Source organism: Pedobacter sp. AK017, from assembly GCF_014200825.1.
In the GTDB taxonomy this organism is placed as follows: Bacteria; Bacteroidota; Bacteroidia; order Sphingobacteriales; family Sphingobacteriaceae; genus Pedobacter; species Pedobacter heparinus.
Genome location: NZ_JACHCW010000001.1, coordinates 189,270 through 419,955 on the forward strand (window position 1 = coordinate 189,270; position 230,686 = coordinate 419,955).

The window sequence follows — 230,686 nt, forward strand, 5'->3', positions numbered from 1 at the left end:
GCTACAGAATTTATTGCTAAAATCACTAAGCTTTCAATTGAAGAAATCCAGGCACTATAGCCCGGAATTTGATCAGTTATTTATCATGCTAATTTTCTCATATGCCCATATAAACCCATTTGGCTAAATGAGTGCTGATGAATTTTCTGCGATACTATGTACGCTTTTCAGAGCCCGGGAATAACAGCATATTTGAACAAGAACTACAAAAATTAACAGGAAGGAGCAATACAATGGGCATTGAAGAATTATTATTAGACAGAGCCAAAAATGAAGGCAAAGCTGAAGAACGTGCCAAAGCCTTAAAAGAGAAAAAAACGATAGCTCGTAAATTTAAAAATAAAGGTATTGATATAAATACTATTGCTGAAGCTACCGGTCTTACCATCCAGGAAATAGAGCAATTATAGTTGGCCATCAAATTTTTTCAGTTTATGAACAGGATTCTATTGAAGTAACAAAGCCAGAACCTGACTTTATAGAATGGGGATTACTAGGTACCTAACTGAAATTAAAAAAGATTTGAAGTCTAATGTTGCAGTAGACAGCACGTTGGATAAATATAGAAACCATCCTGCTTTTCAGTCAAAAGTGGGTAAAGCAAAGGGACTTACTATTACTTTTATCTAACTAATGATATTTGATTAGGAGATACTCCGTATTTCTTCTTAAAAATAAAGGAAAAATGAGACAGATCTTCAAAGCCAACTTCAAGGTAAACCTCAGTTGGTTTTTTCTTTTTTTCGGATAAGTGATAGTGAGCTAATTCAAGCCTTTTCTCAGTCAACCATTTTTGGGGGCTTGTATGGAATAGCTTCTTGAAATCCCTATTGAAAGTAGATAAACTTCGGCCTGTTAAGTATCCCAATTTTTCTAATGACATATTGAACATAAAATTCCGTTGCATGAAACTCACCAGGTCAATCTTTCCGGGAGCATCAAAATTTGCCAAAACACTATCTACCTCTGGGTTTATTATTCTTAGAATGCTAATGGCTTCTATAATTTTTAAGGAAGCAAGGCTTTCGGGAAATTCTCCCTCCATATTGAAATAGGGTATTAGCGAAGCCAGGCAGCTTTCTAATAAGGGGTGGTTACTAAAACTGTATATTTTCTGCTCATTCTGTATATCTTTTCTGATCTCTATTTTTTCATAAAATTGCTTCAGTCGATCGGTTGACAGATGCATCACCACCGTTTTATGTGGCAGACCATTCTTTGGATAATTGATGATCGTTGCCAGTTCATTTCTTGGGATCAGAAAAATATCTCCGGTTTTGAAATAAAATGTTCTGTCTGCCTGTATAATCTTTGTTTCTCCAGAAATAAACCAAACCAGCATGTGATCATCGAACATCAGGTCTGATTTGAACAGTTTGTCTTCGTAGCTGGAAAGCTTAATGTCTTTGGTCAAGTATTTGGATAAATGCTCCATCGGAATAAAGTTATTTGTTTTAGGCGAATTTCTTTAGTGAAATTCACCATTATACTTGAGGCTTCTTTTCTTCTACCGGTGATGATCACTTGCGCACCGTTTTTTTTTAAATTCCTTGGCAGCGGCATACCCGACCCCGCTATTGCCTCCCGTAATCAGAGCGATTTTTCCGTTTAAATTTTTCATGATCTAGTTCATTTTGAATTTAATACCTGTTATTTCCTCAGTTAGCTTCCAAAGTTGCTTGGCATTGCTTTCGTCCAGTGAATACGGTTGCACACCGCTTTGATGCAGTTTAGCGTTTGTTTGTACTGATGGGTCCTCAGAAAGAAGCTCGGCAATATCCCCATCCTCGCAATAAACGCCACCAATGTTGTTAAGTAAGGCGCTGGTTGCAACCCAAACGGAAGTTGCAGCACCTTGTGATATGGTTTTCAGGCTGGCAAGTATTTCCGGGCGCATATTTCCATGCTCATCAAAGAAGCCCATCTGTTTGAACAATTCCATATCTGCATCTCTGGCTAACTCTGTTCCGGCAATTGAACCAGGATGCAGTGAGTATGCTCTTACTTGATATGCCTGGGCACGATTATCTAACTCTAGGGCAAACAGGTTACTGGCTGTTTTTGACTGTCCATAGCCAAGCAATGTTTGGTATTCTCTATGCTCGAAGTTGGGGTCATCGAAATTGAAGGGTGCCATATGGTGTCCGAGTGAGGAAACGTTAACAACGCGTGCGCCATTGGCATTTTTAAGCGCAGGCCATAATCTTGCCACTAGCTGAAACTGTCCCAGATAATTGGTTGCCAGTTGCGATTCAATACCACGGCTATCACGTTGTAACGGTACCCACATGATTCCAGCATTATTGATCAAAAGATGAAGTGGCCTGCCAGAAGCAAGGAATTTTTCGGCAAATGTATCAATGGTTTCAGGCTTAGAGAGATCCATTGCCTCAATTTCAACGTTAGAAATACCTTCCAGATTTTTCTTTGCTTTTTCAATGTCTCTGGCAGGTACAATCACGATTGCGCCTGCTGCTGCAAGTATTTTTGTGGTTTCCAAACCTATACCAGCGTTTCCACCAGTTACGATTGCGATCTTTCCTGTCAGATCAATGCCTTTGATAACTTCTGTCGCTGTTGAGGTAGCATTAAAACCTGAGCCCAATGGGTGCTGTAATGCGCCTTTATAATTGTTCTTTTCCATTTCGTTTTTTATTTAAATGTTATAGAACAAATTTAGGTAGATACAGAGCGGAGAGTTTTGTTGAGCGTGTCAATTAATTTTGTTGAGCAGGTCAGTTTATTTGATTTTACCATAAATTGTCTTTAAAGAATGTTTCCAACTTACCAAAAGGAATAACATCAATTTTGTCGTACAAATCCACGTGTACGGCATTAGGGATAATTATCAGGCCAACAGTACGGATAGGCTATGCGACATCAGACTGATTACTGCTGCCTGCGGCATCAGCATTTGGAAAACTAGTTGCAGAATTTCATGTTGAAATTGCAATTCTATAACCTACAATTCCAAACTAAATTTCAAAAACCCTTAAAAATTCAGCGAATTTAGCTGAATTTCGGCAAAGTTAGGTTTCCCAACTTTCTCCAGCGTAGCTTTGCATTATCAAAAACTTAAAATGCCGGAAGAAATCAACCACCCTGTACAAGGAAGCAAATACGACAAGATTTTTAGGGAAAACATGCACAATACCCTACCTGGTATAATTAAACACGTCCTTCATTTAAACATCAATACTGTAGAAGAACTTACCGATGATGTACAATTTACCAAAGAAAGAAAAACAGATTTACTAAAGAAGGTTAGGGATAACAAGGGCAACAGATATGTGCTGCATGTTGAATACCAAACGGATAATTATCCGGAAATGGCTTTTCGTATGGCAGAGTATAGCATCATGTTGCAAAGAAAACATAAGTTGCCTGTTAAACAGTTCGTAATTTACATTGGCCCTGCCAAAGCAAATATGGCCACTTCTATCACAACTAAGGATTTCCGATTCCGCTACAACTTAACAGAGCTCTCTGCTGTAAACTATAAACTGTTCTTAAAATCAGATTTGGTTGAGGAGAAAATGCTGGCAATTTTAAGTAATTTAGCATCAGAAAGCACAGAAAGTGTATTGGCACAGGTTGTTCAGGAAATAGAAACCCATAGCTCTGCACTGGAACAAGGGCGTTATTTTAGACAGCTAAGGATACTTTTGCAATTACGTAATTTAAATAAAAAAGCAATTAAAGATATGGCACTGGTAGGAAAAATATTTAAAGAAGAAAAAGACATTTTATATCGTAGAGGAGAAATTAAAGGTCGTTATGAAGAAGCAATGGAAATTGCTCTTGAAATGAAAAAAGATAAATTCCCTATTGAAAAAATTGCAAAGTACACCGGACTTACAATTGAAGAAATACAAGCATTATAGCCCGGAATTTGATCAGTTATTTACCCTGGCTAATTATGCCAGTTTAACACCAGAGGAACGTGATATGTACAATTCAAGTTTAAAGCGCAAGTGGGATAACAAAAATGTACTGGATTACGCGGTTAAAAAAGGTCTGGAACAAGGTTTGGAACAAGGTCGTGAACAAGGTCTGGAACAAGGTCGTGAACAAGGCATACATAAAAAAGCAATTGAGATCGCTCTTGAAATGCTAGTTAACAAATACCCAATAGAAGAAATCATTAAGCTTACCAAACTTTCAAAAGAAGAAATCCAGTCCCTTCAAAAATAAAACCCAGAACATCCATCCTGGGTTTTTTGGGATCTTCCAAATGTATTTAATAACAAGCATTGGGCTAAACGAATATAAACACAGCTTATTAAGTCAGGATTAAGCAGGTATTATAAAACTGTTCGTTTTATACTGGCACATCGGCCAGCGAATTTCCTGGAAGAGCAGGAAGGAAAAGACAGGGCTGATTACGGGAAGTTTTTGATTAAACACTTTTGGAGCAAACTGAGCCTGAATATGGTACCCTAAGACTGGGGAAAAAACAGGATGATTTCAAAAACAAATAGCGAAAATACGGGTAAAAGTGTACTGCGTTAACCTGATCTCACCTATAGGTCAGTAGAAGGCTCCATCGCTTGGAAGTGCTTTCCAATCAATCTTACAACCAACCTTTGCGTTTAAACCAGAAGTAGATGGATACCGTTACTACCACCATCAGTCCCATTACCCCTGGATAACCAATTTTCCAGTGCAGTTCCGGCATAACATCAAAATTCATCCCATAAATGCCAACTATGAAAGTCAGCGGCATAAAAAACACAGACAAGATTGTCAGCACCCGCATGATCTCATTGGTTTTTTGAGAAGAAGCCGAAAAATATATGGCTAGCAATTGATGAATGTTCTCAGCCAGCGAATCAAACATATTCTGGAACTTAACATACTGATCACGGATATCCCTGGTGTTGACATCACCCTCCGTAGAATCAATCGCATCAATGATTTCAAAAGAAAGAATCAGCATCCGCTTGAGCAAATCAATTTTCCGCTTGAGGTAATACAACCCCTTTAAAAGCGGCACTTTTTTAGGTCTGAGAAACACAATCTCCTCAAAATAGTCTACCGATTTCGCCAGTTTGGCCAATGGTGCTTCATAAGTATTCAAACAGGCGCTGACCAGAGCGTTCAGCAATTCTCTGCTACTCTCGCACTTGCCAGCGCATGCCAGATCCATCAATGGTTTAATAAATTCATGTTCACGCCGGTGAATGGTCAGCAGAAATTTTTCCCCATAAAAAATAGCAATTTTATGGGTCAGCAGCTGAACCGTATCCGCTTCAGCCACATTGTTATCGGTATGTATCCTGAAAATAATAAAAGAATAGTTCTCCATTCTTTCATACTTAGGTAGATGATCAGGCTGGAGACAATCTTTAACCAAAGCAGGATGCAGTTTATATTTCCTGGCAAGATCGTTTAGTTCTTCTAAAGACGGATCTACCAGATCTGTCCATTCAAATCCCTGATCTGCAAATGATGCAACGTGATTTATCATAATTTTCTAAGTCCGGGTTATCAAAATCATCATTCATCTTCCCCATGCAAGCGCCTGAACCTTTCTTCAAGTGCTGATTTCCAGGACTGGATTGCAGCATCCGGCGTATCACCACTTCCAAAAATCCCCGTCTCCTGATCAGGACCGGAAAGACAATAAAAGCCATCGCCTTGTTGGTATACCTTCGGTTTTAACTTTTGTACAGCCTCATCATACTGGCTATAGTCCACTTCTATTTGACCCTGAACGTCAATTGAATTATTTTCCTTCATTTTTATTCACTTAAATTATCAGTAGATAAATAACATAGAATACATTTCGAAAGGCTCCCAATCTTCTGCTATATTTCGCATACCCTAATCCCCCCTATCGTCAAAATCTTCCGAAGAACTGCCCGTATGACTCTGGTCATCTCCTGGATTTTCCTCCGGTTTCTTTGAAGAACCTGTAAACGCATCATCAGTCAGGGAATCATACCCTTGCGTTCCTGTATTGTCTAAACCATCCCTGGGACTTACCGGGGTTGATGGTGTAATTTGTTTCTTAGCCATGTTATCAGCTGATTCCTCACCTATACTTTTCATAATATGTACTTTTAGTTTAAAACAAAAATTTAAGGCTGTCCGCTGCCACCCGCTGCACCATAGATCTGACCCGTGGAATAACTCGCATCGCTGGCCGCCAGCTGCACATAAATAGAACCCAGTTCAGCCGGCTGACCCGGTCTTGCCAGCGGCGTATCACCACCAAAGTTCTTCAGTTTTTCCATCGTCGCGCCACCACTCACCTGCAATGGCGTCCATATCGGACCAGGTGCCACGCCATTTACCCGGATCCCTTTTGGCCCCAGCTGTTTTGCCAGCGACCTGACATAACTGGTATTGGCCGCTTTGGTCTGCGCATAGTCAAAGAGCTCAGCCGAGGGATCAGTCGCCTGTACTGAAGTAGTGGCGATAATCACTGACCCTGGTTTTAAATGCGGCAAAGCAGCCTTGGTGATCCAAAACGGCGCATAAACATTCGTTTTCATCGTGGCATCAAAATCCTCTGCCGTAATATCTAAAATAGACTCACGGGTTTGCTGACGGGCAGCATTATTTACCAGAATATCCAAGCCACCCAGGCCTTTCACTGCTTCATCTACCAAACGCTTACAGAAAGCTTCATCCCGCAAATCCCCTGGAATTGCAATCGCTTTACGCCCTTCTTTTTTGATCAGTTCAATCACTTCTTTCGCATCAGGCTCCTCTGCTGGCAGGAAGTTGATGGCTACATCAGCTCCTTCCCTGGCATAAGCAATCGCAGCTGCGCGGCCCATCCCCGAATCCCCACCTGTAACCAAAGCCTTACGGCCTGTTAAACGACCAGATCCTTTATAACTGGTTTCCCCATGATCCGGCCGTGGATCCATTTTACTGGCCAGTCCTGGCCAGGGTTGCTTTTGTTCCTTAAAAGGAGGTTTTGGATATTTTGTTGTCGGGTCCTCCAACCCTGCTAAATGCGAAATGTTATTAAAACTCGTAGTTCCGGCACCTAATACCGGACTGATTGCCATAGCGGCCATTCCCACACCCAAACCGCCGATTGCCGTACGCCGACTAATTTTATTTTCTTCTTTGTTCATCTCTTTTCAACTTTAAATTCAACAAAATTATTCTTCATCTCCGACAGGCTTTTGCTGTTCACCCATCTGATGGGCAAGTGTACTGTCGGGCATCAGATTACCCATCGCCACCTGCACTTTATTCTTCAGTCCGGACACCACTTTATCCTTGCCAGACGATATTCATCACAAATCAATTAAGGTTTTAAAACAACTTTTACACAATCATCCTTTTTTTCATCAAAAAGCTGATATCCCTTAGCCACCTCACTCAACGGCAGGCTATGGGTGATGATGTCATCAAGCACCACCTTTTCTTCTCTGACCAGCATGATCAAATGGTCGATATAATTCAGTACCGGTGCCTGCCCCTGTTTAATGGTAATGCCTTTATCAAAGATTCTAAACAGCGGGAAATTATCGTAAGGACTTCCATAGACGCCCAGGATGGATACTGTTCCGCTACGGCGAACTGCTTCGAAACACATGTCCAGCACTTTCATGCTGCCTTTTTCAAAATTGATCGTTGCTTTAACCTTATCCATAAAACTACGTTCCGGTTCAAATCCTACCGCGTCAATACAAACATCCGCTCCTCTTCCCTGTGTCATTTCACGAATGGCTTTCACTACATCGACTTTATGTGGGTTAAGCGTATCTACTTTGTTGACTGCCTTTGCTTTTTCCAGGCGATAATCCAATGGATCAATAGCAATTACACGGCTCGCACCATTTAGCCAGGCGGCCTTTTGTGCCATTAGTCCGACAGGTCCGGAACCAAAAATCGCTACGACCTCGCCCCCCTTAAGTTGCGCCCAGTCTACACCCGACCATCCCGTAGGGAATATATCGGTTAGAAAAAGTGCCTGCTCATCGGTAAGATTGTCCGGAATGATCCTGGGGCTCACATCCCCATAAGGCACCCTGACATATTCCGCCTGTCCGCCTGAATATCCTCCATACAAATCTGTATAACCAAACAAAGCAGCTCCCTTCTGGTCCATCATATCCCCATTGGGGCCATAATGCTTGTAATTAGAATTTTCGCAGGCTGGCGAAGCACCGTGGCTACAGAAAAAACATTGACCACAGGCAATCGGAAAAGGAACAATGACGCGATCTCCTTTTTTCAGATTTTTTATTTCGGCGCCGACTTCTTCAACGATCCCCATAAACTCGTGGCCCATTACCATATCTGTAGTCTGCGGAACTGCACCGCTTAAAATATGCAGGTCAGAACCACATATTGCTGTGCTGGTTACTTTTAAAATAATATCGGTCGCCAGCTCGATCCTGGGATCGGCGACCGTGGTATAACTGATGTCTCCGGGTTTGTGAAATACTGCTGCTTTCATAGTAGATGTTTTTAGTTAGCTTAATTTCAACACACTGAAAAACAGATTGTTTAATAAAAATTATTTTAATATTTTATTAAACAAAAACTCAAACCCGACTGTTATCATCTCCGTAATGGGACAAACCAAAGTTTGCCGAACACCTAATTTTTAATAACAACAACATGCCAGAAGGAACAGTAAAATTTTTTAATGAGTCAAAAGGATTTGGCTTCATTATACCCAGCAACGGAGATCCGGAATTATTTGTGCACGCCAGCGCGCTCAGTGCCCCGGTAAGGGAAAACGACCGGGTCAGTTATGAGGTGGAAAACGGCAAGAAGGGCCTCAACGCCACTAAAGTAAAAAAGATCTGATCCTGGTTCCGCTTATAACAGCATCCACAGTGATGCTTTTTTTGCTCTCAACAATAGTGCTGGGTGCAGTGGTCACAGGCCTAGCCTTGAGGTTGATGAAAAAAAACTGGTGCCAACGCAACTTTACCGGAGTTCTATTTTAGACCACCTGATGATGAGTGAATCCTGTTTAAAGATTTTCAATAACCGTAACTTCAACTTATCCCAGAATCCGGCATCTATTTCAGTGCACATCACTTCGAACACCAAAAGTTCATCTTGCTCAGCTCTGCCCTCATCAGGTTTCCAGAAACCCTTCACCGGGTTCCTGGAATATTCAGTTACGCCTCCAAACTTAGTTGTCAGCTCCTCACGAATCCCATCATACACTTGTTTAGGAAATACCTCGCCATTGCCATCCCGTAAAGGCAGGAAAATTTCCACCAGCCGGTCCATGGGTAAATCCTTCCGGCTTTTTTCAATGAGCTGAAAAGCTTTCGCAGCACTTAACTTTTCCAGCACACTAAATTTCTTACCGGCCTGCTCATTGTAACTGGTAAAGAAAGCGATAGCCTGATCTACGATTGTTTTGGAAAGATCTTTCAGTGCAGTTACCTCGGCATAACGCTGCGAAACTTCAGGGATAGCGATCAGCCTGTCGTTTCGCATGCGTTCACCATTACGTTCTTGCTGTACAACCTTAAACGCACCAATGATCCTGCAATCCATCACGCAACCCGAAAAAGCCGAAACCTCAGAAACTACCAGCACATCCAGCGGATCACCATCACCACCAACCGTTGCAGGAATAAAGCCGAAATCAAAAGGAAATACCAACCCCAGCGGCATCACCTTTTTCAGCTTCATCTTTCCCGTCTGCGGATCGTAGTCATACTTCTGGCCGCTGCCCTTGGGTGTTTCAATGATTACAGTTACTGTATCCATATCCCATTATTATTGATGATTAATCGTTTATGAAGCATTTTGCTGAACAGACTTATGACTGGTTTCCACTTCAATTTCCTTAGTTGTCACCGCATAATGCGAAGGGAGAATCTCTAAGCCTGGCAACACTTTAAAGGTTACCTTATGCTCGCTAAATCCTGTAAAGGTTTCCTTTACCACTTTCCATATCCCCTTAAATGTAATTTTCCCTCGCTTCATCATTTAATATTACTTTGAATCCATTCCCGGTAGCTTAATACCCGAAGATTTCAGATTTTCCAATAAATTTTCCTGAAAGATGAGCCTGGCATCGTGAAAGCCATGGGAATTCAGCCAGACATTGATCATCACCTTGTAACCATCCGTTTCCAATAAAGATACACCCACCCTTTTCTCCGGGGTTTTCAAAACCGATTTTGATTCTGTGATGGTTTCATCGATCACCTGTCTAACCTTGGACAGGTCAATCCCGTAATTCAATTTAGTTCCAGATCCAGTCTCCTGCTGCCAATCGCACTGATGTTAATGATGACTTCGTTAGAGAGTTTACTATTGGGGATAATCACCGTTCTATTGTCAAAAGTAGTCACCACAGTAAAGAAGAGTTGTATAGAAGATACCGTACCCTCCTGCCCCTGGGCTATTATATTATCCGAAACGCGGAATGGCTTTAATAACAAGATCAATACACCGCTGGCGAAATTCTGCATTGTACCAGACAGTGCCAGGCCTGCAGCAACACCAATCGCACCGACCAGGGCAGCAAAAATGGTCAGCTGAATGCCCATAATCTGCATCACTAAAAAAATCAGCAGTATCCTAAGCACCACAACGGCCACGCTCAGAAAAAAAGGTTTCAATGAACTGTTGATTTTTTTATGCTGCATCCTGTTTCGCATCCAGCGTGCAAATATCCTGATCAGCCACAGACCAATGATCAAGACAGCAATCCCCAGCAAAACGACTGGGCCTTTTAACAGTACCCAGTCATAAAACTTATCGTAAAAGTGCTCAACCTTCTTATTCATCAATTCATTAATTTGCATCGTCAATTTTATTTCAGCGATGCATTTATTTCCTTAGCCATTTGATGGTGTTTTTCCAAAACCGGAAGTGTAGCTGCAGCAAAATCTTTAATCTCACCTCTTAAGCTGCTTGCAGATCTGAACAGATCGAGGGTTTTGACATGATCATTTACCATCATATCCATGTAATGCTTGTCAAATTCTTTCCCACTTAACTTCTTCATCGCATCCATATGCGCTTTCACATCCGCCGGATAAGCCGAAGGCAACAAATGCTCCAGCTTCGCCGCAACCGCTTTCAGATCCGTATTGGCCTTGGTATGATCAGCAACCATTTGCGCAGCAAATTTCTTAACATCTGCATTGGAAGACTTTTCAAGTGCCAGTTTACCCAGATCTACCTCCATCATACCGCCCACAGCAGCCGTATCCATAAAAGCCGCTCCGTCGCCATCCACCTTGCTCATATGGGTCACATTCGTCGCATCTGAACTGTCGGCCCTGCGCAAAGAATCGCTGCCAACCGGGGCGCTGTCCAATTGGGCATTACCACTTCTGTCTGTATTCTGACAAGCTGCTAATCCGGCAAAAACCACCAGGATTGCAGAAAATTTTAAGAAACTTTTAGTTTTCATAGTGTTGAAGATTAGATAAATAATAGATAAAGGCATTAACCCCTGTGGGATCAAAAAAGTTTTAATCTCTTTCAAAAGAGCCACAAAGAAAATCAAAACAAACGCTAACCTCCAATGTTAAACAGATACAGTTACCTTACATTTCAGCTATAGTTCTCAGCGAAAATTATCCTTTTTAAAAAAGTTCAAACAAATTTTTAGACTGTTGGTTATTTCCCCGCAGTTGATTGTAATACAACATTGAATTCAAGAACATTAATCTAACGAAAAACTAAAAATTATGGCAACTACAACAAAAACAGGCGCAAAGACAGCCACAAAATCAAAAACAGGGAAAATGGAAAATTCAGAATTCCATGAATTCTTCGTGGACGAACTGAAAGACATCTACTGGGCAGAAAAACACCTTTCTAAAGCCCTCCCTAAAATGAAAAAAGCCGCAACCAGTCCGGAACTGGCAGCCGCATTTGAAAAACATACTGAAGAAACCAATAACCACATCGCGACCCTCGAGCAGGTATTCCAGCTGCTGGACGAGAAAGCCCAGGCAAAAAAATGCGATGCCATGGAAGGCCTGTTAAAAGAAGCCGAAAGCATCATTGAAGATACCGATGCGGATACCATGATCCGTGACGCCGGGCTTATTCTTGCCGCCCAAAAAGTAGAGCATTACGAAATCGCAACCTATGGCACACTGGTAGTTTTTGCCCAAAACATGGGACATACCGATGTGGCAGAGCTCCTGCAATTTACCCTGGACAACGAAAAAGCGACGGACGTTGCCCTTACCGAAATTGCAGTCAGCTCAATCAACGAGCAGGCGGCAGCTGAATAAAGAAGAATAAACCTCCTACCCCCTTAGCCACGCTAAGGGGGATATTCCCATCATCCCTACCAATATATTTTCCTTACTGTCAATAAAGCCATTGTTATACGTTTCTAAAATCTACAATTATGGAAAATCAAGATCACTTACCAGAAGAAGAAGTTATAAACCCTGAACAGTTCCAGGTCGGCCGAAACCCCATGGAACAAGAAGAAACTAACCAGGACGGCAGCGCCGATAATGAACAAGCTGGTTACACCCCCGGAGAAACAGAATTTGCAGACGGAGAAGGAACTCGTCTTGAACAGGAAAATGAAGAACTGGAAATCGACCAGGAAACTAACGATTTGGATGACCTGGATATCGATCCTGAGAACGACCCGGATTCAAGCTCCTCAAGCGAAGAAGAAGACGCAGATTTTGAAAACCCGGACGACGATCCGGCATAATAAAATCAAAACTGTTTACCTGCATGACTTCGGGTAAACAGTTCTTTCCACCATCATCAGCTTATACTGATCTATATCTTACTGGGAAAATGCAACAACAATACGCAGACTACCCGACTTCAGGATTTAACACGTTCCTAATCAACACAAAAGCTATGGATTCATTAACCACATACCTTCCTAGATCAGTTAAAGGAAAAAGAGTACTCATCACCGGTGGAACAACCGGCATCGGGCGCGCAACAGCAATCCTGCTCGCTTCACAAGGCGCCAGGATAATGACTTTTGGCCGTAACCAACAGCCCCTTGATGAAACAATGGAAGCCATCAGAAGGCTCGATCAAGAAACAGAATGCTTAGGTATGATTGCCGATATCGCTGATCAAAAAGACATTAGCAGGATATTTGAAATGGTAGACAGCCAGTTCAAAGGCCTGGATATATTGATCAATAACGCTGCATTATCCTATGAAAGCATCATGGAAGGAACATACATGGACTGGCAATACATCGTCAACACCAACTTGCTGGGTTATATGGCCTGCTGTAATGAAGCTGTAAAACGCATGAAAGAAAACACTTCCAGCCACATTGTCAACATTGGATCCATCAGTGCCGATGAACGTGGCAAAGACAGTTCTGTATACGTAGCTACCAAAGCCGGGATCCAGGGTTTCAACGAAGCGCTCAGAAAAGAAGTGAATGAACTAGGCATCAAGGTGAGCCTCATCGAACCCGGACTGGTCGGATCGGACATGATTGAAGAAGATTCAGATGAACAACGTAAAAAAATAGCAGCTATGGAAATGCTCAAGGCTGAAGACATTGCGATGAGTGTATTGTATTGCCTTTCTCAGCCGCAAAGATGTGACGTCATTACCTTACAGATCAGACCTCACCTGCAAATTATCTAACCATGAAACCAGGATCAAAAAAACACAGCTATTTTTACAGAAACGGACTTACCATCGTATTCCTGACTCTGTTTATCGCAACCCTGGCCGCACAGGCACTTACCGGCTGGAAAAAACACAATCAGGATCTGAAGGAAGACCATGCGGCAGAAATCGGTTTGACAACTTATTTACAAAGCGGGCATTTCATTTCCGCCACCTTCGAAAACTTTGAAAGCGAATTCCTGCAAATGGCCTTATACGTTTTACTGACCGTATCATTGCGCCAGATTGGTTCAGCAGAATCGAAAAGCCTGGACAAGCCCGAAGAGGTAGACCGTGAACCAAAGCCATCAAAAGATGCACCCTGGGCAGTACGAAAAGGCGGATGGATCTTAAAGCTATACAGCAATTCGCTTTCCATTTGTTTCGCGATCCTTTTCCTGGCGAGCTGGGCCACGCACCTTTATGGAAGCTGGCAGAATCACAACGTCGAACAACTGGCAAAGCACCTTCCAAAAGAAAGCGTAACCGCCTACCTGGGACAGGCAGAGTTCTGGTTTGAAACCTTCCAAAACTGGCAAAGCGAGTTTCTTTCAGTCGCTTCTATTGTTTTCCTGACCATCTATCTGAGACAAAAAGGATCTCCCGAATCCAAACCCGTGGATGCCCCGGATCTGGAAACCGGGAAGTAGCCACATCTATTAGTTAACAAGAAATCCATGAAAAAAGACATAGATGACGCAGATTTAAAACGATGCGGTAAATTACTGATCCAGCATCAACTGACCATCGCCTTCGCTGAAAGCGCGACCGCGGGCCGCATCAGCGCTGAATTCGCCATGGTACCTGATGCCGGTAAATTTCTAAAAGGCGGCATCGTCTGTTACGATGCGGATTTAAAATGCAGTTTGCTTAAAGTCCCTAAAAAACAGCTCAAAGAATTTACCCCTGAATCCGAAACTGTCACCCGCTCGATCACCCAAGGAATTCAAAAATTAATTCCAGCCGACATTCACATTGGCTGCACAGGACTCACTGCGCCGGGCGGAAGCGAAACCCCATGGAAACCCGTAGGAACTATGTTCCTTCATGGAATCCAAGGGCAACAGCAAATTCTTGACGAAAGAATCGTCTTCCAGGGAAATCCAGACGAGATTATATCACAAACGATCACCTTTCTGGCCAGGCAGCTGCATCAATACCTAAAGGCAAAAAATAAGTAATTAAGCCTCAATTTTATATTCAACGGTTATTTGGACAACATCTTTTATTTTACCGCATCCGGATCAAACGCCCGGGAACACACCAAAGCCCAGAGACCCCAGGATTTCATTGATCGAAAAATGGGCGCCGCAAACAAACTCATCAGCAGCACCATAATAAATGGTTAGCCGGTCACCTTCCACTACATGACCATTAGTGAACACCACAAATCCGAAAAACCCGCTGAGTTCATATTTCTCTGTAGGTACCATGATTGGTTCAATACTTCTGGCCAGTACAATGGAAGGATCGTGCAGATCCAGCAACAGTGCGCCAAGGCAATACCGGTGTTCAGCATCGGCACCATGGTAAATTTCCAGCCAGCCATGTTCAGTTTTGATGGGTGCAGCACCGGCTCCGACCCTTGCACTGTCCCACATACCCGGCCTGGATTTGATGATACATTGATGATTGCCCCAGTGCAGGCCATCCGGAGATTCCGCCAGCCAGATGTAATTGCCCCCGATGTCCTTACTGCTGGGCCTGTGTAAAGCGTAAAACTTTCCGTTGATCTTTTCCTCGAAAAGAGCCACATCCTTATTGTGCGGAGGTAAAATCATTCCTTTACGCTCAAAATGTTTCCAGTCTGTAGTGATCTGCATGCCTACTCCTACTCCGTTATCAGATACAGCGGTATAGGTGAGGTAATATTTTCCATCCAGAAGGACGACACGACAATCTTCAATACCAAATCTTTCCAGCTTACCCTGTCCGAAAATACCTGGGTAACCTGCTTCTTCCTGAAAGTGAACACCATCTTCACTGCTCAGCAACCTGAGGTGAGAAACGGTGGTCAGGTAATCCAGGCCCTGGTAATTGAACACCCGTGGATCAGATGCGATCAGATCAGGATCATTTAAGGGCACCTCGATGATTTCCAGTATGCCTTCATCATTCAGCAAGGGGATAAAGGCCCAACCTTCTACCTGTTTTACACTTTCTGCTACGCGAACCAGCAACCATGTTTTTCCTTCAAACCTGAATACCCCAGGATTCAGCAGGCAAATGATCTGCAACCCTGAGGCACTCGGACTGAGGTCTTTGGGTAGCAGCAGGGGATTTTCAGGAAAACGTTGGGCAAGATCTTTCATAATCAAAAACAGATAACAGTATATCCGGGTTAGACATTAACCACCGCCATGAGGAAAATGTTTCAAACTAACTTTCCTTTCTACATTTGAAAGACTGATTCCATCCCTGAAAGAGAGTTCCATGCCGATTACGCCAGTTTTTTAAAATCGTAGATCTACAGGAAAAGACACGCATCCACCACGAGTTGAATGCTTCAGTAAACGCAGGTACTGAGCAATCTGCTAAGCAACGCCATCAAATACTCACCCAGTGTCGGCTACATCTTCATCAAATGCGAATCATTGGGTATCGGATTATACCTGGCCTCAGAGATCCTTGCTCATCATGGCAGCCAGCTCCAGATCAGTAGCAAAGAAGGTGTTGGTTCAACCTTTTTCTTTGATCTTGATTTCCCTTAATAAAAAAAACGATAATACCTGATATAAAAATAGCAGGAATAAGACCTGCTATCAAATAGTAAAACCATAAATAACTATACCTATTTTATTAATCTTTAAATGAAAGCTTATCAATTAAAACACTGGTGGAATCTTCCGAGTAGTGTCCATCATTTTGCGTTTGACCGAGTCCTTTTTAGTACTGTCTTTCCAAGGATGTTTCATTTTAGGCATTTTTGACTTTACGGAATGTTTTTTTGAACTATCCTGACGTTTTTTTGTGGTATCCTGCGGAGGAACTTGCCAACCGAATGCTGACCAGCAAAACATAGCCAGCAATAATGTGATCATAATCTTTTTCATAACATTAGATTTTAAGTTTGTTACCAGTATAAAAACAACAAACAGACTTAATTGGTTTAGCGTTTATAAAAAAAATATAACATAATACACCTATTTTCAAGTAGTTAAAAAAACAAAACGTACTAAAACGAGACAAGAAAGCAACCGATGTATCTCGGATCATGTTATGGATTGATCACAGGAAACTCAGTGGTCTCTATCTAGTGCTTCCAGGCTTTTAAGATCTTCTGTGGTTACATCAGATGCTCCGGCATCTAAATCCGGGTTAGCATTTACCGGATCAAATCCGCCTGAACCAACATGATCTGCTTTAGGCATTTGCTTTATATTACCCTGCTCATCTCCCTGATTATATTCTTCCGGGTCAGGAGTAATCCCTTTATCAGGATCAAGTTCAAAAGAAGCAGCACTCGCTCTTTCAGCCTGATCAAAATCTTCCTTCTGATGAGGTTCCTGCCCTGACAGCAAAGAACCTGTGTTTTTCTTTTCCTCACTCATATCCGGTCTAACTATTTTTTACTTTTACTTTGCTTATTTTTCAGATAGGCTTCTATGTCCTTGCGGTCACTGGAACCAGTAGCTCGTTTAGCCCCGGTTATCGCCTGACTGCTTACGCCCAGCTTATCTGCCAGATACTTCACTTCGTAGGGTTGGGAAGAGTTCACTTGACTCCGTTCCACTTTTGCACCTTTTTTTGCCATCGTTTTTCTGTTTAAGGTTGAATACTATTGTTTAAACTTTAGTTCGCCAAATTGTACGCTCCATATCGGTAGAATGATACTTTTTTGAGCCTTCAATATGCGTTGATATAATTTTTTTAGTTTTTGCCCATGTGGCTTCTTCTGCTTAACCGGGCTAAGGGTTTTCTCTTTCATTATGCCAGCTCCTTTCTATTTATTTGTATTACAATTGCCATGCAAGATTGTTCTATAAAAATCGAAGCACTGCTGAAACAACAGCAGATTTGAATGCTGAAGTTTTCAACAAAGCATGGATTTAAGATTTAATTTGATTAACTTGATGAAAATCGAAAGCCCATGAAGATTACCCCTGACTCATTAAAAGCACACGATTACACCCGTAAGATACGTGCCCTTTCCCGTAAAGGCGCTGCCCTGAAAAAGAAATCACGGGAACTAAATGAAGCACTCAATGCAACGCTAAGAAAGTGCGCCGAACTATTCCAGCCAAAAAAGGATAAAGAACAATAAACGCTTTTATCTATAATTGCGCGGTAGCTTTACACTTGTGTCCCAATGGTATCAGCCCAACAGATGGCAAACGAGCAGGCGCTTAGGTTTTATAAATCTCCCTCTTTGTGACCTGCATCCATTAGGCTTTCGAGTTTAGTCAGTTTCTGTTTCCAAAAGTTATCATAATATTCCAGCCAGTCCCGGAGTTCAGTAAATCCCTGCTGGCTGAGCATACAAAAACGCTCCCTCCCACTATCTTCAATTGTCAAAAACCCGGCATGCTCCAAAATTTTGATATGCTTGGAAATCGCAGGTCTGCTGATCTCGAACTTTCCTGCTATGGCATTGATGCTCATACTACCTTCTGTCAACATATGCAGGATCTCCCGCCTGCTCCCATCTGCAATTACCTGAAAAGCGTCTAAATTAGGATGTTGCATATTCTTCCTCCATTCTTTTTGCCAGGCGTTTAGCAATTTTCAGCCAGCCTTTGCCCATCAGCAGGTACGGCAAATAATTCCTCAAACCTTTGAAACCAGCATGTAGCAAAGTTAGTTCAGTACCGCCATCCCTGGGCTCCAGCGTCCAGGTCACCATCGAATCCAGTTTGACATCTTCTCCAGCACCTCCCCGCCAGGAATACTTTAACATTTTCTCCGGCTCAAAATCAATGAGCTGGCAGTAAATCCTGCCATCGAAACTGAAACGGCGGATCGGCTTAGCCCCGAAAACAAATTTATGCCCAATCTCCAGTTTAAAATTTGTAGGCAACAACCATTGTGCGAGCAGTTCAGAATCGGTCAGGTATTGCCAAACAACCGCAGGCGGGTGATTAAAGAACCATTTGTGTCTGATGTGATTTTCCATAATGCGTAATTTTGAAGTTACACAAATGTAATAAGTAATTTTGAAGTTACATAATTTAAACGTATTAAAAAATTCAGAAATGTTCCAAATGATTAAACTTCCGTTTTTAATTATAATTTTTACTACATTGATTTTATCTTTTTAGCATACAATCATGATCAATCTCCCTGTTAATGCAAATCCGAACGATGCAGAATCGGCCAGTTTTAAACGAATTTTTGAGGAGAACCCCGCGCCAATGTACATCTTTGATTTACATACTCATGAATTTCTTGCAGTAAACGCAGCAGCTCTAGATCAATACGGATACCAAAAAGAAGAATTCCTATCCATGAGTGCCTTGCAAATCAGGTCAGCACAAGAGGTTGAGCGGTTCAAAAAAGCTATCCTGGAAGTAAGGGCTGCTTATTCCGACTATGGAGTGTGGAAACACATCCGTAAAAATGGCGAAGAGTTCTTCGTTCATATTTATGCACACTGCAATATTTTCCAGAACAGAGTGGCCAGGGTAGTCATGGCAATTGACATCGATCAAAAAGTTAAGGCAGAAAATGCGCTAAAAGAAAAAAACGAAGAGATTGCCGATATTCTGGAAAGCATCACCGATGGCTTTTATGCGATGAACGAAAACTGGGAAGTTACCTACATCAATAAAGAGGCAGAACGGATCCTGAACTGTAAAAGAACCGATCTGTTAGGAAAAAACCTCTGGGAATTTTTTCCCGGATCAAAAGAAGGACGGTTTTATCAGGAATACAAACGTGCGCTAGAGGAAAAAATAAGTGTACATTTTGAAGAATGCTATGCACCTCTTGGCGTTTGGGGATCGATGCATGTATATCCCAAAAAAGACGGCCTGGCCATTTATTTTGTTGACATTACTGAGCAAAAGAAAAATCAGATTGAGCAATCCAGGTACATGAGCATGATTGAAAAACAAAACGAACAACTAAAAAAGATATCATGGATACAATCGCACGAATTGAGGTCCCCGCTTTCCAACATACTGGGCCTTGTAGAGCTGGTCAATGAAAACTCATACAATGCAGATGTAATAGAAAAATTAAAAAAAGCGGCGAAAAGCCTGGATGATGTAGTACGGAACATAACAGAACATGCACAGAAAACCATAAATTAATCAAAGAAAATTAAATTTACAGACAGAAAAAAAAAGCACAATCGATTGAAAATAAACAAATTATAGTCTGATTTTATTCTATTTGCCACCTTGCTGTTCGCTGCTCAATACCTTGGTCGTAGCTTGTTCGTAAAAAGTACCCTTTTTATGGGCCAGGTGTGCGCAAGCTTCGAACAAAGTACGTCCAAGTACGAAAGTAGGGTCTGATTTGAGGTTTTTACCCACAATCACACCTTCCTGCTTACCTTTAATGATCATCTGGTAAAATTCATACCGCAAGCCTTGTACAGACTACCTGGCTACGGGAAGGCTAAAAGAAAATGATACCTGATCAGAACGGAGCTCTACAATAAGTTCTCCACCGTTTTGCTGAATGTATTCCCTACATAAATGCAGGCCTAGCCCAACACCTTTTTCATTGGCCGTACCATACGCTGGATTATGTATCTTACCTGAACTAAAGGTATCCTGATTGATGGCAACCGCCCCGGAAACAGGGTTAGTGACAATGATATGGGCATGTGTGGCATCCTTTTTCAGCGAGATGGTTATGTTTTGTTGAAAGGGTGTAAACTTGATTGCATTGTCGATCAGGTTACGCATAACCAGCTGAATCTGGTTTTCATCGGCATAAACTTCTATGTGCTGATCTGCAAGAAATGCAATTCCGATTGATTTTCTCGTTATAAGTGGCTGATATACCAATAGCAAATTGCTTATCATTTCCTTCAGATCAAGATTTGAAGGAAATGCAGTTACCCCCTCCATTTGGCTTTTTGCCCAGTAAAGGAGGTTATTTAGCGTATTGTGAATGGTATCAATGCTTTTTCTGCTTTCGTTCAGTAACATTTTAAGGTCTTCAAACGTAAGCAGGTTCATATCTTTGAGCGAGAAAATACTCAAAAGACTGTTAAAAGGACTGCGCAGATCATGCGCTATGATAGAGAAAAGTTTATTTTTTACGGCATTGGTTTCTTCCAGGGTCTCTATGGTTTCATTGAGTTTTAGTGTCCGCTCTTTTAACATTTTAACACTCTCGTTCAGTTTTAGCGTCCTGCCCTGTACCAGTTTCTCCAGTCTTTCTTTTTGCGTAGTAATCAACCTTATATTCTGTTTTCTGATGGTATTGAACCGGTCGCCCAGCGCAAAAGACAGCAGCAGCAGTTCAATGGTAGTACCGGCGGGGACAATGTAAAAGGTATAATCATGATAAGCAAATACACCTGATAAAGTAAGTGTAACAAATAAAATTGGAATGCAGACAAAAGCCCAGGCCAGTATATAATATAAGGCTGCTTTATGGCCGGTACGGTAGGACAAGAAGCCATTTATCCATAAAAAAACGCTGGATAACATCAACAGATAATTTACAATGCCTGATATGGCACTTTTATAGCCTAATATACTAAGTACAAGAATAACCAACCAGCAAAAGATCAAAACATTATATATACGGATCACACCGGGGATCCTTTTTTTTAACTCCAGATAATTGATAGAGAACAAGGCAGAGGCCAGACAGGATACGCTGAGAAAGATATGTGGATAAAGATTGATAAAAGCACGAAAGTTAGTTCCGAAAACATATCCATACCCCCTGATATAGAAGATCAGATAAATAAACAGGGATCCGACATAGATGCTGTAAATAAAATAAATATGGTCTTTAAAACTCAGATAAAGAAAAAGGTTAAAAAAGAACAAGATGATGAGTGCACCGATATACATGGCCTCAAAGCGCGTTTTAAGCGCCGATTCAGCAATCAGGGTTTCTGCTGTAACAAGTTTAACCGGCAACAGCAGGATATTATTTGTTTTTACCCGGATATAAACGGTTTGAATGCCGGGGTGGATGTCATCGGCACCTCCTAAATCAAAAATGTAATTGTTTGAGGCCACTACCCTTTTCATTTTAACAGAGAGGCTTCCCGTATGCAGGTGTAACTGATGGCTACCTGGCAAATCAGCATACAGATCAATAGATTCCACATTTGGGACATCTATTACTAAAAATGCCTTTCCATCACTTTTATTGAAGTAATTGAGTTTCATCCAAAAAGCTGACCGGCGATTGCCAAAGGCCAAAATCTCAGCATCCGATTTTAAAAATCTACCCCCTTTATCCAATGCTTTTACAGCAGCAAGATTTAACCCGCCTGTTTTATCCTCCAGATAGCTGACAGACCTGCCAATATTAGAATAGGGTGAACTGTCATTGAGATTGATCAATGGCTGAGCATAGCCCCAACTAAACGAGGCCAGATAAACTAGCAAAATCAGAGCGTAGCGCATAAATTTGGTTAATGCCCAAAGTTAATATTAAGCAGTGGAAATAAAGCATATGCAGACGATTTACTTTAACCAATTTAAACAATTTTTCATTTCAATTGTAATATATGCAACTAACCTTTAATACTTTATATCATGAAAGCGATAAACTTACCGGCTATAATAGCAATTAGTTTTTGTATGCTGCAGGCATGTCAAAACGCCAATAAAAGCACCAGGGAAATACAATCAGAAGTAATTGATTCGTCAATGGAAGCCCATACCATTACAGATACCACGGCTTTAAACCGGGGCGCAGGTATTGCTGATTTTCTAAACGAAGCTGCCCTTGGGGGTATGGAAGAAATAGAACTCGGAAAAATAGCCATCGAGAAATCAGCGAATCCCGGTATTAAGGATTTTGCCAGACAAATGGTAAAGGACCATACTAAAATTGCTGAAAGACTTAAAGTACTGGCTGAGGGTAAAAAAATGACTTTACCTGCAGCGCTCCCTAAGACCGATCTGGATCACATTGCTGAGATGAAAAACATGCAGGCAAATGAGTTTGATAAGCATTATATGGGCATGATGGTAAAAGACCATGTCAAAACACTGGACCTGTTTAAATCTGCTACAACTTCAGGCGATACGCCATTGCAGAATTTTGCGATCAGTACCTTGCGTACCCTTGAATCTCATTATAAAATGGCTACCAGCTTAAATGATAAGCTGAAATAAAGCATAGGGCTTAAGCTCTTTTGCTTAAGCTCTCCATAAGTTGGTCATACAAATCATCACTTGCCGCTTTTTTAGTTTTGATCTTTTTAACAGTTGCCCTTTTGCCCTGGGCTTTTGATTTTATGATCTTTAACAGTTCTTTAGAATAATCGTTTTTAAAAGCACTAATGTCAAATTCAGTAGTATATTGTTTGATCAGGGCAAGCCCAACCTGTAGTTCTTTTGGGTTGATGGTAACGGAATCCTTCAACTGCAGTTCTTTGGGATCGCGTATTTCTTCCTGAAAACGAATTTTAGTGATTACGATGATTCCGTTAAGCGGATGAATAACACATAAATTTTCTGTGTTCCTCAACACAAAACGTGCTACGCCTGCTTTTTTAGATTTTTCTAAAGCCTTAAGTAATAAAGCATAGGCTTTTTTACCCTGACTTTCTGGCTGGGTATAATAAGACGTTTCGTAATAAACCGGATTGATCTCTGTTATATCTACAAAATTTTCAATCTCGATCACTTTGGTCTTTTCTGGTTTTACCTCTTCAAAGTCGTGCTCATCCAGCACGATATAACGGTCTTTCAAAAAATAACCTTTAACAATTTTGTCATAAGGGACTTCTTTCTGAGTCTTCTCGTTTATCCGTTTAAATTTAATGTTACTGTGGTCCCTTTCATCAAGCATATCCAGATCAAGCTGACTATTTTGCACCCCTGAAAATAATTTTACCGGGATATTGACCAGACCGAAGCCAATTGATCCTTTCCATATCGATCTCATCTGTATTTATTTATGTCGCTAACTGTTATTTGCTATAAAACAAGCGGCAGGTCAAAAGGTTCAAAAAATATTTTTCCAAAACTGTAGCATATCCGCCACCTGTAACGTCTAAATAAAAATTGATTGTGTATGGAGTCAAAAGAACTAGTCAGAGAAATTGTAAAAGTAGCAGAAAGTCCGGATATGGATAAAGAATTGATTGAGGCATTAACCAGTCTATGCTTTCAGGAAGAAAGCCTGGTTCCATCTGATGTACTTTTTGTTTTTGGCTCCAACGTTCAGCACCGGGAAATTGCTGATATCATTAGCTATATGCTAAATGCGGAACTGGTAAACCAGGTGGTAATTACAGGCGGTGTGGCCAATTATAATGGTTCCTTTTATAAAAAAGAAGCTGAATCAGCCCAGATCAAATCCTATATTCCGATTGAAAAATATCCAGATAAACAAATCTATACAGAAAATAAATCAAAAAACATTATAGAAAACATCGTTGAGGCACAAAAAGTATATTCTTTCAAAAATATCCGGAGTATGACTTTTTTAGCGCATTCTTATGCCACTACGAGAGCTGCTTTATCCTTAAAAAGATTTTTCCCCTCAGTAATGCTGCATTGTATTCCGCTACCGCTTCCTACCGATTATTTAAAATACCCGATCAGCAGGCAAATGTGGTGGAGGACGGCGTATGGCCGCGGACTGGTATGGGGAGAATATTTAAGGTTACAGACCTACGGACAAAGAGGAGATTTTCCTATAGCCGAAATAGAAGCATCCCTGGCCTATATAAAGCGCATTGCTGAACAAAAATCTTTATCAGTAGCCTGACAATAGAGCGATCCATATCAGGCTACAGATAAAGTGGTTAATTGGTGGTACCCGAAATTTTGTTGTCCTTAAGGCTGACGTTTTTGCTATTTCCTTCAACCAGCACAAATTTTTTGGCAGTAACCTTACCAGAAATGTTTTTTACGATTGCATTTTGAACATTTTCCAGTCTGATGATCGATTCAGCACCAGAAGTTTCAGGAAGCTTCCATTCAGACACTTCAATGTCTATACCATCCTCACACACCAATGCTGGTCTAAGATCATTGTGATCAAGATTAAATTTCACATTTTTAAGCTTCAATCCTTTTACATGCCTTGCCCAAACACCATATGCAGGCACACGAGGGCCAAAGGTTTTCACTTCGGGATACTGGTCAATAGCTTCTGGTACAGCCTGACGGGCATGTTCTGCCAAACCTCCACCGGCCAGACTGATCTCAATATTCTCCAATGTTAAACCAGTGATGTAGTGACCGGGAACCCCTGTGATTAAAATACCGGATGGCGGCATTAACTGGGCATTTGCAGCAGCATTGGCCTTAACATTTCTGATCACTACATTTTCAAATGTACCTGTAGGTTGTTTAGTATCACTTGTTTTGCGAAAAACACTTAACCTGGATCCCAGACGAAACAGCATAGGTGTCCTCACATCTTCCATCGTAATGTCTGAGATCTCTACGTTGCGTAGATTTGCACCATCTACGGTAAGCAACTTAATTCCCCCGTTCCTGGTTTCATAAATATGGCATTTAGAAATTTTAATGTTCTCGAAAGCAGCCATGGATTCTGTTCCCATTTTTATCCCGGCCTGACTGCTTTTCAGGCGCAATCCGCTTACCTCTATATTTCTGCAGGCCATTTTACTGGAGGTAGTTTTAAATACCAGTGCGTCATCTCCGCTCACCACATCACAGTTTTTGATCACTACATCCTGACAGCCGTCAATGCCTATCCCATCATTATGTGCTACCCCAACGCTCATGATCTTTACATTTTCTATGTGTAGGTTTTTACTCTGGAAATAGTGCGATGTCCAGGCACCTGCATATTTAAGTGTAACACCATTCACAGTCACCCCGTCACATCGTACAATGCGTACCAAAAATGGCCTTAGCCCCCAGCGTTGTCCTTCCGGTCGGGTATCTGTTAAAATGTGCTTTTCCTTTATAGCAGATCCCTGCCCGTCTATAGTTCCCTCGCCTTCCAGTCCTATATTCCTGGCATCAACAGCAACCAGTAAAGCCCAGCCCACATCAATGCCCAGTCCTTCAGTAAAGGGGTCAAGGTTTCTGTAATCCTTCAGATCAGTACTGCCCAGCAACACTGCATTTCTTTCAAAATGAATGGTAATGTTATCTTTAAGTACGATGGTGCCTGAAAGGAACCTTCCTTCAGGAAAGATCACTTTACCCCCACCGGATTGATAACAGGCATCAATAGCTTTTTGTATCGCTTCCGTATTGAGTGTAGTGCCATCGCCAATAGCCCCATATTTCAAAATGTTAAAATCAGCAGCCTTTACAAAATTTGTAAAAGCTGCAATCATGAATAAACTAACCAGTAATTTCAATTTAACCGTTCGGATCATTATATTTTTTAGTTATTATAAGTTACAAAATTGCGCTAAAACCAACCCTCATTTTGAGGATATTTAGGTCCTGTGGTAACCCCGTCAATCTGTTTTTGAGGTATTGGCCTTAAAACATGGAAAGGCTTAATATTGGCTGCTGCCTCAGGATTGTAATTTTTAGTTTTTACCCGATCAATCAATTTATTGGTCCGCACCAGGTCCCACCACCTTACATTTTCACCACACAGCTCCCTTGTGCGTTCATCCAGGATAAAATCAAGTGAAGGAATGGTAGTCACGTTCATTACTGCCGGATTAGCGTTAGGATAGGCGGCCCTTCTCCTTACAAAATTGATGTTATCAAGGGCATCTGTCATGGTAGCTCCACCCATAAATGCAGCCTCTGCAGCAATTAAATAAGTTTCTGCCAGGCGGTATACGATCACCGGTCTGATAGAAGGATAATTTAAATCAGCACGTTTGGTATCGTTATACTTTTTCATATAGGGCGACAAGGTGATGTCATATTTACGTGGAGGGATCAGCAGATACCTGGTAGCAGCAATTTTAGCATCACTTACATCAAAACCCGGCATAAATATAGCTGTATCGCCAACTTTAAATTTATCCTGTCCGGCCACAGCACCTGCAGGTGCCCCCGGAGGAAGCGTATTAGGCCATTTAGGAAGAGAAGAAGCATTGTTACTGATCCAGGTAGTTAAAAAGGTTTTGTTGTAACGGGTGTCATTTACCCTTTCCTGGAAAGCCACATTGGTTAGCCATGCAGTAGGCACGCAACGGATATATGGGCGGCCATAAGTTACGGAACGCTGCATACCAGGGCGCAGTTCGTACTGTGGCACCCACATGTGGTTCAATACATTATCAGCGCCTCCACTATTATTTGGACCATTATAAGCCAGGTTAGAGGTATGCTGAACATTCCAGATCACTTCATTGCTGTTTTCATTTCCTTCTGCAAACACATCACCAAAATCCTGCAGCAATGACAGTCCGCTGGTTGTAATTACGGTTTTGGCCATATTGTAAGCATCTATATAATCATTTGCTTTTTTTGCCGAAGATCCTGCCCGGGTTAAATATACTTTGGCCAGCAAATGTTGTGCAGCTGCTTTTGTAGCTACCCCGGGTAGTGCTCCTGATGATTTTGGATTGGCATAAAAACTTGGGGTAGCAATGGCATCCTGTAGGTCTTTCACAATAAAATCATAAACTTCTGCCATTGGCGTGCGCGTTGCCGACGTGATGGGCGTGCTCTGGAAAGTCTTGTTTAAGGTAACATCACCCCAAAATTGTACCAGGATAAAATAGTAATTGGCCCGAAGGAATTTAGTTTCGGCCACAATCCTGCTTTTAAGGTTATCATCCAATCCGGTAACTGCGGCAGAATTATCAATTACACCATTACAAGTATTAATGTTCATATAACAGTCTTTCCAGATGGCCTCTACGGTTCCATTAGCCGTATCGTAATTGCTATTGTATTTGTTGATGTTGTTGTTTCCATCCTTTCCGGTATAGAATTCATCTGTGCCTATTACTGTCATCGTAAAAAGGTTTTGATTTCCCCAGAAGGAGCGGGTTCCTGCATAAGCAGCTTCAAGTCCTTTTTGAAAACCCTGAGCGGTGGAAAAAAATTCAGGAGTTAAATCAGAATGTGGTTCTTCCACCAGTGTTTTTTTACAACCTGCGGCCAGTGCTAAATATAAGCAGGCTGTAAAGCATATAACTATCTTTTTCATAATCTTAATCATTGAATTATAAACTCATATTTAAACCAAAAGTCATAGAATAGCTTGCTGGTGTATCTACACCTACAGAACTTCTGTTGTTACTTCCGCTGATCGCTTCGGGATCTATACCCTTATATATATTTCTGTACTTGGAGAAAAGAATAAATGCGTCATTTACAGAAGCGTATACCCTCAATGACCTTCCCCCTATCTTAGCGGCGAGCGGTGCAGGTAAATTATAGCCCAATGCCAGGCTCCTGATTTTCACAAATGTACCATCAAAATAACCCAAGGTAGAATTGTTAGGAGTATTGGTTGATGCGGCATTTGGCTTAGGCCAATAGTTCTCATGGTTTGTTGGTGTCCAGTAATTTACATCAAGATTGTTATAGTTTCCCTGAAAGGTATTGGCAAATCCGCTATTGTGCACGCTACTGATAATGGTACTTCCAAACCTTCCAAAGGTTACAACAGTAAAATCAAGATTTTTATAGGCAAAACGGTGGGTCATGCCTCCAGACCATTTGGGCTGGCTCGATCCTATAAATATCCGGTCATCTGCTGTGATCTTACCATCCCCGTTTGTATCCGCCAGCCTGATGTTCCCGATTACAGAACCCGTACCCGTAGTTACTGTAAGCCCTAATCTTTTAGCTTCGGCTGTATCGGCAGGCGTATTTTGCCATATGCCCACCCTGTTATAATCATAAATGGTTCCGATAGGCTGACCTACAAACCTGTTATTCGTAATGTCGTTAATTACGCCTTCCTGTAACTGTGTAATTTTACCTCTGTTGATGGAAACATTGATGTCGGTACTCCAGCTGAATTTCTTCTTACCATCACCATCAATGTTTACGGTACTCACCTGAAATTCCAGACCCCTGTTTTCAGATTTACCAACATTGGTTAAAACTGCATTTGGAATTCCGGAGGTGAAAGGAAGGTTTTGTGGCAGCAATAATTTATCAGTATAAACCTGGTAAGCTTCTATTGAACCGGTAATTCTGTTCTTTAAAAAACCAAAGTCAACAGCAAGGTTTGCCGTAGTACTGTTTTCCCAGGTCAATGCCGGATTTGGTACATTGGAAAGATATAAACCGGTAGTTGTTTTGTCACCAAAATTATAATTGACCCCTGTAAGCGCACCTAATGTTGCATAGGCATCTATTGAGGTATTACCTACCATTCCGTATGAGCCCCTGAGTTTTAAATTTGAAATTGAGCCTACACTTTTAATAAAATCTTCCTGGATCAGGTTCCAGGCTACGGCCGCAGAAGGGAATACTTTATATTTACCTCCTGGTGCCAGACGGGAAGAACCATCAGAACGCATGGTAAGCGTTAACAGATACTTATCCTTGAAACCGTAATTAAGCCTGCCCATATAGGATATCAGTGACCATTTACTATAATCTCCTGATCCTACCAGGTTGGAGCCCAGCTGAGGGTTGTAGTACCATACGTTATCTGCAATCAGGTTGTTGTTGTTAAAGGAATTTGACTGACTCTGAGCTTCCTGTAAAGAAAACAATCCTGTGAAGTTTATTTTATGATGATCTGCAATTACCTTATCGTAGGTAAGTAGATTTTCCAGTGTATAATCCGTTCTGAAACCAGTACGGTTGCTGGAAGTGGATAAACCACCCAGATTATTTGAAGTTGCGCTTGCATAAAAATTTCCGTAAACATCTGATTTGATTTCTGCACCTCCGTTAAAGCGATATTTTAAACCAGGGGCCAAAGTAGCTTCCAGGTATAAGGTGGTAAATGTTCCAAAACGTTTTCTGTTTTCTATTTTAGCGCCTTCTACAAAATCACCTAATGGATTCCAAACCTGGTTTGCACTGCCGGGCACAAAGCCCCATAATTTACCAGTTTCATCATAAGGAGTAGCAAGCGGACTGGCTCGAAGCACTTGCCCCATGGGGTTGGCACCCTCACCTTTGGTGTAGCTGAAATTGTTTATGCTGTTCAACCCTACCCGAACATATTTACCCAATTGTTGCTCTATGCTTATTTTTGCTGTAAAACGCTCAAAAGACTGGCCCGGATAAATTCCGGTTTCGTTATGATAGCCTCCGGACAGGGCATACTGCGTTTTTTCTGATCCACCTGACACACCGATCTGATGGTTTGTAGTGATGCCATTTTTATAGATCAGGTCCTGCCAGTCGGTACTTCTGCCCATTTTGATAGACTCAAGCTCCTGAGGGGCAAAAATACCATCAGTCATAATCCGGGGGTCATCTACACCTGTGTATTTTGGGGCCCCGCTAACAAAATTTCCATTTACTACAGCCCATTTCTTTAACATCTCAAATTGTTTACCATCCATCACATCAATTTTACCCAGGTTTTTGGTCACTCCGGCATAACCGCTATAAGTAACTACAGCTTCGCCAATTTTCCCACGCTTGGTAGTCACCAGGATAACACCATTTGCACCTCTGGACCCATAAATAGCTGTAGAAGAAGCATCTTTAAGCACTTCGACAGATACCACATCATCAGGGTTCAGGTCATTGATATTCCCATTATAAGGAATACCATCAACAACAAATAGCGGATCATTAGTTGCTCCCAGTGATCTGGCACCCCTAATCCTGATGACAGGCGAAGCACCAGGCTTACTGTTACCACCGCTTTTTTGAATGTCTATACCGGCACCTCTTCCCTGAAGGGCCTGAGACAGATTTGCAACAGGCACATCCTTAAGTGCCTGTTCGCTGATGGAGACTATAGAACCTGTAATATCAGATTTCTTTTGTGTTCCATAACCAACAACGATCACCTCTGATAAAGTTTTATTTTCTGCGACAAGCGTTACATTTATTGTAGTTCTGTTTTGAACCGCAACTTCCTGGGTAACATACCCAATTGAAGAGAAAACCAAGGTACCTGTACCATCGGGTATTGTTAAACTGTAATTTCCATTTGCGTTGGTTGAAGTAGAGGTGTTTGTTCCTTTTAACTTTACGATCACGCTTGGCAATGGGCCTTCAGCATCAGAAACTTTTCCTGATACGGTTACTTTTTTAGTAGAATAATTTTCATTACTGATTGTGTTACCCCTCGAATATGAATCCACCACACAACAACACAATAAAAAAACTACAATACACCAACGAAGAGTAGAAGTTTGATTAATCATAATTTATGGCTGTTTAGTTAATATTTGATTAGCCTAATTTAATCAAACAGCCATCCCCATTTGTCTCTTACATTAGCATTGTAATCATTGGGATTGTCATTTCAAACCCCAGTAATTCTGTCCATCTGATTTTATTGGTTCAAGTATAAAATCCAAAGGTTTTTGGCCACTATACAATATGATTTCCTCACCTGCTTTCAGATCCAGTTTAAGCACCCCATCTTGCTGTGGACTAATCTTAAACTCCCGTTTTCCGATAGCTTTAATATTGCTTTTCCAGCCGGTTTTAATTAAACACAGAGAACCGGCCATACTTTTAACTTTAATGAACCGGGTAATTCCATTTTTACGGCTTGCGCTAATTAAAAATGCACCTTTAGCACTCAGGTCATTAAAGGATACATCGCGCCAGGCATCCGGTACTGCCGGAAACACGCTGATAGTTTTATTCCAGCTTTGTAACAGCATCTCATTCATGGTAGTAACCGCAGAAAGTGGCGTTTCAATTACCGGCCCCGCTTCCAGGTACATAGTATTTGGTTTAATGCTGAATTTTCCCTTCATCATTTCATTCAGTAACTGATGGGTTTTGTTTCCGTTACCCATCATTGCATAAATAGAACCTGAACCAGTATAGGAATAACCCCTCCAGGCTGCATTATTATTTTCCCATTGTTTTAATGATCTTTGGATCAATTCACGGTTCTCCTGTTGGTCCCAGTTCACCTCGTATATCGGATACACCTGTAACAGGTGCGAATAATGACGGTGAGAAATGGAAAAATCAGCATCTCTGCCTATACGGTATCCCAACTTATCTTGTGGATAAGGTGTTAAATTGTTTACTGCATCCTGCCATCTGACGGCGAGCGGGTCTTTTAAGCCCAATACTTTATGGATATGCAAGAGGGTATTCAGGCCCCATCTGAACAGAGAAAGGTCGTAATTTGCATCACGGGTAACTCCCTTGGGATATTCGGGTGAATAAGTATAGGGCAGATGATACTTGCCATCGCTCTGCTTTTCCATAATATTTAAATAGTAATTAATAGCTTTGGTCAATACCGGATACAAGCTTTTAATGAGCCGCTTATCCATAGTATGTTCATAAGCCTGGTAATATACATGCAACAGCCAGGTCAGATTACCCAGTTCCATTGATGCAGCACTGGCACTGGTGCTGTCATTTCCCTTTAACACTTTGATACCAGAGGTCATGGTATAAGGCCCTGATCTACCCAAAGCTGCTGAATTGTACTGGTAAGGTTGAGGTGCATTTTTAGCAAGATTACCAATATTATCGTCAATCATTTTCAGCAATGGTTTAACCAATTCCTGATGATTGGAACTAAAGAAAGGGTAATAAGTAAGCTGAATGTTTAAGTTCCACCAGTATTTTGGCCAGGGTGTAGCTTTATACCATGGCCCCATCAGGTCAATTGGATATGCCCCTATCCTGGTTGCCGAAGCCATTTTATATTGTTGTATCCACCAAAAACTTTCCAGCCTGGCATCGGGAACGGAAATAAAACTTTTCTGATAAAACTTAAGCCAATGTGCACGATGCGCCGCAGTAATTTCAGAAATAGATGAAGCATTTATGGTAATCAGCTCTTTTTTTGCTAGTTCCATAGAGTTATCATTTGGATAAGTGCTGGAAACAGTAATGAGCAATGAACCTATATTTCCGGTTTTAATTTCTTTCCAGGCAGTAGTATATCCACCTCCGGCCCTTAATGGCTGATGGTTGAAGCTGATGTCTTTTTCTTTAACTATAACCCCAGGAGGATTGGATGGATACTTTGAAGCACTATCCCTTCCTAAAGAGAGGTAAGGGCTTAAAGCAGGCTCTGGTTTCCATCGCCAGTTTACCAGTTTTTCGTTATGTATTGTCTGCGTATTCAGAATAACGACATCTTTTGTAGCGGCAACCACTGCGTTCAAATTAATTATTCCCTTATCCGTTGTAATTGTTCCCGCCAGTTCAGCCTTAAGCAGATCCAGGCGTAACCTGATGTTTTTTATCGTTCCCTTAACTTCCATCAAAAACCGCCCTATAGGTAATCTGGCGCGGCCAATAGAGGGATTTATGCCCTCTACATGGTCAACTACATCCGTACGGCCAAGGTCAAAACGCAGGGTATTGGGATTTTCACGGTACACCATTATGCCCAGCAGACCATTGCCTAAAAAAGCACCTTCCTCCCATTTGGTGGATAAGGAGTCAAAGACCAGGTCATTTCTGGACAAAAATCTCTCCCAATTTATCTTTTCCTGAATTTGTGCGGTTGCCGGACTTAAAAAACCCACCAGCAGCAATAAAGAAAATACGACAGACTTGTTCATCATCAAAGCTTAGTTTTGGGCAACAATTTCAAAAACAGAACTACTTAGGGGACTGATTTTACCAGATGAGAGGTTTAATCCAATATTCATCAGGTAGTCGCCGCTAAATACTTTTCCATCATCTGGAAAGGTCGATTTCGTATCCGGCAATAAATTAACTTCCTTAATCTGATAACGCTTTAATGGATCAAGGCCGTTTAAAAGCACCCTCCCCATATATTCTTTACGCCTGAAATTAAGCAGGTAATTGAAAAGTACGGCTTTGTTTTTAGGCTCATCCACATACATTAAAACTGCCCTGTTCTCCTCATACGGAGAGATTAAACGGTACAGATCACCAAACCAGATGACATCACTGATCTTTTTATAAGTTTTAACCGCCTGGTTACTGAATTTAATTTCCTGTTCTGTCAGATTTTTAACCCTGATATCATAACCCATTTTACCCATCATGGCCACGTCCGTACGGAACTTTAACGACTGTTTACCCATAGAAGTTACGTGGCTGGAGACAGTTAAGGCCGGGAAAAAGTTGAGGTAACCCCATTGTATAAATACCCGCTCCAGGCCATCGGTATTGTCGCTTGGCCAAAACTCTGTAAAATATTTCAGTCCGCCATAGTCGACCCGACCACCTCCACCGGCACATAGCATGATAGGCAAATGCGGATGTTTTTTTCTTAAACGCTCCAAAATAGTATATAAGGCCCGATTGTAATCGATGAAAAGGTTACCCTGGTTCTCTTTTAAAGCAGGCGAATACGTATTGGTCAGCATACGGTTACAATCCCATTTAATAAATGCAATACCCGGGTTTTTAGTCAGCAGATCATTCACCATATCGTATATAAAGTCCTGTACTTTTGGATTGATCAAATCCAGTACCAGCTGGTTGCGTGAGTAAGCCTCTTCTCTGTTTGGCAATTTCAATATCCAATCCGGATGCTTTTCATACAATTCGCTTTTCGGGCTCACCATTTCAGGCTCCAGCCATATCCCAAACTGCAGGTTTTTTTTACCAGCTTCAGTAACCAGGTAGCCAATTCCGCTTGGCAGTTTTTTCTTGTCTACCTGCCAGTCGCCCAATGCCGTTTTATCCGCATCACGGGGATATTTGTTACCAAACCAGCCGTCATCCAGTAAAAAGAGATCCACCCCCAGTTTATTTGCACCGTCAAAGAGCTCAACCAGTACATCCTGGTTAAAATCCATGTGTGTAGCTTCCCAATTGTTTAAAAGTGTTAGCCGCGGTTTATTGCCATCCAGTACGCCATAATTCCTGGCCCAGCGGTGCAGGTTTCTGCTGGCTTCGCCTTTCCCCTTTTTGGTATAGGTAAATATAAAAGCAGGGGTTTCAAAAGTTTTACCCGGCTGCAATTTATATTCGGAAGCATAAGGGTTCATTCCGGTAATCATCCGCAGACTATTTTGCTGATCAATTTCAAATGCACATTGAAAATTACCAGACCAGGCCAACGTGCCCGCAATCAGTTCGCCATTGTTCTCATCAGCAGGTTTATTTAAAGAAAGGTAGAAGCAAGGCGAACGATACATTTGCGCACGTGTCCCCAGTTTACTATCCAGTATTTTTATACCTGTAGTCAACTGGCTTTCCTTCATCCTCATTTCTGTCATATAATCCCCGTCAAACTGGCTTAGCCAATATTTAGACGCATCAAAATGCAACATAGAAGAAGCATAATTGGTTAAAGTGACCGGCTTTTTCTCGTTGTGTTTTATTTCTGTCCATTCCTTGATAATATCTTCATTAAAATAAGCAGTAAAATGGAGTACTACCTGTACCGGATATTGTGGATCTTTAAGTATTATGGATGTAGTAGCTACATTATCATCCTGTTTGTCAGTTTTATGTGCAACATACTTTAAATCCAGCGAGGGATTGCCATCGTTGTGTACCATACGGATTGCAGGCTCAAATAAGTCACCCATACCAGCACCGATATAAGCTTCACGACGGGTTGATTTTAAGAGGCCCTCATCGCTGTGATTGATCAGTTTTTGTCCAAGATAACTTTGATAAAGCTTTTGTCCGGATGAGATCGTAAAAATGAGCGATGTATGTTTTGTTTCAACAATGATTTGTTTGTCCTGCTGTGCAATGGCATTCAAACCCATTGTAAAAAGCAACAAAAAACAAGAGATATATTTATTTATATGTAAACGGATATCCATTATAGCTTATATTATAGTTTAATTACTTGCATAGCACCTTCTTTTACCTGGTATTTATAGTCTTTGCCATCTTTTTTAATGGTGATCATCAATTTGCCTTTACCCGTCCGGGCTACTTCCAGGTCAAATACATTTCCAAAAGAATGGATATTGCGCAAGGCCATATTGTTCCATTCTGCAGGCATTCTTGGCGTACATTCAAAACTGCGGAACCCTAAGGGGCGCATGCCAAACAACCCTTCTGTAAATATGCGGCAATATAAACCACTTTCGGCAGAAAGATGCCTTTGATTACCTTCCGGATAAGCTTCCACAGGATAAGGGACATGATCCCCGAGCAACCTGCGCCGTGAATAATATTTGATAAAATCCATTGCTTTTTCCGTCTCCCCGGCCTGCAATACACCTCTTAAAGCATAAAGAGTTGATCTGTCCCAGAAAGTTTCTTTACCTGCCTGTGTGGCAAGTCCGTCGGCAGTCCATAATCTTGGTGAAAACAAGGCATCAACAGTTCCTTGTTTCCTATCAAATATCCCCATTGTTAAAGGCAGACAAATCCAGGCCCTAAGCACATCATTCCCTTCATAGTATTTATAGGTTTCAAAACCTTCCACATTGCCGCCAAAGTATTTTTCCATATTTATCCTTAGCGCATCAGCCTCCTTGCGGTAAGCTTCAGTCTGGCTTTTTGGTTTATTTAATGCCTGTCCAAGCAATACTGCCGAGCGCAGGGCATCATAGTATAGGGTATTGGTAGAAAGGTTGGCCTTTCCTGCCGGAAAACGTCCTTCCAGTTCATCTCTGTCTGAAGTAACCACTCCCTCAACGTTCATTTTACGTTTGCTGTATTCCAGGCACCACTCAATTAAAGGCCATAATTTCCGGGCTGAATCAATATTTCCGGTGGCCAGCGCATAGCGCGAAGCCCCATAGGCAATCATGGCCTGGTCGCCCCTGTCGCCAGCACCTTTCCAAACTGCGTCACCTTCGGCAACGATAGAACTTGGAATGGCTTTATAGTCAGGGTTCATGTATTTTGCAAACCAGGCATAAGCATTCATGGCCGAAAGGTGGCCAATCCTGTCGCCAGAAAAAGCAAAGTAGGGATTAATGTATTCAGCCTGGTCATTTGCCCATATGGCTGCATAATAGGCCAGGCCACCAGGACCATGCATATAACCGCCCTTGGTTTTATAAATACTTTCAGTTGCCCTAAGTTTAGCAAATTCAAATGCGGTGTTCAATACCTGATCAGGCGTTTCTAATTTTAACGGAGCCTGTATTTCATTAATCCTTGCCACTCTTTTTTGCTCTTCCGCATCTGCATTAATTACAGGCAATTGGTCAGGATGGTCTGTTGCCAGATAATAAACCGTAAAACTGACTGATTGACCAGGCTTAACTACAGTGTTTCCATCACCTACCGTACCCATAATTACACTATGTTCCTGCACTTTGCTTCTGGAGGGATCTGTTTTCACTTCACGTTTCAGGTATTCCATAGCTATGGGAAGATCAGTGGCTGTAACATTGGTAAACACAAACCTTTCTATTGCCATAGGTTGGTCAACAGAGGGAAAAAAACTCCTTTCTATGGTGGCCAATGCCGGGCTGCCTGTTTCGGCGCTTACACGCATAATACCTTTATGATTGATCTTTTTAATGTTATAGCCTAAGCTGCCGGACTTACTACTTTTGGCTGTACCAAAATCAAGCAGGCGTTTATTTACATAAAACCTAGGCAGTTCATTATCCTGAAAGGAATAAGAGATATGCGTTCTGGTTCCGTCAGGCAACATCCTGAAAGTTGGAAAAACAACTGTACGGCTGATTTTTGATCTTTTAATACTATCCAATCCATATTCCACCCAGATGGCTACCTTCTCACCAGCCATCTCTATGTGATCAGTATGTGGCACAGTGTTGTTAATGGCCCAGGTTATGCTGCCATTGGATTGTATGGCCCAGCGATCTGTTTGCTTTGGCAAAACGGTTTTTTGTGCATATACAGAAAATGTAGACATGCAAAAACCAATCATAATGAGTTTCGTTCTTGTAAAAAATTTATTCATGCTGTTTGGGTTCAAATTGGCTACTGCAATTTGAAGATTTTTTACAGCAAATCCAGCCATACTATTGGCCAGTTAGTAAACTATCTTAGCATGGCATGAACAAAATCTTGTTTGAACGGTTTGAATTTCCATCTCCATCTATACCCACATCATGTGGGCGAATAAAAACTTTTGGGCAAACTGATTGTTACAGGTCCGCTTCAAAGGCTTCAACTTCTTTAAATTTTGTCTTTCCTTTAACCAGTCTGCCCAAACGTGGTTTACGTTCGTTGTACACCTCAACTGCGTCTGCATCGGCATACCTCAAAAACAAGATTCGCCTGTCCCTGCTCTCCGACATGTTACCATCAGATTTATGCAGCATCCAGCAATTAAAGAGCAACGCATCACCCGCTTTCATCTCCATTGGAATGGCCAGGCTGTCATCTGCCTTCACAATAATCTCAGATTGACTTTTCTTTTGATTTTCGTTCTGATACACCCTGATCTGCCCTTCTTTATGACTTCCGGGAATGAGCCATAAGCAACCATTTCCCCTATCCGTATCGTCAAGCGCGGTCAGCGTAGTGAGCGCATTATAAGGTTCCAGCTCCCCATAGCCATTGTCCTGATGCCAGCCAAAGGGCTTGGTATTTCCCTTCATTTTAAAAGTCAACTGTGAGGTAGCCCCTTTTATGTTCGGACCAATAATTTCTGAAGCCATTTCTACCAGTGGTCCCTCAAAATAATAATCCCTGACGGTTGCCGCCTGGTGATGGATATTTACCAGTAAAGAATTTTGCAGCCAGCTCTTATTTGGATCAAAAGATTCCTTTTCCCTGCTCCAGGCTTCCATGCACTCTGTCTGCATTTGTTTTAATCCTTCCGGCTTTAAAATACTTCTGATGATCAGGTAGCCGTTTTTACGATAGGATATTAATTCTTCTTCAGTTAATTTTCTGAAATTAAATAAACGTGCTGTTTCCATTTAGTTTTGTATTAGATCTGAATAATTGACGATTTTAAATACGATACCTTCATAAGGCTTTTCATACCCCGCCTCAAAAAAACTCGCAATTGTGGTTTTATCTATAAGCGCGATGTCAGAATAAGCCGAGGGGCCAGCATGTAAAACTAAATTGTGTTTCCAGGTCTTCCCATCATTCAGGCTCATCCTTAACGTCATATTAGCTCGCAGCTTAGCATTTGCAGGATTGGTAAACAGCAAAACGGGTTTCTTTTTATTGTAAAAGTGACTCAACAAGCTACCCTGACAAATGGGTTCTATTAAAACCGTATCCTTTTCAACATTATTCCAGCTCAATCCACCATTGCTGCTAATAGCAGTATGCCTGGTTTTAATGCTCCGGTCTGCATTTCTCATATTCAGCATTAAACGGCCCTTAGAAATTTCGGCGACAGTAGTTTCATTCATTTTATCCTGGGGGGTATTGTTGCCCAGGTTCCAGCTTTTACCATGATCATCTGAGTAGATGATATGCGCAAAATTTTGATTGGTACCTCTTTCAATGTGGTTTATGGGAATCACCAATCGCCCGGCATATTTTCCATTGGTTATTTGCAGCCCATGGCAAGGTCCGGTAGCATACCACGACCAGTCTGGCTTCTTTACCTGGTCCGTAATTTCCGTCGGCCCCGACCAGCTCCTGCCATCATCATCAGAATAAAGCTTATACACATGTCTTCCTTTTTTTGCGGCATCACTGATGATCTGTTTTTCATGAACTGTCCCCAGGTTCCATGTGGATATCAGCCAAATCCGGCTGGTAACCCTATCCTGCACAGGGACCGGATTGCCACAGGTATTGGTCGAATCACTCCATACCACCTGTAAACTACTCCAGGTTTTGCCCCTGTCCGACGATCTTTTGATCACGAGGTCTATATCACCCGAATCACCGCAATTATTTTTTCTGGCTTCTGCGAAAGCCAGCAGAGTCCCATCTTTTGTATAAATAAGGGCTGGGATTCTAAAACAGGAATAGCCATTTTCTCCGGCTTTATAAATGAAATTCAAACTATCCAGACGAGAAATTCCAGATGTTAAAGAAGCTGCCGAAGCAATGTCCCTGCAAAAAAAGATCAGCATCAGAAAACAAAACACTCCGCCAATCATTTTTGGTTTTTTGATTGAGGTATACATACTTAAAAATATTTGGTTAGCGCAGCTCCAGTAGAGATCTGCATACACAAATGTAATTAATATATATATATGTAGTACATAAAATTATGTAAATTACAACTCGTATTTATTTAACTATTGCCAAAAACACCTTTGGCTTTATGAATCGTTTTTTCCAGATCAATGCCTTTTCCCAGTACGCCTCTAAACAAATCACCTTCACTTTTTAAACGTTCCAGCGCATTAAAAATAGTAAAATCAGTCATTTTTAAACCAGGCTTTACTTCCTCCCAATGCAGGGGCATAGAAACCGTTGCACCTGGTTTTGGTCTTAATGAATAAGGGCCGGCAATGGTCGCCCCCGGACGGTTTTGCAAAAAGTCGAGGTACATTTTTCCCTTGCGCGCAGGAATCATCCGTTCCAGGCTGGTATATTCCGGAATCCGCTGATGGACTAGACTGACAATGATCCTTGCAAACATCTGCGATTGGTCATAACTGTATTTTGCAGCAAGGGGGATATAAATGTGGATACCGGTAGAACCGGATGTTTTACAAAAACTTGGCACATCCATCTGGTCGCAAACCTCCTTTACCGTAAGGGCCGCTTCTACAACCTGATCAAAATTCTGCTTATCCGGATCAAGGTCGATCACACAATAGTCCGGGTTGTCAGGCGATTTTACCCTGCTAAACCAGGGATTCATTTCAATGCAGCCAAGAGAGACCATCCAAAGTAAGGTGGCCTCATCATCCCCCACCAGGTATTCTTTAGCTTCGCCCTCACCCGTAGTATAAGGAAAAGTTCTGGCCCAGTCCGGTGCCTTTCCTTTTACATCTTTCTGATAAAAACTCTGACCATTAATACCACCAGGAAAGCGATTCAATGACATGGGCCGGTCTTTCAGGTAGGGCAATATGTACTCCGCAACCTGGTAATAATAATTAAACAGGTCTCTTTTGGTTACCTGATCTTCCGGCCAGTATACTTTGCTCAAATGAGTAAATTTCAGTTCATGTTCGCAAACTTTACGAACCTGGGTTTCATCTTTAGGGTTCAGCAAAGTTTTGCGGGCAGCAGCCTTGGGCGGCTTAATCGCCTTTGCATGTTTATTTGTTTTAGCCATGTCATCTGTCTCCATATCTAAATCTACAACAGCTTTCGTTTCTACTGCAGCCTCCCTTATTACGTCTTTTGCTTTCTTATCTATACGCATGCCCTGAAAAGAAGGATGTCTGAATACCCCATCTGAAGTGACTTCTGCATAAGCCACTTCACAAACCAGTTCAGGTTTTAACCAGGTTGCCTTTGCCTGAGGTGGGTTCGGACGAAAACGGGAAGGCTTGTTCACATCCGGAATTTCATCAAAAGGACTTTTAGTAATCATTAATGGTTCAAACTGCTTCATCATTTCCTTTTGCAACTGATCAGAAAAGCCCGTACCTACCTTACCTACATACTGCAGATGCCCCCTTTCATAAACACCCAGCAGTAAAGAACTGAATTGTTTTGAACTATCCTTATTTTTGGTAAAACCCGCTATCACCACCTCTTGCCTTTTGTTAATTTTAATTTTCAGCCAGTCGGTACTTCGGTTGCCCGGTGTATAGGTACTGCTTCCTTTTTTGGCAATAATGCCTTCCAATCCCATTTTTTTGGCAGCCTCAAAAAACTCGGTTCCTTCCGCGGTAAATACCTTACTCAGGCGAATGCGGTCATCGTCCTGGGGCAATATGCTTTTTAAAATTGCCTGCCGCTGCAATAAGCTTAAGCCGGTAAGGTCTTTTCCATCATACCAGATCAGGTCAAAAACGTAATACACCAGTTCGCCATCAGCTTCGCTGCGCCAGTTTTGCAGTTTAGCAAAGTTGGAGACTCCTTTGTCATTCAGCACGAGTATTTCCCCATCTACAACGGCATCAATTTTCCAGTTTTGCATAACCTCGTAAATGGGGTAAAATTTTTCATTGAATGGTTTGTTATTGCGTGAAAGCAATTGTACATCACCGTTTTTCCTGCTGAAGCCGAGCGCCCTGTAGCCGTCCCATTTCACCTCATAAACCCAGTCCGGATCATCAAATGGCTCGTCAACCAGCGTTGCCAGCATGGGTTTCATGCCTATGGGTATCTTTTTTTTGGGTGCTTTTTCCAGTTTTTCCTCATGACCATGCTGCCATACTTTATCACTGGTCTGTTCCATGGCAGCAATGGTTTTGCCGGATAGCACTGATTTATCCTGTTTAGTAATATCTGCCGTAGCTGCATAATCATCCTTATGCTTGATCAGCAACCATCCATTCTCGCCCATGCCGCGGGTTTTAACCAGGGCAAATTCCCCTTTTAGTTTTTTGCCCTGCAATTTTATTTTCAGCGATCCTTCCTTCAGCTGTTTCCGCAAGTACTTGTCCTGAGCTTTTTTTCCTTTAATTTCTTCAATAGGTTCATAAGTACCCTCATCCCAAACAATCACTGTTCCACCACCATATTCTCCTTTAGGAATTATGCCCTCAAAATCTTTATAGTCGTACGGATGATCCTCCACCATCATGGCCAGACGTTTCACTTTAGGGTCTGTTGACGGTCCTTTTGGTACTGCCCAGCTTTTTAACACGCCTTCCATTTCCAGTCTGAAATCGTAATGAAGGTGGGAAGCGTCATGTTTCTGGATTACAAAATGTAATTGATCAGCATCTTTAGATTTGCCAGCTTTTGGCTCAGCAGTTTTGTTAAAATCGCGTTTATGGTTATACTTGTCAAGTCCCATGGTATCATGTTTTTCTCATGATTAACAATCTGGGAACAGCTTGGTTTCTATTTTTAGTTTGAAATCCAAAACAGGCCCTGAAATTACCGCTTTAAACTGCCTTGCTTCTGCCTTTGTTCGAAGATTGCTGAGCCCCTTCTTCCAAAAAGCACCTTTTTCCCAAGAAAAGACAGAATCAGGGGCTAACTTTACCAATTGGCAGGCTAAAAAAGAAAGAAGATCCGACACCAATCTTGCTTTCAACCCAAATCCTTCCATTATGCAATTTAATGATCTCAGCACATAAATACAGTCCGATCCCAAATCCGGAAATTGTAGTGGTATGTTTGGTCTCGACACGGTAAAAGCGATCAAATACCTTAGATATTTCATGCTGTTTGATACCCATCCCCTGATCTTTAACTTCAACAAGCACTTCAGTACCAATAACCTTGCAACTCATCGAAACTATTTTACCCCGGGGAGAATATTTAATTGCATTGCTCAACAAGTTACCCAATACCTGTGTAATTTTGTCACGGTCAGCCATAACTTCAACGGGTTCGCAATACTCCACTATAATTTCGTGCTGATCGTACATCAGACTGGCTTCTTCAGCTGATTCAAGTACAAGCTGATCTATACGCATAGGCTGAAGATTCAGCACCAACTTTGCAGATTCTAACCTTGCCACGTCAAGAAATCCTTTTACCAATGAATGCATTTTTTCTACTTGAGCTAAAGATTTTTCAGAAACTGTGCTGAAAAATGAATGAGTTGCCGAGCTATCAAATCTACCTCTCATCAACTGTAAATATCCTTTTAAACTTGTTAATGGAGTTTTTAACTCATGACTAACAATGGCAATAAAATCATTTTTTCGAATTTCTTCTAGTTTATGAGCAGTAATATCCAATACTGTTCCAGAAAAATGTGAAGCTGTTCCAGATTCTGCAGGATACAACTTTCCAGTAGATCTTAACCAACGGAGCTGCCCGTCCTTATAGCTATGGATTGGGTATTCTAATTCAAATCTGCTGCCATTTTCAATCGTATCCTCAATTGCTTTAACAACACTTTCTCGATAATCGTCAGTAATCAGTTTGATCGCATCAGCAAAGGTCATTACCTCATCCTGCTGAAAACCAAATAATTCCTTGAGTCGTTGTGAAGGTATGAATTCCCTGGTTTCTGTTTTGATATACCAGGTACCCAATTCAGCCGACTGTATAGCCTGACTCAATTGTTCCTGTGCCCACTCCACTTGTTTTCTGGTTTGTACCCAAGGTGTAACATCACTAAGAATGATCAGTAAACCAGTTACAACTCCCTGCTCATCCTTTAAAGGATGATATAAGGAATGAACAAATGCCTCTCTAAGTCCACCTTTATCATACAATTTAACTTTTAACTCATTATTTATACGTGGAATACCAGTAACGTAAACTTCGCGAAGCCATTCATTCATGGGCTGCCCACGAAGTTCCGGCCGGGCAAGTGCATGAGGTTTACCAACTACCTCTTCTCTTGTTCGTCCCCAGATTTTTAAAATATTCTCGTTCGCCAGCTCAATAATCAATTCCTCTCCCTTGAGGAAACACATACCTACCGGCGATTGCTCAAACAGACCACGAAATCTGGTTTCATTATCCTTTAATCGCTCAAATAGCAGCTTTAAATCTTCCTGAGTTTCAAAAAGCTCATCATTTGTAGCAACCAATTCCTCATTTGCAGCCAAAAACTCTTCATTCAGCGTTTCCAGTTCCTCCTGCCTTTGCTGCAACATTTTTCTTCCTTCGGTAAGTTCGGTTACATCCTTTACACTGGCCAGTATTGCCTCTACGTTTCCGTCAAGATCAAAGAGCGGGTCGTAAGAAAAATCGACATAAATTTCTTTAAATGTACCGTCAGATAAAACAATAGTAGCCTTAGCCGAAGGTTCAGCTACCCGCTTTCCCGTGTCAAAAATATTTCTGAGCAAAGCTGGAAAGGGCTGATCTGCAAGTTCCGGAAAAACGTCGGTTAAATTTCTCCCGATAACCTCTTCATCCCTTCGCCCCCAGATGTCGAGCATCGGCTGATTGGCTATTTCGATGGACAATTCGGTTCCTTTAAGGATAGTTAAACCTATTGGAGTAGTCATAACCATTCTTCTGAGCTGATGGGCACTTTCTTCAATAACCTTTCTTGCCTTTACCTGTTCAGTCACTTCAGTAGCTACAACCATAATGCTTAATGTACGGCCAAGCTCATCCTTTACAGGTTGATAAACAAAATTGAAATAACCTTCTTTAAGTATTCCCGAATACTCCAGCACAGCCATTACCTCATTTCCGTAAAAAACTGACCCGGTAACGAATATATCATCAAGAATACCCAAAAATGCCTGCCCCTCAAGTTCTGGCAGGCCTTCACGTAAAGTTTTGCCAATAACCGATTCGTCTTTCCCCCATATTTCCAGCATTTTTTTATTGGCCGAATCAATTATCAGGTTCCGGCCTTCCAGTACGCCAATGGCTACTGGTGCATCTTCCACAATAAACCTGGCTTTTTGTTCGCTATGCTGCAAATCTAGCGTACGCTGCTGAACAAGGAGCTCCAGATCATTATTTAACAACCGTAATCTTTCCTGAGCACTTAATAGTTCCTCGTTAACTGCAGTTAACTCTTCATTTGCCGCAGCAAGTTCTTCATTAGAAGTAGCAAGTTCTTCATTAAGTTCCTGGTTATTGAGCAACAAGCCCGCACTCGCGACTTTCGAGGCGGTCAACGCATGTTCTCCATTTACCCGTTCAGTGACGTCATATAAGGTACACATCAGGTATGTTGTGGAATCACCTGAGATATCCTTGATCGGGAGGATCTCCAGTTCAAACCAGGTATCTTTGTCTGAATGATTATCCAAAACAGGTTGTAAGACCAATGCTTCACCCTTTTCAATAACCTGCAAAAACAGGTCATCCATATTTAACCCGGGATAAAGTTTATCTGTTCCGCTTTGGTTCTGCCATGCAGAATTACTGCTAATAACAATAAAATTTGGGAATTCAGCTTTAAGGATAAGCCTTGCTTCGGCAAGCTGATTGAACAAGATCTGGAAAAGGGGGTCTTTTGAGTGGTGCATTTCACGTAAAAGTCAAAATTCTAATTCAGGAAAAAAATAATTTACCAGTACCTCTTTTAAAAATTATCCAAAAATATTTATAATAACCGATCCTACCCACAAAGAACAAGCTTTACCATGGTATTGTGCAGACTTAAAACTTAAAAAAGTAAAGTATAAGTTCTTGCTTAGTTCCTGTAAAACTGATAGTTTTCTTTAGTAATGATATCGATTGGCATGTGGTAGATCTTTTCTACAGGGACAGCATGAACAAAATGGGTATAAAGTGCCATTATTCCTCTGTATCCCTGCTCAATTGGCTTTTGGCAGATCAAAAAGTCGATAGTCTGCTTTTTAAGATATTCAATATTGTCCGTTAAAAAGTCGAATCCGATCAGCTTCACATTTTCGATTTTTTGCTGCTCCAGGTAATGTGCCACTGAAGATACGCGTGAATTGGTTACAAAGATGAGATTTACTTTGTTTGACTTCAATACTGTAGACAGACTGGCCTTTACAGAATCATAAGCCGTATCCCTGATATCTACCTTTAAGATTTCGTTATTTTTATGGTTATCTGCAAAGTATTTTCTGAAACCTTCTTCTTTTCTCAACAAATGGTGATGATTGTCTATCTCTTTGGAAATGTTCACCACAAGTACCTTATCATTATCTTTCAACAGGTAGCCCGAGATGTGCGCAGCCAGGTATCCACTATGGTATAGATTGGGGCCAATATAACATAAACTGTTCTTATCAGGAATGTCGGAATTGATGAATACACAGGGCATATTCAGTTTGGTGCATTCATCCACAAATTTACTGGATTCTTCAATAAACATTGGTGCAAGCAATACGCCATTAAAATTACCTCTAAGTAGCAGATCGGCCTGTTTTTCAAAAGATTTTTTGTCATTCTGATCAAAAAGAAAAGTTTCGATCTGAATGCCATAAGAGGAAATCTCTGACTCGGCCTGTAAAACACCGCTTAATGGTGCATTCCAGTAGTCTGTTTCTTTAGATACGGAAGGAATAACCACAGCAAACCTTAATATCTGTTTTGAAGCCAGTCGCCTGGCCAGGATATTTGGTTTATAGTTTAACTCTTCTATAATTGCATCAATCTTCTCTTTGGTTTTAGCAGATACGCCTGTTCTATTATGCAAAACCCTGTCTACTGTGGCTATAGAAACGTTTGCCTTTCTTGCAATCTCTCGTACGCCAACCAATGCTTTCTCTTCCGTTCTTTTCATTCTTTTTTCCGGTAACTAATGGCTATAAATTTGCACTTATTTTATCAAATAAAATAAATACGGCAATAAAAAAACAAAATTATTTTTTATTTCAAGAAGATCGTAACTAATTGTTTAGCCTTTATAGAAAAACACTGCTTTGTGCATCCGTAAACATTATTGCATTTTCATGCTTTCTGAGAATGGTTGAAGGGTATTTCTCAGTAACTTCCTGTACAATGGTATGGTGTACCGCTCTTGCTTTTTTCTCGCCCGGCACCATACAGAATAAATATTTACCCGAAAACAGTGTAGGTATGGTTAAGGTAATGGCAAATTTCGGAACTTTGGTTATAGAACTGAAACAGCCATCGTTTACCTGTTGTTGCCTGCATTCTTCATCAAGATCAACAATTTTAACTCTTTTTTTATCGTTAAAATAGGCTACGTGCGGATCATTAAAAGCAATGTGGGTATTTTCGCCTATCCCCATACAAACAATGTGAGGTGGAAATTCCATTAACAGACCTTCATAACGCAGACATTCCTGCTCTACATCAGCTGCATTCCCGTTAATGTAATTTACTGAACGGAAATTAACTTTGTCAAACAAACCTGCTTTTAAAAAATTACCAAAGCCTTGTGGCGCATCTGCATTCAATCCTATATATTCATCCATATGGAATGCATTGATCCTGGCCCAATCTATATTTTTTTCAATTAAGGCTGCTAAAAATTCATTTTGGGAAGGGGCAGCTGCAAAGATAATATTGATGTAAGGTTCTTTATCCAACAATTCCGTAATTTGTTTATACACAGCCTCTGCTGCTCTTGCACCTAGTAGTTTTCTATCATTCAGAACCTGAATTTTCAATTTATCTTTTTGAATTTCTTTAATCATAGCTGTATCTATGCTGTTATTTCCAGTGGTCTTTTCTTTAATTCACTGGCTGAATTGTAAATAATTTCTCCATTGATAATGGTCATGGCAATATTGATGTTGTCATCAAACAGTACCAGATCTGCATCCTTACCTTCCTGTATCGACCCTTTTTTATCGGCAACACCTAAAATTCTGGCCGGAGTGGCTGTAATCATCTGTACCGCTTCCAACAAGGGAACATCAGCAGATTTAACCATCGTCCTTACCAGGCGGTCTGCCGTGGCTACACTTCCCGCAAATGCACTTCGGTCCATCAGTTTGGCTACGCCATCTTCCACAATAACTTCTAAACCATCCTTAATGTTCCCCAAAATACTTTTTCCGGGTTGCATGCCCGTTGCCCTCATGGCATCAGTAATCAGTGCTGTTCTGGAAGCACCTTTAATTTTATATACCAGTTTCAGCAAAGGGGCTGGTAAATGTATGCCATCGGCTATGATCTCTACATCCATTTCATCAATCAGGTAACCAGCCTCTACGGCACCCGCGTACCTAAAAGCATTTCTTCTGCTAACGCCCGACATGGCCGAGTAAAAATGAGTGGCCAGGGTATAACCATTTTCAAAGGCTTCCAACACTTCTTCATATATGGCATCGGTATGAGCAATAGCTGGAAGAATCCCCAATGATCTTAAGTATCTGCCAAACTCATAAGCACCCTTAAGTTCCGGCGCAGCGCTCCACCTCCTGATAGAATGGGCGTGAAACAATACCTTCTTATACTCATCAGGATCAGGATTACGCATATAACGCGGATCTTGTGCACCGCTTTGGTTTTTAGAAAAGTAGGGGCCTTCCAGATGCATGCCTAAAAACTGGGCACCCGACTTATTTTGTTTTTTGGCTATTTCATAATGCTCCAAAGTTTCCAGTAAATCACTCAGTTCACTGGTTAGTGTGGTTGGACACATAGCGGTAGTACCATATTTTACGTGGGTTTCAGCTATTTTAAGAAAAGAATTAACATCCCCATCCATAAAGTCATATCCCCCGCCTCCATGTATGTGCATATCAATAAAGCCAGGTGCTATATATTTTCCCTCTGCATTTATAGCACTTGCACCGGGAACGTCCAGGTCTCCAGCCGCAATTGCACTTATCATGCCATTGGTAATTACCACCGTTCCATTTTTAATGATGCGGTAAGGGGTTATAATACTGCCGTTATATATTTTTAGTTTCTTATCACTCATGATCTGATATACGCTCAACGCAGATTTTTTTTTTGCAAAGATAGGGATTATTAAGATTCTTGTGTACGTACCCGACTAAATATATTATCCGAATAATGTAAGATTTAACCAATTTATTTTTTTATGGCAAATTCCAGGGCTTTTGTAGTGGTATAGTATTTACTCAATAAAGCAGCCTTTTCCCATTCAGGAAGTCTTCCTTCTTTTAAAAAGCCTAAATATTTTTTAGCTACTTCAGCAAAATGCGCCTCATGCCCCACTTTGTATTTTTCCGGAATTACTACCTCCCAGCCTCCTTTATAAGCTTTCAGCTCTAATCCCGGATAGGTTTTGGCTATCTTTTCCACACTTTGCTTTAAGGCTGCAGCATAGTCTTTGTCACCAACCTTTTGGGACTCTATATATAAAGTAGGCTTATATTGCTGTTCAGGTCCCTGTTTTATAATCAGACTGGCCCTGGTCCCATGCATTACCGAATAATGTGTATCTCCTGTACCTTCAGGTGCTTCAAAATTCCAGATCACGGAAACCCTTGCATGTACTCCTTTAAGGGTATAGTTCATTTCTCCATTTGAATAAACGTTCAGCAAGCTATCTTTTACATCTTTTTTTAGAAAAGCAGGATAACTGCCTGCACCCGTACTTTTTTTAAATTGTGAAGGGGTAATCTGAGTGGTCCAGCGTTTTGCAGACAGCATATTCACATCCTTTTTATAGTCGATCTGCTGATCGGAAAAGCATTCCCACTGGATCATATCTACAAGATGTGTAGTTACGTCAACCAATCCGTTTCCTTCCTGGTCTACATCAAAATACCATTGTGGCCTTATCAATGGGGCTCCCGAAACATTTTTAAAGAAATGATGTACACTTTCTTTAGTAATAGCTGGTTTTTCGGCAGTCCCTTTTTCAAGTGTTCCAAATACATCCTGTTGTAATGAAAATTCCTTTTGCAGCATATTGGTAATTTCATAGCGCTCAGTCATAATGTCGTATAATATTACCTTATTTTTTTGTGCAGATTCAAACGACTTTTCCAGTTGTTCAAACCCTTTGCCATCAATCACCATCGGTTTATCAGCCAGTACATTTATACCCGCATCTATGGATTTTTGAATGTACTCTGTTTTCCTTTGGTTATTGCCTGCTAAAATTACCACATTCCCTTTCTTTTCTTCCAGCATCTTTTGAAGGTAATCCTCTCCTTTATAAACCACTTCCTGCCATTTAGTAGGATCTTCTGCCCTGCTGTTGTATTTTTCAATCAGCTTCAAATGGGCTTCCAGCTCCGGTCCTTCAGGTGCATACACATGTACCACAGGGCTAATCTCCTTATACATCGATTTTTGTATGAGGGCAGCATGAAAATGCCCCGGATCCAGTGTAAGTAAACTGATCTTTAGTTCATCAGATCCTGAAGTTTTTTGCTGACAACTCATAGCCGTTACTAAAAGCAAACATATACCTGCCTGTTTATACTTGATTTTAAAATGATTACCTGAAAACATAGACATATTTGATTTTAAGAAGTTTTAAAGGACCAGCTCCGAAGTTTATGGCCGTAAATTGCATAAAATATAAGGTAAACGTAACAAGGGAATAAAACCCAGTATGCAGCTCTCAGATTAAATAAATCTGCAAAATATCCATAAAAAAGTGGCATAATTGCATTTCCACATAAGCCCATGATCATTAAAGAAGCTCCCACTTTGGTAAAACGGCCCAAACCATCAAGGGCAAGCGGCCACATACCCGCCCAAACCAGTGAATTGGCAAAACCAAGCAATACTACAAACCAGATAGAGATATCAGTAGCATGACCCAAAAAGATAACCTGTCCCTTTGCATAAATAATTAACAAAGTAAAAATACCACCCAGAATGGTGCATACCCTTAAAGCATTGACCTGGCTAATAAACCTTGGAATGGTTGTAATGCCTAACAGATAACCACAAATGGTTACAAACAGCGTATAAGAAGGAAATACTTTTGCTTCAAGCAGCTGGATATTCATCGATCCGGCATAACCGATAATGGTATCTATAGCGATAACCTGTGTACCTACATGCAGAAATATACCAAAAGCACCAAGAATCAAATGAGGAAACTGAAAAATACTGGTTTTACCGGAATTCGCCAGGGCTACATCTTCACTCTCATGCTCGGTATTGATCTCGGGAAGTGGAGAAAAGCGGACAAACAGCCCCAGGCACAGCAATACTGTACCTACACAGGAATAAGGTACAATTACCCTTCTGATGAGCTCGTCAAGCGCCGCACTTTTGGCAGCGGCATCCATTAAAGGCAATTGCTTAAACAGGTCACCATCTGTTGCCCTTAATATGACTGCAGCAAACAGCAGAGGCGCAAGTATACCTGCACCTTTGTTGCATATACCCATAATACTGATGCGCTGGGCAGCACTTTCCTTTGGTCCGAGCACAGTAATGTAAGGATTGGCCGCAGTTTGTAAAATGGCCAGGCCTGAGCCCAATGTAAACAGCCCCAGCAGGAAGACTTCGTAGGTACGGGAAAAAGCAGCAGGTACAAAAATAAATGCACCAACCGCCATCGTCCAGAAACCGATCATCATTCCTTTCTTAAAACCTACTGATTTTAAAAGATAGGAAGAGGGAACCGACATCACAAAATAAGAGATGTAAAATGCAAAGGCAACAAGATAGGATTGAAAGTTATTGAGTTCACAGGCAATTTTGAAATAAGGAATCAATATGGCATTTACCCAGCTTACAAAACCAAAAATAAAAAACAATAAACCAATGATAAAAATGGAGATAACCGTATCCCACTTGCTCAAAGAACTGACGTCGACAGCTGCTACATTTGTTTTTCTCATATATTACAGCTATACAGTTGGTTCCCAACCTTTTTGATAAGTTCTTTTCCAGTATTTCATCGCTTCCCTATTGTTTAAAATATGTCCGTTTTCAGGATCGATCTCAAGTGTGCTCCCAGATCGCTGGGCAATATTACCCAATTGTACCAATAAGGTACTTTTATGGCCACTTAAGATATCTGACCTTAAAGTAGTTCCTTTTTTGATGGCGTCAAAGAAATTGTTGATGTGTAATGCATCCAGACTCTGGGATGGATTGGTCAAACTTCCCGCAACAATATTCACATCATTTTTCACTTCTTTAATCAGTTTGTTGTTCAGGTCATAAACAGTATAGCCATTTCCAGCCCCAATTTGTAAGGATCCACTCTCCCCATAAAAAATTACCCCAACATTTGATCCCTCTATGTTACGTCCGTTACAGCTTCTTCCCTCCCAGGTTATTGTAGCTTTGTCGCCAAATTCAATGGTCATTACCTGTGTATCCGGTGTTTGCCAGTCGTCTTTATACCTGTAACGCCCGCCTGCAGAAGTTACCTTGGTTGGATAATCAACTCCCAGTCCCCATCTGGCCAAATCAACCATATGAGTACCATTGTTCAGCGCCTCTCCGGTTCCCCAATGCCAGAACCAATGCCAGTTGTAGTGCAGGAAATTATCTTTATAGGCCACTCTTGGTGCAGGCCCCTGCCAAAGATCAAAATTTAACCAGTCAGGAACAGCTGTTTCTTTTCCTATACCAATGGAAGGCCTGTTATTGTTATACCAGGTTTTGGCAAAATATGGCCTACCTATAATGCCGGCATGTAGTTCTTTAATGGCTGCAACAATATTTGGATAAGAACGGCGCTGGTTACCCATCTGAATTACATTTTTGTATTTAGCCACCGCTGCTAACAGGATTTCACCCTCGTTAGGATTATGACTGCAGGGCTTTTCCAGGTACACGTGCTTACCAGCTTTTGAAGCCAGTATGGCCGCCGGCGCATGCCAGTGGTCGGGAGCAGCTACCACTAAGGCATCCACTTCTTTTTTTTCCAGAGCTCTTCTGAAATCGGGTTCTGCCTTCGGCCTCTTGTGCTGGTTCTTTTCAACAACAGCCATGCATTTATCGGCAGCACGGCTATCTACATCGCATACATAGCTGATTTCACAATTTGGCTGCTGGGAAAAATTATCAGCAAGTGCCAAACCACGGGCATTAACGCCCATCATGGCTACCCTAATTCTGTCATTTGCACCAATTATACTTGCGTAGCTTTTTGCACTAAACCCAGGGAGTATACCTCCAAGAGATATGGTAGCTACACCAGTTACTGCATTTTTTATAAAATGCCTGCGGGTATTTCCTTCTGGTCCATTCATAATTTTAGTTATTTTGCTTTACTCAGCAGCCGTTCCATACTAACAGGAACACCGCCTTTGGCTTTGCTTTCATCTGCGGCTTCCATAAAGGCCGCAATCTCTAAAGTTTCCTCTGGTCTCACCGGTGATTGTCCGGATTCGAAAAATTTAACAATTTCTTCCAACAAAGGGTTGTACCCTTTAAAATTACCAAGGGCCACAGTTGCTTTTTCACCAAATACCCTGCCCCCATAACTGCTTGCACCTTTACGGGTTCCCCTGAAACTACCTATCCTGCCATCTTCCCAAACACCAACAACCACATCTGTATCTGGGGTATGAATCCTGGTTACAGTTTTACAACCTGTTCCCATAATGGTAAATAACATTTCAATACCATGTATGCCATACCAGAAAAAATCCGGATGTGTTTTTTCTAATTTAGACGGACTATAAGTCTCAGCACCAAGCACTTTACCTATTTTGCCTTCATTGATCTCAGCAATGCCATCAATATATCTTAATGAAGACGAAGAGAATACGGGTGTATTGTATTTTTTTGCCAGAGCAAATATGGCAGTAGCATCAGCAAGCGAGGCGGCCATGGGTTTATCAATAAACATTGGCTTACGTGCCTTCAATACTTCTGTTGCCTGTTCAAGATGCAACCTCCCATCATTGGTTTCTAACAGCACAACATCAACCTTCTTTAAAAGGTCAGCAATCGAATTTACGATCTCTACTCCCATATTTTTCACCTCAGCAGTGATCCCTGGAATCCTTTCAACACTGCTGGCAATATCATTGCTTCCTTTAGGATAAGCAGCAACCACTTTATATCCCCCATAAGATGCAGGAGCATCAGCAGCATTTAATGTTTTAGTAAAAGCTACAGCATGAGAAGTATCCAAACCAATAATTCCCACCCTTTTTCCGGTCGCAAGAAAAGGTTTTGCATAAAGGGAACTTATATTACCGGTAACACTTAAACCAGCACCGGCCAATGCAGCCATTCTAATAAAATTTCTTCGGTTGTAACTACTCATAACTATTTATCTATAAATTAAACTTACATTTTTGCTTCAATAGGGGAACATAAAATCTCCTTTAAAGAAAGGTCCGGAGAATTAGCTCCGGACCAATCCAACCTTTCTAACCAAGTTTTTCTCAAACCGCCTTCGGGTGCAGCAACTCGAAGGCCATCTTATAAAACCCATACGCACATGAGCTCCTCAAAACCTCCTGTTTTTTTAATCAACATGAGGTTAACTCGTGTACGTACCCGAATCTACACACTAAATATGAAATATGCAAATTTATTTTATTCCCTATAAAAAAGCCATGCGCAATGTGGTAGGATTACATCGGGCATGGCCATTCATTAAATTATCAGTTATTATTTTCTTGCTGCGCCCTGAGAAAGAACGAACTTAACCATTTTCTTTGCATCTGCAGCACTAACCTGGGGATGAGCAAGCATCGGAACCTGGCCCCAGGTTCCACTACCACCTTTTATTACCTTTGAAGCCAGTAAATTAACGTTGGCATCCGTAGGTTTATATTTTTTAGCAATGTCTATATAAGCTGGTCCTACCAATTTGGTATCTGGTTTATGACAGGCGAAACAATCGGATTTAGAAATCAGTAGTTTACCTGCGGCCACCTCTTTCGGATCCAGTGTCTGGCTTTTAGCAGTTACGGCACCAAATAAACCGATAGCTAAACAGCTTGAAAAAATTAAGGTTCTGTTCATTGTTTATGTGTGTTATAATTAGGTTATGTGTTCTGGTTAAAATTAAATGTTGCTATGAATTGGGTAGTAAATATCTAAATATTTTTATTTCCATTTATGTAGAAAGATTATTTTCCGCTTATCCTTTGTTAAACAATGCATTATAATGTACTGAAGGCTCAAAAATACCACCGCTTTGTGCATAATATGCCTCATCTAATTCAAATATCCCATTTTTAGGTTTCGTCCAGGATGCGCTTGCTGCGGGGTGATAACTAAGCATATTTTTCCAGTTCCTATAATTCATATCCCCATTGGTTTCCATTAAACCCATCCCTAAGCCTGGAAATGGCGCCAGACGTGCAGCCAGGTTCTTATTCCAATCTATTAAAATCGGATTTACTGTAAGGTCTGCGCATAAACATGGAATTTCCCTTTCGGCAGCCAGTTTTGCAATTTTTACCGACATACTCAGTGTTTTGGCAATTCCCTTCAGCACCATTGCCTCATAACCCTGTTCTATTCTTCTTATCGCACCTGCTTCATTGTGCACACTTTCGTCTGCACCTATCCTTATACCTAAGTCCGATACGTTTTCTTCATTTTGCTCAGTTAAAGGTTCTTCATAGAAAAGGATATGATCAAATGCACCTATCTTTTTGGCGTGGTCAAGGTAGCGCATCAACAAATCTTTCCGTTCATACCTGCCATTGGCATCCATGGTATAGATTAGCTTTCCATTTGGGGTATAACTGGTTCTCAAATCTTTAAGTACCGCATGTACCTGGCTCAATTTTTCCATATCCTTTTGCAGCATTTCGCTCTGACTACCAGGATGTCCCGTCTTAATCTTAAATACAAAATACCCTTCTGATGCAGCAACTTTCAAATCCTCGACTGGCATGCCATAAGGTACCTGATACATAATGGCAATTTTATCGTTACGAAAAGACAAGCCTTTTTGATAAGATTCAGGGATCATTTCATCAAATGTTTTACAATTATGCTCGGCAGCGTAGATCAGCCAGGCCGCATTATCGGTACTGATCAATGCATTATAAACAAAATTGATGTTCAGGTCCGACCGTCCGGTGAGTTGTTTTGCTTCAGCAACAAGTTCCGGGAATATGGTGTCTAACAATGTGATCGGATTGGAAAAGGGTGTTTGTTTAATCAATTCAAGTGCCTTGTTCACTACAAGAAACATCAGCGCATTGCCTCCCGCCTCTGTATGCTGTGCAAAAAGATCCGCATCACCATATAGCACACTCTGGGTAGCCAGGCCTGTCCTGCTTATACCAGTATCTGACTTAAGTTGTGAGGCCACCTGCCAAAGTTCAGTCAGATAACCACCTTTAAAACCAAATGGTCTCACCAGTTTCTCCCTCTCAAAATCGGCATCAGTTTCAATTATTTTAATGTTTTTCATGGTTTTTGTAGCGGGGAGAGCTAATGTATCAAAACTGTTCCCGGAAAATGCTGCTATTAAACTTGTATTTTTAATGAAGGCCCTTCTATTGATCATTACCTAGAAACTTTTTCACGAAACCGTCATCTGTAAGCTCAGGATAAGCAGCACAAACCCTGCTGATTTCTTCTGCCTGTCCGTCCGACAATTGCTCTTTCGGGTTCAAACACCAGGTACCTTTCATCAGTCCCTGCTGCCTTAATACTTCGTGAATACCAGGTATACAACCATGAAAAGCATGTGAAGGATCAAATATGGCGGCATTCATATCCGTAACCTGTACACCTTTGGTCAGCAATGCCTCAAGCCCCTTACTGCCATTAGCTTTACAAGCCTTAATTTCTTCAAACAGCTGCACGGCTGCATTGGTCCACACAGCCCAATGTCCCAATAGCCCTCCAATAAATCCCTTTTCAAAGGTTTTACCATTTACCTCAAATTTATAACTGGTCAGCAGATCGGCCACAATGTTGTCATCATTACCCGTATACAGCGCAATTTTTTCTCTTCGGGAAGAATGACATACAGCCCGTACCACATCAAGGGTCTGATAGCGGTTAAAAGAAGCAACTTTTATGGCTTCCACATTTTCAATTTCTGCAAACCGAAGCCAGAAATCGTAACTAAAAATACGTCCACCTACACTAGGCTGCAGATAAAAGCCAAATACAGGCATTACCGCAGCCACAGCCTCTACGCGGGCAAGAATCTCAGTTTCAGTCCAGCCCTGCAGGCCTCCCATGCTTAAAAGCCCCATGTCATAACTATGTTTAACCGCAACTTTTGCTTCAGCAACCGCCTGTGCAGTTGGCCCGCAAATTCCTGCTATCTTAATAAAAGGGCGCTTCAATGCCGCTTTTTCTATTTCTTCGGCAGCCAGTTTAAGTACCGTTTCATACAAGTTAATCTTTGGGTCCCTAATCTCGAACTGGGTACTGTGTACCCCTACGGCTATTCCCCCTGCTCCTGCAGCCATATAATAACGGCTCAGCAAACGCTGTCCCTGTTCATCTAACTTTCTTTCTTCCGTTAAAGCCAAAGGGTGGGCAGGAATTACAGTGCCTTTATCCAGAAACTGTTTCAATTCGGGTTTCAATTGCTGTGCCATTAGAATTGTCCTTTCCTTTCCTGAAAGTGTGTTGGTTTATTGGAGATCTTGCCACCGCCCTGTAACCAGCTCACAGTCATTTCCAGCATTTCCCTGATCGTTACCCTTGGATATCCAAACAGTTTATGCGCCTCTGAAGCATTGTTTAACAGGGCAGTCGGCTGCACTTCATTTTCGAACAGGGCTTGTTTGTTCATTAACAGACCAAACTGTTCGGCCAGCCATTTTACAGAAAGGGTCTCAGGGCCTGTCACATTCAATACTTTTGCCGGTGTACTGCAATGCAATAAAGAACGGATCGCAATTTCGTTGGCATCGCCCTGCCATATTACATTTACATTTCCAGTCGTCAGGTCAATCGCTCTGCCTTCGTTTACTGCTTTAGCAATTTCCAGCAGTACCCCATAACGAAGGTCAATGGCATAGTTTAAACGATAAATCAATACCGGCGTATTGTTTTTTTCCGAAAAATGCTGAAAAATGCGCTCCCTGCCTAAACAAGACTGCCCATATTCCCCAACCGGGGCTACCGGATGATCTTCTGATAAACCACCCGAGGTTACAGGTGTAAAAGGATAAACATTTCCTGTTGAAAAGACTACGATATTCGATCCTTTAAACCGTTCGGCTACCCTGCCTGGAAGATAAGCATTCATGGCCCAGGTAAAGGCCTCTTTACCGGTAGTTCCAAATTTTGTGCCCGCAAGATAAATGATATTCGCTGCATCAGGTAAAGCGGCCAGGTCATCTTCATTCAGCAGATCGGCAGAAATGGTTTCTATACCTGCAGCTTCCAGATCTTCACGTGCAGCAGTATCCGAAAAACGGGAAACACCGATGATGCGTTTCTTAAGCCCCCCTTCGTCAATAGCCAGTTTAGCTAGCTTAGCCATACTTGGCCCCATCTTTCCACCCACCCCCAACAACATGATATCTCCTTCAATCTTACGAAGATCTGCGATCAGTCTGTCTGATGGTTTTAACAATTCTTGTTCCAGTTGTTCTAATTCAGTCATTTTAATGTGTTAATGTTTATTTAAAAAACAGTTCTTTTACATTGCTCAGCGCCAGAAATATCAATATCAACAAACCTATAGCTCCGAAAATTTTAGTAGATAACGTATTCACATGTTTGCCCATAATTTTTGGATCATTAGAAATGGCATACATGGCAATGCCTATAAAAGGAACCAGAAATATAGTTACACTTTGCGCAAAAACGATCAGTTCCAGGGGAAGTTTACCGAATTTTATGGCAATGATGGCTCCGAATACCATCACCATCGCAATAAATATTTTTACAGCTTTTGAATTGAGCTGACTGCCTTTACCAAAAGCATCGCCAAGCAAGGCACCCCCAACAGTAGCATTTCCCACCAAAGAAGAAAAAGAAGCCCCGAAAAGCCCAACAAGAAAAAATGTAGAAGCTGCACTTCCAAATAAGGGTTCCAATGCCCTGGCCATGTCCGATGCATTATTTACTTTGATACCTTTGGTATTCAATACTGCTGCCGCACAGATCATGACTATCGCACTCATGAATCCCAATATGACAATTCCTGTAATGCTATGGCTCTTCTTCTCCTTAATCTCAGGGTTTATCTTTATTCTCTCCTGTACCAGATAACTCTGGTAAAAAGCACCAACAATCGAAAAACAGGAAGCAAAAAAAGCAATCACAAGTCCGATTGAACCATCCGGTAATTTTGGCACCAGACCACCTGCCATTCCAGCAATACTTGGTTTGGCAAAAAACAATGTAGTAACAAATGCAAAAAGCATCAGGGCCACTAAAAAGATCATCAGTTTTTCCAGCACTTTATAAAAAGCCCGAAAGAAAAGCAGGCAAATCCCAACCAAATTGAATACTACAACCCACAAAACATGTGAAGTTCCGGTGGCCTCGCCAACCGCAATGCCCACACCAATAGAATTGCCGGCCTGAAATGAGGTGGTGACAAAGAAAATACCAAGCCCTATCGCTATGGCAGCAGCATTACCCCATTTGTTGCGGATAACGCTAAGCAGCGACTGGTCTGCAGCTACACCTATTCTGGCACCCATAATCGTAAAAATCGTCATAAAGAAGATGGCCACAACAACGATCCATAACAAACTGTAGCCATAATCTGCGCCCAGTTTGGAAGTAATGGTCATTTTACTTGGCCCAAAAACCAGCGCCGCGGTAATAATTCCAGGACCTAGTGACAAAAGCCACTTTTTCATATTTGATATCATATTTCAGGGTTAGTTTGGTCATGCTAACAAATACCTGTTAAGCTTTAATGACAGTTATTCGTTAACGTACCCGAAATTATTAAATAAAAAATCTAAATACAACTTATATTAAAAAAAGACATCATTTTTATTTAAAGACAGGAGAAAGAAGAGCCATGCATAATGCAAACTATTTCTTTAAAAAATCGGAGCCAAAAATCCTGTCCCACAAAGCAGATGTTACTCCATATCCCCTGGTGGAATCGTCATAATGGTGCAGCATATGGTGATGCTTGATTTTCTTCCATACCCCATTTTTGAACTGGGCATGATGTAACATATAGTGGGTAATGTCATAAAAAAGATAACCTAAAATAAAACCGGCAAAAAAACCATCCAGCATATGTAAAGGCAGCAACCACCTGAAAAGAAAATAAAAAGCAGTAGCCAGGGGAATACTTGCCGAAGGCGGCATCACCAGTCGCTGTGCATCATTCGGGTAATCATGATGTACTCCATGAAATATAAAGTGGATACGCTTACCCCAGTTCGATGAAGGATAAAAATGAAAAACAAAGCGGTGCAGTACATATTCTGTCAATGTCCAAACGAACAAGCCCATCACCAGGTGCAGTAAGAACATCAGCAAACCATTTGCACTCACAGAGGTCCAGAAAAAATAGCCTATAACAGGCACATAAACGATAAGTGGCACATAATAAGGCACTTTGGACAATGCTTCGAACAAAGGATTTTTAAACATCCTGATCGACTCCCGGGAATTGGATACAAAATTCTTTTTCATCTTTAACTAATTCTGCTACCTGATAAAAGGAAACGCTAAATTACGGCTTTTCTTGTTTTTCTTAAAGTAGCAATTATTGAAATTTAGTCATTTTTAATACCTGAATTTCATGGCCACATAAGGATACCATCCTTCATTGGAATGACCCATTACAAAACGGAATACGGTCAACGCCGCTGGTGCAAAATAGACTCCACCGCCATAACCCAGATGCCAGACAGCAGATTTTTCAGTCTTTTGCCATACCCTGCCCACATCCTGAAAACCAAGCAGCCCAAACTGCCCTGGAAGGATATAATTGATAAAATCGGCAACTTTGACCCTCAGTTCCAGGTTATTGTACACACTATGCTGACCACCAAACCTAAACTCCCTGTATCCCAGTAAATTACCTTGTCCGCCCAAAAACTGAGATTGATAAAAGGCCTGCTTACCAATGGTAAGTCCCCCACCCACACGATCGCTAATGATTATTTTCTTTTTCTTATCCAGACTTTGATAAAAAACAAAACTGGCATTCAGCTGTGCAATAGAATTGGAAAAAGAATTTAATCCTTTATAAGCCAATAGTCTGGCATCAAAATAAGTACCCGAAGCAGGCAAAATATCACTGTTGCGGTTGTTATGGATAAAATTAGCAGAAAGGCCCGCATAACCTTTATCTTTTGTAATCGTAAGGCTATCAGACGAATGCAGCAATAAAGGGTTATTGATAAACCTCCCTTCATTATCGTCCCTGCTATACCTGTAGTATTGAAAGGAGGGACCAAAACTAAAAGTCCATTTCGCCAGTTGCCACCTTATTGCCGGATCAAACTGGTAAAGACTAAACCTTGCCCTGTAATACCGTACAAAATCGCCTGTTTTATTAAAAGTTGTTTCATTCCCCAGGCCATAAAAATTCTGAGAATTTTCCGGCGCATACGCATCTGCCTGCAATACAATATCAGCTTTTCCTATAACTTTAAAAAGTTCTGCCCTGTAATTGAACCTGAACCCTTCCGTAGCAAAAGAATGCAAAAAAGAAAAAGAATGCGTACTGCCGTAAGGCCATTTCCGAAAACCCGGTTGTATTAATTTGTAAGAAAAACCCAGTAAAACCCTATCGTCTATATTGTAACCGGCATTTAAAAGTAACATTCGCCGGGTATACAGATCTGTGGGTACAAAGTGGGTATTTGAAGTATCGCTGTCAAAATGCTTTGTAATTTTACCGGTATTACCGCTTAAAGCAACATTGTTGTCCATACCATAAACCGGCACCCGGCGGTTTACATTTTCTATATGGTAGCTTTTTTTCCCTTCTACGCCAATAATCCTGAGCTTAATGGCTGAATTAAGGTTGTTTAAAATCAGGCTATCATTTCCGTTTTTCATATACAGCCTTATTTCCCTGGTTACAGCCGGATCAAAAGTCCGGTCAAAAACAACATCCTTAACAAGTCCATCTTTACCCAGCTTATGCATGGTAACGGTCAGCCCCCCTCCTGCTGCATCAGTAAGCTTTACAAACTCATTTTTATTACTGGCCTGTACGTCTACAATCCTGTTAATGAAATGATAATATCTGCTCATCATGGAAGGCAATTTCCCCCTTCTTTCTTTCAATTGGGCCAACAGCCTTTCATGCCTCAAACTATAGCCTGGTTCTGGTAATTTCTTCAATGCTTTTTCAAAAACCTCATCCGTTAAAGCCGTACAAAAATCTTTAACGATCTGGTTCCACTGCTGTTCATCCAGCTGGGCAAACCACCGGCCATATATGGCCCTGCCTTCCCAAAAAAACCAGTTGATATCCCGAATATTCCTTTCATAACCCTGTATCATGGGCAAAAGCCAGGAGGCCTGGGCGTAACGTGGAACGATACCTTCAGACAAATAAAATACCTGGTCCCTGTCGCGCGGAATCGCCATATACCTTGTGGTCCCTTCCCCATTTTTTACCGGCTTCCAGCGCCATTGGTCTTCATGCCTGTCCCAGTCGCCCAGCAACGCATCCAATGCCTTTGCTCTCAACAATAAAGGGCCGTCATACATATAATCATTGTTATCGTCCAGTTTGCGCATCATCTTTCCCGAATTATCGGTATCCCCGGCAGGCTCCCTTTCCTCCAGCAGGCAAAGCGTATTGGCAAACACGCCGGCAAATTCCCCCAGTTTTTCATCCGGTAGTACCCAGCCTATCATCGGGTCACTGTGTGGCACATTCACCGCATCAGCAATGGCCGGCACTACCAATGCCGAGAAAGGGTTTTGGGCCGACATATTATCTTTCACCACCTCACCTGCAAATGTTTTCCTGAATATGGCAGGCAAAAGGATCTCCGGGAATTTTTCTACACTTCTCAGTACCCACTCTTTTCCCTGCCGGTCAACCAGTCTGAGAGAATGCGACTGGTTGCCGCCGCCCCTTTGTGTCGGGCTCAGCCCTCCTTTGATCACTGAAATCCTGATCACCGGAACTTTTACGGGCAATGCATATTCTTTACGATAGTTTTCGCCAAATAAAAACCGGTGAAACTTCCCTACACTATCGTACCTGGGATAAATCTTCACTTCAACAGAATCCTGGGCTTTTGCAAGCCAGTTTACCATCAATAAAACGGAGAAGAGCACAAATCTGGTCATGATTTAAATATCTGCATATAAAGCTACACATTTCTTAATCTATGGTAAGATTTTTGGCATAAACAAGCTGTAATTTTGTGTGGTCATTAAAAAGGAAACGTTATGAACAATGAAATTTTAGGTATACATCACATTACTGCCATAGCAGGAAATGCAAAAAGGAATTATGATTTTTATACCGGTATACTGGGTTTAAGGCTGATCAAAAAAACAGTAAACTTTGACGATCCGCATACCTACCATTTTTATTACGGTGATGAAAAAGGCACACCAGGAAGCATTTTAACTTTCTTCCCATGGGAAGGCATACAGGCTGGCCGACGGGGTACCAAACAGGTAACCGAAATTGGATATAGTGTTCCGGCCGGCAGCCTGGAGTTCTGGCAAAACCGTTTTGAACAGCACAACATCATATATAACAAACCCGCAGTAAAATTTGGCGAGCGTTACCTCACTTTTCTGGATCCTGATGGTTTGAAATTTGAACTTACCGAAGCTAAAGTAAAAGACAACAGGCCACAATGGGAAACGGCCGGAGTGGACAAGACCAATGCAGTGCATGGCTTTCACCACATCACCATTACCACCAATAAAATGGAAGGTACTGCTGCCGTTTTAACTACTATTTTCGGATACAGATTAGCAGAATCAGAAGTGAACCGCCATAGGTTTATCACAGATACAGTGGAGCAGGCTGCAATTGTAGACCTGGTAGAGGCCCCTGGCGAAGCGATAGGCCATGTAGCAGGTGGCTCTGTCCACCATGTAGCCTTCAGGGTAAAAGATGAAGCAACCCTCATGTATTTCAGGGATAAAATAGTGGAAATGGGTTTAAACATTACTGAAAAAATAGACCGCAATTATTTCTATTCCCTGTATTTTCGTGAACCAGGTGGCGTACTTTTTGAAATCGCTACCGATAATCCGGGTTTTACCATTGATGAGCCACTGGCAGAATTGGGCAGCAATTTAAAATTACCTGCACAATATGAAAGCATCAGAACAGAAATAGAAGGCATTTTACCTCAACTCAGTTAATATGTACACCCATCAAAAAAACAGCATTACAGCCGGGGTTCCGGTAGCTGAAGCAAAAAAAGCAGTTATATTCATTCATGGAAGAGGATCGTCAGCCGAAGACATCCTCTCCCTGAACAATCACCTGGGTATTAAAGATGCTGCCTTTTTTGCACCCCAGGCTACCAACAACAGCTGGTATCCATATAGTTTTATGGCACCTGTTAAGGAAAATCAGCCAGCACTGGATTCCGCACTGGGTCTGATCAAGGAACTGGTAGCTGAGATTGAAAATGCAGGAATTCTGCAGGATCAGATTTACTTCGTGGGTTTCTCACAGGGTGCCTGCCTAACGTTGGAATACATCACCAGAAATGCGGGTAAATATGGTGGTGCAGTAGCGTTTACCGGCGGACTGATCGGCAAAGAGATTAACATGCAAAATTACAAGGGCAACTTTAAACAAACGCCGGTGCTCATTACTACCGGCGATCCCGATCCACATGTACCGGTTTCAAGAGTGGAGACAAGCAAAGGTATTCTTGAAAAAATGAATGCCATGGTTAGCCTAAAAATTTATCCAGGCAAACTGCACACCATTAGTAAACAAGAAATTCTTTTGGCCAAAGAAATAGTATTTGACTCGAACCAGTTACGTTAACCCAGCAGTTTACTAACCAACTCATTAGTTAAGCTACTTAAAAATAAATAAAAAACATTTTTTTGTCATTTTGGCAAAAAATGTTTTTTATTTGTAGTACATCTATACTAACTGCCGTGAATATCAAACCCTTTATCCCTCATCCGGCCTTGCAACCCTATGTATTGGGTTATGCATTTGTAGAATTGGAAGAGCTCATTACCAAGCAAAACCCCGTTCATATTTTTCCAGTCGAATATACAGTTATTTGTTTTGCACTGGATGAGCAGAAGTTAATTAAGGAGCTTCATACCAATGAAGCCACTACCCACCCGTTTTGCTACGTAGGCTTTTTGAACAAATTACGTTCCTTCGAAACTTTTACCAAACGACTGGTTCAAATCTACCTCAAACCTTATGGAGGATATAAACTACTGGGCATACCCCAACACCATTTTACCAATTGCGCCACTAATGTAGAAGCGATCTTTCCACATCTTAATGCTATGGTTAACCAAATGCAGGACAACGCCGGCTCACCAGAAAAAGTGGTAGATATTCTTTACAAATGGCTACTTCAAAGACTGGAACAAACAAAAAAAATCTATGTAGACCGTATGGCCTATGCCTGCAACCTCATACAGGCTTCGGCCGGCAACATGTCCATACCAGAGCTCTGTACCAAAGCGGCAATGTCGCCAACAACCTTACGTGATCATTTTAAAGAGAAAATCGGTTTTAGCCCTAAAACTTTTAGCAGAATTGTACGCTTCAACCAGATGAACAGATTTCTTTGCAGCCATTCAGACACCAAATGGACACAACTGGTTGATAAATTCCAATTCTTTGACCAAAACCATTTTATTAAAGAGTTTAAATACTTTTTTGGCTGTACCCCCTCACAACTTCATAAAATAGGTGAATTGAGTTTTACAGGACAACTCCTTGAAAATTTGGACATCCAATAAAATCCGTTGTTTTTTACTATTTATTGATTGTAACAGGAATTACTTTTACGGACATTCTATTTAACAATCTTTATGAAAACAATCATCCCTATTTGTTTTGCATTAGCCACTGGAACAACTGCTTCCGCACAGCAACCCCAACTGCAGCGCTCGGTTATCTCCAGCGCAGGAGGTTTTGCACAAATCAACAGCAGCATTGTCCAATACACCATTGGCGAGCCGCTGGTCAGCAGCCTGGAAAGTCCACCTATACTACTTAGCCAGGGTTTCCAGCAGCCCGAAATTGCCGGTAATGAAACAGAACCCGAAATCAACTTTGTGAACAGCTTTATCGTTTATCCAAATCCGGCAAGCGGGTCAACCAATGTAGAATTTGACCTGTTGAAAGACGGCAAGGTTAACATGCAACTGGTTAACAATGCCGGACAAACAGTCAGAAATTTTTCCGTAAACCTTCTGGCAGGTAAAGTAAAATACCCACTGCTGATATCCGGTCTTTCTTCCGGCCTTTACTACGTAGTGCTAAAAGCTGCAAACAGGCAGTATGCAGAGAAATTAGTTATACAATAAGCCTATGAAACCTACAATTTACCTTACCGTATTTTATGCGGTCTGTATGATCTGTTGCTGTCAAAAAAGTTTTGGCCAGCAAGACAACAGAGTGGTTAGTACCGGTGCCGGATTCCTTTTGCTAAGCCCAGATGCACGGAATGCAGGTGTGGCTGAAGCCGGAACAGGACTTACAGCTGATGCAAACTCAGCTTTCATCAATGCCGCCAAACTGATGTTTGCAGACAAAATGGGCGTCAGCGTATCCTATACACCGTGGATGAAAGAACTCAGCAAAGATTCACACCTGGGTCACATTACCGCTTACCGGCATTTAAACGAAAGAGAAGCCATTGGTCTTTCTATCAAATACCTTGACCTGGGCATGATCAATTTCAGGAACGAAGCAGGTGAAATGTTGCAGCAATATAAAGCAAATGAATTTGCGATCGATGCCAGTTACAGCCGGAAGTTCGGAGAAAATTTTGCAATCGCATTAACCGGGCTACTTCCAAAGCGACATCGGATCCGGAACCTACAACAACTTGTTGTTAAAAAAAACCGATGCCTTTGCCGCCGATATTGCCTTTTATTCTGATAAAGATACACCCAGCGGTAAGTACGGCAGACGCTTTGCCTGGGGGCTGGCACTAAGTAATATAGGTACCAAGCTCAAATACAACGAAGTACAAACCACCTTTATGCCTATGAACCTAAGGATAGGCGCCGGTTATACCCTATACGCAACCCCAGAAAATAGCTTAACAGTCCTCCTCGATGTAAACAAACTCCTGGCACCTACCCCTCCAAAATATAAAACTGACCTGGATGGAAATCCAACCAGCCAGATCGAAAAAGGAAAAGACCCCAACAGAAGTGTAGCCAGCTCGCTCTTTACCTCATTTTACGATGCTCCCGGAGGCTTTAAAGAAGAAATGTCTGAATTCACCATAGCAGGCGGGCTCGAATTCTCTTACTACAGCCAGTTCTTTATCCGTACCGGCTATTTTTATGAAGATCCCGAAAAAGGTAACCGTCAGCATTTTGCCGCCGGACTTGGCTTTGTTGCCAGGCCCATCCGGGTAGACCTGAGTTATATATTCCCCAGCGCAGAGCGCTACGTGATGCGAAACACCATGAAATTCACTTTAAGTTACAACCTATCTAAACGCTAATAACATGAAAAATTTTACAATATTCATTTTCTTAATTGTGCTTTCTGCCTTCCAGAATGCATCAGCACAAAGCGGCTTAACCGGTATCAATTATCAGGGAGTGGCCAGAAACACAAATGGCACCGTATTGTCCAGTCAGGCGGTTAAGGTAAAAATATCCGTACTCGGCGGCAATCCGAACGGTCCCGTTCAGTACATGGAAGAACATGCCTTAAACACCAATGCGCTTGGGCTTTTCACCCTACAGATTGGTAAAGGTACCGCACTTACAGGAACCTTTGCTGCTATACCATGGCAAAATGCCAACCAATATGCAAAAGTAGAAATGGCAATAACCGGTGGAAATTACGTTGCATTAGGTACCAACCAACTGATGAGTGTTCCCTTTGCTTTATTTGCAGCTGCAGGAACACCAGGCCCTCAGGGTGCCATAGGACCTGCAGGGCCAATAGGGCCGCAAGGCATGGTGGGTCCTATAGGTCCGGTGGGCGCACAGGGAGCAGTAGGTCCGGCCGGACCAGCAGGACCGCAAGGTGCACAAGGCCCGGTGGGTGCAAATGGTGTACTAACAGGACCTGCCGGTGGCGATCTGTCGGGCACTTATCCCAATCCGGTAGTGGCAAATATCCAAACCAAACCCGTTGCCAACACTGTCCCGGTTTTAAACGATGTATTAAAATTTAATGGTGTGGCCTGGGCGCCGGCATCTATCGGTGTGGGGGGTTTTATTTTGCCTTTTAATGCAACAGAAAACAATGCTGCCAGCCTATTTTCCATTACTAATGCAGGCGATGGCACGTCAATAGAAGGAATAAACAACACCACAACCAGCAGCATCGCCGCCATACGAGGTATTGTAAGCGCAACAAATCCAGGTGGCTTTTCCAGCGCCGTACGCGGCATCAACAACGGAACGGGCGGTTTGGGTATAGGCGTGTGGGGTTCTCAGGCCGGCTCGGGCTGGGGTATTTACGGTGTTACACCAAATGGCCTCGGTGTATATGGCAATAGCTCGGCCGGTGGAACAGGTGTTTATGCCAATAGCAATACCGGCACAGGTCTAATTGCAACCAGCAATAACGGGGTTGCAGCAGACATAACGATTTTAAACAATGCCAACAACAGTACTGCATTAACAGTGAGTACATTGGGCAACGGAACCACCATTAACGCAACAGCCTCTGGCAATGGCGTTGCTGTAAAAGCCAACAGCACCGGAGGAAATGCTGTAGATGCAACAACTAATGTACAGACAGCCGCAGCCGTAATTGGTCGTAATTATGTCAATGGCGAAGCAGTAGTCGGGCTTGCCAAGAGCGACATTGCCGGCGCCGTAGTGGGTCGGAACGACGGTGGCGGATATGGTGTTCACGGCTTTGTATCCGGCAATACCACCGGTACAGGCATAGGCGTATATGGCCGGGTGGGTCTCGGCGGAGGTACCGGACGTGCCGCAAAATTTGAGAATTTCAGTAAAACCAATACGCAGAATACACTTGAAGCCTATACCATAAGCAATGGCGATCCGGGCGATCCTGGTGCAGGAGCAGCAGGATCATTTATAGTTGACAATACAAACAGCGTATCACCTGGGGTAAAAGCAAGTGTGAATACCATATTTGGCAATTACGGGGCAAGCGCCATACTCGCTGAATCTACTGGCACAGGCGGTTTCGCCGGAATATTTCGAAGTACAAATACATCAGGTAACGGAAATTCATTGATTTCAATAAACGATGGGAATGGCAATGCGATCACAGCCAACGTTAAAAAAAACGGGAATGCCGTAGAAGCGAATGTAAATGGTACTGGTAATGCCATTTATGGCTGGGTTCCTACTTTTTCAACTGGTAAAGCAGCAAGATTTGAAAATTTCAATGAAGCCAATAACAACAGTTTATTGTCTGCAAAAACAGTAGGTAACGGCATTGCAGGAGATTTTATAGTTGACAATACGTCAGGCACTTCCGCTGCCGTCAAAGGAGAAGTCAACTCTCAGTTTTCCAACTTTGGTACTGCAGGGTTGATGGGTGTTTCCTCAGGTACCGGTGGCTTCGGTGCTTTGTTCTATGCTTCCAATCCTATTGGAAACTCACCTGCAGCTATTGCTATTGCAAAAGGTAACGGAAACGGGGTCACTGCCAGCGCAGACAAGCTCGGAGACGGTATAGAAGCCACAGCTAATGGTAGTGGCAGAGCTGTATTTGGCTGGGTTCCAAATTTCGGCACAGGCAAGGCCGCACAATTCAGCAATTACAATGATGGAAATGCCAATGAAACAGTGTACGTTAGTAACGATGGAACAGGCACTGCTTTACGTGTCCACCACAAAGGGCCCTCAGGTAATATTGCTGTCTTCCAAACCGGCAATACCGCTGCCGGAACCAACGTTATCCGTTTCGATAAAACCGGCAAAGGCTTTTTTAACGGTGGTACCCAGTTAGGCGGTGCCGACCTTGCAGAAATGTTTGATGTAACAGGTGGCAATCTTGCTGCTTATGAACCCGGAGATGTCATGATCATTTCCGTTTCACAGGACAGGGCTATGGAGAAATCTGCAGAACCCTACTCCACACTGGTAGCAGGCGTTTATGCAACCAAACCAGGCCTCATGCTCACAGAAGGAGATGCTACACTAGACATTACAGATAAAATGCCTTTGGGTGTTGTAGGCGTAATCCCGACAAAAGTTTGCGACGAGGGCGGGGCCATCAAACGCGGCGATCTGCTGGTTACCTCCAGCAAACCAGGTTATGCCATGAAAGGAGATTTAGAAAAAGTTAAACCCGGTCAGGTCATTGGTAAAGCATTGCAGGAACTCTCTTCCGGCAATAGCAAAATAAAAGTATTGGTAAATGTTAAATAATCACCTAAATTACATAAAGATGAAAACTACTTATAAAATAAGCTTAAGCTTTGTCCTGATCAACACCCTGTTCCTATTCAGCGCTGCAAATGCACAGGACAAAAAAGCGATAACCGCACAGCAAATCATAGACGGAACAGCTCCAGGTTTAAAATATGGGCCCAAAGCACAGCAAAAGATAACAACAACAGATAGCGAGAAAGAAAAAGCCTACAAAAGCGGAGACTTTGGTACTTATATATTTACAAATTACAAAAGCACAGCACCGCAAGGCTTAAATAAACGCTCAAAACAAGCCGGCGCTAACGCAACAGGCTCAGCAAAGCTTCCAAGTGATGCCCCTCAGCCAGCTCAAAAAGAAGAGAAAAAATCCGAAGCACCAAAACTTCCTACGCAGGGTGAGTAATGGAGGCTGAATATTAAATAAATCCGTCAATAATACTTTTAAGCTGGCCAGCTTGTATTACCCCGCTCTGCCGCCATTTGGTCTGTCCGTTTTTAAAAAGAATAAGTGTAGGTACACCCTGAATGTTGAACTGTTTAGAAACTTCAGGGTTTTTATCTACATCCACTTTTAATATGGTAGCGCTGTCTCCAATCATGCCTTTCAGCTGCTGTAATATTGGCGCCATCATTTTACACGGCCCGCACCATTCTGCCGAAAAATCGACCAGCACCGGTTTATCTGAATTGATGATTTCTTTAAAACTTGCCATAACACTTTTTTATAACCTATTAAACAAACCATCTCCTCAAAAGGTTTCAGCATGCTTAAGTTCTCAGTTTAAAACACATCTTAACATAAGATTTCCTATTTTAGCCGCATGCCTTCGGTATTTAAATAGTAGCTCAATATGAAAATAGCATTTTTTTCTGCCAAACCTTATGACAAAACATTTTTCAACAGGTACAATGAAGCATATGGTTTTGAGCTGGAGTTCTGGGAAACACATCTGGGGCCGCATATCGTAAATGCCATCACACCGGGCACTGAAGCTGTTTGCGTATTTGTAAACGATAAACTTACCGGTGAAGTGATTGATATCATGGCGGCAAAAGGCGTTAAAATAATAGCTTTACGCTGTGCCGGCTTCAACAATGTAGACCTGGAAAGGGCTAAAAAACAGGGCATCAGGATCTGCAGGGTTCCTGCATATTCTCCCGAAGCTGTTGCAGAACATGCCGTTGCTATGCTGCTCACCTTAAACAGAAAAACACACAAAGCCTATAACCGTGTACGTGAGCAAAACTTCTCGCTCAACGGTCTGCTGGGTTTCAACCTGTATGGTCGTACAACAGGTGTTATCGGAACAGGTAAAATAGGTAAAGCTTTCATCAAAATTATGCTGGGCTTTGGTTGCAAAGTTTTGGCCTGCGATCTCTATGAAGATGAAACATTAAAAGCTGAAGGTGTTCAGTACCTCTCTTTCGACGAGGTATTAAACCAGTCAGACATCTTGTCTCTCCATTGTCCACTTAATGCCGAAAATCACTACCTGATCAATGAAAGCAGCATCGTTAAAATGAAAAAAGGTGTCACCATCATCAACACCAGTCGCGGCGGATTACTCAACACACATGATGTGATCCAGGCTTTAAAATCCGGACATATTGCTTATCTGGGAATAGATGTTTACGAACAGGAAGAACAGCTTTTTTTCAAAGATCTTTCAGGATCTATCATAGCAAATGACGAGATCCAACGCTTAATGAGCTTTCCCAATGTACTGGTTACCGGTCATCAGGCTTTTTTTACAGAAGAAGCCCTTTCACAAATCGCCACGGTTACCTTAAACAGTATCGATCACCTCATTAAAGGTTCCGCACCAGCAGATCCGTCTGTATTGCTCGTGTAAGGTTGTCCATGCTTAAAGCTCATTGATATTACAAAAAAAGAACACATCAACTGATGAATAAGCAGATTGTATAGATGAATATTGATCATAATTTTGTTATTTTGAAGGATATTAAAGAACAGGCCATTTTTTATTCAAAAAACAAAACATGCCAGTTACAACAAAAAACGAGCAAACCCGTAATATTTTATCCATCGATATTGGCGGCACAAGCATTAAGGCCTGCATTTTAAACCCCAATGGCGACCTGCTTTCCGAGTTTAAAAAACTCCCGACCCCCGATAATGCTACTCCCCAGGCTGTGCTCAAATGCATTAAAGAACTGGTAGCTACCCTGAACAACGATTTCGAAAAAATTTCCATCGGCTTTCCTGGTTATGTAAAATGTGGAAAAGTACAAACTGCAGTCAACCTGGCCAAAAACAAATGGACCAATGTAGACCTTGCCCAGCAGGTAAGCGACCTGTTTGGGAAACCTGTACGACTCATCAATGACGCCGATCAGCAGGCTTTGGGCATTGTAGCCGGTAAGGGCTTCGAAATTGTATTTACCGTAGGTACAGGCTTTGGCACCGCCCTGGTTTTTGATGGCGATCTGCTCCCCCATCTGGAACTGGCACACCTGCCCATCACAAAGACAAAAGATTACGACGATTATATTGGCGACAGGGCCTTCGAAAAGATCGGTAAAAAAGAATGGAATGAGCGGCTGCAACGCATCATCGAAATTTACAAAACCGTATTCAACTACGATACCCTTTATATTGGAGGTGGCAACGCCAAACACATTACCCTTGAACTTGACCATAACATCAAACTGGTGTCTAATAAAGATGGCATTAAAGGCGGTGCAAAATTATGGGACCTGGAAGAAAAATATCATGTATATACCAACCATCCCAATAAAAAATAGACGATGAACAATAAATATACATTAGGAATGATAGGCCTGGGCACCATGGGCCGGAATTTATTGCTCAACATGGCCGATCATGGATTCGCAGTAACCGGTTATGACAAAGATGCCAGAATGCTCCAAAAACTGGAAGAAGATGGCAAAGCGCATCACTTAAAAGGCTTCCCCGTTCTTGCAGATTTTATACAAAGTTTAGAACTGCCAAGAAAAGTGATGCTGCTGGTGCCGGCCGGGCAGATTGTCGACAGTGTTATCCAGGACCTTGTCCCTTTGTTAGCCAAGGGCGATATGATCATCGACAGTGGGAACTCCCACTTTACCGATACCAGCCGCAGGGCTGCCGAACTTGACAAACAGGGCATCCACTTCTTCGGCATGGGCATATCCGGTGGTGAAGAAGGCGCACGTTTTGGCCCGAGCATGATGCCTGGGGGCGACAAAACTGCTTACAATGCGGTTAAGCCAATATTGGAAGCCGTAGCTGCCAAAGTAACCGGCGATCCCTGCGTAGCCTATATTGGACCCGGCGCATCTGGTCACTTTGTAAAAATGGTACACAATGGTATAGAATATGCCATTATGCAAATCCTTGCTGAAACTTACGATATGCTTAAACATGGCTTGGGTTATAACAATGAGCAAATCGGCAATACCTTCGCAAAATGGGACGAAGGCAGGCTGCAATGTTTCCTCATAGAGATCACCAAAGATGTGTTTAAAGTAAAAGACCCGAAGTCTGGCGGCTATTTAATCGACATCATCAAAGACGAAGCCATGTCAAAAGGCACCGGAAAATGGACTTCACAGGTATCAATGGACCTGGAATTGCCAATTCCTACCATCGACGAGGCCGTAAGCGCCCGTGACCTTTCCAAATTCAAACAACTGCGTATAGCGCTTAATGCGGCATTGCCACATCCTGCCGAACAGATCAGCAATCCACAGGAATTTGAAGCACAGCTGGAAGAAGCACTTTATTTTGCCATGATCGCCTGCTATGCCCAGGGTTTCCACCTGCTTAGCCAGGCTTCCGCAGCATATCAATACGATCTGCACCTGCAGGAAATCTCGCAGATCTGGCGCGGGGGCTGTATCATCAGGGCCGCATTACTGGAAGATATTTATCAGGCTTATAAAAAACAACCCAACCTGGAACACCTGTATGCCGATGCCGGTATCCAGCATAAACTGAAAGAAATTGTTCCTGGTACCAGAAAAGTTGTTGGCCATGCCATTCAAAACGGATTCGCCATTCCTGCCCTGGCCTCGGCATTAACCTATTTCGATTCATTAAGAACCGCAAATTCACCACTTAATTTAACCCAGGCCCAAAGAGACTTCTTTGGTGCCCATACTTTTGAACGTACGGATGAAGAAGGCATTTTCCATGCCGACTGGAATTCAAACAATTTGTAAAAACCCGATATAATGAAGACAAGTATCAGCCTCAATCCAACCATAATCGTAATTTTTGGTGGTACCGGTGATTTAAATCTGCGCAAGCTTGCGCCCGCTCTTTACAACCTTTATTCGGATGGTTATATGCCGGAGAAATATGCCATCATTGGCACTGCCAGACGAAAGCTGACTGATGAAAAATTCAGGGAAACCATTATGGATGGTGTAAACAGCTTTTCAAGATCAGGTAAAGTCAAACAGGAAAAATGGAATAAATTTGCCGAACATGTTTTTTACAGTCCGGTAGATGTAGAAGCACCTGAAACTTTTGGCGACCTGAAAGCAAATATTGAAAGGCATCAGAAGGAATTCGGCCCCGACACCCAGATTCTCTATTACCTGGCCGTGGCCCCTAACCTCTTCCCGCTTATTGCAAAATGCCTGTCCAAATACAAACTTGCAGGCAATGAAGACAATTGCAGAATTGTAATTGAAAAACCCTTTGGCCGCGACCTGGAAACTGCAAAAGAACTGAACTGCATACTGACCAGCATATTTTCAGAAAAACAGATCTATCGTATAGATCATTATCTGGGTAAGGAAACCGTACAAAACATTATGGCTTTCCGTTTTGCCAATTCTTTTCTGGAACCGCTGTGGAACCGGACTTATATCGATCATGTCCAGATCTCAGTAACAGAACAACTTGGTGTGGGCGACAGAGGAGGATATTACGAGGGCGCCGGTGCGTTAAGGGATATGATCCAGAACCACCTGCTGCAACTGGTATGTTTAATTGGTATGGAAACACCGGTTAACTTTGATGCCGATGAAATCAGGAATAAAAAGGTAGATGTACTGAAAGCCATGCGTCCTTTTGGTCCTGAAGACATCCGTTTCAGCACGGTAAGGGGCCAGTATACCAAGGGATGGGTTGAAGGAAAAGAAGTACCGGGATACAGACACGAAACCGGCGTTGCTCCCGATTCCAATACCGAAACCTTTGCCGCCATTAAGTTCTTTGTCGACAACTGGCGCTGGCAGGGTGTTCCCTTCTACGTGCGCACCGGTAAACGTTTGTTCCAAACTTCATCCTTAATTACCATTCAGTTTAAAGATGTTCCCCACCATATTTTCCCTTCAACGGTAACCGAACACTGGCAACAAAACCGACTGATCATTAGCATTCAGCCAGAAATGAGTATCCGTTTGCAGGTACAAGGTAAAAGACCAGGATTAGACATGGTACTTAACCCTGTCGACATGGTGTTTGATTATAAAGGTACTTATACCACCGAAAGCCCTGAAGCCTACGAAACTTTATTACTGGATGTGATGACGGGCGATCAGACCCAGTTTATGCGTGCCGATCAGGTAGAAAGTGCCTGGGAACTGTTAATGCCGGTTGTAAATGCCTGGGAAAGTAAAAAATCATTGAGCTTCCCGAATTATACGGCAGATTCATGGGGTCCGGAAGATGCTGAGGCCCTGATTGCCAGGGATGGCTTCCACTGGTTTACGCTTCCCTTAAATAAAGACTAATGAACTTACTGATCTATAAAACACAGCCTGAACTGCTCGAAGACCTTGCCGCTTATATCATCAAAATAGCCAACAAGGCCATCGCCGAACAAGACTGCTTCAATTTTGTACTTACAGGTGGCAACTCGCCAAAGGCCCTGTACGAAATGCTGGCCACTACCTATAAGGACCAAATAGACTGGAGCAAAGTTTATTTCTTTTTTGGTGATGAGCGTAACGTAATGCCTACACATGAAAGTTATAATGGCCTGATGGCAAAAAAGGCCATACTGGACCCACTTAACATTCCTGAAAGCCAGATCTTTTATGTAAATACTACCCTGGCGCCCGAAAAAGCCGCTGTAGAGTACAACAAAGCAATTGTAAAACACTTTGACGGGGCCGACCTCGTATTTGACCTCATCTTGCTGGGCATGGGCGATGATGCACATACTGCATCCTTGTTTCCAGGTACGGATATTTTAAACAATAAAAATGTAGAGATCGATTCGGTATTTGTAGAAAAACTCTCTACCTATCGCATCAGCTTTACCGCCCCTTTAATCAATAAGGCAAAAAATGTTGCCTTCCTGGTTTTTGGCGAAAACAAAGCTAAAGCGGTAAAAGAAGTAATTGAAAGCAAAAAAAGAAATACCAGACTCTATCCCGCACAATTGATCAATCCGATTGATGGCGGGGTTACCTGGTTTCTGGACGATGCGGCTGCAAGCCTGCTCGACAATTAAACCTTACAGACCTTAAACAAAAATGCCGGATAAAAATATCCGGCATTTTTGTTTATATACCTTACAGATCCAGTAACCGCCTGTGGTAATTGATCTGCCCAAGGTGATAAGCCAGGTGTCCGCTCAAATGGATCAGCATAAAAGCAACAGAACTTCCCCCCTCCACAATTTTCACCTGTGGGTAATCCTTTTCAAGGTCCTGATCAGTCAGTGGCTCAAGCGCTTCGTTTACAACCTTAATGGTCGCTTCAACCATACGTACCAATTCAGCTCTTGGTACATTTTTCAAAGAAAACTCTAAAGGCCTGTCCCTTACATATCCAGTTTTACCCAATTCAGCCCCTACATAAGTGTTCAGGTTGCCCACCAGATGTAAACAAAGGTTACCCGCAGAATTGGCTATGTTCCGGTCAACACGCCAGATATGCTGTTCGTGCTGATATTGCTCAATTTCAGCTTTTAGTCTGTTCAGGTCTCTTGTAAAGAGTGATTTTAATGCTTCTTTTAACATGGTTCATCTTTTTAACTGAGCCGGTAAAGTTAAGCTTTAACAATCGTCACAGCAAACATCAGCAACCGGAACCAATGCCGACGTACGGTAAATCCGGTAGCCACCCAGGCCTTCAGTCAGCGGATTGATGATTTTCCTTCGTCCCGAAGCTGCTGCCAGCTGAACATTACGGCCAGATTCCACATGCCATGTATTGTCAAGCGGAAACATCTCTACGCACAATACGCTCAAACTGCTGTTGGCGGGCAGCCCTAATGCCACCAGCTTTGCTTCCACATCTTCCAATTTAAGTACTGCTGTACCATATAAGGTACCATCCTCCCTTTTATCAGATTTTAAAGGCACATAAGGCATCAGGTCCGAATCAATCAGCAAATTCCTATAACTCATACCATCGGCCTGCCTCACCTGCGTATACAACATATACCATAAACTGGTTTGTGGTGGCCGGGCCGATACATTTTTTCCGTTCAGGACCGCCATGGCAAAAGGCGCTGTAATCACCAGTTCATTATTGGTTATTTTTTTAACCAGTCGCTTCCCCCTGCCAGGCCTTTCATTATTTTCAAAAAGTCCAACGGGTATCTTTTTATTTTCCAGCACCCTGCCCCTCAATCCCAGCCAAACCTCATATTTTCTCCGGAAGGCGTTGCAGCTTAATGCAGGTGCCGGATGCTGCACACCGTTTACTTTTAGCGGCCTGCCATATCTGGCCTGTGCAGTGCTCCAAAGTTCTTTTTTATGCCCCAGTCTAATCTCATAAGTAAAAAAACCGAACAACTCATCACTGTCTGCATGCAACCCTGGTGGCAAAGGCACCATATAATACCTGGTATTGCCCCCTGTATTGTCTTCAGCAATCATCTGTTGCATCGCACCCATTCCCGCAAAATCATTGTCCATACCCGGACTGATCACCCTTATCTTTTCCTCATTAATACCCAAAGGCGGATCGGCCGGATCGTAGCTGATCAGCTTCCCGTTCATGTTGCACAGCAATGGGTCGGGCGCATTGGCCAGCACCCTTACAAAATAAGTATCGTTCGGATCTGCCGGGGGCTCTGCCATTTCCAGCCATAAAAACCGCTGCCGCATCTCTGTTGAAGCATACCTTTCCACATCTGCCACATAAGGCGATAAAGCAATACCTGCCGAAACCAGTTGAGGTACCTGGTGCGGAATAATTGTTACCGGCAAATGTACTTCGGCAGTTATTTCCTCTTTTCCAGTCTCAGGATCAACATCTTTCAGGCTACCCGAAAATTCCGGTCTGAAATTCAGCACTATCCTGTACTCCAGCATGGTTTCCGTAGGAAAGGCATCGTTCGCTTTTTTCGGATCAAAGGCATCCAGAAATATCAGGCGTGTACTTTCCCGGTCGGCATCATATAAGGCATTGATGTTTGCCGTATCCGAAAGCCTGATCGTTCCTGCCAGCTCATCCACCGCCGGATAATCCACATCCAGCTCATGCTTCCATTTTCTGTACACAGAAACACTTTCAGGCATCAGCCCATCCCAGGCCCAGTCGCGTTTTAAGGTATAATCTACCGCAATTATCCATTGGTTATACAATTCTCCTAGCGAAGAAAAAGACACCGAAGAAGAATCCGGGGCCAGCGAGTGCCGCATCAGTCTGGAACAGCCAAATTGGGTACGCCTGCCCTTTTCGCCCTCTATGGTCAGGTTATGCGCACTAAGGTTCAGTGCGTCTGCCAGTCTGGAAAGCTCTGGCGGGGTACTGCTTTTCAGGATATTGAGCACCATAAAATTCTTTTGCCCAATTACTTTATTCTGATCGGCAGCATGCTCGGGCTGCAGATAAATGGCCTTAAGCCCCATTTCTGTGGCCTGTAACAAGTCCCTTTCATCTTTGGCCGGTTTAAAGGAAGTCAGCCTGATCTTTTTCCCTTCCAGAATACCCTCATCCGCATAGTTATTATCGGCCATTTTAATGATCGGTGTAAAAGTAAGGCGCAGGTGCCTGGATGTAGGTAATACCAGCTCTGCAACACTTCCCTTATCCGCAAGGCCATTTTCAAAATCCAGCACTTTAAAATCCCTGTACACCACACTCAGGGCAAACTCCTGGTCGTATTTATTTAAAGCTTTGTCCAGTTCATATTCCTTTTCATACCACAAAATATAAGGCTCCCTGCCACTTTCCGAAAGCACATTGTCCATTTCCAGGCTCTTTACCTCTACGCTCACTTTAAAATAATCCACATCCGGATCGGCAAGGCCAATATCTACGCTACTCTTATCTGGTCCGGCAGGTACATTGTCCAGTATGGCCTTTAACTGTGCTACCGCATCTGTATACTTACCGGTATATACCACTGCCGGATAAGCCAGCAAAGGCCTTTTAATTCTTAAAACAGGATTATTGGCATCCACTATGTTTTCAAGGATACTGGTATCTGCAAGTGGTACCGCAGCCGTTCCTTCCCCAAGCAAATCGTAGGCCTCTTTTGCATTCAGCAGGTTTAAGTTACCTGCTGCAACATATCTTTTAAAATGTGTTTTGGCAACCGGCCTTTCGCCCCCGTTTACAGGTTCATCACCCACAAGGGGGCCACCACCGGAAATATCCATCATCCTGATGCGAAACTGGTATTTACGACCATAAACCAGCGGAAATACATGCTCCGGGTCGGGAACATAGGGGTGATAGGTTTTCTTGGCAATGCTATTGATGGTATTGTCGGGCAGGTCGGGGCGTGGCTGTACCATCTGGTCATGCGTCAGCCTGTTGATCTCCTCCGCATCCTTATCTGCGATGGTCAGCGGCTTGCCGGCCCAGCTGCTAAAATACATGGGCAGCCAGAAACCATCTGCTTTAGAATTGCCATGCGATGCGGGGTGCACCTCTATCCCTGGTTCCAGCACTGCTCCTGCTTCGGCAATCTGAATACGGCCCTGTGCCAGTGCCGTACCCCTTTCAGCAATCACGCTGTTCTGGCTATGCCATCGGTCATCATCAGCTGTTTTAACGTCTACACGATACCCAAACACGCCTAAAGGAGCTTCTACCGGATTACCCGTCTGTTCCTCTTTTTGCAGCATTTGCCGGTTAAACCAGATGGCAATCTGCTCATCATCCCAGCCCAGGCGCAGGCCAATATCTTTTAAAGGCGGGTTAGACTTATCTTTCTCCTGCAACAGGTCCTGGTTAACAGGCTGGTTGGCATGTACAATTTTGGCAAAGCCATCATCATAAAAAATAGCTTCCCGCATAATTTCGTCATAGCCGGTATTGTTCTCGGCCAGCTCCCTTACCGGAAACTGTACCGGCGCAAACAATATCCGTTCATTTTTTCCTTTAAGTGCAGGTATCCTTGCTGCAAACTGCAATTTTCCAATCCCCGCAAAATCGCTGCCCGCAGCCAGCTCCGTATACAGCCAGCCACCTTCCTCAAAAAGTTTTTCATTTTCCGGGAAACGAACAGAGGCCTTATAAATCAGGCCTATCTTTTGGGCAAGTAAAGGATTACGCAAGCAATAGGCAATTACTTTCCCCCAGGAAAGCGTATCCCTGTCGGTCGGCTCATCGCTAACCTGTTTGTCCTTATTCTTTACCGCACACTGGTATTCATCGCCTGTTAATGCGTACCTTGTTTTGGGCTTTACAAAATTAAAAGCAGCCCTGTAACTTTCCGGCAGGTACTTACGGATGGCGCAGTCTTTATATTTTTCTATAGTAGCACCAGCTTTCTGCTCTTGCAGTCTGGTTTCGTCCTCATCAATTTTCCTGCCGTCAAACTCTTCCAGCTGGGCCTTTAAGGCTTCCCATACCGGGCGGGTATTTTCTACCGGATTTTCCAGTTCAGTTTCCAGTTCAAAATTAACACCGGTTGTTAAAGGCAGTCCGTCCAGACTGTTGATCACCATCGCCTTAAAATTAAGCTGTGCATCGGCAAATGCAGGCTGACCGTCTTTTAAAGGTGCCAGCGGGTTCAGGTTACGGGGTATAATCACAATATTGAAAACAATCCTGCCGTTTTCATAACGCTGAGGAAAGCTAAGGATACATAGGGTTATTGGTTCCATGGTAGTTGTTCTGTTGGTTAAGCAATCTGACGGGTTTCCTGCCAGGTTTCGGAGAAATTGATGTCAATTACCCAGAAAATGCTGATGTCTAAAGCGAAGGTGCACATGGCAATGCAGCTGGTTGGTCCGCCCCCCAGTTGTTTCTCTATTTTTCCGGCCGCTTCTATCTGGATGGTCACGGTTACAATGCCCCCGAAGATCTCTGCACGGCCCCTGAAATAAATAAATGCACCTACAATAAGTACTTCGGTATTCAGCGACATGTCTACCCCCACCATATACAGTACAGATACACTGCCTATTACCGGCAGGCCAACACAAAGTTCTATACCAAAGCCAAATTTAAAATAGAGCGTTGGCGGGTTCTTCAAATCGGCAGCCAGGCCCACTTCTGCCCTTCCTGTTGCATACACCGTAGCTGCAGCAAGCGATACGCACATCACCCTTAAATCGGCACCAAGTTCCAAAAATGCACCAGCCGAGGGAATGATCTGGTCTATCGTATTGGGTATTTTCATTGGCTGATTAAAATAGCAGCCAATTTTAAAGTAGGCGTCCAGTTTCAGTGGTGTGGTTGGCGAGTTGTAATTGATCGGATCGAAGGGAAATTTCACAAAAGGGATTTCTTTAGAAGCCTTAAACTTATATTCCCATGAATCTGCCGCATTGCTCATGGCAATCTGCAAGCCTTTTTTTACCGCCTCAACCGGCTGTGTCGGGTCCAGGTTGTCCAGGAATTCGAGTATCTGGTATATTTTTTCAAGTGGCTCGGCCAGTTTCAGCTGTGGGGCATTGCCCGAATCAAATCCGGGGCTGGCCGAAGCTTTGGCCTTAAAATCACCACTAATCGTCATCAGCGATTTAAAAGAGGCCAGGTCTACCACAATGCTCATATTGCTCAGCTCATTTTTCCATTTGTCGCCCCCTGCGGCCGAGTCGGTTACATAATTAACCAATGTGCCCGATTTTGTGCCACCTTTTGTCTCACTTTTATACTGGATATACATCCTGAAAGCATCGCCTGCTTTACCAATGACATCAAATTCAAAATGATCCGGAACAGGAAAATTATTAATCGCTTTAGACAATCCTGTAGAAAGGATATCTGCGGCCGATTCAACTACATTTTCTATCTGCAAAGCATTCATCATGTTCGGAAAAGGCCCTTTGCTGTTCAGCAGCCTGAAACTATCGGCCAGTAAAGGCGCCTCTGTAATCATGGCCAGCGGATTGTTCAGGTCATATCTTGGATCACCGAGCAGCAATTTCTGTGTTCCTGTATTCTGCACATAACCATACCGCCGCAAAAAAGTTACCTTGTTCAGCAAAGCATCCGGAAAAGCCACCTGCGAAACCGGACTTTTGCCATACAGTACAAAACCCGCTTTGTCACGGGCCCTTTCACCTATCCGGATCAGTGGTACACTCTGTTTATTGGCCACAGGGCTTACCTCACCGCTCTGCTTATCCAGTTCCACCACACTCCAGCTGCCATCTGCCGGCAACTGTACCGATCCTTTTCCGGCAACAATAAACACATGCTTCGTCTCATCATCTTTTTCAAATGAGGCATTTACCTCTACCCGCTCCAGCTGCATCAGCTGCAAACTTTTGGCCAGGCTAACCGCACAATCTACCCTCCCGCCTATTGAATTCTGGCTGTTCAGCATCAGTTGTCTGAACGTATCGGCAGGCACAGGAACACCAGAGGGCAGTACCTGCAAATAACCTTTAAACTGCTTGCCGGTTACATATTTTCCATTCAGTCCGCTGGTTACATTTTCTATAGCCACATCCGCATCAAAAGTTACCCCTATAAACCGGGCAGGCACTGTGCTGGCCGGTCCGGTATCAGTCACATAACCATTCCCTGCTACCCTATAGTCGCCATCTTCAGGTGTATAAGGCAGTGCCATCACGTCACCATCTATTTCCCTGATGTTGTGCACATTAAACAAGCCCTCTATTACACCTGGATGAAACACATAAGGATTCTGGAAAAAGCCGACACTGTTTTTATCGTTTGCCTTGTTACGGGCCCTGAAAGAAAAATCGAACAAGCCGTCACTCTTGGCAATCCAGCCACTGTCTTCCCTAAAAATGATTGCATTGTTCCTGCGATAAAGAGTAATGGTCCTGATCACGGTAATTCCCCATGGGTACAGTACACTGATTACCTGTACCACCTCGTGGGCTACCCTGCCCCTCATCACATCAAACTTAACCTGGGTCACATCCCCATATTTGGCCAGGGGTTTTAACCAGTTGCTAAAGGTACTTGCACCATAGCCAGAAAAATCAATATGAGTAAGCGGCACCCCATCATCCTTAACCCCCGCTGCAAATACATTGTTAAAAATATCATGTACAGTTTGCCCTAAAATGCTCTTGTCAATCTCATTTCCATAAGGGTCCGTCAGGTTTCTTTCCTGCTTGGTAAGTCCCGTTAACAATGGAGGGAGCTCCGGATTATCAGGTTTTTCGGCAGCAATCCTGAACTGCATGCCTCCTTTAAGCTTAAACGTATTTTTAGTTAAAGAAAATTCTGGTTGTATAAAATCAAGGTGCCTGCTGTTCATGCGCGCCTGATCTGGATTATAGGGCGTTAAATAAGCCAGAGAAAGCTTACCATTGGGCAAACCAAAAAGCACACTGCTTTGCAATTTGGCCCTTTCTGCATCCGTCAGCTGGGTTTCCCCGGCGCTAACCACTATGCCATCCGCTGGTTTAAGGTTCTGCTTAAACCGGTTCATATAAGCCTTGGGGTCAATGCTTAAAGACCTGATGTCATTTTGTGTAAATATCGTTGCCGGCCCATTGTCCTTAAAGCCAATCAGGCCTTCAGGCGGATCGGCACTAACCAGGGGCTTACTCAGGTTAATCAGGGGTTCCCAGGAAATATGTGGCAGTGTAAAGCCGTTTAACAGGGCCATTGGGGCACGGAGCTGCATGCGCTCAACTGTTACCACCTCGCTTTGGTTGCCGGCCTGCACACTTGCATAACGCTCTGTAAATGCCGTTCGCTGGTCAAAAGACATAGAAATGCCCAGCAAATCATAATTGGTACTCAGGTCCAGCAAAGAGAAAATATCCTGGCGCCGTTCATCGCCATTCCTGTATTTTTCAGAATAAGTGATGCTTTCCGGACTCGTCAGGTGCCCGTAAGCGCCCAGTACACCCGGGCTTCCCGAGTTGTCATCCAAACTGCCACCAAACAATGGCAGCCCTGCCAGCTGACTGTACATCAACTTAAAATCTACATTAACCAATCCCCCCAGGCCATTGTCATGGTCCCATTTACAAACAGAGGCCAGAATACACTTTGCACTCCTGTTATAGGCAGCAACATCTCTGTAAACCCCTATATTTCTTTCTTTTCTTAATGTGCGGGAAGTATAAGGGTGTGGTAAGGTCGGAATCAGGTCCAGCAAACCATACAATATAGTCAGGTTGCCTGTTTTCAATAGGTTTTGTTCATCAAAACTACCCGACAGTATCACCATAGCCGGTGGTGTGGTTATAAAATAAGCATTGCGGATGGCAAACTGGTATGGTTTTTCAGCCTTATTTTCAGTTGCCATATCCTGGTCCCATACCATCATCTGGCAGGCTGTTTCTGTGATATATTTCACATAAATACTGTCCAGGGTAGCCGGGGCAACCGCAATTCCGTCGGCCCTTATGGGTTTATCAATTTCAAACTGCACATCTGCAAGTACAGAAATATTTTCTGCACCCTCTTCAGCACTGTTGTACTCCAGTTTTTTCTTATGTAAAAAAGAAAGCTTAGCTTTTGTTTGTACAGGAATATCGCCTTCCCTGTTCCATAAAGTATACTGTTCTTCCAGTAACTTAAAATCAGCCAGCTGTTCACGGATAGAGATCAAACCTGGTTCGGCCAGCAGTACCGGCCTGTTCAGGCTTACCCAATCCGAACCATTCCCTGCGCCTTTCCATATCGCCTGTAAACCCACATTACAAGCCAGGGCAATACCGCCATTGTTTTTGATGGCAAAAGGCTTGTCGATATCCAGTTCGGCTACGGCCAGGCACCAGGCAGCAGAAGCTGAAGGTGCAGTACCCTGCAGTTTAAAAAAATCCGATTTGCAATCGTTTACGGTAAAGTCGGGCACATCACTTTTCAGCCTGATCAGCACGCGGTTAAGGTCGGCACTAAAAGTATTCTGGCTATCTGGAATCCAGTCAAATCGCTTCTGATCGCCATATAACTGCCAGCTGCAAGTCCCCAGTCTAAGTACCGTCCATTTCTTGTTCGCATAGTTAAAAGCTACCTGTGCGGGTAATTTCAGGTCGGCCATACGTGCATCAATGCCCACTGCGCCGGTTCCACTGGCTGTAAAACTATTGTCCAGTTCCAGCTCCAAAGAAAAGCTGGTGGTTAAGGGCAAAGTCATTTTATCGGCACTCAGTGTCTGGTTCTGGTTCAACAGCAGCTTTCCGCCCGATATTTTTAAACCCGTATAAGTACCTGTACCCGCCTTAATGTTAAACAGGTCGGCCCTGATCCAGACGCTCCCCTTTGCCAGATTGAACTGCATAGCAGGTCTGGCGTTCAGTATGCCTGTTCTAACCGGAACCAGCATCAAAGGTCTGGAATCACCAGCCACATAAATCTTTACCAGCTTTTCATACTTGTAAAAATCAAACCAATACAACCTGCCATCATCGGCTTTAAAGGGGCCCATTGTTTTTTCCGGACTGGCCAAACTTCCCAGCCATGTTTCCGTTCCGGGCATAGCAATAGCCGAAAGCGGCATTTCCCTACGTACCACCTGATATTCATTGGCCTTATCCGGCAGTTTAACATTGGCAAATTTGCGCAGCAAACTGCTGTTTTCAATGTTTTCTTTGATTACTGAGGCTGTTTCGCTTTTCAGTACCCTGAGATTGCCGGCATTAAGGTCTGCCTTTTGGAGTAAACCCACTAAATTTTCAAGGCTTGTGTTTTTGTTTTCCGGTTGGTCCTTAAGGTCGTGGATCAGACGAAGGTAGTTTTCGAGGGGAGATGATTCAGGCATATTAATATAGGATAGATTAATAAATTGAACTATAGGTACAGCATAAAAAAGAAGGTAAGCGCTTGAGCGTTAGCGCATGGAGACGGATAGAATGTATATTAAATGTAGAAAGGTTTTAATTAAAAACAAAGTTTTTAATTAAATATAATCCCACAAATGTTGAAAAAGCTCCTGTCGGCCGGTATGGTGCAGTGGTCAGATAGCAAGCAACAATTTAACAGGTCTTTCCACAGCTTTTGGCGAAATACCATGGTATTTTTTAAAGGCTTTACTAAAGTAATGTGGGTCCTGGTAACCACTAAGCGCGGCAATTTCATAAATGGGTTTAGCAGTAGTAACTAACTGGTTATAAGCAAAAGTCATTCTGGTATTGATCACCTGCTCATGCAGGGGAATTCCGAAAGTCAGCTTTGCCAAACGGGCAAGCGTTCTTTCCGATACCATAAACCTGCTGGCCAGTGCAGGCATATCATCCACCAGTGGTGTGGCAAAGTTTTCTTTTACAAAGGCAACCAGTGCCCTACCCTTTTCCTGGTAATAGGCGTTTATGGTATCCGAGCCAATCAGCCTATGGTAGTACTTATTGATGCATTCGTTGATAAACACATAGCCCTCGCTATCCATCCCCATATCTTTTATGCGGTTATCCATCATTTTTAAAGACCTGAATAAGCTGGCAGCCATACCAAAAGCAGGCAAATCTTTGGGTTGATCAGCAGCCCGCTCTAAAGAACTGGTAAAGGAACTGAGCACGGCTAGATGCTGGCATTTGTAAATCAACCAGTCTGTCCGTAAAGAAGCAATCAAAAACTGGTTCATCCCCAGCAGTAGCTGTAGTTCATATTCACCTGCGGGGCGGTAACACAACTGGCAGGAGTTTCGGCTCAGGTCGGCAAACAACAAAAATGCCGGTTCTGCTATGGTATATTTCAGGCTTGCATCAGCATTTAATACTGCTTCAAATAACTTTAAATGGGCCAGGTAGTGGCTTACAGACTGGATGATATAAGCCCCTTCCTGGGTAATAAGCTTTTGTGCCATCGCTATACGCAGCGGCATCTTACTCTGATTGCTCAGCGTACCAGGTGTTAAAACTTCCGATTGAATAGCCGCCAGATGAAATTGGATATATGCTTGCATAAGTTACCGTTTTTAGAGATGAGGTAATAAGACATAGAAATACCACGTTTTTCATAGGGGGGTGGGGGTATATTTAAAGGTGATTATTTTAAGCGATTAACCAAACAACCGAAACGGACCAAAGTTGTTCTTATTGTTCACATTTTTTCTTCTGGTCAAATTCCCTTACCATCGGTTGCATGATATATAATATATTTGCGTCCAATTATTAAAACCAGGTAGCATAATGAGTATTAAATTATTTGTAGCAGGCTTACCCCACAACATGACAGAAATTGAATTGCTTGAACTGTTCAGCAATCATGTATTGGTACATGAGCTCAATATCGTTAAAGAAGGTACCAGAAGTTTATGTTATGGATTTGTGCAGGTACAGAACCAGGCATTTGCCCAAAGGGCCATCGATGCTTTAAATGGCAAATTAATAGGCAACCGAAAATTGGTGGTGCGCCTGGCCAATGAAAAAAATCCGGCCAGAACATACTAGACAAACAAATCAATAAAGCTATGCTGGAAGTAAAAACATTCTGGAAAAAAGAGCGTGACGTTTTATATAAGTGGGGACAGGAAGACGGAATTCAAACTGGTAAAGCCAAAGGACGCCATGAAGAGGCCTTAGCTATTGCACGTGAAATGAAGAAGGATAAATTTCCAATTGATAAAATTGCGAAACTGACCAAGCTCTCTATTGAAGAAATAGAGCAACTTTAATAGAAAGCATGATTTTCCAGCTGTTCTTTCATCTGCTGGTTTTCCAGATAAAAATAAATGATAAGGCCCAATAATAACGCCATCAATATTAAAATTCCGATAATCCGCCATTTCCATGTCTTCTTAACTCGCATGTACTTAGAAGTATCTTCAATTTCAATGAACTGAATACTTTTGCCGGCAGTTTGCTCTTCAGTGCTTTCTGACTCTTTAGTATGGACTTTTAGCTTAACTATCCGTGTATGTTTCGATTTTGTCAGTTCCTTTAAATCATCTTCAATCTTTTGTCCGGTAGCAGGTGTAGATATGCCCGATAGCTGAGCTAAATCCATTTCTATCCTAGACAGGGCGATATCAATTTGAGGATAGTTCTTTTTCAGAAACATCAATTGTTGGATTTCTTTTTCGGTAGCTGTACCAGTTAGATAAGCTTCCAAAACCCCACTTTCTATATACTCATTTATATCCACGGGTTTTATCTATTGGCCAAAGGTTTGCCAGTATTGAATGTTTCAGTTAGTTTGCTTAAGCTAAAATATATAAATTTTACCAAAAAGCCATTAAGCATCAAAATTTTGATACTAATTAAATCATTATGCAGAATTATACTTCTCTTTCAAAAATGTGGTTTCCTGCTCCACATTGGTTATATTAGCAGTATGAAGACATCACTCTCCCACTTACCTGAGGCAAAACAAAGAGAAATCGCGCACATTCTTGGAATCATCAGAGAAGAAGCAGATCCTGAAAAGGTGATTCTATTTGGTAGCCACGCCAGAGGCAGCTGGGTTGAGGATGAATATGTAGAAGATGGCATTCGCTTTAGCTATATCAGCGATTATGATTTTCTGGTGGTGGTAAAAAAAGGAGAAGTAAAAGAACAGGCAATTATCAGCCACATTGAAAACCGTTGTAATGACTTTAAAAGTGTAGTTAGTCCCATTGTTCATGATATTGATTATATCAATGAGGGCCTGCGCATTGGTCAATACTTCTTTTCAGATATTGTATCCGAAGGTATATTACTGTTTGATACTAAAAGTTTCGAGTTTGAAAAAGCTGCAGAGCTGACCCTTGAAGAAGAAAGAAAAAAAGCACAAGCATATTATGATATATGGTATCCTCAAGCATCACAATTTTTAATAGATGCAGTTAATGCTTATCAACGTGGAACTGATGGATATAGAAACAGCGCATTTTATCTGCATCAATCAACAGAATGTTTCTTCAGTGCTGCCTTGCTAGTTCACACTGGCTATAAACCTAAAAGCCATAACCTCGCAAAATTAAGAAATTACGCTAAGCATGTTTCTGTAGATTTATATGCAATCTTTCGTAGCCCAATTATAAATGAACATGAGTTTCATCTTTTCGATCTACTTAAACGGAGCTATATTGATGCCCGTTATAAACTGGATTATGCAATCACAAAGGATGAATTAAATGAGCTTATTGCCAAAGTCACCAAAATACAGGGAATTGTTAAAACTATCTGTGAGAACAGAATAAATTCTTTAAGCCAAGCTAACAATAACTCAAATGCCTAATATGTATATTATCGCCGGATGCAATGGCGCCGGTAAAACAACGGCTAGTTATACCATATTGCCTGAGATACTGAACTGCAAGGAATTTGTTAATGCAGATAACATTGCAGCAGGTCTCTCTCCATTTAATCCATCGGGAGTAGCTTTGGAAGCAGGTCGGATCATGTTAAGTCGTATAAACGAATTAATGAATGAAAGTGCCGATTTTGCTTTGGAAACCACACTATCAACCCGAAGTTATGTTTTTCTTGTTAAGAAAGCACAGCTATCTGGCTATAAAGTAAGTCTACTTTACTTTTGGCTAAGTTCGCCCAAAATAGCTATAGAAAGAGTTGCCAAACGCGTTAGTAATGGCGGTCACAATATACCTGCAGATATAATTGAACGCAGATATTATAGAGGAATAAAGAACTTGCATCAATTGTATATGCCTATTTGTGACGAATGGACTTTGGTCGATAACATGGATTTAATTCCAGAAGTTATTGCTAAAAATGACAGCTTTGGAAAAACAGTTTTTAATGACGAACTTTGGAATAGAATAATACAACAAGGCCATGAAAAACGTTGATCACATAATTCAAGATGCCACCTTTACTGAAAAAGTAATGATTGGACTTAAAAAAGCACTGCGCAAATTGGCCGAAGATGCAGCATCAAAAAATGAAAGCTTAATTGTTGGGGATAAAGACGGAAATGTCAAATCTGTTCCAGCTAAAGAACTATTGAAAAAGCTTTCCAAGTAAACCTAGCTCATTTGTTGCTATACATGCCTAACTCAGCATAGGTTAACTAAGTATTGTGATAACATTACATTCTAGCTTCTCATAATCTAATATTTTAGGTAAAAAACTAAAAATATTTATTAAATTACACCAAATTAATTACATTTGCTATAGAACATCCTCATTACTTGGCCTGAGAAACCTAAACTTATTAGGATGTTATCTAAACCAACAATATTGCATAGCAATCGGCCGGGTTTCTTTTATACAAGACCAGGCAGTTTCTCAAGCCTCAGTAGTGAGCTAAAGAGGCCCGAGCCCCTTGCTATGAACAACATGGTATTCTACACAGTATCTATTTTATTACTAATATCCCTAATCTTATGCCCACCAGATTAGTCGTTTCTGTTTACATTCCTTAATTCGTATCTGTAGATACATAATCGAGACTTACTAAATAAATTAGTTAAATCCGCCTATTTTAATCCTTACTTTTCATTATTTTAGCTATTAAATTTAGCAATTAATATTTATTATTTAAAACTGCTATGAATTACTTAGATATGAGGCTTCCCCATTTAGAACTCCTAAATAAAGACGAGAAAACAATTCGATTTATGTCAAAAATATATAAATTTAAAATGCTTATTGAATGGATTTTATTCCAAAATCTAATAGAACTAGGCACAAAAAAAAAGCTATTCAGCATTCAAAACAACGTTTTCAAAAGGAAATTAATATTTAACAAAATTTTGGTTTATTTGAATTTTTTTTTACATAAGTTTGTCCTAACTAGACAAATTTTGCGTAAAATGGGATCGCTAGCTAACTGTAAACCATTGTCTAACATTTACCTTAACTTTCTTTTAAAGAGAGATAAGTACGTTAATTTTTCCGAAATCCGTTTAGCTGAACTTTTCTTGAATCGAATTAATCATTGTACCAGATCTTCTTTGGACTTGATCGTAAAGAAGGCATGGTAACAAATAAAAACAATAGCTAATCTTAATGCGCTCTTTCTAATACGTTAAAAAAAAATGGAAAGAACTCAAAAAAAATGGATTTTATTTAAACATTTAAAAACTTCAACCAAATTATTTACGTACCTACGTGTGGGAGAAGTCATGCTTAATTTAAAAAAAACAATCATGACTGCCTCAAAAACTATCTTCCGTACTCCGATCGAGACTTTTCCAGAAGAGGTAAGACTCACCTATTTTACCGGAACTTACAAGCTGACTTTTCCTTTAAGTTATATCGTGCTAAAGATATTCGGCCCCCTTTCAGGTATTGCAACTTCTTTCTTCTCGAAAAAAAACAATTCAACTCTTCTAACAAATAAAATAACGATACTGCAACACCGTAACATATACGATCACGATAATGAACAACGCAGTATAAAAATCCATTCCCTGAATAAAATGAACAAGCTAAATGGTCTTAATTACAGCACATTAGCTAAAATCATTAAATCTACAATAGAGCAATGTTCCATTGGGCTTCGAAAAATAAACATTTTGAATAAAGAGCTTGAGTTAAAGGCTATAGAATATTCTACTACCTTCAAAGAGGATAATTATTACAGTAAAACGCTTAAAAAAAATGATTGATTATAAGCAATTTTCAGATGATCAATTAACTACCTCTTTAAAAGAAGGAGATCATACTGCTTTTCTCGAAATTTTTAATCGTTACAATGCAATCCTAATTAATTTCGCTTATCGACGAGTAACAGATCTTCCTTTGGCAGAAGATATTGTTCACGACGCATTTGTCTATTTATGGGAGAAAAGAAATAATTTATTCTTTAGTGGTGGCGTACAATCTTTTATATTCACAGTAGTTAGAAACCGTATCCTTGATCATTTCAAAAAACAAAAAGTATCTCAAAAGTATATAGATCACTTTTACAAATTTATGTCCAAAGAAGAAAATACTACTGATTTTCTAGTAAGACATAAAGACCTTTCAGAATTGATAGATAGAGAAATTGAGGCGTTGCCAGATAAAATGCGCATTGTATTTACACTGGTTAGAAAATATGAATTGTCCAGAAAGGAGATAGCTGAGTTATTAAAAATGCCCGAGAACACGGTTAAAACTAATATGCAGCGTGCAATACGTATTTTAAAAGGACGCCTGGGGGATGCATCAGTCATCGCTATTTTTTATCTGACATTTAGAAATTAACATTTTTTTAACGGTAAGTGAATACTTACTTAATGTTTCGTCTTTAATAGATAAAATACGAAACATGAAAAAGTTGTTTATTTCTATATTCCTGATCTTTATATTAGTTAATGCAGCATCTGCTTTAGTACCACAAATTCCCAATGATAGTTTAAAATTTTCTGGAACTATAAAGGACGTAGATGGTAAACGTGAATACGGTATTGTATCTATACGCGCTGATAGAAATGATGGATTCAATTTATCTGATTCTATTATTTCTGTTAAATCAAAAATAGATATAAATGGCAACTTTTCATTTTCACTACCTAATTTGGGTAAACCTTTTAAAATTGGAATTGCTGTGAGGAACAAGAATGGTAACCTTTTATTTAATAAAGCTTTTTTTACAGAGCCTAAAGATAGTATTCAGATTCAAATCTTTCAAATGAATAAGCGAGACAGTGTAGTATTTTTTGGAAGAGGTATGGAGAAATATAATTTAATAAATAAACTTGAAAATCAATTTTATGAAGAATATATCAGTGAGTTGAAACGAAATGTTAGTGAAATACAATATATTCAAAATATTAAAAGTGATAAAGAGGTTGCTTTGACAATGGAGAAATGGGCCGATGTCTTGAGGCGAAAAAAACAGGAGAAGCTAAACTTAATTCAATCATCACAATTAGATCCCAGAATGAAATCCATTATCAATTTTGAGTTTGCTTTATACAATATCGATTGGGGTTTTAGGACAGGATTACTTTATTATGAAGCCATAAATCGTAAACAACTCTCTAAAAGCTATCTTGAATTTAATAAAGAATTTTCAGACAACATAAATAATTTTGCGGTATTTAGTCCTGCTTTTGCAAGTGGAACGGTAATGAATACAATTTTGGAATTAAAGATTCAAAACAAATCTGATAGGGCTAATTTAAAAACGCTCTACGATAGAATAAAATCCAATTATTCAGGAATCATACGAGATAGATTATTAGGGTATGCCCTTCTGCATAAAAATGTTGTTCGTGCAACAGAATCTTTTACACCTTATTTATTAGATTCATTGTTAAAAGATGCAACCCAAATTGTCAAACTTGATTACGTGAAAAGGGCTTTCAATCGAAAAATAGATCAACAAAAAAGAGTCAATAATGTCAAAATTATTGATGCAGAATTTCTAGGTTCAAATGGAAAAAAAATTAGTTTGAAATCTTTGAAAGGCAAAGTATTTTTAATAGATACTTGGTTCAACGGTTGCGATGCATGCGCAGGTTTTCATAAAGTTTTTGATAAAGAGATATTTCAAAATTTTAAAAATAATAAAGATTTTGTAGTTCTGAGTATAAATATTGATAAGGACAAGGAAAGATGGAAATCTGGAATTAGTAGCGGAGTATATTCTTCCGATGAATACTTAAACGTTAGTACAGAAAAATGGTTAGATCATCCATTTTTTAACTACTATCAAATTCAATCCGCACCTTATTTAATGCTTGTTGATGCTGAAGGAAATATAATCTATCAACCCAATGGGAATGCAACGGTTAAAACAATGTCTGAGAAAATCAGTTTAGCATTGGTTGAAAGACTCAATCACGCATCAAAATGATATCTTAAATGGGTCATAATAAAATAAATATGAGAACAAACGATTTTGAAAATCTACTTCATAAATATCATCAGGGTAAATGTACAACTGAAGAAAAGGCCCTTGTAGAAACTTTCTATTTGAACCATGATTTTAGCACAAAAAAACTACAGGAAGATGAACTAAATTTAGCTGGCAATAGAGTTTTTGATAAAATAAACGAATCAACAAAAATAAAAAAATCCAGTGCTTTAAGCTTAAGTGCAAGAATTACAACAATAGCAGCAGCTATTATTATACTTCTTGGTGTAGGGACACTAATTTTTACGAATCATGAAAAGCTACCTTATGCTTATAGTAATGATGTACCTCCAGGTACAGACAAAGCAATCCTCACATTAACCAATGGCAAAAAGATTAATTTAAGCGAGGCAAAAGATGGTTCATTAACTAAACAATCAGGTATTGAACTTACAAAAGCATCAGATGGTACATTAATCTATAAAGTAGATAGTTCAAATAAAAACTTCGATGTTTTAGCTTACAATACAATTACCACCCCTAAAGGTGGCCAATATAAAATCGTACTGTCGGATGGCACAAAGGTATGGCTAAACGCCGCTTCCAGTTTATCTTATAATGCCTCTCTTTATGAGCGTGGAGGGGCACGGAGAATAAAGATGAGTGGCGAAGCCTACTTTGAAGTAACTAAAAATAAAAAACACCCTTTCATCGTCATAACAGATCGGCAAGAAGTTAAGGTATTAGGTACCCACTTCAATATATCTGCATACAACGATGAGCGCTCCATTAAAACTACCTTGGTAGAAGGATCTGTACATATCTCTCCCCTTCCATTAAAAGCTGGGGGGAGCCCAGATCTAAGCATCAAAGGAGTTACAATTAAACCCAATCAGGAAGCTATCCTTAGCCCGGGTGGGATTCAGGTTCACGAAGTGAATGCAGATGAAGCAGTCGCATGGAAAAATAACGAGTTTACGTTTGCAACCGAAAATCTGGAAAGTATCATGCGAAAAATTGCCAGATGGTATGATGTAGATATTATATATGCCAGCAAACAAGTTGGCAACAAGCCGTTTAGTGGCACCATATCAAAATTCGAAAAAGTCTCTCAAGTATTATGTCTGCTGGAAGTTACCGGCGAAGTTAAATTTAAAATTGAGGGAAGGAGGATTACAGTAATGGATTAAAGAAATAAACTAAACCAAAATACAATAATACCACGGGGCGAAAAATGGGGGGTCATTTTAGCTGTAAAATTAAGGTTATTTTATAAAAGGTCAGTAGTGCTAGCACACTACTGACCAATGTTCCTGTATTATTAAAAAGTTAACACCGATCAACTAAACAGACAAGCAAACTTAGACAATTTTGTTCAGGGAGCAAAATACCGGTTTCTCATCGGAACTGCTAAGCCTTGTCATAAAACCGATGAAATGCGTCAGATTAATTACCTAAAATGGGGTATACACCTAAAGTATGTCCATAAAATCCTATTATTAATGCGGCTAACCACTGTCATCTTATTCTTCACAGTATTCCAGATAAGTGCAGCAACCACTTTTGGGCAGAAAGTTACTTACAATAAAAAAAACACTACGATCAAACAGGTATTTACGGAGATTAAAAATCAAACTGGTTACAATGTAATATGGTACGATGGAAAGTTAAATGCCCAAATGGTCATCAATGCGAACTTTAACAATACTTCGCTTGATGACGTAATGAAAAGCACTCTAAAAGGAAGAGGCGTAACTTATGAAATTAGGGATAAAACTGTCATCGTAAAAGTCGATGAATCTTCCTTTGCTGATAAGATCATTAGCTTTTTTACTACAATTGATGTACGTGGACGTATACTTGACGAGAATGACGCCCCATTAGTGGGAGCAATTGTAAAAGTAAAAGGAACTAAGTTGGTCGCACCAACCAATGGCAATGGAGAGTTTGTATTGAATGGAGTAGATGAAAAGGCTATTCTAACTATTTCCTTCCTGGGTTATGAAACTAAGGAGGTAGCTGCTTCAAAAAGTATAGGGATCATTAAACTAACACTAAATGCAGATAAACTAGAAGAGGTAGAAATAAATGCAGGCTACTATACAGTAAAAGATAGAGAAAGAACTGGAGCTATTTCAAGAGTAACTGCTGCACAAATTGCAGATCAGCCTGTAAACAATCCACTTATGGCTTTGCAAGGTAGAGTTGCAGGCCTTCAAATCATCCAGGCCAATGGAATTGCAGGAAGTGCATTTACAGTAAGGGTACGTGGAACAAATAGTATTAGAAGTGGTAACGATCCACTGTATATTGTAGATGGGGTTATTTACCCTTCTTCAGGGATATCAGGAATCAGAACAAACACTTCCTCAATTGGTGCAAATGGAGTTAGTCCACTTAGCCTGATCAATCCAAACGACATTCAAAGTATTGAAGTCCTAAAAGATGGAGATGCAACTGCCATTTATGGTTCAAGGGGAGCCAATGGAGTCATTTTAATTACAACAAAAAGAGGGAAATCAGGAAGAGCATCAATCAATGCAAATCTTTCACAAGGTATTAATCAGGTAGGTCATCGTCTAAACTTATTAAATACTGAAGAATATTTAGAAATGCGGAGGGAAGCGTATTTTACCAATGATAAACTAACAACTTCCTCTCCTACCTATGCAACTCAGTATGACATCAACGGCACATATGATCAAAACAAATATACAGATTGGCAGAAAGAGTTAATTGGCAAGACTGCATCAACGACAAATGCTGCAGTAAATATCACAGGAGGGACAGATAAAAGCAACTATTTAATGGCTGGCAATTATTATAGAGAAGGAACTATATATCCTGGGGATTTTGGTTTCAAAAGATATGGCATAAGATCAAGTATTAATTTAGGAGCAACAGAGGATCGTTTTAACGTAAACCTAACATTAAATTTAAATCGCACTAACAGTAATATAGCTGAGAATATTGTACCTCATATTTTATTAGCACCTAACGCCCCTGATCTTTTAGATGAATCAGGAAAAATTAACTGGGCAAATAATACTGTAGCTCTCAATCCAATGGCTGCATTGTTAAAAACTAACAATGCCATTACTGACAATCTTGTCGGAAATTTAACTATGAATTACAGTATTATTAAAAATCTAGTTATAAAATCTTCAATTGGTTATTCATCAATCAAAAGGAAAGAATTATCTACAACACCATTAGCATCAATTGCTCCAATACAAAATTCCACTTCAACCGCTAGAGAAAGTTTTTTTGGAAACAACTATGTAAACAATTTTATTTTTGAGCCTCAGATTATTTATAAAGCGAAAGTTGGAGCAGGAAACATTGATGCCCTTGTTGGAATGAGCCTCCAAAATAACGATGCTCAAATTAACGTTATGAGAGGATCGAATTTCACAAGTGATGATTTATTAAAAAACATCGGCTCTGCTGCTTCTTTAACAACCACCCAAAATGACTTTTCTCAATACCGATACATTGCAGCATTTGGAAGATTAAATTATAATCTCGCTAATAAATACTTTTTAAATCTGACTGCCAGAAGAGATGGTTCTAGTAAATTTGGCCCTGGCCGACAGTTTGCCAATTTTGGTGCATTAGGAGCAGGATGGATTTTTAGTGACGAAAAATTATTTAAAGAAAAATTATCCTTCCTTAGCTTCGGGAAATTACGTGCTAGTTATGGTGTTACCGGAAATGACCAGATTCCAAATTATGGATTTTTGCAACTGTGGAGTAATGGTACAGTATATGACAATACCTCAACACTCGTTCCAAATACTGTGGCTCCCAATGATGAATTTTCATGGGAAACAAACAGGAAGTTAGAGGCTGCTTTACAACTAGGGTTCTTGAAAGATAGAATAAATTTAGAGTTATCTTTTTATAGAAATCGTTCATCGAATCAGCTTATACTTCAATCTTTGCCCCTTAGTGCAGGACTTCTCTCGGTACAAAGAAATTTGCCTGCTGAAATCCAAAATAAAGGATGGGAGTTGGAATCGGATTTTAAAATAATAAATAATAATGTATTCAAATGGTCTGCAGCACTGAATATCAGCATTCCTAAAAACAAATTACTATCTTATCCAGATCTTGAAAATTCATCAAATGCTTCTGTTTATACCGTTGGTCAGCCTTTAGAAATCTTAAAGGCTTTAAATGTAATCCTAAATACACAAACTGGACTATATACTTTCGAAGATAAAAACGGTAGTGGCACACTAGATAATGCTGATATATATATATCTAAATTTCTGGGGCAGTACTTTTATGGTGGATTAGAGAACACTCTTACATATAAGAAATTTAGCCTAAATTTTCATTTTACATTTGCAAAGCAAAATGGCAGGAGATCTATTGGCGCTTCTAGTCCGGGAACTTGGGCAGTTGGAAATTTCAGTAATCAATCAACGGAAGTCTTGAAGCGTTGGCAGCAAGCTGGAGATGAAACATCTATTCAAAGATTTGGAACAACATCTACAACAACCAACCCATATAATACTGCTATGAGTTTTGGGAATATGTCAGTTGTTGATGCTTCTTATATGAGACTAAGAAATCTATCATTGAGTTATTCACTACCTGAAAAATTACTTTCTTCAATAAAAATAAATGCTGCTTCTATTACATTACAAGGACAGAATCTATTTACAATAACCAATTATATGGGACTAGATCCTGAAACACCTGGAAGTGTAGTTCCCCCTTTACGAACTCTTATGCTAGGGCTTAATGTTACATTCTAAAATCAATTATATGAAACACAATAGATTTATATATATATTATGCAGTGTTGCTATTTTGCAATTCTCTTGCAAAGAGTTTTTAAAACTTGACCCACCTAAAACAAGTTTAGTAAATGAAACTGTTTTCCTAAACGATAGTCAGGCACTATCTGCAGTGCTAGGCATGTATGCAACAATGTCGGCTTCTAACAGCTATGCATCAGGAGGTTCATCAAGTATAACAAATTTTACGGCTCTTTCAGCTGATGAGTTGATTGGATATAATGCATTAAATCTTCCGTATTACGAAAATCAACTTACACCTGAATTATCAGGCGTTTCTAATCTCTACTCTGGTCCTTATCAATCCATTTACACTGCTAATTCGATTCTAGAGGGCACAAATGCCTCAAATGGTTTAAGTACTACAGTTAAAGCACAAGTTACGGGTGAAGCTCAATTTGTAAGAGCCTTTTCGTATTTTTATTTGGTTAATCTTTACGGTGAAGTACCACTGCAATTGGTTACAGATTACAAAGTAACTACAGTCGCTTCAAAATCCCCAACTTCTATAATTTATGAGCAAATTATAAATGATTTAAAAAGTGCAGAGAACTTACTACTTGAAGCTTATACCTCTACAGGAAGAACAAGACCAAACAAATCAGCAGTTCAAGCACTTTTAGCTAGGACGTATTTATATATAAAAGATTGGGAGAACGCGGAGAAATATGCAGATTTAGTTATAAAAAAAACAGATAGTTATGGATTGGTTAACTATGACGGCATCTTTTTAATGAATAGCAAGGAAGCTATTTGGCAATTGATGCCGCCACCAAATAACAACACTCAAGAAGGAGTCTTGTTTATCCCCTCATCGCTCACAGCCCCACCACCTGCTAACTCTTTAAGTAAAAATTTTGCACTTAATGCATTTGAGCCTAATGATAAAAGGAAAGATTTTTGGGTTAAGAGTTATGTCGCTGGTGGAGTTACATATTATTACCCATATAAATATAAAGTAAGGTCATCTAGCACGGTTTCCGAGTACTCAATGATCTTCCGTTTAACTGAACAATATCTGATAAGAGCCGAAGCAAGAATTAATCAACCAGGTAAAATTGGGATTGGGATAGCGGACTTGAATATGGTAAGAAATAGAACATTGCCAACTACAGGAAATTCGAATCCAATACCTCCACTTTCTATCAATTTGAGCAAGGAGAATGCTTTATTGGCGGTAGAACAGGAACGTAGAGTGGAGCTCTTTACTGAATGGGGACACCGATGGTTTGATTTGAAAAGAACAGATAGGGCTAATGCAGTTTTGGGCCCACTAAAATCACCTAATTGGCAGTCTGCAGATATTTTATATCCTATACCACGCAATGAAGTCACAAGAAATCCTAACATAGGTAATTAATGTTTAATAATTAAAAATTAGATATACTATTAGGAGTGTGAATAATAGCTTATTCATATTCCTAATATTTATTCACGTATCTTATAAGTGACTAATGTTGTACCATATATTGCAACTAATAAATTATTACGTATTTGAAATTGCTTTAACTTTTTGCCTTTGTATTTTGGTAAATAAAAACTGTTGATATATTTTCCATTATAAATATTGTACTTATCAATTACTTGTTGATTATCGAATTCTTTTTGTGACTCATTGTCAGCCTTTAATCTGGAAAGCACGTAAATTTTGTCATCATTTGTGGTTATATGCGCATTTATAAACTTTGGAGGTGTACGCTGAGTCAACATTTTAGAAATTTTGTTGTCTTTTCCTTTATTTACTGAAATTCCCAATTTTATATGTGCTGTTCGTACAGTATCAATTGTTTTTAATATATACTTCATGTTTAGGTTGGTATCCAAACATAAAACTTCACCCCTGTAAAAGTACATATATAACATTTTAGCATTTTTCTGGTCATAATCTAGTATTCCATCATTTGCGAATAAGCCATCGGATAAATCGGGCAGCGAATATTCTTTTAATATTTTAACACTATCAGAGAGCTTCAATTTAGCTAGAGATCTGTTCACAGATTCTTTACTTTTATATCTTGCTCTGACAATGATTGATTCCTCTGAGAGAGCTTGAAAAACATCAAATCGGTAATTTTTTATATTATAAGATTTAACTTGAGTGCCATTATCGGTTAAAATATCACCATAAGGATTTGTACAGAAAATATACGATGCAAAAACGTCTTTATATATATTAAATGCACTACTTTTGAAATTTTTTGGAAATTTAATTGGAATTTTATCTATTTTATTTAATGAATAATTGGCTTGAAATAAATTTAAGCGATCTAAATATCTATTCAATAAGATGTGTTCGTTTAATTTCCCTGCAAAAACAAATGAATTATCTGGAAGTTCAATGGAATTTAAGTAAATGATTTCGGATTCAACAAGGTTTCTTGTAAATCCGTTGTTTTTTCGATCCTTTAAACTAAAAAAAAATACTACAGCTACTGCTACAACAGTTAAAATTGCTATTAATGAAATGGCTTTATTTTTCATACATTTAAAAAAATGAGGCTACCTTAAAGATAGCCTCAATTTAATTATTGTTCGCTATAAGTATAATCAGCAACATTTACTGCATCCAAAATAGTTTGACCTTGGTCTTTAGATTTTAGATAAACAGTTTCAGTAGGTCCTGCTCCTAACTCTGTAGCACAAGTAGCTGGGCCACTGATTTCGCACTCTACACCGATATTCGAATCAAAACGATACAACAGTTCAGCATTTGCAGATAAAGCACCGCCTACAGCAACTGTTGCTACAAGAGCGGCAAAGAATAATTTTTTCATGTTTTTATATTTAATTTTAAGTGCCTACTATTCGGTTCCAGGGTTTCGGCTTTCCCTGATTCACATTGCGCAATAGAATATCTTGTAAAGCTCTTAATGAACTTTTTTCTCATTAATTTTAGTTTGTAACAGAATACCCACTACAGCCAATGCCACAAACACACAGTTAAAAATCAGATGTTGGTTCCAACTCATTTTTTGTAACACCCCGCCACAGGAGCAGGGAATATTGTCACTGAAATTTAAAATGGCATAAATGTATGCAGTGAATAGAGCCATTAGGGTGAAGGCCGAAAATAATCCAGGTAAAATCGTTCTATTCACTAATAACATAATAGAGATAATTATCTCAATTGATGGTACTGCCCAGACCAAAATAGATGCGTAATCTGTAATGATTGGCGATTTACTCATTTGAAGCAAAAATTTATCATGCTCTAAGAGCTTATTTGTCGCCGCATACAAAAACAACAATACAAACAAGTAACAAATTACATCTACCAGTACCCTCCTGGTCCTATCAGACATTCCTGTCCTTGATTGTTTATTCATTGTTGTTTCCATTTTAATAATTTTTGTCATCTATGATTAATGCTTATAATAATCACTCTGTCTCAGTAAAATAGACTAGCGCCAACCCTCACGCAATTGGCCTAGCCTATTTCCAGTAAAGATTTAAAAACAATATATTATATGAGATAGCGTGGCATATTTGTAAATCTGATTGGGAAAAAGACCCGGGCTAGCTTGACATATTAGCCCGGGGTCATTTTAAACAAAGTACTAACCATCGAAAGACATTTTTATGTAAAAGGCTGTATCCGCAGCTGGTTTCATGTTAGTTTTGTTTGATGTCATGATATATATTCAATTACCTTCTTTTAAATTTTAAACTCGATTGCTGCAATTGGTGCCGCTCCCAGGCCATGTCCCATTCACCATTCTTGATGGCGGTATTTCGTATTTTAATGGCCCTGCTCAATGCATCTTTCTCATCTGTGGCAAATATTTTTAAGATGAACAGGCCCTGGTGAAAATTAGCTTCCCCGTAAAAGCAGATGTTGTATTCCTCTTGTTTGTTTTCCAAATCCCGGTTGTAATCGCACATAAAAATATCGCGGGGTATGCTGCCTGTTTGTCCCAGCGAGATATAGTATGGCGCAGTCTTTTGGTCAACCTTATAGTCCGGATTTAAAATTCCATCTATAATCTCCAGGCCCGACCTGCTTTTAAACATGTTAACAAATTCCTTTGCCTTTTCTTTAGAATCAAAAACAGCGTAGATCTCGTCAAAAGCGTCGTAATTTTTTGGTTTCACCAGGTGTATAACTGTATTCGGTTTCATAAGAGGTTAATATTTGCTTTTTTTACTTTTATTTTTTCTTAGCTCATTTCTTTTTCCTGTTCCTTATTGCTTATTCAAATGTACCAGGTGTTTGGCTGGCTGCTTGTTCCAATTGGGACAAATGCATGTCCCAAAAGGGACAAAATTTATGGCCTTCTAAGCCGTTTGGGTATCTTTTTGCTGTTTATACAGCGTATAAGCACTGCTAAACTTGCTTCTCGAAATTCCCAGGTGCAGGGCAATGCAATCTTTATTGATGCGGTTGCAGAGCGTAGGGTTATCATTAAGGTAAAGCCTTACCCGTTCTTCTACCGTTAGCTTTAGCAGGTGCTGGTAAAACTTGTTGTGTTTTTCTCTTTCGGCCTGCAGGTAAAGCAACAGTAAAAGCATTTTAGGATAGGTTTCAAGAATGTGTTTTAAACTGTAATAGCTGATAGAGATCAGCTCGCCATCTTCCAGCATTTGTATGGCTTCTGTCCTGATCCCGCTGTTCACAAAGCTGTTTACATCAAACATCACTTCCTGCTTTTTCCAGATCCTCGATACAATGGGCTTGTCAATATCCGGATCGTAATAGCAACTGCGGGCAATGCCCGAATGCAGGTAATGCATATTGCCATCTTCAAACGAACCACCCTCTTCAATGTACTGGTCTTTAATAACGGCTTTTAACTTGCAGTTTTCCATTAAGGTTTCAATACAGCTTTCCTTTATAGGTCCCATTATCGCTTCCAGTTTGGGTATAATCTCATTTCTGAGAATAGACTCCAGTCTGGTTTTTCTTGAATCGGTTTCAGTTATTTTCATAGTTTATGAATTGGATTATAACTAGTAGATTACAGTTTATAAAGAGCGTTTCTTCTTCATAACTTGTTGGTAGTTTTTATTAAAATAAGTTTCGTTAATCCAAATTTGGGAACAATAACTTTAAGTTTATCTGGATTTTCTTATCAAAAAATTCTCAATTTTAGTCTGGTTATTTGTCAATAAAATCCAGTTCCCCCCGGAATTAAAAAACAGATAACCTGATGTCGTTTGGCGGTAATTCAAATCGTTTTTTAAAAGCCCTGCTAAAGTAATTTGCATCCTCATAACCTACCATTGCCGCAATTTCCTGTACTGTTTTATTTGTAGACAATAACAACTTTAAACCATTTAACAAACGCAACTCTATCACCTGCTGATGCAAAGGCCGGCCAAAATGGCGTTTTGCCAGGCGCATCAGCGTAACGGTCGAGATCATGAAATGCCTGGCCAGTGCCGGTTCATCGTCAACAAGTTTACTGGCAAAATTTTGAAGAATAAATTGTCCTATCTCTCTGGCCTTATCCTCCTGGTATTCTACATTGCTGATTCTTGTTTGTAATCTATTCCGGTACCTGCCAAAACAATCATTTATAAAAATATGTATGTCTATATCTACATCCGTTCCGGTATTCAGTTTAGCCAATGCACTAAATATTTGTTGCCCTATGCCAAAGCCAGGCAAACCAAAGCATTGTTCATCATTGTTATTGTAGCGGGTAATCAATTCCTGCAGCTCTTCCTGGTCGCCATATTTTTTGATCAGCCAGTCTGGCCGCAAAGTAAGTACCAATAGCATATGCTCGCCCTTCGACAGGTGTCGCTGATACCTGCCAGCAGGCAAATAAGTAAGTTTACAAATATTTTCCGGACTTTCTAAGACCAGCTGGCCTCCCTCATCATACAATACCGAAGCGCCTTTAAGCATGGTCATCATAAAAAAAGCAGGCTCAGTAATTTGCAGGTCGGCAGCACAGGGCCTGGTTACATTGTACTCATACAATTGTATATTGATCACATAGTGGCTGATGGACTGGATAAGCACCGAACCTTCGGGTAAGGCTATCCTTGTGGTTTGAGCCAGTTTAAGCGGAAACTTACTTGGCCTGGGCAATTTACCGTTTGGTAATCTTGCTGCTGTCGGAGGGTGTAAAAATGAGTCTGTTTGAGAACGCATAGGAATTGCATATTGTGTTAAGTCTTATTCATAAGGTATAAAATGCTTTCTAGCTCAAAATTTAATTTATGATACAACAGTTGAGGTCCCGAACTGGCATAAATAAATTGGTTCAGGTCTTTAAGACATATAGTTCCCATATATTTTCCTTCCCCATAAACCGGTAAAGAATCGTGCCCACCGTTGCTCATGATTGTAACAGCCTCACAAGCCAATTGCACTGATTGCAGGCAAACAGGGGCTTCATTGGGATTAGTCTCTATGCCCTTTTTCAACACCTTTTCATAAATATTTTGACTATTAATCATCTTTAACGTATTATTTGTAAAAATTCAGCTATTGAAACAACATAAAGTTCTATAGTTTAAACGAGAATAGCTGAACACACTTATACGATTTTTGCTGAATACAATTTTTGTGTGTTTTTTATTTATAATCTTTTAGTTTACATTTGATTAAGATTCTTAAATCTTTATTAACGCTCAATAGCTCAATTATGAGAAACAATTACAGTATCAATTGGTTAATTCCTCGATTAGACAGGTCTAAATGTAGCAGGCAAATAGAAGAATTCATTATACGTGAAATCAGATCCAGAAATCTTCATGCCGGCGATCCCGTCCCCTCTTCCAGACAGCTTGCAAAAATTAACCAGGTTAGTGCAAGCTCGGTTAGAAGGGCTTATGTCAAATTAACAGATAACAACTGGTTAACCAGTAACCCAGGTTCGGGCACCGTAGTATCTGCCAATAACCCAACCGAAGACATGCAGCTCAGGACTTCTGGATTTACAGAACATTTTCCGGCAGGCCTGGTGCTTTTGAACAAAAAACAAGAAATTTATCAGCCAGCCTATGTCGAAGAACCTTATATTGCTGTAGGTACTGATTTTCCAAGCCCGGCTGCCTTTCCCGAAAACAAGTTTTCGGAATATTGCAACCATTTCCGCGAGGAAAGCCGAAAATTGAGCCAGGCCAGGCTACTAAATGAATACGATGCCAGGTATTTAAAAGACAACCTGGTAAATTACTTAAACCGCAGACGTGGTTTTGGCTTAAAAAATAATATGCTCGACATTATTAAAGCCAGAAAAAGCGCGCTCGACAGGGTATTCAAAATACTGATCAGCCCCGGTGATGTGGTGATCAATACCTCGCCCCACGACACAAAATTATCAGACGCATTGTTAAAATGTAATGCCAATGTGTTTACCATCAACCGCAAAGATCCTGACTTTATGGACCGTATAGCGCAGCTGTTAAGTCATACTAAAGTGCGGGCCATCCACATCAGGCCCCAATGCAGCATTCCCGAAAGTTTTACACTGGACGAGGACAGCTGCAGGCGTCTTGTACAATTGGCCAAAGACCACCGGATGTGCATTATTGAAGAAGAAGATGACCATGAATTCTGGTACGGCATTACTGCCTATAAACCGCTTGCCTGTTATGATCACGATGGTTATGTGATTTACATGGCTGCCCTGAGCAAAGCTACCTCAGATACACAGTCGTTACGCATAATTGTGGCATCGGCACAATTTATTACCGAACTGCAAGCATTACCGGCACAAGCTATCAACGAAAGAGATGTGATCAAAGAAAAAGCATTTGCTGAAATGATATTAAAAGGCGACATGGCCGATTATGCCCGGCAGGTAAGGATACAATCAAAAACCTACCGCGACGAGCTGAACCTTATACTTAACCATTACCTGAATAAGTTTATAAGCTATGTAATTCCTGAACACGGCCTTACCTACTGGTTAAAGTTTGATGAAGGGTTTGATTTAAATGTGATGCTGAAAAAACTGGACGACAACGGCATCCCTGTACCCTACCATCCCAACAACCAGAAAACATCCATTAAAACAAACTTTATGGTGCTGGGCTTTGGTGCTTTTGACATCAATGAAGCCGAAGGTGGTGCCAAAATGCTGGGCATGGTGATGTCGGGCAACCTTTAGAACCTCTTACTGTTAACTCTTGGTTAAGCCAGGGTAAGTCCACATTTTTCTAAGGAAAACGTGGACTCACTGTGGGCTGACTGTGGGTTCACTGTGGGTTTAGCATTTTGTTTATGTATTTATTACTGAACAAAATGAACAGAACAGCGTAAACTTCAAAAACCATTGATCAATAACAATTTAAGCTTAAACTACGGAAAACCGTTGGCTTTTTAGCCCCTAAAAGCAAGGATTAGCTCTACCAAACTGAACAATATGAACACGCATTAAGCCCTCTTTGTAGCCTAATTTTGAAAGGACAGAAAAAAACTGTCTTCATTGTTTCAAAAAAGGGATAAAAAGGAAAAAGTGTTCATGCTCTCGCTCAAACATAAAAACATATTGAAGCACTGGCGCCTACTATTGGTTTTGATAGTGATGGTGGCGGGTATGGGGGAAGTTAAGGGGCAAGTTATAACCTATCCATCAAGTGATGCAATAGATATTGGTGGTGTTTGTATTGGCTGTAGCGTTACTGACCGTCCAAAAGCTTTTGATACGGATATAAGTACATATTCAACTTTAAACTTAGTTGTGGGTCTGGGAGCTTACGTTGAACAAAGTTTTCTATTTCCGACTGTAAATAATAATCAAGGTTGTGATGAAATTGTTATAGTTTTTGGAAGTCCGGCAGCACTCTTAACAGCAAATGTTTTAGGTGGTATAAAAATTAGAACTTACAATGGAACGACAAGCAATAATGATGAAATATCAATTGATGCAAGTTTACTAACTCTCCTACCTGGTAACACTACTGGTTTTGTAAAGTTTAAGCCTACTGCAAAATTCACTAAACTTAGCATAAAGCTTTCAGCTGGGCTTCTAGGAGCATTAAACAATATAAATATTAATTCTGTTTACCGCTTGGATGGGCAGCCTTCACTTACTAACATTTCACCTGTTTCAATTTGTAATGGGCAGTCAATAAATCTCGCTACCCTGAATCCTCTTGACAATAATAACGTAACAGGCGGTACATATACTTGGTCATCAGTACAAGGTGGTACAGCATTACCTTCAACTACAGTTTCTCCTATTTCTACAGCTATTTACTGGGTAAGGTATGCAAGATTTGGCTGTTATGATGACAAAAGTGTAACAGTAACTGTAAAACCTCTCCCCAACTTAACAAGTTCCTTAAATCCATCTGTTTGCAGTGGAACTAACTTTTCTTATACAGCCACAAGCAGTCTGGGAAGTACCAGTTTTTCATGGACAAGGGCTGCTGTAACTAACATCAGCAATGCTATCGGTTCTGGTAACTCTAATCAGATCAACGAAATATTAGTAAACACAACACAATTACCAATAAATGTAACATACATTTTCACCTTAACAAGTAATGGCTGTCCGAAATCAACAAATGTAATTGTAAAAGTTAATCCTAAACCACAAGCACCTCATATCGTATCACAATAAAAAATAAATATTCACTCTTAAAATTAAAATCATGAAAAAGACAAGTAGAAAAATCAAATTAGTTCTGGCATTTTGTTTAGTATTTCTATTGCCGGTTGCAGCACTGGCCGATCCTGCAATTTATGTTTGTAGCACAGGTACAGTTACATTAGCGTATACAGGTGCCTACACCCTGACTACAGGAGATCAAACCGTATGGCAGAAAGTAGATGCCAGCGGCACGGCTCTTTCAGGATCAGCTGCAGAAGTAAAAACATATAATGGAACTGCTGGTTCTGAAAACTTAACAATAACTGGCGGTTCAGAACTTAATGTTGCCGGAAGCCATTATTGGAGAGTACATGTAATAAGTGCTTCCGGAGCAAGCTGTACTGGCGACCCTTCCGATCCTATTGAGGTATATATGTTACCTGCTTATTCAGTTCAGGTTACGCCAGCATCTGCAGCGTACTGTATTGATGGAACAACTAATCTCACAAAAACAGTAATTACCTCTTTAGCTACCCCTGCAAATTCAGCTACTCTTCCTGCTGGCGTTAATTTTAATTATGCATGGGTAACCGTACCGGGTTCCGGAGTAGGTGATGTTGATGTTAACGATTCTAAAAAATTCAATATGACTACAGGTACAGTGGGTAGCTATACAGTCACTTCTAATGTGACTTATACAGTACCGGCAGGAAAGACATTAAAATCGCCTGGCGCAACACCATGCACAGAGTCTGGAAGTACTACCATTACCGTAACAGCAAAACCTGCTAAACCTTCTATTTCAGCTTCTTAATGAAAAATCTGATCTAGTTAATTGAACCCTACATGTCTAACAGAAAAACCAATTTTGTGTCAAGCTTGCTGTTGCTGAGTGCAACGGCAGGCTTTGCGCAATCTGGTAGTTCGCAAACTATAAATATTCCACAAGGATCAACTATAAAATTGCGGGCCAGTTCTGTTAATGCGGCTTCTTTTCAATGGATTAAAGACGGTGCCGCAATTACAGGTGCCACTTCATCTGAATACACGCTACTGCTTGCAGGAACCTATACAGTGGTTTCTTTTAACGCACAGGGCTGTGCCTCTGATATATCCGACCCTGTTATTGTAAACATTGGTACCCCCAATGCACTTACTGCCGATCTGATGATCAGCAAAAACTCGGAATTAAGGGCCGTAACCATTAACGATACTTTTGAATACCTGATCCAGGTGAAAAACAATGGTACCGCAACGGCTACAATCGTAAAAGTACAGGATATTTTACCTGAAGAACTCATTTTTCAACAGCTGATGACACCCACTCTTGGGCTGGCCAATTACAACCAGGGCAGCAAAACCGTTTTATGGGAGATCAGCAAGCTGGACAATGGCGAAAGTGCCGATCTGAAAATCAAAGTAAAAGCGGTTAAAGCCGGGATCATCAGAAATACAGCCACGGTAAGCGCTAATGAAACTGATCCTGATCTGAAAAACAACAGCTTTACAGATAGTAAATCGGTAGCAGGAATCATCATCCCTAATGTTTTTACACCTAACGGCGATGGTTTAAATGACACCTTCGAAATACCCGGCCTGGAACTTTATGAAGCCAATGAGCTAACCATCTTAAACCGATGGGGAGGTACTGTTTATAATACAAAAGGATACAGGAACGACTGGACAGCTATCGGCCTTAATGAGGGTACCTATTTCTACCTGCTAAAACTGAAAACCGCAGGCAACAAATGGGAAATTTATAAAGGCTATATAACCATACTACGAAACAAATAACCGGAACGAGATATGATGAAAAGAATGATAGGCCTATTGAGCATCGCAGGTATGATATCTACTGCCAGCGCGCAGCAGGACAGCCAGTATACACAGTATATTTTTAATGGTATCCACATCAATCCGGCCTATGCCGGTTATAAAGGCGATATTTATGTGCAGTCCTTTTACCGCTCACAATGGGCAGGCATTAAAGGGGCCCCGAAAACTTTTTCTGTTGCAGCTGATGGAGCTTTTTATGACGACAAGGTTGGACTTGGACTAATCGTTTCCAACGATCAGCTGGGGGCACAAACTTACCTTACAGCTTATGCAAACTATGCCTACCACATTAAAACCGGATATAGTGGAACCGGACAACTTTCTTTTGGCATTGCAGCCGGCATGGTACAGATGGGCCTGGATGGCACCAAACTGGAAGGGTACAAGCCGGGTGATGAGCTGATCCCTGTTGGCTCGCAGACCAGTACCGTACCTGACGCCCGCTTTGGGATCTATTACGCCAACGAAAGCTTCTTCCTGGGCCTTTCCATGACCAATATGCTGGCCCAGTACCTGGCAAAAAGAAATACCGAAGACAGCAGGATACCCGTTCCCCAGCCGCATTTGTACTTCAGCGCAGGAGCGCTGTTCCCATTCAGCGAAGATGTTAAATTTAAACCGGTCATCCTTTTTAAAGATGATACCAAAGGCCCCTCGGCAATGGACATCACTACCTTTTTGCTGCTTAAAGATAGGCTCTGGATCGGCGCTTTTGCCCGTACTTCATTCGATCTTTACAAAAAAGACTATCAGCAAAAAGGACTGGCCAAAGAACACGCAATGGGTGGCATACTTGAGATTTTTGCAACGGAAAATATCAGGATTGGCTATTCGTACGATTACTCCCTCAATAAATTGCGCAATTACAACTACGGCAGTCATGAGCTATCCGCAGGCTTTTACATCAATCGCCGAACTACTGCTGAAAGAAGGCAGTTGAGGTGTAATAGGTTTTAACATAACAATGCTGCCTTTTTAGTGTTATATTGGTACTGCCACTCATGCCCGATATGACAAACAAAACCAACCAAAGCGCAACTATTTTAATTGTAGGCGGTGGCCTGTCAGGTCTAACCTGCGCCCTGCACTTACTAAAAGAAGGTTTTGAAGTCACTTTGATCGAAAAAAATGCATATCCCCATCATAAAGTCTGCGGCGAGTACATTTCCAACGAAGTATTACCTTATCTGCAATGGCTGGATGCCGATCCGTATGAACTGCTTCCGGTAGCCATTAACCGCCTTTCTGTCTCTTCACTTAGCGGACAAATTATTGGCTGCGCACTTCCGCTCGGCGGTTTTGGCTTAAGCAGGTTTGCACTCGATCATTTCCTCTATCAAAAAGCCCTGTCAAGAGGCTGCAAAGTGATCAGAGACCGGGTAACGGATATCGTTTTTAATGGCAATGGATTTGAGCTGAGCACCAGCCATTCAGGAACCTTAAAAGCTGATCTGGTGATCGGTGCTTTTGGAAAAAGATCTGCCCTTGACCAGCAGCTTTCCCGTAGCTTTATACAAAAAAAATCGCCCTGGCTGGCAGTAAAGGCACATTACAATGGCATTATTCCCAGTGATCTGGTACAGCTGCACAATTTTGCAGGGGGCTATTGTGGGGTTTCGGCCATAGAAAACAAACAGATCAACATCTGTTACCTGGCAGATTATGAAAGCTTTAAGGCCTGCGCCAACCTCAAGGATTTTCAGGAAAAGGTATTGTACAAAAACCCGCAGCTCAGAAAGATTTTTGAGGAAAGCAGCCCGGTTTTTGATCAGCCTTTAACCATTAGCCAGGTGTCTTTCGCTAAAAAGGAACTGGTATGTGACCATATATTGATGATCGGCGATACTGCAGGCCTCATCCACCCTCTTTGTGGAAACGGCATGGCCATGGCCATACACAGTGCCAAAATTTGTGCAGAACTGAGCATACAATACCTGAACGGTAAGCTGGTGTCAAGAACAACGCTCGAAAAACTATATACCGCCACATGGAATACCAATTTTAAAAACCGATTGCTGATGGGCCGTTTCTTGTCTGGAATCATCAGAAAGGATAAATTATTTAAACCATTACAGCAGCTACTGGGTTATTTCCCATCGGCCCTGCCCTTAATTATAAAAACAACCCACGGAAAACCCATTTTATGAGCATAGATACCAGCAGGCGAAGTGATGCAGCCGAAATAATGGACGATTTTAATTTAGAAGGTGAGGTACTTAGGGATGCCCTGGATAAAATTGCCGGTATAAACAGGCTGTTGGGTGGCAATAAACTTACCCTGCAGGGTGTAAAACAGCTGCTCAAATTAAAAGCGCTGAACAAGGATGAAATTACCATCCTGGATGTAGGTTGCGGCAATGGCGACATGCTGAGGGCTTTGGCCGATTTTGCAGAAAAAAAACAGTTGAATTTTAAACTGATAGGTATAGATGCAAATCAGTTTACCATTGCACATGCACAGCAGCTGTCGCTGAACTACCCAAACATCAGCTACTGCTGCGCAGATATTTTTGAGGAAATTAAACAAGACAGGGTTTATGATGTTATCTTATGTACACTGACCCTACATCATTTTAAAGACGAAGAAATTATAACGCTTATGAATGGCTTTAAAGCACAATCGGCATTGGGCATTGTGGTAAACGATCTGCACAGGAGCAAAATGGCCTATTACCTTTTTACAGGGCTGTGTTTTGTATTTGGCCTCAACCAGATGTCGAAAGACGATGGGCTTGTATCTATTTTAAGGGGCTTTAAAAAGCGCGACCTCCAATCCTATTCCAGGCAATTAAACTTTAGCACCTATATCCTGAAATGGAAATGGGCATTCCGTTACCAGTGGATAATTCCAACAATATGAGCGTAAAAATAACGACCGTTACCAGCCTGACACCACAATATTCCAGAACAACAGCAGAGATACTCCCTTTTCTGGACACCTGGCTACATGGACAGGAACCCCGTTTTATCAGAAAGGTAAAAAAGATATTTGAGCAGGCCGATGTGGATAAAAGGTACTCGATCATGTCGCCCGAAGAAGTGTTTAACCAAAGCTCCTTTGCAGAAAAAAACAACATTTACATCCGCGAAGGGATTAAACTGGCCACCGGCTGTCTGGCCATGGCCCTGGAAAAATCGGGATGGAAAGCACAGGAACTGGACTATATCATCACGGTAAGCTGTACGGGTATCATGATCCCCTCTGTTGATGCCTATCTCATCAATGCCTTAAACCTGCGCCAGGATATTGTGCGCCTGCCGGTAACGGAAATGGGTTGCGCCGCAGGTATATCTGGGATGATCTATGCCAAGAATTTTTTAAAGGCCAATCCCGGTAAACGTGCGGCGGTAATTGCTGTAGAATCGCCTACCGCAACTTTCCAGCTCAACGATTTTTCTATGGCCAATATCGTGAGTGCTGCTATTTTTGGCGACGGTGCAGCCTGTGTTTTATTGTCCTCGCTGGACGAAGATAAAGGACCGGAAATCATTGCCGAAGAAATGTACCACTTTTACGACAGCATACCCATGATGGGCTTTAACCTTTGCAACACTGGTTTACAAATGGTGTTGGATGTAGAGGTTCCGAAAAACATTGAAATGCATTTCCCCGATATCATCCACCCCTTCCTGGCCAGAAACGGACTGAAGATAGCAGACATTGACCACCTGATCTTTCATCCCGGAGGAAAAAAAATTATTCAGACAGTTGAAGGGTTATTTGGTAAATTAGGCAAAAATATAAACGAAACTAAAAACATTTTACGGGAATACGGAAATATGTCGAGCGCCACAGTACTGTATGTACTGGAACGTTTTATGGAACGCGAACCGGGAAGTGCAGAATTGGGCCTGATGCTGAGCTTTGGGCCCGGGTTTTCGGCACAACGTATTTTGCTGAAATGGTAAAAGCATTAAAATTTATAACATGAACAAAGCAGAGATCTTAGCACACTTACCTTACACCAAACCTTTTTTATTTGTAGATGAGCTGGAAGCAATTGACGAAAACGGCGTAACCGGCTCTTATACTTTTGATGCAGATCTGGATTTTTATAAAGGACACTTTAAAGACCATCCCGTAACACCCGGTGTGATATTAACGGAAACCATGGCGCAAATTGGCCTGGTTTGTCTGGGTATCTATTTATCGGGCAGTGCCGAAGGCGGAATGCCGGGCCATGTGATGCTCACTTCTACGGCTATCGACTTTATGAAACCTGTTTTTCCGGGAGAAAAAGTAACCGTAAATGCACAAAAGGTATATTTCAGGTTTAAAAAGCTAAATTGTACAGTACAAATGACCAATGCCGCCGGCGAAGTAGTTTGTAAAGGCACCATTGCCGGCATGGTGACCAATAAAATGAATGCATAAACGTGTAGTAATAACCGGTTTAGGGGTAGTTGCACCAAATGGAGTGGGACTAAAAGCCTTTACTGAAGCCATTAAAAATGGTGTTTCAGGGATTAAGCATGACGCTGAACTGGAAAGACTGCAATTCTCCTGTCAGATTGCCGGAAAACCGGAAGTAACAGACGAGCTGATGGCCAGGTACATGACCGACCTGGAACGCAGGAATTTTAACAGCAGCGGAATTCTGTATGGCCTGATCGCAGGAATGGATGCCTGGCAGGACGCAGGGCTGTTACCCGCCCCCGAAAATGAGCCCGACTGGCAAAGTGGTGCCCTGTTTGGTGCCGGCACATCGGGCATCGAAAAATTCAGGGAGGCCATTTATAAAGTAGACGATTTACAGGTACGCAAACTGGGCAGCAGTGTAGTGATACAGACCATGGTCAGCGGCATCAGTGCCTACCTGGGGGGTAAACTGGGCTTGGGCAACCAGGTAAGCAGCAATTCATCGGCCTGCACAACGGGCACAGAAAGCATTTTAATGGCTTATGAACGCATTAAAACCGGGCAGGCGACCAGAATGCTTGCGGGCAGCACGAGCGACAGTGGCCCTTACATTTGGGCTGGCTTTGATGCCATGAAGGTATGTACCTTTAAACACAATGAGGTGCCTGAAAAAGGATCGAGACCAATGAGCGCCAGTGCCAGCGGCTTTGTGCCCGGCAGTGGTGCCGGAGCCATGGTGCTGGAAACACTGGACAGTGCTTTGGCAAGGGGCGCTTTCATCTATGCCGAAATACTGGGGGGCAACATCAATTCGGGCGGACAGCGCGGTACGGGCAGCATGACCGCCCCCAACAGTATGGCTGTACAGCGTTGTATTGCTGCTGCCCTTAAAAATTCCGGTGTCAAAGCCAGTCAGGTCGACACCATTAACGGACACCTGACAGCCACGGCAAAAGATGCTTTGGAAGTACAGAACTGGACCATCGCCTTAAACAGAAAAGGGGCTGATTTTCCTTATATCAATAGCCTGAAAGCAATGACCGGACACTGTTTAAGCGCGTCGGGAAGTATAGAATGTGTAGCCTCGGTACTGCAGCTGCAACAGGGCTTTATTTTCCCGGCCATCAACTGTGAGGACCTGGATCCGGAAATTGCCCTGCTGGTAGATAAAAATAGGATCCCGCAGCAAATACTTTATAAAAACATCAATATATTAGCTAAGGCAAGTTTTGGGTTTGGTGATGTAAATGCCTGCATCATTTTTAAAAAGTATGAAAATGGATAAAGAAGAACTTATAGCAAAATTGAAAACAATTGTTGCCCCTTATACCCCCGATAAAGCCGCTTTGGATAACATTGGCCCCACAACGGATTTCATTAAAGACCTGAAAATCAATTCGGCCAACCTGGTAGATGTGGTGCTGGATGTGGAAGAGGAATTCGACATTGAAATTGACAACCAGGAGATGGCACGCATGTTAAACGTATCGGATACCTTGGCAATTATTGAGGCTAAACTGAAAACACTTGATAGGGAATGACATTGTTGACCTGGAACAGGCAAAAAAAGAAAGCAACTGGAAAAGAAAAGGCTATCTGGAAAAGATATTTACGCCCGGAGAAAGGTTCCTGATCAGCGCTGCTAAAGATGCTGAAATGATGGTATGGCTGCTTTGGACAATGAAAGAATCGGCCTATAAAATCTTTAGCAGGGAAAACAAAATAAGGGTATTTGCCCCGGCAGCAATTGTTTGCAACAACCTGATCATCCATAAAAAAACAGCCACCGGAAATGTATGGTATCAGGAACAGTCCTACTTTACCAAAACTTCCATTACGGAAAGATACATCCATACACTGGCCGCAGCGGATGCCAGCCTGCTCCAAAAAATAAGGTATAAAATAAGTTGTTATGATGCCTGCGACAGTTCCTACCGGGCTACCAACCCGGGTTCGGTAAGCCATCATGGCATTTACCTGGCACTTGCCTATTTATAAAACGGCCTCGCTCAGGTTCTCTTCAATGAGCAGACTGATGATGCCATCTACCAGCCCTACTTTTGGCACATAGATCTGTTTGATCCCCGTCCATTTTAACAATGTGATGTAAATTTCGCAGGCAGGGATAATGACATCGGCCCTGTCAGGGTTTAAACCAAAAACACTGATCCTTTCTTTAAGCGAGTGCGAATTGAGCTGGTTATACATGCTTTTCAATTTGAGGAACGTTAAGGGCATGCCCTCTTTCTCGTCAGACATACGGAAAAGTTTATTGATATTGCCCCCGGTTCCTATACCGGCCAGGTTTTTTAAGGATTTTGTATGTTCCTTTACCCAGCTTTTCATTTCTTCCCAGGTTTCCTCCTTATCCTGATTGTCGAGGATGCGGATGGTGCCGATATCAAAAGATTTGGAGGCCACAGGTACGCGGTTTACAAATACAGAAAGCTCGGTGCTGCCCCCACCTACATCAATGTACAGATAGCTTTTTTTGATGTCCAGGTTTTCTTCAATGTGATTGGCATAAATGATATTGGCTTCCCTTTGTCCGGCGATGATCTCCAGGTCTACATCGCATTGTTTCTTTATCATTTTGATGATATCTGCTCCGTTTCCGGCTTCACGCATGGCAGAAGTAGCACAGGCCAGATAGGCCGAGACATGGTATACCTCCATCAGGTTTTTAAAGGCCGACATGGTTTTCAGCAGCTCCTCCACTTTACGTGCCGAGATGTGATGGTCTAAAAAAGCATCATCGCCCAGGCGTAACGGAACCCGCACCAGGGTGTTTTTTTTAAACCCATAACCATTCTCGGTTTTGGAGATATCCGCAATCAACAACCTAACCGCATTTGAACCTATATCTATGGCAGCATATCTTAACATTGGCTTACTGATGTTTGTTTTTTAAGTAATTATAGGTCTGCACCTGCGCCCTAATTTTAGTTTTTAAATTATTTTTATGGTATTTATTGTTGTTGAGCCGGGTAATGTCCCTGGCCTTCACATTGTCCTGTAACTGGAACTCGATGATATCCCTGATCTCCTGTCTTACTTCTTCATCCAGCACGGGAAAGCCAACCTCAACCCTGTGCTCAAAGTTGCGGCTCATCAGGTCGGCCGACGACAGGAACATTTCTTCCTTGCCGTTGTTACCAAAAATAAATACCCGGGCATGCTCCAGAAACTTATCAATGATACTGATAACCGTAATATTGGCACTAAAATCGGGAATACCCGGAACAAGGGTGCAGATGCCGCGCACAATCAGCTTTACTTTAACCCCGGCATTACTGGCTTCATACAGTTTTTCTACAATGCCCTCATCGGCCAGACTGTTTACCTTTAAGATCATATAAGCAGGCTTGCCTTGCTTTGCTACTTTAATTTCCCGGTCTACCAGCTGATAAAACTTGTTTCTCGATTCCAGCGGCGAAACGATCAGGTGTTTAAAGCCCCTGGTAACGGTCTTTTTATTTAAGGCCTTAAAGAGTTTGATCAGGTCGGCCGTAATTTCTTTTCTGGAAGTAAAAATACTGTGGTCGCAGTATAGTTTTGCTGTTTTCTCGTTAAAATTACCGGTAGCAAGGTTGGCATAATAAACCGCCCGCCCCTTTTCCATTCTTTTGACCAGGCAGATCTTGGAATGCACTTTGTAATCGGTAAGTCCGTAGTTCACGTTTACACCCTCCTCTGCCAGTCTGCTTGTCCAGAAAATATTGGCCTGTTCATCAAAACGGGCCTTTAACTCGACCATACAGTTTACTGTTTTACCATTTTTAGCGGCATTGATGAGGGCGTTAACTACCCTCGAATTCTCGGCCAGGCGGTACAGGGTAATGTTGATTTCAGTTACCTTAGGGTCGATGGCCGCCTCACGCAGAAAAAGGATGATGTAATCGTAAGACTGATAAGGCAGGTTAATCAGATAATCTTTGCCCTGCAATTTATTGAATATACTTTCGGTACGGTGCAGGCCATGTACTTTAAGGGGCACATTGGGCTTATATTCCAGGTCTTTGCTGCCCACATTGGGGAAGGCAATAAAATCACCAAAGCGGTGGTACCTGTTGCCCGGGATCAGGCTATCGGCCTCTATTTTCATTTTATTGATCAATACCGTCAGCATTTCAAAAGGCATTTCCGTATCGTACAGTAAACGCATGGGTTTTCCCTTTTTACGTTTATCCAGACTGGCCTTCAGTTCTTCGATAAACTTATCGCTGATATTTTTATCAATATCGAGCTCCGCATCCCGCGTGAGCTGTATAGAATACGCTTCAAGAACATCATAATTAAAAACGTAAAAGATATCGTCAAGGCAGTACTTGATGATGTCTTCGGCAAGGATAATGAACTTGAGGCCATTGGTTTCGGGCAGCACCAGAAAACGTGGAAGATCGGGCGGGAGCTCAATCAGCGCATATTTCTGGTTTTTATTGGGCGCTTTGGAAAGCCTGACAAAAAAATACAGGTAACGGTCCTTTAGCTCCGGAAATGGTTTTTCCAGGTCGATCATGATCGGAACAAGATTGGAAAGGATCCTGTCCCTGAAATGATTTCTCACAAATTCGCCCCTGGACACGTTGAGCTGGGTATCGTTTAAAATAAAAATCCGGTTTTGGGCCAGTTCATTGATCAGGGTAGCCTTAAACAATTGTTCAAACTTGCGTTCCTGCTTTACAACGATGTTTTTGATCTCATTTAAGATCTTTTTAGGGTTAAAGCCCAGTAAGGCCTTGGCTTTATCGTTCAGGTTGGCCAGTCTGCTCAGCGTAGCTACCCTTACCCGGTAAAACTCTTCCAGGTTTGAAGAAAAAATAGACAGAAATTTTATTCGTTCTATAAGAGGGACTGTCTCATCAGCCACCTCCTGCAAAACGCGCTCATTAAAATACAACCAACTGATCTCTCTGTTTAGAAATGGAGCCTTTTTCTTCGTCATTTAAAATATCAAAAAAATCCCTGTTCTAAAACAGGGATGCCCAAAACTGCAAATTCTATTGTTAAGTAATTGTTAATTATGATTAATTATACAATTCTTATTTAATTTTAATGTTCTGCTATTTGCTTTCGCTCTCTGTTTTGGCAGCTGCGGCAGCTGTACCATTTGCAGGGGCCGTTGTTGCAGTTTCCGGAGCCTTGGCAGCTGCAGGTTTGGCGGCAGCAGGTTTGGCAGCTGGCTTAGCTGCGGGGCTTGCCTTTTTTACCGGGGCTTTTGCAGCTGGTTTTGCAGTAGCTGATTTAGCTGGAGTGGCTGTTGATGAAGTGGCTTTTGCCGCTGCAGGGCTGGCTGCTGCGGTAACCGCTGGTTTTGCCGCTGCCGGGGCAGCTTTTTTAACAGGCGCCTTTCTTGCTGCCGGTTTTCTGGCAGCCGGTTTTGCAGGTGCCTTAACCGTAGCAGTAACTTCTTTTTTAACTTCAGCAACTTTTGCCGCTACAGTAGACGCTGCTGTTTTAGCTTTGTCTGCTACTTTGGCCACTGGCTTTGTTATGGCATCAGCTGCTTTTTTTTCTGTGGCAATGGCCGCTACTTTAACACTTTGTACTACCGGTTTAACCTTTGCACTGGCAACCTTAACCGCTTTTTTTGCTTTTTTAGCGTCTTTGCTCAGTTCTTTTTTAACGGATGATGCCTTTTTGGCCGCTTTTTTTACTGCTTTTTTATTGGCTGCTTTAGCTTCGTCTATTTTTTCGTTAACAGCAGCTTTAACATTACTGAATTTTTTAGAAAGCTTTTTAGCTACAAATTTACTTACAATGGCTATATCTCCCCCAATCTTCTCTGCATCCTGGCCTAAATGCTTAACGGTTTCCAGGATCTTTTCTGTCAAACTTTTTTCAAGTTGTTTCTTAGCCGCTTTTTTGGCTACTTTTTTCTGAGCTTTTGGTTTACTGGATTTCATAGTATTGGTTTTATGTTTTTTGATTAATTTGAAACTCATTAGAGCTTGCTATAGTTAATTATTTTATATTTGCGTAGGCAGATTAAATAATCTGATACTTAAATCTACGCTAATTTTTTATTCTAAAGCTATAATAATCATGCCCACTTTCGATATTGTAAGCAAAGTAGACGCGCAAACATTAGACAACGCGATGAACAATGCAAAAAAAGAGATCTTAAACCGTTATGATTTCAGTACTTCAAAAAGTACCATCGACCACGATAAAAAGACCAATGTAATTACCATTGTTACCGAAGATGACATGCGTTTAAAAGCAATTCAGGATGCCATCATCTCAAGGATGATTAAGCAAAACCTGGATGCAAAAAGTTTGGATTTTGGTAAGGAACAATATGCGTCCGGAAACATGATCAGGAAAGAAATTTCGGTAAAAGAAGGTATAGACAAAGAAACTGCAAAGAAAATTGTGGCAAAAATAAAAGCCAGCGGACTAAAAGTACAGGCTTCTATGATGGATGACCAGGTGCGGGTGCAAAGCAAAAGTATAGACGACCTGCAAGGTGTAATTGCCCTTTGCAAAAAAGAAGATTTCGGTCAGCCGCTGCAGTTCATCAACATGCGGAACTAAATACTGTTTAAGCCGGCAACCGGCAGTGTTCCTTTCTTAAAGTAAAAAAATAATTACATTCATGGAAATTGAAGAAAATGGTTTTGTTTTCTCTGATGACAAAAATAAGATCGATCCGATTGCAATTCATCATTATTTAAGTACACAATCGTACTGGGCAAAGGACATCCCCATAGAAATTGTTAAAACCTCTATAGAAAATTCCCTGTGTTTTGGCATTTACAAAGACAGCAAACAGGTAGGCTTTGCCCGCTGGATCACAGATAAGGCCACCTTTGGCTACCTTGCTGATGTGTATGTGGATGAGGCCTACCGCGGACAGGGACTGTCTAAAAAACTGATGTCGCTCATGCTTTTCCATAAAGACCTGCAGGGACTGAGAAGGTATATGCTGGCTACGCTGGATGCCCATGGTTTATATGCGCAATTTGGCTTTAAGGCAGTTGAGCATCCCGAAAGGATAATGGGTATTGCAATTTCAAACCCTTATCAGAAACAGGATTAAACAGTTTTTACATCACTTTCGCTGTAATCTTCAATATCGGTGATGTAGCCATTGAGGATCAGGAAATCAAACAGGGGCCTGGCATCCGGTGTTACCGGCATATTGGCTGTTGTGATCACTTCGTTTGTCTTCTTGTCAAGAAAAGGATAGGCAAAAAGTTTTACGTTTTTACTGAACATATCGCTTACATAACTCAGCAGCTGGCTGGAATAGTTTTCGCCAAAATTACCGGAATTGAACACGAATTTTAAGTTGTTGATATTGGTAGATATCCCTACACTTTTTGGCCTGCAGCGGTCGAGGTATTTGGCCAGTTTATTGTGTCGGGCAAAGTTGGATACGATTACCTTATTTCCCGTTTTACACATCTCTTCTGCCCTTTTAGCAACAGCCCTGAGGTCGATATCATCAGCTCCGTCATTGGCCGAAAGCACATTTGACATCAATACTTCGATCAATACGCTCAGGTTGTCTTCCTGCACATTTTCTGTCCTTACAAACTGGTCTACAGCCTTGTTGAGCATGCTAAAGTTAGGATTGGATTTCTGGGCATATTTGGTACGCAGGATCATGATGTCTTTTTTGTACAGCAGGTCCTTAGGCAAACACGGACGGCCGCTGGCATCAAAGATGGCTGCATCTGAAAAGTCTTTAACAATCAGGTACAGGTTCAGCAAAATATTGTCCGCATCTTTAAATATGGGCCCGTTAACCGAGATCAGGTCAATTTCTACCGACCCTACTGTTAAGTTATCGGCCAGCGATTCGATCATCGCTTTGCGGTCCTGGTTATAATAATAAGCGGCATAAACCAGGTTTACGCCAATAATACCCAATACATTTTGCTGTAATGCCGCATCGGTATCCAGTAAGCGTACATGGAAAAAGATTTCGTTGGGCTCGCCCCCAGGCTCTGCCTGAAAACGGATGCCGATCCAACCATGCGGGTCATTGGATTTATTGTAGTTTAAAGTAGTAACCGTATCTGCAAAAGCAAAGAAAGCACGTCCTTCGTATTTTTCACCATTTAAGCGTTCTGTTAACAGACTGAACTCATGGTCAAGCATTTTTAATAAGCGCGACTGGCTTACGTACCTTCCTGAAGGTTCAACCCCATAAATGGCATCACTGAAGGTCATGTCGTAGGCCGACATGGTCTTGGCTACCGTTCCTGATGCGGCACCGGCAGTAAAAAAATTACGTGCAACCTCTTGTCCGGCACCGATCTCGGCAAATGTTCCGTAAATTCTGGGGTTTAGGTTAATCTTTAAAGCCTTACGCCTGGTGTCAAGGATTTCTCTTTCCATGCTGCAAAATTAAGCAAACAGGCCGAATTATAGGTTAGGAAAATTGCTTTCTTAAATTCTCTGAGTATGCCGGTAAATCACTACCTTGGTTCTCAGATGCTAAACGTTAAAAATCTAGATATACAATTTCTTAACAAAGAGGACAAATCCTGGTTTAAGGCCGTAAACAAGGTAAGCTTCCAGGTTGAAAAAGGAAAAGTACTGGGCATAGTCGGCGAATCAGGCTCCGGTAAATCCGTAACCTCTTTTTCTATTATGCGACTTCATGATCCTCAAAGTACAAAAATTGAGGGCAACATTGATTTTCAAAACATCAACCTGCTCGGCCTGTCGCCCGATGAGATCAGGAAATACAGGGGCAATAAAATTGCCATGATCTTTCAGGAACCCATGACTTCCCTGAACCCGGTTTTTACTTGTGGCTATCAGGTTAAAGAAGCCATCATGCTGCACCAGCGGGTAGATAAACAAACTGCAAAAGAGAAAACCATTGCCTTGTTTAAAGAAGTACAGCAGCCCAGACCGGAAAATATATTTGACAGTTACCCGCACCAGCTTTCAGGGGGACAAAAACAAAGGGTAATGATTGCCATGGCCCTAAGCTGCAACCCCGAACTGCTGATTGCCGATGAGCCTACTACAGCATTGGATGTTACCGTACAGAAAACCATTTTGCAATTGCTGCTGAAGCTGAAAGAAGAGCGCGGAATGGCCATGATCTTTATCTCGCACGACCTGGCAGTGATCAGTGAGATTGCGGACGAGGTGGCCGTAATGTACAAAGGACAAATCGTGGAACAGGGAGCGGCAGCGCAACTGTTTAACCATCCGCAACACCCTTATACCAGGGGCTTACTGGCCTGCCGCCCCGCCCCTCAGCGCCTGCTGAAAAAACTTCCGGTAGTGGCCGATTTTATGAACGGCGACAAAGAAATGGGCCTGAAGCATTTACTGGAAATGAACAGTTATACACAGGCCGAAATAGAACAGCGCAGGCATAACCTTTATCAGCAAAAACCCTTGCTGCAGGTGAAACAATTGTGTACCTGGTATCCGATAAACAAGGGGCTTTTTGGCAAAACAACGGAATATGTAAAAGCTGTGGACGACATTACTTTTGATGTGTTTCCAGGCGAGACCTTAGGACTGGTTGGCGAATCCGGATGCGGAAAGACCACGCTGGGCCGTAGCATTTTACGATTGGTGGAGCCCACTTCAGGCGAGCTGCTGTTTGACGGGACCGACTTATCCTCGCTGGATACTGCCGGATTAAGAAAAATGAGAAGAGCGGTACAGATCATCTTTCAGGACCCCTACTCTTCCCTCAACCCGCGTTTAACCATCGGTAATGCGCTGATGGAACCCTTACAGGTGCATGGCATGTTCGACAACAATGAGCAGCGGAAAGCCCATGTGCTGAATCTATTGGACCGGGTAGATCTGAAACCTGAATATTTCAACAGGTATCCGCACGAATTTTCAGGCGGACAGCGCCAACGCATAGTCATTGCAAGGGCCCTGGCCCTACAGCCCCAGTTTATTATATGCGATGAATCGGTATCGGCACTGGATGTTTCTGTACAGGCCCAGGTGCTCAACCTGCTCAGAGAATTGCAGGAGGAGTTTGGGCTTACCTATATCTTTATCTCACACGACCTGGCCGTGGTAAAGCACATCTCCGACAGGATGATTGTGATGAACAAAGGCAAAATTGAAGAACAGGGCTTTCCGGAAGAAATTTACCATAACCCTAAAGCTGAATACACCAAAAAACTAATTGCAGCTATACCCGGGCATGCTTAATCGGATACCTTTTTTTCGGTATCGATTTGTTTACCCTTGTGCAGGGTAGCAGAAAGCCTGATCAGGGCGGTATTTATGGCCCTTCTGATCTCCCTTTCCTTAATTTTATCATACCTTTTCAACAAGATCATCACCTTAAATATGGCCACATCTTTGTTGATGGCAAGGGTCTTAACGGTTAACCCACCCTCCACAACATTCTCCGAATAGTCCTGAATAATTTTATATAAATGATTTTCCAGGTACTCGGGGGTAAAGCCATTGGCCAGCGACATGTCAAATTCTATGCTCAGCTTTTTGATGTTTTGCTTAGACTGGTTAACGATCACTGAACTGAAAGCCAGCGAGTTTGGGATGATGACCATATCACTGTCCTCATTCTGCAGGATCATATTGATCAGGGTAATGTCCAGGATCTTACCTTCATGCTCGCCAATCTTAATGTGGTCTCCCAAAGACAACCTGTCGGAAAACATAATGATCAGTCCGTTGATCATGTTGTTGATGTAGTCCTTAAAAGTGACCGCAATGGCAGCCGCAACGATGGAAACGCTGAATATAAACTCTTCAATTTTTATATTAAACAAGGTGATACCCGCAATGACAAAAAATACAGTATTTAATATGGATTGGATACGGTTGATGCCCAGGATAAAATTATCCTTTACATTGTTTTTGAATTTATGTTTGCGGATGTACCAGTAAATGATAACCAGGCGCACTACGGAAATGACCAGACTGGGCCCAAGAAAAACCATGATTGCTCCGGATGCTTTAGCCAGACCAGGGTATTCTGCATACAACAAAGGCTTGTTAATATAAAAATAAACCAGAAACAGGTAAAAGATGGCTTTGATCAGGATCATCAAAATTTCCTTACCCGTCTTTCTTTCTCTGTCTTCAATCATTTTTAATCGTTTTAAGTTTAACCATAAGCAGGTCATCAAAGGTACAAAATACAACAATACTCGCTTCAAATTGTTACCTTCGGGTGATTCATAAACAGATTATGGCAAAAAAGAAATCAGCCCACCTGGAACTCGTTTTAATACAATTGATTAGCGATGTTCTGGAGAAAAGCAATAAAGAAGCCCTGAATTACAAACAGGTTTCGGCTAAATTGAACCTTACCGATGCCGATTCAAGGGAAACCATATCGGAAATATTAAAAGAACAGGCCAGGAAAGGTGTATTTTCAGAGCCTGAAAAAGGAAAATTCAGATTGAAGGACCTGAAGACCTTTATTACCGGAAAGGTAGACATGACGGCAGACGGCGCAGCATTCATTATCCCCGATGATGAATTTGAAAAAGATGTGTTCGTATCGGCCAGAAAGCTCCACAATGCACTGCATGGTGATAAGGTGAAGGTTTACATCTATGCTAAAAAAAGCGGACGTAAAAACGAAGGTGAAGTTGTAGAGATCATAGAACGGTCGAAAACAGATTTTATTGGCGTCATCAGGATCTCAGAACGTTATGCCTTTGTAAATGTAGACGACCGCAAAATGCTGCACGATATTTTTGTGCCCCTGAACGATCTTAACGGTGCAAAAAACGGACAAAAGGTTCAGGTAAGCATTACCGAATGGCCTGAAGGTGTAAAAAACCCGATCGGAAAGATCATCAATATACTGGGCGAACAGGGCGAGAACAACACGGAAATGAACGCCATTCTTGCACAGTACGGTTTTCCATTGAGCTTCCCGGCCGAAGTAGAGCTGGAGGCCAATGCCATACCCGAACAGGTAAGCGCAGCAGAAATAAAAGGCCGGAAGGATTTTAGAAATACCACTACCTTTACCATTGATCCTGCTGATGCAAAAGACTTTGACGATGCCATTTCTTTTAAAACATTGGAAAACGGCAATTATGAAATAGGTGTGCACATTGCTGATGTTTCCCATTATGTGAAGCCCAACAGCAGCCTGGATAAAGAAGCTTATGCCAGGGCCACTTCGGTATACCTGGTAGACCGCGTAATTCCCATGCTGCCGGAACGCCTGAGCAATGGCGTTTGCTCCTTAAGGCCCAATGAAGATAAACTGTGCTTTGCAGCGGTATTTGAACTGGATGAAAAGGCAAACCTGGTTAACGAATGGTTTGGACGTACAGTGATCCATTCCGACCGCCGCTTTAGTTATGAGGAAGCACAGGAAGTGATTGAAAACAAAGCCGGCGATTATGCCGCTGAAATTCTGAAGCTGAATGAGCTTGCCTATATTTTAAGGGATAAAAAGTTTAAGAACGGCGCCATCAGTTTTGAAAGCACCGAAGTGAAATTTAAACTGGACGAAACCGGTAAACCTATTGGTGTTTATGTAAAAGAACGCAAGGATGCCCATAAACTGATAGAAGATTTCATGCTGCTGGCCAATAAAAAGGTAGCTGAATTTATTGCTAAAAAAGGCAAAGGAAAGCAGAAATATACTTTTGTTTACCGCTCACATGATTCACCTAACCTGGAAAACCTGGGCAACTTTGCCTTGTTTGCCGCACGTTTTGGTTATAAGATCAACATGAAATCGGACAAGGAAATCGCAAAGTCTTTAAATTACCTGATGGAAGATGTAGAAGGCAAGAAAGAACAGAATGTACTTACCCAGCTGGCCATCCGCTCTATGGCCAAGGCCATTTACACCACCAAAAAAACAAGCCATTATGGACTGGCATTTGACCATTATACCCACTTCACTTCACCCATCCGCCGCTACCCTGATGTGATGGTACACCGCCTGCTTGCAGCATACCTAAACAATGAAAAGTCGGCCAATGAAGAAGAATATGAAATTGCGGCCTCCCATTCTTCAGCGATGGAGAAGCGGGCTGCAGATGCAGAACGTGCCTCTATCAAATACAAACAGGCCGAATACCTGGAAGAAAACGTAGGTAACATTTTTGCAGGCATCATTTCCGGTGTAACAGAATGGGGAATGTATGTAGAGCTAACTGAAAATAAATGCGAAGGGATGATACGCCTGAGGGACATTACAGATGATTTCTATGTGCTTGATGAGAAAAACTATTGCATAGTTGGCCAGCGCAAACAGAAAAAATATCAGCTTGGCGATGAAGTACAGGTGAAAGTAAAAAAAGTAGACCTGGCCAAACGTCAGATCGACTTCACCTTAATTCAATAAAAAATCAGATTCCGGAAAATCCTTTTACATAAGATGTATACTCCTGCCCAATTACAAGAAGTTATAGAAAACGCGATTCAAAACATCAATTATCCTGCCCAGCCGGAAAAACTCTATGCGCCCATACGCTATATCATGTCTATGGGGGGCAAAAGAATAAGACCGGTACTTACACTCATGGCCGCAGATTTATTTGAAGCAGATATCCTGAAAGCAATACCTGCAGCACTGGCTATTGAAACTTTTCACAATTTCACCTTAGTCCACGATGACATTATGGACAATGCCCCGCTCCGCAGGGGTAAGCAGACCGTACACGAAAAATGGGGCATCAACAATGCCATTTTAAGCGGTGACGTGATGATGGTTGAAGCGAACAAACAACTGTCCATGCTGCACAGCGCTATATTAAAGGACGCACTGGAAACATTTAATGCTACTGCAAGAGGCGTTTGCGAAGGACAGCAGCTGGACATGGAATTTGAACAACAGGCCATAGTAAGCATTCCGGAATACATCAATATGATCCGTTTAAAGACTGCGGTACTTTTAGGCGGGGCCATGAAATTGGGGGCACAGGTAGCCGGGGCAGACCATAATGAAGCAGAACAGCTTTACCAGTTTGGCCTGAACCTGGGTATAGCCTTCCAGCTGCAGGACGACATCCTGGATGTGTATGGCGACCCCGAGAAATTTGGCAAACAGGTAGGCGGCGATATCATTGCCAATAAAAAAACACTGCTGTTGCTGAAACTAAAAGAACTGGCCAGCGCCGAAGACCTGCGGAAACTGGAAGCACAAAGCACAAATAAAGACCATACTGAAAAAGTAAAGCACATTACCGGGCTGTACAATGCTTACAACATCCCCGAACTGGCTGGTATAGAAATGAGAAACTACGCCGATAAAGCCTTTGATGCCCTTAACGCCGTAAAGGTACCTGAAGCAAGGAAATCTGAACTGCTGGAGCTGGCAGACCTGCTGATGAGCAGGGAACATTAGGCTTAAATTTTAATGGTCCAGCAATTGGCTTACCTTTTCTATCGTTAGGGGTTTGGTGTAAAAATCTTTAACGCAGAGAAAGGATTTTGCTTTGGACCGCTCCCGCGGATCTATGGAGGAGGAAACAATAACCACATCGATAAAAACATTAAGCTCTTCCATCATTTCCAGAAATCTCCAGCCATCGATTCCAGGCATGTGCAGGTCCAATAAAATAAGATCAGGTGTATGCTGTTGAATGTATGACAGGGCCTTTTGGGGGTTGTCAAACAATACAATCCTTTTATCGCTGTGGTGCTTTCTGATCAGCATTTTATGGAGTTTATTGGTCACCACATCATCATCTACCAGTACAATATGGTTGTGGTCAGATTTAGGACCAGGCTTATCAAATAAGTCGATACAGTCGTGCTTGTTGAGCATCTTGTTCAGCATTTTAATGATCTCATCCAGTTTAACTGCCTGAAGATTGATATCATTGAGCAGGCGGCTCATCTTTAATGCATCATAAGAAGCCAGCTGGGCATAATTGGTAATTGTTGAAAGACTTAAGATATTGGTTATTGGTGCCCTTAACTGATGCGAGGTGAGGTGCGAATACTCTCTGATCATATTGATCACCCCTCTTGAACTGCTGATATCTGCTACGGTACAAACAATAGTATCTGTGATCTCATTGATGGTAAGTGGCGTAAAAATGATATGGAAAATCAGGTCGTTTGACTTAAAAACAGACAGCCGCTGTTCTATACTAAAACAATGACCTTCAAAGCATCTTGACAACAGGATTGTAAAATGCTTCCTGTAATTTTGTGCAATGATTTCCACAACCGACTCCCCAATTACGGGATTTTTTGCAAGAAGACTACCCAGGTCATTTGGAGAGTCGATCTTAAAAAAAGTAAGCTGATAATTTTTATCAATTAAAAAAAATGAACTTGAGGTTCGCCCGCAACTGTTTTTATTTGGCATATTCAACGTGTTTTAAGCTGTTGCAGCGCGCATTCATCATGATAATACCATATTATATACAATACACATCATGCTTTTGGCATTAACATAGCTAATCCCTTTTACTATAAATGTTCTCCTAATAAATTTTATGGAGCTATAATTGCTTTGATTCCTGGAGCAATTAGTTATCCCGTCCATCACAAATCAACGAAATATATATTACTTATGCAAGAAATTCTATCAAAGAAAGAGATTGGTGAACGCATAAAGGACTTAAGAACGAAGCACAACCTTTCGCAAGCATTTATTGCCAATATTTTAAATTTATCAAGAAGTAATTATTCTCAAATAGAACTTGGCAACCAGTATCCTTCGTTCAACACCCTACACGAAATCGCCAGGTATTATAGCAAGACCTATGATTGGCTGCTACATGGCACAGATGCTAAGGCCGCAACGGAAAATCCGGCCAAAATAGACCTTATTTTAAATGACCTCGAAACTTCATTCAGGAGTTTCACCAGCTCATTAAAAAAACTGGAACAGGAATTAAACCACATCAAATCAAGAAGAGCCAAGGTTAGGGTATAAAGCCGGCAGAAATACCCATAAGCACCATAAACAGAAAAGGTCACAATATCAATTGTGACCTTTTCTGTTTATGGGTTATGCCTGTAACTTATTCTGCAGGTGCAGCTTCAGTCTCAGTAGCTGCTGTTTCGGCTTTAACTGCTTTTTTAGCAGGGGCTTTCTTTGCAGGTGCTTTTTCTTTTTCAGCTTTTGCTTCTTTTGCCGGAGCAGCAGCTTTTGCTGCTTTCACAGCCGGAGCTTTCTTTTCCGGAACTGCTGTAACAACAGCAGCAGGCAATACAGAAACATAAGATTTATTGTCCTGTTTCTTTTTGAAGATTACAGTACCATCAACCAAAGCGAATAAAGTATGGTCTTTGCCAATACCTACTCCTTTATCAGGATGATGTTTTGTACCACGCTGACGTACCAAAATGTTTCCGGCGATAGCTTCCTGACCACCAAAAATTTTGATACCTAAACGTTTGCTATGCGATTCACGTCCGTTTCTCGAACTACCGGCTCCTTTTTTATGTGCCATCTTGTTTTATATTTTATGAACTACCTGAATAAACGGTAATCTATTGTTTAACAATAATTATAAACTGATACCAGAGATCTGGATCTTGGTGAAATACTGACGGTGACCGTTTTTCTTTTTGTAACCTTTTCTGCGTTTCTTTTTGAAAACGATTACTTTATCACCTTTTAAATGAGACACGATTTTAGCTGAAACAGTTGCGCCTTTCAATGCAGGAGCTCCTACAGAGATTTTACCACCATCTTCAACCAACAATACATTGTCAAATTCAATACTAGCGCCTTCATCCCCTTGTAAACGGTGTACAAAAAGGTGCTGGTCTTTTGCAACTTTGAATTGCTGTCCTGCTATATTTACTATTGCGTACATTGTTAATTAATTATTATTTTAAATTGTTTATTTTATCGAGGTGCAAATATAGAAATTATTTTCTAAATCCATAAATGATTTAGTTTTTTAAAGCAGCTTTCTTTCCGTAACGTTCTTCTGCATCAGTAATGCTCTGCATCAGTAATGTTTTCATCTGCTCGGCCAGCCCCTTAAGCTTCTGTATTTCGGTATAATCGGTAACATAAATTACCTTTTTCGACTTTTTCTTATAATTGAACTGCATCACATAACGCAGTACCTTAGACGAATCCAGGTTGGTACCGGAATTGGCAATCACATCCGGAAAATTCCAGAAACCCAGTTCACTTGCCTTCGAATGCAGATAAAGAATATCGTCTTTTCTTAGCTTAACATTGGTCCTGATCAAAGAATCCTGGGCGTTCACGTACTGATAAGCGCCCGTAGCCGAGTTATAACTGTTTTCAAGCTTGTTGCCCGGCCCCCATTTAAATTCTATCGACTCAAATTCCTTTAGCTTAAAAGGGGCATTTCTAAACATAGGCACATAATAAACAATGCAATAGATCAGAAAAGGGACTACAATGGTTAATGCCAGAAATATTTTTTTTGCGTTGTTACTCATAATTATGCTTCCTTAATTTCAATACTATCGGGGTTGTATTCTCCCTCCCACTTGGCTATCACAACTGTAGCCAGACAATTTCCGATTACATTTAAAGATGTCCTTCCCATATCCATTAACTCATCAATCCCTAAAATAGCAGCAATAATAAAGGTTGGCAGGCCAAACTGGTCTGCAGTAGCGATCAGAATAATCAGTGATGCCCTTGGAATGGCGGCCACCCCCTTACTGGTGATCATCAGTGTAAATACAATCAGCAGCTGTTCACCAAAACTCAGGTGCATCCCTGCGGCCTGTGCCACAAAAATAGAGGCCAGCGAAAGGTATAATGTAGTGCCGTCAAGGTTAAAGCTGTAACCGGTGGGAATTACAAAAGATACGATCTTACGTGGTACACCAAATTTTTCCATGGCACTCATCGCTTTGGGAAGTGCGGCATCGGAACTTGTGGTGGCAAACGCAATAGAAACCGGTTCCTTTATGGCATTGATAAACTTAAGTATAGGCAGTTTGATATAAAGCGCGATGGGCAGCAGTACAATAAGAATAAAGGCAATGAGCGCCATATACAAGGTAGCTACCAGCATGAACAGGTGTTTCAGGATATCTACGCCCATGTGCCCTACCGTATAGGCCATTGCAGCACCTACCCCTATAGGGGCAAAGTACATGATCACATTGGTAAATTTAAACATGGTCTCAGATAAGCTCTCGCAAAAATCAACCATAGGTTTTCTTTTCTTTTCATCCACCATTGCCAAACCAATACCAAAAATAACCGAGAAAATAACGATCTGTAAAATCTGGGCATCATACACTGATTTCACAATATTCTCCGGAAAAATATTCCTGAAAAAGGCCAGCGTCTTATACAGCCAGTGTACCCCATCCGGCAAAGTACTCAGTATGCTTTCGTCTGTTACATCCTTCACAGGTTTTGGCAAATCGTTATGGGGCATATTTTCTATATTTACACCAACCCCCGCATGGGTAAGGTTAATTGCTGCCAGACCAATAAACAAGGCTATGGTAGTTGCAAAATAAAAATACAACATAGACTTCCACGCCATCCGTCCTACCTGCTTTAAATCAGAATGTCCGGCTATTCCATAAACCAGGGTACCAAATAAGATAGGTCCTACAATGGTCTTAACCAGTTTAATAAAGCCCTTACTCAGGGGCTGAAGTGCTACAGCAACATGCGGATAGTCTATCCCTATAAATATCCCCAGTACCATACAGACCAATATCCAGGTAGTAAGGTTTTTTCGGATCAAAGCGTAGGCCAATAGTTCGAGGGCCAGCAGCCAGCGAGTGGCCATCATAACGTTGTCCGGTACATCAACAATGTTGAAATCCTTTAAAACGCCTAAACATGCCGCAACAGTGATAAACAACAAAGTGATTAACCCGACCCTGTTTTGTTTCATATACTAAGGTTTGTTTGATTTGCAACAAAAGTAATTATTTGTACCAAGCCCGCAAACATTTATTATTTTTGGCCCGGTCGGGCTGTAACATTTCAGCCTTAAGGCAATCAAACCACCATTAGCCCTTAATTGATGGAAAAAAAGGATCAATTATTTAAACAGATTTTCGATACAAATTCTAAAAAGATATTCCACTTATGCTACGGTTATACCGGGGATGAGGATGCAGCCAACGACCTGCTTCAGGAAACTTTTTTGAAGGTTTGGCAGAATCTTGATAAATTCAGGAACAAATCGCTCATCTCTACATGGATTTACAGAATTGCCGTAAATACCTGTTTAACTTACCTGAGATCTGAAAAACGCCAGGCAAAAGATGAACTGACGGATAACATTATAGAAAACCGGCCGGAAGAATTTTCTGAGAAAAATGAACAGATAGCCCTGCTCTACAAATCTATCTCCCAACTGGAAGAAAATGACCGCCTCATCATCACTATGGTACTGGATGAACTGCCATATCATGAAATAGCCGAGATTTCCGGTATCAGTGAAGGGAACTTAAGGGTAAAAATTCATCGCATTAAATTAAAACTTACAGAATTATACAACCAGCATGCAAGAATTTGATCACATACAATCGCTTTGGCAATCACATTCTGTTGAGGTAAAGATCTCATCTGAGGAAATGCTGACGCAAGCCAAAAAGGAAGTAAATTCCATTCGCAACAAATCCGTAATGAACATCACAGGAATGCTCTTGTCATTTATAGCCATAAGCTGTTTATGGCTGTTCTTTGATTTTCAGTCATGGACCACTTACGCAGGGATATTTATTTTTTTAACGGCCATTGCGGCTACCACCTTCATGTTGTACAGGGGGCACCGGTTAATCTCGAAAAACGATTTTACCACGCACCCTAACGAATTCCTGGTCAATTTAAAACTTTACCAGATCAACCGCTTTAACCTGTATAATAAACTGTACTGGATATATGCCATTGCCTTAAGCCTGGGCATCATCTTTTATTTCCTGGAAATACTGACTTATTTTGACACCTGGCTGCAATGTCTGATTGTTTTGCTAACCCTTGGCTGGATGGTTTTCTGTTCTACCCTGGTGCGCAGGGCAGTAATGAAAAGGGAAAAAGAAAGGATAGCTTTGCTGATCGAAAAGTTTGAACGTCTGGGCAGCCAGTTTAAAGAAGGGGCATAAAAAAAGTCATCCGGACTCTTCGGATGACCTTATTATTAACTAACCCAAATTAAATTCATCCAAACTTATATACTGGGTTTCCTGCTTCAAATTTACTTTAACAAGCCATCCGTCAATAAGCGAAAATCACCATTATGTTTACTAAATGTTAAATCTATTTAATTTAACGCGATTTTACCTGTACTGACCTGGTGTAACATTGAAAGCGTTTCTGAACAGCCTGATAAATGAGCTTGGACATTCAAAGCCTACTATATCTACAATTTCGTTTACCGGATAGTTGGTATGCTTTAACAGGTGCTTTGCCTGCTGGAGCCTGATCTTGGTAAGAAACTGGTGCGGCGATTGCTGATAGGCCTGCTTAAAAGTACGCAGCAAGTGATTAACCGACAAACAGGCCATCTGCGCAATGTCGTCAAGGCGTATGTTCTTGTTGTAATTGCTGATCATATAATCTTTAGCAATTGACAACCTTCTTATGATCTCCGTTTTGGTGGTACGGCTCAAAAATTTCAGGGCAGCTTCCCTGCGCTCTATTTCTGAATGGTACAGGTTATAATAATTGATCAGGCAATGGTGTAAATACTCATTTAAAAGCAGCTGGTCATTGGTACCGCTTTCCAAATGTCGGGTAAGGTGCTGTAAATTAAATTTAACATCGCCCTGGAGCGTATAAATTGATTCCATAAAACGCGGCTGCCCACTTTTCAGGTCGGCAGGATTGTCCAGCAGTTTTTTTGCTTCAGTCTGATAGGAATATTCAAAATCCTGCACAAAACCAGGATCAAACAGCACAGAAAGTGTGTTTACCTCTACTGATGAATCTATTTTATGGGAATAACAGGTATCGTGGTTCAGGAAAATAAAACTTCCGGGCACAAGGGTGATCTGCCGCTTCTCGATGGTATAGTTTGCTTCGCCATTAAATACTACATTAAAAGCATACTTTCCCGTAAGCATCGGATAATAGGCATCACAAGTAACTTCACTTATGATCTCATTCTTATTGATCAGGATCCTGTTATACTTCATCATCGGTTATTTTGGCCCTCAGGCATCGGTATAATCACGTTCTTCAAGCACAATAAAATGATTGCCCGTAGGATCTGAAAAACACAGTTCAAGCCCATTATCAACATAGCGTGGCTTGGTTAATGTGGCTATGCTTCTCTTTTTAAGCAGATGGTAATCCCTTAAACAATCATCCGTTTTTAAAACAATCGTCTCTGGTTCAACAGCTTCCTTTTCTACCAGCATCATAAAATCTCCGTTCTTTAATTGCAGTATAGGGCATTGCCGGCCCTGGATCTCAATTTTCTCATATAGCTTAAAGCCAGGGACATTCGAAAAGAAATGCAAAGCAGTTTCTTCACAATTAACAAAAATAACCTTGTAACCCTGATTAAAGTCCATACTTATTATACCCCTATAACCCCTATAACTAACTGAAGATTAAACAAATTTAAAAAAATACCAACAAATAACACTAACCCTTGAAGGGGTATTTTTTTATTTTAATATATATTTGTTATTTCGTTAGTGGTTATTGATTTGAGTTGAACTCAATCAAGCTGATTAAAAATCCGGAACAAGGTACAACAACAAAAACCACCCCTTAAAGGGTGATTTTTAACCCCACATTGATAATTATATTTACAAATGGTAAAAACTGCATATTATTTAAACTGTGTCTGATATCAAAAGAATTTTTGTGATGCTTTTCCTGCTTGCCAGTGGTCTTCAGGCCTTCAGTCAGCGGTACAACTTTGAGCATTACAATATCGAGGACGGTCTGGTCCAGTCGCAGGTAACAGCCATTACCCAGGATAAACAAAGACGGTTATGGATAGCCACTTTGGGGGGACTAAGCTGTTTCAATGGTAACCAGTTCATTAATTTTGGGAAAACTGACGGCTTAAACAGCAATTTTATTTTATCGCTGGCAGTAAATGCCCAAAATAGCCTCTTTATTGGTTCCGGACGAGGGTTATCTGCTTATAACGGCTTTTCCTTTTATCATTACAAGGAGACAAACAACTGGACTGACATGTTGGTTGCCGGCACCGGCAACATGGTATATGGCCTGTCAGACCGGCATCTTTTTAAAACAAACAGGTCCGCAACTGAACGCGTAAACATTAGCCGCGACACAGCCGAAATGGTAACCACCCTGGCTACCGACCAGGGCGGAAAAATATGGGCGGCAGTATATACGCATGGCATATACAGCCTGGAAGGAAACAAATGGCAGGCTAAAATAACTGGGGCTGCTGTAAAAAATTTAGTGGTCACCGGGCTTTTAATAGATAAATTTGTTAAAGATAAAATCTGGTTGCTGACAACCACTGGCATATTCCTGTCAGAAAACGGAAAACTGCTCAGCAGGTATGCCGGTAAGATTAAAAAAGCTACAGCAATCCTGCAGGACGAAAAAGGAAATATCTGGCTGGGTACAAACAAGGGCGCCTGGTACATCAGCACAGATCATGAAATCTATTTTAATGCTAAAAATGGATTTACCGATAATGTGGTTAAACAAATATTCAGGGATGCAGAAAACAACATCTGGTTTGGTACAGACGGCTCAGGGATTTACAGGTTTAACAGCAATGGTTATGTGACATTCGACGAATCGCAGGGCTTACAGAACAATATTGTAATGAGTATTGTGAACGGCCCCAAACCAGACGAAATCTGGCTGGGCACTTACGATGGCCTGTTTAGCCAGCAAAACAACCAGATCAGAAGGATCAGTATCCCTTCCGACAATGAGGATACAAAAAGGATCAATGTATTGTTAAAAGACAGCAAAAATAATATATGGGTAGGTACAGTGGGTGGTGGTTTATGGCTTTATCATAAAAACAGGTTTAAACGCATAGACCATGAAAGTCGCGGTATAGCCTGCAATGCCATTATGGAAGACAAGGACCACAACATCTGGTTATCTACAAATACCGGCTGTTTTATGGTAGACAACCTCAGCAAAAAAATAAGCCGCATCAGCCCCCGGTTTGGCAGCAGTTTACTTGAAATAGGTAAAGATTCGATAATAACCGGTACGCAGAACGGTGCTTACCTGGTTAACCATAAAAAAGAGATCAAACGGTTAAAGTTCAGGCTCATTGAAGGCTCAAGCATTTTAGCGATGCTCAAAAACGGCCCTGATGTTTTTTTTGGAACGGCCGACAATGGCCTGATCATATGGGATACAGTAACCGGAAAAGTTAAACAGCTGAGTACTAAAAACGGACTTTTTTCTGACCACATCTATAGCTTGCTCCTCGATAAAAAGGGAACAATCTGGATAGGGACCGGCAGGGGCATAAACCGGCTGAACTCAAAAGACCATAGCCTGATCAAAGGCAATGATGGGAATGCCTTACTTGTTGAATGCAACCAAAATGCAATTCTGGAGAAAGATGACAAAATCTGGATAGGAACAACCAAAGGAGCAATTGTTCATTACAACAAAATAAGTCCCTCAGTAGCGGGCACACCCTACGTTTTCATCAACTCAGCAGGTGTTTTGTCCCAAAACAAAAAAGGAGATCAGAATAACCTGCAAATTACCTACAAAGAGCGTGAACTGAACCAGGAAATAACACTGCCTTATGACCACAATCACCTGAATATCAACTTTACAGGTATTTACCTGACCAATCCTAAAGCATTGATGTATACCTACAGGTTAATCGGACTGGATACCACGTACAGTAAACCCGCTGCCAATTCTTCTATCAATTATACGGCCCTGCCACCCGGTAAATACACCTTTCAGGTTAAAGCCCTTACTGTTTCCGGAATCGAATCTGGCAATACCGCAGCCATCCACTTCCAAATTACCCCGCCTTATTATCAGACCGCCATTTTTAAGATCTTTATCCTCTTGGTTATCCTTTTGCTGATCATACTTTCGGTATACGTCATCATCAACCTGAACGAAAGACAACGCAGATTACGGCTCAAAATAAAACTGGAAGAGCAGTTTAAGATCAGAAAACAAACTGCAGAAGATTTTCACGACGATCTTGGTAACAAACTTACCCGAATCTCCGTCTTATCAGAAGTATTAACCAGTATGACAGATCAGGATGATACCGAAAAAAGGGCAATCATACAAAAAATAAAAACCAATGTGAACGAATTGTATACCGGAACAAAAGATATCCTATGGTCTTTAAACCCAAAACACGATACCTTATGTGAATTGCTGACCCATATCAGGGAATTTGGACAGGAGATGTTTAACGGAACGCCCATACTTTTTGAAGAAGAAACTTCCCTGAATGACACGGACAGCAGGCTTTCACTCGAAATGAGCAGAAATATCCTGATGATCTTTAAGGAGGCCATACACAATGCCTTAAAACACTCAAAAGCAGATCATGTTAAATTTACAGCAAAGATGGCCCATGATGTTTTAGACATCAGGCTTGATGATAACGGGACTGGTTTCGATGTAGCATCTGCCGGAAACGGTCATGGGATCAACAATATGAATGTCCGGGCCGCCCGGATCAATGGAATTTTAAACATCATCTCCAATACTAAAGGAACAACAATAGCGCTCTCTGTTAAATTTAAAACATCAAAAAATGCAGAATCAGGCAGAAGCAAGAGTAGTTATCATAGAAGATGATCAAACCATCAGAGAAGGCTATACCTATCTGATCAACAATACCTCCCCTTATCAGGTAGTCAATACCTACCCCTCCTTTGATGCCGCAAGGCAAAAGATCGGCAGGGATAACCCTGATGTGATTATCCTGGATATACAAATGCCAGGCACCAATGGCATAGATGCGCTTCCGCTGCTAAAAAAAACCTTGCCGGATGTGTATATCATTATGTTAACTGTACATGAAACAGAAAAAATCATTCTGGAGGCCCTGGCCAATGGTGCATCAGGTTACTTTACAAAAAACACTCCTTCTTCAAAGATTATCGAAGCCATTAAGGATGTTTTACAGGGCGGCGGCCCTATGAGCCCCAATGTTGCCAAAAAAGTCATCACTTCCCTGCAAAAAAACCCTGATTCTCCACTCACCAAAAGAGAGACCCAGATATTGAGTCTGATGAGCAGGGGCAAAGACAGGTCTCAGATTGCAAATGAATTGTTTATAGAGATTGAGACTGTAAAAACACACATCAAGAACATCTACCTTAAACTCGATGTGAACTCAAAAGCAGATGCCATTAAAGTTGCTAAAAATAACCGGCTGGTCTGACATTTCAACAAGCGGCCGCTTATTCCTGTTTAACCTCGTTTACAGAAAAACTATTGCCGTTTAACTGGTACTGGATCATTTTCATTTCCCCTTGTTTTATTGTCGTATCTTTTGGATTTACTACCGGAAAAGAACGGAACAGATCGCCATTTTTGATGATAAATTTATCATTGCCGGCATAGTTCTTCTTCATGTTACTGCTCAGTGGCGGAAAAGTGATCTTCCTGAATTCACCACCTGCATATTCATAAACATTTAAATCCAGTACATTCTTCTTACTCAGCAACTCAATATAGATTTCAGGATTGCCGTCATTGTCCATATCCATATTCCAGGCATCGGTAATGATCCCTTTCCGCTCATTTGAAAAAGAATTGTAGTTGTTCCTCACCGAATCGGACATCAGTATCAGATAGCCTCCAATGCTATCTACTCCTTTGCCCCAGCTCAGGACTTCAAAGTTTAATCCGGGTTTTACGCTGATATCCTTATAAAAGGCAAAAGGGCCTGTCTTTTTTTCTGCAGCTACTGGCTGCACTTTTACAGGCGACTTTTCTTCTTTATTCCCGCTGCAGGAAACCATCAAAACAATACCTGCAAAAAACAGGGCAGGCTTCATTAAAAATTTTATCGTTTTCATTTATATAGGCTATTTAGCGGCCACTTCAGCACTTCCATTGTTTAAAATAGTTTCAGTTACCACACTCCGTTTACCAGCTGCTGTAACAACAATGGTTTTCAAAATCTGTTTCTGGCCTTTCGGTACTTTTACTTTAATAGGTTTGGTATACTGTTCCCCTATTTCTGAAGGGCGGGTCAGGTCCAAGGTATAATAAATCTTAGCTCCAGGGATGGGTTCTTTCAAGGTAATGCTGAAATCTTCACCGTTCAGCACTTTCTGATTTAGGCCTAAGGGTGTGGGTACCCAGTAATTGGTACCTGTTTTATCCAGCCTCGAGAGGTGCAAAGGCAAGCGCTCTTCCGAAAAATTCTTAAAGTCTTTACCTGAAGCCTGGCTCCATGCAATCTCCGATAAAGAAAACAGTCTGGGCAGCAAAAAGTACTCCACTTTGGCAGCACTTTGAATGTACTCTGTCCAGACATTTGCCTGCACCCCTATCACATATTTCTGTTCATCAGGTGCAAGTTCGGCAGGTACCGGATCATAGTTGTATGATTTGGAATAAGGTGCCAGACCACCGATATTGGTGGGTTCATCGGCAGATTCAGATTGCTTGTGGTCAAAATACAGACCACCTGCATTTGGGGTCATGATCACTTCATGCTTTTGCTGCGCTGCTGCAATCCCCCCTTTTACACCTCTCCAGGACATTACAGTTGCATTGGGTGCCAGCCCTCCTTCTAAAATTTCATCCCAGCCTATGATGCTCCTGCCTTTAGAATTTACATATTTTTCAATGCGCTGGATGAAATAACTCTGCAGTTCGTGCTCATCTTTTAAGCCCAGCTGTTTGATTAATTTCTGGCAAAACTCACTTTGCTCCCAGTATTTCTTAGGAGATTCATCCCCACCGATGTGGATGTATTTAGAAGGGAAAAGTGCAATGACCTCATCTAAAACATCCTCCAAAAATTTAAAGGTATTTTCCGAGGGTACAAATACGTCGTCGAATACGCCCCAGGTTTGCTGTACCTGCTTACCTTTACGCGAACCTGCCCAGGGTGTAACGTCGGCCACAAAGGTGTCTTTATCCGGGAAACAGCTCAGCTCAGGGTAAGCCGCAATTGCCGCACTCGCATGTCCCGGCATTTCAATTTCCGGGATTACGTTGATGAACCTCGCCATAGCATAGGCTACAACTTCCTTTACTTCATTTTGCGTATAAAAACCTTTATAAACTTCTCCGTCGTTATTTACACCTGGGTAGTGCCCGATAATCGTTCCGTTTCTGCTGGCAGCGGTAGTGGTTAATTTAGGGTATTTTTTAATTTCAATCCTCCAGCCCTGGTCTTCAGTTAAGTGCCAGTGAAAATTGTTCAGTTTATACTGGGCCATCAGGTCGATGTACTTCTTGATGAAAGCAACAGGGAACATGTGCCTTCCAACATCCAGGTGCAGGCCCCTGTATTTAAACCTTGGGTAATCGTTAATTTCAGCTGCAGGAATCAGGATCTCATTGTGCTGTTTGTCCGGCATCAGCTGCATAACAGATTGTACACCATAAAATAAGCCCGCGCCCTTTCCGGTAATGGTAATGGTTTTAGGGCTTATGCTTATTTTATAACCTTCGGCAGGCAATTGTTCCGCAGCAGCAGAACTCAGTACAATGGCCCGCTCATTGGGCATGGCAGATTTTGCTTCTCTTAAAGAAAAGCCAGCCTTGCTTACTATAAAAGCATTTAAAAGATCAGCCGATTTTGAATTTTTAACCTCATTCGATATCAAAACTACAGTCTTATCCAATTTAAAAGTTCCTGCACCCTTTTTTACAGATACCGGAGCAGGGATAATTCCCATATTTACATCATTTTGGGCAAAAACAGGAACATACAGGAAGGCTAGTAAACCAATAGCTAATAGTTTTTTCATCATTGTGTTTAATAATCGGATTGATTTTATGCCTAAGATAAAAAAAATCCTAATAAATAAACCACAAAAAAAGGCAGAACCTATAAATGGTCCTGCCCGTTTTTATTTTTTATTAATAATCAGGAAATGACTTTTATTTCGTGTTCTTTAGCGGCTAAATAACGTTCTGCATCAAGCGCAGCCATACAACCAGAGCCAGCAGCCGTTACGGCCTGGCGGTAATAACTATCCTGTACATCCCCACTGGCAAAAACCCCCTCAACATTCGTTTTTGTCGATCCTGGAATTGTTTTCAGGTAGCCGGTATCGTCCATCTCCAGCCAGCCTTTAAAAATATCCGTATTGGGTTTATGGCCAATGGCTACAAAAAATCCTTCAACCGGCAAATCAGTTTCAGCACCAGTCTGGTTATTTACCACCCTAACCGCTGTAACATTTTTTCCATTGCCCAGGATTTCCCTGGTCTCGGTATTGTAGATCACTTCAATATTAGGTGTATTCAACACCCTGTGTACCATAGCTTTCGAGGCCCTGAACTCATCCCTGCGCACCAGCATATAAACCTTTTTACAAAGTTTTGCCAGGTAAGTTGCCTCCTCGGCTGCAGTATCACCCGCACCAACAATAGCCACATCCTGTCCCCTAAAGAAGAAACCATCGCATACTGCACAGGCAGAAACACCAAAACCATTGTATTTTTGTTCACTCGGAAGACCAAGCCATTTGGCGGTGGCACCTGTAGAAATGATGACTGTATCTGCAGTAACCGTTTTGATATCATCAACTATTACTTTATGCGGTAGCGTAGAAAAGTCAACCCCGCTTACATAACCAAAACGGATATCAGTACCAAAACGTTCTGCCTGTTTGCGGAAATCTTCCATCATTTCAGGGCCCATGATCCCATTTGGATAGCCCGGAAAATTATCCACATCAGTGGTCTGGGTCAATTGTCCTCCAGGTTCCATACCTGTATACATAACCGGTTTAAGATCTGCCCTGGCCGCATAAATTGCTGCCGTATACCCTGCAGGTCCCGAACCTATAATTAAACATTGAACGTGTTCTATTTCTTGTTCCTGTGACATATATTTTTCTATTGTGATACAAAATTACGCTTTATCCTGCTATACGCAAATACCAATGCTGCAACAAATGCAACATTGTGATATATAGATTATAAATCCAGCTCAGGTCTGGATAATACCCACGTTAAACTGTTTTTTTATGGGCGATTGATTTGCAGCCTCTATCCCCATAGAAATCACTTTACGTGTTTCTTTAGGATCTATGATACCATCCACCCATAACCTGGAAGCCGCATAATAAGGAGTAGTCTGGCTGTTATACCTATCGGTAATTTCTTTTAACAACTCGGCCTCCCTTTCCGGGGTAATGGTCTCAGCTTTTGCCTTTAATGAAGCTTCCTGGATCTGCAGCAATACCTTTGCGGCCTGAGCCCCTCCCATTACCGCTATTTTTGCACTGGGCCAGGCATAGATCAGCCTGGGGTCATAAGCTTTACCACACATCGCATAATTACCCGCCCCATAAGAATTTCCGATCACAATGGTAAATTTGGGCACTACCGAATTTGAAACTGCGTTCACCATTTTTGCCCCATCTTTGATAATCCCGCCCTGTTCAGACCTGCTGCCGACCATAAAGCCGGTAACATCCTGTAAAAATACCAGGGGGATCTTTTTCTGGTTACAGTTCATGATAAACCTTGCCGCTTTGTCGGCACTATCTGAATAGATCACCCCGCCAAACTGCATTTCTCCTTTTTTGGATTTCACCACTTTACGCTGGTTGGCCACAATACCTACTGCCCAGCCATCAATCCGGCCCAGTCCGCATATAATGCTCTGCCCGTATAATTTTTTATATTCTTCAAATTCAGAACCATCTACCAGGCGTTCAATAACATCCAGCATCTCATAAGGTTTTTCCCTGTTTTCAGGTAATATCCCGTAAAGTTCTTCTTCATCTTTTTTAGGCAGCAGGGGTTTAACCCGGTCAAAACCGGCCACCTCAGGTGCCCCCAGCTTGCTCATGATGTTCCGTATGCTATCCAGGCAGGCCTGTTCATTTGGATGCTTATAATCTGTAACCCCGGATATTTCACAGTGTGTGGTTGCCCCGCCAAGGGTTTCATTGTCCACATCCTCTCCTATGGCCGATTTGACGAGGTACGAGCCCGCCAGAAACACAGAACCGGTACCATCAACAATCATGGCTTCATCACTCATGATCGGGAGGTAGGCTCCCCCGGCAACACATGAGCCCATAATGGCCGCAATCTGTACAATGCCATCAGAGGACATGATCGCATTGTTCCTGAACATTCTTCCAAAATGTTCTTTATCCGGAAAGATCTCGTCCTGCATAGGCAGATAAACACCAGCGCTATCCACCAGATAAATGACAGGCAAACGGTTTTCCATGGCAATTTCCTGCGCACGCAGGTTCTTTTTAGCGGTCATAGGAAACCATGCCCCTGCCTTTACGGTTGCATCATTTGCAACGATCATACATTGCCGGCCGGAAACATAGCCTATCCCGCAAACTACGCCGGCAGCGGGACAACCGCCTTGTTCTGCATACATATCTTCAGCGGCAAAGGCCCCGATCTCTAAGAACTCCGAACCTTCATCGGTCAGGTAAGCGATGCGCTCACGTGCCAGCAGCTTACCTTTTTCCTTTTGTTTGGCCGCATTCTTATCTCCCCCACCTTTATATATTTTTTTAAGCCTGGTTTTCAATTCGTAAACCGACTGTTTGTTCACATCTTCGTTCTTGTTGAATTCTATATTCATTGTGCCAAGTTAAATCTTTATTTTTAGGAGAGCAAAAGTCCATTTGGGGTTTTGGTATAGCCGGGCTTTAAAACAGGAAAGTGCTGGTTGTTTAAAAACAACCAGCACTTTCCTGTTTCTGTATAGATCAAAGGCTAATCAGCCCCGTACTTTTTAAATATGGAAGTTGCCGTATGCCCGCCAAAACCAAAAGTATTGTTCAGCACATAATTGACAGGCTGGTAAACAGATTTTCCAATGATCAGGTTTAAGCCCTCAGGTATTTCAGGATCAATGTTCTCTGTATTGATCGTTCCCGGAATGATCCCGTCTTTTATGGCCATTACACTAATGATGCTTTCAATTGCACCGGCACCGCCCAGCAAATGTCCGGTCATTGATTTGGTAGCACTGATGGCAACAGGGAGATCCTTAAACACCTTTTTAATCCCATGCAGTTCACCTATGTCGCCCAGACCGGTAGAAGTAGCATGGGCATTGATATAGTCAATTTTTTCTGCACCTATACCTGCCTCGGCCAGGGCCTTTGCAATGCCTAAGGATGCACCTAAACCATCTGGTGGTGTACCTGTTAAATGATAGGCATCAGCGGCCATACCACCACCAACAATTTCTGCATAGATATGTGCGCCCCTTGCCTTGGCATGTTCCAGTTCTTCCAGGATCAAAGCACCGGCACCTTCCCCGATCACAAAACCATCACGGTCTTTATCAAAAGGTCTTGAGGCACCTGCAGGATCATCATTTCTTTTAGATAAGGCATGTGCCGAATTAAAGCCCCCAACCGAAGACTCGGTGATTGCTGCTTCAGACCCTCCGGCAACCATTATATTGGCCTTACCCAAACGGATGGTATCAAAGGCACTGATGATGGCCGTATTGGATGAGGCACAGGCCGAAACTGTAGCGTAATTGGGCCCATGTAGTTTATGACGGATGGAGATCACACCCGCCGCAATGTCAACAATCATTTTCGGAATGAAATAAGGGCTGAACCTTGGCGTTCCGTCACCAAGATGGTACTCCTTCAGCTGTTGCTCAAAAGTTCCGATCCCGCCATTACCCGATGCCCAGATCACACCAACTTCATAACGTTCGGTTTCCGGCATAGTTTCAAAGTTAAGTCCTGAATCCTGAATGGCCTGATCGCTGGCCGCTATTGCATATTGGGTATACAGATCGTACTTCTTAACTTCTTTTTTATCAATGTAAGCCTCAATATTGAAATCTTTTACTTCAGCAGCAAAATTAGTTTTGAATTTAGAGGTATCAAATTTTGTAATGGCAGCTGCACCGCTTTTACCGGCTACAATGTTCTTCCAAAATTCGCTTACTGTATTCCCCAAGGGGGTTATAGCGCCTAAACCCGTTACTACTACTCTTTTCATATTTATCTGTTAATTATATAGCAGGCTTCCTGTTAAGGTTGCCACACCATTTCCTAATTTATGCTATTAAAAGCCAAAAATAACATTGTTTAACCATTAAAGCTCAATTTAAGTAGTAAACATTTTAAACATCACTGAAAATTAAGGCATTAGCTTTATCGGATACGCCGGCCAATATCCATAAAATAAACAGGGCCGGTATCCACCAGCCCCTGTTTATTCATTAACTACCTATTTTCGTTTTTTTATGGATAGTATTGTTTATTTTCCCTTAAATGCGTTTAAGCCGCTTTGCAGGTAAGCTGCATATTCCTTTGCATCGAATATAGCTCCCTGGGGTTTTACCAGTGGGTTCAGGTCATGACCCGCCAGTACATATAAGGGTTGTGCATTGGAGCCGTATTTTGTAGCCTGGAAATCCAGGTTCCAATAACCCAGGTCATCCGTATTGCGTTTCAGCACACTGGAATAATGGACCTTGTCTTTCTCCATTTTGATGTTGCGGTCATCGGCATACAGCTGGATCAGTACATATTCCTCTTTGATCAGTCTGCCCACCTCCTGGTCCACCCATACCAGGTCTTCCATTCTGCGGCAGTTTACACAGGTATGCCCTGTAAAATCAAGCAGTACAGGTTTGTTTACTTTTTTTGCATAGGCCAGTCCTTCTTCCAGTTCAAAGAAAGGATGGAAACCTACCGGGGCTTTTAAAGATCCGCTGTATTTGACCTGGGCCGGAAAATCTGCAGCTACACTTCCTGAAGCTGAGGACTGGTTGCCGTTCAGGATAAAGTCCTGGGTATTCATTGGTGGGGCCAGTCCGCTCAGTACGCTTACCGGCGCACCCCACAGCCCGGGCACCATGTACAGCGCAAAGGAAAAAGAAAGAATGGCCAGGAACAACCTGGGAACAGATACATAAGGTACCTCACTGTCGTGAGAGAACCTGATCTTCCCCAGTAAATAGATCCCCATCAGCACAAAGATCACGATCCACAGCACCAGGAAGATCTCCCGGTCAAACCATTCCCAGTGCCAGGCCAGGTCGGCCGATGACAAAAACTTTAAGGCCAGGGCCAGTTCCAGGAAACCCAGGCATACCTTTACGCTGTTCAGCCAGCCTCCGGATTTGGGCATACTGCTCAAAAAGCCGGGAAATATGGCCGATAAGGTAAAGGGAAGGGCCAGGGCCAGGGCAAAACCAAACATACCGACGGCCGGGCCCAGCAACTCTCCTTTGGAACTGGCATCTACCAGCAAGGTACCGATGATCGGACCGGTACAGGAGAAAGAGACCAGGGCCAGTGAAGCAGCCATAAAAAAGATGCCTGCCAGGCCTTTGCTGTTATCGGCCTTGTTGTCTATCTTATTGACGAAAGCACTGGGCAGGGTAATTTCGAAGGCCCCGAAAAAGGAGATGGCAAATACCACCAGCAAAATAAAGAACAGGAAGTTGAACAACCCGCTTGCACTCAATGCATTCAGGCCGGCCGATCCGAACAAAACAGTGATCAGCAGGCCAAAACCTACATAAATGACAATGATCGAAAGCCCATAGATCAGGGCCTGGCCAATGCCTTTGCCTTTACTGCCTGCCCTTTTGGTAAAATAACTGATGGTAAGGGGCACCATGGGAAAGATGCAGGGCATCAGAAAGGCCAGAAAACCACCTACCAGTCCGGCTATAAAGGTTCCCCAAAGGGTTTTGTCCGCTTCAGCTGCAGGGGCTTTATTGCCCGGTGTTGCCGCAATGCTGGCTGCGCCAGCTGCCGGCACAACTGCAGCTTTGGCTGCAACCGTATCAGCCGGGCTGACAGTATCAGGGGCAATTTCGGTAAACTCCAGACCGGAAAGGCTCGTATCGGCTTCCTGGGCATGGACATAACTGCTGGTACCCAGCAAAATAAAAAGCCCGAGAATGAAGATCCGTAAGGTCATAAATATATGGTGATGGTTTAGTTTCATTTACGATTTTATTTTAGTCTGCAAATTGGCTGGTAGCCAGTAAACACAGTATCTGTAGATACATATAGAGCCTTAACCGGCTCTTCTTTCACAAGATCGGTACTTAAATACTTTTTGTTGCTGTCCGACAACAAGGTAACCACCACTGCATCGGCACCCATTTGTTCTTTTAATTTAATGGCACCGATCACATTTGCACCCGAAGAGATCCCTACTGCCAGGCCAAGTTCCTTAGCCAGCTTTTGTGCCATAATGATCGCATCGCCATCATGGGCCTGGACAACCTCATCCAGTTCATCCAGCTTCACTATAGCGGGGATAAATTCGTCAGAAATTCCTTGTATGCGGTGGGTGCCAACTTTATATCCTGTGGTTAAGGTCGGACTTTCAGCGGGTTCCAGTGGATGGATCCTGATAGCGGCATGATGTGATCGCAGCCCTTTTCCAACGCCCATTACCGTCCCCCCTGTTCCAACACCTGCTACAAAAGCATCAGGTCTTAATCCCTTTAATTTCAATTGCTCCCAGATCTCCATACCCGTGGTTTTCTCATGGGCTTCTCCATTATACTGGTTTTCAAATTGTCTGGGCAGGAAAACCCTTCCGGCAGCGGCAAGGTCCTCACACATTTTAATGCTGCCCAAAAAACCCCCTTCTTCCTTACTGATCAAAATTACTTCGGCACCCATGCTCCTGATGATATCAATACGCTCCTTGCTCAGCCAGTTTGGCATAATGATCTTCACCGGATGGCCCAGGGCCCGGCCAATAGCCGCAAATGCTATTCCTGTATTGCCACTTGTAGCTTCAATAATGGTATCACCAGGTTTAATTGCACATGATCTGTAAGCTTCATACATAATGTTCAGCGCCATTCTGTCTTTCACACTTCCGGTAAGGTTATAATGTTCGCATTTTACATACACCTTTCCCGCTTTTCCTTTGTATGTATACTGGAGTTCAAGCATGGGCGTATTGCCCACCAGATGCCACAAGTGTTCAAATTTATCCGTAAGGTCTGCAGTTAAACAAGCCTGCGCTTTGGTTTCAGTCAACATTCTATCAATGAAATAATTTTCGGTAAAACTCCATAATACAAGTTATCATAACAACACTTACCAATATTTCCGAAAATTTTTCAGAAAAATTGACATAAATGGAATTTTATTTCAGTTCACAACCGGTTTTAATCGGGCTGACTGTTTTTTTTTCATCCGGCAGACCTGGATTACGGTGCGGCTAAAATAAGGAGGGCCCTCAGTACTCAACTGAAAGGCCCTCCAATAGCGTTAAAAAAATAATGATCAATACCCGGGGTTCTGAAGCATACCAGGGTTCTGGTCCAGGATCGCCTGAGGTATAGGTAAGCGGTTATTTTTTGCAGATGAGAATCCATATCTCGCCAGCTCATCGGCAGCAGTTCCCCACCTGGTCAGGTTGGCGAAGGCCACACCTTCTCTTCTCATTTCGGCAGTCCACAATGCCCTTAAGTTAGCCTGACTAAAGGTCGGAGAGAAGGACGAACGCTGTGCCAGTGTTTGATACCTCGTCTGCGCATTAATGGTATTGCCCAGTGCCATACTGGCCTCGGCCGACATCAGGTAAACTTCCGTGAGCCTCAGGTAAGGTAAAACTGACCGGTTAAAAAAGTAGCTCTTCACGTTCACATCGATATTGGCCGAATTGTCCCAGATCAGTTCTGCATTTCCTGCATTAAATTGTGCTCCGGCAGCTGCCAGCATATATTGGCCACTGTTCAGCACATAATTGGTCAGGTCGGCCACCTTTCCATATTCTTTTTCCAGCAAAGCTGCCTTTGCCTGCAACACTTTAACAGAAAGCCCGTTCAGGCTGGCCGCTCCGCTGGTACCAAGCGACAGGGAATCTGCTGCTGATGCCAGTTCGGCAGAAATAAAATTAACTACCGCAGCCCGGTTGGCATTCGTTAAACTACCCGCAGTCTGTGCCAAAGGAATGTTGCCAAAATAAGTCAGCAGCTGTAAATAAACATACGCCCTTGTGGCCTTTAACTGGCTCATCTTTTCTGCACGTCTGCTCATCGCAAGCGGTGCTTTTTGCTGTAAAGTGTTCAATGCAGCAATATACGCATATCCCTGTTGCCAGATCTGGGTAACACCGGGATTGGTCGGCGTAAATGTAAAATTACCAAAAGCCTGATAGTTTGCTTTAAAAACCAGTGGTATGGAATCTATCGAAGCCTGATGGCTTAGCAGTCCGTCGGCAACCACCAGGTTTTTCTGCCAGCTGGCAATGTTGTTTTCCGCATTGCTCATACCTGTCAGAAACTCCTGTTCCGTTAATAAAGGTTCTTGCTTATTGTTCAGTAAACCAATCGATACAGCTATTTTCTTTACCGTGCCATTTGCAGCTACAGCCTGCTCATAAGGCAAAGTTACCCTGTCACTGTTATTGATTATACCGTCCCCATTGGCATCCAGCCATTTAAAGTTACCCGGCTGTGCACCGGTCTGGGTTGCTGCCGCGGTAATTTCTGCCTGCGACTGGAATATGCCTGCAACAGTATAACCCGAATATAAACCAGCCTGCTTGGCAGAACGGTTGAAAATATTGCTTTTTGCACCAGAGGATGCCTTGATATAATAAGTTCCGGCTGTAATTGACTTAAACAATGCCTTGCCTGCAGCATCGCTTATGGCGGTGTATGCCGCTACGCTATCTGCATAATTTTGCTGTGTACGGTAAAGCGTAACGGTTGCACCGGCCAGTACTGCACCTGTAGGTTTTGCAGTGGTCCATAAAGTCCCGTCCCAAACCGTAACCTCAATAGAAGTGGATTGCAGCTGGTCGGTAACCGAAGTTGCCGTCAACACCGATTTTACCGTATACACCACTTCGTTATTGGTATTTAAAATCTCTTTGCCACCAATCTGTACCCCGTTGATCCAGATGGTATCCGCAGAGCGGCTTACCTTAAGCTGTTTACCGCTTAAACCTGTAAGCAGTTTACCATCTGTCAGGTCCGACAGCTTGAATACACCCTTTACAATATGGTCCCGCAATACGGAATCGGTCAGCACCAGTTGCGGTACAGTAGCTACATCCGCAATGGCATTCCCAGCCCTTGTACCGCTGGCATTGCCTGTCGACGACAGTTTACTTACCCGTCCCGGCGCAGCAGAGCTTTCGTTTAGCGGCGCAAAAACGGTAATCCCCTGGGCAGTTTCCTCTGCCCTAAGCTTCATGCTTTTAAGGGCATTGTTAAAGTTACTGATGCTATCGGCCGCGGCCAGTTTTTCTGTGATGTTTTTAATGAGAACTTCCGGTTTACGTTCTTCCGTTTCGGGTTCAGGTGTTTTCTCCTTCTTGCATGCCATTAGGGAGATGACCAGTGTAAATGCAATAAGTAAATTCTTTTTCATGTTCATTTAGATTGTTAAGCGATTTAGCTTACAAAGCTACCGACGTCCTGTTAAGCAAAAAATACCTATTTATAGGTATTTTCTGACAGAAAAACTAGCCATGAACAATCAGGGGTATCAGTCCAGCACTGTTACTTTCAGGTTCCTGAAATGAATGGGGGCACCTTCCGATTCCAGACAGAGATAGCCCTTTCTTACAGTCGATTTACTGATCCCGTTCACAAATTTTCCGTTTACCGACAACTTGATGGTGCCATCCACACAAACCACCTGGTACCTGTTCCATTCTCCCTTTCCCTTGCAGCGGTTCTCTACCGATTTGCTCCTTGTCCCTCTCGGCGTATCCGGTATCGTTTCTACCCCGCCTACTCCAAAAAGCTCTCCATGTACATAAGCAATGGGTTGTTGTACCCCCTCTTTGGCATTGATGTTTACCCAATCCAGTTCCAGCATCTGAACTTCAACACCACCGGGCAAACGGTTATTTTCACCGGGCTTGGCATCACTCCATACAAATACCCCCGAGTTTCCGCCTGCTTCCAGGTGTTTCCATTCCACCTCCAGTATAAAATTTTCGTATAATTTTTCCGAGCGCATGACCCCTATAGGCTTGCCCGAACAGACCAGCAGCTCTTTTTCCCTTTTCCAGGTATCCTTATCTGTATTTACGTTTATCCAGTTAATGGCCTTAGCCTGTCCTTTTGCATCAGAGAGCAAGGTTTCCAGGCCAAACTGTAGGGGTTTATCCTGGCCATTTGCTGTGGATATACCTATAAAGGCCCATAAAAAAGCCATAACCATCCCCTTGAATATTTTCTTCATCAGCTAGTTCAATTTAGAGATTAAATGACTTTGCTAATTCCCGGCATGGCTACCGGCTGGTTATCCCATTTCAGGTCCCAGTTATAATCTTCTATTTTTGGTCCCAGTACCACACTGGAATTCAGGGCCTCATCATAACTGATGGTTTGTCCGCTATACGCAGCCATGCGCCCCCAAATGGACAATAAGGTGCTTTTTGCCATCCATTCCCCGTCATTGATCGGTTTTCCATTTCTGATGCCTGCAAAAAGCTCATCGTGCTGGATCTGGTACATGTTCTTTTTCGGACCATCGTACTTCCAGTTGTTTTTTCCGCTGATCTCGTACCGCATCCCTACATTTACAAAGGCACTCCCCTCTGTACCCAGTACATCCACTGTATTCCGGTTGGACGTGCCCTCCTGCTGGCGACAAAAATGAAAGCCCTTTGCACCGTTCGCATATTCAAACTCTACCGCAAAATGATCGTAAATATTTCCGTAAATCTCGTCAACACGCACCTGCCGTCCACCGGTACCCGTAGCCTTTAGTGGCATCTGGTCGCCCATCACCCAGGACATCATATCCAGGCTATGCACCGCCTGCTCAACAATAAAATCACCCGAAAGCCAGTTCTGGTAATGCCAGTTCCTTAACTTATAGGTCAGGTCTGTCCAGCCAGGCTGGCGCGGATTGGACCAGTTGCCGGCCCCGTTCCTAAATGTTGAAACGGTTTTAATACTGCCCACATCCCCATTTAAAACCCTGCTGAACACCCCTCTGCTAGGCAGATCATAGCGGAAACAAAATCCCGAAACCAGGGAAAGGTTCTTTTCTGCCGCCGCTTTTGCTGCGGCCAGCACTTTGCGTATGCCCGGGGCATCAACGGCTACCGGCTTTTCACAAAATACATGCTTGCCGGCAGCAATGGCCGCTGTAAGCTGGTCAGGGCGGAATGCAGGTGGCGTAGTAAGCAGCACCACATCCACTCCCGAATCTATGACTTTCTGATAGGCATCAAAACCAATGAATTTTCTTTTTTTATCTACCCTGACCCGCTTGGCATCAAGGCTGATGAGCGCCTGATAAGCACCCTCCAGTCTGTCCTCAAAAACATCCCCCATAGCGGTAATGACCACATCCGGATCGGCATTCAGCGCCTGCATGGCCGCACCTGTGCCCCGGCCGCCACAACCAATCAGGCCAACTTTCAATGTTTTAACGCTATTAAACAAGCCCGATGAAAAACCTGTTTGATAAGCCAGTGTACTTCCCAGCATTACGATACCCGACTTCTTTAAAAAGGACCTGCGGTCCGTAGCATTTAAATCTTTAGTTCCATTCATCATATTTAGGTTTCATTTGTTTCGTCAAAAGACCTTTGAAGAAGAGCAGCGCACACATCAACAAATCAACCGGTTAGCTGATCAATATCAAAAGGGAGTTTTTAAACATAATAAAAAAATACAACAACTCACAAATCCTTCATGGAAAAGACCGTATAAAATTTAAATAGGCAATCGATTGCTAAACTGAAATATTTGCTTATTTTCGTTTTATCAAATTATAAATACAATGCTGCTATTAGGTATTGATGTAGGCACATCATCTATAAAAGTTTCTGTTGTCGAAGCCAATTCGGGGCATACGCTTGCGAGCGCCAGCTACCCTGAATCGGAATCGGAGATCATTAGCCTGAAACACGGCTGGGCCGAGCAATCGCCCCGGCTGTGGTGGACCAATGTTCAAAAAGCCATTTCCTTATGTCATGCCCGGCGCGCTTACAACCCGGATGACATTTCCGCTATTGGAATTGCCTATCAGATGCATGGCCTGGTGGTGGTAGACAAGGATGGCGAATGCCTCAGGAACAGCATCATCTGGTGCGATAGCCGCGCTGTCGAGACGGGTAACCATGCCTTTAAACAGCTGGGTGAACAATATGCCCTCCGGCACCTCCTCAATTCACCAGGCAATTTCACAGCTGCCAAACTGGCCTGGGTAAAAGCTAATGAACCCGAAATCTATTCCCGGATAGCCAAAGTAATGCTGCCCGGCGATTTCATTGCCCTACAGCTCACAGGGGAAGTCAGCACCAGCATCTCCGCCTTGTCGGAAGGTGTATTCTGGGACTTCAGGGAAAATCAGCTTTCTGAAGCCTTAATGAAGTTTTTCGACTTCGATAAGGCCCTGATTCCGGAAATAAAACCAGTATTTTCAGTACATGGCCAGCTTATGAAAGCCGTAGCAGCACAGCTTGGGCTAAAACCTGGGATACCTGTAGCTTACAAGGCTGGCGACCAGCCCAATAATGCCTTATCTTTAAATGTAACCCAACCCGGAGAGGTTGCCGCCACAGCAGGAACCTCCGGAGTAATTTACGGCGTAACGGAACAGCTTTTATACGATAAGGCATCAAGGGTAAATACTTTTGCCCATGTAAACCATAGCGCAGAACAACCCCGCCTTGGTGTGCTGTTATGCATTAACGGAACGGGTAGCATGAACCGCTGGGCCAGGAATAGCTTTGGTACCGGCATGAACTATACCGCCATTAACGAAACTGCACAAACCATATCACCGGGAAGTGAAGGCCTCCGCGTACTTCCCTTCGGCAATGGGGCAGAACGCATGCTGAACAATAAAATAGTAGGCGCCCATTTGCAGGGTATCGACCTCAACATCCACCGCAATGCGCACATTTTCCGTGCTGTTCAGGAGGGCATTGCCTTTGCTTTCCGTTACGGACTGGATATCTTAAAAGAAAATGGCATGAACCCTACAGTGATCAGGGCCGGAAAATCAAATCTCTTTTTAAGTGATGTTTTTACGCAAACATTTGTAAACATTACCGGGGTACCCGTAGAGCTTTACGATAACGATGGCAGCTATGGCGCCGCCATAGGAGCCGGAATTGGTGCAGGCTACTTTAAGTCGGCCGCCGAGGCTTTTACCCGTAAGAAACCATTGAAACTGGTAGAACCCGGCAAAGATCAGCTGGAAAATGAATACCTCGACTGGAAAAACCTGCTCGAAAAACAACTGTAATTAAAAAATCAATATAATACCTTATCAGATGACAAAACTTACTGCAGACAACGAATATTTCAAAGGGATCGGACAGATCAGCTTTGAAGGACAGGAAACAGACAACCCGCTGGCTTTCAGATGGTACAATCCTGAACAGGTGGTTGCCGGCAAAAAGATGAAAGAGCACCTGCGTTTTGCCGGTGCTTACTGGCATTCTTTCTGCGGAAATGGTACAGATCCCTTTGGCGGTCCGACACATATTTTTCCCTGGGATGCGAAAGCGGATGTACTGGATCGTGCAAAGGACAAAATGGATGCAGCCTTTGAATTTCTGACCAAAATGAACCTGCCCTATTACTGCTTTCATGATGTGGATGTGGTAGATTATGGCAACGACATCAAAGAAAATGAAAGACGGATGCAGATCATGACCGATTATGCAAAAGCCAAACAGGCAGAAACAGGTGTAAAATTGCTTTGGGGTACGGCTAATCTTTTCTCTCACCGCAGGTATATGAACGGAGCGGCTACCAATCCCGACTTTCATGTGCTGAGCCATGGCGCAGCACAGGTAAAAGCAGCCCTTGATGCCACCATAGCCCTTAATGGGGAAAATTATGTATTCTGGGGTGGCCGCGAAGGTTACATGAGCCTCCTGAACACCAATATGAAACGCGAACAGGAACATCTGGCAAAATTTCTGCATACAGCCAAAGATTATGCCCGTAAAAATGGTTTCAAAGGCACCTTCTTTATTGAGCCCAAACCTTGTGAACCCACCAAGCACCAGTACGATTACGATGCAGCAACCGTACTTGGCTTTCTCCGTCAGTACGACCTGCTGGGTGATTTTAAACTGAACCTGGAAGTTAACCATGCTACGCTGGCCGGACATACCTTCCAGCATGAGCTGCAGGTGGCTGCTGATGCCGGAATGCTGGGCTCTATTGATGCCAACCGCGGCGACGAACAAAATGGCTGGGATACAGACCAGTTTCCAAACAACATCAATGAGGTTACAGAATCCATGCTGATCATCCTGGAAGCAGGGGGCCTGCAAGGTGGGGGTATAAATTTCGATGCCAAGATCCGCAGGAATTCAACGGATCCGGCCGACCTTTTCCATGCACATATTGGTGGAATGGATATTTTCGCCCGGGCCCTGATTACCGCCGACCGCATCCTTCAGCATTCTGAATACAAAAAAATAAGGGCAGAAAGATATGCGTCTTACGACAGCGGAAAAGGCAAAGCCTTTGAAGAAGGGAGCTTAAGCCTGGAAGACCTGCGCGATTATGCAGTGGCACAGGGCGAACCGCAAACCATCAGCGGCAAGCAGGAATTCCTGGAAAACCTGATCAACAGGTATATTTAAAGCATAAGGCCGGTAACAAAATTACCGGCCTTTTTTTTATCAGGCTTTTTTCCTGCCCTCAATATTGGGCAAAAACCCGGTAATGATACCAATCAGGGGCAAGAATGCACAGATATGAAATACGTAATTGATGCTGGTGCTATCGGCAAGCTTACCCAGTAAAGCAGACCCTATACCGCCCATACCAAAAGCAAAACCAAAGAACAATCCCGCAACCAGTCCCACCTTACCCGGTATCAGTTCCTGCGCATACACCAGAATAGCAGAGAATGCTGAGGCCAGGATCACACCTATCGGTACGATCAATACCCCGGTCCAGAATAAATTGGCATGGGGCAGCAACAAGGCAAAAGGTGCTGTACCTAAAATAGAAAACCAGATCACATATTTACGGCCGAACCTGTCGCCCACCGGACCACCGATCAGTGTACCGGCCGCAACGGAAAATAAAAATACAAACAGGTAAAGCTGCGAGGTTTGCACCGGTACATGAAACTTATCTATTAGATAGAAGGTAAAGTAGCTGGTCAGACTGGCCATGTAAAAGTATTTTGAAAAGATAAGGACCAGTAAAATGATCACGGCAAATACCACCCTTTTTCTGGAAAAATTATTGGTTACCACATTTACTTTTGCCCCCATTCTGGCCTTTAAATTGACCATATAGCCCTTATACCATTTGCCTACCCAGCTCAAAATCATAATGGCCAGTAAAGCAATGATAGAAAACCAGATCACACTGAACTGTCCGTAGGGCACAATGATCCAGGCAGCCAGCAAAGGTCCGATAGAACTTCCGGCATTGCCACCCAGCTGAAAGATGGACTGGGCCAGGCCTCTCCTTCCGCCTGAAGCAGCATGGGCCATACGAGATGCTTCCGGATGGAATATGGAAGAGCCCGTACCAATAAGTGCAACAGAAAGCAGCATGAAGTAAAATCCGTTGGACAAAGATAAAGTGATCAGGCCGACCAGCGTAAAACCCATTCCTATAGCCAGTGAATAAGGCTGTGGTTTTTTATCGGTATATAAGCCTACAAATGGCTGGAATAAAGAAGCGGCCATTTGGAACATCAGGGTAATTAAGCCAATCTGCGAAAAGCTCAGCTGATAGGTATTCTTTACAATAGGATAAATGGCAGGTATGAGCGACTGTATCGTATCATTTAGTAAATGGGAAAAACTAATGGCAAAAAGTATCGGAAATACAGTTTGCTGGGCAATTTGTTTAGGCTCAATGGCAGAGGCCGGATTTGTTGTTTTCATTATAATTGGTAATGGGTGATGTAAATTGTTTACTGGGATACGTGACCGATAATTTTTGCGGCAATTGTCCATGCTTTTTTGGCGTCGCCGGCAATGATACTTTTTAACAGCTGTTCGTGGATCACATACGTTTCCTCAAATGCCCGGGTATCTGGATAGATCTGAAGAAACCATTTTTTAAGGTGTACGGAAGTGGACTTGTAGAGATCGGCCAGGATCTCATTTTTTGAAGCCTCTGCTATGGCCATATGAAAGGCTACATCGGCATCTATGCACGCTTCTTTTAAACCTTCGGCAGCTGCTTTTCTCCGGTTTTCCAGATGGCCCCTGATGGCTATGATATCAGCATCTGTCCGGTTTAGGGCAGCTTTTTCGGCAATTTTCATTTCCAACAGCTGCCGCACTTCGTCCAGGTCCTGCACATTTGCACGCTTCAGCCTTTGTTCCATCGGCTCCTTACTGCAGGTAACCTGCTCTACAAAAGTACCTATACCCTGCTGTACGCGCAGTAAGCCCGAATTTGCCAGGATCTTTATCGCTTCCCTGATCGTAGACCTGCCTACTCCAAAATGCTTCATCAGCGCTGGTTCTATGGGTAGTTTTTCATCTACCTTATACCTGCCCAGTGTAATTTGTTCCTGAAGTCTGGCTGCAACTTCATCCGCCAGCGATTTCTTTTTGATATATTCAATTCCCATAATTCATCATATCATCAGATGAATTGCAAAGGTAAAGATTATATATTCATTTCCAAAAATCATTTTTTTTATGCCCTGCTTTTGATATCCTGTAAAAAAAAGCGAACTTGAGCGATTTAGAACAGACAGGATATGCAAAAAGTATATATGGGCGACGCAGGCCCGAAAGTTTCACCTGCGGTATACGGTTTTTACAGATGGGACGAGGTCAAAGAGGCCGATAGCGTTTTAAAAAAAGTGGTCAGCCTTTGCCTGGAACTGGGCATCAATACCTTTGAACATGGGGATCGCTATGGAAATTACAAATGCGAGGCACTTTTCGGCGATCTGATGAAGGAAGGGCTGTTTAAAAGGGATGAAGTAGTCCTGTTCACAAAATGTGGGTTAAGACTTCCCCATCCGCACAATCCGGAAATCAGGGTTAAGCATTATGACACTTCTGCTGCCCACATCACTAAAAGTGTGGAGTCTTCCTTAAGGAACCTGAGAACAGATTACATCGATATATTTTTGCTCGACAAACTGGATGCCATCTCCAACCTGGAAGAAACAGCCCTGACGCTGGAAAAACTGAAAGATTCCGGAAAGATCAAGAGCATCGGTGTTGCCAATTTTTCGGTATTCCAGCACCAGCTGCTGGCAGCTTACCTAACCAAACCCATTGTAACCAACCACATAGAACTGAACCTGCTCAGCACCCAGGCATTGGACAACGGGCAGCTCGACTATATCAAACAACGTTACATGAGGCCACTGGCATATGCCCCGCTTGCAGAAGGCCGTGTAGCAGCCGGTACAGATGTACAGGCCCTTAAAGTACGGGCAAAACTGGAAGAGCTGAGTATAAAATATAAGGCCGATATCGAATCCCTTGCCGTAGCCTGGCTGGTAAAACTAGGGGCATTGCCCTTAATTGGCACTACCAATGTACAAAGGATCAAAAATGCGGCCAATGCTTTTTCCATAGAGCTGGATCATCAGGACTGGTACGAACTGTATAATGTATCGGTAGAAAATACAAAGTAGAAGACCAAAAGGCAGTACCCTTTTATGGGGTACTGCAATACCGTTTCATGACATCAACAATCATTGGCTTCCTGTCGCCCAGTTCGTAGCCCAGTTTTAGATCTGCACAGATCTTATCCTGGTCTTCCTTTGGCACAGGAACGTTATCCTTGGCCGCCATTACCGTTACCTCTTTTGTTTTGCTTAAGGTTTTGCTATCCTTAAACTCATATTTCCTTAACCTGGCAAAAGCCCTCGAACTTAAGGCCTGCATATATAAGGGTTCCAGTTCAATTGCCTTATCAAAATCAGCAATGGCACTGTCAAAATCAAAAAGGTTAAACTTCGCATTGCCCCTGTAAAAATATACATCGGCATATTCGGCATTTAACAATACCGCTTCATCCATCTTTTTAATCAGGGTCTTATAATCGTTTTCTTTAATCAGCGTTTCAGCCTTGCCCAGTAATTCATAAAATCTTAGCACCTCCTTTGGCAGTTCTTTTTTACCCAGACTACAATTGATCTCACTTTTTAATTTCCCTGTCGAATAAAATTCCTGCCATATTCCATCTTCTTCGCCATTCCGGTATTTCCCCCTGGCCTTAAGCTTCCCATTGATAAAATAATCCTCGGTTGGCCCATAACCAATATCTGCCTGATGGTTCATAAAATATCTTTTATTGCCATTCACATAATAAGCTGTAGTGGTGCCATTTAAAAGTCCATACAACATGGTGCCCTCGGCCTTTATATTGCCGTTCATATAATAGTCTATAAACTTCCCCGAATAAGGTTTAATTGCCCCCTTTACGTACATGGCCCCATCTTTCTTCTCCATCAGCGCTCTCCTGGGAAGTGCTTTTAAAGCTTCCGGTCGGGCAGCATAAGCTTTAGTGGTCAGCATAATGATCTTATCCGTAAAAAAATGGCCCATTGAATTGATTTTTTTCTCATCCGTAATCACTTCAGCATTGAAAATATCCGCTTCAGTGATCTGTTCTTCATCCTTTGGCTCTTTGATGATCGGTATGCTGTCTACAATATAAAGGATCCGTTCTCTTTTTTCCTGGGCAAGAGAAACCGAACAAAAGAATATAAGGAGAAGCGCCGGTAAGATTTTATTTTGCATTTTCTGATTGTATAAATAATTAAAGTAAAGGTTTTAATCTGGCCCATACATTTTCTGCCAGTATTTTCTGCCCTTCGGCCGTCGGATGGATCCCATCTTCCTGGTTAAGCCGGGCCTGGCCACCCACTCCTTCCAGCAAAAAAGGAATATACGCCATATTGTTCTTTTGTGCCAGCTTGCTAAACAATGCTTTAAAATCAGCAGTATAGCTGGCCCCCATATTGGGCGGCATCTGCATACCGGCCATCACCATTTTTACCTTAGGGTACCTGGCCTTTACCTTATCAATTACAGCCTGCAGATTGGCCGATGTTTCTGCAACAGATAAGCCCCGCAGGCCATCATTTGCACCCAGTTCCAATACAAAAATATCAACCGGCTGCTTTAACAGCCAGTCTATCCTGCTTTTGCCTGCGGCTGATGTTTCGCCGCTCAGGCCTGCATTGATCACTTTATAAGGTAAATTTAACGAGTCTATCTTTTTTTGGATGATGGCCGGATAGGCCTCTTCCGGATCAAGCCCGTAGCCTGCCGTTAAACTTGTACCAAAAAAAAGGATATGCTGTGCCTCAGGCCGGCCGGTACCAGCCTGCGCTGTGCCATCAGTTTTGGCATTTTCCTGTCCTCCGGCTGTATGCTGATTGTTCCCACAGGCAGTTATCATGCTCAGCAAAATGATAGCGCTCATAAAATTAGTCCGTAACATATCGTGATATATAAAATCTAAATTAACGAATACTTGTATATTTAACAGGTAATCCTTCGTTAAATTTAAAATATTATCCGCTGTTCATGTCTGCCGAAAACATCCTTGAAGTTCAAAACGTAAGTAAGACCTATAAAAGTGCAGGTACTGCCCTTAGGGTACTCAGCAATATTGATTTTTCTATACCCCGGGGCAGCACGGTAGCCATTACCGGCCCTTCAGGCAGTGGAAAAACAACCTTACTTGGCCTTTGTGCGGGGCTCGACAGGGCAAGCGCCGGCAGCGTAATCTTAAACAAAGTGAAGCTGGACCAATTGAACGAAAACGAACTTGCCGCCATACGCAATAACCATGTAGGCTTCATTTTTCAGAATTTCCAGCTGATGCCCACCCTTACGGCACTCGAAAACGTAATGGTGCCCATGGAACTGAGAAGAGAGAAAAATGTAACGCAGCGGGCCATGGAGCTACTGGCCAAGGTAGGCCTGTCAGACCGTGCCCAACATTATCCCATACAGCTCTCAGGTGGTGAACAGCAACGTGTTTCCCTGGCCAGGGCTTTCTCCAATAAACCCGACATTTTGTTTGCCGATGAACCTACCGGAAATTTAGATGGAGAAACCAGTGAAAAAATACAACAGCTGCTGTTTGAACTGAACCGGGAAGCGGGTACTACCCTGATCATCGTAACGCACGACCTTGAACTGGCTGCCCATACCAGCCGGATCATCAAGCTAAAAGCCGGGACCATTCAATCTGATCTGTATGTCTGAACATCAACCAGGGCCCGGCAGAACGGTGGATATCCGCTGGTTGTTTAAAATGGCCTGGCGTGACAGCCGCCACAACAAATCGCGCTTATTTCTTTTTACCTCTTCTATTGTACTCGGTATAGCCGCACTGGTAGCCGTATATTCCTTCAGGGATAACCTGCAGCATGATATTGATGAGCAGGCGAAGACGTTGACCGGGGCCGACCTGGTCATTGAGGGCCGGAGGGCCCCGGATAAAAAAACTGCAGCCCTCCTGCAGGGTCTGGGCAATGAAAGGGCCGCTGAAAGAAGCTTCCCGTCTATGGTGTATTTTATAAAAAACCAGGGCAGCCGGCTGGTACAGATCAAGGCCCTGGAAGGCAATTATCCATTTTACGGTGAAATAGAGAGCAGTCCGGTCAGTGCTGCAAAAACGTTCAGGCAAGGTGGAAGAAAGGCACTGGTAGACAAGACCCTGCTGCTCCAGTTTAATGCCCGTACCGGCGATTCCATTAAGGTTGGCGAACTCAGCTTCCGCATCGAGGGGATATTGAACAAAGCCCCGGGCCAAACCGGCATCTCCTCTACAGTAGCACCAATTGTATACATCCCTTTAAAATACCTGCAGCAAACCGGCCTTACAGAAACCGGCAGCCGCATACAGTTTAAATATTATTACCGGTACAACAACCCCGATGCAGTAGAAAAAGTAGTAAAACAGCTTCAGCCCATATTGGAAAAAGAGGGACTGGATACGGAAACCGTAGCTTCGAAAAAAGAAGATACCGGCAGATCTTTCAAAGACCTAAACAGGTTCCTGGCCCTTTCCGGTTTTGTTGCCCTGCTGCTGGGCTGCATAGGTGTAGGTAGCGCCGTTCATGTATACATCAAAGAAAAAATGGCTGCTGTAGCCACATTAAGATGCCTGGGCTTAAAACCCGCTGAGGCTTTCCTCATCTACCTCATCCAGATCAAGGTCATCGGACTCATCGCTGCCCTGGCAGGTGCACTGCTCGGTACCCTGATCCAGTTCCTGCTGCCCGCCGTATTAAAAGATTTCATACCGGTAGAAATGACCGTCCAGCTCTCCTTCCCGGCCATTGGTCAGGGCATTTTATTGGGCGTCATCATTTCCGTACTTTTTGCATTGCCATCGCTGTTGGCTGTAAGACACATTTCACCTTTAAATGCACTGCGCTTATCTTTTGAAAAAACCGGCAACCGGCGCGATCTGCTGAATTGGGCAGTTTACCTGTTCATTTTGTTGTTTGTTATGGCTTTTACACGGCTGCAAATGAGCAGCTGGATACAGACCATTGCTTTTACCGCCGGTATACTCATTGCTTTCGTACTCCTTTTTGCCTTGTCTAAATTATTGATGTGGCTGGTACGTAAACTATTGCCACCACAAACGGGCTACCTTTGGCGCCAGGGTTTTGCCAACCTGTACCGCCCCAATAACCAGACCCTGATGCTCACCATATCCATAGGCCTGTCTGCCGCCTTCATCTGCACCCTGTTTTTTGTACAGGGCATCCTCATGAACCGCGTTCGCCTATCTTCAGGTGAAAACCAGGCCAATATGGTACTGTTCGACATCCAGAACGACCAGCAGGAAGCCCTTGTGCAGCTGGTAAAATCACATCAGCTGCCCGTCATGAACCAGGTACCCATTGTTACGGTACGTATAGCAGAAATTAACGGCAAAACTGCCTCAGTACTGGCAGCGGCCGACAGTACGGATAACCCGGATTCAAAAAAGCAGGAACCTTCACAACGGGCCTTCAAAGGAGAACTGCGGGTAACCTTTCAGGATACGCTTACTGCTGCCGAAAAAATTGCAGCCGGTAAATGGAGCGGAACTGTACAAAAAGACAATGTTGTATATGTATCTCTTGAAGAAAATTATGCCAGGCGCATACATGTCGGCATAGGCGATAAAATCCTCTTTAACGTACAGGGAATGCTCATTCCAACCGTTGTAGGCAGTTTAAGGGAAGTAAACTGGAGCAGGATGCAAACCAACTTCCGCGTGGTCTTTCCAAAAGGTGTACTGGAAGATGCCCCACAGTTCCATGTATTGATGACCCGCGTGCCTTCGGGAAACACATCCGCAGCTTTTCAAAACGCGGTGCTCCGGCAATTTCCGAATGTCTCGGTCATAGACCTCGGGCTGGTACTGCAGGTACTGGATGAACTGTTGGGTAAAATAGGTTTTGTTATCCGCTTTATGGCCCTGTTCAGTATGGCCACCGGCTGGATCGTACTGCTCTCGGCCGTACTGACCAGTAAAGGGCAGCGCCTGCGCGAAAGTGTTTTGCTGAGGACACTCGGCGCCAGCAGAAAACAGATCCTCAGCATCACCGCCATTGAATATCTCTTTCTGGGTACTGTGGCCACTGGAGCAGGCATGATACTGGCATTGGCCGGCAGCTGGGCCCTCGCCAAATTCAGTTTCGCCACCAGCTTTACGCCATCCATCTGGCCAGTTGCCGCTTTCTTTACCGGCATCACCCTGATGGTAGTCATTACTGGTGTATGGAGCAGCAGAAAAGTACTGAACCAGTCGCCCCTGGAAGTGCTAAGAAAAGAAAACTGACAGCTTAAAATTACTGCTTCCATTCAATTTATTCCGTAAATTGTTTACATTAGAATAGTCCTTACTCTATATTATGCGTTTAATTACCCTCCTTCTCTTTTTTTTAGCCTACCTGAATACCGAAGCACAACCTATCCGCCTCGATACCAATCTTATGAATAACAACATAGGTAAACAGGTAACTTATTTTGAAGATCAGAACGCAAACCTGACGCTGAACCAGGTGATGGCACTTGAAAAGGCCGGAAAATTTACACAGGGCCAGCAACAGATACTCAACCTGGGCAATAAAAAATCGGCTTTTTGGGTAAAGATCGATTATTTAAGCATCGGATCCAGACACGATTACCTTATTGTTGATGTGCCAAACATCGAACATATAGATCTTTATATCCCTAAAGGTGCCGACTTTATACATAGAAAAACAGGAGCCCTAAGGCCTTCTGCACCCGGTGTTATAGCCACAAACAATTATATATTCAGTTTACCGCTGCTACCGGAAAATACAGCAGCATCAACCCTTTGGCTCAGGGTAAAAACAAACAATATCCTGCTGCTGCCCATTAAAATGGCCACATCAGAAAACTTCATGCCTGGAACATCCCTGAAAAATAACCTGCAAACCATATATATTGGTGTGCTCCTCACGCTGTTCCTCTTTAATATTTTTCTTTATTTTAGCATGAAAGACAGTACCTACCTGTATTACAGCCTCTACGTTTTTTCACTTGGCTTATATGTAGTGGGTTATTTAAGAGGCTACAGCTATTTATTTGGTGATAATTTTAAGCTGTTTATAAACCATTATCCGCATACTTTTCTCAGTATCTCTACCATCTCCTGCATCCTGTTTTCTAAAAAGTTCCTTAACCTGAAAGCCATATCACCACGTGCAATACAAATATGTAACGTTTTAACCGGCCTCGCCCTCATCATGTTCATCACCAGCATTGCCGGGTTTAAAAGTATATCGGCAACGCTTGCCCAATACATTACCATCAGTTTTTCTGTTGTTTTATGGACCTTAGGCCTGATGGCCTATAAAAAAGGCCATACCCCGGCCAAATACTACATACTGGCCTGGACCTTTATTGCCGTAACCATTATTGCAACCGTATTGAGCATGGATGGAGTATTTGATTACCATGATTACAGCTTTGAATTTGTACCTGTAGGTTCGACCATTGAACTGCTGCTCCTGGCCTTTGCACTGGGCGACCGCTACCGTGTCATCATCAATAATGAAAGGAAGGCTCGTGAAGAGAATTTCATATTGGTGCAAACACAAAACCAGCGTTTGGAAGAACAGGTGGCCGACCGCACTTTAAAATTAAGCGAAAGCATTGTACAGCTCAAAGCCTCCAATGCTGTAAAAAACAAACTGTTCTCTATTATTGCGCACGACCTGAGAAGTCCTTTCAACAGTCTGGTCAGCATTTTCTCCTTAAAAGATATGGACCTGCTGAGCCTGGATGAACTTAAAATGCTGCTCAACGAAAACAAAAAAAGCATCGATACCATACACAATACACTCAACAATCTTTTATATTGGGCAAAAAGCCAGATGGACGGGGTAACTACCCAACCTTCGGCATTTGACCTGAGCATACTGGTAGAAGAGCTGGTATTGGTTTACGCCCCCTTAACACAACTCAAAGGGATCACTGTTGAACTGCAGCTTCCTGAAAAACTGATGGTATATGCCGATGAAAACCAGATACAGCTGGTATTGCGTAACCTGATCGACAATGCGATAAAGTTTACACCAGCAACGCAAAGCATCCACATTAAACTCACAAAGGCAACGGAGCATACAGAAATCTGCATCAGCAATAACATTCCCGATGGTCATGAACTGAATATAGAACACATCACCGATCCCAATGCTTTTGAAGCCACCTATGGTACTGGACAGGAAAAGGGGGTTGGCCTGGGCCTGCACCTATGCCGGGAATACATCAAAGGCAATGGGTCTGAACTAAAGGTGGACATTACAGGCCAACAGGTTTCCTTTAGCTTTCAATTGCCCAAGGCCAAAATATTAAACACTATTTAAACACAATCAGCGTTCATATCAGATATATGAAACTTAAACTGACCTTCTTTTTTTTAATCTGGTATACAAGCATACGGGCCCAGCCCTTTGTATTTCCTCAGCTTCCCGACCAGGGAAAATCAGTTGCCGCACTGGTTCCTAAAAACTGGAAGGTGATCGACAGCATCTCCGGCGACCTGAATAACGACAACATTCAAGACCTGGCCCTGGTACTGGAATTTTACAGGCCAGTTAAAGAAAACCGTGCTTATGGCGACAATGAAACAGAGCTGATTACAGAAGTACAAAAACCAAGGATACTGGCCATCTACTTTAAAAGATCTGCTGGTGTTGCATTCCGGCTGGTCACCCAAAACAACAACTTCATGCTAAGATCCGAAGAAGGAGGAGCCATGGGCGATCCCTTACGTCCCATGCTCATTGAGAAAAACCAACTTTTACTATCTTTCGAAGGTGGTGCAAACTGGCGTTGGAAATTAAATTATAGCTTTAAATACTTAGATAAAGACTGGCAATTGGTAAGGGCCAATAACCTTGCCTATCATTCCGGTTCCGGAGAAATGAATGACAAGCAATATGACTTTATAAATAAAACGCGAAAAGTGATCACCGGATCGATGGGTGACAGCCTTGCGAAAGACAACATTTTTGAACAGCCACTGACTATAAAAACCCTGCGCACATTTAACAGCTTTAAAAAACCCTGGACCTGGGAGATCGCTCCAGATGATTTTCTATAAAAAAACACCCATGTATTGTTATCTCGAATAGTTAGGCGCTTCTTTAGTGATAGAAATATCATGCGGATGGCTTTCCCTCATTCCTGCAGCGGTAATGCGTACAAACTTGGCTTTTTGCAGATCTTCAATGGCAGCTGCACCGCAATAGTGCATTCCAGCCCTCAGGCCACCTACATATTGATAAATTACTTCTGCCAATGTTCCTTTATAAGGTACCCGGCCAACAATCCCTTCCGGTACCAATTTGGTCACCACATCGGTCTCGTCCTGAAAATAACGGTCTTTTGATCCTTGTGACATGGCCTCAACCGAACCCATACCACGGTATGATTTAAATTTACGTCCTTCATAAATGATGGTTTCACCTGGTGATTCTTCAACACCTGCAAACAATGAACCAGCCATGATTGCACTGGCACCAGCGGCAATGGCTTTCACAATGTCGCCGGTCTGCTTAATACCACCATCAGCAATAACCGGAATCCCTGTCCCGATCAAAGCCTGGGCACATTCAAAAACAGCATACAGTTGAGGCACACCCACACCTGCGATGATACGGGTAGTACAGATAGAACCCGGACCAATACCCACTTTAACCGCATCGGCACCTGCAGCCGCCAATGCCAGCGCAGCATCTGCAGTAGCAATATTACCTGCAATGACCTGCAGATCGGGCCATCTTTCTTTAATGGCCTTTACCATATCAATGACACCTTTCGAGTGGCCATGGGCAGTATCAACCGTTACCACATCCACTCCTGCCTGTACCAGTGCCGCAACGCGGTCAATGTTATCAGCCGCCACACCTACCGCAGCGCCAACACGCAAACGGCCACGTTCATCCTTACAGGCTTTAGGGTAATTTTTATATTTCTGAATATCTTTAAAAGTAATCAGTCCGGCCAGGTGCCCCTGCGCATCAATAACCGGGAGTTTTTCAATTTTATAATCCTGTAAGATCTCTTCGGCCTGTAAAAGTGTAGTCCCTTCCGGTGCGGTGATCAGGTTTTCCCTGGTCATTACTTCCGAGACCTTACGCTGCATATCTTTCTGGAACCGCAGGTCCCTGTTGGTAATGATGCCCACCAGTTTATTATCTGCATCAATAACGGGGATACCACCGATCTTAAAATCTTTCATGATCTGGAAAGCATCGGCAACTCTGGCATTTGCACTCAGGGTAACAGGATCCTGGATCATACCGCTTTCCGAACGTTTTACCTTTCTTACTTCTTCTGCCTGGCGCTCAATGCTCATATTTTTATGCAACATGCCAATACCACCGGCCTGGGCAATGGCAATGGCCAGGCCCGCTTCAGTAACTGTATCCATTGCGGCAGAAACTATAGGAACATTAATACGTATTTTTTTGGTCAGGAAACTTCCGGTATCCACATCACGTGGCAGAACTTCAGAGTAGGCAGGTACTAATAATACGTCATCGTAAGTTAGTCCTTCAGCTATAAATTTATTGGGATCGAGTTGCATAGCAAATAATTTAAGAGTTACTATTTGCCGGGCAAAAATACGATTATTATTGCGAATACGCAATAGTTTTGCAAATAAAGACAGCATGAGGTAAAAGATTACAATCAGATTAATTATTGAAACAACCCTCGGTAGCTGTTGCCAGATATTTTAAGCAATTGTGTGCTATAACTGCTCTATATTTTATAAGAACCTTTTTAGGTCCTTATTAGGACCTTGCTAGGTCCTTGCTAGGTCGATTTGACCTAATATAGATTTAAAAACGTTCTATAAAAATTTAAGTATGGTTTAAAAACTATGGGTTCCAGGTAAAATACAGTTAAAAACCATAACATGCATTTCTGGTTTCAACAAAAAGCTGTAAATTGAGCCGACACAAATTTGACCGGAAACATGAAACTGCTCCTTTCTTTTGCCATTCTATTTAGCTGTTTTATCAACAGCAATGCCCAGACCTTTAAATATGCCTTTGTAACTGATACCCATGTGGGTACAGCTACCGGCGAAGAAGACCTGAGAAGAACCGTAAATGACATCAATAAACAAACAGATCTTGACTTTATAGTGGTTACGGGCGATGTTACAGAAATGGGCACCAAATTAGAACTTAAACTGGCAAAATCTATTTTAAGCGAATTAAAAAAGCCTTATTACGTTATACCCGGCAATCATGACACGGGTTGGTCAGAATCGGGTGGTGTGGATTTCATCAGGGAATTTGGCGACGATAAGTTTACATTTGACCACAACGGTTATCGTTTTATTGCCTGCGCTTCGGGGCCCTATGTAAGGATGTCTGACGGCCATATCCCCAGGGATGCCGTAATCTGGCTGGATAAAGTGTTAAAAAAAACTTCTGCTACCATGCCGGTTATTTTCATCAACCACTACCCTGTCGACAATAGTCTGGATAACTGGTACGAAGCAACCGACAGGATAAAAAAATACAATATACAGTATGCCATCTGCGGGCATGGCCATTCCAATCAGGCGCTTAATTTTGAAGGTGTACCCGGTACCATGGGTCGCTCCAATTTAAGGGCAAAAGATAGTCTTGGTGGTTATAACATTGTAACCATGCGCAAAGATTCTGTCCTGTTCGCCGTTAAAAAACCCGGTCTTATGCTTGAACATCCCTGGAGAAAAATTGCACTGGGCAAATTCAGCGCAAGCAGTACCGGAAAGATAGAAAGGCCCTCGTATGAAATCAATAAGACCTATCCGCAGGTCAAAAAAGTATGGAGCTACCATGCAGCAGCCAATGTGGTATTGACACCTGCAGCCAGCAATGAGCTGGTTATATTTGGCAACAGCATAGGCGAGATAGAGGCTTTATCAATTAAAGATGGCAGCAAAAAATGGGTTTATAAAACAAAAGGTGCCATTTATTCTTCGCCTGCCATAGCAGACAATTTGGTTGTCCTGGGTTCGGGCGATGGCAGCATTTATGCGCTGCAGCTCAATACAGGCAAACTGCTTTGGAAATTCGATACCAAAGCTGCCGTTCTGGGTTCTCCGGTGATTGATAAAGGCCTGGTTTATATTGGCGGGAGCGACAACCACTTCAGGGCAATTGAACTGAAAACGGGGAAAGAGCGCTGGACCTTTAACCAGGTAGAGGGCACTATTGTAGGCAAACCTTTGTTGTATGAAGGTAAAGTGATCTTTGGTTCCTGGGGCCGTCACTTATATGCACTGGACCAACATACGGGCAACCTGTTGTGGAAATGGAACAATGGAAATGCCAACCGCATGTTCTCTCCGGCCATGTGCACACCGGTAGCCCATAAGGGCATTGTTTATTTTGCGGCACCCGACAGGGTACTTACTGCACTTGATGCAAACAGCGGAGCAACACTTTGGAGAAATAAAGAAGCTACTGTAAGAGAGTCTATCGGCCTGTCGGAAGATGGATCCCTGATTTTTGGCAAAACCATGAACGATGAGGTGGTGGCCTATAAAACACAGGCTACGGACCCGGGCATATTGTGGAGATTAAACATGGGCTTCGGTTATGAGCATGTACCTTCTATGCTGATCGCAAAAGATGGAGAAGTGTTTTTCGGTACACGAAATGGCGTGGTATATGCTTTTGATCCGCTGGAGCGCAAAACTATATGGGCACATAAAATAGACAACTCTATGATCAACACCGTAAATGTATTGCGTAAAAATGCGGTTTTGGTGGCTACTATGGACGGTGTGGTTAGTTTACTGAATATTAAGTAAATAAATTTTTTTCTTCTTGTGATATGTATTATAATTGTGAAAACAAATTATCGCTCTTATGCGCAAGAAAAATCTACTCGTATTATGCCTATTGCTACTGGTATCGTTCTCGTATGCCCAGGAAAATGTAGTCAGCAAATCAAAAACCTTCAAATATGGAAAAATAGAACCCGCCGAATTTGACAGTAAAGGAAGTGGTGCGGATTCGGCTGCTGCTGCCCTGATCTTGTTTGATGTAGGGAGAGGATATTTTGAGCTCAGCCCTAAGACCGGTGACTTTGCATTCGTTTTTGAAAGACATATCCGTTACAAGATCATCAATAAGAGCGGGTACGATTACGGAAACCTGGAACTGAGGTTTTACAAACAAAATTCTTCGGAAGAAAAGCTGGACTACATGGATGCGGCCACATATAACCTTGAAGGTGATAAAATTGTGATCAGCAAGATAAATAAAGATGCCAAATTCTCAGAAAAACAGGATAAAAATTTTACGCTTAAAAAGTTTGCCCTGCCCAATGTAAAAGAAGGATCTATTGTTGAATATAAATACAAAACAAAATCCGATTTTATCTTTAACCTGCAGCCCTGGTATTTTCAGAGAAGCATCCCTACCCTATATTCTGAGTACGAAGTCAATATTCCGGAATATTACAAATACAAGATAAGATCTGGCGGGTACCTGTTTTTAAACCCCAAACAGGAATATGTGAACGAAACTTTTAGTTCGAGCGCAGGAACACTGAATGCCTCATGCTTAAAACTGCATTATCAGGTTGAAAATGTGCCGGGTTTAAAGAAAGAGAATTTCATTACTACGATGGAAGATTATGTGAGCAAAGTAGGTTTTGAACTGAGCTCTGTAACAGTACCCGGACAGGTTTACAGGGAATTTACTTCTTCCTGGCCAAAAATTGTTGCCGGACTTAAAACAGAAGAAAACTTCGGGGCTTTTATAAATAAAAAAAGTTACAGCAAAAGCATTTTAAAGGACATTGTAAAAACTGCAACACAGCCTGATACGGTATTACAGCTCATTTTTAATTATGTAAAAAATAACATTAAATGGGACGGTAATTACCGCTTGTATACTTCGGAAACCAGCCAAAAAAACATATTTGAGAAGAAAACCGGTAACTCGGCCGATATTAACCTTTGTCTGCTCACACTTTTAAATGAAGCAAACATTACAGCATCACCGGTTTTACTGAGTACAAGGGAAAATGGGGCACATCCTGGTTTTCCAATGATTACGGATTTTAACAATGTGATCGTTCAGGCCGAAATTGGCGATAAAATGATCCTTTTGGACGCCACAGATAAAGACCACGCCCTGAACATGATTGCCTATGAAAACCTAAACCATCAGGGCTTAAAAGTAAACCTGCCTGATGCTACTGCTGCATGGATATCACTGGAAGAGGCCAATCTGAGCAAGACAAATATTAATTTAATGCTGACACTGGACAAAGAAAACAAACTCAGTGGTAAACTGTATCTGTCGTCTACCCATTATGAGGCTTTAAACCGCAGGGGAAAATACCGTTCGGCGACAAATGAGACTGATTTTCTGAAAGATTATAAAACCGACAGACCGGGTCTTGGTATAAAAAACTATCAGATCCAGAACCTGGCCGACCTGGCCGAACCTTTGGTGGAAAGCATGGACGTAACCATTGAGGACAATGTGGAAGAAGCCGGAAACCTGGCCTATTTTGCCCCGCTATTGTTTGAAAGGACAAAGGAAAATCCCTTTAAACTGGAAGAAAGGATTTATCCGGTCGACTTTGCTTATCCTAAGGAAGAAAATTACCGCATCACGATCGATTTTCCAAAAGAATACCATTTGGATAAATCGCCCAAAAATGAAAAAGTAGTTTTACCGGATGATGCTGCCTCCTTTGTTTTCATGTTTGCTGCTGAAGAAAATAAGCTGATGATCACCAGCAAAATATCCTTGAAAAAAGCATTCTTCACGCCGGAAGAATACCACTACTTAAAAGAGCTTTTTAAGAATATTGTGAGAAAACAGGCAGAACAAATTGTATTTAAGAAAAGTTAATGATGAAAAGACCTGTCCTTTTGATAGTTTCCTTGCTTGCACTTTCGAGGGTAAATGCCCAGGAGATTTATGACGTCAGTAAAATTCCTGCTGAACTGCTGAAAAATGCTTCTGTTGTGATCAGAAATGAAGAGCAGGTTTATGAAGTGAAAAATCCGGGAACTGCGGTTTTAACTTACAAAACTGCCATAACCATATTGAATAAGAACGGGGAGTCGGCCTCCAACATGCACGAATTTTATGATAAATTTTCAGGTATTTCCAGTCTGAAAGCTACTTTGTATAACGACAAGGGAATCAAAATAAAGGATTACAAAAGTTCGGATTTTAAGGACAGAAGTGCGGTTTCTGATGGAACGCTGTACCAGGACGACAGGGTAAAATATCTCGATTTTATGTATACCGACTATCCCTATACCATAGCATACAGTTACACGGTAGATTATAGTGGTATCCGTTCGTACCCGACCTGGTACCCGGCAAGTAACTGGGGCTACGCGGTAGAGCAATCGAATTATATTTTCAGGATTCCTGAAACAATGACGTTTAAATACCTTAAAAGCAACAATGTAAAGACCGACTCGGTAAAAATAAAAGATAAGATCCAGTACCAATGGAGCTGTAAAAATGTGCCTGCCCTGGAATATGAACCGATGAGTATGGGTTTAAAGAATGTAATGCCCTGGGTTTCTGTTGCCCCAAACCAGTTTGAATTTGACAATTCAAAAGCGAACATAGAAACCTGGGCCAGCCTGGGTTCCTGGCTTTTTAACCTGAGCAGCGGTATGCAGGTGCTCCCTGAAGGCGTAAAAACGAAAATACAGGGCCTGCTGAAAACAGCCAAAGACCCAAAAGAAAAAATCAGGATATTGTATAATTATTTGCAATCGAACACCAGGTATGTGGGGGTGCAGCTGGGTATAGGGGGTTACAAGCCCATTGCTGCCGAAAAAGTAGCTGCTGTAAATTACGGGGATTGCAAGGGCTTATCTAACTATATGAAGGCCATGCTGCAGGAGGCTGGGATCAAATCGGACCTGGTGATCCTTGGCAATGATATGCCTTCTATAAATAAACAGTATGCCAGCATGAACCAGACCAACCACATGATCCTTTGTGTGCCGCTTGAAAAAGATACGGTATGGCTGGAGTGTACCAGTCAGCTGATGCCAGCCGGTTTTATAGGCAATTCCAATTCGAACAGGACAGTATTGCTGATTACTGAAAATGGGGGCAAACTGGTACAGACACCAGTGTACGATCCGGCCAGCAACTACCAGAAGCGCAGTACAAAAGTAAACCTGGATGAAGAAGGTTCGGCATTGGTAAGCATTGAAACCCAGTATGCAAATGCCCAGTACGAAGACAATGTGGCCATGCTGCTTATAGATCCCACAGCACAGCGAAAAAGGATCATGAACTCACTGAGCATTCCAAACATGCAGATCGGGACCCTCAGTTATACACAACCGGATAAAAATGCAGCGGTATTGAATGAGCAGATAGGCTTAAAATGCACACAGCTGCTGACTAAGGGCGGGGATAAGTTATTTATGACCTTAAATATGTTAAACAGGCAGGAAACAGCGGTAACAGCCCTGGAAGACCGCAAAACTTTTTTCAGTATCGATTACAGCTTTAATGATGAAGATGAGATCGTTTATACCATACCTAAGGGATATAAGGTAGAGTTTATACCTAAAGATGTGCTGATCGAATCGGAATTTGGAAGGTATACGGCAAAGGTAGTGGCGAAAGACAATACCCTGGTCTATACCCGTACAAAAACAATGACCAGCAAGGCTTATCCACCAGAAAAGTATAACGACTTTGTGGCCTTTCATAAAAAGATCTATCAAGCCGATAAACAAAAAGGTATCCTGGCTAAAATAGAATAGCCAGGATATTTTATTTTTTACCTACCACTACTTTAGTGAAGCTATCGGTATTGAGGTATTTACCTGCCAGTTCATTGAGATCTGCCGGCGTGATGGATTTTACGGTTGCTATATATTTTTCATAGTAACGGTAATCCAGACCTGAGAAATACACATTTTTAAACTTATCGGCATGGGAAAAAGCATTTTCAAGGCTGCCCAGCATGGCACCCAGCATGTAATTTCTTACCAGTGCCAGTTCATCTTCGCTAACCAGTTCTGTTTTAAGGATATTGATCTCTTTTTCAATTTCGGCTATCGCGTTGCTGCATACGGCTACCCCTACTTCGGTGGCGATAAAGAAATAACCTGCATCTTTTAAAGAGGCCACGGCAGAACCAATTCCATAAGTATAGCCTTTATCTTCGCGGATATTGGCCATTAACCTGGAACCAAAATAGCCACCAAGCAAGCAATTTAATACCTGGAAACCGGCAAAGTCGGGGTGGCTGCGCGTAATGGCCAGGCTCCCCATTCGGATGGCCGACTGTATGGCTTCAGGTTTTTCGATCAGGATATCCCCTTTGGTGCTATGGGTAAAACTGAATTTGTTGACTGCCGATGCGGCTTTATTGTCCCATTCCTTACCCATAATGCTGTTCAGGGTATCAAATTCGCTTTGTTCAAACTTACCAGCTACAAAGATGGTACAGTTCTGTGGCTTGTAAGCTGCTTTAAAATAGTTTAGCAGCTCTTCTCTTTTTAGGGCATCATAGTCTGCCGGTCCTATATTGGAACCATAAGGGGTATCGCCAAAAAGTGCGTGGGCAAAATGTTTCCTGGCGAGAAAATCGTTCTTTTGAAGGTTTACCTGCAGGGATTGCTTCTGATTCTGGATAAAGATACCCAGCTCCTGTTCCGGAAAAACGCTTTCATTGAGGATAGACCTGACAATGGGCAATACGGAAGCCAGGTGTTTATTGAGGGTATACAGTTTCACACAGGTTTGATCGGCCCCGTATTCTGTCTGTAAAAAAGCACCATAATAATCGACCTTATCGGCTATTTGTTTGGCAGTAAGGTTGGTTGTGCCATTGTTGATCAGGTGGCTTACCCCTATGGCCTGCAAAGGCTTTGAAGCATCCCAGTTTACATTTTCAAATATAAATTCAATACGCACCAGTTCCTGCTTACCTGCATTGATGGTAAAAACCGGTATACCGTTGTCCAGTGTCTGTTTTAAGGGTTCAATAAAATTAATTTCATCAACCTGTTTTGATTCCGGGGCTAGTGTACGGTTAAGCATCTTTGGCAGTTAAATAGTATAAAGTTGAACATTGTGTTTTCACAAAGGTTTTTTTGGCGGCCTGCAGGATACGCTGGGGACTAACTGCCAGATATTTGTCGATCTCTGTATTCAGGCCGGCTGCATCACCGAGCAGCTCATAATAAGCGAGGTTCATGGCCTTATCCAGCAGGTTCATCTCGGCAAATACCATAATGGATTCTGACTTGTTTTTCACTTTAGTGATCTCTTCGTCGGTAACCAGTTCTTCGGTAAGTTTGTCCAGTTCTTTCCAGATGGCATTTTCTGCAGTGTCCATGCTGATTCCTTCAACCAGCTTGCCTTCAATGACAAACAAACCCTCGTCTATGCTGCTGGTAATGTAAGCGTGGATATCGCTGAACAGCTGCTGCTCTTTGAGCAGGCTGTTGTATAACCTGGACGACTGCCCCTGTGAGAGCACGTCTGACATGAGGTCGTATACCTGGTAGTCCCTGTCCTTTCTGGCAGGCATTTTAAAGGCCATATAAATGGCATTTAAAGGTACATCGGCAGTAAGGCTTTCTTTTCTTTCTTCAGTCTGGGCAGGTTCTGCAGGCAGGTTTCTCAGGTATTTTTCTCCTGCCGGGATAGCAGCAAACCACTTTTCGGCCAGAGCTTTTACCGCTTCAGTTTTTACATTTCCACCTACAACCATAATGGCATTCTGGGGATTATAATGTTTTTTGAAAAATGCTTTCACATCTTCCATTTTAGCGTTTTCAATTTGCGCCAGGTCCTGCCCGATGGTTGCCCAGCGGTAAGGGTGTGTGGTATAGGCCAGCGGCCTCAATTTTAACCATACATCGCCATAGGGCTGGTTCAGGTAACGTTGTTTAAACTCCTCACAAACTACATTGCGCTGGGTTTCCAGACTTTTTTCAGAAAAAGCCAGGCTTAGCATACGGTCGCTTTCCAGCCAGAAGGCCGTTTCCAGGTTTACAGCCGGCAGCGTAATGTAATAATTGGTGATGTCGTTGCTGGTGAAGGCATTGTTTTCGCCCCCTACACGCTGTAGGGGTTCATCGTAACTTGGTATATTCACCGAGCCCCCGAACATGAGGTGTTCAAACAAATGCGCAAAGCCTGTTCTGCCGGCTTCTTCGTCCCTGGCGCCTACATCATATAAAATGTTTAACACCGCCATGGGCGTTGTATCATCTTCATGTACCAGTACACGAAGGCCGTTGGCCAGTGTAAAACGGTTAAAATCTACCATAAATTGAAAAATAATTGCGGCAAAGATAGGAATTATGAGGTGGCGAATTGTGATAATAATGTGAAATAAAAAGAAAAGAACTTATGGCAATTTTAGCTAATTTTGTAACATGAATACTGCCGAATTATTACAAAGGGCTTTGCACTTCGACTTTCTAACCAAAGAAGAGGGTGTGTTTTTATATCATCATGCAGCAACAGCTGAACTGGCTTATGTGGCAAATGAATTGAGAAAAAAGCAGGTACCAAGTGGAAAAGTGACCTGGCAGATAGACAGGAATGTCAATACCACAAATGTATGTATTGCCAACTGTAAATTCTGTAATTTCTTCAGGCGCCCGGGCCACGAGGAAAGTTATATTACCGATATTGAAACCTATAAGCAAAAAATAGAAGAGACATTCAGGCTGGGCGGCGACCAGCTGCTGTTACAGGGTGGCCACCATCCTGAGCTGGGCCTGAAATTCTATGCAGACCTGTTTAAACAGCTGAAAGAATTGTATCCCGACCTGAAGCTGCATGCGCTTGGCCCACCCGAAATTGCGCATGTGGCCAAGCTGGAAGGGCTTTCACATACTGAAATTTTAACTGCCCTAAAAGCAGCTGGCATGGATTCTTTGCCCGGGGCCGGTGCAGAAATTTTGAACGACAGGGTGAGAAGGCTGATCTCTAAAGGAAAATGCGGGGGTCAGGAATGGCTGGATGTCATGCGGGCAGCGCACCAGCTGCACATTACCACTTCGGCAACCATGATGTTTGGCCATGTAGAAACCATAGAAGAGCGCTTTGAGCACCTGGTATGGATCAGGGAGGTACAAAGTGAAAAACCGGCTGATGCCAAGGGTTTTCTGGCTTTTATTCCATGGCCTTTCCAGGATGATGGTACCTTGCTGAAACGTTTAAGAGGCATCAGCAATAATGTTTCGGGCGATGAATACATCAGGATGCTGGCTTTAAGCCGCATCATGCTGCCCAACATTAAAAATATACAGGCATCCTGGCTTACAGTGGGCAAAAACGTGGCAGAACTTTGTCTGCATGCCGGGGCAAATGATTTTGGTTCCATTATGATTGAAGAAAATGTGGTATCTGCTGCCGGTGCCCCGCATCGTTTTACAGCAAAAGGCATACAGGATGCGATCAGGGAAGCCGGATTTGAGCCACAGTTAAGAGGGCAGCAGTACAACTACCGTGAACTGCCAGACCACCTGGAAGAGCAGGTGATCAATTACTAGGTTTATAAAAAAAAAGGAAGAGGGCTTTCGCCCTCTTCCCCTCTTAAAATAAACAAACCAATCTTATAATTTAAATCCTGTTCTCAGGAACAGGTTGGCAATGGCTACCACTTCAGTTTTGGTTAAGAATTCATCAAAACTTTCAACTGCAGCTGCTTTGGTTACCCCATTGGCAATACCGGTAATGGTGATGCCTGCCTGTACATCTGTATTTTCACGTACATAAACCGCATCTACAGCCGAAACACCGGTATCATTGGCGATGCCACCCGGGCCTAAGCTGATCCATGGTTTTAAACCCGTTGCACCATTGGCAGCAAGCATCTGTCGGATATGTGAAGCATGACGCGCTTCTACAGAATGGATCTGCAATGCAGTTGTCAGTACTGCATTGCCTTTCAATGCAGGAGCCTGTCCTTTATAGGCCCTTACCCCTGTATCTTCAAATCCCAATGCTACTTTTAAGAAAGTTACATAATCGTCATAAACCAAGGGAAAGGTTCCGCCAGCAGTAAAATCGGTCATGGCATAAGTAATTTCTGCCCGTGCAGCACTACCCAGTGCCCCTTTCAATAAATTAACATGCGCCAACTCATGATCGCGGATGGTAGTGATGGCCGTTTTAGGCGCTCCTGCCGGAATGGCCAGGTTTGGTGCTGCCATCAATGCATGGTTATAAAAGTGATATTCCAGGTATTCCAGTGCCAAAGCAAAGTTCAGCACATCTGTTACCGCAGCAGGTGTAGTTTGGCCATAGGCTTTCTGGAACATGGAGCCCATTGCCAAAGGCAAGGCAGCCAATGAGATTTTTTTACCCATATTGAAAAAATCTTTCATGGCGGCCCTTCTAGGGTTTATACGCTCATAGATCTCTCCGTCAACCTTTTCAATTTCTTCTAATATATTTACGATATTCATGATTTCTGGTTTTAAGGTTAAAGATTGATTACATTAATTTTAGTTTTGATATACTTGCCGGCAATACCCAACACTTTATCTGGTGTTAATGCACCATCCAGTCCACCTGCCGGGTTAGAATTCAGGGCAGTAAGGTCATTTAAGTCTGCAAAGCTCCCGTTGGAAATTAAATCCCTGACATAAGCGGCATGACGGGCCTCTACAGAAACGATCTGTCCGGCTAAAACCAGATAAGTATCAGTTTTAATCCTTACCCCAGCACCGTTATAGGCTGCAACTCCCAGATCTTCAAAAGCTTTTGCTGCACCCAGCACACTTGCACGGTCGGTAAAGTTTATACTTGAAAAATCGACCTCCAGGCTACCTATAGCAGCCGGGCCCAATGCTTTTTTAAAGAATTCCCTATGGGCAATTTCATGAAACTGGATGTCCTGGAAATAAGCTTTTTCTGTAGCGCTAAATGTGGACGGTGGATTGGAGGCCACCTGAACGTAAAATGCAGCTTCCAGTTGTTCCAAAGCATAAGCATAATTCAATACGCCAAAATCATCTTTAAAATCCAGTATAGTACCTGTCATTGGGTTTCCACCACGGTCTTTTTTACAGCCTGCAGCGATTAAAGCAATTCCGGCGGCACCCGCGCCAGCATATTTCAAAAAGGAACGGCGTTGCAGGCTGGCTGTCAGTATACTGCTCTCCTCGAGAACCATATCCAGCTTTTCTTGTTCTAAATTTTTCATAGTAGTTTTTAATTTTAAGGTTTTAGGTCATTTTAATGTAAATGTCTTTACCCCACTTACGAAAGAAAAAAGCGCTTGGTTTTCTTGGCATGCTTTATTTATGAAAAAAATAGGGATATGGCATTTTTTTAATAAATTCACCCATATTAACATTTGGAACCGTGCTGAATACAATTATTGTAGATGATGAAGAATTTGCCCGTTCTTCTCTGTATTTTCTGTTACAGGAAAATTGTGGGGAGGTACATATTTCGGGTATAGCAAAATCTGTAGCTGAAGCCCGGAATTTGCTAACCCAGCATGCTGTAGACCTCATCTTTCTGGATATAGCCCTGCCTGGTGGAAATGGCTTTGAACTCATTCCTTATGCCCAATCTAATAATGCGCATATCATTTTTACTACGGCTTACGACCAGTATGCACTTAAAGCCATCAAAGCCAATGCGCTTGACTATTTGCTGAAGCCCATTGATATTGATGAATTGAAAATTGCGGTTGCTAAAGCGGTAAGGTTTATTGCACTAAATAAAAAAGAGAATAACCGCAATGAAAGCCTTCAGAGCCTGGCGGTTAACCTGGCTGAGCGAAACGAAATCCGAAAAATCAGTCTTCCGAATGGTCAGGGCTATTCGCTGGTGAACATTGATGACATTATCCACATCGCGGCAGACAGCAATTATTCTGTTTTTTATTTTGCCAACAAGGATAAAATTACCGTTTCCAAAGTTTTAAAGGAGTACGAAGAGATCCTGCCCGACCACCAGTTTGTAAGGATCCATAAATCGAGCATTGTTAATCTCAATTACCTGAAAGAATACAATTCAAAGAATGGTCTTGAAGTGATCCTTAAAAACGGGGAAAAAATAGCGGTATCGAGGAGGCGTGCCAGCGAATTTGTGGAAAAGGTTAAATTGTATACCAGTTTTGACCATGATAAATAAACGGCTAAACTTGACAGGAAAGTTTTTAACCCTTGTAATTCTGTTGTTGACAAACAGCTCCCGAACCAATGCTCAGATTACAAATTTACTGCAGGAAAAAATAAACAGTGGCCACAGGAATATTTCTGCAATAGTTAATTTTTCATTAAAAAAAAACTTTTGGGAAACAACTTTGGTTTTGGCGGGCATTTTTTTGCTGGCTGGCGTTATTTACAAGATAGCAGTGGTGGTTACTAAAATTCAGAAAAACAAGGAGCAGGAACAACTACTTTTAAAAAACAAGATATTAATGCTCGAACTACGCTCATTACAGATGATGATGAACCCTCATTTTGTTTTTAATGTAATGAATTCCATTCAGCATTACATCAACACAAAGGATAGCAATTCAGCAAATAAGATACTCACCGGCTTTGCAAAGCTAATCAGGATGAACCTGGAGATCTGTACAAAAAGCTTCATCAGTCTGTACGAGGAGCTCGAATACCTTGAGCTCTATCTTAGTCTGGAGAAAAAAAGACTCGGTGAAAAGTTTAAGTACCACATATACCTGCAAAACACAATTGATAAAGAAGAAACATTAATTCCTTCTATGATCCTTCAACCCTATATAGAAAATGCGATATGGCATGGCTTAATGCCCAAAGAAGATGGTGGCAAACTGGATATACGGATAGCTTTTAAAGGAGAAGATCACCTGGTGATTGAAATCATCGACGATGGCATTGGTATCGACAATTCTATGAAAAGTAAAAAAGGTCATCACATCAGCAAAGGCATGAGCCTTACGCGGGAACGCATTAACCTTTTAAATCAAGTTGAGCCAAATCCAATACGGATTGATGTTAAGCAAAACGGTATTTCGGGCACTTTTGTATCTATTCTCATCCCATTAAAAAAATAATTTACCGTTTACTCAATTATCCATACCACTTACTAAATTTAAATTAATCATTATAAAAACTAACATTAACTTGTTATATGTTTTTGTTACAAACAGAAGTTTGTAATAACGTTCTTATAGGATTGATCAAAGATATTTTTTACCTAACCTAAAACTATATCTCAATTCAGGTTTCATTTGTGTGTTAAAAAATGGTAAAGTTCATAGCTTTACCATTTTTTTTTGCCCCTATTACAGCTGATTGACAAGGTTTTGTATTTTTTTATATTGGAAAGAATTTAAAAATGATCCATATATCGGATCAGCAACCTGGCATAGCTATTAAACCTTGTAAAAGGCAGTGTTTCATACCGGTCGTAAACATCATGATAAGCATCAATGCCTCCAAGTGTATAAAAAAAGAAACAAGGGACTGATTTTTCAAAAAACGGATAATGATCAGAACGATTCATAGGTCCCCTCACCAATACCTGAGGCAATAGCTCATTATCTTTATTCATCTTAACCAATGTATCAAACTCCGGCTTAAATTCTGTTCCATTGACCACCTGAACTCCTTCATCACCAGTTCCAGCCATATCTAAATTCAACAGAAATTTGATCTTACTTAAATCCAGTAGAGGGTTACTCACATAATGCTTAGAACCCAATAAACCAATTTCTTCTCCTGAAAAAGCTAAGAATACAACATTATATTTAGGCGCATTTGCAGCATAATACTTTGCTAAATACATCAACATAGCTGTCCCACTAGCATTGTCATTTGCTCCTGGAAAATATATTTTTTTACCCATCGCACCAATATGATCATAATGAGCAGTAACAACAATCGTAGAATCAGAAGAACTTGTCCCTTTGATAAAGCCGCATACATTTTGGGTCCGGTATTGCGGAATTAATTTAGGGGCAATTTTAACATGAGCAACATTTTTAACTTTTGGATCCAACCATAAAGACCGCGTATTGATACTTGCCTTTTCATTTTGATAAGTTAATGATCTCCATTTCAATTTTTGCTGCGAATTTAAAATAAGTCCTTTATGAAATCCTGCTTTTTTCAATTGATCTGTAACCTCTTTTAGCTGCGGGGCTTTCATATGCTTCAAAGCCAAATCTTCATCGATATATAAAAATTTATTTTCATAATTCGAATTGTTAAGTATGGCTTCAACAGCTTGTTTATCCGATGACTTCAATTCCAAGACTTCTATATCGAATGTTCCCTCTATCGCCGGGGATGCTGCATCTACTAAATAATTTATTGCCGGATGATATTCCTTACCATTGATGCTTACTTTTGGTTCTGCAGGAAATGTATTCGCCGATAAATTGTAATATTGAAAATAATCATCCCCGAGCGGTTGAATTTGATATTTCTTAAATTCTTTTCTTATAAAATTGGCAGCTTTACGATCACCATCAAAAACATATCCCCTTCCATGATATGGCTTAGACGTTAATTCCCTGACAACATAACGGGCGTACTCCTCTTGTGCTTGTGCTTGTAAAAAGCAGAAAAATATAACGCAATAAACTACAATTCTAATTTTCATCTGATTTAATAATTGGTAATATAATTTGTGAAGGATATTCTTTGCTAAAATAAATTCGATGCTCCTGTTTCAAGAAATCATTATCATTAGCCTCATTAATATTTAAAAATTGTTGTGGATTGCGATCAACGAGTGGAAACCAGGTACTTTGAATCTGTACCATTATCTTATGGCCTTTTTTAAACACATGAGCTGCATCCTGCATATCAAAACGCAACTTTGTAACTGTATTTGGTTTTAGGGCTTTAGGTTTAGAAAAGCTATCCCTAAATTTTGCCCGCATTACTTCCCCTCGAACTAAAAGCTGATAGTCTGCCATCGCAGACTTACTGTTATAAGGGTGTAAGTCGATTAACTTAACGATAAAATCTGCATCTGTACCTGTTGTCGATATATAAAGTTCAGCTTGTAAATTGCCGCCAATTTTAACATCTTGTGTTAAAACGTCAGACTCATAGACTAATACATCCGGTCTTTTTGCTGCAAAATATTGGTCCTCAAACATATATTTATATCCTCTAAAAACAGTTTTTTCATTGGTATAGGGAACCGGTTTATTAGGATCACTTATATAAGCATCAAATGTAATTTGGCTACTATCCGGGCGATCAAATGACAGCTTGTTTCCCTGGTTGAGGTATAGGGATTGCGGCTTTACAGCTGCAGAGGGCCATTGCTGAAAAGAGGCCCACTGATTACTTCCCGTAAAAAATATCTTAGCTGCTGGTAGATTATCCGTTTGAGTACCTTTTAAATACTTTTTGAAAAACGGCAATTCCATATCTTCCCGAAACTGTTTCGCGGTGGCTTGACTAAAATTAACGTCGTTCAAGGAGTCTCCTAAGCCACGGGTCCAGGAACCATGAAACCAGGGGCCCATGACAAGATGTGTTGAACCAGAAGATTTCAACCTGGCTAAATGTGCGTAAGTTTTCAAAGGACCATAAAGGTCTTCCTGATCAAACCATCCGCCAACAACCAATACTGCTGGTGCAATTTTTTTTATATGCTTCAGGTAATTCCTTGCTTCCCAATAATCGTTATAATCAGGATTGTCCATCATCTCATTCCATAATACACTTTTATTGTGAAGATATTTCGTATTAAAATTCTTTAAAGCACCGGTTTTTAAGTAAAAATTATAAGAATCCATATGACCATAATCACTAAAGCCACCCGGATGCCTGGTGGATATGGAGTCTCTTAATTTACCAAAGGAAGACAGGAATGAAAAACTACCCATCAGCATCAAAGCACCATTATGATGCCTGTCATCACCTAAAAACCAATCTGTTACGGGTGCTTGTGGAGATACAGCCTTTAAATTTGGATGACTGTTTATTAAGGCTAGAGAGGCATACATCCCTGGTGATGATATCCCCCAAATTCCAACCTTCTTATTTGATTTAATATTTTTTATCAGCCAGTCAATTGTATCATAAGTATCCGTAGACTCATCTGCCACTTTTTTCTTTTTAGAAGTATTTACAGGTCTGTTGGCAATAAAATCGCCTTCAGATTTATACTTCCCCCTTACATCCTGGTAAACAAATATAAAACCATCTCGTGCAAAGTCCATATTAGGACCAATTGGCACCTTCATATTTTGCACACCGTATGGCGCCAAACTATATGGTGTACGCATAAGCATTATCGGATAGGAATTTTCCTGATCTTTCGGCGCATAGATGGTCGTAAACAATTTCTTCCCATCACGCATCTTAATATACGTTTCTTCTTTTCTATAATTATTTTTAATGAATAAAGAATCTTCTTTGGATTGGGCTGAAAGCCCGATCCAAAAGAAGAGCAAACAAAATATGATTCGAATTGACAACATCATTAAAGAAATCTATTTACTAGAATCATTCACTATGATTTGTTTCTTGCTACGTTTACCCTTTTCTTTAATATCCAATTTATCAAAGGTGTATCCATTAACGTGATCCAAAACCACCGAAGGGCGATAATCAGCATTCAAGGCAATTAACTTTACATTCTCGAAAGAAATATTCTTAGCATATTTAATGAAGAAACCCCATGCCGGAAGTTCTTTAAACTGCGAAAATTCAGGATAAGCATCCTTCATTTCAGGGATACCAGCCAAATCCTCTTTTGTAGTTCCTCTGAAAGCATAATTTGGATTTCCTCCACCTGGATATACGATTTCAACATTCTTCAATTTAATATTTTCAATAATCATATTTTTTAAACCCACTATACTCGAAGGAGAGATATTTCTGGGGTTATCTTCAATGGGGCCCTCATAAATATAACCACTATCAGGTTTATCTGCCGTAATTTGAGCATACAAATTTTGAATGGTTACATTTTTCATTCCTCCTATCCGCTGGTTATTCCACCTGGAGCCCATACGCAAGTAAATAGGATTTCCAGTATTATAAGCATACAAGCTATCTATTAAAATATCTTCGGCAACTCCTCCATCAGGACAAGCAATTGTAATTGCTGATCTAAACGTATTGTAAACCTTATTATTGATAATTTTCACATTTTTGTAACCACCCGCTGATACCGTTCCGAATTTGATCCCATTGGCACTTGAGCGGGCAACACAATTACGGATCTCTATATTTTCACATCGCTTTGTTCTATCATGTGATTTTAAACAGATGGCATCGTCCGCTGCATCGATAAAAGAATTTAACAATTTAAAGTCCTTACAATCCACAATATCAATACCGTCATTGTTCCAGAATTCGTTGCTTTTAACGGTAATGTTATTAATTAATACTTGTTGACATTGATCATATACCTGCACCCAGTCGGCTGCATTCCAAATGTTAATCCCATCAATATTTACCTGATTACATTCTCTAAAATAAATGGCTTTAGGACGACGATTGGTCGGACGGTCATTTTTAATGTCATCTACAATAAGTCCTTTATGAATTTGGTCAAGCAGGTCATAAGCTACCACCCGCCCCTGTCCTTCAATAACACCCTTACCTTTAATACCAATGTTATTTACCCCTTTAGCATATATTAAAGCCGGGTTGGGTACATCAATATTGTAGTCGTAAATATTTGTGGAACCCACGATAATCGCTCCTTCTTCTAAAAGGATAGTTACATTCGATTTGAGCTGAATGGTACCGGTCAGGTATCTGCCAACATAGAACCGCAGTGTTCCGCCCCCTTTTTCACTAATATAGTTTACTGCTTTTTGAATAGAGTTTGTATTCATCGTAGAGCCATTGGATTTTATTCCAAACAACGATGCGTTATAGATATTTTCAGAAAAAGCAGGAATTGAAAATAACAGGATTATAACGGTTAATATATGACGTATATTTTTCATTTTTTTTTATAAAGCAGGTTTTCCATTGGGTAAAATACATTTCTCTACTGACGAGAATTGATTGCTGTTATCCGATTCAATCCCCTTTCCGGAGGTCTCGATGAACAAGTTTTTTAACTTGATGGATTTTGAATTTATGAGTACAATTCCTTTACTGTCTTTTGCCACTTTACTGTTGATAATCTGACCTGAAAGCTCTAAATCATTAGTACCTACATACTTTTGCACAACCGCGGGCGAGTTGCTAAAGAAAATTCCGTCGACCTTTACCTGAGTACAATTTGTAAATGACAGCAATGACGGCATATACACCTCCTTGTTATCCGGTAAATATCCTTTTAAAATTAAGTCATTTAACTGGGTTAGATAAGGCTCTACCTGTCCCTGGATCACTCCCTTACCGATGATGCTGACATTTTCTGCTTTTTCAGCATTAATTAAAGCATATCCTGAACTATTTTTTAAATAATCATAGAAATTTGGACTGGCCAGCAATACTGCTCCCTCATGAAGTTCAATAGTAACATTCGATTTTAACTGTATTCCTCCGGTTAAATAACGTCCCACATAAAAATTTAACTTGCCTCCTCCCTTTTCTGCTATAAAGTTGATCGCATATTGAATGGACGATGTATTGTTGGTGACACCATCTGATACACATCCAAATAAAGATGCATTATATTCCAGTGCCTTTAATGGGCTCAGGAAGCAGAGGTGTATGAATAAAATGATGATAAGATTTTTCATGGTTATTGAATCTTGGTATTTTTAGAATTATAAAGGAAAATCTGTTTTTTATGCTCCGCTTTTGGCTCAACAACTTTAACATTAATGAATTTTGAATCCTCCACATCGTCTGTCACAATTGCAGGGCGATAATCGGTCTTTTTAGCTTTAAATACGACATTGTTAAAGTTGATATTCTTTGCATGTCTTAAATAAAAACCCCAGGCCGGGAGCTCTTTAAATTGCGAAAATTCAGGATAGGCAAGCGGCATTTCCGGAATGCTGTCCAACTCCTTCGAAGTTAGCCCTCGTTTTGCATAAAATGGATCTCCAGCTCCTGGATAAATAATCTCCACATTTTCAATGGTCACGTTCTCAATCTTATAGTTAGGTAAACCGACTATACTGGCTGGCGAAATATTTCGGGGAAGATCTTCTATAGGACCTTCGTAGTTATATCCGGCATCAGCTTTATTTAAGGGAACTTCGGCATATACATTTTTGATCACTACATTTTTCATATAAGGTTTTTTCCCTTTAGTCCAGCGATCGCCAATCCGTAAAAAAATTACATTTCCGGTATTGATTGATTTTACACCATCAACTACTATATTTTCAACAAATCCACCATCTACCGCAGCAAAAGTTATGGCAGATCTATACGTATCAAATATGGTCAGGTTCTTAACCGTTACATTCCTGAAACCTCCTCTTGAAGCTGTTCCAAATTTTAATCCGTTTGCACTCGATCTGGCCGTACAATTTTCAACCAATATATTTTCACACAGCGCATTTACATCATGTGATTTCAGACAAATCGCATCATCTGCAACGTCAAAATAGGAATTACGAACGATGACATCTTTACAGTCGACAATATCGACACCGTCATTATTCCAATAAGATTTACTGTCTACAGTAATGTTGTCTACCAATAGGTTTTGACATTGATCATAGGTTTGGTTCCAGCTTGCCGGATCTTTTAACGTAATGTCTTTAATGACAATATTTTTGCATTCCCTAAAATAAATATTCTGCGGACGGTTCCCTTCCTGAATGCGATCATACTTTAGCGCATCTTTAAAAATACCACGATGCACATTACTAAGTGCATTTATTGCTGTCGTAAATCCCCGTCCATTAATCATTCCCGGACCTGTAATACCAATATTTTCCTGTTTAATGGAAAAAATCAGCGACTGCCAGTTTACCGCCGGATCTTTGATATAATCAAATGGATTATTGGAGCCCAATATGCTTGCTCCACTTTCTAAGTGTAAGGTCACATTAGATTTGAGATAAATCGTTCCTGAGACATAGCTCCCTGCCGAAAAAACCAATCTGCCTCCGCCATGTGTAGAAATATAATCAATAGCAGCTTGAATTGATCTGCTATTTAGCGTCTTTCCGTCAGACTGGATACCAAAATCATGTGCGGGATAATCCTTAGCCATTAGATTAAGGCTAAGTAAGACACCTATGATTAACAATATATTTTTCATTTCAAATAATTTTAATTTTGTTGATAAATTTCGATAGGTCCTACAATTCCCATCGATTGTATTTCCTGCTCTCTCCCTTTCCTGTTTACCCAATATTGAGCGATTTCATTGTCTGTTAAAGTTTTCATATAATTGCCCATTGTTGTCACCAAATGAATTTCAATGTCGTTTGTACCCGTTTGGACATATTTAGAGATATCAAAAAATCTCTTCCCGTACCATTTTATACCGACTTGTACCTTGTTGATATACAATTGTGTAATTCCATAAACTTTACCTAAATTAATAACTAAGTTTTTGGTATCCGTCAGCGTAATCTTTTTACGATAAATTGCGGTACCAGTGAAATTCACCAGCTCTTTATCATCCTTCATATCAATAACTTGTGGTAAATTAACATGCTTTACACTACCATCTAAGCTATTCCTCAATTCCAAATCCCAAACTTTGTCCAGATTTAGAGTAGACTTACCCGAACTGAGCAAGGGCTTCCACTTCTCCCCATTTTTGATGTGATCAAAAATAATTAACAGAGATTCAGTGGGTCCAAAGTTATATTCAAAAGTGGTATCATTGGTTAATGTCAATCTGAATCGCTCACCGGAATCAAGATCCCATACCCAGGCGTATTTTCCTTTGATCTTTTTGCGATCAAAAACAATCCTGGCCTGATAAGCATCATATCGATGTGCATTTTGAAAGAAAAACATTTCAGTTCCATCATCCCGCACAGAACGGATCTGCATAAAATATCTATTGGGTGTAGAAATATTTAAATAGGAAGGAAGCTGATGAGTTGCAATTAACGGCGTATACCACTCTAAAAATTTATTGTCTGCGGGCTTGTCCAGAAAAATAAATCGATCTGAAAACTGTTGTTTCAACCGGGCTACAGCGTCCTTGATGGTTGCATCTTTTTGTTCCCAATTCAGAAACCCAAGTCCTTTTGCCGGGTATTTCTCTATACAGATCACTTTGCCACCTGTCTTTACAAATTGTTCAATTTTTTGCATTGCCAATTCACTCAAACTTTCTACACCTGGAAGAAATAGCACCCCGAAAGATTTTTTACCATAAACAATTTTCCCTTTTATGATCTCACTTTGCGTCAATATCATATCTGTGATATAGTCTGCAGCACCACCATTTTTATTAATTGCCTCCCATAATAAAGAGGTATAAGGAACATTTAACTTTTCAGGGAATGGATCTGTCTGTACACCGTTATTGGCCCATAAATCATAATTAGCTGGTAAAATAGCGATATCAGTATAGTAGTCGCCATGTTGCAACTGTGATGACAATCTGGCCTTATAATCATTTAAGTACTTAAAATATGGCCACCAGTTATTCTTTTCACTATAATAAGAGCCATATTGGACCCATCCTGGAAATGCAACCTCTTTAGGCGAATAATTAAAACCGTGCCAGACAGAATGTGTAATACCAGACATGATGCTTTGGTCTGATCCCAGTTTTAATAATTCCAGTGTTGCATTAAAAACCAAATAGGTATTGGTCATTTCTTCACAGCTAACAATGCGTTTCCCGGTTAAATGGGCTGCAGAAGAAACGTATTTATTGATCATCGTATAACCCCTGCCCCTCCGGTAATCCTCGTCCGACATCTCTTCACCAAGTTTATGTCTGAGGTAATTCGTAGTCCAGGACTCCCCTTCAGGGATATCATAGCCTAAACTTGTTTCGAGTGGAAAAAATCCACGCCCATAGGCCTGAGCTCTTGATTTGACCTTCAGCTCTTTACACCATTTCAGGTATACTTCTGTAAATCTTTCCCTTAGTAATAATGCTTTCGTATATTCAAAGTCGAACCTTACTTTTTTCAATATCACATTTAGGTCCTGAGATTTTTCTGCGCCATAATCCTCATCGACTACTGCTCCTAAACGACCCACTTTAAATAGGATAAAAGGCAAATAAGGCATGAGATCATACCCGCATCGTTTTTTGAATTCTGCAGGAAAATCTTCACACCAATTGCAACCTTCCAACTCCATACTATCCGTAAATAGTGCCCTTAAATAATTAGACAGCGGACCTATCCGATCTTGCATGGTGGAAGACATTCTATTTAAATAACTTTCAACAGCTTGTTTATTTAAGTGATTTAAAATGGAGCCAGAAGCTCCTGGTGCACCATTGATCACCTTGGCGAATGACTTAAATTTTACTAATGCATAGATGCAATGCTTTCCTTCGGGTACATCAATTTTTATGATATCATTATTAATTTGATTCGAAAAATCAATTGTTGTTGCAATTGCTGCTATTGGATCTTGAGATAGCTTTAAGTCCATTAATATTGGTGATCGCAATGGATTTTTATCAGTAACCTGAGGGTCAATGGCATTATATATGCTGTACTTTGTTGTTTCGTAAATCATCGGTCCCTCAACCTTTTCAGCAAAAACCAGTACTACTTCTGCCCGTTCTTCCTCTTTTAAATCTTCAGAGCCAAACGGCCAACCCGAACCAACTATCAAATCACAGGTCATGTCTTTGGATCTGGCTTCATTACAAGTGTCCTTAACCAGATCAATCCATTCGTCACTCAACCAACGTAGTGATTTGATGCCCATATCATCCGCTTTGTTAGGAAAAGATATGGGATTAATCTCCACCCCCCCTATTCCAGCATCTTTTAATAAAGTTAATTGTCTGAACAACTCCTTCTTTTGTATTTTGTTCCCATTCCACCACCACCGTACAAAGGGCCTGTAATTAGCGGGGGGATTTTTAAAGAGGCTATATAAATCCTGATCGGATTTTGAGAACGCTAAAGACTCAAATTGATTAAAAAAAACTAAGGATGAGGTGGCGATTGATGTATTTTGGATAAAAGTCCTTCTGTTCATAAATAATATAGGTTTTTTAGGTAAGGTTTAGCAGCTTAATAAGGTATTTTTTTATCCACAAATTTTGCTCCCACTGTTTTAAATAATCAGTATCGGTATGGCCCGTCGTAATTAAATACGGTGGAGGACCAAATTCTGTACTGATGGTAATATTTTTTACTCCGTTTATCTTTTTTAAATCCACCCACTGTTGCCAGATCTCCAGATGTATATCGACAATATCTTTATACAAAGGATTGGTTACATCAGGTATTTGTGCACCTTGTGTATAGCCCACACGGGAGTGGATATGTTCAACATGTGGTAGAATATTTAATAGTTTGTCACGTTGATCTTCGAGATAACTCTCGGAAACACAAAACCAATGTGAAATGTCCAATGTAAACCTGAGGTCGGGATATTTTTTTAATACCTCAGGAATTTTATGTAAACCATAAGCCCATTTATTTCGATGTGTTTCCTGATAAATTTTTATTCCTGTCTCTGATTGCACTTTATCACATATGCTCAGGCATCTGTATACCTCATCTAATGAAAAATACTCCCGACCTGTTTGTGCACTGATAAATAAAGGTGGTAAGCTTTGCTGTCCCAATAAAGCCAATTCACTCAATTGCTTTTCCAAGCGTTGAAAATAATCAGCTTCAGACTCGGGCTCATCCTTTACAGTCATGACAATTGCATACTTTAAACCAGCATCCTTTAGCTGTGCTATGACTGTTTCATAATTGGCATCCCCTTCCCCATAAGGGTACCATTCAATTCCATAATATCCCTGTTCTTTAACTTCGGCTAAAAATTCATTCCAGTCAACATGTTCAGCACCCCAACGTGGATACAAAAAGTTAACATTTACCATGCTTTATGATAAATTAGGGGATTTTGTTCTTCATTATTAAGTAAGTCCCCTATTGCTAAAGTATCCAGATAGGCTTTAGGCAAAATATTCGCCTGCCCATTAAAAACGTTTCCATCAGGCATATAAGCACAGGTCATTGCCCTCCTAAAGCCATTGGTCATATTTGGTCCGGCACCGTGTATGGTCAACCCATTATGGAACGAACAACTACCTGCTTTTAAAGGAGCTGCTACAGAATTTATTTGTGCCAATTCAGGATAAAATTCGAATATACCATTCATGTTTTTCCCAATTCCCACATTTTCAAATTTAGTATGCTTAAATGATCCGGGGATAAAGTATAAGCAGCCATTTTCTAAAGTGGAATCATCAAGTGCTACCCATATCGACAGCGCCTGTCTATCTGAAAAAGACCAGAACGGTGTATCTAAATGCCAGGCAGTCGGATTGGCAAAAGGGCGTTTAAACAAAGCCTGATCATGCCATATACGAACACCATCTGCATTTGACAACGCACTGACCATTTCACCGATACGCCTGTCTAGCATTAATTCCTTTACCCCTTTATCGGTTTGCCAAAGATTCAGCAATTGATCAAATACTTTTCCAAAATAATCAGCATCCTTATTGATCCCATCATCTTCACCAACTTTTGCTTCTTTGCCAGGCATTTTTTGACCTGCTCTGTTTTCAACTGCACTAAAAACTGTCTTGCGCCAATGTTCCAATTCTTCTTCATCAAGAAAATTTTCGACAATTAAATAACCATTTTCTTTGTAGAAGCTAACTTGCGTGCTTGATAATTTATAATTCATAGTAAAATTCTGTAAAAATGAATAAACTTTTCTGTGTTGCCAGCATCGATGGCTACAGCAGAAAATGTTTCAATTGAAAAATTAAGCAGCAAACTATTAAGTTCACTGCTTAATTGGCTTAAATACTAATTTTGAACCGACTTGCCGTATAACATTTCATCAAGTGGTATTTGTAAGGTCATCTTAGCCACGGGATAAGTGCTTTTGTCAACATGATTAGTTGAACTTGTCCTGTCAACAGGGATATTCCAACGTTTATTATTATAAAATTCGCGTCCACCCTCTCCCCATAGTTCGATCCGGGTTTGTAACTGAACCATTTGTAAAGCAGTCATCCCAGCCATAGACGGATAAGTATCACAAGTTAAAGCTGTCTGTCCTTGTTTTGTCCTGGCGGCCAGTAATGTATTTAATGTTGCTTTTGCAGCACTTGGATCTGTTGATGCCTGTGCCTGCGCTTCTGCTTTCATTAACAACACTTCAGAGACCCGCATATAATAACAGGTCATTGCTGTATTCACCAGTTTTTTATCAGTACCTCCACCTATACCGTGCGTTGCCGCAAATTTAAGGTTAATATAAGAAGGGATATTTCTAACGGCTCCACTGGTTGGATAAGCATAATTTCCCCAGGCACCTTCTACAAAGACATTTTTCCTGAAGTCGTTAGCACTTATCTTCTCATAAAACCTATTGTCAATTCGCTGGTAGCCTTCACCCAGACCCCCATTTCCTTCTCCAAATGGATTCATCCAGCCCACATGAACATTTACAGCTTGTCCAAGAGGGAAGCCAAATATAACTTCAGGATTGACGTTAATATTTAGAAAACCATTTTGGTCAGGTCTGATTTCGGGAGCTACCTGTGTGCCAATATTTTTCCCTCCATATACGGATTCTGTCATCAGCGTTGGATATTTGCTGAGCACTTCATTGGCTTTAGCAATCGCTGTTGGCCAATCACCTGTATGCAATGCTACTTTAGTTTGCAAAAAGCCAACTACTGCTAAATCGAAATCTGTAAGTACCCCGGTAGTATAGGTTATTCCTGCACTGGTAAACAATTGAAAAGCTCTGTTCAGGTCATTTTTGATAAAGGCATAAGTTTCCTCAGCAGTAGCCCTGGGTTTACTTTCCTGTATTGGCGAATAAAAATCATATAGCGGAACACCCAATTTATTCTTTCCACCCTGCAAATAAGCATCCTGATAATTTTCCATTAAAAAATTATAAGCATAGGCTCTTAAGGTTAAAGCTCTGGCTTTGTACTCCTGTAACTTCACATTGCTACCAACCGTATTGTCATCTAAATAGTTAAGCAATGTATTAGCGGCTGTGATGAGGTTCCATGAATAACCCCAGTAAGGTGAGTTTTTATCAACTCCCGATGAAATAAAATCTAAGAACCTATATTCATCACCTCCGAAAATTGTTAATGGTCTATTGCCAAATACAATGTCATTGCTTTCCAGATTTCTCATCGCCATCAATCCCTGGACATTATTATATCGCTCATCTGATCCAAAACCACCTGTAGTTCCAGAATTTATTAGTAAAGGCATGTTATTAGCCAGACTTCCCAGAATCAACTGAATTGTAGCTGGATCACCTTTAGCCAATAGTGCCTGGATTTGTTCATCTGTTATGTTATTTGGAGGCGCAACATCCAATTTTTTGCTACATGAGCACATCATTGCGCAAACTGTTAATACTACGAATATCTTTTTCATATCTACTTTATAAAACATTAAAAATCAAGATTAAAACCACAGGTGAACGTTCTCATTGAAGGGTATGAATAGGCTGCCACCTCAAAACCTCCTACCAGAGACATTCTAGGATCTATTCCTGAATGGGAAGACAACAACCATAAATTATCTCCGGAAGCGAAAATTCTCAATTTACTAATTTTAGTTCTTTTTAAAAGTTTCTCAGGAAGCGTATATCCAATTGTAATATTTTTCAGGTTTAAATAAGATGCGTTGAACAAAGCCATATCCGAATACAACCAACTTCCAAATGTGGCCCCATTGCCATAAGTATTACCATACATCACCATTGGGAATTTAGCGCCTGTATTCTCTGGCGTCCAGGTGTTACCTATTAACTCTGCAGACCTTACCGCTCCCTCGCTAATATAAAGGTTGTTTCCATACTCTGTGCTGAAAAACTTACCACCCAATTGATAGGCCAATGAAGTATAGAAATCAAAATTCTTATACCTCAATGAGGTACTAAAACCACCAATCCAATCAGGAACAGCACTACCCATTTCATACCTACTGGCTATAGAGTAGTCGGTTGAATTAAAGCTTTCACCTACTTTATAGTTAGGATAAAGGCCTGCATCAGCCTCTTTTTGGGTTACCTGATGCCCAAATAAAGGCAAACCAGTAGCCTGGTCGACACCAGCATATTTGAACAGGTATAAATTGTAATAATCTTTACCTATCCCTCTCAAAAAGACAGTTTGGGTAACCGCACCAGTACCGGCGGCTGCCCATCCGTCAACCCCGGAAGTCCAGTTTCCATTAAGTTCAGCTGATCCTACTCCTTTTGGCACATCTTTTAATATAGTTCTGTAATGTGTGCCATTTGTTGATACAGTCCAGTTCCAGTTGTCATTCTTGATGATATCAACCGAAAGATCAACTTCAAAACCCTTATTACTTAGTTTTGCAGAATTGGTCAAAACCGATGTCTGACCTTTTGAAATCGGAAGAGGCTGACTCCAGATTGCATTAGTTGTTAAGCGGTTGTAATAATCAAACGAGCCTCTCAACCGACCAAATAAACTGAACTCAAGGCCGGTATCAAATGTGTTGATATTTTCCCATGTCAATTGATCATTAACATACCCGTTTTTTGAAAGGTTATAGCTTGCTGGTATACCAGTACCCGCTGTGGTTGATGCGTAAACTGCAGAATAGCTCCAGGTTTGGTAACCGGAATAGTTGGCTACACCATTTTGATTTCCGATGATACCATAACTTGCACGAACCTTAAGGTCATTCAACCAATCTGAACTGCTCTTCATGAACTTTTCGCTGGATATTCTCCATCCTGCACCTACTGACCAAAAAGTTCCCCATCTATTTTCCGGTAATTTAAATTTAGACGATCCATCGCGGCGAATTGAACCTTGTAAAAAATACTTATTGTCATAGTTGTAGTTACCTCTTGCAAAATAACTTTCCATGTTACGGACATCCTGTGCTCCACCCGGATTAGAGAAAGTTCCTCCATCATATCTTCCAACAAAATTTGCATAGCTTATAAAGCCTGGAATCAGCTCATAAGAGGATCTGTAATTCAATCCTTCAGACTTGAATGAATCATACTCATGTCCAAGTAAGCCTTCAATAGTATGTAAGCCAATGGTTTTATTGTAATTCAACAATTGTTGGGCATTCAAGATAGCTACATTACTGAAAACTTTTCCAAAGGCACCAACACCTTGTGCCTGACCGGTCTCGTTATTCCAGAAACGCGTACGGACCTCATTAAATTTATCATAGGAGAAATTAGAAGTAAAGGTCAGATCACTATACAATTTAGCCTGAATATAAGTCCTGGTATTTAAATCGCCCGACTCTCTATTGTCCGTATCCGTATCCAATACGGTTAAAAGATTAGTATTGGACAATGCCGAAGTAGTTAAGCCCAATGGAGAATAGGTATCACCTGCCAGAACATGGACTTTTTTCTGGCCGTTCTCATAGATATAATTGCCGTCTTTATCTCTGGCATACAGCTGAATAAGTTGATTTTGGCCATTGATATACCTGAAAACATTTGACACTGCACTTCCTGGATTACGTCCGAATCGTGTAGCTGGCGATTGCGTATTGCGGACACCATACATTACATTGGTACCCATTTTTAACCAGTCAAAAACCTGCGCATTTACATTTGCTCTTCCATTATAGCGGGAAAAAGTTGAGCCCCTTATATAAGAAGGATCTTCCAAATATCCTCCAGAGAAGAAATAGTCAATTTTATCAGTTCCTCCAGAAACAGATAGATTATATTCCTGACGAAGTCTGTCTTCTAATACAAATTGATCATAGTTTTCATTGTACAATAATTTGGCGTTTGAATTTAATTTTCCATCAGGATTAACCAGATAAGCCCCTGACATCGTTTTACTGGAGTTAACACCTGATCCCGTTGTGGTATAGGTTGCCCCGGGAACGTCATACAGCATCCAGTTACCTAGATTGTTCATTTGAAAATTAGTGGCTGAACCTGTATAATCAAATAAGTGAGCACTGGCAAATTGTGCGGCAGCATCATGGCTCATGTTCGGATTCTGAACATTCGTTGTGTAGTTTTTTGAAGTTCCGGAACCAGCAACTCCATATCTTACAGAGTTATAGATTGACAACCAGGCATATTCATAAATATCTTTTGGATTGTCCATCTTATCAAATTGATAAGGTCCAGCCTGATTAACGCCGAACTTACCCTCAAAAGAAATCCTGGGTGCTCCGTTTTTTCCTTTTTTAGTTGTTACCAAAACGACACCATTTGCACCTCTGGATCCATACAACGCTGTTGAAGCTGCATCTTTAAGAATTGTTATACTTTCAATATCTTTAGGACTAATAGTGGCTAGTGGATTTGCATTCTGTGCAGGCACACCGTCAATAACAACCAATGCATCTGATGTACTTTGTGAAGCAGAACCCAAACCTCTAACTCTGATCCCCATATCAAGACCAGGCTGACCATCTACTGCAGAAACCTGTACTCCTGGAGCAGCGCCCTCTAATGCTCTACTCACGCTGGAATTCGATTGCACAGCAAGCACTTTGGAATCAATTGTTGAGATAGAACCCGTCAGATCTCTTTTTTTAGCAGTACCATACGCCACAACAACAACCTCATTTAAGCCGGTAGTTTGTTCCTGTAGCCGAATAGTCGGATCAAAGTTAGCATCTACTTTTACCCGCTGCTCAATAAATCCAATATAACTAAATGTTAAAGTGGAATTATTCGTACTCATAATCTCAAACTGCCCAAGCTTATCAGTTGAAGTTTTGTTTTTATTAGCCGATTCTGAAATAGATACTCCTAAAATTGGCAATCCTGTAACGGCATCTACAACTTTACCTTTTACACGCTTAGCTGTTTGACCGAATGTCTGTGTTGTCCATATTAACGATAATATAATCGCTAAAAAAGAAAATAAACTAGGTATTTTTTTTTTCATAAAATCTGGTATTATTTACGTTTAAAATTGATTCTTTTTGTTTTAATGCGGTCACTATCATTATAGGAACCATCATGCAGCATCCTTGATAGCATGAAACATCCTGCGATAAGTTTAACTACTTCCCATATTTGGCTATTATTTAATTATTAATTCTATTTATTTAAATATGTCATTTATTACCAAGAACACACTTACAACTGATATTTAAATTAATTGTAAATCTAAAAATATCTTTATACTCTTATTCAACTGTCATGTACTGTCCTGTCCTTCTATAAAGAAAACCATAACCAGTAGATAAACATCAGCGTCCAACTCTATATTTTTATCGGACATTGCGGAAAAAAACATTGTTCTTTCCATTTAAAAAGATTTTTAGTAATTTTAACCTATCAAATAAAAATCTTAGGAATTATATTTTTTGTAATGAAAACTCCAAAAAAACCAATCAACAAAAGCCAAGCAGAAGATCCAGAAAACGATCTGGATGATTCGTATGAAGGAACAAGCAAAAAGAAATCATACGATGATGATGATGACGACCTCGATATGCCATTAGATGATCTGGACTCCTTTGATAGTTTTTCGGATGATGATGATGACGACTATTAACAATTAAAAAATAATGATGAATAAGCATCCTGGGAAGGATGCTTTTTATTTTAAATCCCTTCAGGCGAAATGCAAATAACGATAGTATCCGGAAAGCGTACCAGAAAAGATTTTTTAGACGCCGCGCGTTTAATATATAAAGACGATAAAAACTGGATCTGCCCGCTCGATCAAGATATAGAACAAATATTTGACACACATAAGAACCCTTTTTTCCAGCACGGAAAATGTGCCAGATGGATACTAAAAGACAATCAGGGAAATTGTATTGGTCGTGTTGCTGCCTTTATAAATGATAAAAAGGCCCATCAATATAAACAACCTACTGGCGGCATGGGTTTTTTTGAATGTATCAATGACAAAAATGCGGCTTTCTTACTTTTTGATACGGCAAAAACCTGGCTTCAGGAAAATGGGATGCAAGCAATGGACGGCCCAATTAATTTTGGAGAGAACGATTCCTTTTGGGGCCTGCTTGTCGAAGGTTTTACACCACCATCTTATGGAATGAACTATCATCATCCATATTATCACTCTTTTTTCACAGACTACGGCTTTAAAAAAGAATACGAGCAAATCACCAATCACCTGGCTGTAAGAAAGCCTTTTCCGGAACGTTTTACCAAAATAGCCAATTGGGTAGCTGCTAAACCTGGTTATACTTTTGAACATTTTTCAAAAAAAAACGCAGCAAGGTATGCGGGTGAACTGATGGAAATATACAATGATGCCTGGAAGGATTTTGAGAACTTTGTACCCATAAAAAGGGAAACACTGGAAGAAAGCTTTGAAAAAATGCAGACCATAATGGACGAAAAGCTAATTTGGTTTGCCTATGTAAATGGAGAGCCGGCCTCATTTGTGGTGATTATACCTGATGCGAACCAGATGATCAAAGGCTTTAACGGGAAACTGGGCCTAATAGAAAAGCTTAAATTTGTGTACAGGCGCTGGGTAGGTGTAAACCGCATGCGTGCCATAGTTATGGGCACCAAAACGACTTATCAAAAGCACGGACTGGAATCGGCATTGTTTATTAAGCTAAAAGAGTATGTATTGCCTAAGAACCAGTATGATGAACTGGAATTGTCATGGGTGGGCGACTTTAATGATAAAATGCTGGCTATCCACCAAGCAACAGGTGCCACTTTTGGAAAGCGGCACCTGACTATGCGAAAGCTATTTTAAGGCTATTTTTCTCTTATTTCTTCATAAAGATCGATCACTTTCTTTTGAAGCTTAATGATCTCTTCTTCTCTTTGTGCAAGTTTTTCTTTTAAGCCATTAATTTCCTCAAAATTAAGCGACTGTGGGTTTTCACCTTCTTTGGATATAATGTCCATTGTTGAAACCTCAAAAAGATTAGCAATTTGTGCCAGTCTTGAAATGTTAATATCAGTAATACCAGTTTCGATTTTTGAGAACGCCGGGATTGAAATATTTAGACGCTTAGCCACTTCCCCCTGGCTCCAACCATTTTTCTGGCGCAATTGTCTAATGTTTTTTCCAATGATATTCATATTTTAAATTTAGGTGTGTAATCTTGTATTATATTCCTTATGCTTCTATATTCAACTCACGTGCCAATTTAACGAGATCCAATCCCCCAAAATTTCCCGAACTCATCAAAAGTAAGTTCGTATGATAAAAATTTACGTTTAATAAACAATCCTGTAAAGCTTCAGGCTTATCAAAAAACTGTAATTTATTACTTTTAAATGCCGTTTGAACATCATTCTTGTTAAAAGGCTCCATTTTTTTGTGCTGAAAAGTTTTTTCATCAATGTATACAATTGCTGTGTCGGCAGCTTCCATTGTGTGGGCGTATTGAACTAAAAAGTCTTTATTCAGGCTGCTGAATGTATGTAACTCTATACACGCTGTTAATTTTCTGTCGGGAAACTGCGCCTTTACTGCCTCGATAGTAGCCTTTAATTTTGATGGAGAATGTGCAAAATCTTTATATACATTGGTCTTATTCCTGCTGACAAGCAGCTCCAGCCTTTTAGCAGCACCTGTAAAAGATTGAATTGCGGCATCAAACTGTTCATTGTTTACGTTCAGTTGCGCGCAAATTAATTTTGCTGCGTTAAGGTTCATTAAATTGTGGTCGCCAAATATCTTTAATGGTATTTCTTCAGGCATCAGATAAGTAATGCCGTCTTTTATCAGGTGTTCAGGAATTCCATAACCAATTTTTTCTACGTCAGCTGTAGCTTCATCAACTACTTTAACCAGGTCGTGATCTGCTTTGCAGTAAATTAATTTGCCCCCAGGTTGTATGGTATCAATAAACAGTTCAAATTGCTTTACATAATCAGCGTATGTTTTGAACACATTAATGTGGTCCCAGGCAATACCACTGATTACCGCTATGTTTGCTTTATAGAGGTGAAATTTGGGACGTCTGTCTATCGGCGAAGCCAGATATTCGTCGCCCTCAATTACTATTAAGGGAGCTTCAGCAGTTATTTTGACCATGGTCTCAAAACCTGCAAGCTGTGCGCCCACCAGGTAATCGAAATCCCTTTTGTAGTAGTTCAGTACATGCAATATCATGGAAGTAATGGTTGTTTTACCATGGCTTCCACCGATTACTACTCTGAGTTTATTTTTGGTCTGCTCGTAAATATATTCGGGGTAAGAATATATTTTCAGGCCCATTTTCTGTGCTTTCAGCAGTTCAGGATTATCCGTTAGTGCGTGCATCCCTAAAATTACAGCATCCAGATTGGGCGTAATGTTGTCTTCATTCCAGCCCAGCTGTGCCGGTAAAATGCCGTATTTGGCCAGTCTGCCTGCCGATGGTTCAAAAATAACATCATCAGACCCTGTCACCTGATATCCTTTTTTGTGCAGGGCTATGGCCAGGTTGTGCATGGCACTACCACCAATAGCTATAAAATGTATGTGCATTGCTGTAATCTATTTAGTAAAATAAGCTGCCACCCAGTCGCCAATCTTTTTATGATCAACATATTTGATCCCAAAAGGTTCACAGGCAGCTTTTATCATATCCAGATCTGGTGATTCGTAAAATCCACTAAAGAAAATATTACCCTGTTTTTTTAAGATGGCAGCATAAGAAGGGATCTGATCGAGCAGAATATTGCGGTTGATATTGGCCAGGATGACATCAAAAGCTATTTCGGGGATAGCCTCTTTACTTCCACAAAGGGCCTCAATATTTCGGATGTTGTTTAATGCGGCATTTTCGATGGTACTCTGGTAACAAACTTCATCATTGTCTATAGCTACCAACCTGGCAGCCCCTTTTTTAGCTGCTAGAATAGCAAGTATTGCCGTACCACAGCCCATATCGAGCACTGTTTTATCCGCTACATCTGCATCCAGCAGGTACTGGATCATCATTGTTGTGGTTTGATGGTGTCCTGTACCAAAGGCCATTTTCGGATCAATGACAATTTCATATTTATATTGTGGCTGTGACTGATGAAAAGTTGCACGTACATAACACTGATCGGCTATGATAAGTGGTTCAAAATTCTTTTCCCACTCTTCATTCCAGTTTTTACCGGCAATTTCAGCAACCGTATAAGTGTACTGAAATTGCCCTTCGTACTGTTCCAGCAGACTTTTCAACTGATCTTCATCGTAAGTACCGGCCGCTGCAAATGCTATAAACCCATTGGCTGTATCTTCAAAAGTATTGAAACCGATATCAGCCAGATCAGCAATCAAAAGGTCCTGCTGATATTCTTCAATAGCTGTAAAGCTGAAAGTTACCTGTATGTATTGCATCTAAGAATTGAAAACTTTAACGATATCCACAAAATCTCTTGATTTTAGTGAAGCTCCGCCTATCAAACCACCATCAATGTCTTTCTGGGCAAATAGCTCGGCCGCGTTTTTAGGATTACAGCTGCCACCATATAATATAGTGGTCAGTTCTGCAACCTGGGCATTGTATTTGGCTGCAATTTCTTTTCTGATGAAGGCATGTACTTCCTGGGCCTGATCTGAGGATGCGGTTAATCCCGTTCCTATTGCCCAGACCGGTTCATAAGCAATCACTATTTTAGAAAAATCTTCGGCACTTAATCCAAAAATACCTTTATCGAGTTGGGCTTTAAGTACCTCGAAATAACTGCCATTGTTTCTTTGCTCCAAGGTTTCTCCGATACAAAAAATAGGTGTCAATCCGTTTTCCAATACTTTTATTGTTTTCTGTGCCAGCAGTTCATCACTTTCGGCAAAGTACTCGCGTCTTTCTGAGTGCCCGATGATTACATATTCAACACCTACAGATTTGATCATTCCGGCGGAAATTTCGCCAGTATAGGCACCACTATCGTTTTGGTGACAGTTTTGCGCCCCAATTTTAACAACATCAGCACCCAATTTAGCCAGGCTGTTCAAATGAATATAGGGAGCACAAATGATGGCGATCTGATTACCTTTTTTTTCGTCCTTTACCATATTCACTATTTCTGAAAATAAAGATATGCCGGCAGCATAATCAAGGTTCATTTTCCAATTTCCTGCAACTATTTTTTTTCTCATCATTATATATTGTTATTTTTTTAGGTTTTTAGTATTTATTTGAAAGCAGGGACAATTAAAAGTGCCTGTAGCTTTTGGTCATTTCAAAAACAGCAGATAAAATATCCTGCTCTGTCTGGTCAAACGAGATATCTCTACGTTCGTATACTTTCTCTGATGTTTCAAACATTTTATTCAGGCTATACACATCAAATCCATGTGCCCCACCCCAGGCGAAATCGGGAATAAAGTTTCTGGGAAAGCCGGAGCCAAAGATATTGGCACTCACACCGGCAACTGTTCCGGTATTAAACATCGTATTGATGCCGCATTTGGCATGATCGGCCATGATCAGTCCGCAAAATTGTAAACCGGTATTACGGAAACTTTCTGTTGCATACTCCCATAACCTAACCTCAGCATAGTTGTTCTTTAAGTTAGAATTGTTACTGTCGGCACCAATGTTACACCATTGCCCCAGTACAGCATTACCCAGGTAGCCTTCATGTCCTTTGGAAGAATAGCCCCAGATGATGGCATTGTTAATTTCGCCACCTACCCGACTATAGGGGCCTATGGTAGTTTGTCCGTAGATTTTAGCTCCCATTTTTACCTGCGAATTGTTGCAAAGTGCAAAAGATCCGCGAATGTGACAGCCTTCCCACACTTGCGAATTCTCTCCTATATAAATGGGCCCGTTCAGGCTGTTAAAAGTAGAACATTCGGCTTGTGCCCCCTCTTCTGCAAAAAATTCCTCACCTAAAAAAACATTTGTACTGCTCAGTTTAGCTGAAGCCCGCCCCCGGGTCAGTAAAGCAAAGTCTTTTTTCAGTTCAGCATCATTATTCCTGAATATATCTTCGGGTAAAGAGATCCTGATAAATTTTCCCTGATATATTTTGATTTCCAACTGCGCGTCGATATCAGGTATAAAAGCTGTACCGGCATCAATTTTACAGGCAATTAAAATAGCATCTTTTTTTAAGGCCTCACCGGTTTGCAGTGCTGAGATCGCTTCCAGCAGTGCCTCATCAGGACAAATTGAGCCATTGATATAGAGCTGGACTCCATTAAGCGGAGGATATTTAACGGCCAGATGTTCGGCGGTAATGAAGCCAGATGATGCTACATTCAGATGTTTCTTCCACTTTTCAGCAATCGTGAGGATTCCTACACGAAGATCTGCAACTGGTCTGGTAAAAGATAATGGACGCAGGGATAACCAGGCATTATCATCAAATAAATTGATCATCATAAGCTACAAAAATAAAAAAAGTCCCGAAGCAACAGCACCGGGACTTTAAATAATTTTCTATTTGTGTATAATTACTTCTTAGCGTAACGTGTTTTGAATTTATCGATACGACCAGCAGTATCTACCAATTTCATTTTACCAGTATAAAAAGGGTGAGAAGTGTGTGAAATCTCTAATTTATATAGAGGATACTCGTTGCCATCTTCCCATTTGATAGTTTCTTTAGTATCTACACAAGACTTTGTTAAAAAAGCATAGTCGTTTGACATGTCTTTAAATACTACAAATCTATAGCTTGAAGGATGCAGATCTTTTTTCATATGATTATATACTTATTTGTCGCTTATTTTTAAGGATGCAAATATCAGCATTTTATTTTTTAATCGCAAGTATGTGTGGAAAAATTATCTGCTATACTTTTTCCGGGTCTCGATCTTCTCCTTTTGCCTGCTGATGTAGGCATCGGCAATGACCTCGGCAGAGGGCAGGTCCGAGTTACTGATCAGCAGTGTTTTTAGCTTCTCTTCGTTCACATCAGCACGATAAAGGATATTCATCATTTTGGAAATGTTGTGGTCCAGCAGATAGGCAAAAGCTTCGATGAGGCGGGCGCGGAGCATAGCTTCAGTACCCAGCTCTTCTACTTCAAAGTCTTTAGCGATGATGAGGCTGAGTGAATTAAAATCTTCCATGGGTTAAGCTTTAATTTCCTGACACAGTTCTACAAGCACCCCATTTGTGCCTTTTGGATGCACAAAACAAACCAGCTTATTGTCGGCCCCTCTTTTTGGCTGTTCATTTAACAGTACAAATCCGGCTGCCTTTAACCTGTCCATCTCGACCACAATATCTTCCACATCAAATGCGATGTGGTGGATCCCCTCTCCCTTTCTTTCAAGGAATTTAGCAATGGGACTATCTGCAACAGTTGCACTGAGCAGTTCTATCTTATTCTGGCCGGTTTTAAAAAAGGCAGTATTTACCCCTTCTGAGGCTACCAGTTCCTTTTTATAGCAGGCCACACCCAACAATTGTTCGTAAAGGCTACAGGAAATATCCATATTTTTAACTGCAATGCCTATATGTTCGATTTTATTCATATCTACCCAAACGTTAAAAGAATGTAAAAATGCATGTTTTAACTATACCGTCATAGGTATTATTTATAATTGTTGGCAATCTTTTTTTGTATCTTTGTATATTAATAAGAACAAATATATATAATGGAACTTCCTATTTACTTAGATAATAACGCAACTACTCCTCTTGATCCGAGGGTATTGGAAGCAATGCTGCCCTATTTCACCAATAAATTTGGCAATGCTGCAAGCCGTAACCATGCATTTGGATGGGTTGCCGAAGAAGGTGTTGATTACGCACGTGAACAAGTTGCCAAACTGATTGGTTGCACTGAAAAAGAGATTATTTTCACTTCAGGAGCTACGGAGGCTGACAATCTGGGCATTAAAGGCGTATTTGAAATGTACCAGGAAAAGGGTAACCATATCATTACAGCTACTACAGAACATAAAGCTGTGTTGGATACTTGTAAACACCTGGAAAAACTGGGTGCGAAGGTTACCTATCTAAAAGTGAAAGAGGACGGATTAATTGACCTTCAGGAGCTTGAAGCTGCAATGACGGAGCAAACAATCCTGGTTACCATTATGTATGGAAACAATGAGATCGGTGTAATCCAGCCAATTAAAGAAATTTCTGCCATTGCCCATAAATTTGGCGCGTTGTTTATGACCGATGCTACACAGGCTGTAGGCAAAATCCCTGTAGATGTAAATGCTGACGGGATTGACCTGATGGCTTTTTCTGCTCATAAAATGTACGGACCTAAGGGTGTTGGGGTATTGTATGTACGCCGTAAAAATCCAAGGGTTAAAGTAACTGCACAAATGGACGGTGGCGGCCATGAGCGCGGCATGCGTTCCGGCACCTTAAATGTACCTGGCATTGTTGGTTTGGGTAAAGCCTGTGAACTGTGCCGTTTGGAAATGGATGAGGAAGCCAAACGTTTATCGGCCTTAAGGGACAAACTGGAAAATGCACTTACTGAGCTGGAAGAAAGTTATGTAAACGGAAATACGAAACACCGCTTACCTCATGTAGCCAACATCTCTTTTAAATATGTAGAAGGTGAAGGTTTAATGATGGCCATGAAAGATTTAGCTGTATCATCAGGCTCAGCCTGTACATCTGCTTCCCTGGAGCCTTCTTACGTATTAAAGAGCCTGGGCTTGTCTGACGATCTGGCACACTCTTCTATCCGTTATGGATTGGGCCGTTTTACGACTGAAGAAGAAGTGGATTATGCAATAGAAAATACTAAAAAAGCAGTAAACCACTTAAGGGACCTTTCTCCGCTTTGGGAAATGTTTAAAGATGGTGTGGATTTAAGTAAAATTGAGTGGGCAGAACATTAATTTTTAAAATCAAAAACAAGTAAAGATGGCATATTCAGAAAAAGTTATAGAACATTATACCAACCCCAGAAACGTTGGTACTTTAAATAAAGATAGTAAATCAGTTGGTACGGGCCTTGTTGGTGCACCTGAGTGTGGCGATGTGATGCGTTTACAGATTGAAGTGGATGAAAACAATGTAATTACAGATGCTAAATTCAAAACATTTGGCTGTGGTTCTGCGATCGCTTCTTCTTCTCTGGCGACTGAATGGTTAAAAGGTAAAAGCATCGATGAGGCTTTAACAATAGACAATATGGACATTGTTGAAGAGCTGGCTTTACCACCGGTAAAAATACATTGCTCGGTTTTGGCAGAAGATGCTATCAAATCGGCAATCAATGATTACCGTGTTAAAAATGGTATGGAGCCATTTGAACTGGCCAAATCTCATCATTAATCAAATATTTGACCGATTTTAATCTGGTACATCTTTTGAGCTATACCATTGTGAAATCAAAATATTAATATAAAATGATCACAATCACTGAAAAAGCAAAAAGCAAAATCGACCAGTTAATGGAAGAGTCGCAGATGGATACGACCTATTTTTTGCGGGTATCTGTTAAAGGGGGAGGATGTTCAGGATTATCATACAACCTGGACTTTGACGATGAAGAGAAAGCAGGAGATCAGTTTTTTGAAGATAAGGGAATCAGGATAGCACTAGACATGAAGTCCTTCCTTTACCTGGCAGGGACTGAACTCGATTTTTCTGATGGTTTAAATGGGAAGGGTTTTAATTTCAATAACCCGAATGCAAGCCGCTCATGCAGTTGTGGCGAGAGTTTTTCTGTTTAAATACAATTATTATATTTGCATAGGCCGGTACAGTTACATCTGTACCGGCCTATTTTTATAGATAACCAACATGTCATGGAACTATTTAATGAGCATTCTACCATACCCAGTTTATTGCGTAATGTTGTCGCCAATATCCATAACCCGGAAGAGACCTTTCTGATCCACAAAAGGAATGGGGTTTGGGAAGAGGTATCTTATGGGCATACGCTTAATTGTGCAGATGCCGTAGCTGCTTTTTTTATGGAGAAAGGCATTGTTAAAGGTGACAGGATGGGACTGATGATAGAAAACTCACCCGAATACGTATACTATGACCAGGGCATACAGCAAATTGGCGCCATCAATGTATCTATTTATCCTACCCTATCTGAGCAGGAAGTAGCATATATTGTGAACGATTCGGGCATGCGGGCCATTCTGATCGGCAACACCTTTCTATATAAAAAAATATTAAAGATAGCGGCCAACTGCCGCAACCTGGAATACATTGTCCCTGCTTTTACCGAATATCAGAAAGTTAGCATCCCTGAAAAGCTGAAGGTGCAGATCATTCCCTTTGATGAGGTTCTGGCTGAAACGGGAAAGCTAAAACCTGCCCGGCTGACGGAAATCGGCAGGATTCGTAACACCATACTACCAGCTGATATTTCATCGCTCATTTATACCTCGGGTACTACCGGTACGCCTAAGGGTGTTATGCTTTCACATAGTAATTTTGTAGAGAATGTAAAAGTATGTTTACAGCAAATCCCGGTGATAGACGAAACGGAAACATTCCTTTCTTTCCTGCCCCTTTCGCATGTTTTTGAACGGACCGCAACCTATCATGTTTGCTGTGCACAGGGTTGCAGGATCGCTTATGCACAAAGCCTGGAACTACTGGCCAAAAACATGGCTGAAATTAAGCCCACTGTAATGAGCTGTGTACCCAGGCTGTTGGAAAAAATCCACGACAAAGCCCTTAAGAGTGGTACTGCGGGCGGTGGATTAAAGTCTAAAATATTTCTTTGGGCACTGGAAGTTGGTCAGGATTACCGAAAGATCAAAGAAGCAGGTAAAACACCCGGAATGGTGATGCGTGCAAAAAAGACCCTTGCCGAAAAACTGGTATTCAGCAAGATCAAAGAAAAAACAGGGGGAAGGTTAAAGTTCATGATCTCGGGTGGCGCTGCTTTACCAAAGAATGTGGGTGAATTTTTTGGAAACCTGGGTATTAAAATACTGGAAGGCTTTGGCCTGACCGAAACTTCGCCCGTAATGGCTGTTACTGAATACCACAGACAGGTTTATGGGACTGTAGGCCGGATTATACCTGGCATTGAGGTGGGCATACAGGATATAGAAACCAGACAAATGATCAGTATACAGACCCATGACACCTTTATGGAAGACTTTGAATGTGCTGAGGGAGAAATCATTGTAAGGGGCCATTGTGTGATGCAAGGTTATTTTAACAAACCTGCCGAGACTGCGGAGGTGATAGATAAGGACAACTGGTTCCATACGGGTGATATTGGCCGCTTTTACCGGGGTAACCTGCAAATCACCGATCGTCTTAAAAATATGATCGTAAATGCCTACGGTAAAAATGTTTATCCTACACCAGTAGAAAACATTTATCTGAAAAGCCTTAAAATAGACCAGATTTTTCTGATTGGCGATAAACGTGAATACCTTACTGCCATAGTGATCCCAAACAAGGAGAACCTGCAGGAAAACTTTAATCTGCCGGAATCTTTCTTTGAAAAACCAGAAATATTTATCGCTGAAAAGGAAATTACAGACTGGATTGGTCAGGACCTGAAGAAGCTGTCTAATGAACTGGCCAAATTTGAGCGCATCAAAAATTTTAAGGTAAAACGTAATCCTTTCAGCATTGAAGAAGGCGAAATTACGCCAACTTTAAAGGCTAAGCGGAGGGTTATTGAAGCAAAATATGCAGAAACCATCAATGAGATGTATGCGGAGACTGTTGATACAGATTAAACCATACAAACTAATTGCATTTTTAATACCTATAGTCATAAAAGAACTAAGGTAAATCCCTATTTTTGCCTAATTATTAAATTAATACATCAATAAGCTATCCGGTTTAGCTGCCGGATACCAAAAATATATGAGTACAGGACTATCAGAATTAGAAGTATTGCGCCGTAATTCGCTAACACAATTACGTGAACTGGGTATCAATCCCTATCCTGCCGAAGCATTTGAGATCAATGCCCATGCAGCAGATATTTTAGCGAATTACGAACGGGATAAAACTGCTTATAAGAACATCAGCATGGCGGGCCGCATCATGAGCCGCAGAATTATGGGAAGTGCTTCTTTTGTGGAATTACAGGACTCAACCGGAAGAATACAGGTTTATCTGAAAAGAGATGACCTATGTCCGGATGAAGACAAAACTTTATACAATACCGTATTTAAGAAATTGCTGGACCTTGGTGATTTTATTGGTATACAAGGTTATGTTTTTACCACACAAACGGGTGAGATCTCTGTTCATGTAACAGCACTTACTTTGCTTTCCAAGTCTTTAAAACCATTGCCTATTGTTAAACGTGACGAGGAAGGAAATATTTATGATGGTTTTACTGATCCTGAAATGCGTTACAGGCAGCGTTATGTAGACCTTACGGTAAATCCGGGCTTTAAACAGATTTTTATCAACCGTTCCAAGGTGATCAATACCATGCGTGGATATTTTGATAATCAGGGCTGGATGGAAGTGGAAACACCTATTCTGCAACCCATTCATGGTGGTGCTGCAGCCCGTCCATTTGCTACACACCACAATACGCTGGATATGCCATTGTACCTGCGTATTGCCAATGAACTTTACCTGAAAAGACTGATTGTAGCAGGCTTTGACGGCGTTTATGAGTTTGGTAAAATGTTCAGAAACGAAGGGATGGACCGTACCCATAATCCTGAATTTACCTCTATGGAGATTTATGTAGCTTATAAAGACTACATCTGGATGATGGCCATGGTAGAAGAATGCCTGGAGAAAGTAGCTCTGGCGATCCATGGAAAACCTGTAGTAAAAGTTGGGGATTATGAGATCAACTTTGAAGGCCCATATGAAAAACTGACCATGTACGAGTCTATCCAGAAATATACAGGTATAGATGTTTCAGTTATGACAGAAGAAGAGATCAAAACGGTTTGCAAAAGCCTGGGCATAGAAATTGATAATTCTATGGGCAGGGGCAAGCTGATTGATGAACTGTTCAGCGAAAAAGTAGAGGCGAACCTGATCCAGCCGACTTACATTACCGATTATCCATTGGAAATGACACCTCTGGCTAAAAAACACAGAAGCAAGGAAGGACTGGTAGAACGTTTTGAATTATTTGTGATGGGTAAAGAAATTGCCAATGCTTACTCTGAGCTGAATGACCCTATTGATCAGCGGGAACGCTTTGAAGACCAGTTAAAACTTGCTGCAAGAGGTGATGATGAGGCGATGGCGATGGACGATGATTTTATCCGTGCCCTGGAATATGGCATGCCACCTACATCGGGGCTGGGTATTGGTATAGATCGTCTGGTAATGCTGATGACCGATCAATCGACCATACAGGAAGTATTGTTTTTTCCGCAGATGAGACCGGAAAAGAAAGTCAGAATAACAACTGATGAGGATTTTGTAAATGCCGGTGTACCTGCTGAATGGGTACAGGTAGTCCGCAAAATGGGCATCAACACCATAGAGGAATTAAAAGCAGCAAATCCAAATAAGGTTTTTAACGACCTGGGGGGTATGCGAAAAAAACTTAAATTGGAGCTGGCCATGCCTTCAAAAGAAGAGGTTACAGCCTGGTTTGCTTAACATAAAGGTAACAAAAGCTTAAAGGCCTGCTACAAAAATTGTGGCAGGCCTTTTTTATTTTTATACATATTTAAATGACAATGATTATGAACAGTTCAAGTCTGGAAATTACCGAAAAAGAATACTGTATAAAACTGAGCAAGGAAGCCTTTGACCTGACACTCATCCGTCAGCTCATCACCAGAATACAGTCGGAACAATTGTTCTTCAGCAAAAGCAAAGATTACCTGGAAGATGACATCATCAGCAGGACTTCATACGCAGAAGCACACGAAAATTTCGACAGGTTAAGCGAAAAATAAAAAAGCCACATTTTCATGTGGCTTTGGCTTATCTGTATCTTACCTGCTGTTGTTTATCCAGCATTCCCAGTTGGTCTTTCATTTGTTTGATCTGATCGGCCAGCAATTTGTTCTTATCTGCTTTCTTTGCTTCTGTCAGATACATTTGCGCTTCGCGTTTGTTCCGTTTGGCCATGGCTATTCCTGCAAGGCTCAATTTGGCCAGGGCAATATTATGATCCATGTGCATTCCTAAAGAAAGTGATTTTTTAAAATATTTTTCTGACTGCATAGGTGCCTTTCTTGATTCAATTAAACCTACCAACAGGTTATAATAACCATGTTGCACCCTGATCAGCTGTTTTTCATAATTGGTGATCTTTTTCAGGTAAACCTCTGCTTTGGCCATGTTGTCCTTTCTTAAGAACCATTGGGCCAATAACATATTCTCGTTAAAGAAATAGGTAACGATAATCAGTATACTTATAAAAAGGGCCAAAATCCCCCATCCCCAGAAACCAAAGACCATAAGGGTTATCGAACCTCCCAGCACTGCAAAACCTAAAATAAGACGAACTACATTTGGCATATTCTATTATATTTTTTTTGCAAATATCGTGTTTAAATACCAAAAATTAGATTTAATTTATAATTTCAACAAAAAAAGAATCGACAGTTCAATTCATGGCCAGCACAAAAAAAGTAAAGGCTGGTTTTGTATAAACCTCAAAAAACAGATGTCTGTAGCAATAGAAGAAAGCTGGTTAAAAGTACTTAAAGATGAGTTCGAAAAACCCTATATGAAATCGCTTAAAGCTTTTTTACTGGAAGAAAAACAAAAGGGATATAAGGTATACCCTAAGGGTGCTGATATATTTAATGCCCTTAACCACACCCCTTTTGATAAGGTAAAAGTAGTTATTCTGGGTCAAGATCCCTATCATGGGACCGGCCAGGCCCATGGTTTGTCTTTTTCTGTGCAGAAAGGGATTACCGTCCCCCCCTCCCTGAAAAATATTTATAAGGAACTGTCTGCCGATATTCCTGGTTTCAGCATTCCCAATCACGGTAACCTAACCCAATGGGCTGATGAAGGTGTTTTACTCTTAAACGCAACTTTAACTGTAAGGGCCCATGAAGCAGGTTCACACCAGGGAAAGGGCTGGGAAATTTTTACTGATAAGATCATCAGTGAGTTGTCTGAAAAAAGGACAGGCCTGGTTTTCCTTTTATGGGGCAGATATGCACAAAATAAAGCTGTATTGATTGATCAGAAAAAACATACCATCATTGCCGCAGCACACCCCTCGCCTTTCTCGGCCTATAACGGTTTTTTAGATAGCAAACCTTTTTCCAGGGCCAATGCTAAACTTATTGAACAGGGGCAAAGCCCCATTAACTGGCAAATCACTTAAGAAGAAAAAGGGTAAAAGACCCGATGCCTTTTACCCTTTTTCCGTTTAAAATCCTAGTCTTAATATTCCAAAGGAACAATAGGTTCTTTCTTGGTGGTAGACATGATCATCATCGTTTGAAAAGTTTTTACTACCGAGATTTTGCTGATCTTATCCATGATCAGGCGCTCATAAGCTTTAATATCATTGACATATACCTTTAAAAGAAAATCAGCCTGTCCCGTAACGTGGTGGCATTCTGTAATCTCTTTGATCTGGTTTACTTCATCCAGGAAAATCTGGATGGTATTGTTCTTATGAAAATCGAGCTGTACCTGTATAAAGGTTTTTATACCCAAACCCAGCTTTTCTTCATCAACCAGGGCATGGTAGCTTTTAATAAAACCAGATACTTCAAGCTTTCTTACACGTTCTAATGTAGGTGCAGGAGAAAGTCCGATCTCCTGAGACAATAGTAAATTTGTCATCCTTCCATTTTCCTGTAATAATTTAAGAATTTTAAAATCCGTTTTATCTAGTTCTGTCGCCATTATTTTTAAATTATGCCCAAATATAGAATAAGAATACATTACTCACCAAATTTTATTCTAAAAAAAAACAAATAATTTATAGTTTATTTCTTCTATTTTTTTTTAGATTTGTCTAAATATTTAGTTAGGCAAATAAAAATGCAATCCTTTACCGAAGAGAACTACCTGAAAATCATATATCATCTGTCTCAAAACCACGATGGAACAGTACAGACCAATGCCATTGCAGAAAAAATGCAGACCAAAGCCGCGTCTGTTACGGACATGATCAAAAAACTGGCTGATAAAGAATTGGTAGACTATAAAAAGTACCAGGGTGTTAAGCTTACACCTACTGGCAAATCAGCTGCCATAAACATTGTCCGCAAGCACCGGTTATGGGAAGTTTTCCTGGTAGAGAAGCTAAATTTCAGGTGGGATGAAGTACACGATATTGCAGAAGAGCTGGAACACATCAATTCAGCAGAGCTTATTGAGCGCCTGGATGAATTTCTAGCCTTCCCAAAAAGCGATCCGCACGGTGATCCCATCCCGGATAAAAGCGGGAAGTTTGATGCAGTTGCATTTGTTAAACTAAATAAACTTAAACGGGGGGATGAAGGACTGATTATGGGTGTCAGCGAACATTCCTCGGCATTTTTAAAACACCTTGAAAAATCTGGTTTAACCCTGGGAAAAGCAGTTAAAATAACCGAGATCAATGATTTTGACGGCTCTATAGAACTGACACTGGAGCAAAAAAGCCTCAGTGTAAGCCGGGAGGTGGCCAAACATATTCTCATCAAACTGTAACATGAAGAACCGTAAGCACACCGAACACAGAGATCCCCAATCCTTAAGTGAAGTACATCAAAGTGTAGATACCAGCAAACGCACTGGATGGAAGCGTATATTGTCTTTTATTGGCCCCGCCTACCTGGTTAGTGTGGGTTATATGGATCCGGGTAACTGGGCAACAGATCTTGCAGGCGGCAGTAAATTTGGTTACCAGCTTATCTGGGTGCTGCTCATGTCTAACCTTATTGCTTTATTGCTGCAATCGCTCAGTGCCCGTCTGGGTATTGTAAGAGGTCTTGATCTTGCCCAGGCTTCCAGAAATGCATATCCAAAATGGGTTAACATTCCTTTGTTTGGTTTAGCCCAAACAGCTATAGTAGCCTGCGACCTGGCCGAAATTATAGGGATGGCCATTGGCTTAAACCTATTATTTGGCCTGCCCCTCATCTGGGGCATCAGCATCACCATCTTCGATACCGTGCTGCTCCTCTTTCTCCTTAACAATGGCATGCGAAAAATGGAAGCCTTCATTGTTTCTATGGTATTCATTGTTGGTGTTTCCTTTTTAATTGAAATGTTCATTGTAGAGCCTTCAATAATAGAAATAGCGAAAGGTTTTGAACCCTCTATACTAGGTGGGGAAGCTTTATATATTGCCATAGGTATTATTGGTGCCACTGTAATGCCTCATAACCTGTACCTGCACTCTTCGCTGGTACAGACCCGCAAATTCCAAAGAGATGAAAAGGGCATCAAAGAAGCCATAAAATTTAATTTCATAGATACTGCCGTAGCTTTAAACCTGGCATTTTTCGTCAACGCCGCTATCCTTATTCTTGCAGCTGCAGCTTTTTACAAAAACGGGCTGCATGAAGTGGCCGAAATACAGGATGCCTACAAACTGCTTCAAAATATATTTGGCAATGTGGCCCCTGCCCTTTTTGCTATTGCGCTGATTGCTGCCGGACAGAGCTCAACAGTAACCGGAACACTAGCCGGACAGATTGTGATGGAGGGGCATCTTAAACTCCGTATACAGCCCTGGTTACGTCGCTTAATCACACGTTTGCTGGCTATTATCCCTGCTTTTTTTACTATACTCTGGTATGGAGATGATGCATTGGGCGGCTTACTGATCCTGAGCCAGGTAGTATTGAGCCTGCAGCTCGGCTTCGCTGTAATCCCTTTAATTCACCTTACTTCTGATAAAAAAACAATGAAAGGCTTTGCCATAAAGTTATGGGTAAAAATACTGGCCTGGACCAGCTCGCTTATCATTGTAAGCTTAAATGTTAAACTCGTTATAGAAGAAATAAAAAAATGGGGTGCAAGTGGCGAATGGTACATATATGTACTGGTAGTTCCTGCCAGCCTGTTAATTGGCCTGCTGTTGCTCTATGTTTTTATATATCCTATCCTGAGCCGCATCCGGCGGGAAAACAACAATGTTCCTCATGGCCACGCCCTTAACATTGAACCGGTAGAAAAGATTGATTACAGGCGGATAGGGATTACGGTTGATTTTTCTAAGAATGACCGCAACACCATTCGCCATGCGCTAATTCAGGGTGGTAAACAGGCCCAATATTACCTGATCCATGTAGTTGAAACTGCTGCAGCAAGGTATTACGGTGATACGGCACTCGATTATGAGACCCAGAGTGATACCGAAAACCTGCAAAAATACTGCAGTAACCTGGCCGAACTGGGCTATCAGGCCAGTCCGCATATAGGCTATGGCGGCACCGTAAAAGCCATCGTCAGGATCAGTAATGAAAACAAGCTTGAACTGCTGGTAATGGGGGCACACGGACATAAGGGATTAAAGGACCTCATATTGGGAACAACTGTCAATTCTGTTCGCCATAAAGTATCCATACCTGTGCTCATTGTAAGATAAAATTCGGATATTAGCAGGCCGTTATGAAGAACGATATCCAGATAAAGAACAAAAGAGCGTATTTTGATTACCACATTATTGATAAATATAATGCCGGGTTAGCCCTTTTGGGTACTGAAATAAAAGCCATCAGACAAGGTAAGGCCAATATGACCGATGCCTTCTGCATGTTCATTGGCAACATACTCTATGTACGTAACCTCCACATTTCAGAATATAGCCACAGCTCATTTCATCATCATGAAATTAAGCGCGACCGCGCCCTTCTGCTCCATAAAAAAGAACTGAAAAAGCTAAAGGTAAAAAGTGAGGAAAAAGGTTATACCATTGTTCCTTTACGGATATTTACCAACGAAAGGGGTTTTGCGAAAATAGAGATTGCGCTGGCACAGGGTAAAAAGGAATTTGACAAAAGAGATAGCATTAAGGACAGGGAGTCCAAACGGGAAATGGACCGTGCCATGAAAGTTTAAAACAACGAAATATAAGTTTACCAGGCCTGATCGCCTACCAATGGTACAAACCTGAAGGTATCGAGTTCTATCCTTTCGAAATCTGTTTCGTTTACCCTGATTACCGTTACCATTTTTTGCGAATGTTCATCCCCTACCGGAATTACCAGTATACCGCCTATCCTAAGCTGTTTTAGCAAAATTTCAGGTACAAAAGGTGCCCCAGCTGTTACTATGATCTTATCATAAGGTGCATGCGCTGCAATACCTTTAGAACCATCGCCAAAAAAGAAATGCGCATTGTATCCCATGCCAGGCAGTACCCTGATGGTGTGCCGGTATATGCTTTCCTGTCGTTCTATGGTATATACGTTGGCACCAAGTTCCATTAATATACAGGTCTGGTAGCCCGAGCCTGTTCCAATTTCCAGAACTTTATCACCTTTTTTTATGTGCAGCAGTTCGCTTTGGTAAGCGACGGTATATGGCTGTGAGATGGTCTGTCCATCACCAATCGGGAAAGCAATATCCTTGTACGCCTGGTTCCAAAAGGTTTCGTCGAAAAAGAAATGCCGGGGCACCTTGCCTATTGCTTTAAGCACTTTTTTATCTGCAATGCCCCTCGCTTCCAAATGCGCCACCAATCTTTTTCTCGCCCCCTGCTCTCTGTAATTGTCAACAAACTTATATGCCATTTCATTTCAAAAATAGCTTTTTGTAAGCTAATAATTCAATGTTTTTAACTTGAATCGGGTTAAAAAAGCCTAATAGGCACAGAATCAATCCCAATAAAATCTAGTAGGGATCCACGTCTACCTGGATGTTTACGGAACGGTATTCTTTTTCGGCCTGAAAGTCGAGGATGGTATTTTTTAATACAGATTTAACTTTCTGGACAGAGGTATCTTTATCAGTTTTAATGATTACCTGCTTAATGTAGTAATTCCTGATCCGGGCCACCATAGGCTGCTCGGGCCCTAAAACCCTTGGCCCTAACTGCGCCCTTAGTATCGTTGCAAAACGCTGTGCAGCCATATTTAACAGATCCTGATCTTTATGTTTGATATTGACAAAGATAAGCCTAGTAAATGGTGGATAATGAAACTGCAGACGCTCTGCCAGTTCGTCCTTGTACATTTCGAGATACTGGTTCTCCATCACCTGTCTGATGATGCGATGCGAATCGTCATAAGCCTGGATAATTACTTTTCCCTGCTTGTCTCTTCTTCCTGCCCTGCCTGCTACCTGTGCGAGCAGCTGGTAACTCCGTTCAAAGGCCCTGAAATCAGGATAATTCAGTAAAGTATCTGCATTGATTACCCCGATCAGGGTAACATTATCAAAATCAAGTCCTTTGGCCACCATTTGTGTACCAATAAGGATATCCGTTTTCTTTTCCTGAAAATCTGAAATAAGCTGCTGCAGGCCATTCCTGGTACGTGTGCTGTCCACATCCAGCCGGGCAATTTTAGCATCCGGGAAAACCAGGCTCAGTTCTTCCTCTACCCTTTCAGTGCCAAAGCCTTTCTGTTCTATGTGTACAGAACCACAGGCCGGACATATATTGATGCTGCTCTGATGATATCCGCAATAATGGCAGTGCAGTTTACCGCTGGTTTTATGGTAGGTTAAAGAAACATCACAGTTTACACATTTGGGTGCATAACCACAAGTGGCACAGATCAGTATAGTAGCATAGCCTCTGCGGTTCTGAAACAGGATTACCTGTTCTTTTTGTTCCAGGGCAAGGCTAATCCCTTCAATCAGTTTACCGGAAAAATAAGAAACCATCTTTTTTTTCTTCGTTTCTTCCGAAATGCTCACCACTTCATGCAAAGGCAATTCTACTCCACCAAAGCGTTCATTTAAAGTAACAAGACCATATTTTTGGCTAATGGCATTGTAATAGCTTTCTATGGATGGCGTGGCCGAGCCCAGTACGGTTTTAGCCTGGTGCAAATGGGCCAGATAAACAGCCACATCTCTGGCCTGGTACCTTGGCGAGGGTTCCTGCTGCTTATAAGAGGATTCATGTTCCTCATCAACCACGATCAATTTCAGCTCTTTAAAAGGCAAAAACACTGCTGATCTGGCCCCAAGTACTACCCGGTACTTCCCGTTCAATACTTTATTCCAGATCTCGACCCGCTCATTGTTGTTAAATTTAGAATGATAAACCCCAATAGCATCCCCAAAATAACGCTGTATGCGCTGAACAATCTGAGTGGTCAAAGCAATTTCGGGTAATAAAAACAAAACCTGCCCGCCCTGCTCAATGGCCTTTTCAATCAGTTTAATATAGATCTGGGTTTTTCCGGAAGCAGTAATGCCATGCAGCAATACCACATCTTTCCGCTCAAATTCCATTTCAATCCCGATCAAAGCCTGTTGCTGAGCTGCACTCAGTTCAAAGTTCAGTACAAAGTCCTCATCATTATCTTTTAAGCGGCTCACCGGTCTTTTTTCGACTGTAAATATTTCCTTATCCAGCAATGTTTTAAAAGCCGCCTGTCCGCAATCGCTCTCTTCCAGTAATTGTGATTTTGAAACCAGGTTTTGCTGTCGGGACAACTTGATAAAGGTAAGCAGCGCATTCAGTTGTTTGGGTGCACGTTCCAGAATGGTAAACAACTGCTTTAAATTTTCTTCTTCCCGATAAAAAGCATTTAATGCCACAAAGGATTTCAGCAATGGTCTGTATTTCTCTACCACTTCTTCAGCAACATATACCAATCCTTTTTCCAGCAGGGCATTGATGATGGGATATACTGTTTTTTGCCCAAGTAAAGCAGAAACATCAGCTATGGTAAGCCTTTTCTGATGATTCAAAGCATCCATCAGAATACGTTCCTTTTCTGTTAAAACCTTTTCCTGCAACGCCTCTTCTTTCAGCACAATAATGGTTTCACTTGCCAGCTTTAATCCGGTAGGAAGAGCGGCCGACATTACATCCCCTTCATTGCAAAGGTAATAACCTGTCATCCAGTCCCACAGCTGCAATTGTAAAGTGGTAATCACAGGTTGCTCATCTACCACATCAATAATGTATTTGGCCTGATAAAGCCTGGGGGCGGTTTGGCTAATGGTTTTAATTAAGGCGGTATAAATCTTGTTCTTTCCAAACTGCACCACCACCCTTTTGCCAATGGCCACTTCACTGTTCAAGTCGAATGGCACACGATACAGATAGTTTTTAGCCAGCGACAGAGGCAGAATCACCTCTACAAACAAGGTTTCCCTTTCACTGAATTCCAGCAGTTCAGCAGCCATCTTTATTTACGCTTTAAAACCGTAAAAAATAACATGGCCCAGCCCAATATAAAACAAAGACCACCAATGGGAGTTACAGGCCCAATTAAATTCGCAAAACCAATATTTAAAATAGTTCTGGTGGCCAGCAAATATAATGAACCCGAAAACAGTACAATACCTAAGGTAAAAAATCTGTATGCCCATTTTGCAGGCTGGCCTTCGGCAGCATAATTTGCAAGAAAAAGCAAAGCAAAAGTATGATAAAACTGATATTCCACTCCTTTTGTCCATATTTCAAGCGATCCGGAACTTAAGACATTCTTTAAACTATGCGCCCCAAAGGCACCAAATATTACAGCTATGGCACCAAACAATGATGCTGTTAAAAGGATACGTCTGCTCATGATAGATCGGCTTTTATCCTACAAAATTAAGAAAATGCCTGTATTTACTGAGTAATAACGAGGATTAAATTAAATAACCAAAAATTCAGCTAGATTTGTATATGTATTATGAAGAAGCTCATTATTAGTATTGTCCTGCTATTTCTTGCCATTGTTACAATGGCCTATCTTTATTTTTCCAAACTCAATACCGATCAGCATATTACAGATACCGGCCTGCAGGCCGCCGTTGCAAATTCGGCTTTCATTTTCTCCTTTGAAAATGAAAAAAGCATTACCGACATTTTAAAAGAACAACGCTTGTTTGAAGAAATCCTGGACGCAGAGCAATATAAACAACTTGCTTCCTTAAAAAAGTACCTGCTGACTATACCTAAAGTAAACCAGCTGACCGACAAACAAAATGTTTACATTGCCTTTGTTCCGGGCAGCGATCATAACATAGATTTCTTATGTTATACACAGATCAGTATCCCTGAGTACTTGCCGCAGTTGTTCCAATCGCTAAAAACCAGTGGCATCCGGCCAGAGACAACAGATAGGCTCACAAAGCTTATTTTACCCGACAGCTCCGTATTTTATCTGGGTATAAAGGAAAACCTGGCCGTTATTTCCAGTTCTGAAAAGCAGACTGCCGCTGCACTTGCCAAAGAACGGAATCAAAAAGACGACAAGTTTATTGAATATATCCAGGCCAGTAAAAGGTTCAGCAAAAACAGCCTTGCCCAATTGTATATTAACTTTAATGATCTTCCTCTCCTGCTAAAAAACATCATTTCCGGTAATCTGAATGGGGAATTAGCTGTTTTAAATCAGCAGGATGCCTTTGCTGCCCTAACCTATAATTTCAGCAATGAAAAGGTATTACTCACCGGAACCACCGTGACAAATAATCCCAATAATTATTACCATTTGTTCTCGGACATGCAGGCCCAAAAGATAACCATTAATAATATTCTTCCTGCGAACACCGCCTCTTACACGATTTTTGCAGTAGATAGTTATCCCAACTGGAAAAAAAAGCTGGACACCTGGTTTTCAAATCAGCACCAAGACAAAAAGATCTCAGCACTCCTGAAGGACATCAACAACAGATATCACCTCAACCCGGACGAGTTGTTTCCCAAATACTTTAAGGACCAGTTCATTACTTTCCAACTCCGCACAGGTGAAAAAATTGGTGCCATAAACCTCAGTAACGGAGATAAAATGATACAGCTGCTGCTTGACCTGAGCAGCGAATACGATGAAGACATCAAAGTATTTAAAGAACCCGACCTGCTCTATGCCTATTTCGGAAAGCCATTCAGCAACTTTAAAAAGCCTTATTATATTATTACAGACAATTACATGGTTTTTGCCAACAATGCCGGCACTTTGCAGTCATTTTTAAACAGCTATACCAACAATCAGCTTTTAATTAATGTTCCTAATTACATCAATGCCGGCAACCAGCTTCCCGGAAACTCCAGCATTGCTTTTTATACAGATCACCGCAATGCCGATGACATTTTCAAAAAGAACATCTATTTACCTTATTATAAACACATCAGTGCAATTGAAGGTCTGAAAAATTACGACTCTTTTACCTATCAGCTGAGTGGAGATAACGGTAAATTCCAAACCAATATATTAATCAACAAACAGCCTGAAGTTTTACAAAAAGATTCTTTAGCTTTATAACAATATCCAATCATCCTGTATGTTAAAAAAGTATATTCTACTTTGCTTATTTTTTTGCCTTCCTTTTTTCTTAAAGGCCCAGCAATATGGACTGTTCAATACAAAAACGCTTTTTGACGGCTTTGAAAACCCTGCCCAGAAAACGTTTGTATTGGATTCTTCCAGGAAGTTTGCTTCCAACTTTTTCCTGCCTTATTTTGGTTTGAGTGGTGCCAACAAAGGCAATTCAGATTTAATCAGAAGGGCCATAAATGAAGGTAAATACAATGCAGCCAATCTTCCATTAAGAACAGGGGCCATCAATACTGTTCATGAAAACACGAATATTTATCTGCTTACATTCAGGATATTCCAGTCTTACAAATGGCAAAAAGAAATGGGCTTCTCCTGGCAATTGCGCAGCGATGGGCATGTAGACTATACCAATGAAACACTGGCCATTCTGGATTCTTACCAGCGGTTCGACACCAACCCTTATGATGATGTGTTTAACAATGATGGTTATGCTCAGTCGTACCATCAGTTTAGCATTACCTACAGGGAAAATTACAACAAACGACTTGCTTTTGGGGTTAAGCTGAGTCTTTTAAGTGGCATCACTTATAATAAACTAAACATTTCAGACTCTTATTTCCTTTTAGATCCGGCAAATGACCTGATAAACGTAAGGGTTAAAGGTAGCTACAGGGCCAGTTTTGTAAAGACCAATGAACTCTCTGCCCATACACTGTTACCCACATTTAGAAATCCGGGTATGGCCTTTAGCTTTGGAACCAGTTATAATGCTAAAAGTGGCGTATTTCTGATGGCCAATATTAAAGACCTGGGTTTTATAAAATGGAGAAAGAGTGCATATATCAACAAGATCAATGCAGCAGTAAATATTCAAAACCTATCCCAAAAATCATCCAATCAAATCCGAAATGAAATTGCCGACATTGCCACCGATGAATCGGACAGTACGAGCTTCTTTAGTCCAACCAATGCTAAAATTGATTTCATGCTTTCCAAAGCTTTTACACTTTCCACGCCTGATTTCACCTATACTCCCAGTCTTATTGTCTCCAAAAATCTGTTCTTTAAAGGTGGCGATGCAGCATTTGTAAACAAATTCAAATACAGCGACCTGGCCATCAGTGCAATTCCATCCTATAACTTTAACAACTTGTTTTTTATGGGTTTACAGGGCCTTTATCAGACGCCAAATTTTGAAATATTCCTGGGTTCAGACAACCTGTTTAAAACGGTTACACAAATTAATGGAGCAGTTAACAGAGATGCCACCATTGGCAACGGCTATAACGGAGCATCCTTTTATATGGGGCTGGGCTTTAAGTTTGGTAATACGGTAGAACACCCCCAAAACAGCAGCACAATGCCCGGGATAGGAGACGAAAAACCTGGTTTCTTTAAGCGGCTGTTCAGTGTGTTTTCAAAGAAGAAATGATTAAACCTTTTTCTTTGGGGTTGTCAGCACAAAATCTTTCAGATAAAAAGGTTCAAAATAAGCCACATTCTCAAATTGCCCTTTTAAATAAGCCTCATTAGCCAGCCGGCTCATATTCGTAGCTGAATTAAAATTTCGACCACTGAAAGTAGCATTGTCCTGTTGCAATACCGCAGCACATTTCATAGCACCATCACCGATGAAAGTAACTTTTTCCAGCGTCAGTTCCCTGGCAAAACTCTGTTCATCTATAATTTTTGCAACTGTGGGCACCAGATAATTTAAATCAGCATCAAATACAGCCGTAAAAACCTCCATTCTGCGGGCATCTATCATGGTACAGATCAAGCCTTTATAACCGGCCTGTTCCAGTAAAAATCCTGCTGCCATCGTCTGCAGGGTATCAATAGCAATTAGTGGCTTATCCAGTGCAAAACACAAACCTTTGGCTGTTGAAACTCCTATTCTAAGGCCTGTATACGAGCCAGGACCCTTGCTTACCGCTACAGCATCCAGATCGTTAAAGTGTAATCCCGCAGTTTCCATTGCCGTTTCAATAAACAAGGTTAAACTACCTGCATGAATGTTACTTGCCAATTCTTCTTTTAAAGCAATCGTTTCCCCATTTCTGGAAATAGCAACAGAACAGGCTTGTGTAGCGGTTTCAATTTGAAGTATAGTAGCCATTGACATTAAAATTAATGAGTATAAAATAAGTGTCAGGGAACAGGATCAGGACCATGCCCCCCCCAGGGATGGCAACGCCCAATGCGTTTTAAAGTAAGCCAGCCCCCTTTAAAAGGGCCATGTTTTTTAATGGCTTCTATTCCATATTGCGAACAGCTGGGCGTGAACCTGCAGCTTGCCCCCAGCAAAGGGGATAAAAGCCATTGATACAATTTGATCATGGCCAGAAAGAACCAGCCAAGCAACTGTTTAATTACCTTCATCACTTTTCCTCCTGTTAGGCTTTTTAACTTCCAAATCTGCTGTCAACCGCTTAAATGCTGCACTCAGTTTCTTTTCCAGAAAAGAAAAATCATAAATCTTTTTACCCACAAACTGTACTGAAAGCAACAATAGAGGGTTGTTACCAGGTAATAAAGTATAAAGTTCCTGTTCTTTTTGTAAACGATAGGCCTCGCGGGTGCGACGTTTGATCAGGTTCCTGTCTACCGCCCTTTTGTACCTTTTTTTAGCTACATTGATTACTACCTGAACCGGAAAGCGCTGTGCTTCGGAAACAAATAAATACGAGATGCGGTAGGGGTATAATAAAAAAGAAGAACCGTTTTTAAATAGCAGATCCAATGATTTCCTACTACATAACCGTTCTTCTTTTTTAAATGTGTTCATCTTTTTGATCGCAAATTTGCAGATATTCTGATCTGCCAGCACTTTGAGTGCTGCAATCAAAAATTATGCTTTGTGACGGCCTTCGCTTGAAACCGTTAATCTTTTTCTTCCTTTTGCACGACGGGAAGCTAATACCCTTCTACCGTTTGCTGTAGCCATTCTTTCGCGGAAGCCATGCTTGTTTCTTCTCTTTCTTTGCGAAGGTTGGAATGTTCTTTTCATAACTGTATTATATCTTGACTAATATTTTTAAATAAGAGGTGCAAATATAGGGCGATTTTTATTTAATTGCAAATGCAACAGAAAATAAAATGCTACATACCCAGGGCTGCTTTCAATTTCACATAGCCGGTTTTGCTTACCGGCAGCCAGATATCTGATTTCAGCAATACTACATAACTGTCTTTTTCCTTCAATTCGATTCTGGTAACCTGGGCAAGATTGATGATGTACGACCTGTGAATACGAATAAACTGTCCGGGCTCCAATGTCCTTTCAAAAAAGTTCATCGTTTTATTTTTATGATAAATCCCTTCAGCGGTACTCAGTTTCACATAATCATCATCAGCCTCTAAATAATGAATATCCGATACGGCAATAATTTTGATCACGCCGTTTTTTTTAACCACCACCCTGTTGTGCTGGGCAGGACTCAAAGCAGCCACATCCAGCAACTCCTTTGTAACTGCATCTGTATTGTGTAATCGTCCCGGCAGTTTCTGCATCGCCTGCTCAAATCGGTTCTGCTCTATCGGTTTCAGTAAATAATCTACAGCATTTACCTCAAAGGCTTTAATTGCATATTCATCAAAAGCAGTAGTAAATATTACTGCCGGATGCTTCTCTACCAGTTCCAGCATTTCAAAACCACTGATTTTAGGCATCTGGATATCCAGAAAAATAAAATCAGGCTGATGATGTGCAATGGCTTTTATCCCTTCAAAACCATCACTGCATTCGGCCACTACCTCTACTTCCGGAAAAAGCTTCAAATAGTGTTTCACCACATCTCTTGCTAAAGGTTCATCATCAATTAATATCGTTCTTATCATGCTGCTGGGGTATTTTAAGCGTAGTTACAAATATATTTTCGTCCATCACATCTGTTCTGAGCAATCTTTCATCAGCAAACAACAGATATAGCCTTCGCCGTATAGCTGTTAAGCCAAAACCGGTGCCTCCCGTTGCTTTTAACTCAGGGTCAAATGGATTTTGCACCCTAATGACCAAATGGTTATGCTGTAACCTTACATCCAGCGAAATCGTGATGGCCGCTGCTGTATTATACAATCCGAATTTTATCGCATTTTCCACTATAGGCTGCAAAAGGGTACCAGGTAAACGTAAATTTAAAGTATTATCAGCTATTTTCACATCAATATTTAACCTGTGGCTAAAACGTACTTTTTCTATGTCAAGATACAGGCCAATATATTCCATTTCCTCGGCCACACTTACCCAAACCTCGTCATCTCTTTTTAAAGTTCCGCGTAAAAAAGAGGCCAGTTTGGTAATCATTGTCCCCGCTTCTTTAGGGTTCACCATCGTTAGAGCATATACCGAGTTTAAGCTGTTAAATAAAAAGTGTGGCTGTAACTGGTGCCGAAGTTTATTTAATTCGGCTTCTTTAGACAGGTTTTGCGCGGCTAAAAGCCTTTCCTGGGTGGCCGACTGTTCTTCCAGTCTGTACCATAAAATGTTAGCCAGGGCGCACCAGGCTATAAACACAAATAAAATAAGAAAGCGGACTGTAAGGGAGAAACTTAGAAAATTCATGTATGTTTTTTCTTCTGCAAAAAACAGTACCAGCAAAAACTTGCTCATAAACGTAATAAACAGCGCCATGATAAAAGTAAGTGCCAGGATAAAAATAATCGTTTCGTTTTTAGGCTGATAATAGCCCAATAAATTACTTAGAATGATACAAGCCAGGGCAAGCATACCATTGGTAACCAAACTATCAGTAATAGAAATGGTCCAGCTGAAATTGAGCGTACTGTAAAAAAGACATATAAATATCAACACCCAGCCCAGAAATATCGCTGAGGCAATTTTCTGAATCTTACGGACGGATAAAGGTCTGTTGGTCAAAATAATTTAATTGAAGGGGTTGAAAATGGTAAAAGTTCCTGTAAGTACGACTTATGCTGGTTTACATTGGCTAGAAATGCATCTACATCAACCGGTTCGTGCAGTACGGAAGCCAGTTCAGATCCATCAGTTGGCGACTGGATCTCATAAAGATCAGCCACGCAGATGAAGTTCCAGGTTACCATTTCCCCTCTGCAATTTCTAAAGGGTAAATGAAAACCTTCTGCCTGAGCTTCGGCTTTCAGAAGAGCTTCAGTACTATCTTCCGAAACAATTAACCTTAGCTGCTCATCAAACTGCGGTGCGTGATCACCCTCACCGGTAATGATCTGATAAATATACCTTACTACAAACCACTTCATTATTATGTGTTTTAAAAGTTTCTGATATCAACCCCTCCAAACATGGCTACCCCTTCAATAATTAATACTTTGCGGGGCTCAACAGCTGCCACACCAAGTGTCCTTTTATCATCTATACCACCAAAAATGGCTGTTACTTCCGATTTTACTTCCCAGCCGGAAGGAATAATGATCTTCACTCCCCCAAAAATGGCTACCACATCCAACTTGATCACCCCTTCAAAGTCGGCCTGTGTTAAGTTGATATCGGCGCCGCCAAAAACAGCAATCACATCTCCACCCTTAAAATTTTGCGAATAGATTTTTTGGTGGCTGCCACCAAAAAAATTAACGGAATCTATAATGTCATTTTTATCTGCACTGGCATATTTATTCCACTCTTCCTCATCTCCGGGTATGTTCAGGTCGCCCATTTCAGCATATTTCCTTTTCATCCTGCCTTTCCACCTGGCCTTACAGCGCCTATCTCGGCCAATCGCCGATCTTTTCGGTTTAAAAATCAGCATCAGACCTACAACAATGAATATCAGCGCAAAATAGTACTTCGAAATGTCGAAGCCCGTAATTGCCCTGGCAGTAAAAAAAACGCCCACAAGTATCAAAATTATCCATCCCGGACCATTAAAATTTCGCTTATAACCAATCAAAAAGCCAACAATGATCAATAATATAGGCCAGCTGATGACCCATTCCGGAATATAAACCCCAAAATTTCTTAACAGAAACACCAGTCCTACACCTATGATGATCAAACCACCACATATCCTGCTCGAATTATTATCCCTAATCTTTTCCATTTTTTTTTAATTCTTTTAAGCCAAAGTTGAAACAGCAAGTAACAACTAAATGCTTCATCAAAAGTAAATAGCCTTACGCTATTTACATATGGCAATTATACGTATGCTTGCTTATAGCCGGTAAAGCGACCGATTTTACCGGTGAAGATACCGGCTAAGCGATAGCTTTAAAAACAAAAACACCCGGGGTTATCCTTACAATAACCATCCGGGTGCATAAAAATGCTTTACGTTATTTTGTTTTAAGCAGGTCCCTGATCTCTGTGAGCAATACCTGATCCTGGGTTGGTGCCGCTGGTGCAGCAGGAGCAGCCTCCTGTTTACGTTTCAATGAATTTATTCCTTTAACCAGCATAAACACAGCCAATGCCAGTAATAGGAAATTGATGGCTACCGTTATGAAGTTACCATAAGCAAATACGACTGTACCAGGTACCTTTCTGGCATCAACAAGTGCCA

208 protein-coding genes (2 of these 208 only partly in view) are annotated in these 230,686 nt (G+C 41.6%); 87 read left to right on the forward strand and 121 right to left on the reverse strand.

Going from position 1 to position 230,686, the window contains the following annotated elements:
• Together HDC92_RS25060 and HDC92_RS00885 are read left to right on the forward strand one after the other, a co-directional pair.
• Positions 1-60: the 3' end of a hypothetical protein gene (locus HDC92_RS25060; RefSeq protein WP_255484307.1), read on the forward strand. 183 nt of this gene lie to the left of the window's left edge; the window shows 60 of its 243 coding nt (coding positions 184-243); its start codon lies off the left edge, out of view; it ends in the stop codon at positions 58-60.
• Positions 61-137: 77 nt separating this feature from the next.
• Positions 138-410, forward strand: a complete 273-nt coding sequence (locus tag HDC92_RS00885) for a hypothetical protein (RefSeq protein ID WP_183871679.1) — start codon at positions 138-140, stop codon at positions 408-410.
• Between the two features lie 212 nt (positions 411-622).
• On the opposite strand, the gene HDC92_RS00890 is transcribed toward HDC92_RS00885, so the two are convergent.
• Positions 623-1,435, reverse strand: coding sequence for a helix-turn-helix domain-containing protein (locus HDC92_RS00890; protein WP_183871681.1), 813 nt, complete (start codon positions 1,433-1,435; stop codon positions 623-625).
• Positions 1,436-1,624: 189 nt separating this feature from the next.
• The gene (locus tag HDC92_RS00895; RefSeq protein WP_183871683.1) at positions 1,625-2,644 is read right to left on the reverse strand and encodes an SDR family NAD(P)-dependent oxidoreductase; all 1,020 of its coding nucleotides are present in this window, start codon (positions 2,642-2,644) and stop codon (positions 1,625-1,627) included.
• Between the two features lie 436 nt (positions 2,645-3,080).
• Here HDC92_RS00895 and HDC92_RS00900 point away from each other — a divergent pair, with 436 nt between their 5' ends.
• The gene (locus HDC92_RS00900) at positions 3,081-3,884 is read left to right on the forward strand and encodes an Rpn family recombination-promoting nuclease/putative transposase (RefSeq protein WP_183871685.1); all 804 of its coding nucleotides are present in this window, start codon (positions 3,081-3,083) and stop codon (positions 3,882-3,884) included.
• Positions 3,862-4,194 (forward strand): PD-(D/E)XK nuclease family transposase, encoded by a 333-nt coding sequence (locus HDC92_RS00905; protein ID WP_255484309.1) that lies wholly within the window; start codon positions 3,862-3,864, stop codon positions 4,192-4,194. Before HDC92_RS00900 ends, HDC92_RS00905 begins: the two co-directional genes overlap by 23 nt.
• Before the next feature lie 379 nt (positions 4,195-4,573).
• Here the strand turns inward: HDC92_RS00905 and HDC92_RS00910 are convergent, their stop codons facing one another.
• The 5 genes from HDC92_RS00910 to HDC92_RS00930 all read right to left on the reverse strand — a co-directional run bounded on the left by HDC92_RS00910 (position 4,574) and on the right by HDC92_RS00930 (position 8,428).
• Positions 4,574-5,470, reverse strand: a complete 897-nt coding sequence (locus HDC92_RS00910; RefSeq protein WP_183871687.1) for a CorA family divalent cation transporter — start codon at positions 5,468-5,470, stop codon at positions 4,574-4,576.
• A 29-nt stretch (positions 5,471-5,499) separates the two neighbouring features.
• Positions 5,500-5,742, reverse strand: coding sequence for a hypothetical protein (locus HDC92_RS00915; RefSeq protein ID WP_183871689.1), 243 nt, complete (start codon positions 5,740-5,742; stop codon positions 5,500-5,502).
• Between the two features lie 84 nt (positions 5,743-5,826).
• The gene (locus HDC92_RS00920; RefSeq protein ID WP_183871691.1) at positions 5,827-6,054 is read right to left on the reverse strand and encodes a hypothetical protein; all 228 of its coding nucleotides are present in this window, start codon (positions 6,052-6,054) and stop codon (positions 5,827-5,829) included.
• Positions 6,055-6,083: 29 nt separating this feature from the next.
• Positions 6,084-7,094 (reverse strand): SDR family oxidoreductase, encoded by a 1,011-nt coding sequence (locus HDC92_RS00925; protein ID WP_183871693.1) that lies wholly within the window; start codon positions 7,092-7,094, stop codon positions 6,084-6,086.
• Positions 7,095-7,270: 176 nt separating this feature from the next.
• Positions 7,271-8,428 carry a zinc-dependent alcohol dehydrogenase gene (locus tag HDC92_RS00930; RefSeq protein ID WP_183871695.1) on the reverse strand — a complete coding sequence of 386 codons (1,158 nt, stop codon included), beginning with the start codon at positions 8,426-8,428 and terminating at the stop codon, positions 7,271-7,273.
• Positions 8,429-8,592: 164 nt separating this feature from the next.
• On the opposite strand from HDC92_RS00930, the gene HDC92_RS00935 reads away from it, so the two are divergent.
• On the forward strand, positions 8,593-8,784 hold the full coding sequence (locus tag HDC92_RS00935) for a cold-shock protein (RefSeq protein ID WP_015807557.1): 192 nt from the start codon (positions 8,593-8,595) through the stop codon (positions 8,782-8,784).
• Positions 8,785-8,907: 123 nt separating this feature from the next.
• Here the strand turns inward: HDC92_RS00935 and HDC92_RS00940 are convergent, their stop codons facing one another.
• Genes HDC92_RS00940 through HDC92_RS00955 form a run of 5 tightly spaced genes read right to left on the reverse strand, consistent with a single transcriptional unit; the run spans position 8,908 to position 11,368 of the window.
• On the reverse strand, positions 8,908-9,708 hold the full coding sequence (locus tag HDC92_RS00940) for an inorganic diphosphatase (protein WP_183871697.1): 801 nt from the start codon (positions 9,706-9,708) through the stop codon (positions 8,908-8,910).
• A 27-nt stretch (positions 9,709-9,735) separates the two neighbouring features.
• Complete coding sequence (locus tag HDC92_RS00945; RefSeq protein ID WP_183871699.1) at positions 9,736-9,930, reverse strand: hypothetical protein; 195 nt, start codon at positions 9,928-9,930, stop codon at positions 9,736-9,738.
• A 6-nt stretch (positions 9,931-9,936) separates the two neighbouring features.
• Positions 9,937-10,188: a hypothetical protein gene (locus HDC92_RS25065; protein WP_255484311.1), complete on the reverse strand. Its 252-nt coding sequence runs from the start codon at positions 10,186-10,188 to the stop codon at positions 9,937-9,939.
• A complete protein-coding gene (locus HDC92_RS00950) occupies positions 10,185-10,736 on the reverse strand; it encodes a mechanosensitive ion channel family protein (RefSeq protein WP_255484312.1) in 552 nt (183 codons plus the stop codon). Before HDC92_RS00950 ends, HDC92_RS25065 begins: the two co-directional genes overlap by 4 nt.
• Positions 10,737-10,762: 26 nt before the next feature.
• On the reverse strand, positions 10,763-11,368 hold the full coding sequence (locus HDC92_RS00955; protein ID WP_183871701.1) for a DUF4142 domain-containing protein: 606 nt from the start codon (positions 11,366-11,368) through the stop codon (positions 10,763-10,765).
• A gap of 280 nt (positions 11,369-11,648) precedes the next feature.
• On the opposite strand from HDC92_RS00955, the gene HDC92_RS00960 reads away from it, so the two are divergent.
• The 5 genes from HDC92_RS00960 (at position 11,649) to HDC92_RS00980 (ending at position 14,762) form a co-directional block, all read left to right on the forward strand.
• Positions 11,649-12,203, forward strand: a complete 555-nt coding sequence (locus HDC92_RS00960) for a ferritin-like domain-containing protein (protein WP_015807552.1) — start codon at positions 11,649-11,651, stop codon at positions 12,201-12,203.
• A 119-nt stretch (positions 12,204-12,322) separates the two neighbouring features.
• Positions 12,323-12,643: a hypothetical protein gene (locus tag HDC92_RS00965; RefSeq protein WP_183871703.1), complete on the forward strand. Its 321-nt coding sequence runs from the start codon at positions 12,323-12,325 to the stop codon at positions 12,641-12,643.
• Between the two features lie 155 nt (positions 12,644-12,798).
• Positions 12,799-13,557, forward strand: coding sequence for an SDR family oxidoreductase (locus HDC92_RS00970; protein WP_036673930.1), 759 nt, complete (start codon positions 12,799-12,801; stop codon positions 13,555-13,557).
• A gap of 2 nt (positions 13,558-13,559) precedes the next feature.
• Positions 13,560-14,231, forward strand: coding sequence for a DUF6766 family protein (locus HDC92_RS00975; RefSeq protein WP_015807549.1), 672 nt, complete (start codon positions 13,560-13,562; stop codon positions 14,229-14,231).
• A gap of 27 nt (positions 14,232-14,258) precedes the next feature.
• Positions 14,259-14,762, forward strand: a complete 504-nt coding sequence (locus tag HDC92_RS00980; RefSeq protein WP_183871705.1) for a CinA family protein — start codon at positions 14,259-14,261, stop codon at positions 14,760-14,762.
• Positions 14,763-14,825: 63 nt separating this feature from the next.
• On the opposite strand, the gene HDC92_RS00985 is transcribed toward HDC92_RS00980, so the two are convergent.
• From HDC92_RS00985 to HDC92_RS01000, 4 genes are all read right to left on the reverse strand, one after another.
• Positions 14,826-15,893, reverse strand: a complete 1,068-nt coding sequence (locus tag HDC92_RS00985) for a glycoside hydrolase family 130 protein (RefSeq protein ID WP_183871707.1) — start codon at positions 15,891-15,893, stop codon at positions 14,826-14,828.
• A 513-nt stretch (positions 15,894-16,406) separates the two neighbouring features.
• Complete coding sequence (locus HDC92_RS00990; RefSeq protein WP_183871709.1) at positions 16,407-16,634, reverse strand: hypothetical protein; 228 nt, start codon at positions 16,632-16,634, stop codon at positions 16,407-16,409.
• 186 nt (positions 16,635-16,820) lie between these two features.
• Complete coding sequence (locus tag HDC92_RS00995; RefSeq protein ID WP_183871711.1) at positions 16,821-17,132, reverse strand: hypothetical protein; 312 nt, start codon at positions 17,130-17,132, stop codon at positions 16,821-16,823.
• Between the two features lie 11 nt (positions 17,133-17,143).
• On the reverse strand, positions 17,144-17,335 hold the full coding sequence (locus HDC92_RS01000; RefSeq protein ID WP_015807545.1) for a DUF3606 domain-containing protein: 192 nt from the start codon (positions 17,333-17,335) through the stop codon (positions 17,144-17,146).
• Positions 17,336-17,671: 336 nt separating this feature from the next.
• On the opposite strand from HDC92_RS01000, the gene HDC92_RS01005 reads away from it, so the two are divergent.
• A complete protein-coding gene (locus HDC92_RS01005; protein WP_183871713.1) occupies positions 17,672-17,845 on the forward strand; it encodes a hypothetical protein in 174 nt (57 codons plus the stop codon).
• A gap of 89 nt (positions 17,846-17,934) precedes the next feature.
• Here the strand turns inward: HDC92_RS01005 and HDC92_RS01010 are convergent, their stop codons facing one another.
• A complete protein-coding gene (locus tag HDC92_RS01010; protein ID WP_015807543.1) occupies positions 17,935-18,267 on the reverse strand; it encodes an ArsR/SmtB family transcription factor in 333 nt (110 codons plus the stop codon).
• Positions 18,254-18,694, reverse strand: a complete 441-nt coding sequence (locus tag HDC92_RS01015; RefSeq protein WP_183871715.1) for an SRPBCC family protein — start codon at positions 18,692-18,694, stop codon at positions 18,254-18,256. The genes HDC92_RS01010 and HDC92_RS01015 overlap by 14 nt, the downstream gene beginning before the upstream one ends.
• Positions 18,695-18,848: 154 nt before the next feature.
• Here HDC92_RS01015 and HDC92_RS01020 point away from each other — a divergent pair, with 154 nt between their 5' ends.
• A complete protein-coding gene (locus HDC92_RS01020) occupies positions 18,849-19,832 on the forward strand; it encodes a PAS domain-containing protein (protein ID WP_183871717.1) in 984 nt (327 codons plus the stop codon).
• Positions 19,833-19,910: 78 nt separating this feature from the next.
• Here HDC92_RS01020 and HDC92_RS01025 read toward each other — a convergent pair whose 3' ends face one another.
• On the reverse strand, positions 19,911-20,090 hold the full coding sequence (locus HDC92_RS01025; RefSeq protein ID WP_183871719.1) for a hypothetical protein: 180 nt from the start codon (positions 20,088-20,090) through the stop codon (positions 19,911-19,913).
• A gap of 33 nt (positions 20,091-20,123) precedes the next feature.
• Complete coding sequence (locus HDC92_RS01030) at positions 20,124-22,124, reverse strand: sensor histidine kinase (protein WP_183871721.1); 2,001 nt, start codon at positions 22,122-22,124, stop codon at positions 20,124-20,126.
• 132 nt (positions 22,125-22,256) lie between these two features.
• Between HDC92_RS01030 and HDC92_RS01035 the strand changes: the two genes are divergently transcribed.
• Positions 22,257-22,841, forward strand: coding sequence for a DUF4142 domain-containing protein (locus HDC92_RS01035; RefSeq protein WP_183871724.1), 585 nt, complete (start codon positions 22,257-22,259; stop codon positions 22,839-22,841).
• Between the two features lie 10 nt (positions 22,842-22,851).
• On the opposite strand, the gene HDC92_RS01040 is transcribed toward HDC92_RS01035, so the two are convergent.
• Positions 22,852-23,616: a Ku protein gene (locus tag HDC92_RS01040; RefSeq protein WP_183871726.1), complete on the reverse strand. Its 765-nt coding sequence runs from the start codon at positions 23,614-23,616 to the stop codon at positions 22,852-22,854.
• Between the two features lie 129 nt (positions 23,617-23,745).
• On the opposite strand from HDC92_RS01040, the gene HDC92_RS01045 reads away from it, so the two are divergent.
• Positions 23,746-24,444 carry an ElyC/SanA/YdcF family protein gene (locus tag HDC92_RS01045; RefSeq protein ID WP_183871728.1) on the forward strand — a complete coding sequence of 233 codons (699 nt, stop codon included), beginning with the start codon at positions 23,746-23,748 and terminating at the stop codon, positions 24,442-24,444.
• Positions 24,445-24,481: 37 nt separating this feature from the next.
• On the opposite strand, the gene HDC92_RS01050 is transcribed toward HDC92_RS01045, so the two are convergent.
• The 24 genes from HDC92_RS01050 to HDC92_RS01165 form a co-directional block, all read right to left on the reverse strand.
• On the reverse strand, positions 24,482-26,038 hold the full coding sequence (locus HDC92_RS01050) for a glycoside hydrolase family 28 protein (protein ID WP_015807535.1): 1,557 nt from the start codon (positions 26,036-26,038) through the stop codon (positions 24,482-24,484).
• A gap of 35 nt (positions 26,039-26,073) precedes the next feature.
• The gene (locus HDC92_RS01055) at positions 26,074-27,783 is read right to left on the reverse strand and encodes a RagB/SusD family nutrient uptake outer membrane protein (RefSeq protein WP_255484317.1); all 1,710 of its coding nucleotides are present in this window, start codon (positions 27,781-27,783) and stop codon (positions 26,074-26,076) included.
• A gap of 16 nt (positions 27,784-27,799) precedes the next feature.
• A complete protein-coding gene (locus HDC92_RS01060) occupies positions 27,800-30,928 on the reverse strand; it encodes a SusC/RagA family TonB-linked outer membrane protein (RefSeq protein WP_183871732.1) in 3,129 nt (1,042 codons plus the stop codon).
• 96 nt (positions 30,929-31,024) lie between these two features.
• Positions 31,025-33,277, reverse strand: a complete 2,253-nt coding sequence (locus tag HDC92_RS01065) for a glycosyl hydrolase family 95 catalytic domain-containing protein (RefSeq protein WP_183871734.1) — start codon at positions 33,275-33,277, stop codon at positions 31,025-31,027.
• 6 nt (positions 33,278-33,283) lie between these two features.
• Positions 33,284-35,467, reverse strand: a complete 2,184-nt coding sequence (locus tag HDC92_RS01070; protein ID WP_183871736.1) for an alpha-galactosidase — start codon at positions 35,465-35,467, stop codon at positions 33,284-33,286.
• A gap of 11 nt (positions 35,468-35,478) precedes the next feature.
• Positions 35,479-37,539 (reverse strand): hypothetical protein, encoded by a 2,061-nt coding sequence (locus HDC92_RS01075; RefSeq protein WP_255484318.1) that lies wholly within the window; start codon positions 37,537-37,539, stop codon positions 35,479-35,481.
• Between the two features lie 187 nt (positions 37,540-37,726).
• Positions 37,727-38,506, reverse strand: coding sequence for a phytanoyl-CoA dioxygenase family protein (locus HDC92_RS01080; RefSeq protein ID WP_015807529.1), 780 nt, complete (start codon positions 38,504-38,506; stop codon positions 37,727-37,729).
• Positions 38,507-39,682, reverse strand: a complete 1,176-nt coding sequence (locus tag HDC92_RS01085; protein WP_183871740.1) for a sialidase family protein — start codon at positions 39,680-39,682, stop codon at positions 38,507-38,509. It lies immediately after the preceding gene.
• A 110-nt stretch (positions 39,683-39,792) separates the two neighbouring features.
• A complete protein-coding gene (gene ligD, locus HDC92_RS01090; protein WP_183871742.1) occupies positions 39,793-42,426 on the reverse strand; it encodes a DNA ligase D in 2,634 nt (877 codons plus the stop codon).
• A 175-nt stretch (positions 42,427-42,601) separates the two neighbouring features.
• Positions 42,602-45,529, reverse strand: coding sequence for a PAS domain S-box protein (locus tag HDC92_RS01095; protein WP_183871744.1), 2,928 nt, complete (start codon positions 45,527-45,529; stop codon positions 42,602-42,604).
• Positions 45,530-45,696: 167 nt separating this feature from the next.
• Entirely contained in the window at positions 45,697-46,761 is a 1,065-nt protein-coding gene (locus HDC92_RS01100; RefSeq protein ID WP_183871745.1) for a substrate-binding domain-containing protein, read from the reverse strand.
• A gap of 121 nt (positions 46,762-46,882) precedes the next feature.
• The gene (locus HDC92_RS01105) at positions 46,883-47,641 is read right to left on the reverse strand and encodes a glucosamine-6-phosphate deaminase (protein ID WP_183871746.1); all 759 of its coding nucleotides are present in this window, start codon (positions 47,639-47,641) and stop codon (positions 46,883-46,885) included.
• A gap of 8 nt (positions 47,642-47,649) precedes the next feature.
• The gene (gene nagA, locus HDC92_RS01110; protein WP_183872236.1) at positions 47,650-48,876 is read right to left on the reverse strand and encodes an N-acetylglucosamine-6-phosphate deacetylase; all 1,227 of its coding nucleotides are present in this window, start codon (positions 48,874-48,876) and stop codon (positions 47,650-47,652) included.
• 113 nt (positions 48,877-48,989) lie between these two features.
• A complete protein-coding gene (locus HDC92_RS01115; protein ID WP_317618079.1) occupies positions 48,990-50,315 on the reverse strand; it encodes a putative oxidoreductase C-terminal domain-containing protein in 1,326 nt (441 codons plus the stop codon).
• An 83-nt stretch (positions 50,316-50,398) separates the two neighbouring features.
• Positions 50,399-51,733, reverse strand: coding sequence for a sugar MFS transporter (locus tag HDC92_RS01120; protein WP_015807521.1), 1,335 nt, complete (start codon positions 51,731-51,733; stop codon positions 50,399-50,401).
• 9 nt (positions 51,734-51,742) lie between these two features.
• On the reverse strand, positions 51,743-53,098 hold the full coding sequence (locus HDC92_RS01125; protein WP_015807520.1) for a Gfo/Idh/MocA family protein: 1,356 nt from the start codon (positions 53,096-53,098) through the stop codon (positions 51,743-51,745).
• An 8-nt stretch (positions 53,099-53,106) separates the two neighbouring features.
• Positions 53,107-54,123: a Gfo/Idh/MocA family protein gene (locus HDC92_RS01130; protein WP_015807519.1), complete on the reverse strand. Its 1,017-nt coding sequence runs from the start codon at positions 54,121-54,123 to the stop codon at positions 53,107-53,109.
• Between the two features lie 350 nt (positions 54,124-54,473).
• On the reverse strand, positions 54,474-54,830 hold the full coding sequence (locus HDC92_RS01135; RefSeq protein ID WP_183871748.1) for a c-type cytochrome: 357 nt from the start codon (positions 54,828-54,830) through the stop codon (positions 54,474-54,476).
• Positions 54,831-54,948: 118 nt separating this feature from the next.
• Entirely contained in the window at positions 54,949-56,238 is a 1,290-nt protein-coding gene (locus HDC92_RS01140; RefSeq protein WP_255484322.1) for an L-alanine-DL-glutamate epimerase, read from the reverse strand.
• Positions 56,239-56,323: 85 nt separating this feature from the next.
• Entirely contained in the window at positions 56,324-57,385 is a 1,062-nt protein-coding gene (locus HDC92_RS01145) for a dihydrodipicolinate synthase family protein (RefSeq protein WP_183871750.1), read from the reverse strand.
• A complete protein-coding gene (locus HDC92_RS01150; RefSeq protein WP_183871751.1) occupies positions 57,385-58,401 on the reverse strand; it encodes an NAD-dependent epimerase/dehydratase family protein in 1,017 nt (338 codons plus the stop codon). The genes HDC92_RS01145 and HDC92_RS01150 overlap by 1 nt, the downstream gene beginning before the upstream one ends.
• A gap of 16 nt (positions 58,402-58,417) precedes the next feature.
• Positions 58,418-59,611: an Nramp family divalent metal transporter gene (locus HDC92_RS01155; protein ID WP_255484324.1), complete on the reverse strand. Its 1,194-nt coding sequence runs from the start codon at positions 59,609-59,611 to the stop codon at positions 58,418-58,420.
• A gap of 181 nt (positions 59,612-59,792) precedes the next feature.
• Positions 59,793-60,407 carry a sterol desaturase family protein gene (locus HDC92_RS01160; RefSeq protein WP_015807513.1) on the reverse strand — a complete coding sequence of 205 codons (615 nt, stop codon included), beginning with the start codon at positions 60,405-60,407 and terminating at the stop codon, positions 59,793-59,795.
• Positions 60,408-60,500: 93 nt separating this feature from the next.
• Positions 60,501-63,035, reverse strand: a complete 2,535-nt coding sequence (locus HDC92_RS01165; protein WP_183871754.1) for a BamA/TamA family outer membrane protein — start codon at positions 63,033-63,035, stop codon at positions 60,501-60,503.
• 102 nt (positions 63,036-63,137) lie between these two features.
• Here HDC92_RS01165 and HDC92_RS01170 point away from each other — a divergent pair, with 102 nt between their 5' ends.
• From HDC92_RS01170 to HDC92_RS01205, 8 genes are all read left to right on the forward strand, one after another.
• Positions 63,138-64,073: a ring-cleaving dioxygenase gene (locus tag HDC92_RS01170; RefSeq protein WP_183871756.1), complete on the forward strand. Its 936-nt coding sequence runs from the start codon at positions 63,138-63,140 to the stop codon at positions 64,071-64,073.
• Position 64,074: 1 nt separating this feature from the next.
• Positions 64,075-64,713 (forward strand): alpha/beta hydrolase, encoded by a 639-nt coding sequence (locus HDC92_RS01175; RefSeq protein ID WP_015807510.1) that lies wholly within the window; start codon positions 64,075-64,077, stop codon positions 64,711-64,713.
• A gap of 116 nt (positions 64,714-64,829) precedes the next feature.
• The gene (locus tag HDC92_RS25305) at positions 64,830-65,660 is read left to right on the forward strand and encodes an AraC family transcriptional regulator (protein ID WP_183871758.1); all 831 of its coding nucleotides are present in this window, start codon (positions 64,830-64,832) and stop codon (positions 65,658-65,660) included.
• A gap of 72 nt (positions 65,661-65,732) precedes the next feature.
• Positions 65,733-66,230, forward strand: coding sequence for a T9SS type A sorting domain-containing protein (locus HDC92_RS01185; RefSeq protein WP_183871760.1), 498 nt, complete (start codon positions 65,733-65,735; stop codon positions 66,228-66,230).
• A 4-nt stretch (positions 66,231-66,234) separates the two neighbouring features.
• Positions 66,235-66,807: a PorV/PorQ family protein gene (locus tag HDC92_RS01190; protein WP_183871762.1), complete on the forward strand. Its 573-nt coding sequence runs from the start codon at positions 66,235-66,237 to the stop codon at positions 66,805-66,807.
• Complete coding sequence (locus HDC92_RS01195; RefSeq protein ID WP_255484325.1) at positions 66,758-67,384, forward strand: PorV/PorQ family protein; 627 nt, start codon at positions 66,758-66,760, stop codon at positions 67,382-67,384. Before HDC92_RS01190 ends, HDC92_RS01195 begins: the two co-directional genes overlap by 50 nt.
• Positions 67,385-67,388: 4 nt before the next feature.
• Positions 67,389-70,250 (forward strand): beta strand repeat-containing protein, encoded by a 2,862-nt coding sequence (locus HDC92_RS01200; protein ID WP_183871766.1) that lies wholly within the window; start codon positions 67,389-67,391, stop codon positions 70,248-70,250.
• A gap of 19 nt (positions 70,251-70,269) precedes the next feature.
• Positions 70,270-70,656, forward strand: coding sequence for a hypothetical protein (locus tag HDC92_RS01205; RefSeq protein WP_143715718.1), 387 nt, complete (start codon positions 70,270-70,272; stop codon positions 70,654-70,656).
• A 13-nt stretch (positions 70,657-70,669) separates the two neighbouring features.
• Here HDC92_RS01205 and trxA read toward each other — a convergent pair whose 3' ends face one another.
• On the reverse strand, positions 70,670-70,966 hold the full coding sequence (gene trxA, locus HDC92_RS01210; RefSeq protein WP_015807504.1) for a thioredoxin: 297 nt from the start codon (positions 70,964-70,966) through the stop codon (positions 70,670-70,672).
• 138 nt (positions 70,967-71,104) lie between these two features.
• On the opposite strand from trxA, the gene HDC92_RS01215 reads away from it, so the two are divergent.
• From HDC92_RS01215 to pgl, 5 genes are all read left to right on the forward strand, one after another.
• Complete coding sequence (locus HDC92_RS01215) at positions 71,105-72,106, forward strand: 2-hydroxyacid dehydrogenase (protein ID WP_183871768.1); 1,002 nt, start codon at positions 71,105-71,107, stop codon at positions 72,104-72,106.
• 148 nt (positions 72,107-72,254) lie between these two features.
• Complete coding sequence (locus HDC92_RS01220; protein WP_183871770.1) at positions 72,255-73,019, forward strand: ROK family protein; 765 nt, start codon at positions 72,255-72,257, stop codon at positions 73,017-73,019.
• A gap of 3 nt (positions 73,020-73,022) precedes the next feature.
• Positions 73,023-74,438: an NADP-dependent phosphogluconate dehydrogenase gene (gndA, locus tag HDC92_RS01225; protein ID WP_183871772.1), complete on the forward strand. Its 1,416-nt coding sequence runs from the start codon at positions 73,023-73,025 to the stop codon at positions 74,436-74,438.
• Between the two features lie 12 nt (positions 74,439-74,450).
• Complete coding sequence (gene zwf / locus HDC92_RS01230; protein WP_015807500.1) at positions 74,451-75,962, forward strand: glucose-6-phosphate dehydrogenase; 1,512 nt, start codon at positions 74,451-74,453, stop codon at positions 75,960-75,962.
• On the forward strand, positions 75,962-76,687 hold the full coding sequence (gene pgl / locus HDC92_RS01235; RefSeq protein WP_183871774.1) for a 6-phosphogluconolactonase: 726 nt from the start codon (positions 75,962-75,964) through the stop codon (positions 76,685-76,687). Before zwf ends, pgl begins: the two co-directional genes overlap by 1 nt.
• A 61-nt stretch (positions 76,688-76,748) precedes the next feature.
• On the opposite strand, the gene HDC92_RS01240 is transcribed toward pgl, so the two are convergent.
• The 4 genes from HDC92_RS01240 to HDC92_RS01255 form a co-directional block, all read right to left on the reverse strand.
• Positions 76,749-77,198, reverse strand: coding sequence for a DUF1572 family protein (locus HDC92_RS01240; protein ID WP_183871776.1), 450 nt, complete (start codon positions 77,196-77,198; stop codon positions 76,749-76,751).
• 36 nt (positions 77,199-77,234) lie between these two features.
• A complete protein-coding gene (locus HDC92_RS01245) occupies positions 77,235-81,248 on the reverse strand; it encodes a hypothetical protein (protein ID WP_183871778.1) in 4,014 nt (1,337 codons plus the stop codon).
• Positions 81,249-81,265: 17 nt separating this feature from the next.
• The gene (locus HDC92_RS01250) at positions 81,266-86,287 is read right to left on the reverse strand and encodes a hypothetical protein (RefSeq protein WP_183871780.1); all 5,022 of its coding nucleotides are present in this window, start codon (positions 86,285-86,287) and stop codon (positions 81,266-81,268) included.
• 195 nt (positions 86,288-86,482) lie between these two features.
• Complete coding sequence (locus HDC92_RS01255) at positions 86,483-87,427, reverse strand: helix-turn-helix transcriptional regulator (RefSeq protein ID WP_183871782.1); 945 nt, start codon at positions 87,425-87,427, stop codon at positions 86,483-86,485.
• Positions 87,428-87,653: 226 nt separating this feature from the next.
• Between HDC92_RS01255 and HDC92_RS01260 the strand changes: the two genes are divergently transcribed.
• Complete coding sequence (locus tag HDC92_RS01260) at positions 87,654-87,914, forward strand: RNA recognition motif domain-containing protein (protein ID WP_183871784.1); 261 nt, start codon at positions 87,654-87,656, stop codon at positions 87,912-87,914.
• Positions 87,915-87,934: 20 nt separating this feature from the next.
• Entirely contained in the window at positions 87,935-88,138 is a 204-nt protein-coding gene (locus HDC92_RS01265; RefSeq protein ID WP_183871786.1) for a hypothetical protein, read from the forward strand.
• On the opposite strand, the gene HDC92_RS01270 is transcribed toward HDC92_RS01265, so the two are convergent.
• Positions 88,135-88,608, reverse strand: a complete 474-nt coding sequence (locus tag HDC92_RS01270) for a hypothetical protein (protein ID WP_183871788.1) — start codon at positions 88,606-88,608, stop codon at positions 88,135-88,137. The two genes, HDC92_RS01265 and HDC92_RS01270, sit on opposite strands and share 4 nt — an antisense overlap.
• A 189-nt stretch (positions 88,609-88,797) precedes the next feature.
• Here HDC92_RS01270 and HDC92_RS01275 point away from each other — a divergent pair, with 189 nt between their 5' ends.
• From HDC92_RS01275 to HDC92_RS01315, 9 genes are all read left to right on the forward strand, one after another.
• Positions 88,798-89,685, forward strand: coding sequence for a HEPN domain-containing protein (locus tag HDC92_RS01275; protein ID WP_183871790.1), 888 nt, complete (start codon positions 88,798-88,800; stop codon positions 89,683-89,685).
• Position 89,686: 1 nt separating this feature from the next.
• Positions 89,687-90,256, forward strand: coding sequence for a zeta toxin family protein (locus HDC92_RS01280; RefSeq protein ID WP_255484327.1), 570 nt, complete (start codon positions 89,687-89,689; stop codon positions 90,254-90,256).
• Positions 90,243-90,431 (forward strand): hypothetical protein, encoded by a 189-nt coding sequence (locus tag HDC92_RS01285; RefSeq protein WP_183871794.1) that lies wholly within the window; start codon positions 90,243-90,245, stop codon positions 90,429-90,431. Before HDC92_RS01280 ends, HDC92_RS01285 begins: the two co-directional genes overlap by 14 nt.
• 1,016 nt (positions 90,432-91,447) lie before the next feature.
• The gene (locus HDC92_RS01290) at positions 91,448-92,020 is read left to right on the forward strand and encodes a hypothetical protein (protein WP_183871796.1); all 573 of its coding nucleotides are present in this window, start codon (positions 91,448-91,450) and stop codon (positions 92,018-92,020) included.
• Positions 92,013-92,600, forward strand: a complete 588-nt coding sequence (locus HDC92_RS01295) for an RNA polymerase sigma factor (protein WP_183871798.1) — start codon at positions 92,013-92,015, stop codon at positions 92,598-92,600. The genes HDC92_RS01290 and HDC92_RS01295 overlap by 8 nt, the downstream gene beginning before the upstream one ends.
• Before the next feature lie 64 nt (positions 92,601-92,664).
• Entirely contained in the window at positions 92,665-94,197 is a 1,533-nt protein-coding gene (locus HDC92_RS01300; RefSeq protein WP_183871800.1) for a TlpA family protein disulfide reductase, read from the forward strand.
• An 8-nt stretch (positions 94,198-94,205) separates the two neighbouring features.
• A complete protein-coding gene (locus tag HDC92_RS01305) occupies positions 94,206-95,387 on the forward strand; it encodes a FecR family protein (protein WP_183871802.1) in 1,182 nt (393 codons plus the stop codon).
• A gap of 312 nt (positions 95,388-95,699) precedes the next feature.
• Positions 95,700-98,963, forward strand: a complete 3,264-nt coding sequence (locus HDC92_RS01310; protein ID WP_183871804.1) for a SusC/RagA family TonB-linked outer membrane protein — start codon at positions 95,700-95,702, stop codon at positions 98,961-98,963.
• A gap of 10 nt (positions 98,964-98,973) precedes the next feature.
• Entirely contained in the window at positions 98,974-100,365 is a 1,392-nt protein-coding gene (locus HDC92_RS01315; RefSeq protein ID WP_183871806.1) for a RagB/SusD family nutrient uptake outer membrane protein, read from the forward strand.
• Between the two features lie 68 nt (positions 100,366-100,433).
• Here the strand turns inward: HDC92_RS01315 and HDC92_RS01320 are convergent, their stop codons facing one another.
• From HDC92_RS01320 to HDC92_RS01350, 7 genes are all read right to left on the reverse strand, one after another.
• A complete protein-coding gene (locus HDC92_RS01320; RefSeq protein WP_183871808.1) occupies positions 100,434-101,486 on the reverse strand; it encodes a hypothetical protein in 1,053 nt (350 codons plus the stop codon).
• Between the two features lie 44 nt (positions 101,487-101,530).
• The gene (locus HDC92_RS01325) at positions 101,531-101,779 is read right to left on the reverse strand and encodes a hypothetical protein (protein ID WP_183871810.1); all 249 of its coding nucleotides are present in this window, start codon (positions 101,777-101,779) and stop codon (positions 101,531-101,533) included.
• 93 nt (positions 101,780-101,872) lie between these two features.
• Positions 101,873-102,343, reverse strand: coding sequence for a MauE/DoxX family redox-associated membrane protein (locus HDC92_RS01330; RefSeq protein ID WP_255484331.1), 471 nt, complete (start codon positions 102,341-102,343; stop codon positions 101,873-101,875).
• Positions 102,344-102,650: 307 nt separating this feature from the next.
• Positions 102,651-103,124 carry a hypothetical protein gene (locus HDC92_RS01335; RefSeq protein WP_183871814.1) on the reverse strand — a complete coding sequence of 158 codons (474 nt, stop codon included), beginning with the start codon at positions 103,122-103,124 and terminating at the stop codon, positions 102,651-102,653.
• Positions 103,125-103,280: 156 nt separating this feature from the next.
• The gene (locus tag HDC92_RS01340) at positions 103,281-103,931 is read right to left on the reverse strand and encodes a Crp/Fnr family transcriptional regulator (RefSeq protein ID WP_183871816.1); all 651 of its coding nucleotides are present in this window, start codon (positions 103,929-103,931) and stop codon (positions 103,281-103,283) included.
• 202 nt (positions 103,932-104,133) lie between these two features.
• Complete coding sequence (locus tag HDC92_RS01345) at positions 104,134-105,105, reverse strand: helix-turn-helix transcriptional regulator (protein ID WP_183871818.1); 972 nt, start codon at positions 105,103-105,105, stop codon at positions 104,134-104,136.
• 17 nt (positions 105,106-105,122) lie between these two features.
• A complete protein-coding gene (locus tag HDC92_RS01350) occupies positions 105,123-105,413 on the reverse strand; it encodes a CBS domain-containing protein (RefSeq protein ID WP_183871820.1) in 291 nt (96 codons plus the stop codon).
• A gap of 188 nt (positions 105,414-105,601) precedes the next feature.
• Here HDC92_RS01350 and HDC92_RS01355 point away from each other — a divergent pair, with 188 nt between their 5' ends.
• The 12 genes from HDC92_RS01355 to HDC92_RS01410 all read left to right on the forward strand — a co-directional run bounded on the left by HDC92_RS01355 (position 105,602) and on the right by HDC92_RS01410 (position 116,693).
• Positions 105,602-107,071: a PLP-dependent aminotransferase family protein gene (locus HDC92_RS01355; RefSeq protein ID WP_183871823.1), complete on the forward strand. Its 1,470-nt coding sequence runs from the start codon at positions 105,602-105,604 to the stop codon at positions 107,069-107,071.
• 318 nt (positions 107,072-107,389) lie between these two features.
• Positions 107,390-108,529 (forward strand): PKD-like domain-containing protein, encoded by a 1,140-nt coding sequence (locus tag HDC92_RS01360; RefSeq protein ID WP_183871824.1) that lies wholly within the window; start codon positions 107,390-107,392, stop codon positions 108,527-108,529.
• Positions 108,530-108,560: 31 nt separating this feature from the next.
• Positions 108,561-109,313, forward strand: coding sequence for a hypothetical protein (locus tag HDC92_RS01365; RefSeq protein WP_183871826.1), 753 nt, complete (start codon positions 108,561-108,563; stop codon positions 109,311-109,313).
• A gap of 32 nt (positions 109,314-109,345) precedes the next feature.
• Complete coding sequence (locus tag HDC92_RS01370; protein ID WP_183871828.1) at positions 109,346-110,293, forward strand: gliding motility-associated C-terminal domain-containing protein; 948 nt, start codon at positions 109,346-109,348, stop codon at positions 110,291-110,293.
• Positions 110,294-110,305: 12 nt separating this feature from the next.
• Positions 110,306-111,292 carry a type IX secretion system membrane protein PorP/SprF gene (locus HDC92_RS01375; protein ID WP_183871830.1) on the forward strand — a complete coding sequence of 329 codons (987 nt, stop codon included), beginning with the start codon at positions 110,306-110,308 and terminating at the stop codon, positions 111,290-111,292.
• 53 nt (positions 111,293-111,345) lie between these two features.
• Positions 111,346-112,482: an NAD(P)/FAD-dependent oxidoreductase gene (locus HDC92_RS01380; protein WP_183871832.1), complete on the forward strand. Its 1,137-nt coding sequence runs from the start codon at positions 111,346-111,348 to the stop codon at positions 112,480-112,482.
• On the forward strand, positions 112,479-113,195 hold the full coding sequence (locus tag HDC92_RS01385) for a methyltransferase domain-containing protein (protein ID WP_183871834.1): 717 nt from the start codon (positions 112,479-112,481) through the stop codon (positions 113,193-113,195). Before HDC92_RS01380 ends, HDC92_RS01385 begins: the two co-directional genes overlap by 4 nt.
• Complete coding sequence (locus HDC92_RS01390) at positions 113,192-114,244, forward strand: type III polyketide synthase (RefSeq protein WP_183871836.1); 1,053 nt, start codon at positions 113,192-113,194, stop codon at positions 114,242-114,244. Before HDC92_RS01385 ends, HDC92_RS01390 begins: the two co-directional genes overlap by 4 nt.
• 19 nt (positions 114,245-114,263) lie before the next feature.
• Positions 114,264-114,710: a 3-hydroxyacyl-ACP dehydratase FabZ family protein gene (locus HDC92_RS01395; RefSeq protein ID WP_015807468.1), complete on the forward strand. Its 447-nt coding sequence runs from the start codon at positions 114,264-114,266 to the stop codon at positions 114,708-114,710.
• The gene (locus HDC92_RS01400; RefSeq protein ID WP_183871838.1) at positions 114,703-115,980 is read left to right on the forward strand and encodes a beta-ketoacyl-[acyl-carrier-protein] synthase family protein; all 1,278 of its coding nucleotides are present in this window, start codon (positions 114,703-114,705) and stop codon (positions 115,978-115,980) included. Before HDC92_RS01395 ends, HDC92_RS01400 begins: the two co-directional genes overlap by 8 nt.
• A complete protein-coding gene (locus HDC92_RS01405) occupies positions 115,973-116,236 on the forward strand; it encodes an acyl carrier protein (protein WP_015807466.1) in 264 nt (87 codons plus the stop codon). The genes HDC92_RS01400 and HDC92_RS01405 overlap by 8 nt, the downstream gene beginning before the upstream one ends.
• Positions 116,223-116,693: a 4'-phosphopantetheinyl transferase superfamily protein gene (locus HDC92_RS01410; RefSeq protein WP_183871840.1), complete on the forward strand. Its 471-nt coding sequence runs from the start codon at positions 116,223-116,225 to the stop codon at positions 116,691-116,693. Before HDC92_RS01405 ends, HDC92_RS01410 begins: the two co-directional genes overlap by 14 nt.
• Here the strand turns inward: HDC92_RS01410 and HDC92_RS01415 are convergent.
• The 3 genes from HDC92_RS01415 to HDC92_RS01425 all read right to left on the reverse strand — a co-directional run bounded on the left by HDC92_RS01415 (position 116,688) and on the right by HDC92_RS01425 (position 120,601).
• Entirely contained in the window at positions 116,688-117,581 is an 894-nt protein-coding gene (locus HDC92_RS01415) for an exopolyphosphatase (RefSeq protein ID WP_183871842.1), read from the reverse strand. The genes HDC92_RS01410 and HDC92_RS01415 overlap by 6 nt on opposite strands.
• A 4-nt stretch (positions 117,582-117,585) precedes the next feature.
• The gene (gene ppk1, locus HDC92_RS01420) at positions 117,586-119,640 is read right to left on the reverse strand and encodes a polyphosphate kinase 1 (protein ID WP_183871844.1); all 2,055 of its coding nucleotides are present in this window, start codon (positions 119,638-119,640) and stop codon (positions 117,586-117,588) included.
• A 118-nt stretch (positions 119,641-119,758) separates the two neighbouring features.
• Positions 119,759-120,601: a hypothetical protein gene (locus HDC92_RS01425; protein ID WP_183871846.1), complete on the reverse strand. Its 843-nt coding sequence runs from the start codon at positions 120,599-120,601 to the stop codon at positions 119,759-119,761.
• 139 nt (positions 120,602-120,740) lie between these two features.
• Here HDC92_RS01425 and HDC92_RS01430 point away from each other — a divergent pair, with 139 nt between their 5' ends.
• Together HDC92_RS01430 and HDC92_RS01435 are read left to right on the forward strand one after the other, a co-directional pair.
• Positions 120,741-121,232, forward strand: coding sequence for a YajQ family cyclic di-GMP-binding protein (locus HDC92_RS01430; protein ID WP_015807461.1), 492 nt, complete (start codon positions 120,741-120,743; stop codon positions 121,230-121,232).
• Between the two features lie 61 nt (positions 121,233-121,293).
• Positions 121,294-121,737 (forward strand): GNAT family N-acetyltransferase, encoded by a 444-nt coding sequence (locus HDC92_RS01435; RefSeq protein WP_015807460.1) that lies wholly within the window; start codon positions 121,294-121,296, stop codon positions 121,735-121,737.
• Here the strand turns inward: HDC92_RS01435 and HDC92_RS01440 are convergent.
• Positions 121,734-123,044, reverse strand: a complete 1,311-nt coding sequence (locus tag HDC92_RS01440) for a hypothetical protein (RefSeq protein ID WP_015807459.1) — start codon at positions 123,042-123,044, stop codon at positions 121,734-121,736. The two genes, HDC92_RS01435 and HDC92_RS01440, sit on opposite strands and share 4 nt — an antisense overlap.
• 66 nt (positions 123,045-123,110) lie before the next feature.
• Here HDC92_RS01440 and HDC92_RS01445 point away from each other — a divergent pair, with 66 nt between their 5' ends.
• Positions 123,111-124,847: an ABC transporter ATP-binding protein gene (locus HDC92_RS01445; protein WP_183871848.1), complete on the forward strand. Its 1,737-nt coding sequence runs from the start codon at positions 123,111-123,113 to the stop codon at positions 124,845-124,847.
• On the opposite strand, the gene HDC92_RS01450 is transcribed toward HDC92_RS01445, so the two are convergent.
• Positions 124,844-125,755, reverse strand: coding sequence for a mechanosensitive ion channel family protein (locus tag HDC92_RS01450; RefSeq protein WP_015807457.1), 912 nt, complete (start codon positions 125,753-125,755; stop codon positions 124,844-124,846). The two genes, HDC92_RS01445 and HDC92_RS01450, sit on opposite strands and share 4 nt — an antisense overlap.
• A gap of 101 nt (positions 125,756-125,856) precedes the next feature.
• On the opposite strand from HDC92_RS01450, the gene rnr reads away from it, so the two are divergent.
• Positions 125,857-127,986, forward strand: coding sequence for a ribonuclease R (gene rnr / locus HDC92_RS01455; protein WP_015807456.1), 2,130 nt, complete (start codon positions 125,857-125,859; stop codon positions 127,984-127,986).
• A 33-nt stretch (positions 127,987-128,019) separates the two neighbouring features.
• A complete protein-coding gene (locus HDC92_RS01460) occupies positions 128,020-128,988 on the forward strand; it encodes a polyprenyl synthetase family protein (RefSeq protein ID WP_183871850.1) in 969 nt (322 codons plus the stop codon).
• Between the two features lie 9 nt (positions 128,989-128,997).
• On the opposite strand, the gene HDC92_RS01465 is transcribed toward HDC92_RS01460, so the two are convergent.
• A complete protein-coding gene (locus HDC92_RS01465; RefSeq protein WP_015807454.1) occupies positions 128,998-129,960 on the reverse strand; it encodes a response regulator in 963 nt (320 codons plus the stop codon).
• Positions 129,961-130,167: 207 nt separating this feature from the next.
• Here HDC92_RS01465 and HDC92_RS01470 point away from each other — a divergent pair, with 207 nt between their 5' ends.
• Positions 130,168-130,533 carry a helix-turn-helix domain-containing protein gene (locus HDC92_RS01470; RefSeq protein ID WP_183871852.1) on the forward strand — a complete coding sequence of 122 codons (366 nt, stop codon included), beginning with the start codon at positions 130,168-130,170 and terminating at the stop codon, positions 130,531-130,533.
• A gap of 88 nt (positions 130,534-130,621) precedes the next feature.
• Here HDC92_RS01470 and rpmA read toward each other — a convergent pair whose 3' ends face one another.
• The 4 genes from rpmA to HDC92_RS01490 all read right to left on the reverse strand — a co-directional run bounded on the left by rpmA (position 130,622) and on the right by HDC92_RS01490 (position 133,456).
• On the reverse strand, positions 130,622-131,053 hold the full coding sequence (rpmA, locus tag HDC92_RS01475) for a 50S ribosomal protein L27 (RefSeq protein WP_015807452.1): 432 nt from the start codon (positions 131,051-131,053) through the stop codon (positions 130,622-130,624).
• A gap of 57 nt (positions 131,054-131,110) precedes the next feature.
• Positions 131,111-131,422, reverse strand: a complete 312-nt coding sequence (gene rplU, locus HDC92_RS01480) for a 50S ribosomal protein L21 (RefSeq protein ID WP_008241463.1) — start codon at positions 131,420-131,422, stop codon at positions 131,111-131,113.
• A gap of 79 nt (positions 131,423-131,501) precedes the next feature.
• Complete coding sequence (locus HDC92_RS01485; RefSeq protein WP_183871854.1) at positions 131,502-132,026, reverse strand: hypothetical protein; 525 nt, start codon at positions 132,024-132,026, stop codon at positions 131,502-131,504.
• Positions 132,027-132,028: 2 nt separating this feature from the next.
• On the reverse strand, positions 132,029-133,456 hold the full coding sequence (locus tag HDC92_RS01490) for a dicarboxylate/amino acid:cation symporter (RefSeq protein WP_015807450.1): 1,428 nt from the start codon (positions 133,454-133,456) through the stop codon (positions 132,029-132,031).
• 132 nt (positions 133,457-133,588) lie between these two features.
• Between HDC92_RS01490 and HDC92_RS01495 the strand changes: the two genes are divergently transcribed.
• Together HDC92_RS01495 and HDC92_RS01500 are read left to right on the forward strand one after the other, a co-directional pair.
• Positions 133,589-134,086 carry an RNA polymerase sigma factor gene (locus HDC92_RS01495; RefSeq protein ID WP_015807449.1) on the forward strand — a complete coding sequence of 166 codons (498 nt, stop codon included), beginning with the start codon at positions 133,589-133,591 and terminating at the stop codon, positions 134,084-134,086.
• Positions 134,073-134,672: a hypothetical protein gene (locus tag HDC92_RS01500; protein ID WP_183871856.1), complete on the forward strand. Its 600-nt coding sequence runs from the start codon at positions 134,073-134,075 to the stop codon at positions 134,670-134,672. Before HDC92_RS01495 ends, HDC92_RS01500 begins: the two co-directional genes overlap by 14 nt.
• 174 nt (positions 134,673-134,846) lie before the next feature.
• Here the strand turns inward: HDC92_RS01500 and HDC92_RS01505 are convergent, their stop codons facing one another.
• Positions 134,847-135,707 (reverse strand): helix-turn-helix transcriptional regulator, encoded by an 861-nt coding sequence (locus HDC92_RS01505; protein ID WP_183871858.1) that lies wholly within the window; start codon positions 135,705-135,707, stop codon positions 134,847-134,849.
• Positions 135,708-135,722: 15 nt separating this feature from the next.
• Entirely contained in the window at positions 135,723-136,085 is a 363-nt protein-coding gene (locus HDC92_RS01510) for a hypothetical protein (RefSeq protein WP_183871860.1), read from the reverse strand.
• Positions 136,086-136,386: 301 nt separating this feature from the next.
• On the opposite strand from HDC92_RS01510, the gene HDC92_RS01515 reads away from it, so the two are divergent.
• Both HDC92_RS01515 and HDC92_RS01520 read left to right on the forward strand, forming a co-directional pair.
• A complete protein-coding gene (locus HDC92_RS01515; RefSeq protein WP_183871862.1) occupies positions 136,387-139,314 on the forward strand; it encodes a two-component regulator propeller domain-containing protein in 2,928 nt (975 codons plus the stop codon).
• A complete protein-coding gene (locus HDC92_RS01520) occupies positions 139,271-139,903 on the forward strand; it encodes a response regulator transcription factor (protein WP_015807444.1) in 633 nt (210 codons plus the stop codon). Before HDC92_RS01515 ends, HDC92_RS01520 begins: the two co-directional genes overlap by 44 nt.
• Positions 139,904-139,922: 19 nt before the next feature.
• Here the strand turns inward: HDC92_RS01520 and HDC92_RS01525 are convergent, their stop codons facing one another.
• The 10 genes from HDC92_RS01525 to HDC92_RS01570 all read right to left on the reverse strand — a co-directional run bounded on the left by HDC92_RS01525 (position 139,923) and on the right by HDC92_RS01570 (position 154,177).
• A complete protein-coding gene (locus tag HDC92_RS01525; RefSeq protein ID WP_015807443.1) occupies positions 139,923-140,543 on the reverse strand; it encodes a hypothetical protein in 621 nt (206 codons plus the stop codon).
• Between the two features lie 9 nt (positions 140,544-140,552).
• Positions 140,553-142,457, reverse strand: coding sequence for a beta-N-acetylhexosaminidase (locus HDC92_RS01530; protein ID WP_183871864.1), 1,905 nt, complete (start codon positions 142,455-142,457; stop codon positions 140,553-140,555).
• A gap of 116 nt (positions 142,458-142,573) precedes the next feature.
• Positions 142,574-143,542 carry a thioredoxin-disulfide reductase gene (gene trxB, locus HDC92_RS01535; protein WP_183871866.1) on the reverse strand — a complete coding sequence of 323 codons (969 nt, stop codon included), beginning with the start codon at positions 143,540-143,542 and terminating at the stop codon, positions 142,574-142,576.
• A 102-nt stretch (positions 143,543-143,644) separates the two neighbouring features.
• Positions 143,645-145,273 (reverse strand): acyl-CoA carboxylase subunit beta, encoded by a 1,629-nt coding sequence (locus HDC92_RS01540; RefSeq protein ID WP_183871868.1) that lies wholly within the window; start codon positions 145,271-145,273, stop codon positions 143,645-143,647.
• 134 nt (positions 145,274-145,407) lie between these two features.
• Entirely contained in the window at positions 145,408-146,661 is a 1,254-nt protein-coding gene (fabF, locus tag HDC92_RS01545) for a beta-ketoacyl-ACP synthase II (protein WP_015807439.1), read from the reverse strand.
• A gap of 261 nt (positions 146,662-146,922) precedes the next feature.
• Positions 146,923-148,626, reverse strand: a complete 1,704-nt coding sequence (locus HDC92_RS01550) for a protein-disulfide reductase DsbD family protein (RefSeq protein WP_183871870.1) — start codon at positions 148,624-148,626, stop codon at positions 146,923-146,925.
• A gap of 8 nt (positions 148,627-148,634) precedes the next feature.
• Positions 148,635-149,684 carry a PLP-dependent cysteine synthase family protein gene (locus HDC92_RS01555; protein WP_183871872.1) on the reverse strand — a complete coding sequence of 350 codons (1,050 nt, stop codon included), beginning with the start codon at positions 149,682-149,684 and terminating at the stop codon, positions 148,635-148,637.
• A 246-nt stretch (positions 149,685-149,930) separates the two neighbouring features.
• The gene (locus HDC92_RS01560; RefSeq protein ID WP_183871874.1) at positions 149,931-152,027 is read right to left on the reverse strand and encodes a fasciclin domain-containing protein; all 2,097 of its coding nucleotides are present in this window, start codon (positions 152,025-152,027) and stop codon (positions 149,931-149,933) included.
• Between the two features lie 117 nt (positions 152,028-152,144).
• A complete protein-coding gene (locus tag HDC92_RS01565; protein ID WP_255484336.1) occupies positions 152,145-152,849 on the reverse strand; it encodes a DUF1080 domain-containing protein in 705 nt (234 codons plus the stop codon).
• 20 nt (positions 152,850-152,869) lie between these two features.
• Positions 152,870-154,177 carry a Gfo/Idh/MocA family protein gene (locus HDC92_RS01570; protein WP_183871876.1) on the reverse strand — a complete coding sequence of 436 codons (1,308 nt, stop codon included), beginning with the start codon at positions 154,175-154,177 and terminating at the stop codon, positions 152,870-152,872.
• A gap of 226 nt (positions 154,178-154,403) precedes the next feature.
• Between HDC92_RS01570 and HDC92_RS01575 the strand changes: the two genes are divergently transcribed.
• Together HDC92_RS01575 and xylA are read left to right on the forward strand one after the other, a co-directional pair.
• Positions 154,404-155,876: a xylulokinase gene (locus tag HDC92_RS01575; protein ID WP_183871878.1), complete on the forward strand. Its 1,473-nt coding sequence runs from the start codon at positions 154,404-154,406 to the stop codon at positions 155,874-155,876.
• A 28-nt stretch (positions 155,877-155,904) separates the two neighbouring features.
• Complete coding sequence (xylA, locus tag HDC92_RS01580; protein ID WP_015807432.1) at positions 155,905-157,233, forward strand: xylose isomerase; 1,329 nt, start codon at positions 155,905-155,907, stop codon at positions 157,231-157,233.
• Between the two features lie 39 nt (positions 157,234-157,272).
• Here xylA and HDC92_RS01585 read toward each other — a convergent pair whose 3' ends face one another.
• Together HDC92_RS01585 and HDC92_RS01590 are read right to left on the reverse strand one after the other, a co-directional pair.
• Complete coding sequence (locus tag HDC92_RS01585; protein ID WP_015807431.1) at positions 157,273-158,499, reverse strand: MFS transporter; 1,227 nt, start codon at positions 158,497-158,499, stop codon at positions 157,273-157,275.
• A gap of 29 nt (positions 158,500-158,528) precedes the next feature.
• Positions 158,529-159,197, reverse strand: a complete 669-nt coding sequence (locus HDC92_RS01590; protein ID WP_015807430.1) for a FadR/GntR family transcriptional regulator — start codon at positions 159,195-159,197, stop codon at positions 158,529-158,531.
• A 132-nt stretch (positions 159,198-159,329) separates the two neighbouring features.
• Here HDC92_RS01590 and HDC92_RS01595 point away from each other — a divergent pair, with 132 nt between their 5' ends.
• Positions 159,330-160,223: an aldo/keto reductase family oxidoreductase gene (locus HDC92_RS01595; RefSeq protein ID WP_183871880.1), complete on the forward strand. Its 894-nt coding sequence runs from the start codon at positions 159,330-159,332 to the stop codon at positions 160,221-160,223.
• Between the two features lie 22 nt (positions 160,224-160,245).
• Here the strand turns inward: HDC92_RS01595 and HDC92_RS01600 are convergent, their stop codons facing one another.
• Entirely contained in the window at positions 160,246-161,334 is a 1,089-nt protein-coding gene (locus HDC92_RS01600; RefSeq protein WP_183871882.1) for a tetratricopeptide repeat protein, read from the reverse strand.
• Positions 161,335-161,353: 19 nt separating this feature from the next.
• Positions 161,354-162,022, reverse strand: a complete 669-nt coding sequence (locus HDC92_RS01605; protein ID WP_183871884.1) for an arylesterase — start codon at positions 162,020-162,022, stop codon at positions 161,354-161,356.
• 104 nt (positions 162,023-162,126) lie between these two features.
• On the opposite strand from HDC92_RS01605, the gene HDC92_RS01610 reads away from it, so the two are divergent.
• From HDC92_RS01610 to HDC92_RS01625, 4 genes are all read left to right on the forward strand, one after another.
• Positions 162,127-162,813 carry an ABC transporter ATP-binding protein gene (locus HDC92_RS01610; protein ID WP_015807426.1) on the forward strand — a complete coding sequence of 229 codons (687 nt, stop codon included), beginning with the start codon at positions 162,127-162,129 and terminating at the stop codon, positions 162,811-162,813.
• On the forward strand, positions 162,806-165,391 hold the full coding sequence (locus tag HDC92_RS01615; protein ID WP_183871886.1) for an ABC transporter permease: 2,586 nt from the start codon (positions 162,806-162,808) through the stop codon (positions 165,389-165,391). The genes HDC92_RS01610 and HDC92_RS01615 overlap by 8 nt, the downstream gene beginning before the upstream one ends.
• A gap of 73 nt (positions 165,392-165,464) precedes the next feature.
• A complete protein-coding gene (locus HDC92_RS01620) occupies positions 165,465-167,447 on the forward strand; it encodes a sensor histidine kinase (RefSeq protein WP_183871888.1) in 1,983 nt (660 codons plus the stop codon).
• A 26-nt stretch (positions 167,448-167,473) separates the two neighbouring features.
• Positions 167,474-168,187 carry a hypothetical protein gene (locus tag HDC92_RS01625; protein WP_183871890.1) on the forward strand — a complete coding sequence of 238 codons (714 nt, stop codon included), beginning with the start codon at positions 167,474-167,476 and terminating at the stop codon, positions 168,185-168,187.
• An 18-nt stretch (positions 168,188-168,205) separates the two neighbouring features.
• On the opposite strand, the gene guaB is transcribed toward HDC92_RS01625, so the two are convergent.
• The gene (gene guaB / locus HDC92_RS01630; RefSeq protein WP_015807422.1) at positions 168,206-169,675 is read right to left on the reverse strand and encodes an IMP dehydrogenase; all 1,470 of its coding nucleotides are present in this window, start codon (positions 169,673-169,675) and stop codon (positions 168,206-168,208) included.
• Between the two features lie 393 nt (positions 169,676-170,068).
• Between guaB and HDC92_RS01635 the strand changes: the two genes are divergently transcribed.
• Genes HDC92_RS01635 through HDC92_RS01645 form a run of 3 tightly spaced genes read left to right on the forward strand, consistent with a single transcriptional unit; the run spans position 170,069 to position 175,864 of the window.
• Entirely contained in the window at positions 170,069-171,904 is a 1,836-nt protein-coding gene (locus HDC92_RS01635) for a PQQ-binding-like beta-propeller repeat protein (protein WP_183871892.1), read from the forward strand.
• A gap of 58 nt (positions 171,905-171,962) precedes the next feature.
• Entirely contained in the window at positions 171,963-173,966 is a 2,004-nt protein-coding gene (locus HDC92_RS01640) for a DUF3857 domain-containing protein (protein ID WP_183871894.1), read from the forward strand.
• Positions 173,966-175,864: a DUF3857 domain-containing protein gene (locus HDC92_RS01645; protein ID WP_183871896.1), complete on the forward strand. Its 1,899-nt coding sequence runs from the start codon at positions 173,966-173,968 to the stop codon at positions 175,862-175,864. The genes HDC92_RS01640 and HDC92_RS01645 overlap by 1 nt, the downstream gene beginning before the upstream one ends.
• 10 nt (positions 175,865-175,874) lie before the next feature.
• Here the strand turns inward: HDC92_RS01645 and HDC92_RS01650 are convergent, their stop codons facing one another.
• Both HDC92_RS01650 and HDC92_RS01655 read right to left on the reverse strand, forming a co-directional pair.
• Positions 175,875-177,149, reverse strand: coding sequence for a M16 family metallopeptidase (locus tag HDC92_RS01650; protein ID WP_183871898.1), 1,275 nt, complete (start codon positions 177,147-177,149; stop codon positions 175,875-175,877).
• Complete coding sequence (locus tag HDC92_RS01655) at positions 177,142-178,386, reverse strand: M16 family metallopeptidase (protein WP_183871900.1); 1,245 nt, start codon at positions 178,384-178,386, stop codon at positions 177,142-177,144. The genes HDC92_RS01650 and HDC92_RS01655 overlap by 8 nt, the downstream gene beginning before the upstream one ends.
• Before the next feature lie 109 nt (positions 178,387-178,495).
• Here HDC92_RS01655 and mqnC point away from each other — a divergent pair, with 109 nt between their 5' ends.
• A complete protein-coding gene (mqnC, locus tag HDC92_RS01660) occupies positions 178,496-179,620 on the forward strand; it encodes a cyclic dehypoxanthinyl futalosine synthase (protein WP_183871902.1) in 1,125 nt (374 codons plus the stop codon).
• A 63-nt stretch (positions 179,621-179,683) separates the two neighbouring features.
• Here the strand turns inward: mqnC and HDC92_RS01665 are convergent, their stop codons facing one another.
• Both HDC92_RS01665 and HDC92_RS01670 read right to left on the reverse strand, forming a co-directional pair.
• Positions 179,684-180,538: a ferritin-like domain-containing protein gene (locus tag HDC92_RS01665; protein WP_183871904.1), complete on the reverse strand. Its 855-nt coding sequence runs from the start codon at positions 180,536-180,538 to the stop codon at positions 179,684-179,686.
• 17 nt (positions 180,539-180,555) lie between these two features.
• Positions 180,556-181,278: a ferritin-like domain-containing protein gene (locus HDC92_RS01670; RefSeq protein WP_015807414.1), complete on the reverse strand. Its 723-nt coding sequence runs from the start codon at positions 181,276-181,278 to the stop codon at positions 180,556-180,558.
• A 161-nt stretch (positions 181,279-181,439) separates the two neighbouring features.
• Here HDC92_RS01670 and HDC92_RS01675 point away from each other — a divergent pair, with 161 nt between their 5' ends.
• Complete coding sequence (locus HDC92_RS01675) at positions 181,440-182,219, forward strand: LytR/AlgR family response regulator transcription factor (protein WP_183871906.1); 780 nt, start codon at positions 181,440-181,442, stop codon at positions 182,217-182,219.
• A gap of 289 nt (positions 182,220-182,508) precedes the next feature.
• Positions 182,509-183,123 carry a histidine kinase gene (locus tag HDC92_RS01680; RefSeq protein WP_255484338.1) on the forward strand — a complete coding sequence of 205 codons (615 nt, stop codon included), beginning with the start codon at positions 182,509-182,511 and terminating at the stop codon, positions 183,121-183,123.
• Positions 183,124-183,401: 278 nt separating this feature from the next.
• On the opposite strand, the gene HDC92_RS01685 is transcribed toward HDC92_RS01680, so the two are convergent.
• From HDC92_RS01685 to HDC92_RS01730, 10 genes are all read right to left on the reverse strand, one after another.
• Positions 183,402-184,676: a M28 family metallopeptidase gene (locus tag HDC92_RS01685; RefSeq protein ID WP_183871910.1), complete on the reverse strand. Its 1,275-nt coding sequence runs from the start codon at positions 184,674-184,676 to the stop codon at positions 183,402-183,404.
• A complete protein-coding gene (locus HDC92_RS01690) occupies positions 184,666-186,519 on the reverse strand; it encodes a CocE/NonD family hydrolase (protein ID WP_183871912.1) in 1,854 nt (617 codons plus the stop codon). The genes HDC92_RS01685 and HDC92_RS01690 overlap by 11 nt, the downstream gene beginning before the upstream one ends.
• A gap of 9 nt (positions 186,520-186,528) precedes the next feature.
• On the reverse strand, positions 186,529-187,998 hold the full coding sequence (locus HDC92_RS01695) for a glycoside hydrolase family 28 protein (RefSeq protein ID WP_015807409.1): 1,470 nt from the start codon (positions 187,996-187,998) through the stop codon (positions 186,529-186,531).
• Positions 187,999-188,004: 6 nt separating this feature from the next.
• Positions 188,005-188,745: a glycosyl hydrolase family 28 protein gene (locus HDC92_RS01700; protein WP_183871914.1), complete on the reverse strand. Its 741-nt coding sequence runs from the start codon at positions 188,743-188,745 to the stop codon at positions 188,005-188,007.
• 2 nt (positions 188,746-188,747) lie between these two features.
• Positions 188,748-190,226 (reverse strand): glycoside hydrolase family 28 protein, encoded by a 1,479-nt coding sequence (locus HDC92_RS01705; RefSeq protein WP_183871916.1) that lies wholly within the window; start codon positions 190,224-190,226, stop codon positions 188,748-188,750.
• Between the two features lie 11 nt (positions 190,227-190,237).
• Positions 190,238-193,102 (reverse strand): glycosyl hydrolase, encoded by a 2,865-nt coding sequence (locus HDC92_RS01710; RefSeq protein WP_183871917.1) that lies wholly within the window; start codon positions 193,100-193,102, stop codon positions 190,238-190,240.
• Between the two features lie 16 nt (positions 193,103-193,118).
• A complete protein-coding gene (locus HDC92_RS01715; RefSeq protein ID WP_183871919.1) occupies positions 193,119-193,961 on the reverse strand; it encodes a sugar phosphate isomerase/epimerase family protein in 843 nt (280 codons plus the stop codon).
• On the reverse strand, positions 193,955-194,776 hold the full coding sequence (locus HDC92_RS01720; protein WP_183871921.1) for a phytanoyl-CoA dioxygenase family protein: 822 nt from the start codon (positions 194,774-194,776) through the stop codon (positions 193,955-193,957). The genes HDC92_RS01715 and HDC92_RS01720 overlap by 7 nt, the downstream gene beginning before the upstream one ends.
• Before the next feature lie 125 nt (positions 194,777-194,901).
• Positions 194,902-196,506, reverse strand: coding sequence for a RagB/SusD family nutrient uptake outer membrane protein (locus tag HDC92_RS01725; protein WP_255484340.1), 1,605 nt, complete (start codon positions 196,504-196,506; stop codon positions 194,902-194,904).
• 17 nt (positions 196,507-196,523) lie between these two features.
• Positions 196,524-199,991 carry a SusC/RagA family TonB-linked outer membrane protein gene (locus HDC92_RS01730; RefSeq protein ID WP_183871925.1) on the reverse strand — a complete coding sequence of 1,156 codons (3,468 nt, stop codon included), beginning with the start codon at positions 199,989-199,991 and terminating at the stop codon, positions 196,524-196,526.
• Positions 199,992-200,420: 429 nt separating this feature from the next.
• Between HDC92_RS01730 and HDC92_RS01735 the strand changes: the two genes are divergently transcribed.
• A complete protein-coding gene (locus HDC92_RS01735; protein ID WP_015807401.1) occupies positions 200,421-200,606 on the forward strand; it encodes a hypothetical protein in 186 nt (61 codons plus the stop codon).
• Positions 200,607-200,675: 69 nt separating this feature from the next.
• Positions 200,676-201,794, forward strand: a complete 1,119-nt coding sequence (locus tag HDC92_RS01740; RefSeq protein ID WP_183871927.1) for a GNAT family N-acetyltransferase — start codon at positions 200,676-200,678, stop codon at positions 201,792-201,794.
• 2 nt (positions 201,795-201,796) lie between these two features.
• Here the strand turns inward: HDC92_RS01740 and HDC92_RS01745 are convergent, their stop codons facing one another.
• The 8 genes from HDC92_RS01745 to mce all read right to left on the reverse strand — a co-directional run bounded on the left by HDC92_RS01745 (position 201,797) and on the right by mce (position 207,464).
• The gene (locus HDC92_RS01745; protein WP_015807399.1) at positions 201,797-202,126 is read right to left on the reverse strand and encodes a helix-turn-helix domain-containing protein; all 330 of its coding nucleotides are present in this window, start codon (positions 202,124-202,126) and stop codon (positions 201,797-201,799) included.
• A 37-nt stretch (positions 202,127-202,163) separates the two neighbouring features.
• Entirely contained in the window at positions 202,164-203,522 is a 1,359-nt protein-coding gene (locus tag HDC92_RS01750) for a UDP-N-acetylmuramate--L-alanine ligase (protein WP_183871929.1), read from the reverse strand.
• Between the two features lie 9 nt (positions 203,523-203,531).
• Positions 203,532-204,368, reverse strand: coding sequence for a 50S ribosomal protein L11 methyltransferase (gene prmA, locus HDC92_RS01755; RefSeq protein ID WP_183871931.1), 837 nt, complete (start codon positions 204,366-204,368; stop codon positions 203,532-203,534).
• Positions 204,369-205,130, reverse strand: coding sequence for a triose-phosphate isomerase (tpiA, locus tag HDC92_RS01760; RefSeq protein WP_036673900.1), 762 nt, complete (start codon positions 205,128-205,130; stop codon positions 204,369-204,371).
• Between the two features lie 55 nt (positions 205,131-205,185).
• Entirely contained in the window at positions 205,186-206,364 is a 1,179-nt protein-coding gene (locus HDC92_RS01765) for a putative sugar nucleotidyl transferase (RefSeq protein ID WP_183871933.1), read from the reverse strand.
• 71 nt (positions 206,365-206,435) lie between these two features.
• Positions 206,436-206,684, reverse strand: coding sequence for a type B 50S ribosomal protein L31 (locus HDC92_RS01770; RefSeq protein ID WP_015807394.1), 249 nt, complete (start codon positions 206,682-206,684; stop codon positions 206,436-206,438).
• 84 nt (positions 206,685-206,768) lie between these two features.
• Entirely contained in the window at positions 206,769-207,056 is a 288-nt protein-coding gene (locus tag HDC92_RS01775; RefSeq protein ID WP_183871935.1) for a hypothetical protein, read from the reverse strand.
• A gap of 3 nt (positions 207,057-207,059) precedes the next feature.
• A complete protein-coding gene (gene mce / locus HDC92_RS01780) occupies positions 207,060-207,464 on the reverse strand; it encodes a methylmalonyl-CoA epimerase (RefSeq protein ID WP_183871937.1) in 405 nt (134 codons plus the stop codon).
• A gap of 123 nt (positions 207,465-207,587) precedes the next feature.
• On the opposite strand from mce, the gene HDC92_RS01785 reads away from it, so the two are divergent.
• From HDC92_RS01785 to HDC92_RS01810, 6 genes are all read left to right on the forward strand, one after another.
• Positions 207,588-208,799: an IscS subfamily cysteine desulfurase gene (locus HDC92_RS01785; RefSeq protein ID WP_183871939.1), complete on the forward strand. Its 1,212-nt coding sequence runs from the start codon at positions 207,588-207,590 to the stop codon at positions 208,797-208,799.
• A 25-nt stretch (positions 208,800-208,824) separates the two neighbouring features.
• Positions 208,825-209,238 carry a Fe-S cluster assembly scaffold IscU gene (gene iscU, locus HDC92_RS01790; RefSeq protein ID WP_015807390.1) on the forward strand — a complete coding sequence of 138 codons (414 nt, stop codon included), beginning with the start codon at positions 208,825-208,827 and terminating at the stop codon, positions 209,236-209,238.
• 74 nt (positions 209,239-209,312) lie between these two features.
• On the forward strand, positions 209,313-209,639 hold the full coding sequence (locus HDC92_RS01795) for a HesB/IscA family protein (protein ID WP_183871941.1): 327 nt from the start codon (positions 209,313-209,315) through the stop codon (positions 209,637-209,639).
• Between the two features lie 75 nt (positions 209,640-209,714).
• Complete coding sequence (locus HDC92_RS01800; protein WP_183871943.1) at positions 209,715-211,628, forward strand: AMP-dependent synthetase/ligase; 1,914 nt, start codon at positions 209,715-209,717, stop codon at positions 211,626-211,628.
• Between the two features lie 130 nt (positions 211,629-211,758).
• On the forward strand, positions 211,759-213,480 hold the full coding sequence (gene lysS / locus HDC92_RS01805) for a lysine--tRNA ligase (protein ID WP_183871945.1): 1,722 nt from the start codon (positions 211,759-211,761) through the stop codon (positions 213,478-213,480).
• Between the two features lie 86 nt (positions 213,481-213,566).
• Entirely contained in the window at positions 213,567-213,782 is a 216-nt protein-coding gene (locus tag HDC92_RS01810) for a hypothetical protein (RefSeq protein ID WP_036674318.1), read from the forward strand.
• A 28-nt stretch (positions 213,783-213,810) separates the two neighbouring features.
• On the opposite strand, the gene HDC92_RS01815 is transcribed toward HDC92_RS01810, so the two are convergent.
• The gene (locus tag HDC92_RS01815; protein ID WP_183871947.1) at positions 213,811-214,350 is read right to left on the reverse strand and encodes a DUF2892 domain-containing protein; all 540 of its coding nucleotides are present in this window, start codon (positions 214,348-214,350) and stop codon (positions 213,811-213,813) included.
• Positions 214,351-214,498: 148 nt separating this feature from the next.
• On the opposite strand from HDC92_RS01815, the gene ung reads away from it, so the two are divergent.
• Positions 214,499-215,176 carry a uracil-DNA glycosylase gene (gene ung / locus HDC92_RS01820; RefSeq protein ID WP_015807384.1) on the forward strand — a complete coding sequence of 226 codons (678 nt, stop codon included), beginning with the start codon at positions 214,499-214,501 and terminating at the stop codon, positions 215,174-215,176.
• Positions 215,177-215,235: 59 nt separating this feature from the next.
• Here ung and HDC92_RS01825 read toward each other — a convergent pair whose 3' ends face one another.
• On the reverse strand, positions 215,236-215,706 hold the full coding sequence (locus HDC92_RS01825; RefSeq protein WP_015807383.1) for an Lrp/AsnC family transcriptional regulator: 471 nt from the start codon (positions 215,704-215,706) through the stop codon (positions 215,236-215,238).
• Positions 215,707-215,844: 138 nt separating this feature from the next.
• Between HDC92_RS01825 and HDC92_RS01830 the strand changes: the two genes are divergently transcribed.
• Genes HDC92_RS01830 through smpB form a run of 3 tightly spaced genes read left to right on the forward strand, consistent with a single transcriptional unit; the run spans position 215,845 to position 218,856 of the window.
• Positions 215,845-216,498, forward strand: a complete 654-nt coding sequence (locus HDC92_RS01830; RefSeq protein WP_183871949.1) for a metal-dependent transcriptional regulator — start codon at positions 215,845-215,847, stop codon at positions 216,496-216,498.
• 1 nt (position 216,499) lies between these two features.
• Positions 216,500-218,383, forward strand: coding sequence for an Nramp family divalent metal transporter (locus HDC92_RS01835; RefSeq protein ID WP_183871951.1), 1,884 nt, complete (start codon positions 216,500-216,502; stop codon positions 218,381-218,383).
• A 23-nt stretch (positions 218,384-218,406) separates the two neighbouring features.
• On the forward strand, positions 218,407-218,856 hold the full coding sequence (gene smpB / locus HDC92_RS01840; protein ID WP_015807380.1) for an SsrA-binding protein SmpB: 450 nt from the start codon (positions 218,407-218,409) through the stop codon (positions 218,854-218,856).
• Between the two features lie 17 nt (positions 218,857-218,873).
• On the opposite strand, the gene HDC92_RS01845 is transcribed toward smpB, so the two are convergent.
• From HDC92_RS01845 to HDC92_RS01855, 3 genes are all read right to left on the reverse strand, one after another.
• Positions 218,874-219,530: a protein-L-isoaspartate(D-aspartate) O-methyltransferase gene (locus HDC92_RS01845; RefSeq protein ID WP_015807379.1), complete on the reverse strand. Its 657-nt coding sequence runs from the start codon at positions 219,528-219,530 to the stop codon at positions 218,874-218,876.
• A 100-nt stretch (positions 219,531-219,630) separates the two neighbouring features.
• On the reverse strand, positions 219,631-222,105 hold the full coding sequence (priA, locus tag HDC92_RS01850) for a primosomal protein N' (protein ID WP_183871953.1): 2,475 nt from the start codon (positions 222,103-222,105) through the stop codon (positions 219,631-219,633).
• A gap of 2 nt (positions 222,106-222,107) precedes the next feature.
• Positions 222,108-222,491 carry a DUF423 domain-containing protein gene (locus tag HDC92_RS01855; RefSeq protein ID WP_015807377.1) on the reverse strand — a complete coding sequence of 128 codons (384 nt, stop codon included), beginning with the start codon at positions 222,489-222,491 and terminating at the stop codon, positions 222,108-222,110.
• Positions 222,492-222,599: 108 nt separating this feature from the next.
• On the opposite strand from HDC92_RS01855, the gene HDC92_RS01860 reads away from it, so the two are divergent.
• Both HDC92_RS01860 and HDC92_RS01865 read left to right on the forward strand, forming a co-directional pair.
• The gene (locus HDC92_RS01860; protein WP_183871955.1) at positions 222,600-224,174 is read left to right on the forward strand and encodes a hypothetical protein; all 1,575 of its coding nucleotides are present in this window, start codon (positions 222,600-222,602) and stop codon (positions 224,172-224,174) included.
• A 19-nt stretch (positions 224,175-224,193) separates the two neighbouring features.
• The gene (locus HDC92_RS01865; RefSeq protein WP_183871957.1) at positions 224,194-225,621 is read left to right on the forward strand and encodes a DUF5723 family protein; all 1,428 of its coding nucleotides are present in this window, start codon (positions 224,194-224,196) and stop codon (positions 225,619-225,621) included.
• Here the strand turns inward: HDC92_RS01865 and tsaB are convergent, their stop codons facing one another.
• From tsaB to mscL, 9 genes are all read right to left on the reverse strand, one after another.
• Complete coding sequence (gene tsaB / locus HDC92_RS01870; RefSeq protein WP_183871959.1) at positions 225,622-226,308, reverse strand: tRNA (adenosine(37)-N6)-threonylcarbamoyltransferase complex dimerization subunit type 1 TsaB; 687 nt, start codon at positions 226,306-226,308, stop codon at positions 225,622-225,624.
• A 32-nt stretch (positions 226,309-226,340) separates the two neighbouring features.
• A complete protein-coding gene (gene yidD / locus HDC92_RS01875) occupies positions 226,341-226,571 on the reverse strand; it encodes a membrane protein insertion efficiency factor YidD (protein WP_015807373.1) in 231 nt (76 codons plus the stop codon).
• The gene (locus HDC92_RS01880) at positions 226,558-226,977 is read right to left on the reverse strand and encodes a ribonuclease P protein component (protein ID WP_183871961.1); all 420 of its coding nucleotides are present in this window, start codon (positions 226,975-226,977) and stop codon (positions 226,558-226,560) included. Before HDC92_RS01880 ends, yidD begins: the two co-directional genes overlap by 14 nt.
• A gap of 63 nt (positions 226,978-227,040) precedes the next feature.
• On the reverse strand, positions 227,041-227,199 hold the full coding sequence (rpmH, locus tag HDC92_RS01885) for a 50S ribosomal protein L34 (protein ID WP_015807371.1): 159 nt from the start codon (positions 227,197-227,199) through the stop codon (positions 227,041-227,043).
• Between the two features lie 92 nt (positions 227,200-227,291).
• A complete protein-coding gene (locus tag HDC92_RS01890; RefSeq protein ID WP_015807370.1) occupies positions 227,292-228,029 on the reverse strand; it encodes a LytR/AlgR family response regulator transcription factor in 738 nt (245 codons plus the stop codon).
• On the reverse strand, positions 228,007-229,068 hold the full coding sequence (locus HDC92_RS01895; RefSeq protein ID WP_238326450.1) for a sensor histidine kinase: 1,062 nt from the start codon (positions 229,066-229,068) through the stop codon (positions 228,007-228,009). Before HDC92_RS01895 ends, HDC92_RS01890 begins: the two co-directional genes overlap by 23 nt.
• Positions 229,065-229,430 carry a DUF4288 domain-containing protein gene (locus HDC92_RS01900; RefSeq protein WP_015807368.1) on the reverse strand — a complete coding sequence of 122 codons (366 nt, stop codon included), beginning with the start codon at positions 229,428-229,430 and terminating at the stop codon, positions 229,065-229,067. The genes HDC92_RS01895 and HDC92_RS01900 overlap by 4 nt, the downstream gene beginning before the upstream one ends.
• An 11-nt stretch (positions 229,431-229,441) precedes the next feature.
• Positions 229,442-230,227: a LiaF transmembrane domain-containing protein gene (locus HDC92_RS01905; RefSeq protein ID WP_015807367.1), complete on the reverse strand. Its 786-nt coding sequence runs from the start codon at positions 230,225-230,227 to the stop codon at positions 229,442-229,444.
• A gap of 232 nt (positions 230,228-230,459) precedes the next feature.
• Positions 230,460-230,686: the 3' portion of a large conductance mechanosensitive channel protein MscL gene (mscL, locus tag HDC92_RS01910; RefSeq protein ID WP_015807366.1), read on the reverse strand. 205 nt of this gene lie beyond the right edge of the window; the window shows 227 of its 432 coding nt (coding positions 206-432); the start codon falls outside the window, past its right edge — the gene reads right to left on this strand; it ends in the stop codon at positions 230,460-230,462.

Excerpts from the sequence above, each read along its gene's own strand:
- HDC92_RS00885 (WP_183871679.1), top strand. The coding sequence starts at position 138 with ATGAATTTTCTGCGATACTATGTACGCTTTTCAGAGCCCGGGAATAAC.
- HDC92_RS00890 (WP_183871681.1), bottom strand. The coding sequence starts at position 1,435 with ATGGAGCATTTATCCAAATACTTGACCAAAGACATTAAGCTTTCCAGC.
- HDC92_RS00895 (WP_183871683.1), bottom strand. The coding sequence starts at position 2,644 with ATGGAAAAGAACAATTATAAAGGCGCATTACAGCACCCATTGGGCTCA.
- HDC92_RS00900 (WP_183871685.1), top strand. The coding sequence starts at position 3,081 with ATGCCGGAAGAAATCAACCACCCTGTACAAGGAAGCAAATACGACAAG.
- HDC92_RS00910 (WP_183871687.1), bottom strand. The coding sequence starts at position 5,470 with ATGATAAATCACGTTGCATCATTTGCAGATCAGGGATTTGAATGGACA.
- HDC92_RS00915 (WP_183871689.1), bottom strand. The coding sequence starts at position 5,742 with ATGAAGGAAAATAATTCAATTGACGTTCAGGGTCAAATAGAAGTGGAC.
- HDC92_RS00920 (WP_183871691.1), bottom strand. The coding sequence starts at position 6,054 with ATGAAAAGTATAGGTGAGGAATCAGCTGATAACATGGCTAAGAAACAA.
- HDC92_RS00925 (WP_183871693.1), bottom strand. The coding sequence starts at position 7,094 with ATGAACAAAGAAGAAAATAAAATTAGTCGGCGTACGGCAATCGGCGGT.
- HDC92_RS00930 (WP_183871695.1), bottom strand. The coding sequence starts at position 8,428 with ATGAAAGCAGCAGTATTTCACAAACCCGGAGACATCAGTTATACCACG.
- HDC92_RS00935 (WP_015807557.1), top strand. The coding sequence starts at position 8,593 with ATGCCAGAAGGAACAGTAAAATTTTTTAATGAGTCAAAAGGATTTGGC.
- HDC92_RS00940 (WP_183871697.1), bottom strand. The coding sequence starts at position 9,708 with ATGGATACAGTAACTGTAATCATTGAAACACCCAAGGGCAGCGGCCAG.
- HDC92_RS00945 (WP_183871699.1), bottom strand. The coding sequence starts at position 9,930 with ATGATGAAGCGAGGGAAAATTACATTTAAGGGGATATGGAAAGTGGTA.
- HDC92_RS00950 (WP_255484312.1), bottom strand. The coding sequence starts at position 10,736 with ATGAATAAGAAGGTTGAGCACTTTTACGATAAGTTTTATGACTGGGTA.
- HDC92_RS00955 (WP_183871701.1), bottom strand. The coding sequence starts at position 11,368 with ATGAAAACTAAAAGTTTCTTAAAATTTTCTGCAATCCTGGTGGTTTTT.
- HDC92_RS00960 (WP_015807552.1), top strand. The coding sequence starts at position 11,649 with ATGGCAACTACAACAAAAACAGGCGCAAAGACAGCCACAAAATCAAAA.
- HDC92_RS00965 (WP_183871703.1), top strand. The coding sequence starts at position 12,323 with ATGGAAAATCAAGATCACTTACCAGAAGAAGAAGTTATAAACCCTGAA.
- HDC92_RS00970 (WP_036673930.1), top strand. The coding sequence starts at position 12,799 with ATGGATTCATTAACCACATACCTTCCTAGATCAGTTAAAGGAAAAAGA.
- HDC92_RS00975 (WP_015807549.1), top strand. The coding sequence starts at position 13,560 with ATGAAACCAGGATCAAAAAAACACAGCTATTTTTACAGAAACGGACTT.
- HDC92_RS00980 (WP_183871705.1), top strand. The coding sequence starts at position 14,259 with ATGAAAAAAGACATAGATGACGCAGATTTAAAACGATGCGGTAAATTA.
- HDC92_RS00985 (WP_183871707.1), bottom strand. The coding sequence starts at position 15,893 with ATGAAAGATCTTGCCCAACGTTTTCCTGAAAATCCCCTGCTGCTACCC.
- HDC92_RS00990 (WP_183871709.1), bottom strand. The coding sequence starts at position 16,634 with ATGAAAAAGATTATGATCACATTATTGCTGGCTATGTTTTGCTGGTCA.
- HDC92_RS00995 (WP_183871711.1), bottom strand. The coding sequence starts at position 17,132 with ATGAGTGAGGAAAAGAAAAACACAGGTTCTTTGCTGTCAGGGCAGGAA.
- HDC92_RS01000 (WP_015807545.1), bottom strand. The coding sequence starts at position 17,335 with ATGGCAAAAAAAGGTGCAAAAGTGGAACGGAGTCAAGTGAACTCTTCC.
- HDC92_RS01005 (WP_183871713.1), top strand. The coding sequence starts at position 17,672 with ATGAAGATTACCCCTGACTCATTAAAAGCACACGATTACACCCGTAAG.
- HDC92_RS01010 (WP_015807543.1), bottom strand. The coding sequence starts at position 18,267 with ATGCAACATCCTAATTTAGACGCTTTTCAGGTAATTGCAGATGGGAGC.
- HDC92_RS01015 (WP_183871715.1), bottom strand. The coding sequence starts at position 18,694 with ATGGAAAATCACATCAGACACAAATGGTTCTTTAATCACCCGCCTGCG.
- HDC92_RS01020 (WP_183871717.1), top strand. The coding sequence starts at position 18,849 with ATGATCAATCTCCCTGTTAATGCAAATCCGAACGATGCAGAATCGGCC.
- HDC92_RS01025 (WP_183871719.1), bottom strand. The coding sequence starts at position 20,090 with ATGATCATTAAAGGTAAGCAGGAAGGTGTGATTGTGGGTAAAAACCTC.
- HDC92_RS01030 (WP_183871721.1), bottom strand. The coding sequence starts at position 22,124 with ATGCGCTACGCTCTGATTTTGCTAGTTTATCTGGCCTCGTTTAGTTGG.
- HDC92_RS01035 (WP_183871724.1), top strand. The coding sequence starts at position 22,257 with ATGAAAGCGATAAACTTACCGGCTATAATAGCAATTAGTTTTTGTATG.
- HDC92_RS01040 (WP_183871726.1), bottom strand. The coding sequence starts at position 23,616 with ATGAGATCGATATGGAAAGGATCAATTGGCTTCGGTCTGGTCAATATC.
- HDC92_RS01045 (WP_183871728.1), top strand. The coding sequence starts at position 23,746 with ATGGAGTCAAAAGAACTAGTCAGAGAAATTGTAAAAGTAGCAGAAAGT.
- HDC92_RS01050 (WP_015807535.1), bottom strand. The coding sequence starts at position 26,038 with ATGATCCGAACGGTTAAATTGAAATTACTGGTTAGTTTATTCATGATT.
- HDC92_RS01055 (WP_255484317.1), bottom strand. The coding sequence starts at position 27,783 with ATGAAAAAGATAGTTATATGCTTTACAGCCTGCTTATATTTAGCACTG.
- HDC92_RS01060 (WP_183871732.1), bottom strand. The coding sequence starts at position 30,928 with ATGATTAATCAAACTTCTACTCTTCGTTGGTGTATTGTAGTTTTTTTA.
- HDC92_RS01065 (WP_183871734.1), bottom strand. The coding sequence starts at position 33,277 with ATGATGAACAAGTCTGTCGTATTTTCTTTATTGCTGCTGGTGGGTTTT.
- HDC92_RS01070 (WP_183871736.1), bottom strand. The coding sequence starts at position 35,467 with ATGGATATCCGTTTACATATAAATAAATATATCTCTTGTTTTTTGTTG.
- HDC92_RS01075 (WP_255484318.1), bottom strand. The coding sequence starts at position 37,539 with ATGAATAAATTTTTTACAAGAACGAAACTCATTATGATTGGTTTTTGC.
- HDC92_RS01080 (WP_015807529.1), bottom strand. The coding sequence starts at position 38,506 with ATGGAAACAGCACGTTTATTTAATTTCAGAAAATTAACTGAAGAAGAA.
- HDC92_RS01085 (WP_183871740.1), bottom strand. The coding sequence starts at position 39,682 with ATGTATACCTCAATCAAAAAACCAAAAATGATTGGCGGAGTGTTTTGT.
- ligD (WP_183871742.1), bottom strand. The coding sequence starts at position 42,426 with ATGGGACTTGACAAGTATAACCATAAACGCGATTTTAACAAAACTGCT.
- HDC92_RS01095 (WP_183871744.1), bottom strand. The coding sequence starts at position 45,529 with ATGCACCACTCAAAAGACCCCCTTTTCCAGATCTTGTTCAATCAGCTT.
- HDC92_RS01100 (WP_183871745.1), bottom strand. The coding sequence starts at position 46,761 with ATGAAAAGAACGGAAGAGAAAGCATTGGTTGGCGTACGAGAGATTGCA.
- HDC92_RS01105 (WP_183871746.1), bottom strand. The coding sequence starts at position 47,641 with ATGATTAAAGAAATTCAAAAAGATAAATTGAAAATTCAGGTTCTGAAT.
- nagA (WP_183872236.1), bottom strand. The coding sequence starts at position 48,876 with ATGAGTGATAAGAAACTAAAAATATATAACGGCAGTATTATAACCCCT.
- HDC92_RS01115 (WP_317618079.1), bottom strand. The coding sequence starts at position 50,315 with ATGAGTTGTCAGCAAAAAACTTCAGGATCTGATGAACTAAAGATCAGT.
- HDC92_RS01120 (WP_015807521.1), bottom strand. The coding sequence starts at position 51,733 with ATGAGAAAAACAAATGTAGCAGCTGTCGACGTCAGTTCTTTGAGCAAG.
- HDC92_RS01125 (WP_015807520.1), bottom strand. The coding sequence starts at position 53,098 with ATGAATGGACCAGAAGGAAATACCCGCAGGCATTTTATAAAAAATGCA.
- HDC92_RS01130 (WP_015807519.1), bottom strand. The coding sequence starts at position 54,123 with ATGAGTAGTTACAACCGAAGAAATTTTATTAGAATGGCTGCATTGGCC.
- HDC92_RS01135 (WP_183871748.1), bottom strand. The coding sequence starts at position 54,830 with ATGAACAGAACCTTAATTTTTTCAAGCTGTTTAGCTATCGGTTTATTT.
- HDC92_RS01140 (WP_255484322.1), bottom strand. The coding sequence starts at position 56,238 with ATGAAAAACATTAAAATAATTGAAACTGATGCCGATTTTGAGAGGGAG.
- HDC92_RS01145 (WP_183871750.1), bottom strand. The coding sequence starts at position 57,385 with ATGGCACAGCAATTGAAACCCGAATTGAAACAGTTTCTGGATAAAGGC.
- HDC92_RS01150 (WP_183871751.1), bottom strand. The coding sequence starts at position 58,401 with ATGACTGAATTAGAACAACTGGAACAAGAATTGTTAAAACCATCAGAC.
- HDC92_RS01155 (WP_255484324.1), bottom strand. The coding sequence starts at position 59,611 with ATGAAAAAGTGGCTTTTGTCACTAGGTCCTGGAATTATTACCGCGGCG.
- HDC92_RS01160 (WP_015807513.1), bottom strand. The coding sequence starts at position 60,407 with ATGAAAAAGAATTTTGTATCCAATTCCCGGGAGTCGATCAGGATGTTT.
- HDC92_RS01165 (WP_183871754.1), bottom strand. The coding sequence starts at position 63,035 with ATGACCAGATTTGTGCTCTTCTCCGTTTTATTGATGGTAAACTGGCTT.
- HDC92_RS01170 (WP_183871756.1), top strand. The coding sequence starts at position 63,138 with ATGAACAATGAAATTTTAGGTATACATCACATTACTGCCATAGCAGGA.
- HDC92_RS01175 (WP_015807510.1), top strand. The coding sequence starts at position 64,075 with ATGTACACCCATCAAAAAAACAGCATTACAGCCGGGGTTCCGGTAGCT.
- HDC92_RS01185 (WP_183871760.1), top strand. The coding sequence starts at position 65,733 with ATGAAAACAATCATCCCTATTTGTTTTGCATTAGCCACTGGAACAACT.
- HDC92_RS01190 (WP_183871762.1), top strand. The coding sequence starts at position 66,235 with ATGAAACCTACAATTTACCTTACCGTATTTTATGCGGTCTGTATGATC.
- HDC92_RS01200 (WP_183871766.1), top strand. The coding sequence starts at position 67,389 with ATGAAAAATTTTACAATATTCATTTTCTTAATTGTGCTTTCTGCCTTC.
- HDC92_RS01205 (WP_143715718.1), top strand. The coding sequence starts at position 70,270 with ATGAAAACTACTTATAAAATAAGCTTAAGCTTTGTCCTGATCAACACC.
- trxA (WP_015807504.1), bottom strand. The coding sequence starts at position 70,966 with ATGGCAAGTTTTAAAGAAATCATCAATTCAGATAAACCGGTGCTGGTC.
- HDC92_RS01215 (WP_183871768.1), top strand. The coding sequence starts at position 71,105 with ATGAAAATAGCATTTTTTTCTGCCAAACCTTATGACAAAACATTTTTC.
- HDC92_RS01220 (WP_183871770.1), top strand. The coding sequence starts at position 72,255 with ATGCCAGTTACAACAAAAAACGAGCAAACCCGTAATATTTTATCCATC.
- gndA (WP_183871772.1), top strand. The coding sequence starts at position 73,023 with ATGAACAATAAATATACATTAGGAATGATAGGCCTGGGCACCATGGGC.
- zwf (WP_015807500.1), top strand. The coding sequence starts at position 74,451 with ATGAAGACAAGTATCAGCCTCAATCCAACCATAATCGTAATTTTTGGT.
- pgl (WP_183871774.1), top strand. The coding sequence starts at position 75,962 with ATGAACTTACTGATCTATAAAACACAGCCTGAACTGCTCGAAGACCTT.
- HDC92_RS01240 (WP_183871776.1), bottom strand. The coding sequence starts at position 77,198 with ATGTTAAAAGAAGCATTAAAATCACTCTTTACAAGAGACCTGAACAGA.
- HDC92_RS01245 (WP_183871778.1), bottom strand. The coding sequence starts at position 81,248 with ATGGAACCAATAACCCTATGTATCCTTAGCTTTCCTCAGCGTTATGAA.
- HDC92_RS01250 (WP_183871780.1), bottom strand. The coding sequence starts at position 86,287 with ATGCCTGAATCATCTCCCCTCGAAAACTACCTTCGTCTGATCCACGAC.
- HDC92_RS01255 (WP_183871782.1), bottom strand. The coding sequence starts at position 87,427 with ATGCAAGCATATATCCAATTTCATCTGGCGGCTATTCAATCGGAAGTT.
- HDC92_RS01260 (WP_183871784.1), top strand. The coding sequence starts at position 87,654 with ATGAGTATTAAATTATTTGTAGCAGGCTTACCCCACAACATGACAGAA.
- HDC92_RS01265 (WP_183871786.1), top strand. The coding sequence starts at position 87,935 with ATGCTGGAAGTAAAAACATTCTGGAAAAAAGAGCGTGACGTTTTATAT.
- HDC92_RS01275 (WP_183871790.1), top strand. The coding sequence starts at position 88,798 with ATGAAGACATCACTCTCCCACTTACCTGAGGCAAAACAAAGAGAAATC.
- HDC92_RS01280 (WP_255484327.1), top strand. The coding sequence starts at position 89,687 with ATGTATATTATCGCCGGATGCAATGGCGCCGGTAAAACAACGGCTAGT.
- HDC92_RS01285 (WP_183871794.1), top strand. The coding sequence starts at position 90,243 with ATGAAAAACGTTGATCACATAATTCAAGATGCCACCTTTACTGAAAAA.
- HDC92_RS01290 (WP_183871796.1), top strand. The coding sequence starts at position 91,448 with ATGGAAAGAACTCAAAAAAAATGGATTTTATTTAAACATTTAAAAACT.
- HDC92_RS01295 (WP_183871798.1), top strand. The coding sequence starts at position 92,013 with ATGATTGATTATAAGCAATTTTCAGATGATCAATTAACTACCTCTTTA.
- HDC92_RS01300 (WP_183871800.1), top strand. The coding sequence starts at position 92,665 with ATGAAAAAGTTGTTTATTTCTATATTCCTGATCTTTATATTAGTTAAT.
- HDC92_RS01305 (WP_183871802.1), top strand. The coding sequence starts at position 94,206 with ATGGGTCATAATAAAATAAATATGAGAACAAACGATTTTGAAAATCTA.
- HDC92_RS01310 (WP_183871804.1), top strand. The coding sequence starts at position 95,700 with ATGCGGCTAACCACTGTCATCTTATTCTTCACAGTATTCCAGATAAGT.
- HDC92_RS01315 (WP_183871806.1), top strand. The coding sequence starts at position 98,974 with ATGAAACACAATAGATTTATATATATATTATGCAGTGTTGCTATTTTG.
- HDC92_RS01320 (WP_183871808.1), bottom strand. The coding sequence starts at position 101,486 with ATGAAAAATAAAGCCATTTCATTAATAGCAATTTTAACTGTTGTAGCA.
- HDC92_RS01325 (WP_183871810.1), bottom strand. The coding sequence starts at position 101,779 with ATGAAAAAATTATTCTTTGCCGCTCTTGTAGCAACAGTTGCTGTAGGC.
- HDC92_RS01330 (WP_255484331.1), bottom strand. The coding sequence starts at position 102,343 with ATGGAAACAACAATGAATAAACAATCAAGGACAGGAATGTCTGATAGG.
- HDC92_RS01335 (WP_183871814.1), bottom strand. The coding sequence starts at position 103,124 with ATGAAACCGAATACAGTTATACACCTGGTGAAACCAAAAAATTACGAC.
- HDC92_RS01340 (WP_183871816.1), bottom strand. The coding sequence starts at position 103,931 with ATGAAAATAACTGAAACCGATTCAAGAAAAACCAGACTGGAGTCTATT.
- HDC92_RS01345 (WP_183871818.1), bottom strand. The coding sequence starts at position 105,105 with ATGCGTTCTCAAACAGACTCATTTTTACACCCTCCGACAGCAGCAAGA.
- HDC92_RS01350 (WP_183871820.1), bottom strand. The coding sequence starts at position 105,413 with ATGATTAATAGTCAAAATATTTATGAAAAGGTGTTGAAAAAGGGCATA.
- HDC92_RS01355 (WP_183871823.1), top strand. The coding sequence starts at position 105,602 with ATGAGAAACAATTACAGTATCAATTGGTTAATTCCTCGATTAGACAGG.
- HDC92_RS01365 (WP_183871826.1), top strand. The coding sequence starts at position 108,561 with ATGAAAAAGACAAGTAGAAAAATCAAATTAGTTCTGGCATTTTGTTTA.
- HDC92_RS01370 (WP_183871828.1), top strand. The coding sequence starts at position 109,346 with ATGTCTAACAGAAAAACCAATTTTGTGTCAAGCTTGCTGTTGCTGAGT.
- HDC92_RS01375 (WP_183871830.1), top strand. The coding sequence starts at position 110,306 with ATGATGAAAAGAATGATAGGCCTATTGAGCATCGCAGGTATGATATCT.
- HDC92_RS01380 (WP_183871832.1), top strand. The coding sequence starts at position 111,346 with ATGACAAACAAAACCAACCAAAGCGCAACTATTTTAATTGTAGGCGGT.
- HDC92_RS01385 (WP_183871834.1), top strand. The coding sequence starts at position 112,479 with ATGAGCATAGATACCAGCAGGCGAAGTGATGCAGCCGAAATAATGGAC.
- HDC92_RS01390 (WP_183871836.1), top strand. The coding sequence starts at position 113,192 with ATGAGCGTAAAAATAACGACCGTTACCAGCCTGACACCACAATATTCC.
- HDC92_RS01395 (WP_015807468.1), top strand. The coding sequence starts at position 114,264 with ATGAACAAAGCAGAGATCTTAGCACACTTACCTTACACCAAACCTTTT.
- HDC92_RS01400 (WP_183871838.1), top strand. The coding sequence starts at position 114,703 with ATGCATAAACGTGTAGTAATAACCGGTTTAGGGGTAGTTGCACCAAAT.
- HDC92_RS01405 (WP_015807466.1), top strand. The coding sequence starts at position 115,973 with ATGGATAAAGAAGAACTTATAGCAAAATTGAAAACAATTGTTGCCCCT.
- HDC92_RS01415 (WP_183871842.1), bottom strand. The coding sequence starts at position 117,581 with ATGTTAAGATATGCTGCCATAGATATAGGTTCAAATGCGGTTAGGTTG.
- ppk1 (WP_183871844.1), bottom strand. The coding sequence starts at position 119,640 with ATGACGAAGAAAAAGGCTCCATTTCTAAACAGAGAGATCAGTTGGTTG.
- HDC92_RS01425 (WP_183871846.1), bottom strand. The coding sequence starts at position 120,601 with ATGAAATCCAGTAAACCAAAAGCTCAGAAAAAAGTAGCCAAAAAAGCG.
- HDC92_RS01430 (WP_015807461.1), top strand. The coding sequence starts at position 120,741 with ATGCCCACTTTCGATATTGTAAGCAAAGTAGACGCGCAAACATTAGAC.
- HDC92_RS01435 (WP_015807460.1), top strand. The coding sequence starts at position 121,294 with ATGGAAATTGAAGAAAATGGTTTTGTTTTCTCTGATGACAAAAATAAG.
- HDC92_RS01440 (WP_015807459.1), bottom strand. The coding sequence starts at position 123,044 with ATGGAAAGAGAAATCCTTGACACCAGGCGTAAGGCTTTAAAGATTAAC.
- HDC92_RS01445 (WP_183871848.1), top strand. The coding sequence starts at position 123,111 with ATGCCGGTAAATCACTACCTTGGTTCTCAGATGCTAAACGTTAAAAAT.
- HDC92_RS01450 (WP_015807457.1), bottom strand. The coding sequence starts at position 125,755 with ATGATTGAAGACAGAGAAAGAAAGACGGGTAAGGAAATTTTGATGATC.
- rnr (WP_015807456.1), top strand. The coding sequence starts at position 125,857 with ATGGCAAAAAAGAAATCAGCCCACCTGGAACTCGTTTTAATACAATTG.
- HDC92_RS01460 (WP_183871850.1), top strand. The coding sequence starts at position 128,020 with ATGTATACTCCTGCCCAATTACAAGAAGTTATAGAAAACGCGATTCAA.
- HDC92_RS01465 (WP_015807454.1), bottom strand. The coding sequence starts at position 129,960 with ATGCCAAATAAAAACAGTTGCGGGCGAACCTCAAGTTCATTTTTTTTA.
- HDC92_RS01470 (WP_183871852.1), top strand. The coding sequence starts at position 130,168 with ATGCAAGAAATTCTATCAAAGAAAGAGATTGGTGAACGCATAAAGGAC.
- rpmA (WP_015807452.1), bottom strand. The coding sequence starts at position 131,053 with ATGGCACATAAAAAAGGAGCCGGTAGTTCGAGAAACGGACGTGAATCG.
- rplU (WP_008241463.1), bottom strand. The coding sequence starts at position 131,422 with ATGTACGCAATAGTAAATATAGCAGGACAGCAATTCAAAGTTGCAAAA.
- HDC92_RS01485 (WP_183871854.1), bottom strand. The coding sequence starts at position 132,026 with ATGAGTAACAACGCAAAAAAAATATTTCTGGCATTAACCATTGTAGTC.
- HDC92_RS01490 (WP_015807450.1), bottom strand. The coding sequence starts at position 133,456 with ATGAAACAAAACAGGGTCGGGTTAATCACTTTGTTGTTTATCACTGTT.
- HDC92_RS01495 (WP_015807449.1), top strand. The coding sequence starts at position 133,589 with ATGGAAAAAAAGGATCAATTATTTAAACAGATTTTCGATACAAATTCT.
- HDC92_RS01500 (WP_183871856.1), top strand. The coding sequence starts at position 134,073 with ATGCAAGAATTTGATCACATACAATCGCTTTGGCAATCACATTCTGTT.
- HDC92_RS01505 (WP_183871858.1), bottom strand. The coding sequence starts at position 135,707 with ATGATGAAGTATAACAGGATCCTGATCAATAAGAATGAGATCATAAGT.
- HDC92_RS01510 (WP_183871860.1), bottom strand. The coding sequence starts at position 136,085 with ATGGACTTTAATCAGGGTTACAAGGTTATTTTTGTTAATTGTGAAGAA.
- HDC92_RS01515 (WP_183871862.1), top strand. The coding sequence starts at position 136,387 with ATGCTTTTCCTGCTTGCCAGTGGTCTTCAGGCCTTCAGTCAGCGGTAC.
- HDC92_RS01520 (WP_015807444.1), top strand. The coding sequence starts at position 139,271 with ATGCAGAATCAGGCAGAAGCAAGAGTAGTTATCATAGAAGATGATCAA.
- HDC92_RS01525 (WP_015807443.1), bottom strand. The coding sequence starts at position 140,543 with ATGAAAACGATAAAATTTTTAATGAAGCCTGCCCTGTTTTTTGCAGGT.
- HDC92_RS01530 (WP_183871864.1), bottom strand. The coding sequence starts at position 142,457 with ATGATGAAAAAACTATTAGCTATTGGTTTACTAGCCTTCCTGTATGTT.
- trxB (WP_183871866.1), bottom strand. The coding sequence starts at position 143,542 with ATGTCACAGGAACAAGAAATAGAACACGTTCAATGTTTAATTATAGGT.
- HDC92_RS01540 (WP_183871868.1), bottom strand. The coding sequence starts at position 145,273 with ATGAATATAGAATTCAACAAGAACGAAGATGTGAACAAACAGTCGGTT.
- fabF (WP_015807439.1), bottom strand. The coding sequence starts at position 146,661 with ATGAAAAGAGTAGTAGTAACGGGTTTAGGCGCTATAACCCCCTTGGGG.
- HDC92_RS01550 (WP_183871870.1), bottom strand. The coding sequence starts at position 148,626 with ATGAAACTAAACCATCACCATATATTTATGACCTTACGGATCTTCATT.
- HDC92_RS01555 (WP_183871872.1), bottom strand. The coding sequence starts at position 149,684 with ATGTTGACTGAAACCAAAGCGCAGGCTTGTTTAACTGCAGACCTTACG.
- HDC92_RS01560 (WP_183871874.1), bottom strand. The coding sequence starts at position 152,027 with ATGAAAAAGAATTTACTTATTGCATTTACACTGGTCATCTCCCTAATG.
- HDC92_RS01565 (WP_255484336.1), bottom strand. The coding sequence starts at position 152,849 with ATGAAGAAAATATTCAAGGGGATGGTTATGGCTTTTTTATGGGCCTTT.
- HDC92_RS01570 (WP_183871876.1), bottom strand. The coding sequence starts at position 154,177 with ATGATGAATGGAACTAAAGATTTAAATGCTACGGACCGCAGGTCCTTT.
- HDC92_RS01575 (WP_183871878.1), top strand. The coding sequence starts at position 154,404 with ATGCTGCTATTAGGTATTGATGTAGGCACATCATCTATAAAAGTTTCT.
- xylA (WP_015807432.1), top strand. The coding sequence starts at position 155,905 with ATGACAAAACTTACTGCAGACAACGAATATTTCAAAGGGATCGGACAG.
- HDC92_RS01585 (WP_015807431.1), bottom strand. The coding sequence starts at position 158,499 with ATGAAAACAACAAATCCGGCCTCTGCCATTGAGCCTAAACAAATTGCC.
- HDC92_RS01590 (WP_015807430.1), bottom strand. The coding sequence starts at position 159,197 with ATGGGAATTGAATATATCAAAAAGAAATCGCTGGCGGATGAAGTTGCA.
- HDC92_RS01595 (WP_183871880.1), top strand. The coding sequence starts at position 159,330 with ATGCAAAAAGTATATATGGGCGACGCAGGCCCGAAAGTTTCACCTGCG.
- HDC92_RS01600 (WP_183871882.1), bottom strand. The coding sequence starts at position 161,334 with ATGCAAAATAAAATCTTACCGGCGCTTCTCCTTATATTCTTTTGTTCG.
- HDC92_RS01605 (WP_183871884.1), bottom strand. The coding sequence starts at position 162,022 with ATGAGCGCTATCATTTTGCTGAGCATGATAACTGCCTGTGGGAACAAT.
- HDC92_RS01610 (WP_015807426.1), top strand. The coding sequence starts at position 162,127 with ATGTCTGCCGAAAACATCCTTGAAGTTCAAAACGTAAGTAAGACCTAT.
- HDC92_RS01615 (WP_183871886.1), top strand. The coding sequence starts at position 162,806 with ATGTCTGAACATCAACCAGGGCCCGGCAGAACGGTGGATATCCGCTGG.
- HDC92_RS01620 (WP_183871888.1), top strand. The coding sequence starts at position 165,465 with ATGCGTTTAATTACCCTCCTTCTCTTTTTTTTAGCCTACCTGAATACC.
- HDC92_RS01625 (WP_183871890.1), top strand. The coding sequence starts at position 167,474 with ATGAAACTTAAACTGACCTTCTTTTTTTTAATCTGGTATACAAGCATA.
- guaB (WP_015807422.1), bottom strand. The coding sequence starts at position 169,675 with ATGCAACTCGATCCCAATAAATTTATAGCTGAAGGACTAACTTACGAT.
- HDC92_RS01635 (WP_183871892.1), top strand. The coding sequence starts at position 170,069 with ATGAAACTGCTCCTTTCTTTTGCCATTCTATTTAGCTGTTTTATCAAC.
- HDC92_RS01640 (WP_183871894.1), top strand. The coding sequence starts at position 171,963 with ATGCGCAAGAAAAATCTACTCGTATTATGCCTATTGCTACTGGTATCG.
- HDC92_RS01645 (WP_183871896.1), top strand. The coding sequence starts at position 173,966 with ATGATGAAAAGACCTGTCCTTTTGATAGTTTCCTTGCTTGCACTTTCG.
- HDC92_RS01650 (WP_183871898.1), bottom strand. The coding sequence starts at position 177,149 with ATGCTTAACCGTACACTAGCCCCGGAATCAAAACAGGTTGATGAAATT.
- HDC92_RS01655 (WP_183871900.1), bottom strand. The coding sequence starts at position 178,386 with ATGGTAGATTTTAACCGTTTTACACTGGCCAACGGCCTTCGTGTACTG.
- mqnC (WP_183871902.1), top strand. The coding sequence starts at position 178,496 with ATGAATACTGCCGAATTATTACAAAGGGCTTTGCACTTCGACTTTCTA.
- HDC92_RS01665 (WP_183871904.1), bottom strand. The coding sequence starts at position 180,538 with ATGAATATCGTAAATATATTAGAAGAAATTGAAAAGGTTGACGGAGAG.
- HDC92_RS01670 (WP_015807414.1), bottom strand. The coding sequence starts at position 181,278 with ATGAAAAATTTAGAACAAGAAAAGCTGGATATGGTTCTCGAGGAGAGC.
- HDC92_RS01680 (WP_255484338.1), top strand. The coding sequence starts at position 182,509 with ATGCTCGAACTACGCTCATTACAGATGATGATGAACCCTCATTTTGTT.
- HDC92_RS01685 (WP_183871910.1), bottom strand. The coding sequence starts at position 184,676 with ATGAAAATTAGAATTGTAGTTTATTGCGTTATATTTTTCTGCTTTTTA.
- HDC92_RS01690 (WP_183871912.1), bottom strand. The coding sequence starts at position 186,519 with ATGATGTTGTCAATTCGAATCATATTTTGTTTGCTCTTCTTTTGGATC.
- HDC92_RS01695 (WP_015807409.1), bottom strand. The coding sequence starts at position 187,998 with ATGAAAAATATACGTCATATATTAACCGTTATAATCCTGTTATTTTCA.
- HDC92_RS01700 (WP_183871914.1), bottom strand. The coding sequence starts at position 188,745 with ATGAAAAATCTTATCATCATTTTATTCATACACCTCTGCTTCCTGAGC.
- HDC92_RS01705 (WP_183871916.1), bottom strand. The coding sequence starts at position 190,226 with ATGAAAAATATATTGTTAATCATAGGTGTCTTACTTAGCCTTAATCTA.
- HDC92_RS01710 (WP_183871917.1), bottom strand. The coding sequence starts at position 193,102 with ATGAACAGAAGGACTTTTATCCAAAATACATCAATCGCCACCTCATCC.
- HDC92_RS01715 (WP_183871919.1), bottom strand. The coding sequence starts at position 193,961 with ATGGTAAATGTTAACTTTTTGTATCCACGTTGGGGTGCTGAACATGTT.
- HDC92_RS01720 (WP_183871921.1), bottom strand. The coding sequence starts at position 194,776 with ATGAATTATAAATTATCAAGCACGCAAGTTAGCTTCTACAAAGAAAAT.
- HDC92_RS01725 (WP_255484340.1), bottom strand. The coding sequence starts at position 196,506 with ATGAAAAAGATATTCGTAGTATTAACAGTTTGCGCAATGATGTGCTCA.
- HDC92_RS01730 (WP_183871925.1), bottom strand. The coding sequence starts at position 199,991 with ATGAAAAAAAAAATACCTAGTTTATTTTCTTTTTTAGCGATTATATTA.
- HDC92_RS01735 (WP_015807401.1), top strand. The coding sequence starts at position 200,421 with ATGAAAACTCCAAAAAAACCAATCAACAAAAGCCAAGCAGAAGATCCA.
- HDC92_RS01740 (WP_183871927.1), top strand. The coding sequence starts at position 200,676 with ATGCAAATAACGATAGTATCCGGAAAGCGTACCAGAAAAGATTTTTTA.
- HDC92_RS01745 (WP_015807399.1), bottom strand. The coding sequence starts at position 202,126 with ATGAATATCATTGGAAAAAACATTAGACAATTGCGCCAGAAAAATGGT.
- HDC92_RS01750 (WP_183871929.1), bottom strand. The coding sequence starts at position 203,522 with ATGCACATACATTTTATAGCTATTGGTGGTAGTGCCATGCACAACCTG.
- prmA (WP_183871931.1), bottom strand. The coding sequence starts at position 204,368 with ATGCAATACATACAGGTAACTTTCAGCTTTACAGCTATTGAAGAATAT.
- tpiA (WP_036673900.1), bottom strand. The coding sequence starts at position 205,130 with ATGAGAAAAAAAATAGTTGCAGGAAATTGGAAAATGAACCTTGATTAT.
- HDC92_RS01765 (WP_183871933.1), bottom strand. The coding sequence starts at position 206,364 with ATGATGATCAATTTATTTGATGATAATGCCTGGTTATCCCTGCGTCCA.
- HDC92_RS01770 (WP_015807394.1), bottom strand. The coding sequence starts at position 206,684 with ATGAAAAAAGATCTGCATCCTTCAAGCTATAGATTTGTAGTATTTAAA.
- HDC92_RS01775 (WP_183871935.1), bottom strand. The coding sequence starts at position 207,056 with ATGGAAGATTTTAATTCACTCAGCCTCATCATCGCTAAAGACTTTGAA.
- mce (WP_183871937.1), bottom strand. The coding sequence starts at position 207,464 with ATGAATAAAATCGAACATATAGGCATTGCAGTTAAAAATATGGATATT.
- HDC92_RS01785 (WP_183871939.1), top strand. The coding sequence starts at position 207,588 with ATGGAACTTCCTATTTACTTAGATAATAACGCAACTACTCCTCTTGAT.
- iscU (WP_015807390.1), top strand. The coding sequence starts at position 208,825 with ATGGCATATTCAGAAAAAGTTATAGAACATTATACCAACCCCAGAAAC.
- HDC92_RS01795 (WP_183871941.1), top strand. The coding sequence starts at position 209,313 with ATGATCACAATCACTGAAAAAGCAAAAAGCAAAATCGACCAGTTAATG.
- HDC92_RS01800 (WP_183871943.1), top strand. The coding sequence starts at position 209,715 with ATGGAACTATTTAATGAGCATTCTACCATACCCAGTTTATTGCGTAAT.
- lysS (WP_183871945.1), top strand. The coding sequence starts at position 211,759 with ATGAGTACAGGACTATCAGAATTAGAAGTATTGCGCCGTAATTCGCTA.
- HDC92_RS01810 (WP_036674318.1), top strand. The coding sequence starts at position 213,567 with ATGAACAGTTCAAGTCTGGAAATTACCGAAAAAGAATACTGTATAAAA.
- HDC92_RS01815 (WP_183871947.1), bottom strand. The coding sequence starts at position 214,350 with ATGCCAAATGTAGTTCGTCTTATTTTAGGTTTTGCAGTGCTGGGAGGT.
- ung (WP_015807384.1), top strand. The coding sequence starts at position 214,499 with ATGTCTGTAGCAATAGAAGAAAGCTGGTTAAAAGTACTTAAAGATGAG.
- HDC92_RS01825 (WP_015807383.1), bottom strand. The coding sequence starts at position 215,706 with ATGGCGACAGAACTAGATAAAACGGATTTTAAAATTCTTAAATTATTA.
- HDC92_RS01830 (WP_183871949.1), top strand. The coding sequence starts at position 215,845 with ATGCAATCCTTTACCGAAGAGAACTACCTGAAAATCATATATCATCTG.
- HDC92_RS01835 (WP_183871951.1), top strand. The coding sequence starts at position 216,500 with ATGAAGAACCGTAAGCACACCGAACACAGAGATCCCCAATCCTTAAGT.
- smpB (WP_015807380.1), top strand. The coding sequence starts at position 218,407 with ATGAAGAACGATATCCAGATAAAGAACAAAAGAGCGTATTTTGATTAC.
- HDC92_RS01845 (WP_015807379.1), bottom strand. The coding sequence starts at position 219,530 with ATGGCATATAAGTTTGTTGACAATTACAGAGAGCAGGGGGCGAGAAAA.
- priA (WP_183871953.1), bottom strand. The coding sequence starts at position 222,105 with ATGGCTGCTGAACTGCTGGAATTCAGTGAAAGGGAAACCTTGTTTGTA.
- HDC92_RS01855 (WP_015807377.1), bottom strand. The coding sequence starts at position 222,491 with ATGAGCAGACGTATCCTTTTAACAGCATCATTGTTTGGTGCCATAGCT.
- HDC92_RS01860 (WP_183871955.1), top strand. The coding sequence starts at position 222,600 with ATGAAGAAGCTCATTATTAGTATTGTCCTGCTATTTCTTGCCATTGTT.
- HDC92_RS01865 (WP_183871957.1), top strand. The coding sequence starts at position 224,194 with ATGTTAAAAAAGTATATTCTACTTTGCTTATTTTTTTGCCTTCCTTTT.
- tsaB (WP_183871959.1), bottom strand. The coding sequence starts at position 226,308 with ATGGCTACTATACTTCAAATTGAAACCGCTACACAAGCCTGTTCTGTT.
- yidD (WP_015807373.1), bottom strand. The coding sequence starts at position 226,571 with ATGAAGGTAATTAAACAGTTGCTTGGCTGGTTCTTTCTGGCCATGATC.
- HDC92_RS01880 (WP_183871961.1), bottom strand. The coding sequence starts at position 226,977 with ATGAACACATTTAAAAAAGAAGAACGGTTATGTAGTAGGAAATCATTG.
- rpmH (WP_015807371.1), bottom strand. The coding sequence starts at position 227,199 with ATGAAAAGAACATTCCAACCTTCGCAAAGAAAGAGAAGAAACAAGCAT.
- HDC92_RS01890 (WP_015807370.1), bottom strand. The coding sequence starts at position 228,029 with ATGATAAGAACGATATTAATTGATGATGAACCTTTAGCAAGAGATGTG.
- HDC92_RS01900 (WP_015807368.1), bottom strand. The coding sequence starts at position 229,430 with ATGAAGTGGTTTGTAGTAAGGTATATTTATCAGATCATTACCGGTGAG.
- HDC92_RS01905 (WP_015807367.1), bottom strand. The coding sequence starts at position 230,227 with ATGGAAAAGATTAGGGATAATAATTCGAGCAGGATATGTGGTGGTTTG.